The organism is Desulfofustis glycolicus DSM 9705 (assembly GCF_900130015.1).
GTDB lineage: Bacteria > Desulfobacterota > Desulfobulbia > Desulfobulbales > Desulfocapsaceae > Desulfofustis > Desulfofustis glycolicus.
The window spans coordinates 1-189,799 of record NZ_FQXS01000005.1 but is presented as its reverse complement, the minus strand read 5'-3'; the positions used below and the strand labels follow the sequence as shown (position 1 = coordinate 189,799).

The window sequence follows — 189,799 nt, the reverse complement described above, 5'->3', positions numbered from 1 at the left end:
TGACCGATCTTGGCATGCAATGCCTTGATATCAATCGGTTGCTCTTCTTTCTTGCCGGTATCGAAAACATCGGCGGCATGTTCGCTCAACTGCTTTTTCCACTGGGTAATTTGGTTCGGGTGAACCTCGAACTGTTGTGCCAGCTCAGCAAGAGTCTTGTCTCCGGCGAGAGCTGCCAATGCCACTTTTGCCTTGAAGGCCCCGGAATGTTTTCTTCGTCTTTTCTTTGCCATGTTTCTGCTCCATTGTTATAGCCATTTGGCCAGTCAAAATGGTAGCAGATCTTCCACTTAACGGCTTGTCCAAATTTCCGGGGCCACCTCTAATCTATTGCTTTTTTGAATATGTTTGACCTTATCAAAGGCAATAAAAAAAGGCAGAGCCGAAGCCCTGCCTTAAAATTCCAGCTAAATGGAAACTTTTACTTTCTCCATCTACGACCTATAGCTGCTAGACTGGCGATACCAGTTCCGAGAAGAAGCATGGTGGTTGGTTCGGGTACTGGAGCAGCAGGCTCGCTATTGTAGAAACTGACGTGGCTTATCGCTCCCTGCTGAGGCCAAAAATCTTCAAGATAAATAGTTTCCCTTCCATTCCAGCCTCTGGTTCCCAAATCAAACAGATACCATGCTGGAGTCTGGTTGCCATCTTTTACGAGTAAATAACCGCCAGACAGGTTCATTCCACCATCCCAAGCGATGGTCGCTTCTGCAGGGTCAGTTGGTGAATTAAAGAAATCAGTTGTATAATAACTGGCCCAAGGTCCCTCTTCAGCACCACCTACATTCTGCTTATATGCTAAATCAGTTATACCTTCACCAGCTAGGATAACATCGATGGCAGCTTGACCTGCATCATTACCAATCAAATCATCGTAGAGCAAATCGTCCCAGTCATTAGGTGTAAGTAACAGAGCATGTGCACTAACAGCGTAAATCAATATCACAACTAGAGAAAACATTATTTTCTTCACGTAAACACCTCTTTCTTGAGGTTAACCTTCTTCTGGTATTTGCACAAAATAGGCCAGTTTTGGCAAGATATTTTATGATAGTATTACAAAGTGTTGCGGAATGATCGAGTTTTAGAAATTCTATTTTTCTAAAAATCCGGAATTTTTTATCCGTAAAGCCGAAAAGGAGAAGTGGCACGAAAGTGATGGATCTTCTTTAAGGCAGTCTCTACGAACTCCATTTCGCATTCTGAAAAATTCGCCAATATAAGGCTTTGCTAATTCTTCCCAACACACAAAACAACCTGCAAAGCCTCCCCTGCGCATACCTATATATATTCGAGTGAATTATCGAGCCGAAACCGCAGTCCCAGTCATTATCTGATGCCAACTCCGCTGCTCTGAAGTTCTACTCTTCTCTGGTAGCCAATCAATTCACTGCTAAATAATTGAAATTAAGTCAGAAAATTGACAAATCAATATTATGCATGTTTTAATTTTCCTATAATTATCGGGTAATTACACCCATTCAATCCTCAATTATAGGAGAACAGCATGGCTATCAGAACCGAAGACGTGAGCACTCTGGCAAAGGATATAAAACCTGCTGACATCATCCCATGGACCGCTGAGCAGCTATCGAAGTTGCCAAAAGAAGCGAAGTTCCCCGGCTATTCTGGTCGCTGGAGCAAGAACGTGATCGAGAAATGCCTTGAGGAACGGTACGCAAAGACGAACAACCCCGGCCGCGTCAAGATGAGTTGCTGCAACCTGCTTCGGGCAGCAATCAAGCGATGTGAGGTGCAAAATGGCAGTGACGATCAGGCGTAAACGGAAGAACGGGCCGTGGTTCGTATTCGTAACCTTCCAGGGAAAACGGAGGAGCTACTCGGCAGGAAGCAAGGAACCAGCGATCAGGCTGCAGAAGGTCCTCCAGGGAGAATTGGCTCTCGGCAAGGCGGGGTTCATGGATACCAAAGCTATTGCCACCCCGATATTTAGGGACGTCCGGATGAGGTAGGCTGAAAATGATGGACACGAAACCTCTGATCATTCATAAATCAGAGTGGAGGTGTCATCATAGAAAAGATTCCGAACGGTCGGTACACAAAGGAACTCCGGGAAGAAGCCGCCCGGTTTGTATTGGAGGATGGCCTGCCTACCGGACAAGCTGCCCAGCGGCTCTCATTGCCGAAAAGTACTCTTGAATCCTGGGTACGGGCGGCCAAGGCGGGTAAGCTTGGCACCATCGGCAAAGATCGACGCCCACTGACCGAGGTGGAGATTGAACTGGCCAAGATCAAGAAGGAACCGGCGACGGTCCGGATGGAGCGCGATATCTAAAAAAAAGCAGCCGCGCATTTTGCCAATGAGTCGCTGCCCGGTACGCGCTCATAGAAGCTATGCGACCCACCTATCCCGTGCCGGCGTTGACCCAGGCTTTGGCAGTATCCCTGAGTGGTTACTATGCCTGGCGCACCAGGCCACCATCGCGCCGACAGTGGGAGGACGCCAGGTTGACGGTAGAGATCAAGGCTGCCAATCGCCGAACCAGGGAGAGCTACAGCGCGGAGCGTTTGCAAGCGGACTTGGCTGATCATGGGATGAATGTTGGGGTTTGCCGGATCAAGAGATTGCGCCGCGAACTCGGCTTCCGCTGCCGCCAGAAGAGAAAATTTAAAGCGACCACCAATTCCAATCACGGTCTGCCGGTGGTCCAAAACTTGGTTTCCCAGAATTTTGCAGCCGCCGCTCCCAATCAGATGTGGCTGACGTACATAACCTACATTCCCACCAATGAGGAGTGGCTGTATCTGGCCGGCCACAAGGATATCTGTACCGGCGAAATCGTTGGCTACGCCATGAGCAACCGAATGACCAGGAATCTGGTCAGCGAGTCGCTGTTTAAAGCCGTGGCGGTCAAACGACCTGCTGCCGGCCTTATTCATCATTCGGACCGTGGCAGCCAGTACTGCTCAAGGGAATATCGTAAGCTTTTAAAACAATTTGAGATGAAGTCCTCTATGAGCCGCCGTGGCGATTGCTATGACAACGCCCCGATTGAAAGCTTCTGGGGCTCTCTGAAAATTGAGTTGACCTTCCACCGGCATTACCAGACCAGGCAGGAGGCGAAGCGAGATATCCAAGAGTACCTTGAGATCTTTTACAACCGCCAGAGAAAGCAAAAGAAACTCGGTTATCTTTCACCGGCCGCTTACGAGCGCCGGTTTTACCAAATGCAAAAAGCTGCATAGGGTTTTCGTGTCCACTATTGACGACCAACCTCAACAGAGCTGCCTGCGTCTGGTACGGGCGTTAGCCGTTGAGACCCACGAGAACTGGATCGAGGCGCACCGGTACTTGGATATGAATTTGCTCAGAGAGCACAAAAAGCAGCTGTTGATGGAACTTGCAGCGTGAACCGCAGGAGGGCCGGCGATCGCCGACCCTCCTGCATACCACCACATGCTATGAAAGCAAATTGCAGAACTTGACGCACACAACTGAGAAGTGCATACTTAACCAAGTTAGTAGCTGGCTCGACGGTTGCCCTCAAGAAATGCGGATGGTGCGACAAGGCCCTTCTCGCGGGACACCGTTTCGCCCAGGCGAAAAAACAGCGCGATTTTTAACCGGCAGGGCAGGGGCGAATTTGAGTTTTTCTTTTAGAGGAGGTTTACAAATATGAGGAAAATTGAGAAGGTGCTGGTCTGTGTTGATTTCAGTGATTATTCCCAGGAAACCCTTGAGTATGCCATGGCAGTCGCCCCGCCAAAGGCGAAAATCGTCATCATCAACGTGATCCACGCCCGTGACCTGGACGCAATGAAAGTGTTAAGCTCTTATTTTAACGACCCTGCCATAGTGGAGCAGTACCTTGCCAAGAACACGGATGTACGGAAGAAAAAAATCGAGAACCTGGTCGCAAATTCCTTTCCCCATCTCGCCGGGAAATTTGAATTCCTCATCCGGATCGGTATGCCCTTTGATGAAATTCTCAATACCATCGACAAGGAAAATATCGATCTGGTGGTAATGGGGAGCAAGGGGCGCGGCAATCTCAGCCGGACACTTGTCGGTTCCAATGCCGAGAAGACTTTTCGCCATTCCCCGGTTCCCGTCCTGAGTATCAGGCAACGAAAGAGTTCCATACCCCCCGAGATTCAGGGGCAATAGCTGGTTTGTGGCGGTACCTGCCCTTGCGGCGCCAGGCCGCTACTGCCCTTACATCTTCCCTCGCATATCGCCTTTTTCCAAGAAGAGTTGATGCGTGAAAAACCCTTTTCAAGAATATGCGGTTCATGCCCGCGGCGCTTAAATAATGTTCTTACCTTTCAGGTAATTCAAAACCAGGTCGGTACTCTCCTTCACGTTTAGCTTTCCTGTATCAACAATGAGTTCCGGCTTCAGAGGTTCTTCATAGGGTGCCGAAATACCGGTGAATTCCTTGATTTCACCCTTGCGAGCTTTCTCATAAAGCCCCTTGGGATCGCGTTGTTCGGCGATATGCAAGGGGACCTGCATATATATTTCAATAAAACGACCTTCGGAAAGCCGCTCACGGGCTTTATCACGGTCTGCACGATAGGGGGAAATAAACGCTGTCATGGTGATGACCCCGGCATCGGCGAACAATTTCGAAACTTCCCCGATGCGGCGGATATTCTCTTCACGATCCTCGGGTGAAAAACCGAGGTTTTTATTTAAACCGTGACGGATATTGTCACCATCAAGTACGCTGGTCAGGTGACCCATTTCGAACAACCGTTCCTCCACGCTAAGGGCCAGGGTCGATTTACCCGAGGCCGACAAACCCGTAAACCAGAGGACCACACCTTTCTGATTTAATAACCGCTCGCGATCAGCCGGAGTGATATTGCCCTGATGCCAAGTAATGTTGGTAGCTTTTTGTGTAATCATCTCCAATTATCTCCATTCAGTGAATCTTGAAATCGTATACTGAATAAGAGCCCTTACGATAATATACCATAATATCTAAAACCTACTAACGTATTCGCCTTGAGGCGAGGGGTTTTCTCCGGGCACACCAAACAAACTCCTCTCCCATTACCAGCTATCACACCAGTCCTGCATCAAGCAACTCCCCGATCGCACGCCAGGTACATTTGCCATTTGACCACGCTGTAGCATAGATTGACAGTAAGCGCTTGTTCAGACCAACTGGTTGGGTAAAGCCTGAAGGGGGTTTTCCCTGGATATCTGGAGACAAGGCTCAATGAAAGTAAAGCATTAAGACAAGGAAGAGTCATGCGAATAGCCAACAAAGATGATGTGCCGGTAAGAATTAACGTCCCGGGTGCAACGACTCGGCGGCAAAAGATTTCGGCGATGCAACCGGTTATGGAAAAATGGGAGGCGAATATTTTTCACTGGCGACTTGGACTGACATTGCGCCGCTCCTTCAGGGTTTGGAAAACGACTTATGCCAAACGCCGCACTGGGGCTTTATGATTGACAATCGTTGGAAAAATTAACGATATTCCCGGAGACAAAGCTGCTGCCATTCCACCTGAATACCTGTGCACCACCATAAACAAGCAAAAGGCCGCTGCCGGTATATTGGCCGCCAGGATACTGAAAAAACGAACTTCCGGTTTCGAGCACCATGGCACCACTGTTGTTCAGAGTGTCGAAGTTTGTCAAATGATAGTTGTTGTTCAGGATGCCGCTGTTGTCCAGAGTTCCCCTGTTTATTAAAGCACCGCTGTTCTTCAAGGTACCGTTGTTGTACAGAATGCCGTCGTTGTTGCATATGGTTAGCCATCAGCTGTTGTTCAGGATGTTGAGGTTGTTTGGTGTGCCATAGATATCCAGAAAACCTTCATTGTCAAATTCCACTGCATTTTCGTCACTCTCTCCAATCAAGATGGTAATTACACCAATAGAAGGGTTCGGAAATGGTGGGTTGCCTATCTGGGCAACCACAAAGGCGGGAAAGCCAATTAGCACCAGACCGCACAGAAGACTCACTGCAAAGAGAAGCGCACGCGTTCTCCGACCAGGGTGTCCCGCTACGTTGACGCGTAACTGGGGGCATCGTAGGCGAAAGTTGATCGGCAAGATCGTTGACACCTTATTCGATTCGGCACATGTCCCTGACCCACTCGCTGAAAAACCACCGCTATCGCGATTACTGCTCATCCGCCCCTCCTTGCTTCACTTCTCAACTCTGTTGAGCGTACGGATGCACTGATTCACTCCCCGTGCACGGTCCGGGCACGGCTTGAAAGCCTCTGGATCTGTTGATTCTCCTGCGGGGAAAAAATATCGGCCTGCGGTGAAGACAGCAGCATATTGTATCGAGATCCTCTCCAAAACCTCGGGCCGCAAAAAAAACATGCCTTTTCAGTCAATCTGGGAAAAAAGTGTGCTCCCTCTTCTCAGGGAGAAAGGCTATACGCTAAAAATACCACCATGAGCGACCGATATCATGAGAAAAAGTATGTGGTCGGAGAAAAAAAATGGGCAGAAGGTGCACGTCAAGGAGTGCCGGTAACGAAAATCAACCACCGGACATCTTCAGGGACACCGGAACCGTCCCCGGTTCTCAGCCAAACGCCAGCAGTTCCGGTTTGAAGATCATCAGCAGGCCGAAAAAGAGCATGAAGGCGCCGGCGGTCAGCTTCAACAAGCGACCCTGGTTCTCCGTTAACCGCACCGATTTGAAGACATAGACGAAGTTGAGCAGGATGGCCAGCAGCGGCAGGATATAGACCAGGCAGTAGAAGGCGGTCCAGCCGCTATAAGCCGAAAGTCCGTCGTATCGGCTCACCAGGGTGGTCAGGTAGACGGCCGGCAGGATTGCCGTGCAGCCGAGTTCCACCAGGTTGACGAAGATCCCTAGCATGATCGTGCCACCCACCGCCAGACCCAGCCGGGCCCCTGGCCGACCCAGCCCCTTGACGATCCGTGACGCTTTCTTGCTGAAGCGCAGCTGCTGCTCTTCGGACAGGCCAAGGGAGAACCCTTTCTTCAAAAAAAAGAAATCCTTGATATTGAGCAGACCGGCCCCGGTGACCAGGGCGCCGAGCAACAACATGATCACCCGTCCGAAGCGTTCAAGGAAGAACCCGCCGAGCAGCACCAGAGCCATGATGAACAGGAAGTACATAACCGCGGAGGTGGCGATGAAGGTGGTGCCGAGCAGCAGCATGTCCCGTCGATTTTTGGTGTAGGAGAGCAGGCTGAGCAGGATAACCAGCACAGTGAAGGCGCAGGGATTGAACCCATCGGCCAGGGCAATAGTGAAGACGAAGAGCGGATAGGGCAGCCTCTGGGCCCCCGACTGCACTACGGTTTCAGGCAGTACCGCCAGAAGAAGAAAAATTGCGAGGATGGCAGCGCCGATCAAGCCGCCGAGCCAGAGACGCTTGCGCTCGGCACTGGCCAACCGGCGGCGCAACGGCAAATAGCTCAAGGCAAACAGCAACGGCAGCAGCAGCGGCCAGAATTGGTCACCACCCCTCTGTCCATCTGTCTCCGCGGTCTCGCCATAGGAGCCGAGTGAAACCGGGTGACCGAGCGCCTTCTCGACGGCCTTGACGATCTGCACCCTGTTGCCGAGATAACCCTGCAGTTCGCTTGAAAAGGTCAGTGCCACCCCGGACTCGGCATAACCGATGAAGGTGGTTTCACCGACAAAGGTACGTGGGACACCGCCATAGCCGATGGAGTGATCCTCGAGAAATCTTCGCCAAAGGGAGGATGACTTCGAGATCTCGTGGAAATGGACCGTCACCTCCGGGTTGTTGGCGGTGATGGCCTGCATCAGGCCCATCTGGTGGTGACAGTGGGGGCAATTGGCACTGTAGAAGAAATAGACGTCCAGGTCCTGTCGATCTTCTGCTGCCGTGGTACCAACGACGATCAGCGCGAAGACAAGGAAAAAGTGAATGACGGATTTGACCATCGCCAACCAAGACCATGCTCTGAAAAAGCCAACCGCTCGCGGACTGCTTCCAAAGGCACCGAAAAACCACCGGCGCAGCTCCCTGAACACGCCACAACCATGCCCCGAGAAAAGACCGTATCGCCCAACAACAACAAGAAAGGCGTTGTGAAGTATTCAGGGTTGTTGACAGGATGACATATATTTCAGGCAGATACAAGACAGAACGAGGAGCGGGAGGTCGACAATGCGCAAGCCGGTGTTGTGGCTGATCGTGCTGCTGATCGGTACCGACCTGGCCGGCCAGATCCGGCAGCCGACCCGGCCGGAGCCCGGCCCGGTATCGATCAAACCGGTGGTGCGGGGTACCCTGGAGGAAATGGTGCCCAACACACGGGTCGGCTCCGTCGAGGCCTGTCGCCGGGCCAGATTGTCACCGAGTATCGGCGGACGTATGGTTCAACTCCCGCAGATGGCGGGAGTTGAACCGGTTATACAATCTTTGGGACGGAGATCAGGCCCCCTTAACCTCCCGGGCTATACGATCTCCGATTGTCTGATCAATACTGCGCCAGTATTGAAACACTCTTTCCAGCACCGGTTCTGAAACCCCGGAAAGGCTGCCGACGACATTATTTACCAGTCGGTCACGCTGCGCGTCATCCATGACCTCGCGGACAAGAGCGCCGGGTTGACTGAAATCATCATCATCTTTTCGCAGAGTATAGGCTGCCCGGAGAAAGTCGCCGCTCGCACTCCAGACTGCATCTTCAGGATACCGTTTCGGATCCGGCGTTGGTCCCCCTTTGGAGTTAGGCGCGTAAACAGGATCGGAGACCTTATCAAAGCGCATGGTCCCGCCTTTGTTGTAGCTGTTGACAGGGGCAATGGGCCGGTTAACCGGAATCTGTCTGTAATTAACTCCAAGTCTTGCCCTATGTGCATCTGCATAAGAAATCAAGCGGGCCAACAGCATTTTGTCAGGGCTGGCACCAATTCCTGGGACCAGGTTGTTCGGCTCAAAAGCGGCCTGCTCGATTTCGGAGTGGAAATCGGTAGGGTTGCGGTTCAGCGTCAGTTTGCCTACTTCATGCAGCGGATAATCTTTATGCGGCCAGACCTTGGTTAGATCAAAAGGATTGAAGCGATAGCTTTTTGCTTCCTCAAACGGCATGATCTGAACCTTGAGCGTCCAACTCGGAAAATTACCGTCTTTTATGGCATTAAACAGATCACGACGATGATAATCCGCATCGGATCCGGCAATACGGTCCGCTTCTTCCTGGGTCAAATTTTCAATACCCTGATCAGTTTTAAAATGATATTTGACCCAGAATTTTTCCCCTTTGGCATTGACCCACATGTAGGTATGGCTGGTATAGCCGTTCATATTGCGATAACTTTTGGGCACGCCACGATCACTCATCAGGATGGTAACCTGGTGGGCTGACTCAGGGGAAAGTGTCCAGAAATCCCATTGCATGTCAGCATCACGAAGTCCGCTGTCGGCGCGACGTTTCTGGGAATGAATAAAGTGGTGGAATTTCATCGGGTCGCGAAGGAAAAAGACCGGCGTATTGTTGCCCACCATATCGTAATTCCCCTCAGTGGTGTAGAACTTGAGGGCAAAACCGCGCACATCCCGCCAGGTGTCGGGGCTTCCTGCTTCACCGGCAACAGTGGAAAATCTGGCCAGTACGTCCGTTTTCGTTCCAGACTGAAAGAGTGCTGCCTTGGTATAGGCGCTGACATCCTGGGTGGCTTCAAAGTAACCAAAGGCGCCTGACCCTTTGGCGTGCGGCTGGCGATCAGGGATCATCTCACGGTTGAAAGCCGCCATCTGCTCCATGAGATAATGATCATGCAGCAGAATCGGACCGTCAGGTCCAACACTCAAAGAAAACTCATCACTTGATACAGGAATTCCTGCATCGTTGGTCGTTCCTTTATACTCGTTCTTAGCCATAGTGGTTGACCTCCAGTTTTCCTTTTTGGTGGATTGTTACGTCATTTTAACATCATTAAAAACAGCTTTACCGTGAAGCACAAAAGGTAAACTTTTGTTCAAAAAATTGTGGCGCAGAATGCATGCTATTTCGAATAGCGGAAAAGAGGACAACAATCTCATACAGAATCGCATGTATTTGGGACCATGATACGTTGTAGCAACAGCAATAAAATTGGGAAACCTTGAAAAAATGTCATTCCGCCTAATCCCATCGTAACGCAATCAAATTTTACCCTTGGGATATCATGAATATGCCCGCGGAAAAATTATCTTGCGCGCCTCGTTCTTGAACGAAATTCAGAATTTTTTGAAGTTTCCATTGTTTAAAAGATCTTCACGTTTCTCATGCATTTCAAAAATACCTATCATTCATTCTGTATTCTATCTCAGGACAATTGTAACTCAATTAGATTCGTATTGCAAAATTCGAACATCCATGCACAACAAGCTAATCAGCCGAACTGCTAAGGGTTATGTGCGTCAAGCACTGCATTCTTTGCCGAATCTTTACAGAACTCCAACCGAAAATGGTTATTGTCGTAAGTATACGAACCAGCGGCACTGCTGTCTGTCCTGAGGCGAACGAAGTTCGGGAGCGAGAGGAAAAGAGGAGGCTAGAGATAATGGAAAAAACATATAGCTACATCAGTGAATATATTCTCTCTATCGAATCGATTGCAATTATCGCACTTGGCTGTCTTATGGTGATGCTGACTGCCGAGCACGCTTCCGGGGCAACGGAGAATGCAATGAAACGCACATCCGTCTTACCTGTTGATTCGTCGGAGATACCGCCCATCGATCAAAACACACCGCTCCTGCTCCAAACTGCATCTTTCGGGCTGGGCTGATTTTGGGGTGCCGAATCCCAGTTCGGGATAATCGAGGGCGTCATCAGGACGCGCGTTGGATACGCCGGGGGCCAAACGGACGCCCCAAGTTACCGCTCTATTGGAGACCATACCGAGACTGTCCAGATTGACTTTGACCCGAATCGTATCAGTTATGACGAACTGCTTGATATTTTCTGGCAAAGCCATGCCCCGGAGAGTCGGCCATGGTCACGACAATACCTAAATGCTGTCTTTTACCACAATAAGGAACAGCGCCTCCGGGCAGAGGCCTCCAAAACCGCCCTTGAACAAACGACAGGCCGGGCAGTGAAAACCGAAGTGCAGCCACTGAGGTCTTTTACCATGGCCGAGGAATATCATCAGAAGTATCTCTTGAAGGGCCACGGCGTGCTGTTTAAAGAGATGAAACGCATCTATCCCCTCCATCAGGATATGGTAGACTCTACAGCCGCAGCGCGTCTGAATGGCTACGTCGGCGGTCATGGTGACGAGGACCAGCTCTCACGTGAAATCGAAACGCTCGGTTTGAATGATGGTGGGAAGGAAACACTGGTTGAACTCGTTGGAAGATAGCGCTTTTGGCCGGCCGTGCTTTTATGTGGCCTGTTTTTACAAAACGCCGAAAACGATGTCTTGTCACTCATTGCAACAGAGCCATCATCGACCGATTACTTCCAATACTCTCGATTTCCCTCTGGACACGTCAGCCATGCCGTTTGTTTTTACCCTGTCAAGCGATAGGGCCAATCCCGGCAGCGGCTCCGTCGTCATTCCTCCGGTCGCATCACCGAACAGGAGACAACGCTCAAGCAATTGCCCCATCATCGGATTGTACCGATCAATACCCAAAAATACCGTTGTGAAGAAGCACACACTGATGTAAGTATGATATGATTTCAGCAAGATAAGCAGCAGCATCAAAAAAGTGGAGGGTAGCGATGCGCAAGTCGGTGTGGTGGCTGATCGTGCTGTTGATCGGTGCCGGTCTGGCCGGCCTGATCTGGCAGCAGACCCGGCCGAAGCCCGTGCCGGTATCAATCAAGCCGGTGATGCGCGGCGCCGTGGAGAAAACGGTGGCCAACACCCGAGCCGGCACCGTCGAGGCCTGTCGCCGAGCCCGGTTGTCACCGAGTATCGGCGGACAGATCGCGGTACTGCCGATCCGCGAGGGTGATCAAGTCGCCGCCGGTGACCTGTTGCTGGAGATCTGGAACGACGACTTGCAGGCGCAACTTGAGGTGGCGCGGCAGGAGGCGGCGGTCGCCGAAGCCCAGGCCGAGGCACATTGCCGCCGGTCCGAAGAAGCACAGCGCCAGGCCGAGCGGGCCACTACCCTGTACAAACAGAAAATCGGCTCGATCGAGCAGACGGAACTCGCCGTCACCGAAGCCGCGGCCCTGAATGACCAGTGTCGAGCCGGTCGAGCGTCGGCCGAGCGGGCCCGAGCCCAGATCGAGCTGGCCCGGGCAAACCTGACCCGTTCCCGACTGATCGCCCCGTTTGGCGGGGTGATCGCCAAGATCGAAGGGGAACTCAACGAGTTCGTCACCCCGTCCCCGGTCGGGGTCATGACCCCGCCGGTCGTTGACCTGATCGAAAACACCTGTTTCTACGTGACCGCCCCGATCGACGAGGTCGACGGCGCCGCGGTTCGCATCGGCATGGTGGCCAGGATCACCCTCGATGCCTATCGGGATCGGGAGTTTTCCGGCACCGTGCGGCGGATCGCCCCGTACGTGCTCGACCTGGAAAAACAGGCTCGTACTGTGGATGTCGAGGTGGCCTTCGACCATCCGGAAGACTTTGCTGCCCTGCTGGCCGGCTACAGCGCCGACGTGGAAATCATCCTCCAGACCCGCTCCGATACCCTGATGATCCCCAGTGAAGCGGTGCAGGAGGGCAACACCGTGTATCGCTTTGATGAAACCGAGCAGCGCGTCAGCCGAGTCACCTTCACTCCGGGCCTGAGTAATTGGGTGGTCACCGAGGTCGTGTCCGGCCTGGAAGAAGGGGCGCAGGTCGTCATCAACGTCGACCACCCGGACCTCGCCGATGGGGTGCCGGCAACCATCAGCAATCAAAACCAGTGATCGACCTGAAGGACATCCGCCGGGAATTTGTCGTCGGCGACGAGACGGTGATCGCACTGCGTGACGTCGACCTGCAGATCGGGTCCGGAGAGTACCTCTCCATCATGGGACCGTCCGGTTCCGGCAAATCGACCCTGCTCAACGTCATCGGCCTGCTGGACCGACCGGACAGCGGCGAATATCTGCTGGAAGGGGAGTCGGTGACGACGCTCAGCGACAAACGCCAGGCGGCCTTGCGCCGCCACAAGATCGGTTTCGTCTTTCAATTCTTTCACCTGATACCGCGGCTTTCCGCCGCAGAAAATATCGAATTGCCGATGATTCTGGCCGGGATGGACGGTGCTCGACGCAAAACCAGAGTAACCGAGGCGCTGAGTGCCTTCGGCCTGAGCGACCGCGCCCGGCACCGCCCCGACCAGTTGTCGGGCGGACAGCGGCAGCGGGTGGCCATCGCCCGGGCGACAATCATGGAGCCGCATATCCTGCTGGCCGACGAGCCGACCGGGAACCTCGACCGCCATTCCGGCCAGGACGTGGTCGATATCCTTGAGGATCTCAACCATCACGGCATCACGCTGATCGTCGTGACCCACGACCCGGACCTGGGGCTCCGGGCCGGACGACGGATCACCATGGTGGACGGGGCCGTCGCCACCGACACCGGGACGGCGCAGTCGCCGCCCGCCGGGCCATGAAGCTGATCGACATCATCCGCTTTGCCGGCAAAGCCGCAACCGGCTACCCGACCAGGACCGTGCTGATGCTGCTGGCCATGGCCATCGGCGTCGGTTCGGTGGTGGTTCTGTCTGCTCTTGGCGAGGGGGCGCGCCGCTATGTGATCGGCGAATTCTCCGCGCTCGGCACCAACCTGCTCATCGTGCTGCCCGGCCGTTCGGAAACGGTCGGCGGCGCGCCGCCGCTGCTTGGCATCACGCCGCGGGATCTGACCATCGCCGATGCGATGGCCCTGCGCACCTCGTCAGCCATCCGCTACATCGCCCCGATTTCCGTCGGCGCCGCCCCGGTCTCCCGCGCGGGGCGGGAACGGGAGACGACCATTCTCGGCTCCACCGCCGATCTGTATCCGCTGCGCCAACTTGAGATGGCTGCCGGACGGTTTCTACCGCCCGGCGACCCGGAACGGGGGGAAGCGATCTGCGTTCTTGGCCACACCCTCAAGGAGGAACTCTTCGGCTCCGCCCCGGCCCTCGGGGAGACTTTGCGGATCGGGGATTATCGCTATCGCATTATTGGTGTCCTGTCCGAGAAAGGCCAGTCGGTCGGTCTGGACATGAGCGATATCGTCGTCGTTCCTGTTGCCAGCGCCCAAGCCCTGTTCAACAACCCGGCCTTGTTTCGGGTCATGATCGAGGCCAGGGACCGGGACGCCATCGAGCGCGCCAGAAAAGCGGTGGTTCGAATCATCAAGGAGCGCCACGACGGCGAAGACGATATCACGGTGATCACCCAGGATGCAGTGCTGGCCACCTTCGATCGCATCTTTGCCGCGCTGACCCTGACCGTGGCCGGGATCGCCGCCATCAGCCTGGCGGTGGCCGGCATCCTGATCATGAACGTGATGCTCATCGCCGTCTCCCAGCGCACGAGTGAAGTCGGCTTGCTCAAGGCGCTCGGCACGCCGGGACGACGGATCGTCACCTTGTTTCTCGCCGAGTCGGCGATCCTGTCTTTGATCGGTGCCGCCCTCGGCCTGGTGATCGCGGCCTTGGCCATCTGGGTCATGTCGCTGATCTTCCCCCAGTTCCCGATCGCCGCACCGCTCTGGTCGCTGGCCGCAGCGGTTGGTGTGGCGCTGTTTACCGGACTGGTCTTCGGCGTGCTGCCGGCCCGCCGGGCCGCCCGGCTCGATCCGGTCCTCTCGTTGTCCAGACGGTGAGCGATCATGGCCCTGTTCGACATCTTCCGCCTGGCCATCTCCTCGCTGCTCCATCAGCGGTTGCGCAGTCTTCTGACCCTGCTTGGGATCGGCGTCGGTATCACCTCGGTGGTCCTGCTCACCTCCATCGGCGAAGGTGTGCATCGCTTCACGTTGGCCGAGTTCACCCAGTTCGGCAGCAACCTGATCGCTATCAACCCCGGCAAGACGACCACTGCCGGGGTCTCCGGCGCCCTGGTCAACACCATCCGCCCGTTGAGTTTTGCCGACGAACAGGCCCTCAAACGGCTACCGGGCGTCATCGATACGGTGTCGGTGGTGCAGGGCAACGCAGCTGCAACCTACACCAAACGCACCCGCCGCACCACGGTCATCGGCTCCGGCTCCTCGGTTGGCGAAGTCTGGCAGATGGGAGTCACCATCGGCCGTTTCCTGCCCGCTGACGATCCCCGAACGGCCCGAGCGTTTGCGGTCCTCGGCAGCAAAGTCGCCGACGAATTGTTTCGCGATGCCAGCCCGCTCGGCCGGTTCATACGCATCGGCGGTGAGCGGTACCGGGTGATCGGCGTCATGGAGTCGAAAGGCCAGATGCTCGGCTTCGATCTCGACGACGCGGTTTATATCCCGACCAGCCGGGCCATGGCCATGTTCAATCTAGACGGATTGATGGAGATCGATATCCTCTACCAGGAGGGGATCAGCTCGCACCGCCTTGCCGAGCGGGTCAAAAAAGTGCTGATCGAGCGGCACGGCAGTGAGGACTTCACCATCACCACCCAGGACGAAATGATCAAGGTTCTCGGCTCGGTGCTCGATATCCTGACCCTGGCCGTCGGTGGGCTCGGTGCCATCTCGCTGCTGGTCGGTGGGGTCGGAATCATGACCATCATGACCATTGCCGTCCACGAACGGACCCCGGAAATCGGCCTACTCAGGGCCATCGGTGCCGAGCGAGGGCAGATTATGCTGCTCTTTCTCGGCGAGGCGGTGGTGCTGGCCGGCATCGGCGGACTGGCCGGGCTGCTGGCCGGCGCCGTCATCGCCTGGCTGCTCGGCGCCTTTATCCCGGCCTTGCCCACCCACACCCCGTGGCAGTATGCCCTCTATGCCGAATTGCTGGCGGCCGGGATCGGCCTGCTGGCCGGCATCCTGCCGGCCGCTCACGCCGCCCGGCTGCATCCGGTGGAGGCCCTGCGGGCCGAATGAAATCAGTAGCCGACCGCAACCGCCGCACCCCGGCCGCCTCGGCCCGGTATGGCCCGGCTCGGCTCCTCCCTGTTCGTTGGCCGTGCCGGCGCAGTCAGAGAGTGGCAGCACGGCCAGTCTCGCGGCAGCGGCAAAAACAAGGTACGGCGATGGTGAGCAGATTGGCGGGACGGCAGGATTCCCGCCGCCGTCAGGGTGGCGGCAGCAGATTGCCGGCGTCGTCGAACTGCATTGCCTGCAACGGTGAACAGACCTTAAGATCCGGATGCTCGGCAACCTCGGCAAGCAGGGCCTCGGACACCAAGAATCGATCAAGCGCCGCGGTGTTACGGATCCAGCATAGCCGGACATCCTTTTCCGTTACCGGTCCGGCCGAAGCAAACGCGAACTCAACCGCCTGGCGATCGGTCCGGGCGACGATCGGCACCCGGCCCTTTTCCGGGGTCACCGCGGTGATGCAATTGACGTCGGTGGTCGGCCGATCGAGCTTGGCAAACACCCGTTCGGTGATGAAATCGACGAGTCCGATGCCGAGCCCGTTGCCATGGGAGGTGGCGGTCAGGTCGCGCAGGACGATCCGGGTGATGTGCGGGTGGGAGAGCGGCGGTTCGTAGATGTTCATGATCCGGCCGATCACCTTGGTATCCATGCCGGTGCCGCTGATTTCCTTGCCGGCTTCATCGACAATCAGAATATCGAAGCGATCAAACGGCAGGTGCGGACAGCTTTTCCGGGCGCTCTCGAGCAGCCGGGCCTCCTCTTCGATGAATCGCTCCGGCGTCACCGCGGCAATGGTCATGGCCTGCCCGTACCCATTCTCGACGAGACCGATGCCGAGGGTGATCGGCGCCCGATCGATAATCAGTTTGCCGGCGCTGATCAAGGTCTGTTCGTAGCCGTAGCGAACCGCCCAGTTGTGGATGTTGATGGCACCCTGGTGTTTACCGAGACCGATGACCATCATTTTCGTCAAACCACTTTCGATCCGCCCGCTGAACTCGGTGTGCGGCTTAATGCGATTGACGATCAGAATATGATCGCAGGCGAGCGCGTCGCTGCTCAACACCACCGGTATGTTATCGTCGGTCACGCCGATCTCATCAACGTCCATCGACGAGATCACCGGGGCACCGATCCGCGCCTCACTGACACCGAGATCGGCAAGCAGCTCCGCCTGGCCGGCGGCGGTGGCCCCGCCGTGGCTGCCCATGGCCGGCACGATAATCGGCTGCGCACCCAGGTTCCTGATCTCGCCAACGATGGCCCGTACCAGCGCGGTCATGTCGGTGATGCCGCGACTGCCGGCGGTAATGGCCACCCGACTGCCGGGCCGGATCCTATCCGCAAGTCCGGCCCGTTCCAGTTCTTCGGCCACGACCGAGTCGATATCTTCGATTCGAGCGGCCTCGAGCCGCTGGCTGACGGCGGCCATACGCGGATAGTTCATGATCTTCCCTCTCAGATGACCGGCCCGGTCACATAGATGTCCATAGCCCGGGTATAGCCGGTGATTTCCGCCCGGGTGCGTTTCCCTGACGCCACCTCGAGCAGCGCGGCCACGAGCCGTTGCCCGGCGGCCGGCAGGCTCTCGCTGCCGTCGATGATACCGGCAACGGATAAATCCATATGATCGCGCATCTTCTCCCAAGTACGGGCATTACCGGTCAGTTTGACGACCGGCACGAACGGAAAACCTTGAGGCGCCCCTCGACCTGTGGCAAAGGCGATCACGTTGCAGCCGGCGGCGGCCAGACCAGTGAGGATCTCCGGTTCCCGGCCCGGCGAGTCCATCACCACCAGGCCCTTGGTTGTCGGCCGGACCCCGTATTCATAGACAGCGCGGATCGGCGCCGTGCCGGCCTTGGCGATGGCACCGAGCGACTTTTCCTCAATGGTGGTCAACCCACCCTTGATATTGCCGCCGGTCGGCTGACCACCCCGCATATCGCAACCGACCGCTTTGGCGCGATCCTCCATGCGCCTGACCAGGTCAAGGACCTGCTCACCGATCTCCGGAGTGGCGGCATGAGCGGCCATGATATGCTCGGCGCCGATGAATTCGGTAATCTCTCCAATGATGGTCGTCCCACCGGCGGCAACAATCGTGTCCGAGGCGAAACCGACCGCCGGCGTTGCCGACAAGCCCTGGGTGGTGTCGGAACTGCCGCATTTCATGCCGAGCACGATATCGGTAATGCTGCACGGTTCGCGCCGCAGCGCCGACGCCGCAGCCACCAGATCCTGAACGATCAACGTGCCTTCCGCGCGGGTCCGGGCAGCGCCGCCGATCTCCTGGATGCCGATGATCTCCACCTGTTTGCCGGCCTGGCGGATACCCGCGGCCACCTCTTCGACGGCCGTGCTCTCGCAGCCGAGGCTGACAAGGAGGACCGCGGCGAGATTCGGGTTACTGCCGAGCCCGACCAGCGTCTCATTGACCCGGCGAATATCCACCGGTGTCTGGCAACAGCCCTGGTGATGAGTGAAGCTGACTGCGCCGTCCACCTGGCGGGCGATATCTTCGGCCACCTCGTTGGCGCAGACCACGGTGGAGATGACGCCGACGTAATTGCGTGTGCCGACCCGTCCATCAAGACGACGATACCCCTGAAATTCCATGATGTTCCTCCGTTTTTCGGAAGCCGTTCGAGTTACTCGAGATCCCCGCGGCCGCGCAGACTTTCGATGTTCTGGACATGGGCGTGGCCACCGGCGGGAATCGGGAGGGTGGCCCGGCCGATGATTTCACCGTATTTGATGATGGACTGTCCGGCATCGATGGCGGAAATCGCCAATTTATGGCCGAAGGTCACATCGTCGACCATGACCACCGTCACCACCTGTTCGTCAATGCCGACCGTTACCGTCTCTCCGCTGCGCAGGTCGCGCAACGCCGTGGCGACGTTGTCGTCACTCTTGATTGCTAATGCATCACGTTTCATCAGCGCTATTCCTCATAACGATTGCTGTTTCGCACCGCCGGTCAATCTCACCGCTGCTTCGCACCTTAGCCCTTCCCCGGCATCCGGGCAACACCTTTCGGCCGGCCGGCAGCAGCAGTGCACTCGACGGCTTAGATACCGCGAATCCGGGCAACAAGAAAGAGAAACAGCAGCGCTACCGGATACATCAACGCCACATAGGGCCAGTTTCTGAGCGCCCCTCTCAGGCTGGAGATGCCATAGCGTCCCTGCATGACCAGGTGGGTGCCGGACATCGGCCCGGCGCAGGTGCCAAGCCCCCAGCCGAACAACAAGGTCACCGCCAGCAGCTGGGGATCCGGGTCGAGCGGGACCAGCAAGGGGACGACCACCGAGATGGTGATGATCGGATGGGCTCCGAGCATCGACGGGACAATGAGCAGCGCGAGTAGCAGACCGGCGGCGGTTGCATTAAATTCAGTGATCAACGGCAGGCTCAGGTGCATCACCGTGACCAGCGAACGCAGACCGACGGCCAGCACCCCGGCGGCCAGGAAGAGCAGCAGCTCACCGACCATCGCCGGCAGCCCCCGCTGCACGAAGCCGCCGATCCTCCGGCCCGCCTCAACCGCGCCATGCGCGACGACAAGCACGCCGGCGGTCACCACCAGCGCCGCCAGGGCGATAATATCCATGATCGAGGTTCGGGGCAGCGCCAGGTGACCCAGGCCGACGGCAGCGGCAAGCAGGCAGGGCAGCCAGAGGTTGGCCACGGTCAGCGGATAGCCCTCGAACTCCCGGAGCTCCCGACAATAGCGCCAACGCGCCTCAAGAAACACGATCAGCAGGCCGAGCACCGCAAACGGCAGGCCAACCGCCATGACCAGCATCAACCTGGTGTCGGGAACATAGGTCAGCACCACCGCCATGCCGGCAAAAAAGGGCGACCAAGCCGGACATCCGGAAAAGGCCCGGGTGATCGACTGACAGGCGAAGGCGCTGAGCGGGTGTTTGCGGGACAGACGATCGGCAACAAGCAGCATGGCCGAGAGATTGATAAACCCGCCGAAGACCGCAACACTGAGCAGCGTGCGGAAAAAGGCGCCCGGACCGCGCGGGGTGGTCGACTCCGTCCGTTCAGCCTTGATCGGCAGCAATTGCAGAAAACTGATGGCGGCCAGCATCGACAGCAGTCCGGCATTGCTGTCCAGCAGCCTGAGCCAGGGCACGGCGGCGCCGAGCGAAACGGCCGTAGTCAGGGCCAGCAACCCGATCAGCAGCAGAAAGCCGATCTGGACGAACTGGGCCCTGGAGGCTCGGCTGGCGAGCAGGACGGCACTACTCCAGGCAAGCAGCCCGGCCGGCCAGAGCGGCAGCGCCGGCACCAGTCCGTGACCGATGGAGGCGATGGTCATCAGACCGAGCAGCAATCCGGCCAGGCGGCTCATCCGGCAGGCAGCGGGTGGGGGCCCGCCTGGTCATGAAAGCGTTGATGGCTGGCCGCCCGAACAGCACCGGACAAGCTGCAGGCGCTGTTCATTGCAGTGACCGACGGTACAAGAAAAGAGCCGGTTCCCCCGCTTCAGCGTTCATGACTGAGAGGAACCACCGTTTCGCCAGCAGGTGGGATCGGCGGCCAGGTAATCGCCGGTCAGCTGATAGGCGGCCCCGCGGCAGCCGTAACAAATCTCGGCCTTGTCGCAATCGCGGCACTGCCCTTTGATGGTCTGGCGGAAATTCTTCAGGTTGGCGATCACCTCGCTGGTCTGCAGGATGTCGGCCAGCGGCTGCCGGCGGATCGAGCCGAGCCCGATGGTGACACCGACGCAAGGCATGACCTCGCCGGTCGCCGTCACCAGACAGGAGACCTGGTGCCGCATGCACCGGTTGCCGACCAGCGGCGGCTGGGGATCCCAGCTGCGACCGTACTCCTGCCGATCGATATCGGAAAGCTGAAAAAACAGATCCCTGACCTCGGTCCGGTCGGCTTCAAGCCAGGAGTTGACCAACGCGTTAGCCTGCGGAGTGATGATCTCGAAATACGGTTCGATCCCCTGCCCACGGAGCCAGCGCCACAGGGCCGGCAATTCGGCAATATTCTGCCGACAGATGATGGTGCTGACGGCCAGAAAACACTCCTCTGCCGGGTATCCGGCGTTCTTGAGAGCCGCGAGGGCCTTATCGATGATTTTGGCAGCACCGGGCAACCCGGCAAGACGATCCTGGATGCCGGCATCCCGGGAGTTCATTTTCAAAACAACACGAACGCGGTGACGGGCCAGCAGTGCGGCCAACCGGTCATCGACACCGGAGCCGTTGGTGAACATCTCGGTCTCCAACCCCTGACCGCTGAGAAAGCCGATGATGCCCTCAAGTTCCGGGTAAATGCTCGGCTCGCCGCCGAGCAGAATGATCTTCCGGGCACCCAGCGCTTTGGCCTGCAAGATCACGTCCTCGATCTCTTCGCGGCGCAGCTCGTTGCGCAGTTCCGACTCGTGGGGCACGTAACAGTACGAACAGCGAAAGTTGCAGCGACGGCTCAACTCTATTTCCATGGACAGCAGCCGGCCCGCAGCAGCCGCCTGTCTGATCTGCTCTTCGGTAAATTCAAGATTAAAGAACTGCATGATCCTCATACCCTGCCAGATCCTGAAAGGTATTCATCTGTTCCCAACGCCGCACTTCCATCTGGTAGCGTCCCTGCCAGCCGTGCTGCCGCATGATCCGGCGAAAACGCAGCTTGAGAAACGGCTTGAAGATAAAACGCCAGATCGAGGTCCACAGCCGGCCCTGCTTGGTCATCGGCGCACTCGGTGACCACCAGCCGAGCACGACCTGCCGCTGGTACCAGAACTGGTATTGCAACGCTTCACTATCGAGATGACGGGTGCGGACATTGGCCCACATACCGTTGTATTTTTTGTAATCGTTCTTGTTGGTAATCAGATCCTCGCTGAGCAACTGCTCGCGCATTCCGGTTTTCGGGTAGGGCGTCAGGATCTGGCAATAGGCCGCGTCGGCGCCGATACGCTTGAAAAAATCGTAGGTGTCCCTGATCGAGTCGGCATCGTCATCCGGAAACCCGAAGACCAGCCCGCCGATGACCATCATCTCGAATTTGTGACAATTCTCCACGGCTTGCCGTGAGGCATCGACGATATCCCCCTTGCCCGCCACCGCCAGGTTCTTCGCCGAGCCGCTCTCGATACCGAGAAAGACCGAGCGGAAGCCGGCCGCCGCCATCTTCTCGACCATCTTCTCGTTTTTCGCCATGGTGATACAATCGGCCTGGACACAGAAATTCAGGCCCCGATAGTTGCGGGCGATGATTGCGTCACAGATCTCCATGACCCGGTCGGGATAGAGCACGAAGTTGTCGTCGCTGACGAAAACCCAACGAACCTTGCAGCGATAATAGATATCGTCGAGGTCGGCCAGTACCCGCTCCAGGGGGTAAGGCCGAAAAGTCCGGCCGTACATGTGCTTCATGCTGCAAAACGTGCAGGCCCGGGTGCAGCCTCGCGATGTTTCCAGGATCTCGATCTTGGAGTTGATCATATGATAGCCCCAGGTCAGGCGGCGCTTGTCGCGAATCGGCAGCCTGAGCCGGGACAGATCGAGATTCTCCGAGCGTTCGTTATGGACGAACGTGCCGTTCTGTTTGTAGGACAGCGACGGGATCGCCGCAAGTTGATCCCGGCCGGCCAGGGCGTTGACCAGGCGGCGGCAGCTCTCCTCCCCTTCGCCACGAATCATGAAATCGATCCACTTCGATTCCGGGGCAGCGGCAATTTCCTCGTGCATCAGCGTCGCATGGTAGCCGCCGATAACGATCTTGACCTGCGGCTGCAGCTCCTTGAGCAGTTGAGCGATCCTGATGCAGGTATCGTATTGCCAGGCCATCGCCGATAGGCCGATCAGATCGGGCTTGATCCGCTTGACGGTCTTGGTCAGGTATTTCCTGACGCTGCGGCGCTTCCTGATCAGATCGATCAGGTACACCTCATGGTCGTCATCGATATTACCGCCGATACAGGCGATGCCGTGATTGGGCATGTGCACGGCCGCCTCATGAATAACCACCGGCACCACATCCGGCATGGAGATCAGGATAACTTTCATGGCTGCACGCTCAAATGCTGCCGGGCATCCCGGCAGTCTGGTCGATCTGCACCGCACTGCGCCGGCTCCGCCTGCCGGCGCAGTGCAGCGGCGATCCTTCGTTCCAGGTCGGCAACGCCCAGTTCCCGGACCTCGTCCGGTTCAATCCGCTCGACCAGTGACATGCTGATGGTATTGGCACTGCGGGTGGTAAAAAAGAAGCGGCCCGGGCGATAGAGCTTGTCGGTATTGGCCAGGCGCACCACCTGGATCGGCGCCCGACACAACCGGGCGATCTTCAGGGCGCCGCGGTTCAGCGTGCCGAGACTGCCGTCACGGCTGCGGGTCCCCTCCGGAAAGATGAAAAAATTGCCGCCGGCGGCGAGAAAGCCGGCCATTCGCTCTACCTGTTCGATCATGATCCGGCCGTATCTGCCGCTGCTGTCGGCTGGAAAATAGCCGGCATGACGCAGGACCCAGCCAAAGATCGGCACTTTGAAAAAACTCGTCTTGACCACGGTCTTCTGCCGCTCGAAAAGGGAGATGAAGAGCAGCGGATCGAGGTAGGAGACATGGTTGCAGATGATCACCGAGCCCCTGATCGCCGCTGCCTGCGGATCGATATGCCAGCGATGGCGCGGCACCAGCAGTCGCACCAGGGCAAAGAATCCCTGGTAAAATCGGCTGTTGAATCGCTGGAACCGCTCTTCACGGTGCTGCGGGCAAAAGGACGCAACAATATACCGCGGCGAGAACAGGACGACAAAACCAAGGGTGAAGTAGCACCAGACGGCGCCGGTCACCGCTGCGTCGATCAGCCGGTCGCCCCACCGCTGCCCGAAACTATGTTGCATCTTTGTCGGCATGTCTGACGATCAGGCTGGTGTTGACCCCGCCGAAGGCAAAGTTCTGCACGGCACCGATACCGATCGGCTGTTCAATAACGGTAAGCGCATGGCGGATCATGTCGCAGCGTGGATCGATCTGTTCGAGGTTCAGGGTCGGCGCGACAAAGCCCTGCTCCATCATGTAGAGCAGCAGGGTCAGCTCGATCACCCCGCAGGTTCCCATGGTGTGTCCCATGTAGCTCTTCAATCCGGTCACCAGCGGACCGTCCCCATAGACTCCGGCGATGGCCTGGGCCTCGATCACATCGCCCATCTTGGTGGCGGTGGCATGGGCACTGACCACATCGACCTGGTCGGCGCTGATACCGGCGTCTTCCAACGATAGGCGCAGGGTCGCGGTAATCCCGTCCAGGTTGGGCAGGATCAGGTCGCCGCCGTTGTTGTTGCAGGCGAAACCGATGACCTCGGCCAGGATCGGCGCCCCCCGCCGCTTTGCCGACTCGTATTCCTCGAGCAGCACCGCCCCGCCGCCCTCGCCGACCACCAGCCCGTCCCGGGCCGCATCGAACGGGCGCGGGGTACGGTGCGGGGTGTCGTTGTAGGCGACCGAACAGGCGAGCAGGTTGTCGAAGACCGCCACAGTAGTCGTGTCGTACTCGTCGGCACCGCCGCAGATCATCGCATCCTGCATACCGAACTTGATCATCTCGTAACCGAAGCCGATGGCCTGGCTGCTCGTCGTGCAGGCCGTCGAGGAGGCGATCACCCGGCCGGTGATGCCGAACATCCGGGTGATATTGACCGCTGTGGTATGCACCATCGAGCGCAGATAATCAACGGCGCCGATCGAGGAAAATTTATTGTCCAGGTCGCCGAAGAAGGTCTTGTAGATCTCCCGCTGCACGGTCGGACTGCCGTGGGTCGAGCCGAAGGCGACGCCGAGCCGGCCGGAGGTGATGAACTCCTCGGCCAAACCGGACTGTGCCAGCACATCCCCTGCGACCTGGCAGGCGTAATAGGCGACCGGCCCCATGGTCTTGCGGTGAACCCGCTTGAATGCATAGTCGATCGGGTAGTCGACGGTACCGAAGACCCGCGAATGGATATGCCCGGAGAGCAACCCGTCGTCGCGCAGCGGCCGTACTCCCGACCGACCGGCGCGCAGGCTGTCGATAATGTCTTCTCTGCGATAGCCGATCGGGGTAATGGCCGAACAGGCGGTAATAACAACGCGACGGTTCATGGCAATGGCGGATCGGTTCTCTATGACTGACGGGCAGAGCGGATCTGCTCGATATAGTCGAGGATATCGTTGATGGTGCGGATGCTCATCGCCTGCTCCTTTTCCTCCCTGCTCAGCGTAAAGCCGAGCATGGTCTCGATCTTGCCGAGCAGTTCGATGGCGTCGATACTGTCAAAGCCGTGGTCGTCGCGGAGATTGTCAGTCAGACCCGGCGCTTCGAATTCAAAATCATGTTCCAGGATCGACAAGATCCTTTCCTGGAGCTCTTCTCTGGTCATCACGTTTCGTCGTTGCGTTAAAATAGGTTGAGAATCAAAACAGTTAATTCGCGATACTACACCGTTTGCGAGCACATTCCCAAGAAAATCGTGCCGCCCGTCAGTGGACGAAGCGTTCGAAATGATACCACTCCAGGGGATGACGGTGCAGCGCTTCGACCAGTAGATCAGCGTACTGCTGGGCGGCTCGGGTGATGGCCGCTTCCCGGTCGTCGCGACTGACAGCCGGTATGACGATCGGCTCGGACAGCGAAAATTCGTAGCTGTTGCGGCCGGTGCGAAACGAAAAAAAGGCAAAGAGCGGCGCTCCGGCGACCAGCGCAAAGATATAGGGCGCCGCCGGCAGAAACGCCCGGCCGCCGAGAAAATCGACCGCCACCTGCCGCTGCCCGTCATTCCAGAGCAGATCCCCGGTCAGCGACACGATACCGCCGCGGCGCAGACAATTCACCCCTTCGACCACGCTGAAGGGCGACGAGGCGCCCCGATCAACGCCGACAATCGTCACGCCGGCCCGGCGTAATGCCTCTTTCTGGGTCCGTTCGACCCCTTCCTGCTCCTTGACTCCCATATAGAGCAGAACCGGCCGATCACGCTGGCGCTCTTTAAGCAATTGGGCAGCCAGTTCCCAATTGCCGAGATGGGACATCAGCAGGATGCCGCCGCTGCGTCCGAGACCGTCGGTCAGTTGCCCCCATCCCGCCGAGGTGAACGATGGCGACCGCGAGGTACTGCTGAGGAAACGGTCCAAGTGGATAGTGGTGAAATTCTGGTATTGGCGAAACGTGCACCAGCGGTGATACCAGCTGCTTCGCCCGGGGAAAAGCGTCGCATAGAACCGGTTGCTCTCCGCGGTCGCGGTGGAAAAGAGAAAATAACCGGCGGCGATGATGCGGGCGACCAGCGCGAACGACCAGGCCCCGCACACCCTGCCGGAGAAGTGAAGCAGTCGGTACCAGCGTCCCGTCATGGTCGAAAAATCCCCCTGACCAGTCGATCCAGCAACAGACGGGAAAAGGTCTCGGAGTTGCGCAGAAAATCGATGAACGGCCGAAAATGGCTGACCCGCTCACCGACCGCCGGATAGATCACCCGTACCGGCGCCTCATACACGGCGAGCCCGGCCTGGTGGGCGCGAACGAGCACCTCGACCTCGAACTGGTAACGCCGGGCCCGGGTCCTCAGCTGCAGCGTTTCCGGCAGCGGATAGAGACGGAACCCGGACTGCGAATCGCTCACCGCCGGCCCGCCGCAGGCCAGGACCCAGAAGTTGGAAAAGCCGCGACCGAACCGGCTCGTCCATGGCACCGTCGGGCCCCGATCCATGCCGCCGCGACGACCGATGACCAGGCAGCGCACATCGTCCGGGACAGCGGCGAGCAGCTGGTGGGCATCCGCCGGCAGATGCTGACCGTCTGCGTCGAGAGTGATTGCCCAATCGCAGCCGGCACCATGGGCTGCAGCAAAACCGGTGAGCAACGCCGCCCCTTTGCCCCGGTTGACCGGGTGGGTCAGCACCGTGATACCGGTAGAGGAGCGAAGAATCTCGGCCGTTTGATCGGTCGAACCGTCGTCGACCACATAGAGCGGCAGGCCCAGCTCGAGTGCCTGGCTGATGACGCCTGCCAGCATCGAACCATGGTTGTAGACCGGAATAACCAGAGCCGTCTTCATGGTTCCCCGCTCACCGCCTCGTCCCGAGCGGGTCCGCAGGCCACGGACCAGGTCCCCGGTCCCATGTGCACGCCGGAGGTCAGCGATAGCGGGACGACGAGTACTTCCGCCCGGGGCAACAGCCCGGTAATCTCGCCGCCAACCCTTTCGGTGACCCAGTCCTCATTGTCGGTAAACTGCAGCATGATGGTCGGGCGATCCGCCGCGGAATAAAACTCGGATAAGCGGGCCAGGGCAAAGGCACGTTGTCCCTTTCGGTTGCGCACCACCCCCTCCTTGCGGACTCCGGCGCTGGTGGGGCTGATCACCGGTTTCAGGTGGAGCAGATCGCCGAAAAAGCCGCCGGCCCGCGATACCCGGCCGCCGGCCACCAGGTATTGCAACTCGTCGATAAAGACGTATTCCCGGCAATCATTCAGCCGTCGCCGGGCAAACTCGCTCACCTGCTCGACACTTACCGTCGTCCGGGCAAAATGGGCCGTCAGCAGAGTGATCAACCCGAGCCGCCCGGAGGCCGCTCCGGTATCGACCACCTCCAGCAGGTCGCCCGGATCATGCTCTCTCTTCCAGGCCAACGCCGTCTCGACGTTGCCGGTAAAAGCCGACCCGACGCAGAGATAGATGGTCCGGCCCAGCTGCTCGCAGATCCGCCGATAACTCTGGTGCCGCTCAAAGATCGAGGCCTGGGCCGTGGTTACTTTGGTGCCGGCGCGCAGCAAACGATAGATGGCTGCGGGAGAGCACAGGCTCTCCGGCCGGGACTGGCCGTCGGCAACGATATAGCTGTCAAGCAAGCTGATGCCGGCTCGCCCGGCAAGCTCCCGGGTCAATGATCCTGCCGCATCGCTGAGGATATGCACGACCTGCTCGGAGTCGTGCATCGCCGGCCAGTCCGGGCCGTTTGTCTCGATTGCTTCCCCGGACCAGTCTATCACGTCGCCAAAACCGGCCAGCCGCTCCCGCAGTCGGTCCGGCTCAGGTGTATGGACATGGATCTTGACCTGTCCGTTCCCGGGCAGCAGCACGACACTGTCGCCAAGCTCGGAGAGGGCCTGCAGGGTTTCGGCCGACGCATCGGGGGCAGCCAGTACCGCATCGACGCACCACTGATCGTTGGTCGTCGCTCGGAAATCATCACCAATCCGGAGTCTTCCGGCAAACAAGGTGAGCACCGCCACGGAAATCTCCGCGTTGCCGAGCAGCCGCTGGCAAAAGCCATCGAAAAAGATAAACATGGCCAGCGCCCCGGCATCGACGACGCTGGCCTGCCGGACCTCCGGGATGTGCCGGGCACCATCGAGAACGCTCCGGCGCAGCTGCTCCCGAACGTCCGGATAATCGGTATGCCAGCGCTCGTTTGCCAACACTGCTGCCAGCGTGTCGAACACCGACAGCATCGTGCCGCGGCGCGGCGCGGCTACCGCCTGCCAGGCCCGGTCACGGCCGCAGGCGGCCCGATCGACCAGTTGATCCGGTGCGGAGCCGCCAATAAACTCCCGGAAAAAAGCGGCGGCAATATTGCCGGAATTACCGGTCGCGCAACGACTCAGCTGATCGCCACGGCTGTCGTTCGGCCCATCGCCATGGTCGCGCAGGGGGGTCAGACTGATACGCAGGTTGGTGCCGGTATCGCCGTCGGCCACCGGGAAGACGTTGATCCGGTCAAGCAGATCGGACCAGGCAACCAGGCATTCATAGCCGGTGGTCAGGGCGGAAGACACGTCCATCATGACTCGAACAGCGACAGCATCGCGTCGTGGTCATATTTGCCGCGATCGTTCAGTGGCAACCGATCGACGAATCTGATGACACGAGGCAACGCGTAGGGTTCCAGGATTTGCGCCAGGCCGACGCGCAGGCCGTCCGTCGAGCACGATCCCTGAACCAGCGCAACAATCTGCTGCTCACGACCGCCTCCGGTCGGCACCGCCAGGACGACCCCGTCGGTAACGCCCGGCTGACGTTTGATAGCGGCACGGATTTCCTCGAGATCGACCCGGTTGCCGCCGACCTTGGTGATATGATCGCTGCGCCCCAGCAGGCTGAAAGAGCGTTCCGAGGCAAAGGCCACCCGGTCGCCGCTGCAATAGAACCCCTGCTCGTCACGCTGGGCCTCCGGCGAGATATAGGGAGAACGAACCGCCAGCCGCTCGCCGCAGAGCCGTCCCTGAACTGCCGGAAAGAAGGTAAAGCATTCCTCGCCGCGGGACCGGTAACGGCCGGCAACACCGCCGGTCTCGGTGGAACCGTAAATCTCGGCGAGATCCACCCGGTTGTGCCGGTAGAAATCACGATTGCTCTCTTCGCCGAGCATCCCTGCCGAAGAGACGGCCAGGCGCAGGCTGCCGGTCGTGGTCTGCTTGCCCTGCAACGTTTCGTAATGGGCCGGCACGCTGACCAGTATCGTCGCCTCCTCCACCGCGACGCAGCTGATGATCTCCGCCGGAAATGAAGGCGTTGCCGCCGCCACGCCGGCTGACGAGACGAGCGGCAGCAGCACCGAATAGAGCAGTCCGTAGATATGGTACGGGGAGACGGTGGCAACGATTCGATCCCGGTCATCGACAGCAAGCGCATCGGCCAGATAATTCGCTTCCAGCAAGAGATTGGCGGCGCTCTTCGACCAGAACTGCGGTCTGCCGGTGGTCCCGCCGGTAAAAAGCTTGACGATTATCCGCTCGGGCGGCGGCGGTGTCGACCAGAGCGGCTCGACATCCCCTTCCGGCCGCGGACAAATGGTCGTTACGCCGTCGGGCAGACCATACTGCCTCTCGCTAATGACCAGAGAATATCCGGAGACCCGGTGAATATCTGCCAGAATCCGTCCGGCAAAGCCGTATGGCAGCAGCAACGGCGGTCCCCCGGCCAGGGAAGCGAGCAGTGCCGCTGCGATGACACCCCGATCCGTGGCGGCCAGGCAGACGGGGGAGTCATCCTGGTGTCGCCGGTAGGCGCGCAGCAACCAGCCGGCCATCCGGTAGACGTCACCACGCGTGGCGCCCGAACGGACAAAGGCCTGTTCCGGATCGCGCGGCCGGGCCGGAAGAGAGACGAATGGATCGTGCCGCTGAGGAGGGGCCGTATCGTTCATGGGCGAACGGTCCTGCCGAAGGCCTGGCCGGCCAGGGAACGATCCCGGGGAACGTAGGTCTGGTCGGCCATCTCTTTCTTGACCACCCGCTGAAACAGCTTGACCATTTTGATCCGCTGCGACTCCTGCTGGTAAAAGCTGCTCCAGGCATAGTCGAGCAGTTCCTGCAGACGCTGCGCACTCATATTCTTCGGCTGATAGACCACCCGGTCGGCGGTGTAATCATTCCAGTCGTAGGAAAGAATGCGCTGCTGCCGGTGCAGTTCGTCATAGGCCTTGGTATGGGGGAACGGCGTGAGCACGGTGAACTCGGCCAGATCGAGTTCGATCTCCAGCAGAAAATCGATCAGGCGCCGGATCGATTCCTCGGTATGGCTGTCCAGTCCGAGCAGGATGGTCCCCTCGACGCCGATGCCGTGATCATGGTAGCGCTTGATTCGCTCCTTGATATAATCGGAGGTGTCGAATACCGCCTGGTAGACATACCAGGCGCCGGCCTGCGCAGCGAGATCGAGGACTTCGGGCTTGTCCTCGATCGGATGGGAGCACCACTTCTTCTTTAGCGGGATCATCTCCCGGAACAGTTCTTTTTCCCAGGCGGTATCCTGGGCCAGCGAGTTGTCGACGACGAACAGCCGGTTGTTATCGATCCCCGCCATCTCGGCCACCGTCTTCTCGACCGGGCGCGGCCGGAACACGCGGCCGCCGAGATAGGATACGGCACACGGATAGCAATTGAAGCGGCAGCCCCGGGAGGCATGCACCAGGTCGACCATCTGCACGCCCTTGTAGTTGTAGAGTTCCCTCTTCAGGATATCCCGCCGCGCCGGGCCGACCAGGGCAATATCGGGTCGCCGGTCGAGATAATCGTACAGCGTCTGCAGCGAATCGTTGCGAAAATCGGCCAGCACCCCCTCCATCCGACCTTCGGCCTCGCCGAGGAACACGGCATCGGCATGAGCCATGGTCTCCTCGGCGTGCAACATGGTGGCGATGCCGCCGAAGATCACTTTGATACCCCGCCGGTGATAGGCATCGGCAATCTCCCAGCCACGTTTGACCTGGATGGTGAGCATCATCGAAATGCCGACAAAATCGACCGGATCGTCGAAATCGAGCTCCTCGAGATTCTCGTCGACAAAATCGACCTCGACGTAATCGGGAAGCGCGGCGGCGAAGACGACCGGGCCGTGGGGTGGCAGGTGGAATTCGGTCTGCCGGGCCAGCTTGGCCCAGCGGGGGTAGATCAGTTTAAATTTCATGATGAGTGGTCAACGAGGTGTATAAGCCGGCCTGTTCCGCGGGCCGTGACATAGGAAAGACAATTGTATAGACCGGATCGCGAGTCGATTTTCATACGCCTCCATAATGGGAGGTCACAAAAAAAATAAGAATCGTCGTCTCGGTCGGCCGGACTGGCCGGTCCTACCTCCGGCTGCTGCGCTGCGGCCTGATCGGCTGTCCTCCGAGGCCGGCAGACAGGCCATCCATGGCCTGGCCGCCGGCTGCGGACGTCCTGTCCGCAGCCCTTCGGGCCTGATTCTCCGGCCCGCCGGGCCTTCGCGATGCCGCCTCCGGCAGAACCGGCCAGTCCGAGGAACTGTTTTTCATTCACCGGTCTATTGTTACGGTAATTGCAGCGCATCGATCAATTTCATCTTCAGGGTGTACTCGGCCGGCGAGAAGGCGCTCAGTTCCAGATAACGGGCCGGCTCCGGCGGAGAGCGCTGGTGGTCCACATGTCCTTTTATAACCCTTTGCAAGCCATAATCGGCGTCGTACCCCCTGATCTGCCAGCTGTCCTCGACCGGCGGCGCGATATCCGTCACCCGTCCATCCTCGGCCAAATAGCGGCAGACGGGGTGTCCGTCGGGCAGGAGCCCGAAAGTCACCTCCCGACCCGCCGGTGCGACGAACATGGCCCAAACATCGGCCAGTAGTCCGGCGGCAAAACCGGGTCGGTCGAACGGCGGCACGGCCCGCTCGACCGTGACCGCTTCGTCCGATCCGCCAACCGCCTCGAAGAGGGTTACGCCCTCGACGGTCACCAAGGCGCAGCTGAGATCGGGGGGATCAACCACCGTGACGCCGATCACGGTCCCGGCAAAACCGCCGTCCGAGGTAAATTCCAGCGAGTGTACCAGTTGCCACGACCCGGCGGGAAAAACCGCCTCGCAGCGCTGCCGCCGGCCGTCGGCCGGCGCCTCGATCAATTCGGGCAAGCGGCGCCCGGCATGGGGCGCACAGGAGGCCAGCAACAGCAGGGCGGCGGCCAGACCGTGAAGAGATCGTCTCATGGACCGGTAAACAGTGTCGCCGGCAGCTGTTGATTGATGCTGCGGTTGGAAAAGGTCATCCGGGTGTATGAATCCGGTCCTTCTTCGATCAACACGCTGTCGAGCAGGCCGTTTTCACCACCGATCTCGATTTCGATACCGCTGATCAGCGCAGCGATTTGTTGCTCTTTCGGCGTGAACCTGATGGTCCGGTCATCGATAAAGGAAACCGTGAACATCTCGTTATCGGTAAACCGGCCGGCCAACCAGTTGCTGATCTCGGCGAGCACGATCTGCAGGGAACCGACCTGGGCGCCGCGCTCTTCTTCAAGCCTACCGTCCCGCTCGACAAACTTACGGACCGCACCGTTATGCATGATCAATACGGAACGCACCGGCTCGAGATACTCCCAGCGCAGAGACTGCGGCACCTGAAAGGCAAAGGTGCCTGTGGAAACGAGCGGCCGAGCCAGAATTTTCAAGTGCTTGACCTGGACGAAATCGGCCTGCACCGAGCGCAGCTCCAGGGCCGCCTCTTTCCCACCGCCGGCTGCCGCCGCCAAAGCGGACTGGCAGGGGATTGCTGCCACCACCAGGAAAAACAGCCACAGCACCTTCACTAAAACATTCCTCCGTTCACCGAAATAACCTGGCCGGTAATATAGGAGGCATCGTCGCTGCAGAGAAATCTGACCACCCGGGCCACTTCTTCCGGCCTGCCGATCCGGGCCATCGGAATCAGGGATTTGATCTGCTCTTTGGGCGCCGCTGCAATCATGTCGGTTTCGATGAGTCCGGGCGCTACCACGTTGACGCGGATCCCGAGTCGTGCGACTTCCGCGGCGATGGCCCGGCTGGCCGCATTGATGCCGGCCTTGGCCGCCGAATAGTTGGCCTGTCCCCGATTGGCCATCAACGAAGCGGCCGAAGAGATGGAGACAATGGCTCCGGCTCGTTTGGGAATCATCGTTTCCAGAACCGGACGAGTCAGGTTGTAAAAACCGCCGAGGCTGGTATCGATTACCGATTGCCACTTTTCCCGGGACATCATCAAAAACAGGCCGTCGGCGACCACCCCGGCATTGTTGACCAGCACGGCAATGCCGCCGACTCGTGCACCGATGTCCGCTACCGCCTGTTCGGCGGCCGCACCGTCGCGCACGTCGAACCGGCAGATCTCCCCCGCAGCGCCCGCCGCCTCGACTTCGGCCAGGGTCTGCCGGGCGCCGGCCTCGTCGGAGCGGTAATTGATAACCACATCATAGCCGGCAGCGGCGAGTTCCACGCAGATCGCCCGGCCGATGCCGCGGCTGCCCCCGGTCACCAGAGCCGTTTTCCTATTCTTTGCCGCTTCCATGTTCCGTTTCTACCTGAAAAAGTTGCAGGGTAATCTCGGCGATCGAACAATCCTGGCAACGAGCAGTACAATCAACCTCTCTGAGAGAGGCAAAACTATACGTATTCTCGGCGCGAACAATGATATTCTGACCGAGAGCAAGTGCTTTAACGGTGAATCTGGCCCGCTTGATGCCGACCAGATAGCCTGTTTTATCCGAATCCAGTCCCTGGCTTTTGATCCGGTCCCAGCCGTTGCAGACGCCGGCGGTCTGGGCCGCCAATTCGACGAGAATCAGTGAGCCGATGCCGTCATCCCCGGCCATCGGCCAGCTTGGCTTGACGACACAGCGGGTTACCGCGGCGACACGATCGACGGCAAGCACCTCGTCAATCAGCACCATACGGCCGCGATGCGGCAAAAGATCTTCCAGCGATAGCCCAAAGGCTTCGAGTAGATTCAAGATGAGCCCCAAACCTGGTTGATGAGGGAACCTTGAAAAATTATCATTCCGCCCAATCTCATCGTTGCGCAATCAAATTTTATCCTCGGAATATCATGTATATGCCTGCGGTAAAATTTTCTTGCGCGCCTCGACTTTGAACGAAATTCCGAATTTTTCAAGCTCCCCGTAAACTGATAAAAATGAGCAAATGAGATGACAACTCGTTTCAGGCATAATATATAACATTGTCTGAAACGCAGCACAATCTCAGAACTGGACGTGGATCGCACCGCGGCATGTGCCTGCCCCTGCCACACCATCCAGCACGATTGGCCCCGGTAACAGCTCACTCTGGATCGACATCTCTCATGGACGCACTCGTTGCAGAGCTCAAACAAAAGCTCATCGACATTCTCAACCTCACCGATCTGACCCCGGAAGACATTGACGAAAACGCCCAGCTCGTCGGCGGCGAGTTGGGAATCGATTCCATTGACGTCCTGGAAATGGTGGTCATGATCGAGAAGGATTACGGGGTCGTCATCAACAGCCAGGAAATTGGGGAACAGGTCTTTGCCACCCTGAACTCTCTGGCCTTCTATATCGAGGCAAATTCGGCCGCCCCATCGCCTTGACCGCCCTGCCCGTCTATATCGCCGGCATCGGCATCGTCAGCTCGCTCGGTTCGGGACTGGCCGCCACCCGGCAAGCACTGGCCGCCAATCGGTGCGGTATCGGACCGCTCTGCTTGTTCGAGCTGCTGCAGGGGGCACCACTGCCGGTCGGCCAGGCGACTCCAGACACCATCGCCGGTGATCTGCCGCGCACCCACCAGCTGGCCGCTGCCGCCGCACTGCAGGCCATGGCCGGGAGCTCGGAACCGCCGGAGGCGGTCATTGTCGGCACCACCACCGGCGGTATCCTGACAACGGAAGCGCTGCTCCGCAGCAACGACGATGATACCGCTCACTATCGGTATCACGGGCTGACAACGGTGGCCGAAGAGGTCGCCCGGCGCGTCTCCTGCGTTGGTCCGGCGCTGACCGTCTCCACCGCCTGCTCGTCGGGAGCGGCCGCCATCACACTGGCCATGCGGCTCCTGCAACGCGGCACGATGAAGCGGATTCTGGTGGGCGGCGCCGACTGTCTGTGCCGACTTACCTATTTCGGTTTTCATTCCCTGCAGCTCGTTGACCGAACCGGTTGCCGGCCTCTGGACCGGGATCGCCAGGGGATGAGCGTTGCCGAAGGAGCGGCCCTGTTGCTGCTGACCAGCAGCAGACCCGAACATCCACACGGCCTGCTCGCCGGAGCCGGACTTTCCTGCGACGCGTACCATCCGGCTTCCCCCCACCCGGAAGGCGACGGAGCCCTTCGGGCCATGCAGGCGGCACTGGCCGATGCCGGCCTGCAGCCCGGCGATGTGGATTACCTGAACCTGCACGGCACCGGGACGCCGGATAACGATCTGGCCGAAGCCCGGGCCATCCATCGCCTCTTTACCGCGCCGCCACCGCTCTCCTCGATCAAGGGCGCCACCGGCCATTCGCTGGCCGCCTCCGGAGCAATCGAGGCGGTGGTCGCGACGCTCGCCGTCACTGAAGGACTGGTGCCGGCCACTACCGGCTGCCGGCAGCCCGACCCGGTCCTTGACCTGCAGCCGATCCTGGCGCCGCTGCAAAAACCGGTGGCGACGGTGCTGTCCAACTCGTTTGGTTTCGGCGGCAATAACTGCTGCCTGGTGGTGCAGGCCCCGAATCTGGGGCCACGTATCCGGACACCGACGGCCGCACCGCAACCGGAAAAACGATGGCTTGCCCTGCACGGCTGGAGTTGCCTGACCGGCGCCGGCGACCTGGCGGCAACACAGCAGAATCTGCTGGCCGGACACACCGTTGCCGGGCCGGCCGATCTCACCGCGGTTTCGGCCAGCCTGCCGGCACGGCAGATCCGTCGGCTCAAGCGCTTGCCGCGCCTGGCCCTCTCCCTGGCCACTGGCGCCGTGGACCATGCCGCGCAGGCGGAACCGCCGAGCGGTATCTTCCTCGGTACGGGTTGGGGCGCGCTGTCGGAGACCCACGATTTTCTGCAGCGGCTCGCCGAGTCCGCCGAGCAGTTTCCCAGCCCGACCGATTTTGTCGGGTCCGTCCACAATGCCGCGGCCGGACAGGTTGCCCAGCTGCTTCGAGCAACCGGCGCCAACATCACCACCAGCGGCGGCGACTATTCATTTGAACAGGCGCTGCTCGCCGCCGACCTGCTGACCGGCGACATCGGACAATCGGCGCTGGTACTCGGCGTCGACGAAGGACACCCGGTCCTGTCTCCACGTTTCGATCCCTCCATCGGATCAGCTGCCGCACTGGCAGACGGCGGCGGTGCCCTGGTGGTTGGCAGAGATTCGACCAAAGCGGTATGGCGGGTCAGCGTGCCGTTCTATCGCAGCGGCCGAGCGGAAGACGGCACCCCAGCACTGATCGCCTGGTGCGGCGGCAGGCAAGCGCTGGAGTCATGCTGCGGGGTGATTCTTGCCGGCATCCCACTCGGCTCCCAGCGCCTCGGGGAAGAGCAGCTCAACAATTTCCTGGCAGCCTTCAAAAAGCCGCCGCCGGTCATCCGCTATCGCCCCCTGCTCGGCGAATTCGCCTCTGCTTCGGCGGTGGCCGCAGTCCTGGCCGCCAACCTGCTGCAAGACGACGCGCTGCCGGAAAGCCTGACCGGCGGGCCGCCCGTATCGTTAACAGGAAAAACGGTGTTGGTCCTCGGCCTTGGCACCTGCCTGACGGCTATGGAGTTTTCCCGGGCATGAACATCCTGCTGATCTCGCCCAACACGCTGACCACCCCCTATCCCGTTTACCCGATCGGGCTCGACTATGTCGTCGCGGCAATAGCCAAGCACCACCAGGTCCGCATCGCCGATCTCAATCTGATCTCGCGCACCGAACTGGCCCAGCTGCTGGCCGATTTTGCACCGGAGGTGATCGGCCTGTCCTGCCGTAACATCGATAATACCGACGCCGCCGCTCCGCTCGCGTTCATTGATGATTATCGTCAGCTCGTCAGCTGGCTCCGCTGCCATACTCGGGCAACGCTGGTCTGCGGCGGCAGCGGCTTCACCATTATGCCGGCGCTGTTCTTCACCGCCGTCGGCTGCGACTACGGCATTATCGGTGAGGGCGAACGGTTCGGACCCTTTATCGAGGCCCTGGCGGCGGGGCACGATGTCGCCGATATGGACGGCGTCATCTCGGCACGCCGACCGGACTCCCGGCCACCACCCTGGGACGGTACTCCGGCACGGGCCTTTGACGTCTCGTCCGGCCACCATGCCTTTTATCTGGCCAACGGCGGCATGCTCAATGTGCAGACCAAACGCGGCTGCTCATTTCGGTGCATCTACTGCCCCTATCCCCATATCGAAGGCAGACACCATCGACTGCAGCCCCCCGAGCACGTGGCGGCAACGGCACTGGCCCTGCAGAAAGCCGGGGCCCGTTACCTATTCATCACCGATTCCGCATTCAATTCCGACGTTGCCCACAGCCTGGCCGTGGCCCGCGCCTTCAAAAAAGCAGGGCTGTCCATTCCCTGGGGCGGTTTCTTCGCGCCGATCAGAACCGATTCCGATTACTTCCGGACCTTGAAGGAGTCCGGACTCAAGCACGTCGAGTTCGGCACCGAATCGCTCTCCGACACGATGCTGGGGACCTACCGCAAGCCGTTCACCAGTGCAGATGTCTTTGCAAGCCATCGTCTGGCCCGGGAGGCCGGACTGCACGTGGCCCACTATTTTCTGCTCGGCGGACCGGGCGAATCCGAGGAGACGGTGCGCACCTGCCTCGACGGCGCCGAAAGTCTCGACAAAACCGCCCTGTTTTTCTTTGTCGGGATCCGGCTGTATCCGAACACGGCCCTCTATGATATTGCCGTTGCCGAAGGCAAACTGTCACCGCACGTTAACTTGTTGCAACCGGTCTTCTATCAGGCCGACGCGCTTGAACACGGTGCCATCGAGGCCTTGGTCAAAGAGCGGGCCGGCGACCGGATCAATTGGGTAATCGGTTCCGGCGGCGACCAGGTAGCGGCAACGATCAAAAAGCTGCATCAGCGAAACCACTGCGGACCGTTGTGGGAATATATCGCCCGCTGAGACCGCCGCAGCGCGAAACGGGCTATCCTGCCGCCGGCCCGGCAATCACCGGCTAACGATCGGTTGCCAATGATAGGTTTTTATAGTATTAATCACCGCTGCAACGTAGCGTCACTGCGAGCGAACTACCGGCGGCGACAGCGGCACGGACACCGGTCACAGCAGGGGGGCCACTGAGGCGCACCGATTTTTTCCTGCCCGGGAGAAAACCCATTTGACTATGTGGTATTCATTGGTTTCATTACAGCAGACCGGGAAGGATCGCCTCTGCGCGACGGTAACGACTGATGCCGACGCTCCCTGGTATGACGGCCATTTTCCCGGGGAACCGGTGTTACCCGGCGTGGCCCAATTGGAACTCGTCGCCGACCTAACCTCGACGCTCGCCGGCGAGCCGGTCTTCGTCAATAGTCTCAGCAGGGTAAAATTCCGGAAACTGATCGCACCGGGAGAATCCCTGGAGATAACCGTTTCCAGGGACGATAGCAAAGAAGCCTACGTCTTTAAGATCACCAGCGGACAGGAAAACGTCAGTTCGGGTATATTTACCATCAACCATCATCTAGCGACTTCTTTACCATGAGCAATCAACAGACGATAAAGCGCATCACCGAGATCATCATCAACGAACTCAAGCTGGAGGACGTGACGGCGGAGACCTTCAATGTCGATCTCGACCTGGTCGACGAGGTCGGCATCGACAGTATGGACCTGGCGACCATCGCCCTGGTACTCCGCGACGAGTACGGCATCCGCATCGACGAGGATGATTATCCGAAACTGACCACGGTGCGCATTATAGCCGCCTATATCGACGACAAGATCAATCAGGGCGAGTGATCCATCGTGGTGACCGAACAGACGCCCGCTTACAAGTTCTCGGAGATCATCGCCGAGCCGGCCATCAGGGAACGCTGGGAGAAGGTGCGCCGCTGGTTCTTCCTGCGCGAATCGACCTATGACATGACCAACCGGTGTAACATCCGGTGCGAGGGCTGTTATTATTTCACCGGCGAGAAACAATTCGCCGAAGAAAACAGCGACCCGGACGCCTGGGGCCGGCTGATGGCAGCGGAAAAGGAGCGCGGCATCACCTTTGCCGTACTGGCCGGCGCCGAACCGTCGCTCGTTCCCGAGTTATGTGCTATCTGCCACCGGATCATCCCGCTCGGGGCCATTGCCAGCAACGGCCTGAAAGTGCTGCCCCGGTCGATCGATTACCAGATCCATATTTCGGTCTGGGGTAACGACCGGACCAGCCAGGCCATCAGGAAGGCGCCGGACATGCTCCAGCGCCAGATTGCCAATTACCGGGACGATCCCCGGGCTATTTTCGTTTACACCTTCACACCGGACAACATCGACGAGGCGCGGGAAATTACCGAGACAGTTGCCGACCATCGTTGCAAACTCACCTTCAATATGTTCTCGGCCCCCATCGGCTATCAGGGACAACTCCGACATACCTCGCAGTCACTGGCGAGAACGCGGACGATGATGGCCGAGCTGCTGCGCGATTTCCCGGAAACCGTTCTCTTTTCCCCGTACAGCATTGTCGCCCACACCGACTCGCACGGGTTGCACGCCTTGTTCTCCTGTTCGTACCCGCGCCAAAACCCGTCCACCGCTATCGGGCTCGGCAGATCGTTTCGCCAGTATCGGACCAATCTGCAATGGGACCGCAGTGCGGCCTGCTGTGTCCCGGATACCGATTGTGACGACTGCCGTCATTACGCCGCCGGCAGCGCCGTGGTAACGGCCCGAATGTATCGCCACGCCACCGACCCGCAGACGTTTGCCGCCTGGCTGGATTATGTCGACACCTATCTCGCCGTCTGGGTCCGTGGTTACGCCAAGGGAGAGAATCTCTGCTCCTCTCTGGTCAATCCACCTGCAAACCATTAAGTTTCCCCTGCATAGTCATGATAACCGTCAGTTCTCTGCTCGACGATCACTGGTATCAGCGTTACAAAGCCATCTCCCGGCTCAATATCCGCAGTTCGATCTACGATGTGACCGATCGGTGCAATCTGCGCTGCAAGGGCTGCTTTTTCTTCTCATCAGGGGAACACCAGGTCGCCTCCGAAGAGCGGGATCTGGAAAAATGGAAGGTCTTCGTCGACAACGAGATGAAACGGGGCGTCAACCTGGCCATCCTGATCGGCGGAGAACCGACCCTCTGCCTCGACCGGGTCGAGGTGTTTTACCAGCGGCTGCCCAGCTTCTGTGCAACCAACGGCCTGATCAAAGTGCCGCGGGACCGCTTTCCCGACATGATGGTCGGCATCTCCCTGTGGGGCGACGCCGAAGACGAGAAACTGCTCAGGGGGCAGGACACGTTTAAAATCTCCAGTGCCAACTACGCCGGGGATCCGCACGCCTACTACCTTTACACCATCACCCCGAAACAGCTCGGCAAGACCGAGAAGATCGTCAAGAAAATACGGGACGTCGGTCTCAAAGTTCATATGCAGCTGCTGTCCAACGACGAAGGTGTGGACGGGTTTTCCTGGACTCCGGAAGAGTTGGTCGCCGTTCGCGCTGAAATGGACGCGCTGCTCGACGGTTACCCGGAAACGGTGATCTCCTCGAAATACTACCACGAGATCATCACCACCGGCACCATGCTCGGCAGACCGTTCGGCTGGCTGGAATGCCCGTCGGTCACCGAACCGATCGACAAGCGCACCCCGCGCCCGAAACGGCTGACCAATTTTATCCGCTGGGCCTCTGACCTGAAGACCATGCACCGCTGCTGCACTTCCGAGACCCGCGATTGCTCGACCTGCAAGGACGGTGCGGCGCACATGAGCTGGGTGATGGTCAACAAGCGGGCCCATATCAGGACCACCAGGGATCTGCAGAACTGGATCGAAGTGTATGAGATGTTCGCCAAACTCTATCAGTTCATACCCTGGTAAGACGGTGTCCCGCAACTCGCTCTCGCCGTCGGCGGGCCGGGTCACCGACCTGCCGTCCCCCTCCCGGTACGGAGCCACCGCAGCAGGTCCACACCACAATCCTCCGGCACTACGGACGGTCACTTCGGCATAAGGAGCTTCATGGGTTTACGAGACGTGGTGGTGGTCGGCTATGACGCCATCTCTCCATTGGGAGAGCACCTGGACGAGCAGTGGCGAAAAGCCGCGGCCGGCCAAAGCGGCATCGGCAGCTTGACCAGATTCGCGCTACCCGACGGTTTTCCGGTGCGCATCGCCGGTCAGGTTCCGGATATCGGCACAGCCGACTATCCGTTTCTGTCGGCCCGCCACCAGGCCGCCTGGAGTTCGCCGGTCTTCAAATACGCGCTGCTCACGGTAACCAGGGCCCTGGAACGTAGCGGCCTGACGATTACCCCGGAGATCGCGCCGCGGGTGGCGGTGACCTTCGGCTCAGCCGTCGGCGGATTGGATGCGGTCGTTACCGCCGATCGGCGCCTTCAAGCCGAAAACAAATTACCACACCCCTATGCCAACCCTAACTCCTGCATTAATATGGTCGGCGGCAAGGTCGCCATCGAAACCGGCGCTCAGGGTCCGATCACCGCGCCGATCACCGCCTGCGCCACCGGACTTTCCTCAATCCTCATCGCCGCTCTGCTACTGGCCCAGGGAAGGGCCGACGTGGCCATCTGCGGAGCCGTCGACTTCGCACTGGTGGAGCCGATCGTTGCCGGCTTTTATACAATGAACGGCATCTATATCCCGAAACCGGGTCGGGAGGACGAACCGCCGCAGGCGGCCAGTCGCCCGTTTTCTGCCGACCGGCGCGGCTTCGTGCTGTCCGAAGGGGCCGCGGCGATCATTGTTACCACCAGGGAATTCGCCGATGCGCACGGCCTGAAACATGTCACGGAACTGGCCGGTTGGGGAATGACCTCGGATGCCCATCATTTTGTCGCGCCGTACTTTCCTACCGTGCACCAGTGCATGCTCGAGGCGATCGGGGATGCCCGCCTGAGCCCGGCGGCTATCGACGCCGTCAATGCCCACGCTACATCGACCAAGGTCGGCGACCAGGTCGAATATGATGCGCTCAAGGCGGTTTTTCCCGACGGTCTGCCGCCGGTCAGCGCCAACAAGTCCCTGATCGGCCACGCCATGGGCGCCTCCAGCGCTATTGAGACGGTCTTCACCCTGCACGGCATGGAGCAGAGCCTGCTGCTGCCGACGATCAATTACCAGCCGGATCCCACCATCGAGATCGATTGCGTCGCTGAAGGCTGCCGCCGCCTGGAGCAGGAATACGTGCTGAAAAACTCCTTTGGCTTCGGCGGCTGCAACGCCTGCGCGATATTTCGCAGGACCGGATAAGAGAGTCCCCATGAAAGCTCCGAAAAACCGCAAAGTCCTCGTCGTCGGCTACGACGCCGCCACCGCGCTCGGCGCCACCTTTGCCGACAGCTGGGAGTTGGCCAGCGCCGGCAAGGCCGGCCTGCGCCGCATCAGCCGCTGCCACACCACCACTCGCAGCAACGTGGTCGGCGAAATCCCCGATTGGGACCCAGCTGCGCTGCCGTACGTGACCCGTAAAGAAGCCTCGCTCTGGGACGCTTCCTACGTGTTCTTGACCATGGAGATCTGCCGCCGGGCCCTTGACCACGCCGGCCTGGAAATCGATGACCTGACCGGACCCCGCACCGGCTGCCTGATCGGCTCGGCCCTCAACGGCACCGACAGCTACCGGATTGCCATGGACAATTACGTCAACCACGGGCCGACCAAAGTCAGTCCGTACCTGTTGCCCAATGTCTGCGCCAATCTGCCGGCCGGCAAGGCCGGCATGCTGCTCGGCTTCACCGGCCCGATTTTCTCGCCGCAGGGCGCCTGCGCCTCGGGCAACCACGCCATCGCGCTCGGTGCCCGAATGATCCGGGACGGCGACTGCGATTTCGTCCTGGCTGGCGGCGTTGAGACCTGCCTGATCCCGGAAATCATCCAGGGTTTTGCCAATATGCAGGCAACCATCAAAATCAAACCTTCGGACCGGGCAGCCCAGGACCCAAGCCAGGCATCCCGGCCATTCAGCATCGACCGTAAGGGCTTCGTTCTGGCCGAAGGGGCCGCTGTTCTCGTCCTGGCAGCCGAAGAAGCAGCCAAAACCCATGGTCTGACACCACGAGCGGAAATCGGCGGTATCGGCTGGAATTCCGACGCCCATCACTTCACCCGGCCCAACAGCAAAACAGTGACCAGGGCAATGCTGGCGGCTATCGACGATGCGGAACTCTCAGCCGGCGACATCGGTGCCATCAACGCCCACGGCACATCGACCCCGACCGGTGACAGTCTCGAGGTTGCCTGCCTGCGCACCGTCTTCGGCGAGCGGCTGCCGGACCTCCCCATTTCGGCCAACAAATCGCAAATCGGGCACAGCCTTGGAGCCTCCGCCGCCATCGAGGCGTGTCTGGCCATTGAGGCGATGCACCGGGAAATCGTGCTGCCAACCGTCAACCACCTGCCAGACCCGGCCTTCGCCGACCTGGACGTGGTTCCCAACCAGGCGAGAAAACATGCCCACGAATTCGTCCTGTCCAACTCCTTCGGATTTGGCGGCACCAATTGCTGTATCGTTTTTCAGGGAAGATAATGCGACCGAAACCGTTCATTGCCGAATTGCTCGACGACAGCTCCTACGTCAGGGACAAGAACAGCGGTATCATCTGGCATCGCTGCGAACTGCGCACCCTCTATGTGGACACCGATCGTTCCCAGGTCGTCTATCACGCCAATTACCTGCGCTATTTCGAATTCGGCAGGGCCTCGCTGATGCGCGACCTGTCCTATCCCTACAAAGCGATCGAGGAAAGCGGCTACGTCTACCCGATTATCCAGACCGGACTCAATTACTATTCACCGCTGTTCTATGACGATCTGATGTATATCCAGACCCGGCCGACCAACCTGGAACTGGTCAAACTGCAGTTCGATTACCTGATCACTCGCGCCGACAACGGCGAAATCGTCTGCACCGGTTTCACCAAGCATTGCGCAATCAACGGCAAAGGCATCCCGGTCGAGATCGATGCGAAGACGATCAGACTGTGGCAGGAATTCCCACGCTGATGACCGGTCGGCACACCCCCGTCGAGATTCCCGTCGAGATCGCAGTCCAGCCATGGTTCTATGACCATCGCTTCGGCGGCCGGGCCGTCCTGCCGGCAGTGGAAACGCTGCTGCTGATGGCCGAACAGACGGCCCGCCGCCACCCCGACTGTACTGTCAGGATCATGGAGCAGGCCCGTTTTCCCAAATTTCTGCCACTTCCGGCAGGTGCATCGACGATCCACACCACGCTGACCATCGAGACCCGAGCCGACGGCTCGCTGCAAACCGCTTTTGCCAGCAGGGTCCGATTGAAGGCCTGCACCCAGGTGCAGATTCACGGAGAGGTGATCTTTCCGGCCAGTCGGGAACAACAGGCCCCCGCCGAACCGGAACCGGCTCCTCTGACCGGCGCAGCCGGCGAGATAGAGGTAAATCGCATCTATCGGGAATTGGTGCCGTTCGGCCCCGGTTACCGGAGTCTGCAGGGAAATCTGCAGCTCTTTGCCGGGGGAGCGGTCGGCAGGCTTACGGCCCCAGCAAAGACGCCGGTCGAGCGGACGGCCTATACACTGCTCGGCTCACCGTTTCCACTCGACGGCGCCCTGCATGCCGCCTGTGTCTGTGGACAACGAATAGCCGATTTCATCCCGTTTCCGGTCGGTTTCGACCGCCGGGTCGTCAACCGGCCGACGGAATCGGGAGCCGATTACCGGACCCAGGTCGAGCTGATCAGTCAGAGCACGGACGAGTTACGTTTCAATCTGTGGATTTACCAGGACGACGGGGAAATCTGCGAGACGGTAACCGGGCTGCGGATGCGCGATGTCAGCAGGGGAAAACTCAAGCCGCCGGCCTGGATCAGGTCTTGACCTTTGCCCAGACAAGCAGTTTCTCCATTGAAACCCGGGTCAACCAGCGCACCATGACCATCGAGTAGAAGGCCCCGCACAAATACATGCCGAGGATGAAGACGAGATGCGACAGACCGTAGAGCAGAGGACCACCGATCACCGCGAGCAGCGGTTCCTGCAGTTTGATCGCGACAATCCCGAGCAGTGCGATGGCCGGCCAGCCGACGATATAACTCAATCCGATTACGACCAGACCGATTATTGCCGTCGGCGTCGGTTTTTCCCTGAACGCCGACAAATCGACCTGTTCGTCAATGGCCGAACGGACAAAGCCGGTCTCACCAAGTCTGATAATACTTTTTCTGAACACAAACCCTCTGCTGTTGAAAAAACGTCCCGACCTAGTCGCTCGGCAGCGACGGCAGCACCAGTGTACCGACCCCCGCTCTATTCGACAACTGCGAACAGGGAGGTCCGGAATATTTTCCGCTATTGCTCCGTAGGCGCACGTCTCTATTGTTTCAGTTTCGCGGGCGTGCGACCCACAGCCGACGGCCAGGGCCGCGGCCGAACGGGTGACCATACGACGGACAGCGGGCGTCTTTCGATTCTTCGACCGGCATGATGATTATTCGCTACCGTCCCCTGCTGCTTGCCGTTCTCCTCACTGTCGGTCTTGCTGCCGCAGGTATCCTGCGATTGGACATCGAGACCGACATCGTGCGTTCGCTACCGGCCGGCGAAAAGGTCCTCGCCGATGCCGCCCTGATCTTCGAGCATCATCCCATCCACGACCAGGTTGCTATCGACATCGCCCTGGCCGACGACAATCCCGACCTGCTCGTCGACTACGGCGATGCGCTGCAAAGCGAGCTTGCAGCAAGCGGTCTGTTCAACCGGGTCGGTTTTGCCGACGTCGGGCAACAGCTGCAGGAGCTGACACTCCATGTCGTGCGCAACCTGCCGGCTCTGTTCTCGGCCGCCGATCTGGAACAACACGTCGCTCCCCTGCTCACCCCCCCGCGAATCGAGCAGCGATTGAACCGACTGGTCACCGAGCTGAGCACCATGGAAGGGATCGGTCAGCAGCGCTTCATCGAGGCCGACCCGCTCGGTTTCAAGGACCTGATCCTGGCTAAACTGGCCCTGCTGACGCCGTCGAGCAAGATCAGATTTTACCGTGGCCACCTGCTCTCCGCCGATGGCCGCCACCTGCTGCTGACCGCCGATCCGCTTGGTTCCGGAACAGACTCCACGGCAGCGCGGCAGATTGCCGAACAGATCGACAACAGCGTTCGTCTGCTGGCCCACCGCTTCAATCTGCCTGAGAACCAACTCAGCGTTACGCCGGTCGGAGCCTATCGCGCGGCGCTCGACAACGAACGCATCATCCGCCGGGATGTCCAGCTGGCACTCGGGCTGGCCACCCTAGGCATCGCCGCGCTGCTGTTGTTCGCCTTTCCGCGCCCGCTGCTCGGCCTGACGGCACTGCTGCCGGCCTTTGCCGGCTCGGCGGCGGCACTGTTCTGCTACTCCCTACTGCACGACACGATTTCGGTGATGGTGCTCGGTTTCGGCGGGGCGCTCATTTCCATCACCGTCGATCACGGCATCACCTACCTGCTCTTTCTCGATCGGCCCTATCAGACCAGGGGCAGGGAGGCCTCCCACGAGGTCTTCGCGATCGGTATCATGGCCGTCGTCACCTCGGTCGGCGCCTTCCTGATACTCAGCCTCAGTCCGTTTCCGATCTTTACCCAACTCGGCCAGTTCACCGCGCTGGGTATCTGCTTTTCCTTTCTTTTCGTGCACCTGGCCATGCCGCGTCTCTTTCCGACCATGCCGCCGGGTAGCCCACGCCGCCTGCCCCTCCAGTCGCTGGTCGGCAGACTCTCGCATCCGAGCAAAACGCTCGCCGTGGCCGCACTGCTGGTGACCGCCGGTTTGATCTTTTTCGCCAGACCGCACTTCGCGGTACAACTGAGCAGCATGAACACTGTCGGAGAGAAGACCCGCGCTGCCGACGAAGCATTCGCCACGGTCTGGGGAGACGGCGACGACCGGATATTTTTGATGCATTCATCGGCCTCTCCGGCCGACCTACAACGCGAAAACGACCGGCTCCTGGAACAGCTCGAACAAGATATCGAGCAGAACATCCTGGCGTCCGCCTTCGTGCCGTCGCTGCTCTTCCCCGGCTCCCGGCGCCAGACCGACAACCTGGCGGCCTGGCAGGAATTCTGGCACGAGGAGCGGGTGGCGCGGCTCACCGCCACGCTGCAGAACACGGCAGCCACTCGGGGCTTTGCCGAAGATGCCTTCAGCACCTTTCTCGCCACTGTCAATGAACCGTCCGTCCGGGCCGCCGAACCGGTCCCGGCCGACTATTACCAGCTGCTCGGAATCGTCGAAGCCCCGCAGCAGGATGGCCTGATCCAGTTCATCACCGCCATTCCCGGCAACATCTACGCGGCTCCGAGCTTTATCGAAGGATTCACCGAAGCGGTCACCATCTTCGATGGCTCCTATTTCAGCGACCGGCTTGCCGACGTGCTCTTCTCCACGTTTGTCACCATGCTGGCGGTGATCGCGGTCAGCGTCGCGGTGCTGCTCGCTCTCTTTTATCTCGATCTGTCCCTGACCGTACTCACCTTACTGCCGGTCGTTTTTGCCTATGTCTGCACCCTGGCCACCCTTCGTTTCATCGGCCGACCACTCGATATCCCGGCCCTGATGCTCGCGGTCGTCGTCTTCGGCATGGGCATCGACTACTCGATCTTTTTCGTCCGGGCCCACCAGCGCTATCGTCGCACCGACCATCCTTCGTTCGTACTGGCCGGCAGCGGAGTCGTCCTAGCCGCCGCCTCGACCCTGATCGGTTTCGGCGCACTCTGTTTTGCCGATCATTCCCTGCTGCGCAGTATCGGCATCACATCAGCACTCGGACTTGGCTATTCGCTGATCGGCACCTTTCTGCTGCTGCCGCCGCTGCTCACCTCCTACTTCAACGTCCGCGCCGGACAGTCAGCCGCGCCGACGGCCAATCCCGATCAGCGTCTGCTGGCACGCTACCGCACCCTTGAGGCCTATCCGCGCCTGTTCGCCCGGCTCAAACTGCGCTTCGACCCGATGTTTGCCGACCTGCCCGGGATGCTCGCCCACCGGTCGTCAATCAAGACCATTATCGATATCGGCTGCGGTCATGGCGTCCCCGCCTGCTGGTGCCTGGAACACTATCCAGGCTCGTTCGTCCACGGGATCGAGCCGGACCCTGAAAAAGTGCGAATCGCCGCTCTCGCCGGCGGTGAACGTGGCAGGATCAGCCGCGGCTGGGCGCCGGAACTGCCGACCGTCGAGACTCCGGCCGATGTGGCGCTGCTGCTTGATATGCTGCACTACCTCGACGACGAAGCGCTTCACACGTTGTCCGCCGTGATACGGCCGAAGCTTGCCACCGGCGGCATCGTCGTCGCCCGTTTCGTAACCCGGCCGCCGGGCCATCTCTCCTGGGCCTGGCGACTCGAAGATATCAGGGTCCGGCTGGCCGACTGCACCCCGCGCTACCACACCGCCGCCGAAATGGCGGCCGTCTTCACCGCTGCGGGCTATGACCTGGTCTGCTGCGAGCCGACACCAACCAATGAAGAGTTGATTTGGCTCGTCGCCCGAGTGGCTGGCGAGCAGGGTGCACCAGGCGCCCCGCCGGCGCTATCATGAATTGCAATCTCACCGGGAACCGGCTATTTTGCCGGGTGCGCAGCGAGAAATCCGCCCCCCGGCAGCATCACCTCAACACCCGGCACCGTTTCCGAGACGATCCATGAATATCCTGCTCGTCAACCCGCCCAATTGTGGACGCTCCATCCCGGAAGAACGCTACGGCATTACCTCGCTCAAGCAGATCTTCCGCGGCGAACCGCTGGCGCTTGAGGAATTGGCCGGTAACCTGCCCGATCACGACGTCCGGATCCTCGATCTTAAAGTAGAACCGGACGGCCTCGATGTCGAACTCGACGATTTTCGGCCCGAGGTAATCGGTCTGACCGGTGTAACCTGTGAGGCCAATACGATGCTGCGCCTCGCCCGAGAAATCAACAAGCGGTGTCGGGCCACCGTTGTGATCGGCGGCATCCACGCCAGCAACGATCCCCAGTTCTTCAACGATCCCGCCGTCGATTATATCGTCACCGGTCTCGGTAGGAAGCGCTTTGCCGACCTGATTGAGAGCTTGCAGCACGGCCCGTCGACCGACGACTCATTGGTACCGGGGGTCCTCAGAACGACACCCGGTACGCGTCTCATACCTCAATCCCGCCGGGCCACGGCCAAGGATCTGGTGGTCGATCGTCCGCCCGCCTATCATCTGGTGAGCGGCTATCGCAGCAGTTATCGCCTGGAAAAGCTCGGCATCACCATGGGCTTTGTCGCCACCGCCTTCGGCTGCCCGCACCGCTGCTCGTTTTGCTGCATCCAGGGGCAGACCGGCGGCAGCTACCTGACCAAGCCCGTTGACGCCGTACTTCGCGACATCCGGATGCTCGATGCGGTACCGGTGATCAGATTCGTCGACGCCAACACCTTTGGCGATATCGAACGGGCCATGACCCTTGGCCGAGCCTTGCTCGAGTCCGGCATCAAGAAGCAGTATCTCGCCGATATTCGTGCCGATACCGTGGTTCGTTACCCGGAGTTGCTGCGTATCTGGAAAGATGCGGGGCTACGGGCGGTGATCATCGGCTTCGAGGAGGTTGCCGACGCTTCGCTGGCGGCCATGCAGAAATCGTCGCAGGTACAAACCAATACCGAGGCCATCGCGCTGCTCGGCGAACTCGGCATCACCATCGTTGGCGATTTCATCATCTCGCCGGATTATGACGAAGAAGACTTCGAGCGGCTCACCACCTACCTGGCCACCCGGAGCATCGACCTGCCGATGATCACCGTCCTGACGCCGCTACCCGGCACCCCACTCCATCGACAACTGCATTCCCGGATCACCAACCATGACCTCGACTATTACACGCTGACCAACGCGGTCATGCCAACCCGGCTGCCCGAAGAGCGGTTTTATACACGCTACGTCCAGCTGCTCGCGGCCAGCCACCACAATGCCCGACTCTAGCCAATGAACGCCTATATCACTGCAGTTTCCGCCTTCTTGCCGGGTGCCCCGGTAAGTAACGAAGACCTGGACCGCTTTCTCGGATCCGTCGAAAAACTTTCGTCCCGGACCAGACGACTCATCCTGGCCGGCAATGGCATCAAGACCAGGTACTATGCCATCGACCCCGACAGCGGCCGATCGACCCACAGCAACGCCGCTCTGACCGCCGAAGCGGTCCGCCTGTTGCAGTCCACGATAGGCGGCGAGCCGATCGCCTGCCTGTGCTGCGGCACTTCCTCGCCCGACCAGCTGATGCCCGGCCACGCGTCGATGGTCCATGGTGAACTCGGCATCGAGCCGTGCGAGGTGGTCAGTACCGCCGGCGTCTGCCTGACCGGGATCACCGCACTCAAATACGGAGCGATGGCCGTCGCGCTGGGCGCCTCGCCCAATGCGGTGGCCACCGGCTCCGAATCGGCATCTTCATATCTCGGCAACGACTTTTTCATGGCCATGAACGGCGGTGCCAGGGATGAGGTCGGAGAAGGCCATCCGGCTTTTTGCTTCGAGGCCGACTTTCTCCGCTGGATGCTTTCGGACGGCGCCGGCGCAGTCTGGATCGACAACCGGCCGGCCGGCGACGACCGGCTCAGTCTGCGGATCGACTGGATCGAGATCATCTCCCATGCGCAGCGGTTGGAGTCCTGCATGTACGCCGGCGCAATCAAGCACCAGGACGGCAGCCTGACCGGCTGGCGGGAGTTGCTGCGACAGGGCCAACCGGCGGGCCAGGGCATTTTCACCATCAAGCAGGATGCCCGGCTGCTCAACCGGCAGGTGATCGCCACCCTGGTCGGCGACAGCCTGCCGCCGCTCGTTGCCAAATACCGACTGGCCCCGGACGATATCGACTGGTTTCTGCCGCACTACTCCTCCGACTATTTCAGGGTACCACTGGCCCAGCAGCTGCATGATATCGGCTTCGCCATCCCGGAAGATCGCTGGTACACCAATCTCGCCGACAAGGGCAATACCGGTTCCGCCTCTTTCTTTATTATGCTCGAGGAGTTGTTTCGTTCGGGAAAGCTGCGGAAAGGCGACCGGCTCCTGGGCATGATCCCTGAGAGCGGCCGGTTCTCGGTGGGCTATCTGCAGTTGACGGTTCTCTGAGCCAGACCTCGCTGCTCACCCCTGCTGCCGATGATTTCTGATATGGTCGGCAAGGGTGGCCAGGGTCTGCAGGACGACTCTGCTGGTCTGTTCGGAATTGAGGCGAACGCCATACTCCTGCTGCACGGTAACGGCAATTTCCAACGCATCCAAAGAGTCGATCCCCAACGGGGAATCCGGCCCGATCAAGGGATCATTCAGCTTGATTCGGTCCATATCTACATCTTGGAGATTACAGGTTCTGCAGATCAGGACCAGCAGCTCCCGCTCCAGTGAGTCCATAGTATTCATTGTACGTCCGGAAGAGTTACTTGTCGCAGTTGAAACACCGGCTATATAACAGATACCGCCCGGTTACGCAGCCCCTCATTGACAGCTGCGCAATTTCCAGGCGGCCAGGCCAAGGGTAACCAGCGAAAAGAGGGACAGCCGCACCAGATCATCACTCAGCGAGGCCAGCGTCTCGCCTCTGACCAGCAGGTCATGAAAGGCGTTGAGCCCCCAATTCAGCGGGGAAACCACACTGAACCACTGCATGAGCGGCGGCATGGCGTAGACCGGCACCATGATCCCGCCCAGGGCGGCGGCCACGACCACCGAAGTCGCCCCCATCGTCGAGGCCTGTTCATACGAGGTGCACAGGGTCCCAAGAAGGATGCCATAGCCGCAGGCAGCCAGGCTGGACAGGAGCACGACGGTCAACAGCGAGGCCGGTGGAGCGGAAACGGTAAAGGCCGGCAGACCGGCCACCGGAAAAACGACGGTGCCGATCAGCCCGATGAGCAGAAACTGGCAGCAGCAGATCACCAAATAGGCGGCTAGTTTACCGCCGATCAGGGTCAACGGCGAGACGGGCAGTGTCATCAGCCGGGTCCAAATCCCCGAGGTACGCTCCTGCAACAGGCCACCGGCAATCGGAATGGCGGTGAAGAAGACGCCGAACAGGGCCCAGGCCGGTACATTTTGCTGGACCGGATCATAGGGAGAACTTCCCGGCAGTTCCCCCCGGCCGTGCTGCTCATCGGCGACCAGCAGGGGCTGTTTGAGTAGTTCGGAGAGTTCGGCGACAGACCCGGCAGATCCTGCTCGTTGCCCCGGCAGCGCCGCCAGCAGAGGGTCCAGAACACGGTTTAGCTGGGTGAGTTGCTGATCGACCGAGATAGCCGCCAGCGCCATTGCCACCCGGCTGTTCAGACCGGTCCGCAGCGAGGGTAGGATACCCGGATCAAAAAAGACCGGCACCGGCAGCCCACCGGACAGCTCGGGCGCCTCCCCTGCCGTCATTTTGGTCATCAGCCTCGCCGATTCCTGCCGGACCCGCGCCGAGGTACCGGCCGGAACGACGATTCCCATCCGATAGGTGCCGTCTGCAACCGCCGCCTGGATCGCTGCTGTCTCGCGCTGCTCTGCCTCCGGGTCAACGAGTTGCAGGCCGCTTTCGGTCAGCTGCTGTGCCAGCTTTCGGCCGACAACACCACCATCCAGATCGAGATAAAGCACCTGCGTCGGCGCCTGGCCGGTCAGCCGCAGGACGTTATCCTGCACCAGGGTGATGACGATCACCAGGATCGCCGGCATGAAAAAGAGGACCAGCAATCCGGGACGGTCCCGGGCGAGCAGCAGCAATTCCCGGGCGGCAACGGCGAGCAGTTTCAACATGGCACCACTGTCGTATCCTTTGTCGCCGCCGGACAAGCCGCAGGCCACTTCCCGAATCGCGATCGCTCAACCATCGTCGGGACCCGTCCCCGCCAGCCGTAGCAAGAGGCCGTCAAGACTACCACTTTGATTTCTCGCCAGCAATAGTTCCGGAGGGCCTTCGTCGATCAGCCGGCCACCATTGACGATACCGATTCGGCTGCACAGCTCCTGGGCCTCCCTCAGGTAATGAGTCGTATAAAAAATAGTAGTTCCGCATCGATTGAGTTCACGGAGATTGTCGTATATCAACTGGCGGGACTGAATATCGATGCCGACGGTCGGTTCGTCGAGAAACAGGATGCAAGGCTCGGCAAGCAGGCCGGCGCCAAGATTCAGGCGACGTTTCATGCCGCTGGAATAAGTGGCTACCCGCTGCTCGGCATGCCGACTCAGCTGGACGAAGGCCAGGCAGTCTGCCACCCGGTCCCTGAGCTGAGCGCCGCCAAGACCGTACATTTTTCCAAGGAAGAGCAGGTTCTCGCTGGCAGTAAGTCGCTCGTAGAGGGCGATGTGCTGCGGCACCAGGGCGATCAGTTTCTTGACCTGACGAGGATGGTGGCGCGGCTCCAACCCCATGACCAGAACCGTCCCGCTGTCCTGGCTCAGCAGGCCGCAACAAAGGGAAATAAGCGTGGTCTTCCCGGCCCCGTTGGCCCCGATCAGTCCGTAGAACTCCCCGGCATTAACCTCGACACTCATGCCGCTCAGGGCCGGGGTAGCGCTCTTGCGGTAGGTTTTCAGCACTGAACGGGCGACGATAACAGGGCCTGAAGATTTACCGGCCACAGCAGGTTCGGCGATCTGCTGCGGCATCATCCGGCCCACCGGTTCAGTGTGCGAAAAACCGATTCTTCCCGATCGGCGCAGCTGCGCAGCAAACCGGCCAGCTCATCATAGGAATCACCGGGCCGGGTGCGCTCCTTGCAAATGCGGGTGGCCATAGCCGCAAAGTCGCGCCACAGATCACCGGCGGCGACCAACGCGGCAGAACTGTCCTGCAACAGCTGTTCACGCAGCATTTCCGCACTCTCCTGGAGAAAGGCGGCGAACATAAAGCGAAATCCGGCGCCACCGGTGCCGATCTCCTCCTGCATCCTTACGACGTGACCTAGGTGCAGGATCGCCCGCTCCCGACCCAAGCGCGCCGGCCAGCGTTCCAGGCGACCGGCGAGAAAGCGTATGCCCCTGGTGCCGATCAGCGGAAACCGGCTACCAAGCATCGCCCGGCAAACTCCGCGAATCCCGCTGCGCAGATGCGGCCGACAGTCGAAATGCTCCGGGGTCGCGGCGAAGTAATACATTTTGCCCCGAGGCGCCAGCGCTCCGGAAGCAAAGCGCGCCCGGGCCAGATCCGGCGCCGCGCAGCGAACCGGCGCAGGAAATACCGGATCACTGACCAGGTAGTCCTCTCCCTGCTTGCCGTAGACCACCAGGTTATGGGCGTTGAAATGAAAGCGAAGTGCTCTGGGGAAATAGGGCAGCCAGAAAACGCCGGTCTGCAGGCCGACGGGGTGGCCGGCGGCGAGCACGGCATCGAGTTCGCCCATCGCCCGGTCCCGATCGCGAAAAGTCTGCCGCTGCAAGGTAAACCCGGGCAGTCTGCTGAATTGTCTGATGATCTGCCCGGCCACCGAACGATAGGTGACAAGCGGCAGTCCATTGATCCTGATAAAGGGGAAATAACCGAAAAAAAGGCCCCTGCCGATGCCGAACGCCATCGCTTCCGAGATCTCGATACCGCGCTGGCGGATCAGGTTCGCAACGACGCCACTTTCACAATGGGCCGACTGCCGATGCGGAAAGGTTGGTTCGTACTCCATGCTACCCGCGGCAATAGATGGGAGGACGCAGTTCGCCACCGGTCAGATCAGCAATGGATACCTGAAAGAGCTCAGCGTACTTCTGCAGGGTCGCCCGGCCCAGTCTCTTGTAAATAAAGGGAACGAGATGAAGGCGGACCAACCAGGACGACTGGCCGGTATAACGGGCCAGAAGCGCCGGCGTCATCTGGTGGGCGGTCATGTAATAATGCAGGCAACTCACCGACCCGACGGCAACTTTCTTTTTGGATGCACCAATGCTCTTTTCAATTTCCTGCCATGCCTGGCGATTAACGATATTTACCGGCTGCCAGCCATGGTCCTGATGGCGGATGCACCGACCCTCCCGATTCGTCGAATAGCTGACGATACGCAGACCGTCATTGATATCCGGTTCCGCCTCGTCGGTCATGGGGTCTGCGGAAGGAAAGCCGCCGTGCTCTGCCATCAGCCGAACCTCAGAACCTGACACCGACCAGGAATTTACCGGAATTGAGCGGAACGTTGGGGTCTTCGCTGCCGGCGTTGGAGATATGATGGTAGCGCAATTCCACGAGCAACTGACGAGAATCCGGCAGTTGATATTCCAGGCCGACGCCGAACTGGTAGTTGCCGTTGAGATCAGCTCCCATGCCGTCAATATCGGCAAAGCTATACACCGGCCCGCCGCCACCAAAGATATAGGGCCGCCACCGCTCATCGGCGGTGAACGTATAGGCCGCCAGAAAATTTACCCCGACCATGGCCGACTCATCAGGACTGACCACCAGATGAACCGGGAGCTCCACCAGAATGGAATGGAAGCCCTGGTACCAGTCGCTGCCAAGATCGTCGAAAATGTGGTGTTGGTAGCGCAGCCCGAAATCGATCGTTTGCACCCGTTCAGTGGTCCTGCCCCATCCGGGAACACTCTGGCCATAGCCGACCAGTGCCCACCAACTGTCCGAACTAGTATCCAGTGCCGCTACCCGCCCCGAAGATCCGGCCAACAAGAACCCGACAAGCACGACAACAAGAGCGACGGAGCAAACACGGTCAGCCATCGGTGCGATACGAATCATGGGATATCCTGGCTTGGGAGGGGAGGATCGTTTGTACGACGCGCAGACACGCATGTCGGTAAGCGGCACACGTGTCTGTGAAATCGCATTATTCACCATTCATGCCAACATCCTAGCCAATCCCACCCGATCGGGCAACGATTTTCCGCTCGTGCCGGCGTCCCTCTTTTCTTCTCGAATATCCTAATATCTTAGCAAAAAGCCGAAGAGAGCCGGTCAAACAATCTTCGACCATCCGAATCAAATATAGATCGACAACGCGGGCAGATGCTATCTGAACAAGATTGGGCAGGAAATTGGCAACCAAGGAACAACCACGGAGGACTCCCTGCCGGAGGATAGTTGTCCCTTATTCACCGCCCTGCTCTTCCTGCGCCCGGATTGACAGAAGAATATCCTCGATCCGGGAGCCGATGCGTCTCTCCACCTCTTCCTGCAGAGCCAGTGCCTTTTCCAAGCGTGACCGAATGGCTCGGCAGGCCTTTTGATTTGCCCCATAACGAACGAGCTTTTCGGCAAAACGTTCCTGCACGGTAACCGGCTGACTGCCGCGCACCAATTTGTCGGCCAGCCCGACCACTTCCTTCTCACTCAATGATCCCGTACCAGGGGGAGCGATGTCACGATGAGCAGCGACAATGTCGGCCAGCCCGCCGAGACCGACTTTTTTGAGCAATTGCCCGCCTCTGAGTTCGTGGGGGTTTTTGCCTTTGGCGATATCGTGGAGCACTGCGGCATTGAATATGATATCGAGATCGAGATCATGGCCGTGCTGCTGCAAGCGCCGACCGATGGCTACAGCCACCCGGGCAGTCGCCAGACCGTGGGCCAGCCCGCGTGGCGGCATCATCATCGAGGCCAGAGCCAGCGCCTCTTCCGGCTCGCCGATGGCAAGCCGGGATAGTTTTCGCTCCAACACGACAAGATCATCGGTAGTATCGGCATCGAGCAGGATGCCCCGATCCCACACTGGCAACGCTTTTGCCTGCCGGCTCAGCAAACCGTCGAGACCGCCGGTTCCATCATAGCTAAGAATCTCGGGAAACAATCGAGCGGGAATGAGCGGCGGGTGGCCGCGCAGGTCGCGAAAACTGGGGCAGATTACTTTTTTACGCTCGAACGCGGCGCACAGCGTCGCCACGGTTACCGGCCGGACGAGCGGAATATCGACCGGCAGCAGAAAAAACCCGTCCAGTTTAGGAACCTGTTTTACGGCCGCCTGTATCGAGGAAAACATGCCCCGCGCAAAATCGGGATTATGACACCAGGAGACGCCGAGCTGCCGCGCCTCGGCCTGCACCTCATCGCCCCGATGACCGGTCACGACCAGGATGGATTTGATCCCGCAGCGGCGGAACACGCCGATCCCGTGGGCCAGCATCGTCTTGTCACCGAGCTGAACCAGCGGCTTGAGAGCGCCCATGCGGGACGACAGGCCGGCGGCCAGGATAACCGCGCCGATTTTCATGACATGGTGTCGGCCCGCACCTGCACCAGCTCGGCGACGATACTCACGGCGATCTCCTGGGGCGTTTGGGCGCCGATGGTCAGACCGATAGGGCAATGAACACGATCCAGGTCGGCCGGCCGAAAGCCCTCTTCCTGCAATAGAGCATAAATCGCCTGGCGCTTGCGTCGGCTGCCAATCATCCCGATATAACCGGCTTGGGTCCGCAAGGCCTGAGCGAGTACCTCCCGGTCAAAGTGGTGCCCCCGGGTCGCGGCAATCAGGTAATCGGCGGCGCCCATCTGCTCACCGAAGCACTGTTTGTATCCCGGGACGACCCGCACTTCATCGGCCTGCGGGAAACGGTCGGGATCGGCAAACTCCGAACGATCGTCCATGACCTTGACGGCAAACCCGACAAAGGCGGCAAGCTGCGCCGTCGCCAACGCGACGTGGCCGCCGCCGACCAGATGAACCGTCCCCGGATGAACGAGCGGCTCGACAAACACCTCCCCGCCATCATGGGAAACGAGGAAGGGAGTTCGCTTGACGTTCTGCAGAACCTGTTGCCGCAGGGTTGCCGGAATGTTATCGTCAGCATCGTCATCGACCACACCAAAACGCGCCGGATATCCCTCTTGAGGCAGAAAAATCAGCAGCAGCGGATGGGTCTTCCGCCGGTACCCCTGCTGCAGCCGGCGAAAGAAGGGCGTTTGCTCGGGCTCGACTCGTGCTAAGATCACCTCGATATTGCCGCCGCACAACATGCCGGATTCGGCCGGAGACTGGTCGGTCAGTGAAAAACGCAGCATCACGGATGATTCCCGTCCCTGCAAAAGCTGCATCGCCTTTTTCAGACAGGCCCCTTCCACCGCCCCACCGCCGACACTCCCGGCCACAAGACCGACTTGGCCGGCGATCAGCCACGCCCCCGAGGTCCGCGGCGCCGATCCTGAACTACGAACGATGCCGCCAATAACTGCGGTTTCCCCTTGGCCCAATGTCTCAACGAGATGATCAAGAATAATTCGCACGCCGCTCCCTCCTGCTGGTTGTCTGATGTAACCGACCTTTCTTGTAACCAACACAGACGATAATCGTCAAGAAACAACAAAGCGCAGACACCCCGGGGAGCCCGGGAAGACGAGCGTGCTGGCGGTCTTACGACAGGGCAACGACTCGGCGTGTTGACATTTTGCCGCTTAGCCTAAGCGACTGGCCGGAGACTCATCAGCGGCCATCCGGATGTAGAGCTGCCGCATCAGGGCCGCGTATTTGCCCGGCTTGCCGTTGCCAATGGTCTTCCCGTCGATGCTGATAACGGGAAGCACGATGGTCGTCGCGCTGCTCAAAAACGCTTCATCGGCCTGATATGCTTCCTCGACGGTGAACAACCGCTGCTCGATCCGGACGCCTTCCATCTCCGCCAGTTTCAGCAAGGATTTGCGCCGGATACCGGGCAGGATGGCACGGGAGAGGGGGCGGGTAATGATTGTATCGTCTTTGCAAATATATGCGGTAGACGAGGTCCCTTCCGTGATGTAGCCATCTTCCACCATCCACCCTTCGTAGGCACCTGCTTCTACTGACTGCTGTTTTGCCATGCACTGACCGATCAGTGAGATGGACTTGATGTCCCGGCGCTTCCAACGGATGTCGTCAACGGTCACCACGGCTACTCCGGTTTGGGCCAGCGGGTTATCCACAAGTGCTTTCTTGAAAGCAAAGGCCATGCAACACGGTTCAATCCGGGGATAGGCAAATTCCCGCGCCGCCACCCCGCGGGTAACCTGTGTGTAAACACCGCCTTCTTCAACCTCATTGCGATGCATCAATTCTTCCAAGATGTCGAGATAGCGTTCTTCGCTGTATGGCCAGCGGATGCCTACGGCCGCCAGACTGTTTTTCAGACGGATCAGAAAGTTTTCCTGATCGATCAGCTTGCCACCGATGACGGGAAGCACTTCGTACACGCCATCACCGAACAGATAACCGCGATCGAACACTGAAACCTTAGCCTGCGAGGCTTCGACAAACTCTCCATTGAGAAAGACAACTCCATCCATTAGCGCCTCCCGGCTTGTGGTTTTTTGATATTTCCTTGGCCCATTTAACACAATATGTGACGACAATCACGGGAATAGTTATCGCAGCAACAGACCTGAAGCCACTACCGGATGTGGTTGTGGCCGAATCGGCACCGATGTTCCGCTCACCCTGAAGCTCATGCCCAAAAACGGACCTCCCGGCAATGCTGCCCTGAGAATCGAACCCCGCACACCAACACCTTTTGGCGGGATTGCAGGATTTGGCACATTCATGATTCAATTTTCTTGCTCAGGTGGATAACCGCAGCCGCCTTCCTCTTGCGGATCTGCATATTGAGCACTTCCACACCGAGTGAAAAGGCCATCGCAAAATAGATATAGCCTTTCGGCACGTGCACGTCGAATCCTTCGGCGACAAGCGTAAATCCAATCAGTAGAAGAAAGGACAAGGCGAGCATCTTGATCGGCGGGTTGGCATCGACGAATTCGCTGATCGTCTTGGCAGCGAGCAGCATGACACCGACCGCGACGATGATGGCAATCACCATGATCGACAGGTGCTCGACCAAACCAACCGCGGTGATGACCGAATCGAGTGAGAAAACGATATCGAGGGCGGCAATCTGGGCCAGAACCGAGAAAAGCTTGGCTCGGGCCGGCGGCTTGTCCTGGTGCCCGACGATCTCGAGACTGTGGTGGATCTCGTGCGTCGACTTGCCGAGCAGAAACAGACCACCGACGACCAGGATCAGGTCCCGTCCGGAAATCTCCCGGCCCAATACGGTAAACCACGGTTCGACCAGCCCCATCACCCAGACCAGACTGAAAAGCAGTCCCAGTCGGGCCAGCATCGCCAGTCCCAGTCCGAGGTTTCGTGCCATGTTCTGCTGGGCCGCGGGGAGTCGCCCGACGAGAATGGAGATGAAGACGATATTGTCGATCCCGAGAACAATCTCCAGCGCAACCAGCGTACTCAGCGCTATCCATGCTTCCGGTTGGGTCATCCAGGTTAACATCGTCGCCTCCCTGTTGTGCGCGATTTGCTTCTTTCTTTCCGCCTGATTTGCACCGGGGCCGCGCTACGTACAATAGCGCGAGGCAAAGGCCGTGGCCACGTCCCAGAGCTCTGCCGGCAGCAATTGTTCGACACGTGCCCTGATCACCGGCGGCACCCCGCCATAAAAGGCCTCGGCCATGGAGCCGGCGATGCAGGCCAGGGTATCGCTGTCGCCACCGAGGGAAACGGCATTGCGCACCGTATCCTCGTAGGAATCACTATCGAGAAAAGCGATAATCGCCTCCGGAACCGTGCCCTGACAGGATATGTCGAACCCGTATGATGGCCGGATATCGTCGATCCTTCGGTCGAGATCGTAGCCGAAGAGCACCGTGATCCGCTTCCTGATATCTTCCTTTTCCCAGTAACTGCGGGCCAGAAAAACGGTCAGTGCAGCGGCCTCGGCCCCTTTGATTCCCTCCGGATGATTATGCGTTATGGCTGCGGTCATCCGGGCCTGCCGGCGAACTTCGTCTTCAGCGGCAAAGGCGAACCCGACCGGGCTGACCCGCATCGCCGCCCCGTTGCCCCAGCTGCCATAGGGACGCGGATCATCATCATGAAGCCAGCGGAAAAAGGAGCCCCCGTACCCGGCATCGGGATAGCGTCGGCCAAACCAGCGCACGGCATCGACGTACGGCTGGCCGGCAAGGATTGCGGCGGCCACGGCAACGGTCAGCACGGTATCGTCGGTAAATCGCACCCGCGGGCCAAACAACGGAAAATCCTTGGTCTTGATCGGGCGGTGCTCATACACCGACCCGATGATGTCTCCGGCAATGGCACCAATCATATTTCCCTTTCCTCACGTGCTGTTCCCGCTTTTAGTAGGCAGTTCCTCCGGGGCTAACAACCTCTTCATGGCCCGGAATCATTAAAATACCGCCACGGCCATCATCACTCAAAGCCTTTTTCTGCAAGCAGACCCGAATTTTCTCACAACCTGGCCGAACAGAGCCGTGACAGCGGACACCGATAGGTACCGGTAAAGAACAATCGCCGCCGTTTTCTTTCTTCACCCTCGATGATCGGTATAGTACCATGGTGACAGGTCATGACCGATCCCCAACAATCTCATCGCGCTGAAGGCAGACCATGGACAACTCCGTGCAGGACAAGATAGATCGTCACACTCGCTTCTGGAACAGGGAAGATACCGGCCGGCCCCTGGTCTCGGTGACCGTGGCCGGGGATTTCTTCTTCAGCCGCCACTATCAGTCGGCGCGTCACCTCCTGCAACCGGGCACGGTGATCACCCCGGAGATGCTCGACGTCGACGCCTTCATGGCCGACTATGAACGGATGTTTCTGGAGTCCCTGGACGTGGAACAGGACGGCTTCTGGGTCGCCACACCGTTTACCGGCATGCCGTGGATGGAAGCGATGCTCGGCTGCGAGATCGTCGCCATGGAGAACAGTTTCGTTTCCCGGCCGACCGGGGCCACGATCGAGAGCCAGACTGAGGTTCGGCTGCAGCACGACGACCCGTGGTTGGAGAAGTTTCTCGAATTCACCAGGGCCCTGACCGCGCTGTCAGCGGGCCGATTCCCGGTCGGCGAGCCGATCATGCGCGGGCCGTCGGACATGCTTGGCGCCCTTCTCGGACAGGAGGCCATGGTTTATGCGATCCTTCAGCAGCCGGATAAATGCAGGGCACTGCTGCATCAGCTGACCGATGCCTTTTTGGAGGTAATGCGGCGGCACAACGAGCTGATCGAAGATTTCCACGGTGGCCGGTCCATGGGCTTTTATAATGTCTGGACGCCGGGGCGCTGCATCTGGTACCAGGAAGATCTGTCGGCGCTGTTGTCGCCGACCCTGTTCAGACAAATGCTGCGCCCCTGCGGCGAAGTGATCTGTCGGGGGTACGACTATACGGCGATCCACCTGCACCCGTCATCCTTTTTCATCGTCGATGGGTTGCTGCAGATGGATGGATTGCAGGCAATCGAGGTCAACAAGGACGTCGGCGGTCCGTCGGTATCCGAGATGATGGGCGTGCTGCAGAACATTGTCGAACGCAAGAACCTGATTCTCTGGGGTGATTTCGACGAAGAGGACCTGGCGAGCATCCGCGAGCAGCTACCGACCGGCGGCGTCTATCTGCATCTCGTCGCCGACAGCGTCAGCCGGGCCAATCGGCTCATCCGGATTGTATCCGGCCACCATTGAAACCGCAGGGAAGCTTGAAAAATTCGGAATTTCGTTCAAGATCGAGGCGAGCAAGAAAATTTTACCGCAGGCATATACATGATATTCCGAGGATAAAATTTGATTGCGCAACGATGAGATTGGGCGAAACGACAATTTTTCAAGGTTCCCAGCAATCAAGACCGGTGCGGCAGTGCATGTCTCGGCCGGGTTCTCCGGGGACCCGGATCGCGCCGCTGCCGCCAAGCCACACCAACAACGGAGCACACCATGTCGATGACCAGCAGAGAGCGCGTTCTGAAAGCCCTGCACCATGAAGAGTCCGACCGGGTACCGCTTGATCTGGGAGCGACCCGCAACACAGGCATCCTCGCGCCGACCTACCGGGCACTGACCACCTTTCTCGGCATGGAAGACGACGGAAACGAACCGGCCTTGCACGGTCACGCCAAGGTCCTTGGTCTGGCTCCTCCGACCGAAGCGGTGCTGCAACGCCTCGGCATCGACTTTCGCGGCATTACCTTGGGCAAGGCGGATCACTCCAAGGAGGCGCTGCTGCCCGACGGTACACACCGCGACGAGTTGGGGGTGATCAGGCGTCAACCGGCCGGCATGCCCTATTGGGAACTGACCGCCTCACCATTCAGCGGCGAGGTCACGGTTCACGATGCCATCAACTGGGACTGGCCCGACCCGACTGACCCGGGACATATCCGGGGACTCCGGGAGAAAGCGCTGGCAATACGCGAGCAGACCGAGTACGCGCTCGTTCTCCACCTGCAGGATATCATCGTCCACCCGACGCAATTTCTGCTCGGCTTTGAGAAATGGTACCTGAGCTTCTACCTCGAGCCGGCTCTGATCAACACCCTGATGGACATCATGCTGGAGTTGCGGACCGAGGTAACCAGGCGGGCCCTGACGGAAGTCGGGGACCTGATCGATGTGGTCAGCTGCTCGGACGATGTCAGCGATGCCCGCGGCAGCATCCTCTCCCCGGAGATGTACGATGAGTTCATCAAGCCCCGCCACAGTCACTACTTCGAGACCATCCGCTCCCTGACGCCGGCCACCATTCTCTACCACTCCTGCGGAGCGGTGGCCGGCCTGATCCCTTCGTTCATCGATATGGGTATCGATTTCATCAATCCGGTTCAGGTCAGCGCAGCGGGCATGGAACCGCAGCGGTTGAAAGCGGAATTCGGTGATAAAATCGGCTTCTGGGGCGGCATCGACACCACCCGCGTGTTGCCGTTCGGCACCCCCAAAACCGTCGCCGCCGACGTCCGGCAGCGACTGCGAGACCTTGCCGGCGGCGGCGGTTATGTGCTGGCCGCGGTACACAACCTGCAACCGGACGTACCGGCGGAAAATATCGTGGCCATGTATGATACCGGCAGAACCTTCGGCCGCTATCCGATCGTTTGACCACGGTGCCGAATCCCTCTATCTTATTGACCGCAACCGAACCATTTTTCTGCATACGCAACTAACCAGGAGAGACCAGACCATGACCATCCAGGCAATTTACGACGCCGTCGTCGCCCGCGATAAGGCTGCCGTGGAAGCCAACATCCAGACCGCCCTGACCGAAGGTCGTGACGTAACCGAAATCCTCAACGAAGGCCTGATTCGCGCCATGGAAGAGGTTGGCGAACAATTCAGTGCCGGCACCATCTTCGTCCCGGAAATGTTGATGGCAGCCCTGGCCATGAAGGCCGGCATGAAATTGCTCCAGCCCCACCTGGCATCCGATAACAGCCAGAGCAAAGGCACCGTGATTATCGGCACGGTCAAGGGCGATCTCCATGATATCGGCAAGAACCTGGTGGCAATGATGCTCGAAGGAGCGGGTTTCGAGGTCATCGATCTTGGCGTTGATGTGGATAGTGCCGTCTTCATCGAGACTGCCGGGACCAGACAGGCCAACCTGGTCGCGCTGTCGGCGCTGCTGACCACCACGATGCCGGCGATGGAACGAACCATCACGGCCCTTCGCGAGGCAGGCCTGAAGATACCGGTAATCATCGGCGGCGCCCCGGTAACAGAAGCCTATGCGCGGCAGATCGGCGCCGACGGTTACGGCATCGATGCGCCGCGAGCGGTCAAGCTGGCCAAACAGCTGGTCGCAGCAGCATGAGCCTCTGCTCCCGACCGACTCCACCCGGACGAAAGGAGAAAGGATGATTATCATCGGCGAGCTGATCAACGCCAGCAGGCCGACGATCAAGACGGCGATCGAGACCAGGAATACAGCCGCCATCGAACGGATTGCACAGCAGCAAGCCGCCTGTGGGGCCGATTATATCGATGTCAACGCCGGCGTTTTTGTCGACGACGAGCCCGACCACCTGCGTTGGCTTGTCCAAACGGTCCAGGGCGCCACCGATAAACCGTGCGCCCTGGACAGCCCCAATCCCGCTGCCCTGGCAGCGGCTCTGACAGTGCACCACGGTGCACCACTGATCAATTCGATCTCGCTGGAGTCCGAGCGCTACCGGGCGCTGCTGCCCCTTGTCTCCGCCGGCGATTGCCGGGTCATCGCACTATGCATGAGCGACGAAGGCATGCCGGAGACGACTGACGATCGCCTGCGCGTGACCGACCGCCTGATCACCCGCCTGAGTGCCAAAAATCTGCCCCCGGAAGCGATCTTTGTCGATCCGCTGGTGCAGCCGATCAGCATGAACAAGACGTATGGCAACGCCTTTCTCGACGCTATCGAGCAGATCATGAAGCGCTTTCCCGGCGTGCACACGGTCTGCGGACTCTCCAACATCTCCTACGGCCTGCCTCGGCGGGGGCTTCTCAACCGCAGTTTCATGGCCATGGCCATCGCCAAGGGGCTGGACAGTGCCATCGTCAACCCGCTGGACCGCACCATGATGGCTACCATCGTAGCTGCGGAGACCTGCGCCGGCCGTGACGATTTCTGCATGAACTACCTGAAGAGCTATCGAGCCGGGAGCCTGGACGAGCGGTGAAGGTCACCGTCTTTTTAGACCCGGCCGACCTGACCGTCACCGAGGAAGAGGTGGCCCGGCAGGCGGGCGGCTACGGTTACCGGCCCGATGAGGACAACCGCCGGCTCATCGCCGAACTGACGGCTCAGGCCGGCAAACTGATCACTCCGGCAACACGGCAGGGCTCGGCGCTATCATGCTGCTCATGGATGGAGGAGCGACCGAAAAACTCGACCGTTTGCTTGGTGCTACAACGGTTAAAAATCTATCGGACTGGGGCGATTTCCAATCCAGTTTCGTCAACTGGTTGACGTTTCCCTCCCGCTGATACCAACGGATACCACCCTTGGAAAACTGTCCGGTCACCCGAATCACGGGTCATCGGACCCCTCGTGCTGCGGCAAGGAAGATGGATTTTTTTATATGAAAATCGCTCTATCGGACTGGTTGGCTGTCCAGCCGGCCGCAGAGCAGCCGCCGAAGGGAGTGGCAACAAGTCCTTCCGACCATGAAGCCGATTTTCATCGTTCATTGTGACGTCCCGTCATGGAGGTTTATACCGATGCTGCCCGAGCTGTTATTTCCGGCCAGCTCTTCCGGCGAATCAACTCCCGTGGCGCAATCCAGCTGCCGCCGATGGCGAAGACGTTGGCAAGACGCAGGTAATCCGTCATCGTTTCGTGCACAATGCCACCGGTCGGACAAAAGGTCACGTCCGGGACCGGACCGCCGATCGCCTTGAGGTAATCTGCTCCACCGAGAATTTCGGCGGGAAACAATTTCTGTTGACTGAAGCCGGCGTCGCGCAGTTCCAAAACTTCGCTGATCGTGGCGGCTCCCGGCAAAAATGGCCAGGAATCGGCCTGCAAGAACTCCCGCAATTCCCGGGTCGTGCCGGGAGAAACTCCGAACTGTGCACCGGCCCGGCGCGCCTGGTCGGCACCATGCGGGTCGGTGATCGAACCGGCACCGACAATGCACCCGGCAACCTCCTTACCGATAGCTGCTATCGCTTCAAGCGCCGCCGCTGTTCGCAGCGTTACTTCAATAACCGGCAAGCCGCCGTCAAGAAGACTGCGTGCCAGCGGAACCGCATCAGCCACGTCGTCGATCACGACAACGGGTAAGACCCGTACATCACCAAGGATATCTCGAACCATTTTCATTTTCTTACGTTCCCTCACTCAGTTCTGTCGCATCTCGGGGAATCACCCCGCCTTTGTGCATGACGACTCGTTGCGCCAGGCGATGCCCCCGCTCACCAGCCTGTCGCGGTGCCAGCCCCTGCAACCTGCCGCATAGATACGCCGCGCAAAAGGAATCTCCGGCTCCGGTCGTGTCCACCGGCACGCACTTCCGCAACACCGGAACATGCAACACTTCTCCCCGGTATGCGATCAGGCATCCGGCGACCCCATCTTTTACAACCACTTCCTGGCAGCCCCACGACAACCAGCGATCAATCATCCGGCGCCTCTCATCATTGTGCCACAGAGTTGTCTCATCATCGCTGCCGGTCAGCACAATTGTCGCCGTTTTGCCCATGATCTTCGACGCCTGCCGGGCTTCTTCGGCGGACGGCCACAAAACAGACCGGTAATTGGGATCAAAAGCGATGATTCTGCCGTCGGCAAGCCGCTGCAATGCGTCATAGAGGACCTGCCGTTCCGCCGAGTCGAGGATAGCCAGCGTAATACCGCTGAGATAGATGAGGTCGAAAGCGGTCAATTCGTTAACCAACGTTTCGGCTGTCGCCTCGGCAAACATCCGGCGAGCTGCAGAGTCGGAACGATAATAGTAGAATGAGCGTTCACCGTGGACATCGTTCTCAATGAAATAGAGGCCCGCTTGCTTCCCTGCTTTGATTCTGACCCAACGCCGGTCGATCTCCTCCAATCGGAAGTGATCGAGCATTTTGGTGCTCAACGGATCACTGCCCACGGCTGTAAGATAAGCGACCACCGCTCTGTCCCGCAGTATCCGTTTGCAATAGACGGCAGCATTATAGGTGTCGCCGGCAAAACCGAGCGAATAAGTATTCGACAGGGAAGACTCAGCGAGTTCCGCCATGCACTCACCGATACAGACAATTCGCAGCATAAGAAAATTCTCCCGTCAAGAGGTCCGGCAGAGGGGTGCCAGCAGTCCCTGGACACCGAGGCCACCATAGCGCGGCCGCTCAGGACAGTCCCCCGATGACCGGCACGTCAGAAAGAGCGCACCCCTATGTATTTATTCGTTTGACAAGCAAACCAAATATCGTTAAATACACTAACTCCATATATAGATACAAGTTCTATATATGGAGTTAGTGTATCATCAACCCTCATTTACTATACAAGCAAATGAATCCTCTACAGAAAATTTTTATCATCCTGGAAATCGTCGTCTCCAACCAGGCGAAAGGGGCAACGTATTCCGATATTCTCGCCACCTCGAATTTACCCAAATCAACCGTGCATCGGATCATAAAAGATCTGACCGAGATCGGTTACATCACCTTCAATGCCGAGACCAAGCGCTACTATGGCAGCCTGCGCCTTGCCTGGCTGGGTGCCGAGGTCATGGCCAATTTCCAATTGCGAAAACATATCAGGCCGTTTCTGCTCGATCTGCACCGGGATACGGAACATACCTCGAACCTGGGAATTCTCGACGGATTCACCGGCGTCTTTCTCGATAAGATCGAAGCGAAAGACTTTGGTATCAAGCTCTTCTCGGAAATTGGCAAGACCTTCCCTCTCCACTGTACCGGCCTGGGCAAGGTTCTTCTGGCATTCTCTCCGGCGACCGTACTGGAAAAAGTCTTGCAACGCCCCCTTGAGGCAATTACCGAGAAAACCATTACCACCCCGGATCGGCTAAAGAAAGAACTCGCTCTCGTGAAAGAGTGCGGCTATGCCCTTGACAATGAAGAAATCACCAGGGGTATTCAATGCGTTGCCGCGCCGGTATTCGGCTTTGAGGATAAGCTGGAGGCTGCCATCAGCATAGCGTTTCCAGCCTACATCGAAGCGGATCGCGGTATTGATCGTGAAATCAGGTTGATCAAAGAATACTCGGACAAGATATCTGAATCTCTCGGCAACAAGAATCGCCCGGAGAAGAAGACACACCGATAGCGAAATACTCGCTCCGGAAGATTATCCCCCTTCCTGAGGGGCGATCATCGGCACGTGATCACACATGGAACCGATAAGCCTGCCCTCTCATCGGGAAACCGGTGTCTGGCGGCGGGCTGTCGCCAGCACGTCAATTCTCAAATCGGGAGGGAGATGTACCATGCGAAAGATCTTGTCAGCTCTAGTTATTTTGGTTGCCACCTGCGGTTTTACCGCCTCCGCCGCCGAGGCCAAAATGGTGCTCAAGCTCGGCCACTACGCCAATGCCGAGCACGCTGGAAATAAAGCCGCGCAATTGTTTGCCGACGGGGTGGCCTCCCGGACCAATGGTGAAATGACCGTCGAAATCTATCCCAACAATGAGCTGGGGAACCCACCGGAAGTGCTGGAACAGAACGTTCTCGGCGTTATCGACATGAGCCTGCCGACCCAGGGCCAACTCGCCAAGTACTCAAAAAAATTCGGCTGTGTCATGCTTCCTTTTGCCTATACCGGGTATGACCATGCCTACAAAGTGCTTGACGGTCCTTTTATCGAGTGGGCGGGCCAGGACCTTGAGGACGCCGGTGTCGTTTTTCTGGCAAACTGGGAGTGGGGGTTTCGCAATCTGACCAATAGTGTGCGGCCGGTCATCACCCCGGATGACGCCAAGGGGCTGAAAATCAGAACACCGCCGGAGCTGTCCAATCAAGCCGCCATGGAAGCGCTTGGGGCAACGGTCCAGACCATTCAGTTTTCCGAACTTCCGATGGCACTCAAACAGGGCGTGGTAGATGGGCAGGAAAATCCCGTCAGCGTCATCTATGCCTTCAAGATTTACGAGACCCAGAAGTATCTGACTATGACCGGCCACACCTACAATTCCATGGTCCATGTGATGAGCAAAAAGACCTGGGATAAACTGAGCCCGGAACAGCAGGCCATCATCAGGGAGGAAAGCAAGAAAGCGGGTGATTTCATGCGTCAGGCCCTGCGCGATGCCGAGGCGGACCAGATCAAAAAACTCGAAGAACTCGGCATGAAAGTGACCTGGCCGGATGTCGAGTCGTTCAAAGCCAAAATGGGCCCCGCCTACGAACGTATGAAGGCCTCCGTCGGCGCCGACAATGTCACCGAGTTCCTCAAGATGGTTGACGAGGCCAAATAAGAAATCAACTCCGTCTGCACGCACACGGCTGCCTCGAATAATTCGATTCTCCGTGCACGGCCAAGACGAACGTGAACAATGGGCCGGATGACACTGCTTCATATCCCGGGAACACATTGTTCACGTTCAACGCGGAGATCGGGGGAAAACCGGTCTGCAAGGAAGCCGCCTGTTACCTACCTGTATCAAACAAGTGGCCATGAGATGTAACACATGACGACTCTTCTCATTTTCGCGGCACTCGTCGGTCTGATTCTCATTGGCGTCCCGGTGGCCATCAGCATGGGCCTGACCGCTGCGGCAACATTTTTGATCATGGGACAACCCGATATCCTGACCATGGTCCCGCAGCGCATGTACGCCTCGACAACATCTTTTACCCTGCTCGCCATACCATTTTTCATCCTAGCCGGGAACCTGATGAACACCGGAGGAATAACTCAGCGTATTTTCCGTTTTGCCAGGGCATTGGTCGGGCACATCTGGGGCGGACTGGGTCAGGTGAATGTCATAGCCAGCATGATTTTCTCCGGCATGTCGGGAGCCGCGGTGGCAGATGCCGCCGGACTCGGCATGATCGAAATGAAAGCAATGAAGGACAATGGTTACGACTGGCGCTTTTCCGCCGCCGTCACTGCCGCGTCATCTACCATCGGCCCGGTCATCCCCCCGAGCATCCCACTGGTCATCTATGGATTTTTGACCGAAGTATCAGTCAGCAGACTGTTCCTCGCCGGGGTCGTGCCCGGTGTTCTGATGGGCCTGGCACTGATGGTTGCGGTCTATTGCGTATCGAGAAAACGACAGTACCCCCGGGATCAGCGGGCATCCCTTCGGGAAATAATGGCCAGCGGCAAAGCTGCGGCACTGCCGCTGCTGACACCGGTCATTATCGTCGGCGGCATCCTCAGCGGCCAGTTCACCCCGACGGAGGCATCGGTCGTGGCCTGCGTCTGGGCGCTGTTTCTCGGCCTGGTCGTCTATCGTAGTGTCAGGATTGTCGATCTTCCGGAAATTTTCTGGGAAACACTCGCCCACACCGTCCGGATCATGTTTATCATCGCCACCGCCGGATTTTTCGGCTGGCTCCTTATTCTGCACCGAATACCGGTAGAGGTGATAACCGGTCTGACCTCACTGAGCGATAATGGTGCGCTGGTCATGCTGATCATCATCGGTGTCCTGCTGATCTTCGGCTGCTTTCTCGAAGGGATTGCCGTTCTTCTGATCACGATTCCGATCTTTCAAAAAGTCATTGTCCATTTTGCGATCGACCCCGTTCAGTTCGGTATCGTCATGACGCTTGCCTCGATGATCGGTCTGCTGACCCCGCCGGTGGGTATGTGCCTTTACGCCGTGTCAAGCATAACGGGACTGTCCGTCGGAGAATTGACCCGGGAGATATGGCCGTACCTGCTCGGCATTTTCCTGGTCTTGCTCGCCGTCGCCTTTATTCCCCAGATATCCTTGTGGCTACCGAACCTGGTCATGGGCAGCCGATAAAACAAACACGACGACAGCAATGGAAAAACGACGCCTCACCGCTTTCTTCAGCACGGTAGATATCTATCTGTACACATCGTTACGCCTGATCTGTATAGTCTGCTTGGCGCTGTTGCTGGCCCTGCTGATCGGTAACGTCTTCGTGCGCTATGTCCCGTTCACGGCGTTTTACTGGTTCGATGAAGTGGTCGAATGGCTGTTTGCCTGGATGATTTTTTTCGGGGCAGCAGCTCTCTGGAGCCGAAACGATCATTTCAAGCTCGAATGGATCAGTAAAAAATTGTCCGGCACGACAGCGGGACATCTGCTTGCCTGCATCGTCGAACTGCTCTCATTGTTTTTTCTGCTCATCTTCTTTTATCAGGCCCTCCGGCTGACCATGCTCGCCAGGGATTGGACCCCGGTTTTCAATATCCCGCGACGCTGCCTCTACGTGTGCATGCCGCTTTCAGGGGCTATCATGGTCTGCTACTCGATACGAAATGTGATCCGAGAATTAATGCTCTGGAGGAAAGAAGTTGTGCAAACCAAAACTCCTTTACCGACACGGAACACGGACCTGTAAGCACTGTTGTTTTACCTGTTCACCGGAACGCATCGAAAATCGAGGACCGGCAGTTAGATCCAGGCCGTAACCATCCGGCCGACTTCGATCCTTTCGAAACCGCCGCCAGACCCATAGACCGCTGTCCCCCAGGCTCGCCAACGGCATCGCCACAACTCCCTTCGCTCCCTGACAGTCAGGTGTTTCCAGGGCCGACTACTCCCCTGTAGTGACGGCCGAAAGCTACTGGGACCGCGCAATTAAACGTTGCTTCACCTCCGTCGATGGACTAGGATTACGCCGTAACGAAACGGGAGAAATAAGCGATGGATCGGTCGACCGAAGAGGTTTTTTTATTATTGGCAATGCAGATCATCGCTGCCAACCGAGACGGTTACGGACTTCGTTTAACCTCCTGAACTATCCGCACCCACTACACTGAATTCTTACATCATGGACTGGAAAGAACAATTACGAAATTACGTTAATTCTCTGGACCGATTGCGCCTGTATATCGATCCGACGGATGAAGAAGTGACCGCCATCGAAACGATGAAAACCAGATGGGGCACCACGCCTCACTATGCGGCCCTGATGGACAGGAAGGATCCGGCCTGCCCGATCAGACGCCAAGTGGTCCCTTCTATGAAGGAGAAAGAGAATCGGTATGGCATCCCCAATTACTTGATCTGGAAAGAGAATCGCAACGACGAAGAGCACCGTCCCGATTCCATCGCTCGGCAATATCACGACAAGATCGCCTTTACCGTGACCGATGTCTGCGCCAATTATTGCCGGCACTGCTTCCGCAAGGAACTCGTCGTGGACCGGAACCTCGAGTTGCGTTTTGACGTCGACGAAGGGCTGGAGTGGATTCGAAACGCCCCGGAAATTCGAGATGTTCTGATCACCGGCGGCGATCCCTTCCTGTTGCCCAACGACCGGATCGAGTATCTGATCAGAAAAATCCGTGAGATTCCCCATGTGGAGATGATTCGTTTCGGCACCCGCACCGTCATCGCCCTGCCCCAGCGTATGGAAGACGGCCTGCTAAAGGTGCTCGGCGGCATGCACCGGGTACCGATCTGGATCAACACCCAGTGCAATCACCCGAAAGAGTTGACTCAGGAAACCGCCGAGGCGGTCTACAAACTCATGGGCTGCGGCATCAATGTCGGCAATCAGGCCGTCCTGCTCAAAGGGATCAATGACGATGTCGACACCTTCAAACAGCTGCACCTCAAGCTTTTGCAATTTAGGATTCGACCGTATTACGTCTTTTATTGTGAGCCGGCTCCCGGCATCGATCATTTCCGCACCCCAGTGGAAAAAGGTGCCGAATTGATCCGCGACGCCATCCGCGGCCACACCACCGGGCTGGCTCAACCCATGTATGTGGTGGCCACCAATGTCGGTAAAATCCCGCTGATGCCGGACTACTACATCAAGGAGCGTACCGAACAGGAATACACGCTGGTCAACTACAAGGGCCAGATCACCAAACTCCCCAATATTCCGGAGTGATTGTCGGGGACACCCAACCGATCTTCCCGACTCCCGGCATCACCGGCAAACCCGAGAAGATCTGAATAATAACATGAAGATGTAAGGAGGATGTATGAAGAAACTACTGACTATCGTCCTGACCGTATCTCTTGCACTGTCGCTGGCAGCACTGGCCCAGGCAAAAAAACTCGTCGTCGGCCACGACACCAATTTCATGCCATTCGAATTCAAGGACCCTGCAACCGGTGACTATGTCGGCTTCGACATCGACATGTGGAAGTTGATCGCCGATCGGCTCGGCCTTGAATACCAATTGCAACCGATGGACTTCAACGGCCTCATTCCGGCATTGCAGTCCGGCAATATCGATGCCGCCATCGCCGGCATGACCATCAAGAGCGAACGCGAAAAGGTAGTGGACTTCGCTTATCCGTATTACGATGCCGGCCTGATGATCCTGGTTCGCGCCGACGAGGGCGACATCAAGAGTCTGGAAGACCTGGAAGGCAAAGTGGTCGCCACCAAGCTCGGCACCACCAGTGAGGACTTCGTCAAGAAAAATGCAAAAGCCAAAGACATCAGCCTCTTCCCGAATATCGACGGCGCTTATATGGAACTGGCCACCGGCGGCGCCGATGCAGTACTGTTTGACTCCCCGGCCGTCATGTACTACGCCCAGACCGCCGGCAAGGAAAAAGCCAGGGTGGTCGGCCCGCTTTACATGGGACAGAGTTACGGTATCGCCTTTCCCGCCGGCAGCGATCTGCGCGAGCAGGTGACCATCGAGATTCTCAAGCTCATGGAAGACGGTTCATACGCCGAATTGTACAAGAAATGGTTCGGCTCCGACCCGAAATAGCCCCTCATACCTGACAGGCGGGCCGCCGCACCGGCCCGCCTCCCTTCTTGCCTCTCTGGGGAGCACTCATGGCCTTCGACTTTGATGCCAGCGTCATGTGGGACTCGGTTCCCATCCTGATGACCGGTATTCGACTGACCATCATTATCACCATCGTCGGACTCTTTTTCGGCTTTATCTTCGGGGCAACGGCCGGGTTGCTCAAGCTTTCACGCAATGTGTTGCTGAGAAAACTGGCCGGTGCCTATGTCGAATCGATTCGTGGTACGCCGCTGATGGTCCAGGTCATGTTTCTCTACTTCGGACTGCCGATGGCCGTCGGCATGCGCATCCCACCGTTGACCGCCGGTATCGTGACCATTGCCCTAAATTCCGGGGCCTATATCGCGGAGATCGTGCGTGGCGCAGTCCAGTCGATCAACCCCGGCCAAATGGAGGCAGCCCGCTCCATCGGACTCACCCGATTTCAGGCCATGCGTTACGTAGTCTGGCCCCAGGCCTTGAAGCGAATGATCCCGCCGCTCGGCAACCAGTTCATCATCAGCCTCAAGGATACCTCGCTGCTGGTGGTCATCGGTGTGGGCGAGTTGACCAGAACCGGCCAGGAGATCATTTCCGTCAACTTCCGCGCCTTCGAGGTGTGGCTCACCGTCGCCATCATGTATCTGGCTCTGACCATGACCATCTCCAAAATCCTCAGCATCGTGGAAGAAAAGGTCTTTCACGTTAAGCGATAAAAACGCGGGACTGTTGCCATGCCGATGATTGAAATCAAAAATTTGCACAAGTATTTTGGCGACCTGGAAGTACTCAAAGGCATCGACCTGAGTATCGAGCAAGGCGAGGTGGTGGTCATCGTCGGCGCATCGGGGTCGGGCAAGAGCACGCTGCTTCGCTGTATCAACAAGCTGGAGGAATTGACCAGCGGCGAAATCATCGTCGACGGCTACAGCCTGACGGACAAATCGACTGATATCAACATGATTCGTACCGAAGCCGGCATGGTCTTTCAGCAGTTCAATCTGTTCCCGCACATGACCACGCTGCAGAATGTCACCCTTGGACCGCTCAAGGTGCGACGGATGAAGCGCGCCGAAGCGAACAACTTCGGCATGGAATTGTTGAAGAAAGTCGGCCTGGAGGACAAGGCAAAAGTGTATCCGGATCAGCTGTCCGGTGGACAGAAACAACGGGTGGCCATTGCTCGTTCACTGGCCCTGCGCCCCAAAGTCATGCTCTTTGACGAACCGACCAGCGCCCTGGACCCGGAGTTGGTCGGCGAAGTGCTCGAGGTCATGAAAACGCTAGCCCGTGAAGGCATGACGATGGTAGTCGTCACCCACGAAATGGGCTTTGCCAACGAGGTGGCGGACCGGGTGATCTTTGTCGACGACGGGGTTATCCTCGAGCAGGCACCACCGAAAGAATTTTTCAGCAATCCGCAATTCGAGAGAACCCGCACGTTTCTCGGCAAGGTACAGAACCCGAACGCCGGCTGACGCATTCAGTGCCCTTGAGATGCAAGTAGTCACCCCCCACCTGCAGGGCGCCGACCGGCGCCAAGAACCGACCTCAGATTCATTTTTTCCCATTACGTTAGCGGAACAGGAGTGAATACCCCATGATGATGGATGATATTCAAGACCGACTGAGCAGCCTTGATGCAACCAAAATTTTCTTCACCGATCTCAACGGCCGGTTGATGAGCCTGCCAGTGAACCCGGCCCACCTGCCGAATATCCTGCGGGACGGCATCGGTTTCGACGGATCGTCGATCGCCGGCATGGCCCAGGTAGACAACAGCGATCGTCAACTCTTCCCGGATATTGACAGCCTGCGTATTATCAGGTTCAACGACCAGACACTCGGCTGTTTTATCGGACGCATCTTCAACGAACGCGGTCTGCGCTCCCAGGCGGACCCCCGAGCCGTGCTGGAGCGAGTGGTCGAGCACGCAGAAAAAGAATACGGTTATCGATTTCTTCTCGGTCCCGAGCACGAATTTTTCCTGCTCACCGGGGATGAGTTCGGTGAAAAAGGACACTCCGACGACGCCGGCTATTTTGTCGCCACTCCCCATGACAAGGGGGAAAAAGTGAGAAACCGGATCATCAGCATTCTTGCTCAGTGCGGCATCGAATTTGAAAAAGCCCATCATGAAGTAACTCCATCTCAGCACGAGATCAACCTGGTGCCGACCAAACCGCTCGATGCCGCCGACCGGACAATCATCTTCAATCACGTGACCCACCAGGTTGCCCGCGAATTCGGTTACTATGCGACCTTCATGCCGAAACCATTCGACAATCAGAATCGCAGCGCCTTTCATATCCATCTGTCTATGACCGATCGGGAAAGCCGTAACCTGTTTCACGATGCCGATCGTGAATATAACCTGAGCACCCTGGCAAGACAGTTTATCGGCGGGATCGTAAAATATGGCCGGGAAACCTCATTGGTCATGGCATCGACGCTCAATTCCTACAAGGCATACGTCCTTGAACGGGAAGCACCGGTCATTCGCGGCTGGGGGTTGAAGAACCGCAGTTCGATGGTTCGTATCCCCTACACGGTAAGCCCGCAGAATACCCGCATCGAATTGCGCAATCCGGATCCTTCCGGCAACCCCTACCTGCAGATCGCCACGCTGATCGCAATCGGCCTGCGCGGTATCGAAGAAGGGCTCGACTGTGGCAAGCCCGATCACGGCAGCACCTACAGTCATTCGACAAACCGTCGCATCTGGGACCAACGGCTCCTGCCGAAATCGATGTTCGAGGCACTCGTCGAGGCGGAGCGCAGCAAGATCCTGCCGGAAATCCTCGGCAAACGAATCTACGGCAGTTACCTGGCCATCAAAAACGCCGACTGGGAAGAGCACCGCACCCACGTGACGCCACGAGAATTAAACAAATATCTTGGCAACTGAAATGATTCTCGAAAGTCGAAGCACGAAAACTTCAAAGGAAGCTTACAAGCGCACTAGGATAATCAATACTGGCTACTATTTGGCTACCAAAACAAAAAGGGGTTGAGCAGTTGACGCTCAACCCCTTGATATTTCTGGTGCACCAGGAGAGATTCGAACTCCCGACCTACGGATTCGTAGTGTGTGGGTCTATCATTCGACCTACGGATATACATTGATATTTAATAATATTTTCTATTGACTTAAACCATAGAACGGCCTAACATTAAGCAGTATATTTCGACACAAATCGACCTGATTTGATGTCTTCCATAGAACCGGCATAGAACCGATACTAGAGCCAGAGGCTTACAATGTCTAATAAATTCAATTTCACAGACAACAAGATCCGCACTATCCAGCCAATTGCTGATCAAAAGCGTGGTTATCACTACGATACAAAGACCGCAGGACTCAGGTTGCAAGTGACAGCATCTGGGACCAAGTCTTTCCAGTTTCAGGCATGGGATGCCAAGCGCGGCCGCCCAGCCACACGCACTCTTGGCAAATACCCGGCCATCTCTATCAATAAAGCAAGAGAGTTGGCACTGAGGGCAATGACGGCCCTAAGCGACGGTGTTGATATCGAAAACGAGGCTCAACGGCTACGAGACGAAGATACGCTCAATACCGTTTTCGAGCGATGGTTAGATCAATTCGCTATACCTCACAAGAAATCGTGGTCTGAGGATGTCCGCCGTTATGATCTCTACATTAAGAAACCGCTTGGCAACAAACGAGTATCTTGGTTTTCAGCTGCGAAAATCAGAACGTGGCATAACAAGATCACCACCATTCCTAAACAACGCGGGGAAGGAACCATAACGCAGAGCACAGCTAACCGCGCCCTCGCCCTTCTGAGTACCGTATTCAATCAGTCATTGCCGGAGATCCCGAATCCCTGTCGCAGCGTCAAGAAATTTCATGAGGAATCGAGAGATCGATTTCTCCAGCCGGATGAACTGAAGAGGTTTTTCGAGGCGCTCCACCATGACGATACACCGGAAACTCTCCGTGACTACATTCTCATATCTCTTTTCACCGGGGCACGACGGGCAAACAACCTCTCGATGATGTGGAACGAAATATCCTTCGAAAGGGGGGCGTGGATTATCCCTGCCAAAAAGAGCAAAAATGGCAGTACGATGGTAGTCCCGCTCGTTGAGGAGGCTCTTGAAATCCTCCAGAAACGAAAGCAACAAACACGTTCGGTATTCGTTTTTCCCGGTCCAGGAAAAACCGGCCACTATCTGGAGCCTAAAAGGGCTTGGAAAACGCTGATCACAAGAGCAAATCTTCAAGACATCCGTCTTCACGACCTGAGACGGACCATGGGAAGTTGGCAGACGATGACAGGGGCGAGTTCGACCATTGTCGGCAAAACTCTTGGACACAAATCACCGGAAGCTACGGCAGTGTATGCACGGCTCAATCTAGACCCGGTGCGGGCCAGCATGGCCGTCGCCGTCAAAGCAATGTTGGCAAATCAACTTGCCTCAGAGAAGATCGAGCCAATTAGAGAATGTGAACTACAACCGCCTAAAAAACGGTATGACACTGATCTCGCTTGAAAATCACACCCTGCTTTTGGTAGTAGTTTTTTGACAGACCTTGCATCTACCTTTTCCTCCAGGGCCTAAACATTTTGGACAGCCTAACGTTCCACAGTTGTCGCACTTGAGCATTGGCCCAGACCCTTGACCACAATTTTTGCAAGGCTTGCTCTTTGTCCAACTCGCCATAATAGATCTCCTCGATTAATGATTCATTACTACTTTTCTTTAACTAATAAATTAGTTTAACTATCTGTTCTTCAAAAATCGTGCTTAGCATGTTTGCTGTCCTTGTGTGTTAACAGTAATATTGTCTTTTGCATGATACGTGCCCGTTTATGCTTGTGGCGTCGCGCGGCCAACAAGTTAAGATGGCTTAACTAATATTAAAGCAAAAACTAACGTTAACTTCTATGTAAGCAATACAATTACAAAAACGAAATTAAAGTTACGATATAGTTTTTATACCGCTCGCAACAGGCAGGCAAGTTTCCAAAGGAACAAGGTAGCTCTAGCTGAAGAACCATGGAACCCTCAAAGTGGGCCGCAACTCACAGCATCTTTTTACAGGAACGTTATCATTGATTTAACCGTTTGTCTTAATGAAATAAAGTACACTTCATCTTATGCCAAAGTTCCCCAGAACCTTGCCGGTTCCTTGTCCGATGCCCCTACGGGAAACATTGGGGGAAAACCTTTGCTACTAAACCTCTATAGAATATCGCGGCGGTTTTGCTTGCTGCTCTGTTTTATGAAGCCCCCTGATACTTTTCGAGCAGGTAACGGTCTATCCGTTGCTTTCCTTTCTGATCAAGGCCAGCGTACCACTCTTGAAAAGCCCAGCGCTTCAGCTTGATATGCAGCACGTCCAGCGCAGATAATTGTCGTCCTTCTCCCGTGCCGATAAGCAGGTACACGTTGCTGAAATATTCTGCCTCTGCCTGATCCCTGACCCGTTCCTCAAACATAACCCCTCCTGCGTTGCGGGTATTTCTCTCGATTGATTTAACTTAACACAGGAGGAGTATCACAGAGTGATACAACTGAGGAAAATTCATGCAGCAGCCAGAGCTTTTTCAATCCTGGTGATCGTGCGGGGGGCTGACCCTTCAAAGTGATTATTGACGTAGAGGAACGTTTCAACCTGCCGCGAGTGGAGACCGGATAGCATTGACGCTAACCGGGATATGTCTGCCTCCTTGGGGGCAACTACACGGCTCCAATCCTCGCCGGTCTGCTTTTCGATTCCCTGCCGGTCTGGGCCATGCAACCTGATTACCGTCAGCTCAGTGATCTTCTCCCTAAAATGCTCGTATATATCAAAGATAGGCGGCATATAGTAGCCGTGTAAAAAGACATGGTACAGATCGTGCTCACCCAGAAAATCAAAGTATCGAGGCTGGAGATAGTTCTTGTTACGAGTCTCAAGGCAATACGTGAAACCGCCGGGCAAGTGATCAGCAAAAACCCCAAACACGGTTAGAAATTCCGCCAGTCCTGACATCTTCATCTTGTTCAGATATTCAAATTGGAATACGAGCGGGCCAATGTGGTTTCCAAGTGGTTCAATCGTTTTCAAGAACTGCTGCATCAAACTGACGGATAGAAAATTTGGGTTCGACCTGATCGGTCCTTTTCTATCCTTGCTGTAATGGTGGGTCAATGTGATGCTGTTGGGGACCTTGATGCTGAAGATAAAATCTTCGGGGATCGAGGCGGCATAGCCGGCAACCACAGAGGGTTTGGGTAAAACGACCTTGTCACCGGCAAAGAGCGACCAGAACCATTGATCGACCTCGACCGTAGAATAGTGTTTGCTGTACTCGTGCAGATAGTTGACCGGCCCGCTTTCCGGGTAGACGATGCCACGCCAGGAATCATATTTCCAACTACATGTTCCGACATGGAGACTATTTGCTTTATTCATGCAGACAATTATATAACCGTTTAGCTGACAACACAAACTGACCGGCTTGGGCTATACAAGATGACACCGAAATGCCGCTGACACTGAACTGCTTCCTACGAAAAGATAAACAGGAAGTATAATAAATTATATTAGTTCACCTAAGAACTGACAGATATTTACGATATTTTTTGCAAATTTTAGTAACCAATTGAAAGACTATAAGACGGTTTATCACCCCCTTAATAATGAAAATCCTAACTTGGTTAAATCGGGCATTAATTAATCAAACATATTAACATAATTCCAGACTGCTTTTCCAAACGGAGAATCTGTATCAACCATATCTTCTCCTGTAAAAAATTTGTCTGCAAATATTTGATACCGCCTATTCCCATAACGAACTTCTTCTACTACCTGCCCTTTATGATCAACTCCTTGGAAAACTATTGACACAAATATTTCCAAAGAATCTTTTATGTCGTTGAATTGGCGACTTGGAATTACAAAGATTAGATTCTTTCCATTCCAAGTCATTTGAGTTGGAATTATCGATGTAATTGTAGATCCTACCCTATATTTTTTGCTGTTTTTAGTAAGGTTAAATAAAAGGTTAGTCCACCTATCTAGCCAAACTTTATTCATGTATAAAGCCCAACGACCCCCTGGTTGTCCATAATTATTAAGAAGATAATGAGCAAGTTCCATGTCAGTAGCAAAACCCAAATGTCTATATAAACCATACCCCTCTCCTTTTTGTAATGGCACAGGATTCCATATATCTTTTTCCCTTTCATAATATTCAATTAATTTCCGCAAATCGTCTTGAATTTGACTCTTCATGGTTTCATCGTCAGGAACAAATATTTGTTCGCTGTTTGCTCTAAAAGGCGATTGCCTATTAATAAAATATTCCTGTACAGTATCTTTGTTAAAGGCCTGTCTAAAAAACACCCAATAAGGTAACTCCTCTGTATTATTAGTTTTCTTATAAATCAACTCTACAATTAAGGCAAATCTCCCATTTGAGAAACTTGTAGGATCCAAACCATAAAGCCCGACAATTACTTCTTTTGCCTGCTCTTTTTGTTCATCGTTTCCCATCCAAGACCACCAAAGTAACTCCTTTTCAAAAGCACCAGGAACCACGCTTCGGCCGGTCTCTCTCAGACCTTGTTCTAATTGGGCAATTCTTTCATTAGTTTTTTGATCTATAAGCTTTATAGAGCTATCTAATCTATCAAAATCTTTACCAAAACATCCAGCAAGAGGAAGGGCAATCATAATGCAAGAGATAAAATTAAATATTTTCATGGATACACCTTCAGTTTTATTAGCGCTTTGGATCCATTTTTTGTTCCTAACGAGTTACAGGGTCGCTCATAAAGTTTTTCTAACAAGTTAAATCATTATAGTCAAGGTAAACGAAAGGTGTTTATTTACTCGTAATAGTTTATATTTTATCCACCAAGGAGAAAACAAGATATTTTTCCTGTTCAGTTAGGAATCTAGTCAGAAGAGGGGCTATGTTCGCACCTCAAGCTGTTGTTGGAATTGGCACTTTTGATTATTCCCACATGCGCAGACCGTTGAGCCTTCTCTGAGTCTCTTCTTGCTCATCATCCAGCCCAAACTCCCATTCAAGATATTCAAGCCAGCCCTGCGCCGTACCTTCCTCGTACCGTCGCAGATAGCCCTTTATGATGGCATCCTGCAACCATTGAGCGGTATAGTCCCACTGATCGAGGATTTCGTTCTTTCTTTCCGGCGTCATAAGGGGTTTATTTTAACAGTAGCCCAGGCATCTGACAAATATCTGACAACCCTTTGATTGAGAATCTGAAATACCGTTTAGGCTTCTTTTGGTTTTCCTCTTGACCGCCGTTTGGCCGGTAATGTAAACGGGAGTGCCCTAGCTGGTAACGTTCAGTTTAGACGATGAAATACAATAACGGTGATACTTCACAATCTCTTCTTCTTTTTGCGAGGTCGATACTGTCTCTGTCTATCAATCTAGACTGTATTCGTTGCCAGAGATTCTAGACTATTGCGAACCAAAACATGCCACTTTGTGACATTGACATCTGTGTGCCACAAAGTACAATGTTGTAATTGACTGATTGGGCCTTTGGAGAAACGATTATAAGGAGAGGAAAGATGAGATTAAGTGCCCTGGTGCTTTCCTGTGCATTCAGTTTATTGTTCCTAACAGCGCAAGAAATTATCGCTGCGGACCAGTATGAGACTGAGCCAAACGATACAATGGAAACAGCTGATGCGGTGATGGAGACTGGTACTGATAAGCTATATGGGCAGTTAATGACTACTGATGATGAAGATTGGTATTCTTTTAATGTTTTAGAGGCTTCAATTGTTAATATCAAACTGCTTTGTCCATACGCAAGTAATGATTACTATTTTTACTTCCTCAGGCAGCTTTATACAGACAGTGGCCAGATACTTGGTAGTACAGACTCACCTACTCTCTCTGTCTTTGTCGATTCACCCGGAACTTATTATCTCAGAATAGTAAAAGACTTGTCTTGGTATGATAACCAATACCAGATCGAAATCTCTGGTGATGGACTTGAAGATAGATGCACAGGTTGTGGAATCCCAGCAGAAAGAGCAGGCGATATCGATAATGATGGCAAGATTGGACTAACAGAATCTATCTACGCCCTTCAGGTCTCTGCCGGAGCATATCCTGATTTAGATCGCTTTTGTCTGCTTGTTGGTAAGGATGCATGGGTGACTGGATTTAACTATACTGAATGCGATGTCGTAACTTATGATGGCTCCATGTATGCCTGCACTGTGCCACATACATCTGCTACTTGGGAGTCAGACATGTCGAATTGGATTCTACTCTCGACAGAGGGGCCTCAAGGACCAGCGGGAACTATATCTGCGGATGATGTAACCTTAAGGTGGGCCGAATTTCCTCAAAATACAGCATCTTCTATTACTTCTGAGTTTGGAACTGTGGAGTGCAATGTTGGTGAGACATTAATAAGTGCTACATGCAGTGCAGCTGCGCCCAGCTTCGATAATTCCACAACAAACTACGGCGTATTGTGGACTTGTGATATTGCCGGCAATACCGCTTATGGAGCTTCATCGGCAGACGCTCTATTTTTCGACGATACACTCTACGGACCTCCAATTACCATTTACGCTGTTTGTCTAGTGACTGACGACAGCGGCTCCGTGGCAACGATGAGTATTTCTACACCTGTTTCAACTGATATCGAGGCTATGCGTGAGAGTTTTGAGGCTCAGGCGATAAAGAAACAGCAAATTCTTGATAGCCGGAGGTAATACATTCAGATAGCAAAGAACCCGGAAGCCTCTCTTTTAACTCAGCCTATGGGACCCCCTTCAGCGAGATCTGAAATGCTGATGAGACTGCTTCTGGTTTTTTTCGTTATCATAACGCCGGTCGTTGCGACTGCTCTTGAAGGGAAGGTAGTCAGCGTTGCCGACGGAGACACGATCACAGTCCTGTCACAAGGCAATCAGCAAACCAAGATTCGGCTATATGGGATAGACTGCCCCGAAGACGGGCAACCATTCGGGAGGGCAGCAAAGAAGTTTACGGCAAGCCTGGTCGCTGGAAAGCACGTTCAGGTCACACAATACGACACTGATAGGTATGGCCGGATGGTGGGTGTTGTCACCGTCAGCGGCAGGAACATCAATCAGAGCATCATAGCTTCCGGGTATGCGTGGCAATATCGGAAGTACTGCCTTGAATCGTTCTGCTCAGATTGGCTAGGATTGGAGAAGCAGGCGAAATCAGCGGAGCTAGGCTTATGGGGTGAGAACGATCCTGTGCCGCCGTGGCAGTGGCGCACAGGAACTAGGAATAGCAGTTATCAGAAAGCTAGCCAGGGCAATAAATCCAGTGGCAGCAGTTACCACGGGAATGTCAAGAGTCGGGTGTTCCACGGCCCGAATTGCAAGTATTATAACTGCAAGAATTGCGTGATAAAATTTTACTCTATTGATGAGGCAAAAAAGGCTGGATACAGGCTTCATAGGGAGTGTGTTAAGGAGTAAAACATTATGAATATTTTACTAAAATGGGAAAGGTCTCCGGTATTCAGAGGATAAGCTGCATATTATATTGAGGCACACAAAAATGATGTCTGATATCAGGGCCGTAGCAGAGACTCTTGTGTAAGAGTTGGGAATATTTAGCCATGCTCACCGCTAAGCGTCCTTGTTAGTGAGGGCCTTCGACAGCAGAACGTCAATTTTTTTGAGCACCCTGTCCATGGTCAGGGTGTCGATGCCACGCTTCATGTGGTACCTGAACTGCTCCATCAGATTATCATCTTCAAGTTTAACGCCGTCCATCTTGCACCGCTGGATTAGAAGAGCAGTATAGATCTCGTGATGTTTCCCACCGAAGACCTTCCAGGTCATTTCAAGAGAACTATCAGATACGATCTTGCTCTTGCGCGGCTTTTCAGGATTGGCCAGGGAAATGCAAAAAGCCCACCGGCACAGCGTGTTCCAGTTCTTTATGCCTGTTACGCGCTTCAGCCTGATCAGGTTCTCGCGTTCCTTCTGTGAAAGCTTGATGTGTTCTATCGGCATTGTTCCTACCAGAAATAGCCCTTTCGGATTATTGTCGATTGCTTGGATTCATCAAATTCAAGATGGTATTCCTGTGAAACCCATGGCTTGACCATCCTGTAATATTTTTCGTTGATCTCTTCGTCTGTTGAAAGAAGCATCACTTGGTGGCTGGCGAAAGGAAAATACCTTTTTACAAGGTGCGTCCGGTGAGTCGTGTCCAGCCTTCCGAGCGGCGTGTCAATGATTGTAGGCAGCAGGCGACCTGACGCCTGGGCAAGACCCCACAGTAGTGACACTGCCAATAACTGTCTCTCGCCAGCAGACAAACGCTGGGCATCGACGGTTCTCCCGTCAGCGCCCATTATTTCAGGTTCAAAAGTCTTAGGATCGAGCTTCAGGGTCGTGACAAGAGATTCTTTACGTAGAAGCTGCCGGAAAGCTCCAAGCACATAGCGCTCGATCCTTTCAAGATGATGTCTGGTGACCTTTTCCCTGAAAAGACTGAGAGTCTTGCGCGATCTTTTGGAGTGCTGGATTATGCGCGCGGCACTGTCATGCTCGTATTCAGAATTGATCTCTTTTTCAAGCTCCTTTTCAATCTCTCTTTCGGCTGCCGCAATGGATTTATCGATATTTTCAATCTCTTTTAATAGGACACCATGGCTGATGTCAGCCTCCTGCTTCCTAAGCCTGGTCTTTTCTTTTTGTTCGATGACTTGGGCGATCGCTTCCGCATCAGGAACGGTCGCCAATTGACGGTCAAGGTTTTCAATCTGCTCCTCGATATTTCCCTTGCGGGATAACAAGGCCAAGGTCTCAGACGCTATCTTGCAGATTGAACCATTCAAAATATCCTTTATAGATGCTCTAGTGTCCGCGCTGATATGCAGATACCTGTCAACCTCCCGAAAAGAGGCCCTCTCCTTCAGATCATTGCTCAATAGCCTTTCGATCTGCATGTAGGCGCTCTCTGACAAACCTTTTGATTTCAGCTCCTTTTTGATCGCTTTGTCGCGTTCTCGCAGGATGTCGTAAAGTCTTTCGTTATCGCTTGCTCTCTCCTCGATCTCTGATTGTTCAAGAATCTGTCTTAACTGGCCCGAAATAAGAGCAAGCGGCAATTCACTTCCAGATAGCTCAACAAGCTTGTTCTGGATCTCTGATAGTTCTTTCAGCGCCGTCGATTTATTTAATTCTAGCTCTTCGCGCTTTTGGTAGAGCTCACCGCCCTCAATACGGAAAGTTTCATCTATCTCAATAATATGCTTTTCTATCAGGGCAAGTACCTTCTTGGATTCGCTTATCTGCCAGTTAAGCTCTTCTTTTTTCTTGGACAGCTCGCGCAGGTTATCCTCGACAGTTTTGATCCTGGCCCGTTTCCCTTTCTCTGTAAGCTTCAACTTGTTACGCTTCTCCAGCACCACAAGATCCGTCATCAACTGCGTGATAAGATCAAGGCCCAACAACTGATTGATACCTGTCGATATCAATTCGGTTGATTTATTAAATTCGGCAAGATCCTTTATCTTCTCGCCGTCGAAAAAGAACAGGCTTGAAATGCGTTGTGGCAAGAACTGCTCAGCGTGCTCATGCCATGCTTCGGTTATGACGGCATCAAGTCTGTCATCGCAAAGCACCTCTACGGTCTCAGAAATATTCTTCCTGTTGAGCTTCCAAGACCTTCTGACTTCGTAGCTTCGCTCAACGCCGTTCACTGAATGCCGAAATTTAAGATTAACCGCAGCACCATCCTTCGGATCAACCGACTTGTGGATGCTTTTCTGTAGGTACTTATCGTAAGCCAGTGAGCCTCTATTCGAGCAGTTCGAAAATTTCCCGAACAGTGCCAACTGGAAGGCGTCCATGAAGGTAGTCTTGCCGCCCCCATTGAACCCGCCTATCAAAATGATAGGCTTCTGGTCGTTTTGGGGTTTAAGTGAGACTGTATTCCTTCCAAGGTATACGCCGAAATTGTGTATGGTTATTTCATCAAATATCATGTCGAGGTATTACCACTCAGTTGTTCACCCGTTTAATGTAATCCTCAAGCCTGATCTGCTCCGGCCGCTTCTCCATTTCCTTTTTCTTTTCCTGGAAATATTTCTCTCGATCAGTCGCATCCTTTTCATCTTCATAATAATGCTTGGCTATGGTTTGCTCCAAAACATCGAAAAGGCCTGAACGTCTTACCATCAACCTGAATTTCTGTTCCTGGCTGATAAGCCCCCTAACAAGCTGGTAATGAAGAGTGTCACCATCGCAGACCTCCTCCAGGATCTTCAACTCATCGCGCCCGATGATCGCACTTTCATCAAACTGCGGATACGGGAATGGTCTACCAAAGACATTTTCATAGATCTCAGGTACATAATCCTCGATTTCGTCCTTTTCCCGGTTCCATATCCTGCGGATCTCATTCAGTTCATCGATGGTGATTATCTCTAGATCAGGAACACTATCAGGCTTTTTTTCCTGAACTTCCTTTTGGACCTGCAGGAGCCTGCGCAAGAGATCCTTTCGTTCCTCCTGCCAGTACGGACCATGGATCGCCCGATCATTATAGAGCTGCACCCGCCCGTTGATGCGCCTGAAATCCCGACGCTCCCGATCTTCCTTGATATCAAAAGAATCCCTATATTTCAGGAGTGGCAACATCCACTCCTTTTCCTCATCGTTCTGGATCATTGCCTGCATTGACTTGTCCTGGCTTACCATGGTACAGACCCAACACCCGAACCGGCTGTCGCCGCAGCTCGGCGTGTCAGTCGTGATAGCCATCGGACATTCCCTGTCCTTGGTCGCACCTTTATAAAAGTCTAGAAGTTCGTTATTGTCAGAGCCCCATGGCGTTTTGTTGTTTTCAAGCAGATACTGCCAAACGTCATCATTGGTCCAGTTCTCGATCGGCGTGTAGACGTAGCTGTTAGGCGTGCCGGCGTTCGGTGTCAGGTATTCGTTCTCTACGTATTTCTGCGACTTTTCCCGAGCACCTTCATATTTCTCCATGGATCTTGCGCGCATTGAGCTCTCGGCCTTCCTCATACCTAAAGCAAGAATTGCTTCGCCGCTCTTTTCAATGACTTCGCTTATGAATTTATTGGAGGGATTGATCTTCAGCCGGGACGTGCACCACCTGAATTTGGGCCTTGGCGCGGGATAGCCCTTACCGATCAGATTGACCCAGAATGAGTCTTCAACCTCCGGCGTGAGCCTGTGTGGGAAAAATGGCAGACCCGACACCCGAGCCACCTTTTCCATCTTATCCAGGGACTCCATCACCCATAAGGCGACCACTGGATTTTCAACGAGTGTATCGGTGCTGATGATATAGATTGGAACCCTGCGGTCAGCCTCGGGTAGCGTGCTGATTGCTGTCCAGACAAGCTGCAGGACAGCGGACGAGTCTTTGCCACCGCTGTAACCTATGACCCAGGGAGCGTTGAAGGATGTGTAAAGGTCCCTAACGTTTTCATGCAAGGAACAGACAGCCGCCTTGAACCCGAAGTCATCGAAAGCTGATATTCGCTGAGGTGCTTTATCCTTCATAATCGCCCCTGTGGAAAGCATCTTCAACCCTCTGCTCTTCCGGAGTCAACTGAAGACCAATATGCTTCTTTATCGCGTTTGCGGTCAGGGTCACATTATGATGAGCTTTCGACACCTTTCCGCCGATCATTGCCCTCCCTTCCCACTGCTTCGTGTTCGATCGCGCCCAATCAATGGTGGAAATTGTCTTTATCTTAGCTTTCCAGTTTTTCAGACCATTCTTAAGAAGCGTATTCCCAACGTATCCTATTGCCTGTAAAACGACAGCATGCGAATGGATGAAATCCCTGCGGACATCACCCGATGTGATCTTTCTGTTCTTCACAAGCCGCCACTCGCGGATATGCTTTGATGCCTCATCCCAAAACTCTATTGCCATCGTCACCTTGTCATCAAACCCCCCTGACTCGATATTTGAAAGCAAGGCTGAGTTCGCGTTGTAGATCGAACTCAAGGTGAATAGCCTACTCGCTCGCGGAGAAAGCGTGCTTTTTTCCATCTCCACAACACCGTTGAAGGCCTCCGCTTTGAAAGCTACAGTCCTTGCAATCTCAGCCATCTCATCCCTGTGATCGTAAAGCACCCCAAGGGACTTTGATGGCCTGATCGCGTAGCGGTTCAGGTCGGCAAACATCTGCTGGCATCGTTTCAGGCCTTTGTCCATGAAAAAGACAACGGCAATGCTTTCATCGGCGAGCGCTGGCTCTTCTCTGATTGCCATTTCAATTGCCGCTCTGCGGTGCTGGCCATCATTAATGATGAACTGCGCGGACATGGGTATATGCAAGAAACCTATCCGCTTGCCGTTATCGCTTGCCTCGATCGGCTCAAACTTTACTTCTCCATCAATCGAGGCAGTGATAGCCGAAAAGACGTAAGAGTCTTTGTTTTCGAGTAGATACCTGGACATGTCAGGCAGCCGCGCTTTGTTGAGGAACCTTTGCGCCCGAAGCTCAGGCACAAGCTCTTCCTCGTTGAACAGGAAGATCTTCGGTATCAGGCGAAGCGGGCACATCGAGACGAAATACTCGCTCTTTGCCTGCATTCCCCTGATGCACGGAAATACGTATTCGAATGGATCACTCACAATAACACCCTATTCTATTGATTCATTTTACTATCTATCTCGTCAGGAAAAATCTTCTTATTGCCTTCATCCATTCCCACTGATGATCTCCAATAGCCTACTGATTAGGCTTTTTTGGGTTTGTTTGTCAAGTAATAAACAAACAATCATTCTGTTTGTCAAATAATAAACAAACTATTTTACTAAACTTGTGTTCTTTTTTATTGGAATTCTTCTAGTAAAACGAAAATCGTTTGAATAACCTAATACTTGGACATCCAGGTAATATCGAAAATATTTTCTCTACATTATCAGGGGATCAATTCGCAGCTAAACGACAAAAAATCATGACATACTATGTATATTCAATATGTTAAGTAATCATTTTCTGTGGATAGTCTATGCGCAGGCTGAATTTTCCCTGTCTCGATGTTCAATTAAAAGAAAATACCTCAACGATAAACCAGCTCACTTCTTGACTTTAAAGTAAAATTGGGACAAATAAATTGGAGGGTGCTCCGGCATTGGCATCTATGGTATCCGGCCCCAGTGGAAAGATTGCCGAATTTCCAAAAAACCAAAGTCGGAGAACAAATAGTAGCCACCAGGAGCAGGTTTGGCATATGCTGACCCTAGTTGTTTGGTGGGACCAGATTGACAATGAATTAGATATAAAAACCTTCAGTTTTATAATGAGCCTTAGGGATATTTCCTACCAAAAAGATTACCGATCAGGACAAGACAATATCCTTTATGATTTTATCCGACCATCCCTAAGTAATTCAGTAAGATATGACCGAGCAGTAGGATTCTTCAGCAGTTCCGCCCTAGAACTATTTGGATCTCCTTTGGGGCAATTCATCAAACAAGGCGGAACAATCAGGCTTGTCACATCGGTCAAGCTGACAAACCAGGATTATTCCGCAATTAAAAACGGTGCTCCACGCAAGGATATCGCAAAAAACAGGTTAGACAAAATAATCGAAGAAGAATTCGCTGATGGCATGGGGGATGGCGTTAAAAGACTTTGTACGCTCCTCGAATTGGACCGCATCGAAATAAAAATTGCAATTCCCAAAAATTCGCGCGGCATATTTCATGAAAAAGTTGGAATCTTTTATGACAATAAAGATCATGTTGCTTTTTCAGGGTCAGCAAATGAGAGCCTGAACGCATTTGAAGAGCATTACGAATGCGTTGACGTCTTTCCTTCATGGAGCGACCCCGCCAGGGCGAAGAGAAAACTGGATCATTTCAAAAATCTTTGGTCGGATGATGAAAAAGGCGTTTCTGTTTATGATTTTCCGGAGGCCTTAGAAAAGAAACTTATCCGCATAGCCAAAGAACCAGGCCCTGCCAAGCCAAAAACAGAAACGAATAAGTGGCGGCATCAGGATCATGCTGTAGCCCTTTTCCTTGAAAAAGAGCGTGGCATCCTGAACATGGCGACAGGCACCGGCAAGACAAGAACGGCTATCAAGATCATCCTGTCTCTCTTCAATGACGGACTCATTGATACTGCTGTTGTAGCAGCCGACGGAAACGACCTACTGGCACAATGGTATTCTGATGTCCTGCTCCATAGGAAAGATGCAAACAACAAGCTCAGGGTATATAGATCTTTCAAGGATTTCAGGGAAGAGCAAGACTTTTTTCTGAGCAAGAAACGTTCTATCCTGATCACTTCAAGACCTAAACTTCCTTCAGTCCTCTCCGGTCTGACCAAAGAAGAAGCAAAAAGAACATTCCTCATCCATGACGAGGTCCATCGGCTTGGAAGCCCTGGCAATGTTAAAGTCCTGACTGGACTCTCCGACGATATCCGCTACCGCCTTGGTTTAAGCGCAACACCTGAGAGGGAATACGATGCTGAAGGCAACAAATTTATCGTAGACCATATAGGACCTGTCATCTTTAATTTCAACCTCGAAGACGCGATCAAAAGAAACATCCTTTGTCCATTCAATTATTACCCGCTCGATTACCAGATAACCGAAGATGATAAAAGAAGGATCTCTGAGCTTCACGCGATCCGTTCCGCCAGGGCTAAGGAGGGCAATCCGATGAGTGACGAGGAGTTCTGGATTGCTATATCAACCGTTTACAAGAATTCCAGAGCGAAAATTCCCATTTTCAGGGGTTTTATCGATGGAAGGAAAGAACTCCTGAAAAGAAGCATAGTCTTTGTAGAGACACAGGAATACGGATCTGAGGTTCTGGACGTTATCCACAATTACAGGGCAGATTTCCACACGTATTTTTCCGGTGAAGACTCAAAGACGCTATTAAGGTTTGCGCTGAATGAGCTCGAATGCCTTATCACCTGTCACAGGCTTTCTGAAGGGATTGATATAAAATCGCTCGGCAGCGTCATTCTTTTTTCATCTTCCAGGGCAAGACTTGAAACAATTCAAAGGATAGGCAGGTGCCTTCGGTTTGATCCCGAAAACCCAGATAAGATAGCTAATGTTGTCGATTTCATACGAGAAAATAGCGACCCTGATGGATTAAATGCAGACCAGGAAAGATCAATCTGGTTGTCTGACCTTTCAACTATAAGAAAAACGGAGTAACCCGACATGCCCATTGATCCGCAAATCGAAAGTGCAATCAGAACGTCTGTTGAGAGAAGCAAACAGATAGATTCGCTCGCAGATAAGCTTATTGCCTGGATAAAGGCGATAAATTCCGGCAATGAAGATATCAATGATCCCGACGCGGCATCACGGCATCTTGAATTGATCTACGAAGAGACAACCATTGATGATAAGGATGACGAATAATGGCATCAAATTTTAAGATTCTCGGCTGGAAATCTGAAGGCCTTCGCTGTCCTGACCATAATATCTCTTTCACCAGGGGCGACAGCTCTGTCTACGAAATCAGCCTTATACAGATGCCGAACGGAACAGGCAAAACCACAGTCTTGAATCTTCTTCGTGCCGCTCTGTCGGGATCTGCATATAGTGAAACTTGGAATGCAAGTAAGGTAAGGGGACTCAAAAAGCGTAACAGTGATCATAACGTAGGATCGTTTGAGGTGAAGCTGTCGCTGAATGATCGGCCTGTCACAATAATAATGCAGTTCGATTTCGATTCAGGAAAGGTAATTTATAAGACAACGCGTGGAGAAGGACAGAAAACGGGATTCGACCCTCCGTCTGAATTTAAACGATTCCTAAACGAAAATTTTGTTAACTTTTTTGTGTTCGACGGTGAGCTCGCTCAGAACCTGTTGGACAGCAACCATACGAAGGCCGAAAAGATAGTCGATGACCTATTCCAAATAAGTACACTTCTCATACTCAACAATAAAATAGATGAATACTGGCAGAAGGTAACTCAGGATCGAACTGCCAAGGAATGGAAAGGCTTTAAGAGGCGCGCTTCAAAACTAACGAATCTCAAGGCAAGACTGGAAAACCTTGAAAAAGAACAGCGGAACCTAAATCAAAGACTCGAAGAAGAGACCGAAAGGCTCGTCGCAAAAGAAAATATCTATAAGGAAGAGATTAAAAAAGGCAAGAACCTCAACGAAAGGCATATAAAAGCCGAAACAGACGTCAAGGAAAAAGAAGCTGCGCTCACTGACCAATCAAAGATTGTCCTGGATAACATGGCCGATTGCTATTCGCTATCGGACCTGTTTTCGACCGCCCTTTATAATTTCAAAGTAAGCCTTGACCGTGTGAAACTCCCGGAAAGTGCCGCACGTGAATTTTTTGAAGAGCTTGCTGAAGAGGATGTTTGCGTTTGCGACAGACCTATCGATGAAAATATCCGCAAGGTCATCCTTGAAAAATCTATCCAATATTTAGGATCTGATGATGTCTCTTTATTAAACGCAGTAAAAACTGCCATAACTGAAGCTTTAGGGGATTCACGAACAGAACCTGAAAAACAGTTGAAGGCAATGATAGAAAGCCTGAGTGAGGCATCAAACAATCTTCTGGACGCGAAAAATGAGCTCGATGAAATAAAAATTGAAATTGCCAAGGAAAACCCTGACGCAAAGAAGGCACAAGATGAGATTGAAGCAAAAAAAATTACAATTCGGGACTTAGAAACTCAGTTGGAGCGATTCAAGAGCGATGATACATCCCTAAATGACGAAAACACCTACGGGATCGAGGTACTGAGAAAGAGAGTGGAAGAGGCTGAAGAAAAGCTCGCAGAGATTGCCAATACAATGATCCTCAGATACAAACGCGACCGCCTGCAGAAAATCATAACAAATGCGTACCAGATAGCTCATGATAATATCACTAATGAGATCTGCTCAGAGGCAAACGACCATATCAACGATCTCATGCCATATAATGACCTGTCGATAGATCGCATTGACAGTTGCCTCGTCCTTAAAGGGCAAACTGGCGGAAGCACTGGCGAGCAGCTCTCCATCGCTTACGCATTCCTTTCAACGTTGTTCAACCGTAGCGAGCATAAGCTGCCTTTCGTAGTGGATAGCCCTGCCAACCCCATCGACCTGGAAGTGAGACCTAAGATTGGCGCGATAATCCCAAAACTCAGCGAACAATTTATCGCCTTTACCATCTCTTCTGAAAGAAGCGGGTTTGTTGATGCGATTGTGCAGCAATCAAAAATGCCAATCCAATTTCTGACGCTGTTCAGAAAAGGCCGGACTAAGCTTGAGGACAAAATCACAGATACGTCCCTGTTTAATGAGACGGACGACGGATTCTGCATTCTTGGAAAAGATTATTTTGACGATTTTCAATTAGATTACGAGGAATAGAAATATGCCGTTCAGACTCAGTAACGACGGGGAAAAATGGTTCAAGGATATAAGCAAATCCTCTAAAAACGGCTTTCAGACCGACTTTGATGCATACTATTTTTGTTTTATAGCAGGAATCACTTGTGGACAAAAAAAGACGCTTCCGGTCTCAGAGACACGAGAGCTTGTTGAGTATTTTCCTGACCGATTCAGGACGCGCGGCAAACTGATAGTATCACTGTTCCTATGCCGAGAACTGATTGAGTTAGGTGTCCAGTTTAATGAAAAAAAAGCCGTACATTCAGCCATCACGAAACTGATCAAGCCTGAATCGCCAAGCTACCTGAGTGATGAAGGAATGAGGGAGTTCAACAAGTACGCAAACGGAGGTTACGAAGTCCTTACAGAATGGTTCGCTGACCGACCCAGATCCCTCGACACGTTCCTTCGACTTTTCAAGGCAAAGCTTGACCAGGAATTGAACAAGGAAAGTAACTCCTGGGCTCTAGGGATAGCGGTTTGATAGCAGAACCGCGGCATCGCGAGACTATTATTTTGAAATCGCAGATTTTTCCAGCTTATTGAAGGATAATCAATGCAAATAGATCCTGTTTATACAACAGTCGGTAATCTTTTTAGACATGAGCCGAGGTTTTTTATCCCAAAATACCAAAGAGCCTATGCTTGGGAAAGTGAACCTGTAAACGACTTTATAAGAGACATCAAGAATTGCTTTGAAATGAGGAAATCTAATCGCCGGCATACGCATTTCTTTGGCGGAATCTTGAGCGTAGAAAGAAAGTTGGTAGGAACCGTTAGCAGGAACGAGTATGAAATTATCGATGGTCAACAAAGGATCGCGACGTTCACTCTGCTAGTCGCAGCGCTTATCAAAGCATATTCAGACCTGGAGGTTACTGCCAACAATGCCGACGATACTGAGAATGCCATAATAATCAAAGGTCGAAAAACAATTTTATCCAATAGATTTGTTGAATTCGAACAAGAGGTCAATAGGCAAATCACAAACGTTGAAGTCTTAAAACTCTCAAGAGCTGATCAGCCGTATTATACCGAGCTTATCAGGGGAGCGAACCCGACAGATGATAGGGAATCTCACCGCAGAATCAATTCAGCGTATTGTGTCCTGAGCAGTTTCATAAAAGGAATTGTTGACGCGGAAGACCAGTTGACTAGAAAAATGGATAATTTGGAAATATTCCAGATTATTATCGATGATGATTGTTCAATCCTGCATATGGTGACCACAAGCAGAAAGGATGCTTACAGGCTGTTCCAGGTATTGAACGACAGGGGAACAAATCTGACTGATGGCGATCTCTTGAGGGCAAAAACGCTTGAAATTCTTGAGGGACATAATCAGGAACAAGATACTGTCGAGAGATCCTGGGACAGGATTCTAGCTGACCATCCTACTGATACAAATAATTATCTGAATTGGATATATGAATCATATACTGGCAGGAGAGCAACGCAAAACGCTCTTTATGATAAGTTCTGTGATGAGTTTTTTCCGCAGCATCATAGCTCCGAATTGCTTGCAAGCGAGGCAGAAGATGTGCGCGTAGCCGTAAGGCAAATCGAGAGTGACATTCAGGAATGCAGAGATCTGTTACAAGGGGAATGGCCATACAAGAGGCAGCAGCCCATAACAAACTGGGATATTACTCGTCTAAAAACCTTACTGTTTGAACTTGGACATACACTCTCAATTCCCTTGTTGCTCGCAGCATCCAAACTTGACCACCGCAAATTTGCAGAGCTTGTTCAATTAGTTGAAAGAATATTTTTCAGGTATAAATTAATATGCAACAAGCATGTCACCCCATTAAAAAACATTTACTATCAGGAAAGTATCGCAATAAGGAGAGATCCGGCAAATTACAATATTGCAGACCTTAAAACAAAGCTGCAGAATTTGATTGATAGTAACGCGTCAGACCAGATATTCAGAAGCGAGCTCCAAGCGCTCGAATATCATGAAACCGGAGGCAGCAACAAACCTCTGAAATATTTCCTTATGTCAGTAGAATACTATTATCAGTGGTATAATGCAGGCGCAAACGGCTCTCCTCAGTGCATAGACAAGAGCAGGGTATTCGATTTTTCTGGAACGTCAATCGAGCATGTATATCCCCAAAATGCCAATCCTGCTGATATCAATCATACTTTAGAGCCTGTAAAGAACCAGATCGGAAATCTGACGATTATGGATCCCTCACAGAACAATATTGGAGGGAGCCAAAGCTTCCAGTATAAAAAACATATCTATCTCGGCTCTCTAGCTGCCATGACGCAAGATATCGGAAATAAGGCCGATTGGACCATAACTGAGATTGAGGAACGTCGTGACTTTCTGCTAGATGCAGCCGTTGCAATATTCCGCACATGAATATATTCGTGTCCTGAACCAAAGCAGGACCATTGCTGGAGAAGTATGTCGTGCGTTAAATGCCGGCTGCTGGCTCCCCGAAACCCACGGGACAAAATAACCTTGATTCTGATGGCACTGCTATATTCACGCATGGCAAGTTATCTTGTGGGTCTGACTTGACAAAAAACCTGGCCATCAAGCACCATAACCATGGTTGCATATCACCTGCCTCGATTATCACCAACAGAAGTTCTCGAATCAATGCGGATCTGTTTGCTCACGAGACCAACTCCGCTCACTTTGTATTCCAACGCTCGATTCTTCTCTATACCAAATATCTCAATGATGCCTGCCATTCCAGCCATCTCTCTAAAACCGACATTCACGGTGCGAACATCTCTCTGAACCTTATAGACGAATCCCCAATCGCTTACCTTCAATCAAGCAAAAAAGATAATTGGCATGAGATACTTTTTCTTGGCACCTCATAAACGTTATCCAATGCATCCCTTTTGGCTTGAAGAGAATCGGCACCGTCATGTTAATGCTTGCCCCTAATCGCCTGCGGATCTTTCTCGCCTTCCGCAGCATCCGGTCAGCTCGCCCCTCCTGTTGGCTTGCATAGGTCAGATTGTGACAGTGACGACAGAGGAAATATTTCCCTGCACCATAGACCACCGCCACTCGCCGGTAGCACGAAGGACAACTGAACCAGGTTCGCATCCCGCCATAGTGGCACGGCGTATATGCAAATTGAATGGTCTGCTTGATGGGCTCCCATTCGCCACCTCGAAATCTGTGCTTATAATCGAGCACGAGACTGCCATTTGTAATTCTTACGTTAACTGAATTAGTTGTAGAGCCATTGCAGCCCCACGAAATGGAGCCTTGAAATCCTTCCCTCAGGCACCCATCTTTCTTGAGCAGCCGGATATCTAGCCCCGATTGCCGCTCAATTGCCGATTTAGCGTTCCATCTTCGCCCTGACCCGTAGCCGCCCATAGCGTCTCCTCTGATATTTTTCGAAATCAAAAGGCAAGTTTATCCCTTTTTGACCGCTATTGTCGGTAATAATCTGATATCAAAGAACTATCATATCAAGAAATAGGGACATCATCGCTTCGCTTCTTGGGGGTGCGCCATACCTCCTTATCAAGTTTGAGCTTCTGTTCGGTGTCGTCCCCTCTGTTTGTAGCTTTTGAGTTCTTGCCGGTTCGATTTTGGTCTGTGGGCGTGCTGTTTTCATGGTTCTGATCATTCTGTTTTTGACGATTGAAGACAGGCATGGCCGTTTGCCTGCGCTAACCTTGAAACGAAGATTTTTGAGCAGTCTTGAGGCAATTATGTGGTTTTGGTTCCGCATCTCCCTCGCTCCAGGCTCCCTTGTATCTATCTTGCGCCACAAACCTCACCAGAACCTCACCTCAAAAGGCCTTATGTAAACCTTTGTACTCCACCCCCTCTTTTTATAGCGTCTATTAATCAGCCAGTTTCACGCACGAATAGGCTCCCGGTTCATGCACTCTTGTGACCACCCCTCTAGCCTCCAGCCGGATGAAGGCCTTGCATATTGCTGCTCGTGCTGCATGAAGCCGATGCCGTTCATGCGGAGCCACTTTGAACATTTCGCGTCCGTTCCTGCACCGAAGGGGCCGATAGCCATAGTACCGTTGCAAGACGTCTGTATAGCCAACAACCTTTTTCTGCGCGGCAAGATGAAGGATGATTGCCATCAGGTCAGATAAGTAGGCTCCCCGCCAACGATGCCGGTCTCCGTTTTCTGATATCAATGGCTTCCCCGATTAAGTGAATCGCATTTCACGAATATTTGGTGTTTCGGCAATTGCATGTACTCCTCAAGCGGATCTGGCGGGACTTGCTCCAAGGCGTTGCCAAATTTCATGCGTTGACAATAGACTGCATACACGACCCGATAGCCGCACTCCTTTGGAAGTGGATATTCGAGGATGGTTCCCGAAACACTGACTGTTGTTCCCACTGGCACGCGAAATGATCGTTGCGCCTGCCGTCCGTGGGCGACGACGGCAAAAAACTTCTTCTTCGCTAGAACAATCAGGATCTGTTCCACATAGTCTTCGTATGCGTGGTACTTGGCTACGATAACTCCACCGAGCTTGACAGTGCTTTCCTCTTTGATGGGTGGTCTGCTCATAGGCTCCGATATCTCGCTTATTATGGCTATACATGAAGTACACGTAAGCCGTAGGGGGTAAGGACGATTTTATCAATTTGACTGCGAGTAGCCTTCCCCAAAGGGATTGAAGCGTTTTTTAGGTACGCAGGATGACGGGGGTTAAATAGAGAAGTTTTCATTTTTGACACGTAGGACTACGTGTAATTTGACACGTAGAGCGGCACCCCTTATTTTTCGCTGCCTTCGTAAAAAACACACCGGAATTTGGCTGGCAGAATCCTTTCCCTCTCGCCATGCCTTGCTTGGAGAAACAAGCTGGGTCTCCCGCTTTCCAGTGCTTCCATTTGTCCTCGAACTGATATACGCTTTGGTCGCCTGGCCCGTTCCCGCCCAGATGCAAAACACTGAGGAACCCTACCTCCAAAAATTTTTTAAATGCCTTTCGTATAGTGTCGGCATTGTATGAGGGCATCTCCATATTCCGAATTGGACCGTCGAAAAATTCCTGAATAGCAGCGGCAGGGGCTTTGAGATCACTCTTGTTTAACAGCTTTGTGTAATCCCTTTTCCCTTTTGCATCCTTCCCGAAAACCCTGCGAGTCAGAACGAAAAGCCAGATGTCTTTTTGGGAACTGCTTAGCGAGCGGAAAGCATCCGAGTGGATCAATTCCGTCGTTATGTACGTTCCCCGTTCACTTCCTTTGTTTTTTGGACTCTTTGCCATCATCACCCCTCTTGCCGCTGACATGATGGGTGCAGTCTGAGGGGTAAGACCGCATCTTTTCACGAGTTCCCACACTCGCGCCCATCATGCAGCAGACATTCATTTCAAATTAACGGTACGGTCGATGCTGGTACAGCGCACAGGCCGGGCTCGTGCAGCCGCGTATTTCCTCTTTCCATCCAGCGTCTGGCAATTCCTCTTCCGTTCCCCCGAAGCATTGGTAGCACATGGCCGCAATCGCCTTCGCTTTGCTCCCCGGGTTTGCGTTCGCCTTTTTGACAAGGTTGTGCTCTTGCGTGATGGTCTCCCCAGCAGCTTTCATTTGCTCAAGACGTCCACGTGCTTTTTGCATACGCGCTTCTGTCAAATTCATTGTTTCAACCTCATTTTTTAAACGTTCAAGGGGACGTGTGACCATCAACTATCACCGACTACTTCGTCGCTTTTTCATGCCGCCCGTCCTGATTATCTCTCCGCAGCGATGTAACAAGCCGGACAACCAGTATCGCAGGCTCGTCATGCCATTGATGGCCAACATGATTTCCTGAGTCATTCCAGAACCTCTCAATTACGTGGACTAGTCCATCAAATAGCGATACCGACGGATTCGATCGCCCTGATCACTGTTGTCCTGACCTTGGCGAGTTCGTTAATTTCTCGCGCCTGGATCAATCGCTCTTCCATCATGCCTTCAACGTCGAGATGCCGCGCCAGTGCCGCTTTGATTTCCTTCTCAAGTGTTGCAGGGTGCAGCGCATCCAACTCAACCGCTAACCGGCCATACAACTTCACATATTTTGCTGCATTCGGGTCGGTCCACTTGAGAGCGTCAGGATTGTGCGGGAGTCGGTACTGATAGACCTGCTCAGGATTGAGTGCAAACCGGTCAAGCTCTACAGAGACACCATGGTCTCTTGCAAGCCGGTCGCAGATGGAAACCGGGATTTGCCATCCCGACGGATCGAGGTCACCACCGTAGACGATAATGGGCGTTTGCTCTCTCCATAGAGCTGCCTGCGCACGGTCAGCATAATCTTTGATGGTCGTCGCAGACGGATGCCCTTTGCACGGGAAAATCTTGACGCAGTAAGGAAGCCCTACACGCTCAAAGATCCGGGCCAACGCATCCTTCTCACACCAGAGCTCCACATAGTTTTCCTGGTGCTGGACCAGGCAGCGCTGGTAATCCACTAGAAAATTGTCGAGTTCCTCTCTGATGAAATCGCTCATATCTGCCCAGCGATATTTCTCAGTGGTCTTTCGGGACCGATCCTCCATCACCGCCCAGGACATCTCCCCTCTGTTCCGCAGGCGGTCATGATCCTGGACAGACGTTGATACTGCGCCTCGCAGTTTTCGATAATTTCCTTGGCGACTAGCTGGTAATACAGTTGCCGAAGGGTCAGTGGCCAATAATCCCGCAGAGATTCGCTTATCGCTCCAATCTGTTCTTTTATATAAAGCGTCTTCGAGCTTTGTTTTCTTCCTCTGCCCATTCAAGCCCCCTTCTCGTGATGGTTCACTTGACCGTCAGGTGCGGTGAGGTTATCCACCGCATGCTGTTCTACGAAATGGTCAAGCCACTCCTGTTTGAAAAGCACTCGGCTGCCTAGCTTTGAGTATTTCGGCGCCGTTCCTTCCGTGATCCATTTAGACAGCGTGCAGGGTCTGATACCGAGATATGCAGCAGCTTGTTCTTTATCCTTCAACCGGTCTCCGGTATTTGTTGCCAATTCTTCGCGTACCGTGGTGATAAGTTTTTCGTGCAGTACCTCAATCGCCTCGTTGAACAAGCTTTGCAAATGCTCGGGAACAATAGTATTATCCATTGGCATAGATAGACCACTCCTTGCCGGAGTATTCCGGTGTCGGCTTATAGAGAAATCTGGATAAACTCCCGGCGTTACCGATTCAGACGTTGAGTCGGCAAGCCAGCCACTTCTGAACTGATTGACTGCTAGATTGAGTTACGACGGTGATAGGCTGGTCATGATGCTGCCTCCTCCTGGTTCAGGATAGAAGCACCATGGAAGGAACGGCAAAGATTCACTTTAACAATCAATTTAACAAATAGTGAATATGCCTTGACGGATGCGTCCTCGAGAGAGTAAGGTGAACGCATAAAGTCCCTTCCACGGGGCTTGTGACATGAACCCCAGATTCCAATCCGCCGCCGCCAAACGTCGAATGGAAATGGGGTTCTGTTGTTTCTAACTGTTCCACATCCAATTATATACTAGAAAAACGTCTATGATGCATGAGAAAGGATACGAAATAATGACTAACCCACAAAGTTTGTGATCATTTTCTTTATGGGTTCGACATCTTTTCGATTTTCATATCCAAATCAAGACGGCAAATAGAATTATAACACACTTGCCTAACAAATGCAGCATATTTTTCGACGTGATTTTACAAACATCCATTTAATGAGACCGGCTGTAATGGATGTGGAGCGAGGAATACGAGAGGATGTGTCAATTCCGCGATTCATAGAACCGGCATAGAACCAAAGAAAAAGCGGTTGCGGGCATTTGCCCGCAACCGCTTCAACCAACTGGTGCACCAGGAGAGATTCGAACTCCCGACCTACGGATTCGTAGTCCGTTGCTCTATCCAACTGAGCTACTGGTGCGCGAGAGAGGGTGACTATACTTCAGAAAAAGCGGCAACTCAAGCCTGTTTTTTTGCGCCCTCTTCTTTTTCAGCCTTCTCGAAAGCGATTTCGTGCTCGAGCGGTTTCAGTGCCGGATCACCGCTGATAATGACCTTGGTTTCGTACTGCTCTTCCAATTCCATAATTTCCTGGCGCTTGTTGTTGAGCAGGTATTGAGCGATATCCAGAGGAAAACGACAATTGACCCGGACCACCTGCTTGCGGCTGGCCCCGGTGTGGATCCGACGCAAGTAAAACAATGCTTGGATCTCCACCGAGCGAATGGTGCCTCGTCCGCGACAATGCTCGCAGATACGGTAATTGCCCGACTCGATCGGAGAACCGAGTTTCTGTCGGGAAATCTGCAGCAGGCCGAACCGTGAGATCCGGGTGATATCGACCTTGGCCTTGTCACGTTTCATCGAGTTCTTGACCTGCTTCTCCACCTCGCGGATATTCTTGCTGCTGCGCATATCAATAAAGTCGACGACGATCAGGCCGCCGAGATCACGCAGTCGAAGCTGACGGGCAAGTTCGGTGGCCGCCTCCATGTTGGCTTGAAAGATGGTCTCCTCGAAATTCTGCCCTTTACCGGTCGATCCCGAGTTGACGTCGATAGAGACGAGCGCTTCGGTCGGCTCGATAACGATTGAGCCGCCGCCGGGCAGACTGACTCGGGGCTGATAGATCGATTCGATCTGATCCTCGACGCTGTAGTGGTTGAAGACCGGACGTGCGCCCTTGTGCAGTTTGACCTTCACCGTTCGCTGCTTGGCGGGCAACATCTCGACGAATTCGCTGACCTTTTCCAAGGCCGCCTCGTCGTCTACAAGAATCTCCTGGATATCGGGATCGAAGTGTTCGCGCAAAAAACGCATGACACAGTTGTGGTCTTGGTAGAGCAGACCGACTCCGTCCATTTTCTGCCCTTTTTCCTTGATCTCCCGCCACAGCCGCAGCAGATAGCGGACATCACGGGACAGAGCGGTCTTCGTGATGTCGACGCTGGCGGTCCTGACGATCCAGCCGATACCCTCCGGGATCTGCAACGAATTCATGATTTCGCGCAACTCATTGCGCCTCTCTTCCCCGGATATCTTGCGAGACACCCCTTCCGACTCGGAGCCGGGCATCAAGACCACGCAGCGACCGGGCAGCGACAGATAGGTGGTCAGGTTGGCCCCTTTTTTACCCACCTCTTCCTTGACGACCTGGACAAGCATCTCCTGTCCTTTTTCCATTACGTCGGAGATGCTCAGTTTTTTCCATTGCTGCTGATCGACCAACGCCCGCACCTCGGCACTGAGGTTCTGACGATAGTATTCGGGATGAATCTCGCTAAACGTCAAAAACCCGTTCTTTTCAGTGCCGTAATCGACAAACGCTGCCTGTAAATTCGGCTCGATGGCCATCACCCGGGCCTTGTAAATATTGTTGCGAGTCTGGACCCTGCTGACGCTGCTGACATAGAGCGACTCGAGCCGCCCGTCCTCGAGCAGGGCCAGACGGCACTCTTCCGGCTCATCGGCATTGATCAGCAACTTGACCACCGGCTTGTGCTCAGTGCGTCCGCCTTCTTTGCCGGACCTGCCGGACACGGACGGAGCATCATCCTCCTTGCCGCCCGCTTTTTCGCCGGTGCCGGGCTCTGCCTGTTCAGTCTGATCCCGATCTTCCGCGGCACTATCCGTCTGTTCGCCGGTCTCCGCCTCTTTTTTCTGTCGACTCGATTTCCTGCGACCGCCGCGACGTCCCCTGCTCCGTTTGCTGCGGCGCTCTTCTTTCGGCACTTCGCTCGTGTCTTCGTCGCCGGCTGCTGCCGGCTGCTGTAACTCCACCGGTTCTCCAGGCGCAGTACTTTCGGCAGGTACACCCGACACAGCCGGCGGCGTTCCCGGGGCCCGTGAGTCGTTCAACTCCTCGGGAGTCTGCCCCTCTTTTGCCTGATCGGCTGACTGATCAGGCAAAACGGGCCTCTTGCTGCTTTTTCCGGCAGGGCGCCGGCCGCGTGATGTCTTTTTCGGGGGAGCACCAGTTGTTGCCGCGGGTGCCGCTTCACGTTCCTGTTCGGCAGGCGGGCTTGGCTGCTGATCCGGCTCTTTGGTGAGCAAAGCGCTTTTCCACCAGGCTCCGGTTGTTGCCTTAACCGGCGTTTTCGACTTGTTTTTCTTTTCCTTTTCGGACTGGTCCTGCTTTGACTCCGTCATATAAATCCTTTGTACGGCGGCCCCACTGAGCAGTGCAGGGCGCCGACACCTTTCAGATGTCAGGTTGGCAGGTCACGGACTATTGCACCGATCTGCACAACGGACACCAAACGATTCTTCGGCGACCTCCGTTATCGGCCGCCGTTCTTCCGGTACTATTCAATCCGTTTTCAGCCCGGGGCCGGCTCGAATGCAATCATTCAGTCATCGTGCCCAAGCTACCGCGGACGAATAATACCGCTCCATTTCCTGCATGGCCGAACCTGGCCGGCAAACATCTGCTCGCGACGAATGCCGCCGGTCCCCATGCCCCCGTACCGTCCGGGATACAGCTGTTCCGCGAAAAAACGCGCGCTCCGTCTTGAGGACGGCTAAAAGCGCTGCGCCGGAACTTCTATTGCGAATTGCCGGCCGGTTTTGACCGCCTGAGATGGCTCGGACAGGGGGCAGAACGTGCCCTGATCGGAAAAAAAACTGTCTTTGTCAGCCATAAGCGGTGAGTTGCCTGAAAAATAAAACAAATGCACGATATTATCAAGACGAAACTATTACTTTTGGCTTGACACCGGGCGGACCGGCCCGTACATTTCGGAGCTTGAGGGAGGGTTTCCGCCGCCCCCATCGGGCGGAACACCGCGACCACACAACCTCCGTACATGCAGGTCCTGTCTTTGCAAAAGGAGTATACCGTGACAATGCAGCTGCCAGGTATGGCTTTTCTCCGTCCGAGTGTCTTGGCCGTTTTTCTTCTGCTACTCGCCGGTCCAGTCGCGCAACTCCGGGCGGCCGAATCCGTGGCCACCGAAGAATGGGATATAACCGCCGACAAGCTGACCAGGTTTGACCAACCGGCAAGTATCGTCGCCGAGGGCAATATCGTCTTGGTTAAGCGAAAACAACTGCCGCCGAAAAAACAAACAGCCGGTGACGACACGAGCGACTGGTCTGAATTGCTTGAAGAAGAAGCACAGGTGAAAGAAGTCACCCCGGCGGATCTTGAAGAAGAACAGGAGCCGGTTTTTGAAACCGAGATCACCATTACCGCCGACTGGGCCGTCTACGATATCGCCCTCAATATGATCAAGGCGCGGGGCAATGTCTCGGTAATCACGGAAGACGAGCAACTCTACGCCGAGCAGGGCGAGGTCAATCTCGAGCAGGAAACCGGGACGTTCAAGCAGGCAACCATTATCCGCAAACAGCATGATCTGCATCTGGAAGGCGAAGTCATCGAAAAAACCGGTTACAAGACCTATCGTGTGGAAAACGGCTGGGTCATCACCTGTAAAGTCGATCAGGGAAAGACAGCTCCCTGGAGCTTTGCCGCCAGCGATGCGGTTATCGAACAGGACGGCTACGCGGTACTTAGCCATGCCCGCTTCCGCATCAAAGACATTCCGGTCTTCTACACCCCGTGGTTGATGATTCCGGCCAAGAGCAAGCGTGAGACCGGGTTCCTGCTGCCGGAACTGATCTCCAGCGAGAACGGCGGATTCGGCTTCAACCTGCCCTTTTTCTGGAACATCTCCGATTCTACCGATGTGACCGTTTACACCCAGTACATGGCCGATCGGGGATACATGCCCGGTCTGGAGTTCCGTTACGTTAAAAGCGAAACGGAGAAGGGCCTGATCATGGCCACCTATCTCAACGATGATTTGAGCGGCGACACCGACTCTTCCTACTATGTCGACACCGAATTTACTCACGACAACGAGGAGCGCTATTGGGTTCGCGCCAAGGCCGACCATGACTTCAGCGGCGGCTGGACTTCCCGGCTCGATATCGATATCGTCTCCGACCGTGACTACCTGACCGAGTTCAACACCGGCATGACCGGTTTCAGCACCACCAACGAGCGATTCCTGAAAACGTTCGGACGCAGCCTGCAAAACAAGACCGACGATCAGCGCACCAACACCTTCAGCCTATTGAAATCATGGGGAAGCACTTCCCTGACCGGTGAACTGCTTGCCATCAACGATGTCCGTGCCGACAAAAGCGGCAACAGCCCACTGTGGAATCTCCCCTCGGTCGACTACACCGGCACTCTGCCCCTCGAGGGATTCGGCGATTTCACCCTGTCATGGGATTCATCTTATTACAATTTCTGGCGGGAGGAAGGGATCGGCGGTCACCGGGTCGATATCAATCCGCGCTTGAGCGCCCCGTTGCCGATCAGTCAGTATCTCGAATCACGGGCGGAGATCGGTATCCGCGACACCTTCTACTCCGTACAAGAATATGGCGATGCCGAGTGGACGGAAGACACGACGCAAAACCGTTTTCTCTACAACTTCAACGCCGAGATCGGCACCACACTGATGCGCGCATTCGCCCTTGACGGCGATCAGGGCGACAGCATCAACCACCAGATCAGGCCGTATGTCCTCTACAGTTTCACCCCCGATGTCGATCAGGATGAGCTGCCGTGGTACGACGGCGTCGACCGCGTCGGTGAACAAAACCAGATTACCTACGGGGTGGACAACTTCCTCAATCTCTTTCAGGGAGATACCGAGGAGCGGGAATTCGCCCACCTGAAGATCAAGCAGAATTACAGCCTGCTCGATGAAGACTCCGATGAGCCGTTTTCCGCAATCAACTTGCGGTTGCGCCTGCAACCGATCCAGCGCCTTACCTTTGATTATCGCACCGACTTTGATGTCTACGGAGACGGCTTTGTCCGACACTTTGTCGAGGGTGCCTACAGCACTGACCGCGGCGACTATTTCGAACTCGAGTATGTCTTTGACGATAGCGCTAACAGCGAGCAGGTGAACGGTACCATCGCCACCTATCTGCTGGCCAATTGGCGAACCGAGATCAGGTTCGAACACTCGATATCCGAAGGAGAAACCAACGAGGCGGATGCCGCACTGATCTACCAGGCTCCCTGCTGGTCGGTCGAGTTCGCCACCCAGTACACGCCGACCGACACCTCTTTTATGGTGGTATTCAATCTGGCCAATCTCGGCAGCCCGATCGGCTTTTCTTACTAAGCACGTTCACCGGTCCGGTACGCTACGTGACGGACCGGTATTAGCATTATTCATGCCATTTTCCGAGCAACCGCAGTCCGCGCATTTTGATGTTTTCAACGGTGATGCCGACGGTATCTGCGCCTTGCACCAGCTTCGCCTGGCCACACCGATAGACGACACTCGGCTGGTCACCGGGGTCAAGCGAGAGATCGCACTTCTCAATCGTCTTGCCGATGTTCGCAACAGCACGATCACGGTGCTCGACATTTCCCTCGACAGCAACCGACAGGTGCTCCTCCGCCTGCTTGCCGCCGGCAACGAAATAACCTACTTCGACCACCATTACGCCGGTGAAATACCAAGCATTTCAGCGCTGACCACCCATATCGATCCGGCACCGGACTGCTGCACATCGTTGATCGTCGACCGGGTGCTCGGCGGCCGTTTCCGGTTATGGGCACTATGCGGCGCCTTCGGCGACAACCTCCATGCCATCGCCACAGCAATGGGCGCCGACAGCCGGTTATCCAAGCGAGAGATCACCATCCTCAGAGAAATCGGAGAACTCCTCAACTACAACGGCTACGGCAACAACCTGCAGGATCTCTATTTCTCACCGGACAAACTCTACCTTTCGCTCAGTGCCTACAAAGATCCGTTTACCTTTTATGCCCAATCCAAGACACTCCAGACGCTGAAAACCGGCTATGCCAACGATATGTCAATGGCCCTGAGTCAACCGATCTTCTCGGCCAGCGGCGCTAACCGCATTTTCCGCCTACCTTACGGCCCGTGGTCACGGCGTGTCTCTGGCGTCTTTGCCAACCTCAAGGCACGGGAGAATCCAGAAGGAGCTCACGCCCTGATAACCGAGAACGGCGACGGCACCCTGCGTATCAGTGTACGCGCCCCGCTGGCCGATCGGCGCGATGCCGATACCCTGTGCCGCTCATTCCCCGGTGGTGGCGGACGAGCCGCGGCGGCCGGTATCAACTCCCTGCCCGAAGAGCAACTCAATCGCTTTGTGGCAGCTTTCAACCATACCTATCGCTGATATGAATCCGATTATGCCTCTCTCCCGTCTTCTTCGCACCGCTTCTGCCGGGTGTCACCACCTGCATTTGCTCATTGCCGCTCTGGTCCTTCTCGTCGCTACCGGCTTTGCCGGCCCTGTTCAGGCAGCCAAACCGCTGGCTGCCGACCTGGTAACCGACGGCCAGGCCATCGACCTGGAAAGTGACCGATATCGTGAGCTGTTTGCCGAACTACAGCGCGACCATAACTTTACCGAAGACGAACTTACGTCTCTGTTTGCCGGTGTGCGCATCAACAAAAAGGTTCTCGAACTGATGGATCGGCAATGGGAGGCCAAACCGTATCATCAGTACCGACCGCTCTTCGTCACCGCCAAGACCATCGCCACCGGTAAGAAGAAATTGCTCGAACACAGCGAGCTGCTCGACCGGATCGAAAAAGAGTTCGGTGTCGACCGAGAGGTTATTGTAGCTATCTGGGGAATCGAATCACGGTTCGGCACTCACCGGGGCAGCTTTCCGGTTTTCGAAACGCTGAACACCTTGTTCGATGCCTATCCCCGCCGTTCGAGTTTTTTCCGGACCCAGCTTATCCACTTCCTCGAGGTCTGTCGGGAAAACGGCCTCGATCCGCTGCAGGTCAAGGGCTCTTATGCCGGAGCCTTCGGTCAGCCGCAATTTATACCGTCCAGTTTCAACGAATATGCGGTCAGTTTCGACGACGACGAGATCAGGGATGTCTTCACCTCGATCGACGATATCTTCGCATCCATCGCCAACTACCTGCGACGTTTCCACTGGACCCTGGACGCACCGGTCTATGTCGATATCGGCACGGAACTCAACTCCGCAGAGTTGATCGCAGCCCACCGCCAGGGCCGGAAAGGTAAAGTGGAGGTGAACACCGTCAGCGGCGATCAAGGAGTGAATCTGCCGGAATCACCTGAAAACCGCAAAGTGATCATCGTCGGTCTGGAGTTGCCCCGCCATGAAGGGGGAGGTCTTCGCTATATCGCCGGCTATCCCAATTTCCAGGCTATCATCGAGTGGAATCATTCAAGCCGCTATGCGATGGCTGTCGCCGAACTGGCCGAAGCAATCAAAGCGGATTGAGCGGCAGCAGCCGCACCGGCCGGTTTACATGATGATGTCTGCTCGCCGCCGGCAACTGCAATCACCGCTCTGGTATTCTAGCATTGTTTTTATTCTTTTCGTGATCGCCGGCTGTGCGCAACAGTCACCGATCACCGCCGTATCGGTCGGCAGTTACCCGCTGTTTGTAGACGACGCGCCGACAGGTGGCCTGCTCCAGGCCGTGGAACGGCAGATCGACTATCTGGAGCGACTTGATCCGGCCCGGACTACAACCATTGACCGGTACCGGTTTTCTGTCCGCGAACAGATCGATTCACTGCGCGACTTCACGAAAATTATCCTCGACGAATCGGACCCGCTGACGCTGGGCCGATTGATCAGACAGCATTTTCACATTTTCCAGGCCGCCGGCAGAAATGGTCAGGGACGGATGCTGGTAACCGGCTACTTCGAACCAATCTACCAGGCCAGCCTGGCCAAACAGGCCCCCTACCTCTACCCGATTTACCGCAAACCTGACTCACTGGTAACCAGATTCAACAAGCAAGGCGGCAGCCGGGAAAGCGGGCGGATCGGCCCCGACAACACCTTCCTCCCCTACTGGACGAGACGCGAAGTGGAAACCGGCGATCTGCTGCACGGCTATGAACTCGCCTATCTCAAAGATCCGTTGGACGCCTATCTCTTGCAGGTGCAGGGATCGGGCCGTCTCCGCCTGCCGGACGGATCCCTGCGCGCCGTCTCCTTTGCCGCCAGCAACGGGCGAAACTACAATAGCCTTGGCAAACTGTTCGTCGATCGGGGGCTTATGGAACGACAGCAGGTCTCTATCCCGGCAATCAGAACCTATTTTGCAGAGCACCCGGGCGAGATTGCCGACATGCTCCGCCACAATCCTCGCATGGTCTTCTTTGACTGGGGGGATGGCAGTGGTCCCCGTGGCTCACTGGGGATGCCGCTAACTCCGGGACGCTCTGTGGCCATCGACCAGCGGGTACTGCCGGCCGGGGCGATCGGCTATCTGGTCACCATGCGGCCGGTCCTCGATGAACATGGTGCTATCTCGCACTGGCGGCCATTTGGCCGTTTCGTCGTGCCTCAGGACAGCGGCTCGGCAATCACCGGACCGGGTCGTGTCGACCTGTTCTGGGGGGGTAACGACTATGCAGAGATCGCCGCCGGCCACATGAACCACCGGGGCACTTTATTTTTTCTCGTAAAAAAGAGCGCTACGGCTTTTGATTCAACACTGTAAATCGAGTAAGATAGATATTGGTACCGGGCCTGCTCGGTCTCTTTTAACAACCATCACCACTGCGCATGCGACAAAGCGGATTTCCGATAACCCTGACCACCGACTTCGGCCTAGCCGATGAATATGTCGGAGTGATGAAAGGGGTGATTCTGCTGATCAACAAAGGCGTCCCGATCGTCGATCTGACGCACGGCATCCAGCCTCAGGACATTCGTCAGGCCGCGCGAGTCATCAACTCGAACTACAAGTATTTTCCACCCGGAACCGTACATCTCTGTGTCGTCGACCCCGGTGTCGGTACCGCCCGCCGGATCATCGCCCTGCACTGCGACACCCATTTTTTCATTGGCCCGGACAACGGCGTTTTTTCTCCGTTGATCAACGGCCCTGAATCGGTTGACGTCTACCAGGTGGAGAACCGGAAACTCTTTCTCAAAGAGGTATCGCAGACCTTCCAGGGACGGGATATCATGGCCCCGGTCGCTGCCCGTCTCGCCTCCGGCATGTCCATCGTTCATGTCGGCCCGCGTATCACCCGAGACTCCTGTGTCGTTATCAGCCTCCGCGACCCCCTTGTCCGGCGGGACGGCATCGCCGGCGAAGTCGTCAATATCGACAGCTTCGGCAACCTCCGGACCAACATCACCAAGGCCCACCTGAACAGGATCGATCTCGGCGGCCACCCCTGCATTACCCTGCGCTCGTATGCCATCGGCTTTTGTAAAGGGAGTTACGACGATATCGCCGACAATATGCCGGCAGCCATCATCAACAGCAGCGGAGAGTTGGAGGTCTGCGTCAAGAAGGGCAACGCCGCGCGGCTGCTGCGGGTCGGTCGTGGAGAGAGGATTTTCGTACACGGCCATCGCAGCGGGTGCCAGGATGCCGACCTGGCGTCCTGAGAGAATCGTCTATCGAACAACCACGTTCAGGACAACTCGGCAAACCGCTGCCAGAAGTCAGGAAACGATTTGGCCACACACTGCTCGCCGGTGATCCGGATACCCGGCACGCGCAAACCGGCCACCGCCAGGCTCATTGCCATCCGGTGGTCGTTGTAGGTATCGATTGCAGCGCCGTGCAGATCTTTGCCGCCCCGGCCGTGAATGACCATCCGGTCCGGATATTCATCGACGTGCACTCCTATCTTGCCAAGCTCGACACAGACACCATGCAAGCGGTCCGATTCCTTGATCCGCAGATGAGCGATGTTGCTGATTTCAGTCTCTCCTTCGGCAAAAGCGGCAACCACCGCCAAGGTCGGTACGACATCGGGCATGGCGCTCATATCGACGGTAATCCCTTCCAGACGGCCATCGCTCTCCACAGTGATCCCGAAATCAGACTGCTGCACGCTGCAGCCCATCCTGGCCAGCAGCGGCACGAACATCGTGTCACCCTGCAGTGACGGTACCGGCACGTTGGCCACCGTGACCCGGCCGCCGGCAACAGCGGCGGCCGCCCAGAAATAAGAGGCGCCCGAGGCATCGCCTTCGATCCGGTATTCGCGCGCTCGATAACGAGCCGGTTCGACTCGGAATGCGGAAAAATCCGCCGCCACCTCGACGCCAACACCGAATTCGGCCATCACCTCCAGAGTCATGGCCACATAGGGTTTGGACAGGATTTCACCGTGCACTTCCAACTCGGCCGGTTGCCTGGCCAGCGGCGCCACAAGCAGCAACGACGAGAGATACTGGCTGCTCTTGCCTTCGGGCAGGATGGTCTTGCCGCCGCTGAGACCGGCAGCCCGAATCCGCAGCGGGGGACAGCCGGTCCCGCGTATCGACTCGATATCGACGCCCCAGCCCCGCAAGGCCTCGATCAGAGGCGCGATGGGCCGCTGCTGCATGCGCTCGTCGCCATCGATAATAACCTCGCCGACCCCAAGCGCGGCCACCGAGGTGAGAAACCTGGTCGCGGTGCCGTTATTCCCGAGGTAGAGGTGCTCACTTGGAACGCCAATGGTTCCACCGGTCCCATCGACATACCAGGTGTCTTCTCCGGTTTCGAGATGCACGCCCAGCGCTCGCAACGCCCTGCTCGAGTATTCGGTATCCTCGCTGGTCAGCGGCCCCCGCAGAATCGATCGACCATCGGCGAGCGAAGCGGCAATCAAGGCCCGCTGGGTGATGCTTTTCGAGCCGGGCACGGTAATCGTTGCGTCCAGTCCACTGGCCGTCTGTATTTCAATCATCGTTACATTCCGTCTGAATGATTCGGCATCGGCAGCCGGCTCCTTGCCGTGCAGTTCATTGAGCGGCGGCCGATGCGGCGTTTGCCTGCAGCAACGCCGCGCGCATCACTTCCACCGGCGCAGTACGACCGGTCCACAGCTCGCATTGGGCCGCTCCCTGATAGAGGAGCATCTGCAGGCCATCGACGCAGCGACAGCCGACCGCGGCAGCCTCCCGGAGCAATCTCGTCTGCAGAGGGCTATAGACGATATCCATGACCACCGCGAAAGAGCTCAGTACATCGCGGTGGACCGGGCTATCTTCCGCTTTCGACGCCATACCGACCGAGGTGGCGTTGATGAGAATCTCGGCCGGCCGGGATTCGGTGCCTTCAAGCGGCAGCCACGGGCAACCGAGCGTATCGGCCAAAGCCCGCCCCCGCTTCTCGGTCCGACTGTGAATTTCTATCGCCGCACCGGCCTCCATGAGGCCGAAGCCGATCGCCCGGGCAGCGCCACCTGCTCCGAGAATAACTGCCCGGCTGCCGGCCAGCGAAATTTCCTCGGCCAGCGCTCGATTGGCACCCAACCAGTCGGTATTGGTTCCAAAAAGCTCACGCTCGCCGTTCACATCACGCACCTGAATCGTGTTCACTGCGCCGATACGGGCTGCTACCGGGTCGATCTCATCAAGCCAGGCCAGCACCGCTTCCTTGTAGGGGATGGTAACACTGAGCCCGGACAGACCAAGATTGCGCACCGCGGCGAGCACTCCATCGAGCCGGGTCACCTCAAGCGGGACATAGACCCGGTTTTCCCCGAGAGTGGCAAACGCCGCATTGTGCATGGCCGGACTCAGGGAATGTGCCACCGGATTGCCGATAATACCGTAAACTTTTGTTGAGCCGTTAATGTCCATAAACTCTTTCGGTACGGGCGCGGGGAGCAGTTGCAAACTGATCGAGGATGGTCCGCGCCTGTTCAATGTCAAGTTGTCCCGGGGCAGTCGCCTCAGCGCCCGGCACAGCGCAATAAGTCATATAACCTCCGAGTTCCACGGTCGCCAGCCGGCTGATCATTCCCGGTTGCCCCATACAAAAAGCGGCAAGAGGGAAGGATGTGGTGATGGCCTCTGCCAGCAGCCGCAAGATCCGCAGGACATCGAGCTGACTGTGCGCCATGGTGACGATTTTGCCTACATCGCACCCGGCCTGCCGCATCTGCTGCAAGACCGCATGCAGTGCCGGCCATGCCGGGGTATGCAGAAAATCGTGCCAGGAAAAGAGGAGTCTACTCCCCGATACCGCGGTGGCCTCCCGCAGCAGCTGCCGGCTCCGTTCGGGAGCACGCAACTCGCAATCGATATAGGCGGCGCCGGCTGCCGCCGCCTTGAGCAGCGGCTGAATGCGCGCCGCTTCCGGGCCGTGAAAGTGACCGCCTTCCCAGTCGGGCCGGTGAGTAAACAACAGGGGTGTGCGGCTTAGCTGCAGAAACGGCTGCGGATCGGGATCCTCGAAAAAATCGAGACGTATCTCGATGATATCGGCAGCAGAGCCAAACCGATCTATCAGGTCCAGCGCTTCGGTCTGTGTCTTCGCCCCGACGGAAAGGCACAGCAATCCTCGTTGTAGCATCGTTTACTCCGCTCCATTCCGTTTGTCCGACTCCGTCATTCGGCCGGCCAGCAAGCCAAGCAGCGACACGACAGCCAGATCATCAATGATGCCCAGGCCGAGAAACCAGTCGGGCAGCAGGTCGTAGGGAGACAGCAGGTAGAGCACACCGGCGGCCAAAATCATCCTGATCCGCCACGGGGTAGCCGGGTCGAAAAGGACTTTCACATAGCCGACAATCGGTCGAAAAAATCGCTTCAATCGCTGGCCGAAACCCTGCTCCCGCGGTGTTGCCACGCGTCATGCCTCCAAGGCTCCGATCAACTCTCTGATCGACTGCAGGTCATGTTCCCGGACATAGGCGGCAATGCCTTCAACCACCTCTTCACTGACCCGCGGATTGATGAAATTGGCGGTACCGATCTGTACAGCGCTCGCACCGGCCAGGATAAACTCGAGCGCGTCTTCGGCGCTATCGATGCCGCCGATGCCGATCACCGGAATCGAAACTGACCCGGCCACCTGGTAAACCATGCGCAGCGCTACCGGTTTGATCGCCGGACCGGACAAGCCACCGATGACGTTGGCCAGGACCGGTTTTCGGCGACGCAGATCGATGGCCATGCCGATCAGCGTGTTAATCAGCGATACCGAATCGGCCCCGCCGTCTTCTACGGCGCGAGCCAGGATCGTGATATCGCTGACGTTCGGGGAAAGCTTGACCATCACCGGCACGTCGGCAGCCGTCTTGACCGCCTCGGTCACGGCCCGGGCCATCTTCGGGTCCGCCCCGAAGGCGACACCACCCTTTTTTACATTCGGACAGGAGATGTTGACTTCGATAGCGGCAATCCCATCGACACCGACGAGTCGCTCGGTGAGCTGACGATATTCCTCCACGGTATCGCCGAGGATATTGACGATCACCGGGACATCGAGACCGCGCAGATAGGGCATTTTCTCACTGATAAAGCGCTCGACTCCGACATTTTGCAGCCCGATGGCGTTGAGCATGCCGCACGCGGTCTCGACGATACGCTGCGGCGGATTTCCCTGCCGCGGTGCCAGCGATATCCCTTTGACGATAACCGCCCCGAGTCGGTGCAGATTGACCAGCGGTTCGAATTCACGGGCATAGCCAAAAGTTCCCGAAGCGGTCATGACCGGGTTCTGCAGGACCAATGAACCGATATTGACCCGGAGATCGGGGTACGGTCCCCGCTCCTTCAGGAATTCCATACCAGATCCTCCGCATTGAACACCGGTCCGTCGATGCAGACATGCAGATAGCCGCCGCCGGCGGCATCGACATTACACCCGAGGCAGGCCCCCATACCGCAGGCCATTACGCTTTCGATGGAAACCTGGCAGGACAAGCCGCGATCGACGCAGATGCGGTGTACCCGGGCCAACATCGGCTCCGGACCGCAGGCATAGACCACGGTACCCGGCTCGAGCTGCTCGGCCTTGAGCACGTCGGTAACGAGTCCCTGTCGGCCAAACGATCCGTCATCGGTGGCACACTGCAAGGACCGTCCGAACTGCCGGAAATCCTCAACCAACGGCTCGACGTCGCCACTGCTTCTGCCACCGAGGATCACCAGGTCGCGATGATGGTCTCGGCCGGACTGGCAGATTCGTTTTGCCAAAAAGAGCAACGGTGCAATGCCCAACCCACCGCCGACCAGGCAAGCAGGCGCCTGACGATCGATCCGATAACCACGGCCCAAAGGTCCGAAGACATCGAGCAGTTCACCGACCCGGCAATGCGCCAGCATGTCGGTCCCCCGACCGACGATGCGAAAATAAATCTGGATCTGGCCGTTACTGCTGGCCTGGTGCAGTGAAAACGGGCGACGCAGCAGCGGGTCCTGGCCGTTTCCGGCCCTGATCATGACAAAATGACCGGGCGCAGCGGCGGCGGCAATGAGCGGCGCCTCCAAAGTCAATCGGACATTATCCGCAGACAATTGCTCAAAGCGGATAATTCTTGCTTTTTCCTGATGTTGAGACATAATTGTTGGATGGCTGAATACAGCTGTTCGGGATCGCCCCGACAAACTCCTCTGCTTTCAGGACTCAATGGAACCAGATCTTCTCTTGTTTTTCCCGGCCTTTCTCCTTGGCGCCACGATCGGCAGTTTTCTCAACGTCGTCATCCTCAGGCTGCCCGAATCGGGAGCCTCGATCGTCTTCCCCGCCTCCCATTGTCCCCGCTGTCTGACTCCGCTGCGCTGGTTCGAAAATATACCGATCCTCTCATACCTGATCTTACGCGGCAGATGCGCCCACTGCCGGAAGGCCATCTCCCTGCAATACCCGGTCGTCGAGTTGCTGACCGGCCTGCTGGCGGTCGCGGTGCTGGCAGCTTTCGGCCTGAGCGTTACCGCCGTCGGCATGTTTGTGCTCTGTACCGCACTGCTCACTATAATATGGATTGATCTTCATCACCAGATAATACCAGACGTTATCAGCCTTCCCGGTATTCTGGTCGGTTTTCTGTTCTCCTTCGTCTCCACTTTCATCGGGTGGCAGGATTCACTGATCGGGTTGCTGGTCGGCGGAGGCTTCTTCTACCTGGTCTCGCTGAGCTACTACCTGATCCGCAAGCAGGAGGGGCTCGGCGGGGGGGACATCAAACTGCTGGCGCTGCTCGGCGCCTTTCTCGGCTGGCAATCTCTTCTCTTTATCATCTTCACTTCTTCCTTGAGCGGCTCTATCGTCGGTCTGATCGCCATGCGTTCCCAGAAGAAAGGAGGCTCGACCCGCATCCCCTTCGGCCCCTTTCTCGCCCTCAGCGGCATGGCGTATCTCTTTTTCCGGCCACAGATCTACGAACTCTTCCAGCTCTATCTCCACCTGCTCGGCTAATCCGTCAACAGCAACCGATGCGGGATCTGCGGGCACACCGCCATACCAATCTCGCCGACCAGGAAAGCCAAGCCCGCTTAACGGTGGGACAATTCTTGATCAACGGCGCCCGCACACAAAAACCCCCGGCCGGCGGTGCCGATCGGGGGTTTTTGATACTGATGCGTCGATCTGCAGATCAGGCTTCTACTTCGTGTTCAATGCCGACAGCGATCTTGTAGAGCAGGGTCAGCAGGAAGAAACCGGTCGCCCAGATACCCAACGTAATGCCAAGTTCGTTGAGTGTCGGGATATACTCGGTCACCTCTTCCAGCGGATTCGGCACGAATCCGGCAAAGACGAAACCAAGCCCCTTGTCTGCCCAGAGGGCCAGGAAGATCAGCGTTGCCGCGGTACCGACCAGTCGGTAATCGAAGACCTTGGCGATTTTCATATAGGCCAGGATGCCGAGACCGGTAAAGTTGAACAGGGCGGCGGTCCACATAAACGGCACCAGGTTATTGTAAACATGGCCGTCATGCTCAAGGCCGAAGAACAGGTATTCAAGACTGTGGATATGACCGGGAACCTCCGAATAGTAGCCGACGAAGAACTCCAGCAGGAAAAAGAAGGTATTGATAATCACCGCATACATGATGATCGTCGTCATCTTCTGGATGGCTTCTTTACCGGCGTCGAAGTGGGCGTATTTGCGCATGACCAGACAGGCCAGTAGGATCAGCGATGGGCCGGCGGCGAAAGCCGAGGCGAGGAAGCGCGGCGCGATAATGGCCGACAGCCAGAAATGCCGTCCCGGCAGACCGCAGTACAGCATGGCGGTGACGGTATGGATAGAGACGGCAAAGGGGATGGAAATGGCAACGAAGAAATAGATCCACTTCGGCGGCGGCACCTGCTTTCGCTCCGCGGTCAGGATGACCCAGCCGCACAGAACATTGAGCAGCAAATAGCCCCAGAGCACACACATATCCCAGAAGAGCATGGACTGCGGGGTCGGATGGAAAATGACGTTGAGCCCGCGCAACGGCTGACCGAGGTCGGCCATAATGAACATCAGACACATCACCAAGGCCGAGATCGCGAGGAACTCGCCGAGAATGGTGATTCGCCCGAATGCTTTGTAATTATGGATATAGTAGGGCAGCACCAGCATCAACCCTCCTGCGGCAACGCCGACCAGGAAGGTGAACTGGGAAATATAGAGCCCCCACGATACGTCCCGGCTCATGCCGGTGAGCCCGAGACCGAACACGTATTGCCTGAAATAGCAGGCCCAGCCGATGGCAATGAAGGTGCCGAGGATGGCAAGCCAGATCCAGTAGGCCGGTTTTCCTTTTAATGTCTTTTCAATCATGACAACCTCACACGATGTAGAAGACTGACGGCCTGGTGCCGGCAGCTGCATTACGCTGAATGGTAAACTCCTCGCTTAATACCTTCCTGACCTCCGATTGCGGATCATTCAGATCGCCAAAGACCATGGCGCCCGTCCCCTGACAAGCCTCGACACAGGCCGGTTCCAGGCCGAGAGCCAGCCGCTCGGCGCAGAAGTTGCATTTTTCGACGACACCGCGCATGCGGCTCGGGAAATCGGGATTGTAGGTCTTGATAAAGGGTCGGGGGTCCTGCCAGTTGAAACTCCGCGCACCGAAGGGACAGGCGGCCATGCAAAAACGGCAGCCGATGCAGCGGTGATAATCCATCGCCACGATACCGTTTTTTTCGTTGACAAACGTTGCCTTGGTCGGGCACACCTTGACGCAGGACGGGTTGTCGCAATGGTTGCAGAGAACCGGAAACTGGCTGTTTTTTACCGTCTCCGAACGCAGGTTCTGGGACTGAGCGACGAAGGCGTTGGCAAACCCGGTCTTCCAAATCCACTTGATCTCGCTCTTGCGTCCGGGAATCTCCGGCACATTATGTACCGCATGACAGGCGGCGATTGCCTGGTTGAGCAGTTCCTCGTTGCCGTAGAACTTGCGCATGTCGATTACCATACCGAGCCGGATACCGGTGCGCTGCTCTTCACCATGCCCGCTGCCGTGGCCGGCTGCGGCTTGCTCGGAACCGGAGGCCAGCGCCGGCACCGAGGTCAGCTTGACCACCGCGGGGGCGCCAATACCGGCGAGAACCGTAGCGCCGGCCATCTTCAGGAATTTTCTTCTCTTGTTATCCATCAGTGAGCCTCCTTCTTCGATGCCGCTTCCGTCGGGGTCAAATGGCAATCCCAGCACGTCGGCGTGACAGCGGCATAATCATGACAGCTGTCGCAGAATTTTTCTTTGTTCGAATGACACTCCATACAGGCCAACTGCAGTCCTTTACGATACTCCTTGCCGCCGACCGTAACGGTTACCCGATCGGAATTACGCAAGACATCGTCGCGCCACTCGTTGAGCAATTGCATATGCTTGTCCCGCATGAAAGCGGCCGATGCGACACACTCCTTCTCACCGCCGGGCGGCAGTTCCGGTTTCGGCAGCGGGCCGGCGTCCAGGCCGTTGTACCAGACAGGAAACGTCACCATCAGAACGAAGATGACCAGACCCGTTATTATCATCGTTTTGTTATACATTATCGATCACTCCTCTTATCTGGTCAGGTTTAGAGCAAGGTCCGCAACCCTTCATCGAGTTCAGCGCGGTTCTCGCCGTCCAGGACGATCGCATTGCCGACCAGTTCGGAAATTCCGCAGACACCGACGTTGGGGTTCCAGTAGCTCATCAGCGACGTCAGGGTGGCCCGGTCGATGGCACAGACACAGGACAGCATGTTGACTCCGTGTTTTTCTTCCACGTACTTAACGGCGTTTGCCCGCGGCAGTCCGGAGCGCATCCGCAGTTCCATGATTTCGTCGGTATTGAGTCCGGTTCCGGAACCGCAGCAGAAGGTCTGCTCGCGGATGGTGTTCTCGGGCATCTCGTGATAGTTGTTGACGACATGCTTGAGCACGTAGCGCGGCTCTTCGAGCAGTCCCATGGCCCGGGCCGGGTTGCAGGAGTCATGGAAGGTGACGTTGAGATAGTCGTTGCGGCTCTTGTCCACCTTGATCTTGTTATGCTTGAACAGATCGGCGGTGAACTCGCTGATATGCGTCATCTTCGTCGAAGCGGCGTTATGGAAGACGGTGCCGGTGATCGGTGATTTCGGCACTTCGAGAAAATCGGCCGGGCCGTTCATCGTATCCATGTACTGGTGCACCACCCGCCACATATGACCGCACTCGCCGCCGAGAATCCATTTGACCCCGAGGCGCTTGGCCTCGGCGTACATCTTGGCATTGAGCTTTTTCATCGATTCGTTGTTGGTAAACAGACCGAAGTTACCACCCTCAGACGCATACGTTGACCAGGTGTAGTCCAGACCGATGTGCTCGAACAGGATCAGATAGCCCATGGCTGTGTAGAGCCCGGGTTCGGCAAAGACATCGGCAGACGGAGTGATAAACAGGACTTCTGCACCTTTTCGGTTAAAGGTCGGGTTGATCCGAACGCCGGTCAGGTTCTCGATATCGTCGGCGAGAAATTCGACGTTATCTTTGAAGGTGTGGGGCTGCAGTCCCATGTGGTTACCGGTCCGGTTGGAATTGGAAACCGGCTCGAGAATCCAGTTGATACCGATACCGAGCAAATGCAGCAATTCCCGGATAACGATCGTCACCTCCGCGGTATCGATGCCGTACGGGCAGAACGCCGAACAGCGGCGACACTCGGTGCACTGATAGGAGTACATGAACCATTCCTTGATCACCTCCGGCGTCACCTCGCGGGCCCCGGCCAATCGACCGAGGACCTTGCCGGCCAGCGTGAAGTCGTTGCGATAGACCGAACGCAGCAACTCGGCACGCAGTACCGGCATGTTTTTCGGATCACCGGTGCCGAGGAAAAAATGGCACTTGTCGGCGCAAGCGCCGCACCGTACGCAGCAATCCATGAAGATCTTCAGGGACCGGAACTTCTCCAGCCGTTCCCGAAGGCCGTTGATGATAATCTCTTTCCAGTTCTCCGGAAGTTGCCAGTCATCATCTTCCGGCGACCAATCACGGGCATTGGGGAAATGAAGCCCGCTCTGGCTGTTGAGATATTCGACTTTGTCTTTTTTGGCAGGAAAGGCATAATTACCCGGCTTGAACACGACCGGGATATCCATCCAGTCCTTGGTGGGAATTGCTCCGGTGGCCAAGGACGGTCCCTGCACGACGCTTTGAGATAGTTGTTCTAGTTTTGCAACTGCCATCGTTGATGTCCTTTTAAGCTATGTTTGGTCAAAACCGTTATGCTTCGTCCTTTTGCGGAGTGGGTTCTTTCTCCACCGGGATGCCCGCTTCTACCATGTACTCTCGGAACTCATCCTCATACCCGGCATAGGAATGGGGTTTGATATCGGGGTTCCAGGGATTAATGTGACGAACCTCGCGGCTGTTGTTGCGCATGTTTCTGGTCGGGCTGAGAAAGACGCCGGCCAGGTGCATCAGCTTGCTGAACGGAAAATAAATCAGCAGGATGCAAACGAGAAAGAGATGGATGTAGAAAATCGCGCCAATATCGGTGCTGATTACCGGGCTGAATGTGGCCAGTCCCACGGCCAACTGCTTGATGGCGTTGATATCGACCCCGTCGCGCAGGAACATGCGCATCAAGACACCGGTCACCCCGATGGCGAACAGCAGTACCAGTGGGAAATAGTCGTTGAGCAGGGAGAGGAAGCGGACCTGGCGGTTAAACAGTCGCCGGGTGAACAGAAAGAGCAGCCCGATCAGCAGCCCGGCATCGGTCATATACATAGCCGGCGTGCCGATCTCAAACATGGAGTCGGCCCAATCGAGCCAGGCAATCGCTTCCGGAACCGGATTGAGGAAGAGGCGCAGGTGCCGGATGACGATGATCAGAAACGAATAATGAAACATCAGGCCGAACAACCAGAGCCATTTCGACGACTCATAGGTAATCTTCGGGCCGTCATAGATCTCGGATTTGGTGTTTCTGAACAGGGACCGGAAGGTCAGGACCTCCAGGGCCATCCTGGCCACGACCTCGGCGTTGGTGGTCGGGCACTCAAGCCGGTTCGGCTTGATAAAATCAAGAGATTTCGCTTGCCCGCAGGAGGTCTGGATCGAAAAAGGGACGGGTGATTTGGCCCAGTAGACGACCCGGTAAACAAAGCCGCCTAAGAAGACCATGATGGCCAGATAGGGAACCGCAACACCGAAAAAGTATTGCATCCCCGGTATCTGGGAGCCAAGCCAGGCAATCAAGATCAGGGCAATGACCGCCAGGAATGAATAAGCATACTTCATTTCTTAACCTCGCTTCATGGTGAACTGTTTTGGAAGCACGACTCCTCCGGCACCCCGATCGGCGGAGACGACATCCAGTTGTTTTCGCTTTACTCGTTTATTTTCCGTATATTCTTCAACGCCTTAGATGGACAGGCGCTGTCTGTGAGAATAGCGGCTCCGGATTTGATCTCGGCTATCCGGATCCGGTACACCTTTTCCCGGCATTGCATGTACAGGTCAAATGCGGCGAGCACCGCCAGATCAACGGCAAACTCGAAATCGTAGAGGTCCTTGACCAGGTCTTTGGTTTGCTTGTCGGCGGCAAGAATGTCTCTGGCAATATGCTTGACCGCGTTGAGCGGCGCAACGGCCTGCGACGGTGTGAACTCCTGGACCGATCGCAGATGCATAATCTGTGACAGCGGCTCGGCATAACCTGCCCCGTCACCTCCCTTGAGCAGCAGCTGAAAAAGTGTTTTCAGCGAAGTACGGATCGTCGAGCCGATCGGATTGGCGAAACGGTCTTTTTCTTTGTTCAAAAAGTCGGTGGCTTGATAGGTGGCCAAGGTATAGACGACCCACTTGTCAACGATGGTGTACCTGTTGTTGTGCAGCGCTTCCGTGAGTTCCATACCGACGATCTTCTCCGCTCATCCCTGTTATCGAGCAATGTCAAACGGTTCAATGACCTGAATGAACGGCCATTCACAAAGGCAAGTAACTAGCACTTTTATGTCGCTTTTTCAAGACTAATTATAGGATGAACGGCCCGCATCCGCGGCCGTTCCACGTCTTGGCAGAGACTGTTAAGGAGTCAGCAAATCGGTCAGGTCGCGCAGAATCATCTGCGCTTCCGAGATGTAAGGGTCCGTGGAAACCTTTTTGATCCAGTCGGCGCGATCATCATTGTCGCTTGGCGCAGCATCTTCGTCGTCACCATCGTCGCTCATCTGCAGTTCCTGCTCCAGGCGGGGATAATTGGCACCGACCCGTTCCCGGGCCTGCCGTTCTTCTTCGCGCCGGGCGCGCATCGAGTCGATGTCCAGAGTCAACAAGGTCTGTTCGCTGCGTTGTCGGGAGCGAAGGGCCTCCGCTTCGATGAGCTGCAGTTCTTCGGAAGCAACCAAACGCTGCCGACTGCGCTCGATAACCCTTTCCAGATCGACGATCTTGTCACGGTAAGGATGGTAGTCTGCCGGTGATTCCTGATCCCAGGGCAACGAATAATCGAGGTATTGCTCCCCCGATTCCAGATGTTGAAACAGGCTGGGGAGGACAATATCCGGTTCAACACCTCGATACTGGGTGGAGCCGCCGTTGATCCGGTAGAATTTTTGGATGGTCGCCTTCAGTGCCCCGAGGTCGTCGTAGCGCCGCAAATGCAGCAACGGGATATTCTCGTTGAGGTCGATAATGGTCTGCACCGTCCCTTTGCCGTGTGTATGCTGCCCGCCGATAACAACTGCCCGGCGATAGTCTTGCAGTGCCGCGGCGACAATCTCCGATGCGGAAGCGGAGAACTGGTTGACGAGCACTACCAGCGGACCGTCGTAGACGATCGAATCATCTTCGTCTTCCAGGATGCGTTTGAGGCCGTAACTGTTCTTCACCTGCACCACCGGGCCGGCGTCGATAAAGAGGCCGGCGATATCAACCGCATCGACAAGAGAACCGCCGCCGTTATCGCGAAGATCGAGAATAATACCTTCAATCCCCTGCTCCTTCAACGCCAGGATAACATTTCGCGTATCATCCGTTGAATTGCGTCCCTGCTCGCTGCCGCCACTCTTTTCGAAATCGCGGTAAAAGCTGGGGATGCTGATGTAACCGAAACGATGGCCGTCGGCCTCGAGAATCGTCTGCTTGACAAACGTCTCTTCGATCTGCACCACATCCCTGATGATCGGGATGATATCTTTGGTGCCGTCCGGTTTCATGACCGTCAGCCGGACCTCGGTTCCCTTCGGCCCGCGAATCAGACGGACCGCATCCCGCAGGCGCATGTCGGTTATCTCGACGGCCTCCTCGTCACCTTCGGCAACAGCCTGAATGATATCCTCGGCCTGCAATCGTCCCTGGCGGGCCGAGGCACTGCCGGGAATAATCCGAACGACCTTGATATAGCCGTCTTCCTCGCGTAGCAAGGCCCCGATTCCTTCAAGGCTGCCGCGCATGTGGATATCGAAATCCTCCTTGCGGTCCGGCGCCATATAATTGGTGTGCGGATCAAAGGCCCGGGCGACCGCGTTGAAATAGCGGTCGTAGTGATCCTGTCGGGTCTCCTGATGCAATCGATGGAAAAAATCGGTGAACCGTTTGCTCACCCGTTCCCGCGCCTCCGCCCACAACACAGCCCGATCGATCGGCTGACCGTCGGCCTGACGCTGGTCTTCCAGATCCAGGTAGCGATTGATGATCTGCGCTTTGAGCAGCAGCCGCCAGCGCTGCCGCAACCCCTCGAGATCTTCGACGTAATCAAGTTTTTCCGGGTCCGACTCCATGGCCTCCGGCTGATCCGGGTCCATCTTTTCGGCGAGCAGGTCGGCAACGATGGTCTCGACCTGGCGGATTCGCTCTTCCAGTATTGCATAGCCGGTTTCCGGCAGGGTGATGGTGCCGCGTACCAGGTTGTCGTCGATCAGTTCAGCAAACTCCTTGAGCTCTTCTACATCCGACTGCAGCAGGAAGCGCTTCTGAAAATCGAGCTGTTTCAGATAGAGATCAAAAGCGGCGCGCGACAGGGTGTCATTCATCTCCCGATCGCTGAAATGGAGCGTCGGCAACTGCTTGCCTAGGATATAGCCGATCAGCTTGTTGCGTTTCTGATCGACGTCGTCGCTCCCGTCGCTGCTGCCTTCGGCAAGGCACCAGGGAGCGGTGAGGAAAAGAACGATGAGAAAAATTGTTATCCGGAAGAGGTGGCTGCAGGATTTCATGAAAACTCGTTGCGCTCGGGTTGGCCCGGTGCCGGAGATCGACCTCGGGAGAGGGAGAACACGAAGCAGTCTTACCAGAAGCTCCGGACAAATTCCACACAAAGAAAACCGGCACTGATCAGCACCGTTCTGTCGTGTCTCCCTGAACATCGGCGGCCTGGGCCTCCCGGTGGCACAATGGTGCTATTTCCGGCGGCACCGCCGACAGGGGCAGGCCCAGTTGCCGGACAAAGACGCTCAGCTCGGCAAAACTGCAATTGATGTCGAAGCCGTGGCCCTGCTTACCGTCAGCGCTATGAGCCGCCAGTAGGCTGAGCAATTGCGCCGCGACCTGCCCGCGCAGTGCCGGATAATCAACCTGTTGCCGCCGGCAGAACTGCCGGTAGCGGTGCCAGTTGATCATTGCCCGCCGCACGCCGCGATAGCCCGGAGACGAGCGGTTGGCTGGCAGCAAGTCACGCAGGATAATTTCCCGGAAACGCTCCGCGGCGGCCTCGATCAAACGGCGGCACTGCTCGCGGGTCAGGGTCAAGCGCGGCCCACTTTCATCCTCACCGAGATAATAGAAGGCCGAATGCAGCGCCACTTCGGGAAGTTCTCCGGAATACCGGACCGCATACCACTCGTCTTCAAGTGGGTCCGTCATTGCTGTTCCCGGTCCCTTCGTTGTCGTCTTGCAGGCCAAAAACCGTTCTGACCATATCGATTTTGGTATCGTCTCCCGGCCGGCAGGATTCGCTTTTCAGGAAAAGCAGCGGATCGTGAAGCATCTTGGCGCTGATTGCCTGAGCCAGTTTTTCGACCTTTTGCCGGTCGGCCTCGCTCAACTGCAATTTCGGCAACGTCCTGTCCAACTCCCGGCGACAAATGTCGTCGGCTTTCCGGCGGAGCGCGGCGATGGTCGGCGTAACGGCCAAGCCAGCCTGCCAGCGGCAGAATTTCAGGGTTTCTTCATCGATCAGGCGCCGCGCCTTGATGGCTTCCTTTTCCCGTTCGGCGCGGTTTCCTTCGACCACCTGACTGAGATCGTCGATATCGTAGAGAAAGACATTGTCGATGTCGTTCAGGGCCGGGTCGAGATCGCGAGGCACGGCAATATCGATAAAGAACAGCGGCCGGTTACGCCTGCTACGCATCAGCGGTCGGACGTCTTCGCTGCGGATGATCAGATCAGCAGCACCGGTCGAGGAAATGACGATATCGACCTGTTCTATCCGCATCGTCAGCTCTTCGAGAGAGCAGGCTTGGCCACGGAATCGCCGCGCCAACTCAACGGCCCGGGACAATGTCCGGTTGGCTACAACCACTTCACCAATTCCCTGGCCAAGCAAATGCTCCGCCGCCAATTCGGCCATTTCTCCGGCACCGATCAGCAGTACCTTTTTATCGTCGAGCCGGCCGAAGATCTTTCTCGCTAATTCAACGGCGGCGCTGCTGATGGAAACCGCCGACGAGCCGATGCCGGTCTCACTGCGCACCCGCTTGGCAACCGAAAACGCTTTGTGCAGTAACTTGTTGAGCAGCGGTCCGGTGCACCGATGGGCGGCCGCAAAACGATAGGCTTCCTTGATTTGACCGAGGATCTGGGCTTCGCCGACCACCAGCGAATCGAGCGAAGCGGCGACCTGAAAGAGGTGGTTGACCGCTTCTCCATCTCGGTAGCAATAGGAATAGCGCAACCGCTCCGTCTCATTGATGGCGTCGCCGAACAGAAAATGAATCATCTGCCGCTCGATCTCTTCCTCGCCTTGAGAAGCAAAGAGCAACTCGACCCGGTTGCAGGTGGACAGCAGATAAAACTCAAGCCCCCCGGCAATCTGCTTCAGTTGGCACAGGGCTTCTTCGTAACCGGCGGTCAGGGCCATCCGCTCGCGAATCTCCACCGGAGTCGACTTATGGTTGACGCCAAGCAGGGTGAGGGATCTGCCGGCGATCATGCAGGTATTCCGTTGCATCAGGTGGTCACCCGCCACAGTGTCAGAATCACGACGATAAAACCGGCGACCATCATGTACGCCGCCCGGCGACCGCGCCAGCCGACGGTAAAACGCAAGTGAATCTGGGCCAGGAAGACCAACCAGATGACCAGCGAACAGACCTCTTTGGGATTCCAGCGCCAATACGTCCCCCAGGCCTGTTTCGACCAGAAAGAACCGGAGATCATACCGAGGCAGAGGAAGACAAAGCCGATCGTCAGACAATGGGAGTTGAGCTGATCAAGTGCGTCAAGCGACGGCAAACGGTTGAAAAAATAGCCGAGCCGTCTGCTCTTCAACTCACGCTCGAGGAGCAAATACATCAGTCCGCCACAGAAAGCAAGCCCGAGGAAGCCATAGGCGATCAGCGAAAACCCGGCATGGACCGGCAGCCACCAGCTGCGCAGTGGCGGCTCGAGCGGGATGACCTCCCGGGAGGCAAAAGAGGCGGCCACCAGCAGGGCAAAAATGAGCAGGGAGACAAACGTGCCAAAGTTCTTGACGGTATAACGCCAGCGAAAAGACAGGTAGGCAGCGGTCGTCGCCCAAGCGAAAAAAACCACCGTTTCATGGTAGGTGGTTACCGGGGTGTTGCCGATCAGCAGATAGCGCGAAACAATGTACAGGGTTTGCGTGATCCAGGAGGCGAACAGCAACCGCCTCGCCCAATCGCGCGCCCGATTGCGCTGGCCGACAAAGAAAGCAAGGTAACACAGGGATGCCGCCAGTGTTATCGCCAGGACACAGAGAAACAAAAACAAATTGAGCTGATGAAACAGCGGCTGTTGGAACATCGGCCGGTCACCTCCTCTTTACTGCTCGGATCGTTCTCGATCAACGAGTTGTCTGACCAATACATCCCCATCGATCCCGGTGGGCAGAACGGTGTGCAAAAGCATGCGCAGGCCATCCCAATCACGCTCTCGAATTGCTTCGAGAATCGGCAGGGCCAGCAGATCATGAAACAGCATCCGGTTACCCGCCGCGTGATCCCCGCCGAGGTCCACCGTCTTGCGGACAGCTGCCATCAATTGGACGAGCAGCGCGTATTCGGGGCCAAATTGCAGGGCCAGCTTGCGTTTCAACAGCGCCGACAGGGCCGGGCTGGCGCCGCCCGTCGAGACAGCCAGCAACAAATCACCGCGCCGCACACGGGCCGGCACGAGAAAAGACGACAACCCCGGATTTTCGGCACTGTTGAGCAACACGTCACGCTGTCTGGCCTGCTCGGCGATTCTGTGCTGAACAGCCGGTATATCAGTAGCGGCAAAGACGAGAAAGACGCCGGTCAGATCATCATCCCGAAAAGCACGCTCAATCAACTCGACCCTGCCTTCTTCTGCCAGTCTCCGAACCTTGCCGCACGATTCGGGGCTGACTACCCGCACCACCGCTCGACTCAGCAACAGTGCTGAAATTTTTCGAGCGGCCACCCGGCCACCGCCGACCACCAGGCACAACCGCCCGGAGATATCAAGATTGACCGGGTACCAGACACGAGACGTCGTTATTGCCTGATCGCTTCCTCCCATCCGTCCTTCCGCCCCTTACTGGTGATCACGCCGACGCTGTAATCGATTCACCAGGATATCGAATGTTTGCCCGTCTCTGGTGAGAGTCTGTTTGCGGCTACCGATGACAAAACGCTGTTGCGCTGCCCGGAGAAAGACCGGCAAGCATTGGCGTCGCACGTCATGAGCCAGATAAACGATGCCATCGGGTTGCAGATAGTTTTCGCATATCCGGAGCAACGGTTCAACGAATTCCTCGCGGAACAAGATCTCCGCCCCGGCAATCACATTAAAACGCTCCATCTTCGGAGGATCAAGCCAATCCAACAAAACGCAACGCACGTCGGTCAAGCCGTTGGCGGCGGCGCTGACTCGCTGAAAATCGATGATGAACTGTTCATAATCGCTCAGCACCACCTGATAGCCGGCGGCCGCGGCCGCCAGGCCGGGGGCCCCCAGCCCGGCGCCCAGTTCAAGCAGCCTCCCGGCGGGCCGATCGGCGGTTGCAACGAGCACCTCGGCAAGCACTCGGGCCGCTTCCCAGAGCCGTGACCAGAACGGAAAACGGGATACGTCGGCGAATGGGTCTCGGCCTTCGAGCAATTCTTCAAGATCGGAAGGCATCAACAGCCGCAGGGTGTGGCCACCGAACCGCTCCCGGGAAAAATGAAGACGGTGACGCTGTTGCAGCTGGTTGAAGAGCATTCGCTCCGATTCGGGCAGCGTTCTGATATCCATGTCGTTACATTTGCAAAAATAAGGTCGTCAGTCCGATACAGGCAACAGCGAGACAATAATAACCGAACCAGGGAAGGCGGTTTTTCCTGATGATGTCAAGCAGTAAAACAATAGCCCCATAACCGGTACCGGCCGCCATCAGCGTCCCGGCGACCATGTAGCCCAGAGCTTGCGTTGACGGAGGGTGACTGATCACTTCACCCGCATGAAGGACAGCCGCTCCGAGAATAGCCGGCAGGGACATCAAGAAAGAAAACCGGGCCGCCGTTTCCCGGTTAATTCCGAGCAGCATTGCCGTGAAAATAGTGGTCCCGGAACGGGACAAGCCGGGGACAATAGCGCAGGCCTGACCGACACCGATCAGCAACGCCCGCCACCAGGTGATCCTGTTGCCTCGGTCGACAAGCCGGGAAGAAAGGATCATCGTCACCCCGGTCACGATCAACATCAGGTAGACCACCAGGATCGAGGCGAAAAGCGTTTCCACGAGACCCTTCATGGTCAAACCGACGATCACCGCGGGAATGGTTGCCACGATGATGGCCGCATCCCAGCGGAGAAAATGCGCCGTCTCGTCGGAGCGACGACCGGTTATCCAGAGCCAGGGGGCGATGATCATTTGCACGATGTCGCGGCGAAACACGATCAACACCGAGACCAGGGTGCCGAGATGCAACATGACATCAAAGACCACGCTCTGACCGGAGAAACCAAGCAGATGTGAACCAAGGACCAGGTGCCCGGAACTCGATACCGGCAGAAATTCGGTCGCGCCCTGGATGAAACCGAGTAACAGGGCCTTGATCAGTTCCACACAGCCGCTCTTTTCCTATGGGAACCTTGAAAAATTGCCATTTCGCCCATTATCATCGCTGCGCAATAAAATTTTATCCTCTGAATATCGTATAGATGCCTGAGAGTTTTTTCATGCCTCGATCTTGAACGAAACTTCGAGTTTTTCAAGCTCCTCTGATTTATCCATAAAAAAATGCCAGGATACACGTCGTCAATAAAAAAGGCCGGCTGACACTCGTCAGCCGACCCTTCAGAATAACGACAATCAGATTGGCTGTCAATCAGCAACCTTCAATGGCGCCCCCTTTCGGCGGAGATACGCGGGGTTTGTCACCGGGCTTCAACTGATCGGCATTTTCGCAGGTCATGGTGACTTTGTCGCCTTCAACTGAATCGACCGTACACTTCAATCGTGCAGCAAAAACGGTACCGGCGGTTGAAGCGACAAACATCAGGGCAAGTACTGCGGCAATAATTCTCTTTTTCATAATAAATCTCCTCTGTGTGCTAATGAGCAATTGCGCCGACCTCCTTGGGTCCAGCCGGCAAAGTATGCTGATCACTGTATCCTTCAGCGTTGCCCGCCTCTTCGGATACATTTCGTCGTCGTTGCTCTACAGCCATTATTTAAGAGCTACCTAACATACCTGTCTTCCTCGCCTTTGTCAAGAACCCTCAACCAGAACTCTCAATCAATAATCTGTTCAAGATCCCGCACCAATACCGTCTGGGGAACATAGCCGGTATATTTTTTCACCACGGTACCGCTCCGATTGACCAAAAATGAAGTCGGTACGCCGTAGACGCCGCCGAAACTGACCGTCAGTGCATCGGTTGCCATCATCACCGGATAGTTGATGTCGCGCTTGGCAACCAGATCACGGACCACTCGCTTTTCCTTATCCACCGACAGCCCGATAACCGAGAAACCGCTCTGGGAGTATGTTTTCTGTAAATCGATCAGGGTGGCTATCTCCTGGATACAGGGAGGGCACCAACTGGCAAAAAAGGTTATCAGCAAAGACTTGCCGGCAAAAATCCCACTGTCGATCTTTTTGCCGCTGGCTACTTCCTCCAGTTTGAAGGCCGGCATTTTCGTCGCCGCCATGGCCGGAACCACCGCGAAGCAGCCGGCGACCAGGAACCAGAGTGATACGCCAGCTGCATAAAAGATCCGTTTAGACATGGTAAAATCCCCTTATCTTATGTATCATTGCGCCAGTGATGGCTCTTTTTAAGCCGCCTCTTAATTGTAATGCATCGACGACCGACCGTAAATAAGGTTTTGGTAAAATACTTGAACAAGGCACCCGGCTTCTGCTATTATCTCACTTTTTCTCCCCGGGCCTTGGGCTGCGAATTGACCGCCGCTCCACTACAGCACCGATAATTCACGGTCCCTGTTTCATTAACCCATACGACCCATCACGGGATAGAGCATGAGATTGTTTGCCATCATATCACCGTTTTTTGTCATCGCCTGCTGTCTCGTCGTACTCGGCACTACTGCAACCGACTGCGCATCCGAGATAATCGACAAGGTTGTCGCGCAGGTAAACGATGACGTCATCACCCTGTCGGAACTCGAAGAGGAAGGCGGACCGCTTTTTGCCAAAATCAGGCGAGAGGCCCCTGCCGACGAGCGGCAGGAAGCTCTCGAAATGGTCCGAGACCAGGTGCTCAACGCTCTCGTCAACCGCAAACTGATCGCCCAGGAAGCAGCCAAACAGGGCATTTCCGTAAGCGATCAGGAAGTGGATGAAGCGTTCAATCAGGTCCTTGCCGCCAATGGTGCCACTCGCGAGGAGTTTCTCGGAGAGCTCGAACAAAACGGTATCGGCGAACAGACGTATCGCCGGAACCTGAAGAGCCAACTCCTGCAGAACAAACTGCTGATGCTGGCGGTCCGCTCGAAGATTCTTATCACCGACGACATGGTCCTCGATTATTACCATGACGAGTACACGAAAAACGTCGCCGAAGGAAGCTTCTATCTGCTGCAGATCGGGGTCGGTTGGGACGAGCCGGAAACTGCTCAGCAATCGACGGCGGCGTTGTACCAGGCCAAGCTCGATGCCCGAAAACGGGCTGAGCGCATCCATAAACTGGCACTGGCCGGACAGGATTTTCGTGATCTGGCGCGCCGCTTCTCCGATCTGCCTTCAGCCGAGGAAGGCGGCGATATCGGTGTTTTCGCCGAGGATGAGATGGCCGACTACATGAAAACGGCGGTAGCCGATCTCAAGCCCGGGGATATCAGTGATATTGTGGAGACCCCATTCGGCTATCAGTTTTTTCAACTGCTTTCCGGCGGCAGCGGCGGCATTGTCAGTAAAGCTCCCTATGAAACAGTGAAAGAACAGATCAGGGAAGAGCTTTATCGTGAGACGATGCAGGAAGAATATGAAGCCTGGCTGAAACGACTCAGGGAAGCGGCCTATATCAGGAAATAACGGCACCAAAGCGGCGTCACAGCCGCTCGCCGTCACCAACGGAACAGGGACCACGCTATGGAAAACCGCATCGACGACAACGACCGGGAAAGCATCGGGGCACTGTTCAGAAGATTACGCCTGGAGCGGTCTCTGGAGATTGCCGATGTCGCAGCAGAGACCCGGATCACACCGGAAATCATCAGGGCCATGGAAGCCGATGATTTCACAGCACTGCCGCCTCTGGCCTTTGCTCGTGGCTTTTACGGGCTCTACGCGGCAATGCTCGGCCTGGACCAGGAAGAAATCATCCAGCGCTTCAGTGACGAGTACAAACGAACCGATACCGTGACCAAGAGCGGCGGCCTGACCGCACCGAGCTGGCAGGAACGACATGTCGGCAGCATGGCCTCGCCACCCTCCTATTCTTTCGGTACCATTTTCGGTATCGGCTTGCTGATCGTTCTGCTGATCGCCGCCGGTATCAGCTGGTATGCCGGCTATAATCCTGCCAGCCAAGCGAGCAAATGGCTCCGGGGATTTCAGCAGCCGCCGGCCGAACAGAGTGTTACCGCCGACCAGCAAACCCCGCAGCCGCAAGCGTTACCGAACAAACCGGCTCCGGCCGGGGAGGCGGGCGTGGCCCCATCCGAACCACTGGTACCACCGGCGACCACCCCGCTGGCGGAAGGCTACCGCTACCTGCTGGTAGCCGAATTCCAGGAAGACGCAACGATTTCCATCGCCATTGACGACCAGACAAAAGAAACCGTTTCCCTCTCCCGGGGCACCATCAGAACCTGGCAAGCGCGTGAATCAATCGGCCTGGAACTGCCGGCCGAAACCGCTGTGCGACTCTTTCTCAATGGCATCACTCTGCCGCTTCCGCCGGCAACGGATGGGACGATCTCTCTGACCATTCCGGAGTATCTGCTCGACTGACCGATGCCCACGCTGTGCGCCGCTGTTCCAGCAGTTGTACTCGATTGTCTCGATCACGGCGAATCAGATAAAATCGTCACCTTTTTCTGCCGTGATATCGGGAAACTGTCGGCAATCGCCAAAGGGGCTCACCGCAGCAAAAAACGCTTCGTCAACAAGCTCGAACTATTCTCCTTCCTGCAGATCACCTGCAGCCAATCGGCACCCGACAGACTCGCGGTTCTTACCGAGGCCGATCTGATCAACGGCTTTATCGGGCTGCGCCAAGCCTTTACCGCCTACCAGGCGGCCTCGATCGTCAGAGAATTCATCCTGCTGGCCAGCGGCGAAAAACAGCGGGACGACCAATTATTCCAGCTGCTGCTCTGGACGCTGCATGCACTGAACAACAAAGACGGACAGAAAGCGGTCATCGCCTTGTTTCTGATCAAACTGTTTGACTGTATCGGCTATCGTCCCGACGTTTCGCTCTGCCAAAGGTGCGGCACCCCGTGGCCTTCCGGACAGCAGGGACTGTTCAGTCCACTGACCGGCGGCCTGATCTGCCCTGTCTGCCTGGCCGTCGGAGAGACTGGCGGCAGACGATTGTCGGCAGGCACTATTCAGACCATTGCCATGGTCCAACGACAACCGCCGACCCGACTCAACCGCTGCAAAATCGGCAGGGCCGTCCTCACCGAAACCCTCGACTGTATGCACCAGTATGGCAGGCACCTTTTCCAGCGGGAACTCACCTCCTGGAAGTGGCTGCCGCCGGACTGAGAGGCAACAGAGCGTTCACATCAGATAGCGGATCTCACCGCTATGCTCGACAATCCTGCTGCCATCCGTCAACGTGAGACAGAGGCCGCCCTCGTTGTCAATTCCGGTAACCACCGCCCGGTATTGCGGCCGACTGATCACATCGAAGCCGTAGACCACGCTTCGTCCGAGCGAATCGCTCAACTCCCGCCAACGAAGCAGCAACGGGTGAGCGGCGCCAGCATCGATACGCTGGCCCAGCACATGATCTTCGTGATAATAAAGGAGTCCGATATTAAACGTCAAAGCGGCCAGAAATCGGCAACCGAATTCACTGAGATCAACCGCGGTTCCTGCCGCCAGGCTGAGCGAGGTGGCATCATCGCGCAATTCTTCGGGAAAGGATTCGTTATTTACATTGATACCGAAACCGATCAGGCAAAATTCCTCCCCGGACCCCTCACCGATAAAGCTCTCGCAGAGAAACCCGCCGACTTTGCGGCCACCGATCAGTACGTCGTTGATCCAGCGGACGGTCGCGGCCGGACAATAGTCACGCACTGCCTCGCAGCAGGCGATCCCGGCCACCATGGGCAGCAACCGAAACGAAGGGGGCAGAAGGGTGTTGACGACAACCAGCGTACCCCACAGGCCGCCTGGGGGGGCGTGCCAGCTCCGGGCAAAGCGCCCACGGGAACCGGTCAGTGAATCGGCGATAATGGTCGTCCCCGAAACCACAGACTCGCCAGCCCGCTCCCGTACCGCGATCTGCTCGCGAGCCAGAAGCATGGCCCGTTCCAGACGCTTGTGACGCTCAATGACGCTGCCGACAAAAGCGCCATAACGCATAATCTCGTCGGCTGCACGGCCCAGGGGCCCGCTGCGACGCGCCGGCAACTCGACATCTCGACAATAGGAACGAAGACGGGCGGCGGTGAGACCGACTGTTGACGTCATGCCCGATCGACAGGAACAGTACTCGGCCGTATCGATTTCCGCGGCGGCTGGCGACCCTCCCGGGCCATCAGATATTATCCCACTCGGCTTTGACCCGGGTAATCACTTTCTGGATGAGCGGCACTTTGTCGGCACCGCAGACGCCGATCAACGGCTCTCCCTGATCGACCGAGATCCCGGGCTCGAAATAGACCGAATGGATAACGCCCTCCTCGCCGGCGTAATAAACCGGTGTATCCCGTTTCATCAGCGACATAGTCAGAATTTCGTCGCCGGGCTTGATGATGACCGAACGTGCCCCCTTTTTATCGATCCGGGACTGAACATCCAGGGCAAAAAAATATTTGGCTTTCTCCGGCGCCCTGAACAGATAGAGCACTTCTTTCAGAATATTTTCAATGATATCCTTTTTTTTCAGCGGGTAACGAATCGTCATCAACTTTTCCCCGGCCTCGACGAAGCAGCCCTCCAGTTCCGCCTTGAGCTCCGAAACGATACCGGTAATCGGCGAACAGAGCGGCTTACGGTTTTTTTCCCGAGTTATCTCAAAGAGCGTCGTACCCGGGATATGCTGCCACTCGCCACTCGGTGCGTCGACGGCCTGTCCCTTATCAACCCGATAGTTGATCACCCCGGTGTGCGGCGCCCGCACCTGGATATAGTTGTAGGGATCGGAGCGGTACTTGGCGAGTATTTCATCAAAATCAATCTCGTTTGACATAGCTGTCCAGCGTTCTCTGCACGTTCTTCCCAAGCCCCTTGCTTCGCGGAAGAACCTGGTTAATGGTGATGTCGATTTTGCTCATGAACCACGAGCGGTCGGGCCGGGCCATGGATATCGACAATCCGGCAGGTCACGGTCGCAGGGTCCACCAGAGGGGAGACATAGCTTTGTTTTTCCAGCACATAGCTCTCTTCGCTGCGAGCCGGCACCGTGTCGTAGATCACCCAGCGGTCGACGCCTCGCCGCTCGCCGAAGCGATCGAAGAGCTCACAGTCGATAGCCGGATCGCGCAACTGGCGATCGCCGTTATTTGCCACGGTGAAGACGGCTTGCACCCGGTTGCCGATCTGATGCAGATCAAGACGATAATCGACGAGTTCCAACTGATCACCGATCGTCGCGACGCGCGGTCCCGGCACGACGCTCTGCTCGAGCAACCCGACGACATCCGGCGCCTCGGCAACGCGTTTGATCCCGTAACTGACGAGAAACAGGATCACCAGGCAGAGGACGATATTAGCTCCCAGTTTCAAGTGATTATCAGACCGGCGCGAAGAAGTTTCGGGCGATTCCATCATATCCTCCTTGACAGAAGGTTAGGCGATCAGGCAACAACCGGGGCATCTCTCCGAGGCGCAGCCACTGCCATGTGCTCTGACACCGTGGTGTTGCCATCATCCCGTCAGCGTAGCTTTATACTTACATATCTACCCGATGGCAACCCAATTTTCCAGCACTTCCGGGCTGTCGAAACCGCGTCCGAGACGATTGCCGGGATACATTTTATCTAGGCATTTTGGGCCGATTCATATACGCTGAAAGCGGCATCGTCGATGTTGTCGGTCATCTTCGAGCTCTCTATCAACGCATCACTGAAAAGGCCATGTCAAAATTACTCCGCCGACTGGCCGCCGCCCTGGCTCTTGCTGCGGTCGCCGTCGCCCTGCTTTTTCTGCTGCTCCCCTTCGCGCTGAATACCTGGCTGCTGCCCGCGCTGCTCGATGATCTACCGGACAGTGAGCGGATATTGAGCGTCAACCGGCTCACCCCGTTTTCTGCAAGCGGCACCCTGCACCTCGGCGAGCCTGAGAAACCGGGCATTGCCGTTCCCCGTTTGGTTCTGACATTTTCACCGCTGGAATTGCTCAAAAAACGGCTCCGCTCGATGACCATCGATCATGCTGTGCTGCATCTTTATCGTAGTGATGATCGCATCATCATACCGGGGCTCTCTTCGGCAGGCACCGTAAAAGATAGTCGATCTACCGTCGCCCCACTCGCCTTACCCCTTATCGTCGATCATCTGATAATCAAACAATGCAGCCTGGTCCTGCACGAAAATGGGCGAACACCGTTGCGGCTGAGTGTATCGGCAGATTTGACCATTTCCTCGACACGCGACGGTAACGCCACGTACCGACTGGAAACGGCAGCCGGACGGTTTGCCCTTGCCGATCTGATCCTGGCTCGCGGCACGGCGGATCTCAGCGCCGTCGACGACGGATACCTGCTGTCGCTGGACCTGGAGCACGCCGAGGGCGAGGTACCGGCACGCTTTGTTCCGCCGTCGTTGCAGGGATCACGGCTCGGTCCCGTGAACGCCACGCTCTCCCTGGCGCTGGCAGAGGATCTCAGATCATCGACTGCACTCGACCTGCGGGCCTCCTTCACCCAGCCGTCTCTGACGGTCGGTCCGCTGAAGGTGACGGGCGCCGAAGAGAGCGGTACGGTCCGACTGAGCGTGAACGGCACGCCGTCCGCCCTGTACTACGAACTCTCTCCGCTGCTCCTTTCTTCACCGGCTTTGAGACTGGCAGCAACGCCGCGCGGCTCCCTGTCCGTCGGCCAAGACGGCATCACCCTGACCGGCGAGGTCGATATGGTGGCGACACGGGCCGCGGAGCGTCTTGCCTCGACCGTATCCTGGCGCGGCAGCCGGCAATCGGACGGCAGCTGGCAGCTGGCTATCGACGGCCGGGCAGGCGACCAAAAACCGCTGACAATCCCCGGCGTGCCAGCGACCATCACCGTGCCGGCAGCGAATCTGCACGCCGATCTGACGGGGCGCCCCCACCACCTGTCGGCCCGCATCGACCTGGAACTTCCACAAATCGAGCTGATCCACGATGCCATCACGACGAACCTCTCCGGTACCACCGTTCGGCTGCTCGTTGAGCACCGCGACGACGAGACCAGCGGGGACCTGCATGGCGCAGTGAACCGGGTGTTGCTGCCCGGGCAAGCTATGGAACTCGGTGGCCTCGAACTGAAGCTGCCATACATCCTTGCCCCGCCCGATACGACCGGCGACGAGGTTCCCCGTGCCGGCTCGCTTGCCATCGGTTCCATCAGCAGGCAGGATACGTTGCTGGGCGATTTTAGCGCAACGCTCCATCAACGCTCTGCCCGGATCGATCTGGATGGCGCTCTGCAGGCTGCCTTCCCGCCCCGGCCCAGATTGTACCTAACCGGTTCGGTCCGGCCGGCCGCCGGGACGTTCGAACTATCCTGGCAGCTGCCGTCGACTGCCGTCGATGCCGCACTGTTGCCGAACATCGCCGGAATCCCGAAACAACTCGGTTTTACCGGCACCCTGACGGCGGACGGCTCGCTGCAGCGACACGCCGGCCGCCTGGGCGGCTTGCTGACGGCTTCGCTTCGCGACGGAACCTTGACGCAGGACGAGCGCCGTCTCAACATTTCCGACCTCGACTGTTCCTTGACGCTGCCGCACCTGCCGGAGATCCGTTCGGCACCAAGTCAGCGGTGCACCGCCGCCCGGATCGATATCGGGAACTTGCATTTTGGTGCTGCCGATATCAGCTATCGCCTGGAAGACCTGCGCACTCTCTTTATCGAGAAAAGCCGGGTCGACTGGTGCCGGGGAACTCTGGAATCGAGCAGTGTCCGGCTTTCGACGATCAATCCGGAGATCGATACCGTCCTCTACTCGAGCCGCATCAATTTCGCCGAATTGCTCAACCAGTTCGGCTTCGACCAGACCGAGGGCGACGGTGCCCTCAACGGCAAACTGCCGGTCAAATGGTCTGGCGACCAACTCCACATCGATGACGGTTTTCTGTTTTCGACCCCCGGAGCAGGTGGTATAGTACAATTCACCAACACCGACCTGCTTCGTCAGGGAATCGGCACCGTGCAACAGGCCGGCTCCCTCGGCTACTCGCTGAAAGCGCTCGAGGACTTCGCCTACAACTGGTCAAGACTGTCGTTCAACAGTTTCGGGGACGAGTTGCTGCTCACCATGGAACTCGACGGCCGGCCGCGCACGCCGTTGCCCTATGCGTTCAAAAACGGGGCGCTTGTTGAAGCACAACAGGGAAAGCTGGACTACCCGATCAGACTGGATATCAATCTGCGTCTGCCGCTGGCCGAGTTGCTGCGGGTCGGCTACGACGTCAAATCGATCATGGGAAACAAATGATATGAAACGGTGTCATGCCTTCCTGCTGCTGACTGGTGCGGCCTTGTCCGGGTTGCTGCTGTCATGCACCAGACACGAGGTCGAAGTCAAGCCGGTGGAAATCAAACCGATCCACATCACTATCGACGTCAATGTCAAAGTTGACCGGGCCCTCGACGATTTCTTCAGTGATATCGACGAGGCCGCCGAGGACGTCAGCCAATAACCCCATCCGAACCGGAGGTCTTGCATGCGTTGCCGACACTGCACCGCCATCATTTTCACGTTCCTGATGACCCTGCTCTGGTGTGCCGCACCAGCCACGTCCGCCTCGATCAAAGACCGGATGACAGCGCGGATACCAACGATTATCGCCCTGAAAGACCAAGGTGTGATCGGAGAGAACGCCCAGGGATACCTCGAATATCGCACCGGCAACAAGCCTGATCAGCAGGTGGTTGAGGCCGAAAACAAGGATCGCCGGCTCGTCTACGCCCAAATTGCCAAGAACCAGGGGGTCGACATCGCTCTGGTCGGTCAGCGACGAGCCAAACAGATCGCCGAAAAGGGCAGTCGGGGACACTGGTTCCGCGCCGCCGACGGCACATGGTACCAGAAATAATAACCTTGCCATGTCGTCGTTTTCATCCCCACCTGCCGACCGATTGTATCGTACTGACACCGTACCCGAGGATTTTGCCTTCAGCGACCGGGTCGTCGAAGTCTTCGACGATATGCTCGACCGTTCGGTTCCGTTTTACCAGGAGGTGATCAAGGCAACCGCTCACCTGCTTCGTCGCCACTTGCAGCCGGGAGACACCGTCTGCGATCTCGGCTGCTCCACCGGCGCCTCGCTGATACAAATAGCCAGGCTTCTCGAAGGACGGGATCTGCGTCTGGTAGGCATCGACAGTTCACCGGCGATGCTGGAAAAGGCCCGGCTTAAAGCGGAAATGTATGGTCGGCAACACACCATCGACTTTTGCTTGGAAGACATCACCCGGATACAGCGCCCCGGGACCGCGGCCTTTGTCGTCAACTATACGCTGCAATTCATCAGGCCGCTGCTGCGGCCGGCCCTTGCTGAGAGATTGTTTGCCAATCTCCGACCCGGCGGACTGCTGATCGTCAGTGAAAAGACGATCCTGCCGGACGGTCGCCTGAACCGCAGTTTTATCGACATCTATCACGACCTGAAGCGGGAGCGCGGATATTCCGAGCTGGAAATCGCCCGCAAACGAGAAGCCCTGGAAAATATCCTGATCCCGTTTTCCGTCGAAGAAAATATCGCCCTCTTCGCCAACGCCGGGTTCCAACCGGTGACCCCCTTTTTCCAATGGTTTAACTTTTGCTCCCTCGTCGCCTGTAAACCGGCCTGAGCGGATACCGGTATGGATTATCTCGACCGACTACCCGCCACTGTTCGGCGTGCCGACATCGAGGCCGTCCTGCGAGACCGGCACCAATGGGCGGGCCAGCAGAAGAAGGGATTTCTCAGATACCGCCGGCCCGCAGAATTTCTCGCCCGTTTCCGGGCCGAAAACGTTGACTGCAGCGAGGGCGTGGTACACATCGGTCATGCCGACGAGGTGTCACCGCCAATTCGGCAACAGATCAAGGACCAGCTCAAGGCCTTCATGCCCTGGCGGAAAGGGCCGTTTTCCGTCTTCGGCATCGAGATCGACGCCGAATGGCGCAGCGAACGCAAGTGGCGCCGAGTCCTTCCCGCCCTACCCGACCTGTCCGGCGCGGTGGTTGCCGATATCGGGTGCAACAACGGCTATTACCTGTTTCGCCTGAGTTCCCATCAGCCGCTGCTGGCTCTTGGCTTCGAACCATCGGTCCACCATTATTTCTGTTTCCAGGCCCTCAACGCCATGGCCGGTTGTACCAACCTGGCCGCCGACCTGCTCGGCGTCGAACAAATTGGTTTATTTCCGGAAACCTTTGATCTCGTCCTGCTGATGGGGATTATCTATCATCGCTCCTCACCGATCGATGCCCTGCGGGATATCAACGCCGCCCTGAAGCCCGGCGGTCGCTTGATCGTCGAGTCCCAAGCCATCCCCGGCGACGATCCGATAGCCCTGTTCCCGCAAAAAACCTACGCCAAGGTTCCCGGCACCTATTTCGTGCCGACCGGCGCCTGCCTGGTCAATTGGCTGCGTCGTGCCGGTTTTTCGGCAGTGGAGCTGTTTGACGCACACCCGATGAGTTCGGCCGAACAGCGGCGCACCGAGTGGATGGTCTTTGAATCGTTTGAGGACTTCATCGATCAAAGCGATCCGTCCAAGACTGTAGAAGGCTACCCCGCCCCATGGCGGGTCTTTCTCAGCGCGGAAAAATGATAACCGCAAAAAAGAGGGGAAAAAGGTATCCGGTCGCCACCGCACGGTTGCCTTTCTCCACAGCTGTATTATAGAATCGAGACCGATGCATAGCTGATTTTTGTCAAACATCAACGAGGGACATCCCATGAATCCTGAAAACTGCACGCTCTACAGCGGCGGCCTGAAAGGCGCCGAAACCGTCTTCGGTGAAACCGCCGAGAAGTTCAAGGTCAATGAAGTCATCTACACCTTTGAGGGCCACAAACTGTCCCGGGACAAAAACACCCGGATCCTGACCGAGGAAGAACTCGAACGGGGTGACATCAGCATGGAACTTGCATCCCGTATGATGCACCGAACCTACTATGAGACAGAGAAGATCCGTAGGGTCCTGCAGACCATTTTCCACATGGTCAACAGCGGTTATCAGGTATTCGTCATCGGCAGCATCCAGGATGACGGTTCGGTAAAAGGTGGGACCGGCTGGGCCGTACAGCTGGCCAAGATTTTCAATCGCCCCCTGCATGTCTTCGATCAACCGAAAGAAAAGTGGTACACCTGGAAAGACGGCTGGCAGGAAGACCAGCCCCATATCAAATACGATACCTTCGTCGGCTCCGGGACCAGATATCTCAGCGACGCGGGTCGGGCCGCTATTGAAAAGCTGTTTGATGACAGCTTCGCCTAACCGCGCCCTCGTCTCGGCAACAGGCAGCGTCACCGGCCAGAGCCGAGCATTGCCTGTCGACCGTTCGCCGATCGGCGGCAGCAGGCTCAACCCAGTTCGAGATGGTTCCGAAAAAAAGGCCGGAATTCGTCCTGCCGATGGCTGACATAGAGAATCGTGCTGATCTGCCGCGCCGCGATCGTTTCTAGAAAATCAAGCAGCGTGGCGCGGTTGCGATCATCCAGCCCCTGGGTCGGCTCGTCGAGAACCAGTAATTTCGGTAGCTTGATCAAGGCACGGGCAATCAGGATAAGGCGCTGTTCCCCGTAGCCCAGCCGCCGGAACGGTGTTTTTTCCCGATCGCTCAGGCCGATCTCGGCAAGCCATGAACGGGCCTGCCGCCGTTGTTGCGCAGTCGGTTTGTTATAGAGGCCTATTGAATCGAAAAAACCGGAAACAATCACCTGCAGGACATTGCCCGGCAGATAATGCTCGCGGTGCAGCGCCGGGCTGACGATACCCATCTCTTTCTTCAACTGCCAGATCGACTCGCCGCTTCCGCGCCGAATGCCGAACAGGTACAACTCGTTGGTATAGCAATCGGGATGATCGCCGGTAATCAGGGCCAGCAGGGTTGACTTGCCGGCCCCGTTCGGGCCGCTGACTAATGTATGCTGGCCGGTTTGAACGGTCAGATCGAGACCGGAAAAAATGTTTTTTCCACCATAACCGGCATGGCCTCCGACCAGTCTGACCAGCGTTTCCGGCTCTCCGGCCGTATCCTCACCCGCTCCGGCACCAAGCAATTGTACCCAGCTGCCGGCCGCCTCGGCTGCAGCTATGGCCTGTTCAACGTCGCCGCGCTCTCCCTGCAGCACCATGACGCCCCCTTCGATCACCGCCAGGTGGGTACACCAGATCGGTATATCGGCCCGACTGGTGAGTGCGAGCATGATGCCGAACCCCTCCTGGAGCAACTCCGTCATGGTTCGATCGAAGTCCCGGCAGGCTTTCCGGTCCAGGCCGTCGTAAGGATTTTCCACGAGCAGATAGCGGGCGCCACGACTGATTGCCGACAGCAGCAGCAGCTTTCTGCTCTCCCCGGAACTGAGCTGGCGATACCCTCGATCAAGCACATGATCGAGTCGAAAGAGCCGGATCAACTCATCGGTCCGGGCACCGGGCTGGAGAAACGCGCGAGCCGGAGTGCCGGGGTCGATTTTATCGAGAAATTCCGAATCATCCCGCCGCAGCTCTTGTTCAAATAATTCCTGCTGACCACGGAAACTGACGACGGCCAGGTTGTCGGGCAGTTTGAACACTTCCGCCGTGAACGTTTCCTCGCTGCCGGCGAGCAGAGACACAAATCGATCGACACCAGAGCGGGTACCGCCGAGAACGCACCAGGCTTGTCCAGCTGCCGCATCGAAGCGCTCGACGGTCAATTCATCCAGCACGACCCGGCGCAGCTCAACGCCACCGTTTCGGGCGTCTGTCGTTTCTTCTTGGGGGGATAATCGCTTTATCATGGCCAGTTGCTCTACCATAACGGCCGGCCGAAAACAACTCCGGTCGACAACGTGCCGTTCATTTTTGCTTCACCGTTCGTGGCACCGCACGGAGAGAACCACATTCCCGGATCCGCACTGACGACTGACAACGACCAATCGCCATCGCTCAATTCTGCTGATGAAAATCGGTATCCCCGGGCGATCGGCTTGATTCTTCTGTCGGCTTGATTCTTCTTGACGAAAAGCGCTAATCCGAGTTATATGTTGGCGTTTTATCTTGACGAAACAAAGATCGGCTCACCCCTGCTGCCACCGCCAAGAACGATTTCGAGCCATCGGGTCGATCGGACTGGCGGCAGGCATTTCCCCCTCAGCAGCAGCCGCAATACTGATGCGGTCCTCCGACCGCCCGTGCAGAAGGACGTCCTTATGAAAGCAGTGATCGCCCTGGAAGACGGCACCGTCTTTGAGGGACTCTCGTTCACCGGCCATGGCGAAGCGATCGGTGAAATCGTTTTCAATACCTCGATGAGCGGTTACCAGGAAGTATTGACCGACCCATCCTACACGGGTCAGATGGTGGTGATGACCTATCCGCTGATCGGCAACTACGGCGTCAACCCCGATGACATGGAATCGGCTGCGGTTCACCCGAAAGCCTTTCTGGTCAAAGAGTACCACGCAATTCCGTGCAACCACCGGGCCCGCCAGAACCTGGCCGATTTCCTCAAAACCTACGGAGTGCTCGGCGTCGAGGGATTTGATACCCGGGCGCTGGTTCGGCACATCCGCACCGCCGGCGCCATGAAGGCCATCGTCTCCACCGAGGATACCGATCCCGAGTCGCTGGTCGACAAGGCAATAAACTGGCAGGGCCTCATCGGCCGGGACATGGTGGAGCGAGTCAGTTGCCAAAGCCCTTACGGCTGGTCGAACAACATGCCGGTCCCCGGCACATCCTTCGAGACCGCCCCGGGATCGGCGGACGCCCTGAAGGTTGTCGCTTTTGATTTCGGCATCAAATACAACCAGCTGAGAATCCTGACCGACAAAGGTTGCCGCGTTCAGGTCGTGCCGGCAACCACCGATAGTGCGACCGTCCTGGCCATGCAGCCGGATGGGATCTTTTTGTCCAACGGTCCCGGCGATCCGGCCGGCGTCGCCGGCGTGGTCGCCACCATCCGAGAGTTGCTCGGCCGTCTGCCGATCTTCGGCATCTGTCTCGGTCACCAGATGCTCGGGCTGGCCTATGGCGGATCGACGTACAAACTCAAATTCGGTCATCGCGGCGGCAACCAGCCGGTCAAAGACCTGCATACCGGCAAGGTGGAAATCACCTCCCAGAACCATGGATTCTGTGTCGATATCGACACCCTAGATCCGGACCAGGTGGAACTGACCCATATCAATCTCAACGATGGCAGCTGCGAGGGTATGCGCCACAAACGATACCCGGCGTTCTCGGTGCAATACCACCCGGAACACGCACCCGGTCCGCACGATGCGATGTATTTATTCGATCGCTTCATCGAACTGATGCACAAGCAGCGCCGGCCGCGGTGAAAACCAGACCTGAAGAATTTCGACAGACACCACGCACCCTTTTCTGAGCGCAACGGATCTTATGCCCAAACGAGACGACATCAAGAAAATACTGATCATCGGTTCCGGCCCGATCATCATCAGCCAGGCCTGTGAATTCGACTACTCCGGCACCCAGGCGGTCAAGGCCCTGAAGGAAGAGGGCTACCAGGTGGTGCTGATCAACTCAAACCCGGCCACCATCATGACCGATCCCGGACTGGCCGACGCCACCTATATCGAACCGATCACCCCGGAGATGGTCGCCCGGGTCATCGAACTCGAACGTCCCGACGCGCTGCTGCCGACGCTTGGCGGCCAGACGGCGCTGAACACCGCGATTAAGGTCGCCGAGATGGGCATCCTCGAAACGTTTGGTGTGGAAATGCTCGCCGCCGATATCGCGGTCATCAAAAAGGCCGAGGGGCGTGAAGAGTTCCGTGCGGCTATGCGGGCCATCGGACTCAAGGTCCCGGAATCGGCGATCGTTCATACCCTGGAAGAGGCATTGCAGGCCGGCGATGAAATCGGTTTTCCGCTGATCGTCAGACCGAGCTTCACCCTCGGCGGCACCGGCGGCGGCGTCGCCTACAACCGTCAGGAGTTGGAAGCCCTGTGCAAACACGGCCTCGACCTGTCGATGACCAACGAGTTGATGCTCGAACGCAGCCTACTCGGCTGGAAAGAATTCGAACTCGAGGTGATGCGCGACAAAAACGACAACGTCGTCATTATCTGCTCCATCGAAAATATGGACGCGATGGGCGTGCATACCGGCGATTCGATCACCGTCGCCCCGGCCCAGACCCTGAGCGATCGTGAATACCAGGATATGCGCGATGCGGCGATTGCCATCATTCGAGAGATCGGTGTCGAGACCGGCGGATCGAACGTGCAATTCGCCGTCAATCCGCTGGACGGCGAATTGATGGTGATCGAGATGAATCCCCGGGTCTCCCGGAGTTCGGCGCTCGCCTCCAAAGCGACCGGTTTCCCGATTGCCAAGATCGCCGCCAAACTGGCGGTCGGCTATACCCTCGACGAAATTCGCAACGATATCACTCGGGAGACCTACGCCTCCTTCGAACCGACCATCGATTATTGCGTGGTCAAGATCCCCCGCTGGACCTTTGAGAAATTCCCCGATGCCGTCGACTGTTTGACCACGTCGATGAAATCGGTCGGCGAGACGATGGCCATCGGCCGAACCTTCAAGGAGGCCTTCCAGAAAGGTATGCGCTCCCTGGAAACCGGGCGCTTCGGTTTCGGCGGTGACGGCAAGGAGATCATGGGTCATCTCGATGACGAGGATCTTCAGAGCGGCCTGCTGGTGGCCAACTCGAGACGGGTGGCCTTTATCTACGAGGCGCTCAAACGGAAGATGACGGTCAACAAAATCTCCGAGTTGACCGGCATCGATCCCTGGTTCCTGCTCAACCTCAGGCAGATTGTGGCCACCGAGGAAGAGATCAGCGCCCGGGAGTTCCGCGGACTCGACCACGAATTCCTGCGCCGCTGCAAACAGCAGGGTTTTTCCGACCGGCAGCTGGCCTTTCTGACCAAGACCTCGGAAGATGATATCCGCGACCTGCGCCACCGACTCAGCGTCCTGCCGGTCTACAAGCTGGTCGATACCTGCGGAGCGGAGTTCGAGTCATACACCCCGTACTACTATTCCACGTACGAACAGGAAAACGAGGCCCTGCGTACCGATCGCAAAAAAATCATGATCCTGGGCGGCGGGCCGAACCGCATCGGCCAGGGCATCGAGTTCGACTACTGCTGCGTGCACGCTTCGTTTGCGTTAAAAGAGATCGGCGTCGAATCGATTATGGTCAACTCCAACCCGGAAACCGTGTCCACCGATTACGACACCTCGGACAAACTCTATTTTGAACCGCTGACCCGCGAGGATGTCCTGAACATAATCGAGTTGGAACGGCCAGACGGCGTCATTGTGCAATTCGGCGGCCAGACACCGCTTAACCTGGCAGTGCCGCTGGCAGCAGCCGGCGTACCGATCGTAGGAACACCGCCGGACGCCATCGACCGTGCCGAGGATCGTGAGCGCTTCCAGCAGCTGCTCCGCAAACTGGACCTGAAGCAACCGGAAAACGATACGGTCTTGACCGTCGACGAGGCTCTGCGGGCGGCATCTCAGATCGGTTACCCGGTTGTCGTTCGCCCTTCCTACGTGCTCGGCGGCCGGGCCATGCGCATCGTCTACAACGAAGACGGTATCCGTGATTTCATGCAGACCATCGGCGATACCGCCCAGGATCACCCGATCCTGATCGACCAGTTTCTGCAGGACGCCATCGAAGTGGATGTGGATGCGATCAGCGACGGGCAGACGACGATCATCGGCGGCATCATGGAACATATAGAAGAGGCCGGCATCCACTCCGGCGATTCCGCCTGCGTCCTGCCGCCACACACGCTCTCGGCAGCGATCATCGACGAAATCACGGCCGCCAGCAAGGCGATGGCCGCGGAACTCGGCGTTATCGGACTGATGAATGTGCAGTTCGCCGTCAAGGACGACGCCCTCTATGTCCTCGAAGTCAACCCTCGCGCCTCACGGACCATTCCATTCGTCAGCAAGGCTACCGGCGTGCCGCTGGCCAAACTGGCCACCAAGGTTATGCTCGGCATGACGCTCACCGATCTCGGCCTGACCACCGAGGCTCGGATCGGTCACTGGGCCGTCAAGGAGGCTGTCTTCCCCTTCGATCGCTTCGACGGAGTCGATTCGTTGCTCGGCCCGGAGATGAAATCAACCGGTGAAGTCATGGGCATTGACGACGATCTCGGCATGGCGCTCGGCAAGGCCCAACTGGCAGCCGGCTCAAGCTTGCCGACCCAGGGCAATGTCTTTATCTCGGTGCGTGACGGCGATAAGATCTCCATGGTCCCCATTGCCCGGACTCTCGTCGAGCTCGGATTTACCATCTACGCCACGAGCGGCACCGCCCTGTTTCTACAGGAGAGTCGCATCGACTGCCGACAGATCAACAAAATCTCCCAAGGACGCCCCCATATCCTGGACAAGATCCAAGACCATGATATCGCCTGGATCGTCAACACCTCGCTGGGCCGGCGAACCACCGAAGACAGCTACCGGATCAGGCGCGCGGCCATCGATCTGCACATCCCGTACACCACGACGATCAGCGGTGCCGCAGCGTTTATCAGGGCGCTCAAAGACATGAGAAACAAACCGATCGGGGTAAAGGCTGTACAAAAATTTGCCTGATGACTAGAATAGGTAACGGAAGGCACTCGACTTTACCGAAAGATGGTTTAATGTAATGGCGATTGTCACGGCGGCACCGGGGTGCTGCTCCGAATAAAAGAGAACATGAGCGGTACGACGGAGATCGGTTGATCGTACCGGGAGGTATTTTTGAATACGTTCTATAAAAACTTGAGCATGTGGCTGGTGATCGGCCTGACCATGATCCTGCTCTTCAACCTGTTCAACAAACCACAGAGCAACGTTTCCTCGCTTACCTACAGCGAGTTCATGACCAGGATCGAGAACAAATCGATCAACCGAGTCAGGATCGACGGTGATACCCTTTCCGGCACGTTGCAGGACGGCAAACCGTTTCGCACCATCTTCCCGGCCAATGACGACGAACTCATCCCGCTGTTGCGCGATGCCGGCGTCGACATATCAGTGAAGGAATCCCAGAAAGACAATTGGTTCATGACCATCTTCGTTTCCTGGTTCCCGATGCTGCTGTTGATCGGTGTCTGGATCTTCTTCATGCGCCAGATGCAGGGCGGCGGCAAGGGCGGCGCCCTGTCTTTCGGCAAGACCCGGGCCCGATTGATGGAGCAAGGCACCAACAAGGTAACGTTTGCCGACGTCGCCGGTATCGACGAGGCGAAAGAGGAGCTTGAGGAGATCATCGATTTTCTCAAGGACCCGCATAAGTTCACCGCGCTCGGCGGGCGGATCCCAAAAGGCGTGCTGCTGGCCGGCCCTCCGGGCACCGGCAAGACTCTGCTCGCGCGAGCGATCGCCGGCGAGGCCGACGTGCCGTTTTTTTCCATCTCCGGTTCCGATTTTGTCGAGATGTTCGTCGGTGTCGGCGCCTCACGGGTCCGGGACCTGTTTATCCAGGGGAAAAAACATGCCCCCTGTATCATCTTCATCGATGAGATCGATGCCGTCGGCCGTCATCGTGGTGCCGGGCTCGGCGGCGGCCACGATGAGCGGGAACAGACCCTGAACCAACTGCTCGTTGAAATGGACGGTTTCGAGTCGAACGAAGGGGTCATTATCGTGGCCGCAACCAACCGGCCCGACGTTCTTGACCCGGCCCTCCTCCGCCCCGGTCGTTTCGACCGGCAGGTGGTCGTGCCGATCCCAGATGTTGGAGGACGCCAGAAAATACTCGAGATCTATGGTAAAAAAACCAAAATGGCGCCCAATATCGATTACGATATCCTGGCACGGGGCACTCCCGGTTTTTCCGGCGCCGACCTGGAAAACCTGATCAATGAAGCGGCGCTGATGGCCGCCCGTGAAGGTGCCAAGGAGATCACCCTGGCTCTTCTGGAGAAAGCCAAAGACAAGATCATGATGGGCGCCGAACGGCGTTCGATGATCATCACCGAGAAGGAAAAAGAGGTCACCGCTTACCACGAGGCAGGGCACGCCCTCGTCGCCTATTTGCTGCCCAATACCGACCCGATCCACAAGGTGACCATCATCCCCCGCGGCCGCGCGCTCGGGCTGACCATGCAATTACCGATGGTCGAAAAATATACCCACTCAAAGGCGTTTCTGAAAAACTCGATCTGCATCCTGTTTGGCGGTCGTGTCGCGGAAAAACTCGTCTTTGATGAGATCACCACCGGTGCCGGCAACGATCTCGAACGTGCCACTCAACTGGCCCGCAAGATGGTCTGCGAATGGGGCATGAGTGAAGAATTGGGCCCGCTGACCTACGGCAAGAAAGAAGAACAGATCTTTCTCGGCAGGGAGATCGCCCAGCACCGAGATTTCAGCGAAGAAACAGCCCGGCAGATCGATAGCGCCGTAAAAGAGATCATCCTCGAAGCAATCGACAAGGTAAGTTCTCTGCTGGAAAGCCACCGTGATGTTTTGGAGCGAATGGCCAGCGAACTGCTCGAGAAGGAGACCATCGTCCTCGAGGATATCAAGCGAATCCTCGCCGAGTTGCGCCCTGACGTCCACCAGCCGAACGGGGAAGCACAGGGAACCGAGGCGGTGAAGAAATCTGCCGGACCGGCGGCGACGGAACCGCCCATTCCGGAACCGGCGACAGAAGAAGCCGCTGAAACACCAGCGGAAGAAGAGGCGGAAGAAAACCGGGAGCCGGGACTATCGACATGACCGACGGCCCCCGGGTTATGGGGATCGTCAATGTGACCCCCGACTCATTTTCCGACGGCGGCTCTTGTTCAGACCTGCCCGGCGCCGTCGAGCACGCCCGGATGCTGATCGAGTCAGGCGCCGATATTATCGATATCGGCGGCGAATCGACGCGCCCCTTTGCCGATCCGGTCTCTCTCGGTGCGGAACTGGAGCGAACCATCCCGCTGATCAACGCCATCCGCACATTCTCCGACATACCGATATCCATCGATACCCGTAAAGCGGAGGTGGCACGTCAGGCCCTGACCGCCGGCGCGTCGCTGATCAACGATATCAGCGCCGTCCGCGGCGACCCGGATATGCTGGCAGTGATTGCCGACAGCGACGCCGAGGTAATCATCATGCATATGCAGGGAACGCCCGATACCATGCAGGTGGATCCCCGCTACGAGGACGTGGTCGGTGAAATCTACGATTTTCTCGCCGAGCGGTTGGCAACGCTGGCGGCCGCCGGCATCGACCCGGCCAGGATCATTGTCGATCCCGGCATCGGCTTTGGCAAACGGCTGCAGCACAACCTCTCGCTGATCAAGCATATCGACCGGTTTGCCGGACTGGGCAGACCGGTGCTGCTCGGCCATTCACGCAAACGCTTCCTCGGAGATCTCACCGGTTGCCCGGCTCAAGACCGTGATCTGGCAACGGCCGTTGTTTCAGCCTTGTGTCTGGACAAGGTTTCCCTGTTGCGCGTCCACGATGTCGCGGCTACCAGACAGGCCCTGCGGATCGCCCAGGCGATCAGTCAGGCCGACTGACGTATAACGGCCTTCTCTCCCTCGCATTGTGCGCGCCGCCGTGTCGAGCACAGTCTCCGGGACGCGCTGCTTGTGCTATCGACCGCTGTCGTCAGTGGTCGCTCGTCGCGATCATAAACCCACGCAGATCGAGAAAGCGAAAGCGATACGGGCTCTCCATCGTGCCGATAGTGATGATGTCCCCATCCTTCAGGATGCTCCGACCACCCTGGTCCTCCCCGCCGACCGGTTCACCATTGACCTTGGTGCCGCAGGCACTCCCTCGATCGACCAGGTAAAATGATTCGCCGTCGACCTCGATGAGCAGATGCTCTCGGGAAATATTGAGCAAGTGTCCCCGGTCGACCAGGTAAAGATCATTGTTTGGCTCCCGGTCGTCCAGTTTGGGGCGTTCGATCCGTTCGATGCGACCGTTTACCTTCTTGACCCGCGACTCACGGCCAATCCGAAACGGTAGCCGCCTGATACAGACCATGCCGTCAAACAATTGTTGCTGCGGTACCGCTTCTGCGGCATCAGTTGTTTCCGCCTGCAGCACGGCTATCGGAAGAAAGGTTGTAAGTAATTGTTTTTTATCTATCATTTGACCATCATCGCCGGTTCTTGGGGAGCCGATCAAAGGGTACCAGCCCTCTTGTCGGCAGTGGGTCCATGATAGCTGGAACGTTGGCGAAAAATCAAACGATTTTTGCGATGAACAAACCGAGCCAGGCTTGTTGTTCGGCAGTCTCCGGTGGTGCGACGAATAGCTCCACCTCCTGTCCGGTTGGGCCGTTGCCAGGTGCAGAGGAAAAACTACGGTTGCAAGGGATAAAAAAATAGGCGGGGCCTGAGCATGATGCTTGGCGGGACAGGTGGAGAGAGGGAGTGAAAGAAGAGAAGAAATGCCCCGTTGCCACATCATGCAAAGACCCTGCTCTTACCTTAGATGATAATCATTCTTTCGGAGATTGCCGCACCGCCGCCAACGATTATCCGCCCCTTACCCGCTCCCCCGTCACAAGTTCTGAAAAGATGGCAAGAATCGGCTCACCGCTGCGCCAATAGCGCCTTTTTGATCCGCGAGCGCTGGATCATTCCTTCGACGACAAAAACGAACAAACCACTCCAGACCAATAGAAATCCGATCATTCGACTTCCGGGAAACTCTTCCTGATAAACGAAGACGCCAAGGAGCAGATTCAGGGTCGGCGCTGTGTATTGCAGGATGCCGAGCAGCGAAAGCTTGATATTATGCGCGGCATAGGCAAACAGCAGCAACGGAATGGTCGTGATGACGCCGGTCCCGACGAGCAACAGTGAAAGCGGCCAGCCGCCGGTGATAAATGCGCCCCGCCCGTCCGAGCCGGCAAACAGGATCATCGCACTGGCCGGCAGGAAAAACACCAGCGTTTCCAGAAACAACCCCTTCAATGGCGCGATCTGGGTCGTCTTATGGAGCAGGCCGTAAACGGCAAATGTCATCGCCAGCAGCAACGCAATCCAGGGGAACCGCCCATAGACCACAGTCAGATAGACAACCCCGGAAACGGCCAGCAGCAGCGCTGCGGCCTGGCCGAAACGGAGCCGTTCCCCGAGAATGAATACGGCGAAGGTAACGGTCACTAACGGATTGATATAGTAGCCAAGGCTCGTCTCGACGATATAGCCGCTGTTGACCGCCCAGATATAGGTCAACCAGTTGACGCCGAGCAGTAAGCCGCTGCCGGTTGAGACGAGCACCGTCTTTCGATCGGCAAACAACGACCGAAAGCTGTCCTTGCCACCGAAAATAGCGAGCAGGCAGGCCGTCACCACCAGCGACCAGAACATCCGATGGGCAAGGATCTGGTATGGGGCAATTGATTGGAGCGCTTTCCAGTAGATCGGCAGCAACCCCCAAATCAGATAGGCGCCGGTTGCAGCGATCATCCCGCGGGCCTGCTGGAGCTGATCGGTCGCTGTTACGGCGCCGGCCGCCGGCCCGGGCCCCCCTGTGCCATGGCCTCGATCTGCAGCCGTCATGTTCAGGACAGGGCCGACGGGCCGAGCAGCAGACCGCTGCTCAGCCAATACCAGCAGATATAGGCGCCGGCCAGGATCAACAGGATCGACGAGACGACATGCACGTAGGGGACCATCCGTCGCAGATAGCCGACGACGATGCCGCCCTGGACAAAGGCCATGGCCAGCGTCAGCAGCAGGAAGACACTGGCGGTACCGAGGATATACCAGAGAAATTGCACCATCCCGGTGACGAAATCTCCGGAGGTCAAGGCGCTGCCGACGACAACCAGGAAAATCGGAAGAGTGCATCCCAACGATGTGGCGCCGAAAGCCAGGCCAAACAAGAAAAAGCCGCGAATGCTGATGGTTCGCGGATCACCGATACGACTCGACAGGCGGACCATGACATCCAGGGATACATGCTTGCCGAGCAGCATCCAGAAACCGAGGACAAGGAGAGCGGCGCCTATTATCACCGATACCCAGGGCAACACACCGAGCAGCAGAGAACCGCCGGCCGAAACAATGGTGCCGATCACGCCAAAGAGAAGGCCGTAGCCGGCCGAGACGACCAGGGCGACGCCAACGGCACGGCCGAGCCGAACAGGCCAGGAACGCTGCTCAAACTGCTCGTCTCCGGCACCAAGATAAAGAGAAAGATAGACCGGCAGCATCGCAAAACCACAGGGGTTAACCGCCGATACCATGCCTGCACCAAAGGCGTAACCTAGTTGCAGCCAACCGGCCAGTTGCGCCAGTAGACCGCTGGCAAAAACCTGAAGATCCATCGCACCCTCTTCAACAGATATAAATCGGCCGGTCCGCGCTGACAGGGCGCGTCAGGCGCGGACGCCAAAGTGACAAACCCGTTAACCATACGGCAGATGCAAGAGAATAGCAATAATACCCCGGCAGCACATCAATCATGCGATGTGCGTCTCTTCGCGTCCACTCATCGGCATCTTTTTATGTACCCCCCATGACGGAACGTCACAACGAACGATGAAAAACAGCTCCCAATGCTGGTCAATCTTTTTTCGACCGGGGTCGAAAAACAAATTGACCACGGTCGATTTTATGGGTATACGTCATCCGCAACATCCGCGCGGCACGCCGCTTACCCCCCGGAATTCGTTTGATTATCAAATATTGCCCCCCTTTGGTACCCGCTGTCGAGGATATATGCACCCCGTTCGAGAACAAAACAAGATCAACAAACGTAAGGCGATTATCGATGCGGCAATCAAGCTGTTTTCCAGAAACGGCTACGAACAGACCAGCATCGAAGAACTGGCTCGCGAAGCGGGTGTCGGCAAAGGAACCGTTTACAGCTATTTCCAGACGAAAAAGGAGATTGTCCACGCCTTCTGCGAAGCAGAGCTCGATTTTACCCGAAGCGAACTCGCCGCCCACACCAACCCGGAATCATCCCTGCAGGAACAGTTGCTGGTGATATTCATGGCCGAATTCAAACATATTACCGAAAACAGAGATTTCGGCAGGATTTATCTGCAGGAGTCAGTTTTCCCTCGAGAGCATCATGGTGAAGCCGACCTGGAAATGCAGAACCAATATTTTGAGATCCTCTATCCTATCTATCGCGGGGCGCAGCGCCGCGGAGAACTGAGGAGCGATCTGGAACTGCTCCATATCGCCGGTCATTTCTGGGCACTCCACCTGCTCATTCTGTCCTGCTGGTACAACGGCATGATTCCCACGAAGGAAGCGCCGGAAGCCATGAAGACCCTGATCAACCAGGCCGTAGACGGCCTAAAACCACCAACAATATAGGCCAGCGATACATGAATTCTTCCTATCAACAACCGACGCGTCGGCGCGGCCGTATCGTTTTCTTCATCTGGCGGAATCTGCCCCGCCTCATCTTTCTGGCCCTCTGCCTTCTGATCATCATGCTCGCCTTCGCCATTGCCGGCAAGCGATCAGCTATCCAGGCCGAACAGGAGGCGGCCGTCAAGCAGGAGCGACCGCCGGTCAACACCGTGGTCCTGCCGGTCCAGCCGGCGCCCATCAGTAATCGACTCAATCTTCCGGGGGTTGTTGAAGAATGGGTTCGGCTCGACCTGATGGCCGAGGTGTCCGGCACCGTCGAGCAAGTCCTCGTCAAAGAGGGGCAGCCGGTACAGGCCGGCGACCTGCTCCTACAGATCGAAGACGATGACTACCGGATCGCCCGTGACCGTGCGGAAGCAACTTACTCCCTCGCCCGTGCCGATTTTCTCCGTGACCAGAAGGTTCATGCCAAAGGAGTCATTCCAGTCGCCGAACTGGAAGCACAGAAGACCCGCATGCAGACGGCCAAGGCAGACCTCGATAATGCCCGGCTGCTTCTGGAGCGGTGCCGCGTCACCGCTCCGATCGACGGTATCGTCCGCCGCCTGGACGCGAAAGAAGGCATGTTCCTCGGGATCGGCGATCCCATCGGCGTGATCCTGCAAATCGACCGGGTCAAAGCGGTAATCGGTATTCCCGAATCGGATATTACCGCGGTCAGGAAACTTGAACAGATCGACGTGCAAATCAGGGCCCTTGACGATCGAATCGTTGCCGGCAGCCGATCGTTTCTCTCCGCCTCGCCGGATAGCATGGCCAGGCTTTATCGTCTGGAACTGGCTCTTGACAATTCCGGCCACGCCATTTTACCGGGCATGTTCGTTCGCGCCGATATCGTCAAAGACCGCAAACCCGAGGCACTGGCCGTTCCGCTCTACAGCATAATTTCCCGAAACAACGAGCAATACGTCTATATCGAGGAAGACGGGGTGGCAAAGAAACGGCCGGTCACCACCGGCATCGCCGAAAAATGGCTGGTTGAAATCGTCTCCGGCCTGAACGCCGGCGATCGGGTGATCGTCGAGGGGCATCGTGATGTCGAGGATGGGCGCCCCGTTCAGGTCGTCCGAGTCCTCAGCGATGCGGGAGACAACCTGCCATGATCATCTCCGATACCGCCGTCAGGAAAAGCACCACCGTTGCGGTGCTGGCACTGGTCCTGATTATCATCGGGACCTATTGCTACCTGACGCTGCCCCGGGAAAGCTCACCCGATATCACAATCCCCAACGTCTTTATCTCCACCGATTATCGGGGTGTTTCACCGGCCGACATTGAGACCTCGGTGACCATCGAAATCGAGAAAAAGATCAAGGGGCTGGACGGTCTGAAGAAGATCCAGTCGATCAGTTCCGAAGGCCGCTCGATGATCAACGTGGAATTTGTCACCGGCACCGATATCGACCAGGCCCTGCAGGATGTCAAGGACAAGGTCGACGAGGCGCTTGGGGAATTGCCCACCGATCTGGAAGAAGATCCATCAGTCTTCGAGGTAAACTTCTCGCAGCTGCCGATCGTCGTCTACTCCCTGTCGGGGACGTGCGGTCTACCATGCCTGAAAGACATCGCCGACGACCTGAAAGACGATATCGAAGCCATCACCGGTGTCCTCGAAGTGGAGGTAACCGGAGGCCTGGAGAGGGAGATCCGCGTCGAGGTGGATCCGGACAAACTCGGGTACTACGGCCTGACTATTACCGACTTCCAGGCCGCCGTCCGCAGCGAGAACCAAAACACCTCCGGCGGCGCCCTGCACCTCGGCAACGGTCGTTTTCAATTGCGTGTTCCCGGAGAGTTCACCACTCCTGAGGAAATTTATGGTTTGATTCTTGCCACCTACCAAGGGCAACCGGTCTACCTCAAGGATGTTGCCCGGGTAATCGACGGGTTCAAGGAGGAGATGTCCCGCTCCCGTCTCAACGGACGGGACGCCGTGAACCTTTCGGTAAAAAAGCGCTCCGGTGAAAACATCATCGAGATCAGCAACGCTGCCGATCGGATTATCGATCGCTATCGCCCGGGGTGGCCGGACGGTACGGAGATTACCAAGGTGATGGACCAGTCAAAGGATATCCGGTTGATGGTCGCCGACCTGGAGAACAATATCCTCACCGGACTGGTCTTCGTGCTGATCGTTATTTTCCTCTTCATGGGCATCAGAAACGCCCTGCTGGTCAGCCTGGCTATTCCGTTTTCCATGTTGCTCTCCTTTACCGCCCTCTATATCATGGGCATTACGCTGAACATGGTCGTCCTGTTTAGTCTGACGCTGGCCCTGGGCATGCTCGTCGATAATGCGATCGTCATCGTGGAGAACTCCTATCGTTTTCTGGAGCAGGGTGCCACGCGGGTTGAAGCGGCCATGAAAGCCACTTCCGAGGTCGCCTACCCGGTTATCGGCTCCACCATCACGACGCTGGCCGCCTTTGCCCCGATGCTTTTCTGGCCGGGGATCATGGGCGAGTTCATGAGTTTTTTGCCGTTGACCCTGATCGTCACATTATCCTCGAGCCTGTTTGTCGCCCTGGTCATCAATCCGGCCATGGTCTCGCTGTTCATGAAACTGAAACGGAGACCGGGTGGAACGGCAAAGAAGGATCTGGGTGATATCACTGCAGCCGTCGAAAAACCGGTGGTCATCAAAGGCTGGCTGTTGACCGTATATGTGGCCTCGCTGAACCGGGCACTGACAACTCCCTACGCAGTCATTGCCATCTCCTTTTGCGTCCTGGTGCTGATGATCCAGGGCTGGCTGCTGGCCGTCGGCCTGCAGAAACCGATCGAATTCTTTCCCGAAATCGATCCGAAAGGCATCTATGTCAACGTCGACGTTCCGGAAGGAGCTGATCTCGACTACATCGATCAAATCATCCAGCGCATTGAATTTATTCTGGCCGGAGTGGCCACCACGCCGGACGGCAGGCCGCTCGATCCCGACGTCACCCCGCTGACCGCACTGACCCCCCGGGAACATGAACTCGCCGAGGGGAAACGGTTGTCGGGACCGAGCGATATCGCCAATATCGAGTCCATCTACATGAGGGGTACCATTGATTCCGGCGGCAGTTCCGCTTTCAGCGCCAACACACCGAGTCACGTCGGAGTCCGTTTCGTCGAGTTGCATGACCGGGTCCGCTCCTCGCAACTCGATGTCGAAGAAATTCGTCAACGGGTCAAACGTATTCCCGGCGGAAAAATCACCATCGCACAGGAAGAAGAAGGGCCACCGACCGGCGCGCCGATCAATATCGAGATCTCCGGCGACAATTTCGATACGCTCGGTGCACTGGCCAAGCAGATCAAGGATGTCTTGACCTCCATTCCCCACGTGGAAGATGTTCGCGACGACTTTGTCGAGGGAATCCCCTCAGTCGAGGTGTCCGTTGACCGACAGAAGGCGGCGTTGTTCGGACTGACCACCAACGGCATCGGCTTCGCCTTGAAAAGCGCCTATAATGGTCTGGAAGTATCGTCGTTTCGGGAAGGCAACGACGACTACGATATCACCGTCCAACTGGAGGAGAATGATCGCAAGATGATGGACGTTCTCCACCAATTAATGTTGCCGACCCCGAGCGGCGAATTGGTGCCGCTGTCGACGGTTGCCGACATCACCTTCGGCGGAACGATGGGCGACATCAACCGGATCAACAATGAACGGGTCGTCACCGTCAAGGCCAATGTCGACGAAACCAAGGTTCCCGGACCGGTGGTTCGTGCCGAAGCGGAAAAGCTGCTGCAGCAATTCCCCTTACCCCCCGGCTATCAGGTCAAGTTTACCGGTGAGTTCGAGTTTCAGCAGGAATCTGAGGCTTTTTTGAGCAAGGCCTTTTTGGTCGCGTTGCTGATGATTTTCCTGATCCTCGTATCAATGTTCAACTCGGTCAGCCAGCCGTTCATTATCATGACATCGGTTATCCTCTCTCTGGGAGGTGCCTTTCTCGGCCTGATGGTGTTCGCCCAGCCGTTCGGCATCATCATGACCGGTGTCGGCGTCATCTCGCTGGCCGGCGTCGTGGTCAACAACGCCATCGTGTTGATCGATTACACAAACAAGCTGCGGAACCGTGGCTACGCCTTGCGCGATGCAGTCATCTCGGCCGGGGCGACGAGGCTGCGGCCGGTCCTGTTGACCGCGATCACCACCATTCTCGGATTGATCCCGATGGTGACCGGTGTCTCCTTTGACTTTCATTCGTTTTCCATCTCCTGGGTCAGTGAATCGAGTCAGTGGTGGCGTTCCATGGCGGTGGTGGTCATCTTCGGCCTGATGGTTGCCACCTTTTTGACGCTGATGGTCGTCCCGACCCTCTATTACCTGTTCGAACAGAGCGAGAATCGTCTCCAGCAATTCGGCCGGCGACTCAAGGAGCTGTACTGGAAACCGTATCCGTTTTTGGCCGGTGAACCCCTAGTGAAAAAGGATTCATGATGAAAGGATCACACCTCTTCCAAATGGCGGCCATGCAGCTCGCCATGCTGCTGACTATCATGGTGAGCAGTGGTGGTGCCGCAGGTCAGCGCGAGATCAAACTCACCCTGTCCGAGGCGGTTGAGACGGCATTACTCAACAACCTCGGCCTGCACCTGAAGCAGCAGGACGTTCTGGAGGCGGAAGGGACGGTGCAGATTGCAGCGGGGTCGTTCGCCCCGCTGCTCTCTGCAGAAGCCGGTGCCGCCGGTCAGAAAACAACTGCCGTATCACCGACAACCGCCGAAGAAGAGCGGACAACCAACTGGCAGGTTGGCATCCGGAGGCGATTCACACCGGGTACTGAGATCGATCTGTCACTGAGCAACAATACCCTCGATACCGATGCTGACCTGCTGCTCTTCGATCCGGTATACCGCACCGGCATCACCATCGGTATCACCCAGCCGTTGCTCAAAGACCGCGGCAGCGAGGCACAACTGGCCGAGAGCAAGGCAGCCCAGAGCCTGCTCGCCGCCCGGACATTTCTCGTCGACGACGAAGCAGCCGATCTTGCCGCCCGCGTGAAAACCGCCTATTGGGACCTGGTTCTGGCCTATCAGAACCTCGATGTCCTCGCTCTGTCACTGAAGCTGGCGGAAACACTCAGGGACGAAACGGCCTCCCGAATCGAGGCAGGCACGCTGGCGGACATCGACATTTTCCAGCCCGAGTCCGAAGTCGCCGTACGTGAGCAGGAACTGATCTCCGGGCAGCAGGCCATCGGCGGCGCTGAGGATCACCTGAAACTGTTGATCAATAGCAACAACTGGCTGACCCCGTTGCGGCCGATCGATCTTCCCGTCACCAAGCCGATAGCTTATGACCCGGTGCAGATTCTGGAAAAAGCGCTGGCCGATCGGCCGGACCTGAAGGCCGCCGCGCTGCAGGTTCAATCCACCAAGTGGCAGCTGAAAAAAGCCGAGAACGAGCTTCTCCCCGCTCTTGATCTCTTTGGTTCCGCAGGCTTTGGCGGAACCGCCGACAGTTACGGCCGGGCCATCGACAGCTCGCTTGACGCCGACGACCACCAGTGGCAGGTCGGTCTTCGATTCTCTCACCCGCTCGACAATACGTTGGCTGAAGGACGCTATCGCCAGGTCAATGCCCGGCATACAAAAAACCAGAGCACCCTTGAGATGATCAAGCAAGAAGTCAGGCGTCAGGCGCGGGCAACCATTCGTGATCTTGACCTGAGTCTGAAAACCATCGAGGCGGCCAACAAGACCACTCTCGCCCGGCAAAAGAGCCTCGAGGCAGAGCAGGCGAAATTCGATGCCGGTCGGGCCACGACTTTTGATGTCTTGGTCGCCCAGCAGGCGTATTCCCGGGCGCTGTCGGCGGAAAACGAAGCCAAGGTCACCTACGCCCAGGCCGTGGCCGCACTCGACCGGTTGCTCGGTGTCGTCACCGTCGATCGATGATCGAGCGGTGAGCAATATCGCGACCAGCCTGTATTGATGGTGGTTGTCACCTCGCCGACCGGACTTCAGCGCACAGCCTTCCGGTTGCCTCCTTGTCCTTTTATTCCTAATCAGCTACATTTTGGAGTACTATGCCGAGAGCAATTCGCTCCAGCGGCATAAAAAGGATCCAGCCACGATGGTCACCCGAGACGCCTGCAGTCCCAGCCTCGGCAATACAACACTGCCAGAACCGTCGGCAGCGGCGGAGGCGTTCGTCAAACTGACCGGTCAGAAAGGTGTCACACTGAGCGATCTGACAACGATCCTGGCGGATGATCCACCGTTGGCCAACAATTTTCTCAGGTTTGCCGGCGCCATCGTCCCGGCATCAGTCACGCCGATCGGCTCCATTCGCCGTGCCCTGATGACTATTGGTATAAAAGATGCTCTCTCGCTGGTACCGGCACTGTCGATCATGACCCGGCGGGATGATCACGGCCTCCCCCCGGCATTCTGGGATCGTCCGCTGGCTCGGGCCTTTGCAGCCCGTACGCTGGCCCTGTTGCGCACCGATCTTGATCCCGCCGCCTTTTTTGCCTGTGCCCTCCTTTACGGAGGTGACCGGTTTAAAGCCGCCACCCCAACGGACGCCACCGTGACAGAACAACGCGCCGATACCACCACTCCGGCGCTCCACCAGCACACCGACCTGCTGCGTTTCGCCGACACCATTGCCGAATCATTGCAATTGCAACAGTCGGCCCCATCGCTGGCCGATATCGTCATAGCCGGCCGTCAGGTCCGCTTGAATCGACCGGAATGTATCGATCTCTACGATGAAACGCTTCGACAATGGCGGCGGTGGCAACGGGCAGCCCGTCTTCCCGTGCCGGACACCTTGTCAGGCTCGACCGATGCCGTCAACGGTGCAGTACCCCCGACAGACCGACGCACCGAGGCAATTGATACGATCAAGATTCTGATAGCCGACGACGACCCGTTGACATTGTTCATCCTTCGCCGGTTGCTGGAACAATCGGGAAAAACAATCCTGACCGCCGAGCATGGCGAGCAGGCGCTCGCTCTGACGTTGCAGCATCAACCGCAGATGGTGATTACCGATTGGCGGATGCCTGAACTGAGCGGCATCGAGCTCTGTAAAATTCTGCGTGATACCGATAGTACCCGGCATATCTATATCATTATGCTGACCGGTCGTGAATCTGAAGAAGAACTGCTGGAAGCCTTTGCCGCCGGAGCCGACGACTATATCGTCAAGCCTTTCAAACCGAAAGTCCTGCACGCCCGGATTCGCGGCGGTGAACGATTGATCCGATCGCATCAGACCATTATCGCCGACCGGGAAACCATCCGCAGCTATGTCGATCGACTGGCCGCTGCCAACCATACCCTGCAGGATCTCGCCATGACCGATGTGCTTACCGGTCTGCCCAATCGTCGCAGCGCCTTGAGCCGCCTCAAGGAAGTCGTGGCGGAAGCGCGGCGGCACCACAGCCCGCTTAGTTGTATCATGCTCGATATCGACCATTTCAAAAAAATCAACGATCGCTGGGGACACGACATCGGTGACCGGGTTCTCAAGCAGATCGCCGATGTCCTGAGCTCATCCGCACGAGGCTACGACCTGGTGAGTCGAATCGGCGGTGAAGAGTTTCTCGTTATCTGCGCCCACAGCAACCTTGACGAGAGCAGACAACTGGCCGAACGCTTGCGACAGGCTGCGGCCAACACCGTTATTTCTCACAACGAAGAGACGATCGCCATCACCATCAGTTGCGGGGTGGCCACCTGGGATGAGACGATGGTCGACGGCGAAGACATGACGACGGCCGCCGATCAGGCACTTTACCAAGCAAAGCGCCGGGGCAGAAACAGGGTCGCCGTTGCCGACGGTCGGCAGCTCGGGACTTGATCAGGAACGGGCGGAAACGGCTTCCGGCCGGTGGTCGAGATGATTGGCGAGACGCTCCGATTCGGCCGCCAGCTCTTGAAAGATCTCCGCCGCACCGTCAAGATCACCGTTTTTCCCCTTGCTCTCCAGCGCCAACGCCCGACGACGGACCTGCTCAGCACAAAAATGATTGACAGCCCCTTTGAAGGCATGGGCCGCATCATCGAGCAGGGCCGGATCTCCCGCCTCGATCGCCGCACCGATCCGATCCAGCAAAAGCTGACGGCGCTGCAGAAAAAGGGTAATCAGTTCCGCCAACAAGTCCTCGTCGCCGTCTGCCAGCTGTAGCGCCTGCCACCGATCCCAAACCGTATCAACCTGCGATTCCACTGGAGGACGGCCATCACTATCCACACCGACTTCCCCGTCTTTGAAGCCGCCTGGTAACCAGGGCCGGAGTCGCTCCGCCAGCATGTCCGGTTTAATCGGTTTGGAGATAAAATCGTCCATGCCTGATTGGAGACAGCGTATTTTTGTGCTGTTCATAGCATTTGCGGTCATCGCGATAATACGGCTTCGTCGACGCTGGCTCTCCAGCTCTCCAGCCCGGATGAATTCGGTTGCCTCATAACCGCTCATCTCCGGCATCTGGATATCCATCAAAATAACATCAAAGTCGAATTGCCGGGCCAACTCGATCGCCTCTTTACCGTGCGATGCAGTCCGAACCATGAGACCGAAGCGCTCGAGAATAGCCTTGGCCACCTTCTGGTTGATCGGCTCGTCATCAACCAGAAGGACGGAGCCTGCAAGACATGCTCTGACTGCCTGCTCGGTCACTCCCTCCGTGCGTTTGGCCACCCCACATCCGGAAATGGCATCAAGCAGCTGACAGCGCCGAACCGGCTGATGGACGACTGCCTGGAACCCCTCCTGCCGAATTTGTTCACCGTTCACGGCACCGGAAACGATCGCCACCAATCGCGGCATGTTTTTCGGGCAATGGTTTTTGATCATTCTGGCAAGATCGGCGCCATTAATATCGGCCAGCTGGCGATCGATCAACACGGCATCGGGCACGGCGGCACCGACCGAATCCTGAAAGAAGCGGGTCAGCACCTCTTGCCCGCTGGCACAACTGGAGACCTGGGCGCCGGCAGCCTTCAGGTAAGATTCAAAAACCATCCGGCTGCTGGCATTGTCATCGACGATCAGGATCCGGAGCCCGCTCAACTCGGCCTGCATCTTCTGTCGGAACGATTCGCCGCTCGTCTTGAACTGCAAGACAAACCAGAACTTGGCCCCTTCCCCCTCCCGCGAGCTTACCCCAATATCTCCCCCTTGGAGTTCGACTAATTGCTTGCAGACACTCAGGCCAAGCCCGGTACCGCCAAAGTGCCGGGTAATGGAACCGTCCGCCTGAGTGAATTTCTCGAAAAGGCGAGGCATCAGATGGTCAGGAATACCAATCCCCGTATCACTGACCACGAATCGCAGCAATTGTTTCTGATCGACCAGTTCAATGGATTCAACCCGAAGGAAAACCTGGCCCTGCTGGGTAAACTTCACCGCATTGCTGACCAGGTTGGTCAAAACCTGTCGAAGTCGTGTCGGATCCCCTTCGACCGAGCAGACAATCTCGGGCGGAACGTAGCAGATAAGGTCGATAGTGGTGTTGCCGACGGCATCAACATAGAGAGACGCGACCTCTTCGATTAGCTCACAGACATCGAACGAAATCGACTCGAACTCGACCATGCCCGCGTCGATCTTGGAAAAATCAAGAATGTCGTTAATGATATGCATCAGTGCATCGGCGGAACGCTCGGCCGTTTCGAGAAGGCGCCGATACTCACCGGTCAGCGGCGCATCATTGAGCAGTGACAGGACACCGATGACCCCGTTCATCGGTGTCCTGATCTCATGGCTCATATTGGCCAGGAATTCAGTCTTCGCCTGGGAGGCGGCGAGGGCCTCATCCCTTCGCCGACGCAGCTCTTCGGTGCGCTCTTCAACGATCAACTCCAGATTATGGCGATGCTGGTGTAGTTCACTGTCCCTGACCTGGATAGCATCGAGCATGGAATTGAAATGTTCGATCAAGCCGCCGATCTCGTCCCGGCCGGCTCGTTCGACCCGAACCGAATAATCACCGAGTTCAGCGATACGCCTGGCAGTTACAGCCAAACGGGAAACCGGCTCGGTGATTGAATGCTGCAACCGGCGAGCGGCAAAATGGGTGATGACGAGAAAAAGACCGACACCGCCAGCCATCATCAGCGCCGTGAGAATAACCTGCCTCTGAACCCTGCGCATACTGGCTACCAGGACGATACCGGCAACCTGCTCACCATCACGGATAACGGGGTGATAAATGTGCAGTTTGAAAACGCCGTCCGCCCTGGTCAGCCGGGCTCCTTGACCGGCCAGCTCCTCCGTCGGCGGCAGCTCGCCCAGCCGTTGACTATTCCGGCTGAAGGCTGCAGCGACTGCCTGGTCTTGATCGAAGATCGCGGCAACCTCTATATCTTCATCCACCTCCAGAGCCGCGAGCAAGTCTCCCGCGTGATTCCAGGTCTGCAGATCCGGCTGGTCCGGGCCGACACGGCTCACTGCTTCGGCAAGCACTTCGAGATGATCGGCCATAGCCCCTTGCAGAATCCTGATCTGGAAAAAAACGGTCAAGGCCAGAAACAGAATGAGCGCCGTCCCGGTGCTGGCCAAGCTGAGCAGGGTCATTTTGCGCTGAATCGGCACATCATTGAGAAATGTCGACTTCACCAGATCATCCGCGCGAGGAAAGAATTGAGTACCGCAATACCGGCTGTCTGACCGGTATGATAACGCCGGTCCACCGAAAGCATGGTCAGTCTAGCAAATTACCGGAGAAAGAGATACCAGATTTTCCAACTCCGGAAAACCACCTGCAGGCGCCGGGATGGCCGCGCACAGCGAGACCATGGACAGTGTTTCGCCGATGAGTTATCCTGCACTCTGCGGCCAACGACGATCAGCCATCACCCACCCAAGCATGTCGGGAACCGGCAACCAGCGCACCTATGAAACCAGTCAGCCACCATCTTCTCTCTTCCGGCCGTCTCGCCCAGCGAGTTGCCCGTGCCGTCCAGACCCTCGGCCACTGTCAGCTCTGTCCGCGCCGTTGCCGGGTCAACCGGCTGGAGGACGAGCGGGGATTCTGCGCCACCGGCAGGATGGCCCGTGTGTCCAGCTACGGTCCACATCATGGAGAAGAACACCCGCTGTCGGGCAGTAACGGTTCAGGCACTATCTTTTTTGCTTCCTGCAACCTGCGCTGCTGCTTTTGCCAGAATTACGCTATCAGCCATTATCGGGAAACCGCCACAGAAGTAGACAATGCCGATCTGGCGGCAATCATGCTTGAGCTGCAGCACCAAGGCTGTCACAATATCAACGTCGTCACCCCCAGCCATGTTCTGCCGCAGCTGCTCGAAGCACTGCCGATCGCCCTGGAGGCAGGGCTGCGGATACCGCTGGTCTATAATTGCAGCGGCTACGAGTCCCCGCAGTCGTTGGCCCTGCTTACCGGGATTGTCGATATCTACCTGCCCGACTTTAAGTTCTGGGACCGCACCAGGGCTCAGCGCTTCCTGCAGGCACCCGATTATCCGGAAATCACCAGGCAGGCCGTGACCATCATGCATCGACAGGTCGGCGACCTGGTGATCAACGAGCAGGGGCATGCCGTTCGCGGCCTTCTCGTCCGGCACCTGCTGATGCCGGGAGGTCTCGAAGAAACCGACGCAATTCTTGCCTTTATCGCCGCAGAGATAGGAACGGCTACCTATGTCAACATCATGGACCAGTACCGTCCCTGCGGCACGGCCTTCAACGAGCCGGACCTTGCCGGCCCGCTCGCCGCCGATCAGTATGCCCGGGCAATGGCGACGGCGAAACGGGTCGGCCTGCAGCGACTGGACCGACGAGATATCGGCACGTTACTGCAACACCTCGGCATCATCTCTCCCCATGAGGGCGTTGATTAGTTTAGTGCGCGGGAGAGGGTTAAAGCTTGTCCAGTCGTTGGCTGATAGTGGCCCCGTCATTTCTCGGCCAGCCGCCACTGCTTGAGGTGCTGGGCGACAAAAGAGATCACTTCCTGATGTTCTTCGGTACCCTTACCGGCCACGGTCATCGGTTGGCCGAAGGCAAAACGGACCGGGCGCGCCGGCTGAATCCGGCCAAAGTCTTTGAGCCAGCGGCCATTTCCCCAGGCATCGGTTACCAAGGCAATGGGAACAATCGGGACGCCGGCCTTGCGGGCCAGTTTAACACCGATCGAGCTGAACTGCTCGGGCTGGAAAGCAGCTCTCGTCGTCTGGGGGAAAATGATGACCGAGATTCCCTCGTTCAGACGCTTGCCTCCCTCCTCCAGCACAGTTTTCAGATCGTTGCGCGGGTTGGTCCTGGTAACCGCTATAGGACGGCAGGACTTCATGACATGGTTGAATACCGGAACTTCAAGCAGACTCTGCTTGATCACATAGGTGATCGGTCCATAGGGCAGCAGCAGGGACGGCAGAAGGACCGTTTCCATGACGCTCAGGTGATTGCCGATAAAGACCACCGGCCATGGCGCCATCTGAACCTGGTCCAGACCACTTACCTTCACCCTGATGCCAGCCTGTTCAAGCCGACGCAGGACATCGATACTGCTGGCCTGCCAGGCCGTCGTGTCGTAACCGCCTTGTTTCACCAGCCGTGCCGCTCGCCAAACAATGGCAAGGAATCCGGCATAAAACCAGAGAGAAGGAAACAGGCTCGGCACCACCGCGGTTCGTGCCGGTCTGGTAACATAAGTCGTATTGTCGGATGTAATATTTTTCATAAAAAATTACAGGACGTACTTTTATAGCCCGGAAACTGCCGACCATTTTCACCGGGACATGGCATATTCTCCGGGTTATGGCAGCATTCGCGTCTTCTCCACGGCAGCATTGACGGCGATCGGATAGGGATCATGTTTTCGGAGAAATACCGGAAGCGTATTGCGCGCCTGTTGTGCCGCCGCAAAGGTCCGGTATTCTCCAAAATAGAGCATCACGGTCGGCGGATCACCGAGCCGTCTGAGCACGAACAGGTTGTCGGCAACCGATCGGTACTCCTTGTCTTCCAGCATCTGCTGCAGATTTTCTTCGGCCTGTTCGGAGGTCAACACCATCAATTGCACGGTGAATCGCCCGGAACCTCCCCCCACCAGCCAGCGTGCCCCGGCCGCGAGCCGCTCCTTGTACAGGGAATCACGAGTGGGCGTTGCCGGGCCGGGCGAAGCCGTCTCAACTGCCGGTACGGTTTGCGTTTCCGGCGTTAGACGTTCGTTGTCAACCACCGGTACCGTATCGTTTGCCGCCGGCTCAGCTTCCGGTACAAAAACCGGTATGGAACGGCGCTCCGGAGGCAATTCCGTTTTAACTGTCGCGGCAGCTGTTGCCTCCTTTTTAGCCTCGTCGAAAATCGTTACCGGCGGCGGCTGTATCACCGCTTTCTTTTCTGTTGGTGTTCTTCCGGGCACCTGCTCGACAGCCGTGACCGGGTCATCGTCTTTGGCCTCCGCCATCATGTCCCTGGAAGAGTCGGCCGGTGCCGCTACTACCGTCTTCTGCGGCAGCTCTTCGTCGGCACCGGTTTGAACGGGTGCCAGGACCTTCTTGACACTGGTAGCGACAAGGGTTGGCCGCTCCGCCACCGTCTCGGCAACAGGTTCCGGCTCCGGGGATGGTGGTTTCGTTACGGTGGCCACCTGCTCTTCGGTCTTCTGTCCACCGGTGATTGCCGGCCGCTCGGTCGCGTCCGGCTGGTCCTCGGCAGCCACCGGACGACTCACGGCGGTGCGATTGCCACCATCCGGCAAGCGACCCGTCGGTTTCGCGGCCATTGTCGCGTCCTTTTCACCATCATCGACGCCAGCCGGCGGCGCAAGTGCCAACGGGCTGTCGACAGGCGGCTCATCGACCGAAATCGGGGGGATATCCCGTCGCGCCGCTGTCATCTCGTCTTCGCTTTGCGGCGTATCGGCTGCGGGAGAGACGACAACGTCGTCGGCTCCGTAGGGCACCCCTTTTTCCTCGTCCACCGCCGGTTCCACCGGGACCACTGCCGACTCATCGGCCAGCGGTTCAACCGCACGTAACTCGATGATCGGCACATCCGATTGATCGGGTTGCGGTTCAACGTCTTCCGGTGAACGCACCACCAGGAAAAGCACGGCCACCAGCACGGCCGCCAGAGCACCACCGGTCCACAGCCACTTGCCCTCGATTTTCGGCAGGGTGAGAAAGTCGAGATCGACTTTCGGCATGCCGTGAACAGCCCGAGAACGGCGCTCCCTGCCGCCGGCGCGTCGAGCATTGGCAGCATGCATCGTATCCAGCAAAACAAGAAATGGCTCCTGCTGCTGCTCCGACTGCAGATATTCGTTGGCTAATTGGTTGATAATGCGAAAATTGCCGAGAGACGCCGCATGAATCCCCGCCCCAATGTCGGCTGGAATGACACGGCTCTTATCGTCGGTGGCAATGCGCAGGCTCTGATCCAGGTAAGCCTGTGTGGCTTCCCGGTCGAGATCGTCGAGCAGCAGGTTCCGTTCGTCGACTTCCTGAAAAGCGACAATGCCAAGCTGCTCGAGGCTTTCGGAAAGCGCCGGCCGGCCCGATAAAAGAAGATGCAGTAGCAGACCGTCACCATTGACCCGATCAAGCATCCTCCTGATTCTCTCAAGTGTAGCCAGATAAATCTTTTCCGCTTCTTCAAAGACTATCACCAGCCGTTGACCACGTGTACGCAGAGAGTCGCCAATGGCCTGCAACATCTCTCCGGTCGAGCGGTCATCGAGGGGCTCGGTGTCGCCGATCACCTCGCGACCGACAATGTCAACCATGTCGCTGAACGACTCAACTGCCCGCGGCAGAAACACGGATATCAGACCGGCTGGCAACTCTTTTTCCACCATCCGACAGATCATCGTTTTGCCGCTCCCATCCGGCCCAACCAGCGTGATCAGGCTGATGCCGCCCAGCAGGGCGCTTTTGATTTCATCGACAACCTCCCGCCTTCCACCACCGGAGAAAAAAAATGTTGTGTCAACGGTATTTTGAAATGGTTGGCGAGTAAACGGCGCTTGATGATCTGGCATATCTTTAAGGTATCGAAAATTATAAGCGAAGACTGGACAGTGCTACCCGACAGGGTCGTCTGTCGACTCGACAAGCCCCTGTCCACACCGGCAGCCCCGGGCGCCCGTGGCCGTTGGCGCACAATGACGGCCGGCACATCGGCCCCGGCAGGTATTATCTGCTCCAATTATGTAACACAAAGAGTGCGTGAAGCAAGCGATTATCACAGATGTTCAATGGATTATCGCCGTCGGCGGCAGCGGGATCCTCCGCGCTTGGCAGGATACGTCAGGATCGATCCACCGGTCGCTAACCGTTAAGAAGGTGGTGTCGCATTGATGATTGACACCCGCCGGGCGCCTGTTGTACAGTCGCCTATGCCGGTATTCCAGCTGACAGATCGGATCGTCTTCCCGCCCCCGGACCTTGCTGAAAACAATGGCTTATTGGCGATCGGCGGAGATCTGTCACCGTCCAGGTTGATCGCAGCGTACCGCCACGGCATCTTTCCCTGGTTCTCCGAAGGCGATCCGATTCTCTGGTGGTTCACCTCTCCGAGGTTGGTACTTTTCCCTGAATCGCTGCGGGTTTCAAAACGCCTGGAACGCTCGCTGAGAAACTCCGGGACAACCTGTACCATCAATCGGGACTTCGAGCAGGTGATTACCGCTTGCGCCCGGAGACGCACGGAGGAAAATCAGGAAACCTGGATCACGATAGAGATGATCAACGCCTATTGCGAACTCCATGAGCGTTGTTATTGTCACTCGGTGGAATGCTGGCAAAATGGGCGACTGGTCGGCGGCCTCTACGGTGTCGCATTGGGGAAGGTATTTTTTGGTGAATCGATGTTCTCGACTCTATCCAATGCCTCCAAGTTCTGCCTGATCCACCTGGTTTCTTTTCTCAAGGCACACGACTATCGACTGATTGATTGCCAGATGACCACTGCTCACCTGGTCCGACTCGGCGCCTGCGAGATATCCGGAGATTTTTTTCAGGCACTACTCGACCGTTTGATTACAACCTTAACCCCGGATAATAACTGGCCACATGAAAAAGACGACCGATACAGAACTGTGTGATGGCTGTGGAAAAACTGATGTCCTGGTCGAGCGGGACGGCAATGAATTCTGCGCCGACTGCCTGGTCATCGTCGACATCCTCGCCAGCAAGCCGAATCTGCTCAACCATTTATGCACGCTGACCGGCACCGGCGATCCGGCCATCCGTTGCGGCGCAGCTCACGGATCATCCAGGGAACTGCCCGATGTACTTGACGCCGTCAGGTATCGGACCCGCGACCGGGAGCAAAATACCTGGTATGTTTCGATCAGCGAGATGGAAGGCGATCCGGTCGAGATCTTTGCGTCAACGGCCTTCGATCGCGATCAACATCTGCAGTCGAGGATCTCCAATCTGACCACCATTACCAGGCTCATTTCTCTGATCCTGCGGCATATCTTCCTCGGCGAGGTGCTCACCCTGGACAAGACATTGAAACAGTTGCGTCGCAGTTCCCGACAGAAAAACGATCTCCCCGATATGTTGTCCAACGTACTCAGCAATTATCGTAAAGACCAGTCCGGGCAGCGACAGCACCGCGCCGCCTGAGCTGCCGGACAACTGGCCTTTTCCGGCGGCGTTTGCACCGCAAAGATGAAACCGGTGAGCTAGAAGTCCAGGGTAAATTCGTAGGAGATACCGCTGCGATCGAAATGGCGAATGACTTTCTGCAGATCACGCAGTTCGGCAACTTCGAAATGAAGCCGCCAGGACTGCCGGTCGGCAGACTGATCAGAGGCCACAACAATATCGTGCATCTTCATGTGACTCGGTGCCGAGGCGACAATGGCCAGTATTTCTTCCCGTCCCGCTCGGGGAAACAGCACACTCTGCGGCCTGCTAATCGGCGTGGTCCGCTCCCATGAAATATCGATAGCGTCCTCGCGCTGAAACTTGATCTCGTGCAGACGCGGACAATTCTTGTTGTGCACCGACAGCCCCTTGGTGGTCAGCAGGGCACAGTTGGCCTTGTCCACCGGGTTGGGCCGGCAGCATGATGACAGTTTGATAAAAACCGGGTCCAGCATTTTGAGTTTGATCTTGTTGAATTCCCCGGTCGGTTTGGCCAGAAAGCTGGTGCCGGAAAACAACTCCTGCCTGATGCACTCGATCACTTCCGGTAGCCTGATCCGACCGGTACCGATCTGCCGGAAAAGCCGTTCCTTATCCTTGAGCGAAAACGAGGCGACCACCCGCGACATCCCCTCGCTGTCGAGCAAGTCCCGCGGCAACCCATAACGCCTCATTTCCTGGAGCAACGTCGCCTTACCGATCTCCTGGGCCACTCGTTGTCCACGTTGGCGAAAGCTCTTGGCAAGCTCGGCACGGGCCTTCGGGGTCCGGCATAATTGAAGCATTTTCTGTCTGAATGCCACCTTTTCCCGGGACCGGATAATATTCACCATCTGCCCGTCCTGCAGGACATAATCAGGACCCACCCGCTGATTTCTTATCTCTGCTCCGACACAGGTCAGACCGATCTCGGTGTGGACCCGAAACGCAAAATCGAGAACGGTGGACCTGATCGGCAGACAGATCAAATCGCCGCGCGGCGTATAGGTGTAATTCTCCTTCATCCCGCCGGCTGCGATCAATTCACGATACGAGACCGTTTCATCGGAGCCGATGATATCGAGCATCTCCTGCAGTTCCAGGATAAACTTGCCCTGTTTACCCTGCCGCGAGCTCCAGTTCCGAAACACTCCCCGCTGCGCTTTGCGCTCCATCTCGCTGGTTCTGATCTTGAACAGAAAGCGCTGACCGCTGATGATGGCCCGGGCATGCAATCCCTGGTAGCCGGTCGGTTTTGGATTGGCGATAAAATCACGAATAGTTCGGGGAATGGGTCGGAACGTCTGGTTGACGACGCCCAGCGCCCGGTAGCAATCCTCTACCGAATTAACGATAATCAAAATTTCCACCGGCGTTTCGATCTGCTGCAGCAAGATTCGGTTGGCAGTGTCGTAATAGGCCCAGAGATCTTTGATACGCCGAGATATTTCACATTTCAGTCGGGCATCCTTGGCGGCGATACGCAGCTGTTCGAGAATATGCTGGGAAATTTTGGAGTCGGCCAAGTGTTTGATGTGATTGCTCAACTTGGCGCCCTGTTTCGGAAACTTGTAGGATAACGCCAAGTTGTACATTTCCCGCTTCATGTTGAACAACCCGAAGACCGTAGCCAGCGGGGCATAGATATCGAGTGTCTCGTCGGCGATACGCTGCCTTTTGTTTCTTGGCATGGCCCGCAGAGTTCGCAGATTGTGCAGTCGATCGGCCAGCTTGACGAGCATCACCTCGGGGCGCAAAGCGGCTCCGGAGAAAATCTTACGATGGACCAGTTTGCTGTCGACCTGGCGGTTTCCGGATCGATGCGTAACCTTGGTACATCCCTCGACGATGGCCTGGACATACGATCCGAAATGTTCGCCGACCACATCCGAGGAGACCTCGTCCACATCTTCGACGGTGTCGTGGAGCAATGCGGCCGCGAGAATTTCCGGATCGGTGATGTCCATCTCCTCGGCGAGGATCTTGGCGACGGAGCACGGATGCAGGATATAGGCGTCGCCGGAGCGCCGCCACTGGTCATAATGCGCTTTTTCGGCAAAGGCGAGCGCGTCCCAGAAGACCTGCTCGTACGGGCGGTCCACGACGTAATGCCGCATTTTTTCGCGATATAAGCCGAGATCGAAGGGTATTTTTATCATCTGCATGTATCCGTCTGCCGTCTGGCGCCGGGTCGTGACCTGTCGCCAACTGGTAACATTAAGCCGCTCACCGGAAAAGGCAATCCCTTACTGCATATCACAATTCAAGCAAACATGGAAAAATTCCTGCACGATTTGGAACGCCCTGCTATAGTTCTTCCATGCGCTCTCCGGCTCATGGGTCGGCCGGCGAGTCACCATCCATGATTGACGGTGTCGGGCCATCGACGCACCATGCCCCGCCGCTGTTATCATATCTCCCAGCAACACCTTCACTATCGACAAGCATGAGTAGAAATCGCAGTTATCGGAAACATCGACCAAAAGCCAGATCTGTCGGCACCTCGAAATTCCGTCGTCCGACACCGCCGACCGCTGAAACGCGGCTGCGCAACCGTATGCTGGCAGAGCTCTATCGTTCGGAAAAGGCCATTGGCGTCAACGAGATGGTCAAATCGCTCGACCTACCACGTTCCAGCAAACATGAAATCGAGAACGGCCTGATTCTAATGGAACGGGAGGGGCTCGTTCGGCCAAGCGGTAAGAAGCGTTTCAATCTCAGCAACCGACATCCCTTGACCGAAGCGACTATAGTCATGAGTCCATCCGGACATGCCTTCGCCACCGAGCTGTCCCGGCGACCGGAGGTTATGGGCCCGGACTCGGCCAAAGATCCTTACATCGCATCTTCCCGCCTCCATTCCGGCCTGCACGGAGATCGGGTCCTGGTTGCCGTTTCTCCGTCCCGTCGCCCGGGAAAAACCGAGGCCGAGGTAATTTCCGTTCTGAAGCGGGCGAGCCGGCAGTTGGCGGGCATCTTTTCCGCCGAAGGACGCCATGGCATCGTCCAGCCGGACGATCCACGCTTCTCCTTCACCATTCACCTGGACGCACCACCGCCTGCTGCTGTAACCGACGGCGACGCGGTCATCATCGAACTGCACTATACCGACGGCACAACGCCGCGTGGCGAGATTGTCGAAATCCTCGGCAATCCCGACCTGGTTGCCGTTCAGGTTCGGCTGGTGATTGACAAGCACAAACTGCCTTATCGATTCAGCGAAGCGGCCGAACGGCAAGCCAACCTGCTGCCGCCGGACCCGGCGGCAGACAACCGGGAAGACCTGCGAGATATCGAGCATGTGACCATCGACGGAGCAGATGCCAAGGACTTTGATGACGCCGTTGCCGTACGAAGAACCAGGTCCGGATACCGGCTACTGGTATCTATCGCTGATGTCAGTGCCTTCGTCCCAGTCGACAGCGACCTGGATCGCGAGGCCTACGAACGCGGCACTTCGGTATATCTCCCATCAACCGTGGTTCCGATGTTGCCGGAAAACCTCTCCAACAACCTCTGCAGTCTGCTTCCCGACACCGACCGACTGGCAATTACCGTAACCCTCGACTTCGACCGGCAGGGCAGGCTACGCGCCAAATCGTTTACCCGAAGCATCATCCGCAGCCATCAGCGATTCACCTACAACACCGTCGAACAGATAGTGACCGGACGCGATCCTGAACTCAGACACTCTTACCAACAATTCCTAAAACCTCTGGAGCACGCCGCCGAACTTGCCCGGCTGCTGCAACGTGCGCGGCAGGAACGTGGTTCCATTGCCTTTTCCCTGCCCGAGGCCGCAGTCGCCTTCGACGAAAACGGCCGAGTTGAATCGATCCGCCGAACCGAGCGGTATTTTTCCCATCAGATCATCGAAGAGTTCATGCTCGCTGCCAATGAAGCGGTTGCCCAGATCTTTGTCGAACAGGGCCAGCCACTGCTTTTTCGTATTCACGATCTACCGTCGACTGAGAAAATCGAGGACTTCATCGTCTTTTCCCGAACCCTCGGCCTGGAACTGCCCGGCAAACCGGCAACGCCCGAATGGTACAATCAACTGATCGAACAGGTTCGCAACACCCCGCACGAATATATCGTCAACAACCTGCTGCTCAGAACCATGCAACAGGCCCGATACAGTAGTGACAACGTCGGCCATTTCGGTCTGGCATCGCTGCACTACGCACACTTTACCTCGCCGATCAGACGCTACCCGGACCTGATCGTTCATCGCCAGCTCTGCCGGCTGATGGCTGGCAAGCGCAGAAAAACACCGGAATCGCCGACCAAGAACAGCCCGGCCCCGTCGCTGTCGGACGATGCCCTCCATCTCTCTCAACGAGAACGAGTCGCCGTTGCCGCCGAACGCGACCTGATCGATCGACTGAAACGACAATTCATGGCCCGTCACCTCGGTGAAAGCTTTGCTGCCGTTATTTCCGGGGTCGGCGAAACCGCCTGCTATATCGAACTGCTAGACTTCTCGGTAGACGGGATCGTACCTTTGTCCACCCTTACCGACGATTACTATATCCTTGACGAAAAGCGCCATCGGCTGGTTGGGGATACAAGCGGCAGAACGCTGCAAATAGGAGATCTGGTTCGTGTTACCCTGCAGGATGTCGGGGCGCGTCAGCATGGAATCTCTTTCCGGATCGAACATGAAACAGAGCAAAGCACACCTCGGCGCCGACGCTGAAAAAACGCCGGGAACCAGCCGCTGACAGGACCCCGCATCGACGAAACTGCAACCCGTGGCCTTTGTTTTGCCGCTTGACTTACCTCTGTTTTTCGCATATTCAATTGAAAAGAATAACGATTAAAAATCAGATCATGCTACCTGCGAACCCAACGCACCTGGAGGAATATAATGGAAGAAACTAGCTGGTTCATGTCACTGTTGAACAACCCTTTTGCCAAAGGACTCGCTCTCGGGCTCCTCTTATGTATTGTCATCTATATCCGTGGATTTCTGAGACGAATGGAGCTTTCCAAGGAGGTTGATCGACTCAGGGCTCACCTGCACACCAAGCTGGAGATCGATTCAGCGGAAAACGAGCGGCGCAAAGCTGAGCTTGAACGATTGAAACAGGAACGCGACAACCTGCGTATTACCGTACAGTCGCTCAATCAAAAACCGGGCAGGAAAGAGATCCGACAATACTTCATCTACCAGACTGCCCTTGACATCATGTTCGAAAAGGCTCCCGGTTTCGCTCCGGCTTGGCAGATCACCTTGAAAGAAGCTGAAAGCCTGTTCGAAAAATCTGAGAAAGGCGTTGTTCCGCTCCTCAAACGCCTCATGCCGACAACACCGGATAAACAGGCGGAGGAGTATGAAAAAATCAGCCGAATTTCGCTGGAGGATTCAAGCAAGAAAGACTAAGCGTCGGATCGCGACACGACAGTTTCACTCGTAACACCATTCCAGGGGTTGCCGGAGCATTCCGGTAACCCCTTTCTCTTACCGGATCACCTTGCCCATGTATCATTCCCAGACACCGCTCGACCAGATCACCGTAGTCCTGAAGAACCCGAAATTTCCTGAAAATATCGGCGCCACCGCCCGCTCGTGTTTCAATATGGGGATCTCCCGCCTGATCGTCGTCGGCGACGTTGTGCCCCGGTACGAGGATATGGCCAAGATGGCGACGCACAAGGCAGTCCATCTAATCGACACCATGGAGATGCACCCTCGTCTCGAAGACGCACTTGCTCCTTTTCATCTGGTCGTCGGCACCACCGCGCGTCTCGGCCGGAAACGCACGATCGAGCGCTCGCCCCGCGACATTGTCGCGGAAATCCTGCCGTTGTTGTCCGACAACCGCACCGCACTGCTCTTCGGCCCAGAAGACCGGGGCTTGACCAACGACGACCTGAAATACTGTCACTACATCTCCTGCATCCCGACAGCTGATTTCGCCTCGTTGAATTTGGCCCAGGCGGTCGCCATTCACTGCTACGAGATCTACAATACACTCGTTGAGCAAACCAGAGAGCCGGCGGCCTCTCCGGCCACCGCTACGGTCAGACAATTGGAAGGCATGTACCAGCATATAGAAGATGCATTATTAGCTATTGATTTTCTTGATGAAAAAGGCAATATTTACTGGATGCAGTCCATTCGGCGGCTACTGGGCAGAATCAGGTTAACAGCCAAAGAGGCAAATATCATCAGGGGGATTTGCCGAAAGTTTCTTTGGCACCAGGTCAATCGATCTGACAATCTGCAGAAGAAACCCGAGAATCCATGATCACTTCCCCCGACCTTCTCTTCCGATCGATCCCGTCAAATAAATTTTATCCTCCCCGAATCAATCAAGTCCATTCGATTGAGCGACACACGCTCATTACCAGGCACCTTGCCGACGAGCTTCCCTCGCGACTCTTCATCGTTATCGAGGCCCAGGCGGGCCAAGGCAAAACGACGCTCGTCCAACAGTTCCTCGAGCGAAGCCCGTTTCCTTTCACCTGGTACCAGATCGGCCCTGAAGACAATGATCCGCTATTGCTCCTGCTCGCTCTTCGGCACACCCTCTCGCGGACCTTTCCCGGTTTGTCGTCCACCCGGCTCAACACCGTTCTGGAAAACCGGCAGATCAGCACAGATATGCTGCAACAGGGCGTCAACATCCTGCTCAACGACATTGATGCCTTGCTCGAGGAAGACACCTTTATCGTATTCGATGACCTCCACCTACTCGACGAGACACAACAGGGCCGGCAGGTACTGGATTATCTGATCGATACTTCACCGCCGCGGCTCCACTTCGTTCTGACCAGCAGACACCCGCTCCACTTGGGAGCAAGGTCGCTGCGCAACAGTCCCCATCTGATCTATCTGGACAGCGATGATCTGGCGTTGTCGCCGGCTGAAATTGAAGCCCTCTATGATCGACTGCTGGATACGACCATCTCCAGGACCGAGGCTGTCGAGATTTTTTCCATTACCAACGGCTGGATCATGGGAATTATTCTTGCTTCACATCCTTTCGCCCATAAAAACGGAACCGGCCGGCAGAAACATCGTCAACACGACAAGGCACACCTATTCAAAAACGGGACAAACAACGTTCTTCTGGCCTATTTCGAAGAAGAAATCTTTTACCACATTCCCGAACCGGTGCGCGAAACACTGCAGATCCTCTCCTTTCTCGATGGTATTGATACTCATCTCGCCGAGGACCTCACCGCCACCGACAACCTTGCCCATCTCCTTGGCGAACTGGCCGATCGAAACCTTTTCATTTATCGGCTCGACGACGAAAACCGCCTCTTCCGCTTGCATCACCTCTTCCAGGAGTTTCTCCAGATGAGCGGCAAGAAGTCACTGGGAGCGGCCGCCGTCTCGCGCATCTACCAACACGCAGCCGCCGTATACCTGGAACAAGGGCTCTTTGACAAGGCGCTGAAGACCATGTCGATCAGCGGCGACTATACGGCTATGGAACAGCTGGTATATCGTCACGGCCAACACCTGATAGCAACCGGCCGGGCCAGAACCATTTTGTCGATTCTGCATACCACTCCCAGAGAAAAACTTTCCACCCATCCCTGGTTGGGCTTCTATTGCGGATTACTTGCCCTTGACGTTTCCCCATTGCAAACACTTCCGCTTTTCACCTCGTGCCGGGAACGTTTTGCCGAATCTGGCAATGAAGAAGGCGAGTTAATGGCGCTCACGCAGATCATCCAGTATCATTTCGCCATCTCCGGATCGCACCGGGACGGAGCCGCGTTGCTGAGCAGGACCATTGATCTTTTCGCCAGAAACAATGCTCGACTGCCCGGAGAGACCGCTCTGCTCGCGGCTCGCAGCCTGGCCGCCGGCCTGAGCCTGTTTTCCGGCGACATCACGACCGCCCGCCACTACACCCGACACGGCCTTGATCTGGCAACGACACTCGGCAGCCGCACGTTTATCGCCGCATTGCGATTTGTCAGCGGATATATAGAATTGTTATGTGGCGACCGCCGCGCGGCCCACCTGGAAATAGAGAAATCCTTTTCCCTCAGTAGTGACCCAGCTGTCGGCACAAACAATCGTCTTTCCCTGATCTTCCTGCACCTCTTCGAGCTCTCGCAGCACGGTGATCTGTCCGCCTTTCTGCGGACGCGGGACATGGTCGAAACCGACTTCGATCGGGTCATCGTCCACCAGACCGTTATGGCACCGTATCTCACCCTGTGGTCGGCCATCATTATGATCGCCAATGGTCGGATCACGGACGCTCACGAGTTGCTCGATAACGGCCTGCAGGACGGTCAAACAGTCGCCAATTCCCATATGGCCAGCCAATTCCTCCAGTGGCGAGCTTTTATCCAGGCGCTACTTGGCGATGAGACAGCGGCTCTCGATGACCTAAAAGAGGCGCAACAACAGCGGCAGATAGCCGGCGGCGTCTTCCATACCGCCTATCAACTGGCGATCGCTGGAGCAACCCTGGCACTGCTTCAGCGCTACGACGAGGCCACCCAAGCTCTCAGCATGGCCGAACATCTCGGCAACTCCATGCCGGCAGTCGGCGTCACCATCTGCTGCCGTGCCTACCAGGCGCTGATCGCCCTTGCTACCGGCAACCACACGGATTGTGCAACCTATCTCGCTTCCTGGCTGGCCACGATGAATCGTCGCGGGTACAGCTGTTTCTGGGGATGGGAGCCGACAACCATGGCCAGACTGCTTCGTGCTGCACTGCAGATGGGCGTTGAACCGGTGACGGCCAGACGGTTGGCCCGAAGACGACTCACATCGGCCATCGACGACGCCGGCGACCTGATTCCGATCCTCTCTATCCATATACTCGGATCATTTTCTCTTACCTGTAACGGGCGAATACAGGTCGGGCCTCAGGATCTGACCAACCACCAGCGGGAGCTTTTCGGGCTGATCATCGCCAGCCCGGGACAGCGCATCAGCCAGGAACAGATACAACTGACGTTCTGGCCGGATAGCCCTCCGGACAAGGCGCGAAAATCCTTTGATACCCTGATGACCCGTCTGCGCAAGACCTTGTCGCAGAAATTGTCCATTCCGGTAAAAAATTATATCGGCGTCGAAAAAGGCTATGTCCACCTCACCCGGATTGCCATCGACGCGAGCCAATTCCTCCAGCTTGCCAGACGCGGATTGAAGCGAGCTAAACGAGGATATTGGTGGCAGGCCGGCAATCTTTTCACCAAAGCTCTCGCACAGTGGACATCCTTCCGCCCGATCGATTTTTTTGCCAGCGAACAAACGATTATCTTTGGCGACGAGCTGATCTCCACGTTGCGATCGATCTGCCTGAGCTGGAGTCACAATCTAATCACCCACAATCGTGCTGAAGAAGCGATAGATCTACTGGAGATGACCAAAAACCTACTTCCCGTCGATGAAGAACTCATGCTCCTGCGCTATCAATTATTCCTAACAACACGACAGCCGCTCAGGGCCCGGGAAATTACTTCCACCTACTACAACGAACTGCTGCAGCTCGGCTGGAGCCCCGAAGAGGCTGAAGAGCTGGTATTTTCTCTGACCAGCAGAACATGGCCGGTTCAGCGGAAAAGCGGAGAATGACAAACGAAATCGCATGGCCTATTACAATATCGTCATTCAATAACGCCAATAGCTATCGCTGGCTCGTTTCGGGAAACGACCATCGGCTCGTATCCTATTGGATAAACCAGTAATCCCCAGAAACTAGCCGAGAACGGTACACTATTTGCAAAAAAACTTGAGAAGCTGGTACCGTTTTGCCAACGACGTCGCACCGTGCGCATGTCGAAACCCGAATATGCTGGTAACCATGATTCCACCACTGCAATCAGCTCTGTCCGGTCTATACGCCGCCACCACGAAGCTTCGAGCCAACGCCGACAATATTGCCAACCTGAGCAGCGAGGGTTTTCAAAGGACCCGGGTGCTGCAGGCCAGTACGACAGCAGGCGGCGTACGCAGCGTGACGGAGAAGGTAACCACCCCAGGTCACGTTCAGTACGAAGAGACGAACAACGGAAGTGAATTGATCGAGTTATCCAATGTTGAGCTGGCAACAGAGATACCGGACGTGAACCTCAATGCGACCATGTTCAAGGCATCTCTGAAAGCGATTGAGACAACAGACGAAATGCTCGGCAGCCTGCTGCGGATAAAAGCATGAAGCTGCTGCCGAGATACATGCCCTCCCTCTCCTCCTCCTCTCTCTGTACAGGTTGTTGGTGACCATCGGGCTTGACCCACCCCAACAACCTGTCAGACCTCCCACAGCGGACACCGCTCACAAAGCGGTGTTTTTTTCTTGCAATAGTGTTTTCCTGCCATGACCAGCAGGGCGTGGTATTCGTTGAAAAGCGCCGCATCACGGGGCAGGTTGTCCATAAACACCTCTTGCAGGCGCCGATAGTCACACTCTTCATCTATCAACTGATGACGGGAACAAATACGATAGGTATAGGCATCAACGACAAAGACCGGCTGATTGCCGGCATAGAGAAGGATCGAGTCTGCAGTCTCTTCGCCGATGCCGGTTACCGCGAGAAGCCGCGCCCGGGCCGTTTCGATTTCATCCGTCAGCATTCGCTCAGGCTCACCGTCATAAAGCTCGCCAATCATTCGCAACAGGTTGAGCAGGCGACGTGCTTTTACGTTAAAATAGCCCGATGGCCGAATCATTTCAGCAAGTTCCGCCTCGGCAAGTGCGGCCAGCCGCTCAAAGCGCAAAAAGTCTCCTTCTCGTAAGCGATCAATGGCAACCGTGACATTTCGCCAATTGGTATTTTGCGTCAGGACCGCACCGACCATCACCTCGAAGGCAGATTCAGCGGGCCACCAGCGTTGTGGCCCGAAATGCTCAAAAAGACGGTCATAGATATCCTGCAGGCGGCGGCGCGTCGTCATGGTACTTCCCCGATCCGTCAATCGCCGAAGCAAATGCCGATATCACGGGCAGTCAGGATCTTGTCACTGGCCAGATCGACCTTTTTCCGCCCTTTGATGGCATCCGACAGCGGCACCGAGATCATCCGAGACGAGGATAACGCTACCATGTGTCCATAGGTCCCCTCCTCAACCAGACGAACCGCCGCGGTACCGAAACGCAGGGACAGCAGCCGATCGAAGGTGGTCGGAGAACCGCCGCGCTGCAGATGGCCAAGTACCAGGGAACGGGTATCTTTTTCAATACGCTCCCGGATTTCCGTGGCAACCCATTCACCGACACCGCCTAGCACGACCTCCTCCCGTCCCATTTCACCCCTGCCCTTGCTGATCACTTGCCCGCCTTTGGCGGCGGCTCCTTCGGCAACAACAACGATCGCATACTGTTTATCACGTAATTCGTTATCGGCTATTTTCTGACAGACGATATCCAAATCAAATGGAATTTCAGGAATCAGGATCACGTCGGCCCCACCGGAAATTCCGGAATAGAGCGCAATCCACCCCGAGTCCCGACCCATCACTTCGACCACCATGACGCGGTCATGGGATTTAGCGGTGGAATGGAGTTTATCTAGTGCGTTAGTTGCCGTGGAAACTGCCGTATCGAAGCCAAACGTCCTATCGGTGATCATCAGATCGTTGTCGATCGTCTTGGGCACGCCAATCACGTTCATGCCAAGCTGGGAGAATCGATGGGCAATCTCTAAACTGCCGTCACCCCCGATAACAATATGGCAATCAAACCCCAATCGCCGGTAATTACGCATTATTTTTTCCGATATATCGACAACCTGGACCTCTCCGGCCAGATTTTCCACCGGCTTGGCAAACGGGTTTCCTTTGTTGGTCGACCCGAGGATGGTACCGCCGATGGCGTAAATCCCCTCAACATCTCGAAGGGTCAAGCGTACCATCTCGTCGATGTCGAGAAACCCTCCGTAACCGCTCCGACTCCCGTAGACTTCCCAGCCGCGACGATAACAGGCGTGGACGACCGCATAGATAACTGCATTGAGACCGGGCGCGTCACCGCCGCCGGTTGATATGACCACTTTCTTCATGAAGCGCCCTCACCTTGTTCAACGATTTCAACCAATCACCTCTGGTTTGCCGAAGACGGCAAAAAGCATTCCCGGCATGAGAAAGAATGTATACGAAAAACAATAATTTGATTCTAGCATCATGCATTTTTCAGCCGCAACAAAAAAAGACCGGATAGCATAATTTCGTCCATCGCGCCTTCCGTGGAATTGGCCGTCTTCTATCTATTTAATGCTCCATTTAAATTGATCAATTGACATATTTTCTCAGCAGGCTTATGGTGACGGTACCAACAGCGTTGATTCATGCTCACGTGAGCATCAGACATTCAACACAGCCGCAAAGAACCAAAAGAAGGAGGATTACATGTCTCTCACCGTCACGGACCTGGCAGTCTCCAAACTAAAGGAGTACCTGAGCCAGAACAACATCGATTCGGCCCTGCGCGTCGCCCTGATGCAGGGTGGCTGAGCAGGCCCCTCATTGGGCTTGGCTCTGGATGAGCCGAAAGAAAACGATAAAGTCTACAATCAAGACGATTTGACCTTCCTGGTCGAAGACAATCTGCTTGAGACCTGTGGGACCATCAATGTCGAATATGTCGAGGCCGGACCACGATCTGGATTCGGTATTTCCTCTGCCAACCCAATTGGCGGTGGTGGTTGCTCTTCAGGATCCTGCAGTTCCGGCAGCTGCGGCTAGACTACTTAGCAACAAAACAGGCCCGTCCATCAAGATGGACGGGCCTGTTTTGCATCTCCTGAACGCCGCCGGTATCACGCCGCATATCGATAAATAGTTGGCCCTTCCTCAAGACGTCCCTATCAAGAAAAAGACAGCGCCGGCGGCCGTGTCAATTTTTTGACATGTCCGTTTGACACCATCTCCGAACGGTCTTATGTTCTCTCCTGAAATACGCTTTGTTTCGCCGATTCGGCACGAAAATCAGCTCACCCTTACCGAGGAGAACATACGACCATGCAATTCGATAAATTCACCCTTAAATCGCAGGAAGCGATCCAGGCGGCACAACAGCTCGCCTCTGAACGTGGCAATCAAGAGATAACTCCGGCCCACCTGACCAAGGCGATCCTGGAACAACCCGACGGAGTCGTTGTCCCTGCTTTGCAGAAAATGGGGATAGCTCCGGCACAGGTCCTCGCAGAGGTCAATTCTCAGATCGACGCGCTCCCGACGGTGTCCGGTTCAGGTGCCGGACAGATCTATCTGTCCGGCGATGTGCGCAAGGTCCTTGATGGAGCCTTCGCTGTGGCCAACCAGATGCAGGACGAGTATGTCTCCCAGGAGCATATCTTCCTGGCACTAATCAAAGACGGCAAGCAGAACCTGGCCAGAATCCTCAGGGATATGGGCGTGCAAGAAAAGAACTTCCTGCAGGCCCTGACCACCATTCGCGGCAACCAGCGGGTCACCGACCCGTATCCGGAAGAGAAATACCAGGCGCTGGAAAAATATGGCAAAAACCTGACCGACATCGCCAAGCGGGGCAAGCTTGACCCGGTCATCGGCCGGGACGAGGAGATTCGTCGTATTATCCAGGTGCTGTCGCGCCGCACCAAGAACAACCCGGTGCTGATCGGTGAGCCGGGCGTCGGTAAGACCGCCATCGTCGAAGGACTGGCACAGCGCATCGTCAACGGTGACATTCCCGCCACCTTGCAGGGCAAACAGGTTATCGGCCTCGACCTCGGCTCCCTGGTCGCCGGCGCCAAATACCGCGGCGAGTTCGAAGACCGGCTGAAGGCTGTTTTGAAAGAGGTGGAAAAACGCAGCGGTGAAATCATCCTGTTTATCGATGAAATCCATACCCTCGTCGGCGCCGGCGCGGCAGAGGGGTCGATGGATGCCTCGAACATGCTCAAGCCCGCCCTGGCCCGTGGAGAACTCCATTGCGTCGGAGCAACCACCCTTGACGAGTATCGCAAGTATATCGAAAAAGACAGCGCACTGGAACGACGCTTCCAGCCGGTTGTGGTCCAGGAGCCGAGCGAGGAAGACTCGATCGCCATCCTGCGCGGTATCAAGGAAAAATATGAAATACACCACGGTGTCCGGATTCAGGATGCGGCTACCGTCGCGGCCGTGATTCTTTCCAACCGCTATATCACCGATCGGTTTCTGCCCGACAAGGCGATCGATCTGATCGACGAGGCTGCTTCCCGGCTACGCATCGAAATCGATTCGATGCCCACCGAGATAGACGAACTCGATCGCCAGCGAATAAAACTGGAGATCGAACAAGAGGCCCTGAAAAAAGAAAAGGACAAGGCCTCGAAAGATCGCCTCGAAGACCTGCAACGCAAGATCGCCGATCTCAACGATCGACTCAACGGTATGAAGGCACAATGGTCCCTGGAGCGAGAGACCATCGGTCGGATCAGAAAGATCAAGGAGGATATTGAACGGGCCCATCTCGAATCACAACAGGCCGAACGCCAGGGGGATCTCAGCAAAGTCGCCGAGCTCCGTTACGGCACCATTGTCGCGCTGGAACAGCAGATGCAGCGGGAGAATCAGCACCTGCAGGAAATCCAGGCCGGTCATCAGATGCTCAAAGAAGAGGTCAGCGCCGAAGATATCGCCGCCGTGGTCGCCAAATGGACGTCTATTCCGGTGGACAAGCTGCTTGAAGGTGAAAAGGAGAAACTGCTGCAAGCCGAACAAGCATTGCGGCGCCGGGTCATCGGCCAACAAGAGGCTATTGTCGCCGTGGCCAATGCCGTCCGTCGGGCCCGCGCCGGTTTGCAGGATCCGGACCGCCCACTCGGCTCTTTCATTTTCCTCGGGCCGACCGGTGTCGGCAAAACCGAACTGGCTCGCTCTCTGGCCGATTTTCTATTTGACAGCGAGCAGGCGATGATCCGCATCGACATGTCGGAATTTATGGAAAAACACTCGGTCGCCCGACTGATTGGCGCACCTCCCGGTTATGTCGGCTATGACGAAGGCGGCTACCTGACCGAGGCGGTAAGACGGCGCCCTTATTCGGTGATTCTGCTCGACGAGATCGAAAAAGCCCACGCTGATGTCTTCAATGTCCTGCTGCAGGTTCTCGATGACGGCCGGATGACTGACGGCAAGGGGCGCACCGTCGATTTCAAGAACACCATTTTGATCATGACCTCGAACCTGGGCAGCGACCTGATCATGCGCATGACCGAAGAGCATGTCGACGAACAACAGATCAGGAATCAGATTGAGGAAATCTTGCATCATCATTTCAAGCCGGAGTTTCTCAATCGGATCGACGAAACCATCGTCTTCAAGTCGTTGACCAGAGAAGACATGGTCGGCATCGTCGATATCCAGCTGCGACGACTGGCCAAACGACTCACCGATCGCAAGGTGACCATCAGGTTCAGCAAGAACGCCAAGCAGTTTCTCGTGTCCACCGGCTACAATCCGCTCTTCGGCGCCCGCCCGCTGAAACGGGCCATTCAAAAGCAGATCGAAGACCCCCTTGCCATGGAAATCCTTGAGGGGCGTTTCGGCGAAGATGACGTCATCCTAGTGGATGCCGACGACAACGGCATCACTTTTACGAAAACGAAAGAAGAGCCACCGGTAGTCGAGGCCGAGCTGGTCGACTGACGGCTTTATCCTTTACCTTTTTGAGTGAATATGGTTGCATGCTCATGATTTTTTCGAGCAGGCAACCATTTTGCCGACGGTCGACCCCATGAGCAAGACCTATCATTGCCAGGTTGTTATGTCGCACGTGATGTTGCCAACGCACGCCAATCCGGATGGCAACATCCACGGTGGTGACATCATGAAACTGATTGACGATGCCGCCAGCGTCGTTGCCATGAAGCACGCTCGGACAACCGTGGTCACGGCGGCCATAGACCGACTCGATTTCCACCGTCCGGTCTATATCGGCAACCTGTTGACGCTCAAGGCATCAATAAATGGTGTCGGCAGAACGTCGATGGAAATCGGCGTTCGCGTCGAGGCGGAAGATCTGCGGACGGGAATCGTCAGGCATATCGCTTCCGCTTATCTGTCCTTTGTCGCTCTCGACGAGCAGCAACGGCCAACTCCGGTTCCGCCCTATCAACCGGCCGACCCAGACGCCGTCCGCCGGAGCTGCCAAGCCCAGGAACGAAAAGTGTGCTTTTTTAAGAGCACGAACCTCAGCACAACGAGCAAAAATGAGTGAAGACGCAGAAGCGCTAACGGTCCAGTACGAAGAAGACGGGGTCGTCCTAGTCGAGGAAATTGATAAGGAGATCCTTTCGAAAGGCGCCTGGACCACCATCTTGTTTCGTTACCGCAACCGTAACAAGACAACGGGAGATTACGGGAACGACATGTATACCATCAGACGTTACCAAAAACGCCAGGGCAGCTATATTCCCAAATCAAAATTTAATATCTCCAGTCCCGAGCAGGCTAAAAAAATCATCGCAGTACTGACGAGATGGACAGAGGATCTGTAATTTTTCCAATACAATCCTGATCAACAACTCATTTTTAAAGCGGAAACCTATTGACACCCCCGGGTGAATCAAGTAGTGTGCCGCGGTCCTGAAGCACGGGCCGGCCGCCAGGCCGTGCCGGGGGTTTCGGGGCGGTGCCGAAAGCGACGAGCGAGGCTGATTAGGGCTTGACAGAGCGTCGGCGAATTGATAGATTTATGCTCTTCTGCACCACTCATTGGTGCGCGCCGCTTGCGGCGTTTGTAGCGATCCTTGACAACTGAATAACAACATACGTGCAAACGGGCCCGACGCGTCTTTTGACGCAGAGGGATCTGCAGAGCAGTAATGCGATACAGAGCCCTTATTTGAAGTTGT

At 56.2% G+C, this 189,799-nt stretch carries 169 protein-coding genes, 1 tRNA gene and 2 pseudogenes; 83 read left to right on the top strand and 89 right to left on the bottom strand.

Annotation, left to right across the window (positions count from 1 at the left end; all coding sequences use genetic code 11):
- Both BUC26_RS06420 and BUC26_RS06415 read right to left on the bottom strand, forming a co-directional pair.
- A partial coding sequence (locus tag BUC26_RS06420) for an IS3 family transposase (RefSeq protein WP_073374415.1) occupies positions 1-233 on the bottom strand: 233 nt, incomplete at its 3' end.
- 188 nt (positions 234-421) lie between these two features.
- Positions 422-973 carry a PEP-CTERM sorting domain-containing protein gene (locus BUC26_RS06415; RefSeq protein ID WP_073374413.1) on the bottom strand — a complete coding sequence of 184 codons (552 nt, stop codon included), beginning with the start codon at positions 971-973 and terminating at the stop codon, positions 422-424.
- Between the two features lie 534 nt (positions 974-1,507).
- Between BUC26_RS06415 and BUC26_RS06410 the strand changes: the two genes are divergently transcribed.
- The 3 genes and pseudogenes from BUC26_RS06410 to BUC26_RS06390 all read left to right on the top strand — a co-directional run bounded on the left by BUC26_RS06410 (position 1,508) and on the right by BUC26_RS06390 (position 4,129).
- The gene (locus BUC26_RS06410) at positions 1,508-1,783 is read left to right on the top strand and encodes a hypothetical protein (RefSeq protein WP_073374411.1); all 276 of its coding nucleotides are present in this window, start codon (positions 1,508-1,510) and stop codon (positions 1,781-1,783) included.
- 249 nt (positions 1,784-2,032) lie between these two features.
- Positions 2,033-3,207, top strand: a pseudogene (locus BUC26_RS06395) (IS3 family transposase).
- Positions 3,208-3,637: 430 nt separating this feature from the next.
- Positions 3,638-4,129, top strand: a complete 492-nt coding sequence (locus BUC26_RS06390; RefSeq protein ID WP_073374403.1) for a universal stress protein — start codon at positions 3,638-3,640, stop codon at positions 4,127-4,129.
- A 138-nt stretch (positions 4,130-4,267) separates the two neighbouring features.
- On the opposite strand, the gene cysC is transcribed toward BUC26_RS06390, so the two are convergent.
- Positions 4,268-4,873, bottom strand: coding sequence for an adenylyl-sulfate kinase (gene cysC / locus BUC26_RS06385; protein WP_073374401.1), 606 nt, complete (start codon positions 4,871-4,873; stop codon positions 4,268-4,270).
- Positions 4,874-5,221: 348 nt separating this feature from the next.
- Here cysC and BUC26_RS06380 point away from each other — a divergent pair, with 348 nt between their 5' ends.
- Both BUC26_RS06380 and BUC26_RS22915 read left to right on the top strand, forming a co-directional pair.
- Positions 5,222-5,425, top strand: a complete 204-nt coding sequence (locus tag BUC26_RS06380) for a hypothetical protein (protein WP_073374399.1) — start codon at positions 5,222-5,224, stop codon at positions 5,423-5,425.
- Positions 5,426-5,671 (top strand): hypothetical protein, encoded by a 246-nt coding sequence (locus tag BUC26_RS22915; protein WP_143165929.1) that lies wholly within the window; start codon positions 5,426-5,428, stop codon positions 5,669-5,671. It abuts the gene before it with no gap.
- A gap of 66 nt (positions 5,672-5,737) precedes the next feature.
- Here BUC26_RS22915 and BUC26_RS06370 read toward each other — a convergent pair whose 3' ends face one another.
- The 4 genes from BUC26_RS06370 to BUC26_RS06355 all read right to left on the bottom strand — a co-directional run bounded on the left by BUC26_RS06370 (position 5,738) and on the right by BUC26_RS06355 (position 9,828).
- Positions 5,738-6,115, bottom strand: coding sequence for a hypothetical protein (locus tag BUC26_RS06370; RefSeq protein WP_073374395.1), 378 nt, complete (start codon positions 6,113-6,115; stop codon positions 5,738-5,740).
- 406 nt (positions 6,116-6,521) lie between these two features.
- Positions 6,522-7,883 carry a hypothetical protein gene (locus BUC26_RS06365; RefSeq protein ID WP_073374393.1) on the bottom strand — a complete coding sequence of 454 codons (1,362 nt, stop codon included), beginning with the start codon at positions 7,881-7,883 and terminating at the stop codon, positions 6,522-6,524.
- A gap of 156 nt (positions 7,884-8,039) precedes the next feature.
- Entirely contained in the window at positions 8,040-8,255 is a 216-nt protein-coding gene (locus tag BUC26_RS06360; protein ID WP_073374391.1) for a hypothetical protein, read from the bottom strand.
- Between the two features lie 121 nt (positions 8,256-8,376).
- Positions 8,377-9,828: a catalase gene (locus BUC26_RS06355; protein ID WP_073374389.1), complete on the bottom strand. Its 1,452-nt coding sequence runs from the start codon at positions 9,826-9,828 to the stop codon at positions 8,377-8,379.
- Between the two features lie 665 nt (positions 9,829-10,493).
- On the opposite strand from BUC26_RS06355, the gene BUC26_RS22665 reads away from it, so the two are divergent.
- From BUC26_RS22665 to BUC26_RS06330, 6 genes and pseudogenes are all read left to right on the top strand, one after another.
- Entirely contained in the window at positions 10,494-10,721 is a 228-nt protein-coding gene (locus tag BUC26_RS22665) for a hypothetical protein (RefSeq protein WP_084540493.1), read from the top strand.
- A 12-nt stretch (positions 10,722-10,733) separates the two neighbouring features.
- A pseudogene (locus BUC26_RS24390) lies at positions 10,734-11,297 on the top strand (peptide-methionine (S)-S-oxide reductase MsrA); the annotation flags it as partial.
- Between the two features lie 365 nt (positions 11,298-11,662).
- On the top strand, positions 11,663-12,814 hold the full coding sequence (locus BUC26_RS06345; protein WP_073374387.1) for an efflux RND transporter periplasmic adaptor subunit: 1,152 nt from the start codon (positions 11,663-11,665) through the stop codon (positions 12,812-12,814).
- Entirely contained in the window at positions 12,811-13,509 is a 699-nt protein-coding gene (locus BUC26_RS06340) for an ABC transporter ATP-binding protein (RefSeq protein WP_073374385.1), read from the top strand. Before BUC26_RS06345 ends, BUC26_RS06340 begins: the two co-directional genes overlap by 4 nt.
- The gene (locus tag BUC26_RS06335) at positions 13,506-14,711 is read left to right on the top strand and encodes an ABC transporter permease (RefSeq protein ID WP_073374383.1); all 1,206 of its coding nucleotides are present in this window, start codon (positions 13,506-13,508) and stop codon (positions 14,709-14,711) included. The genes BUC26_RS06340 and BUC26_RS06335 overlap by 4 nt, the downstream gene beginning before the upstream one ends.
- 6 nt (positions 14,712-14,717) lie before the next feature.
- Positions 14,718-15,917, top strand: coding sequence for an ABC transporter permease (locus tag BUC26_RS06330; protein ID WP_073374380.1), 1,200 nt, complete (start codon positions 14,718-14,720; stop codon positions 15,915-15,917).
- Between the two features lie 190 nt (positions 15,918-16,107).
- On the opposite strand, the gene BUC26_RS06325 is transcribed toward BUC26_RS06330, so the two are convergent.
- From BUC26_RS06325 to BUC26_RS06235, 18 genes are all read right to left on the bottom strand, one after another.
- The gene (locus BUC26_RS06325) at positions 16,108-17,364 is read right to left on the bottom strand and encodes a nickel pincer cofactor-dependent isomerase, group 22 (protein WP_073374378.1); all 1,257 of its coding nucleotides are present in this window, start codon (positions 17,362-17,364) and stop codon (positions 16,108-16,110) included.
- Between the two features lie 11 nt (positions 17,365-17,375).
- On the bottom strand, positions 17,376-18,536 hold the full coding sequence (locus BUC26_RS06320) for a UxaA family hydrolase (protein ID WP_073374376.1): 1,161 nt from the start codon (positions 18,534-18,536) through the stop codon (positions 17,376-17,378).
- A gap of 32 nt (positions 18,537-18,568) precedes the next feature.
- Entirely contained in the window at positions 18,569-18,859 is a 291-nt protein-coding gene (locus BUC26_RS06315; protein WP_073374374.1) for a UxaA family hydrolase, read from the bottom strand.
- A gap of 131 nt (positions 18,860-18,990) precedes the next feature.
- Positions 18,991-20,286 carry a hypothetical protein gene (locus BUC26_RS06310; protein ID WP_073374372.1) on the bottom strand — a complete coding sequence of 432 codons (1,296 nt, stop codon included), beginning with the start codon at positions 20,284-20,286 and terminating at the stop codon, positions 18,991-18,993.
- Between the two features lie 141 nt (positions 20,287-20,427).
- Entirely contained in the window at positions 20,428-21,465 is a 1,038-nt protein-coding gene (locus tag BUC26_RS06305) for a radical SAM/SPASM domain-containing protein (RefSeq protein WP_073374457.1), read from the bottom strand.
- Entirely contained in the window at positions 21,452-22,960 is a 1,509-nt protein-coding gene (locus BUC26_RS06300) for a B12-binding domain-containing radical SAM protein (protein WP_073374370.1), read from the bottom strand. Before BUC26_RS06300 ends, BUC26_RS06305 begins: the two co-directional genes overlap by 14 nt.
- On the bottom strand, positions 22,957-23,793 hold the full coding sequence (locus BUC26_RS06295; protein WP_161949806.1) for a lysophospholipid acyltransferase family protein: 837 nt from the start codon (positions 23,791-23,793) through the stop codon (positions 22,957-22,959). The genes BUC26_RS06300 and BUC26_RS06295 overlap by 4 nt, the downstream gene beginning before the upstream one ends.
- A complete protein-coding gene (locus BUC26_RS06290; protein ID WP_084540491.1) occupies positions 23,783-25,030 on the bottom strand; it encodes a beta-ketoacyl synthase N-terminal-like domain-containing protein in 1,248 nt (415 codons plus the stop codon). The genes BUC26_RS06295 and BUC26_RS06290 overlap by 11 nt, the downstream gene beginning before the upstream one ends.
- A gap of 20 nt (positions 25,031-25,050) precedes the next feature.
- On the bottom strand, positions 25,051-25,308 hold the full coding sequence (locus BUC26_RS06285; RefSeq protein WP_073374365.1) for an acyl carrier protein: 258 nt from the start codon (positions 25,306-25,308) through the stop codon (positions 25,051-25,053).
- 100 nt (positions 25,309-25,408) lie between these two features.
- Positions 25,409-26,278, bottom strand: coding sequence for a lysophospholipid acyltransferase family protein (locus tag BUC26_RS06280; RefSeq protein WP_073374363.1), 870 nt, complete (start codon positions 26,276-26,278; stop codon positions 25,409-25,411).
- Positions 26,275-26,982: a glycosyltransferase family 2 protein gene (locus BUC26_RS06275; protein WP_073374361.1), complete on the bottom strand. Its 708-nt coding sequence runs from the start codon at positions 26,980-26,982 to the stop codon at positions 26,275-26,277. The genes BUC26_RS06280 and BUC26_RS06275 overlap by 4 nt, the downstream gene beginning before the upstream one ends.
- Positions 26,979-28,712, bottom strand: a complete 1,734-nt coding sequence (locus tag BUC26_RS06270) for a DegV family protein (protein WP_084540490.1) — start codon at positions 28,710-28,712, stop codon at positions 26,979-26,981. The genes BUC26_RS06275 and BUC26_RS06270 overlap by 4 nt, the downstream gene beginning before the upstream one ends.
- A complete protein-coding gene (locus BUC26_RS06265) occupies positions 28,709-30,073 on the bottom strand; it encodes an AMP-binding protein (protein ID WP_073374357.1) in 1,365 nt (454 codons plus the stop codon). The genes BUC26_RS06270 and BUC26_RS06265 overlap by 4 nt, the downstream gene beginning before the upstream one ends.
- The gene (locus BUC26_RS06260) at positions 30,070-31,335 is read right to left on the bottom strand and encodes a B12-binding domain-containing radical SAM protein (RefSeq protein WP_073374356.1); all 1,266 of its coding nucleotides are present in this window, start codon (positions 31,333-31,335) and stop codon (positions 30,070-30,072) included. Before BUC26_RS06260 ends, BUC26_RS06265 begins: the two co-directional genes overlap by 4 nt.
- A gap of 363 nt (positions 31,336-31,698) precedes the next feature.
- Positions 31,699-32,370 carry a hypothetical protein gene (locus tag BUC26_RS06250; protein ID WP_073374352.1) on the bottom strand — a complete coding sequence of 224 codons (672 nt, stop codon included), beginning with the start codon at positions 32,368-32,370 and terminating at the stop codon, positions 31,699-31,701.
- Entirely contained in the window at positions 32,367-32,969 is a 603-nt protein-coding gene (locus BUC26_RS23565; protein WP_073374350.1) for an outer membrane lipoprotein carrier protein LolA, read from the bottom strand. Before BUC26_RS23565 ends, BUC26_RS06250 begins: the two co-directional genes overlap by 4 nt.
- On the bottom strand, positions 32,969-33,706 hold the full coding sequence (gene fabG, locus BUC26_RS06240; RefSeq protein WP_073374348.1) for a 3-oxoacyl-ACP reductase FabG: 738 nt from the start codon (positions 33,704-33,706) through the stop codon (positions 32,969-32,971). Before fabG ends, BUC26_RS23565 begins: the two co-directional genes overlap by 1 nt.
- Entirely contained in the window at positions 33,687-34,148 is a 462-nt protein-coding gene (locus BUC26_RS06235) for a hotdog family protein (protein WP_143165927.1), read from the bottom strand. The genes fabG and BUC26_RS06235 overlap by 20 nt, the downstream gene beginning before the upstream one ends.
- A gap of 350 nt (positions 34,149-34,498) precedes the next feature.
- On the opposite strand from BUC26_RS06235, the gene BUC26_RS06230 reads away from it, so the two are divergent.
- The 11 genes from BUC26_RS06230 to BUC26_RS06180 all read left to right on the top strand — a co-directional run bounded on the left by BUC26_RS06230 (position 34,499) and on the right by BUC26_RS06180 (position 45,198).
- On the top strand, positions 34,499-34,765 hold the full coding sequence (locus tag BUC26_RS06230; RefSeq protein ID WP_073374345.1) for a phosphopantetheine-binding protein: 267 nt from the start codon (positions 34,499-34,501) through the stop codon (positions 34,763-34,765).
- On the top strand, positions 34,762-36,939 hold the full coding sequence (locus BUC26_RS06225) for a beta-ketoacyl-[acyl-carrier-protein] synthase family protein (protein ID WP_084540489.1): 2,178 nt from the start codon (positions 34,762-34,764) through the stop codon (positions 36,937-36,939). The genes BUC26_RS06230 and BUC26_RS06225 overlap by 4 nt, the downstream gene beginning before the upstream one ends.
- The gene (locus BUC26_RS06220; protein WP_073374342.1) at positions 36,936-38,282 is read left to right on the top strand and encodes a lipid biosynthesis B12-binding/radical SAM protein; all 1,347 of its coding nucleotides are present in this window, start codon (positions 36,936-36,938) and stop codon (positions 38,280-38,282) included. The genes BUC26_RS06225 and BUC26_RS06220 overlap by 4 nt, the downstream gene beginning before the upstream one ends.
- A gap of 220 nt (positions 38,283-38,502) precedes the next feature.
- Positions 38,503-38,865, top strand: a complete 363-nt coding sequence (locus tag BUC26_RS06215) for a 3-hydroxyacyl-ACP dehydratase FabZ family protein (RefSeq protein WP_073374340.1) — start codon at positions 38,503-38,505, stop codon at positions 38,863-38,865.
- Positions 38,862-39,122, top strand: coding sequence for an acyl carrier protein (locus tag BUC26_RS06210; protein WP_073374338.1), 261 nt, complete (start codon positions 38,862-38,864; stop codon positions 39,120-39,122). Before BUC26_RS06215 ends, BUC26_RS06210 begins: the two co-directional genes overlap by 4 nt.
- A 6-nt stretch (positions 39,123-39,128) precedes the next feature.
- The gene (locus BUC26_RS06205) at positions 39,129-40,187 is read left to right on the top strand and encodes a radical SAM protein (protein ID WP_244155796.1); all 1,059 of its coding nucleotides are present in this window, start codon (positions 39,129-39,131) and stop codon (positions 40,185-40,187) included.
- Between the two features lie 17 nt (positions 40,188-40,204).
- A complete protein-coding gene (locus tag BUC26_RS06200) occupies positions 40,205-41,203 on the top strand; it encodes a radical SAM protein (RefSeq protein ID WP_073374334.1) in 999 nt (332 codons plus the stop codon).
- A gap of 141 nt (positions 41,204-41,344) precedes the next feature.
- Complete coding sequence (locus tag BUC26_RS06195; RefSeq protein WP_073374332.1) at positions 41,345-42,595, top strand: beta-ketoacyl-[acyl-carrier-protein] synthase family protein; 1,251 nt, start codon at positions 41,345-41,347, stop codon at positions 42,593-42,595.
- 10 nt (positions 42,596-42,605) lie between these two features.
- Positions 42,606-43,871: a beta-ketoacyl-[acyl-carrier-protein] synthase family protein gene (locus BUC26_RS06190; protein WP_073374330.1), complete on the top strand. Its 1,266-nt coding sequence runs from the start codon at positions 42,606-42,608 to the stop codon at positions 43,869-43,871.
- Positions 43,871-44,347 (top strand): acyl-CoA thioesterase, encoded by a 477-nt coding sequence (locus BUC26_RS06185; protein WP_084540488.1) that lies wholly within the window; start codon positions 43,871-43,873, stop codon positions 44,345-44,347. The genes BUC26_RS06190 and BUC26_RS06185 overlap by 1 nt, the downstream gene beginning before the upstream one ends.
- Positions 44,326-45,198, top strand: a complete 873-nt coding sequence (locus BUC26_RS06180) for a polyketide synthase dehydratase domain-containing protein (protein WP_143165926.1) — start codon at positions 44,326-44,328, stop codon at positions 45,196-45,198. Before BUC26_RS06185 ends, BUC26_RS06180 begins: the two co-directional genes overlap by 22 nt.
- Here the strand turns inward: BUC26_RS06180 and BUC26_RS06175 are convergent.
- Positions 45,188-45,550 carry a hypothetical protein gene (locus tag BUC26_RS06175; RefSeq protein ID WP_073374326.1) on the bottom strand — a complete coding sequence of 121 codons (363 nt, stop codon included), beginning with the start codon at positions 45,548-45,550 and terminating at the stop codon, positions 45,188-45,190. The genes BUC26_RS06180 and BUC26_RS06175 overlap by 11 nt on opposite strands.
- A gap of 251 nt (positions 45,551-45,801) precedes the next feature.
- Here BUC26_RS06175 and BUC26_RS06170 point away from each other — a divergent pair, with 251 nt between their 5' ends.
- The 3 genes from BUC26_RS06170 to BUC26_RS06160 all read left to right on the top strand — a co-directional run bounded on the left by BUC26_RS06170 (position 45,802) and on the right by BUC26_RS06160 (position 51,454).
- Entirely contained in the window at positions 45,802-48,897 is a 3,096-nt protein-coding gene (locus BUC26_RS06170) for an MMPL family transporter (protein WP_084540487.1), read from the top strand.
- A 103-nt stretch (positions 48,898-49,000) separates the two neighbouring features.
- Complete coding sequence (locus BUC26_RS06165) at positions 49,001-50,302, top strand: B12-binding domain-containing radical SAM protein (RefSeq protein WP_073374324.1); 1,302 nt, start codon at positions 49,001-49,003, stop codon at positions 50,300-50,302.
- 3 nt (positions 50,303-50,305) lie between these two features.
- Entirely contained in the window at positions 50,306-51,454 is a 1,149-nt protein-coding gene (locus tag BUC26_RS06160) for a beta-ketoacyl-ACP synthase III (protein WP_073374322.1), read from the top strand.
- Positions 51,455-51,469: 15 nt separating this feature from the next.
- Here the strand turns inward: BUC26_RS06160 and BUC26_RS06155 are convergent, their stop codons facing one another.
- The 11 genes from BUC26_RS06155 to BUC26_RS06105 all read right to left on the bottom strand — a co-directional run bounded on the left by BUC26_RS06155 (position 51,470) and on the right by BUC26_RS06105 (position 61,381).
- Positions 51,470-51,745 carry a phosphopantetheine-binding protein gene (locus BUC26_RS06155; protein ID WP_073374310.1) on the bottom strand — a complete coding sequence of 92 codons (276 nt, stop codon included), beginning with the start codon at positions 51,743-51,745 and terminating at the stop codon, positions 51,470-51,472.
- A gap of 75 nt (positions 51,746-51,820) precedes the next feature.
- Positions 51,821-53,113, bottom strand: coding sequence for an ABC transporter permease (locus BUC26_RS06150; protein WP_073374449.1), 1,293 nt, complete (start codon positions 53,111-53,113; stop codon positions 51,821-51,823).
- 66 nt (positions 53,114-53,179) lie between these two features.
- On the bottom strand, positions 53,180-53,971 hold the full coding sequence (locus BUC26_RS06145) for an ABC transporter ATP-binding protein (protein WP_084540485.1): 792 nt from the start codon (positions 53,969-53,971) through the stop codon (positions 53,180-53,182).
- Complete coding sequence (gene darH, locus BUC26_RS06140; protein WP_073374308.1) at positions 53,968-54,975, bottom strand: BtrH-related acyltransferase DarH; 1,008 nt, start codon at positions 54,973-54,975, stop codon at positions 53,968-53,970. The genes BUC26_RS06145 and darH overlap by 4 nt, the downstream gene beginning before the upstream one ends.
- A gap of 1 nt (position 54,976) precedes the next feature.
- A complete protein-coding gene (locus BUC26_RS06135) occupies positions 54,977-55,423 on the bottom strand; it encodes a DarG family dialkylresorcinol biosynthesis protein (RefSeq protein ID WP_084540484.1) in 447 nt (148 codons plus the stop codon).
- Positions 55,424-55,433: 10 nt separating this feature from the next.
- Positions 55,434-56,036 carry an acyloxyacyl hydrolase gene (locus tag BUC26_RS06130; RefSeq protein ID WP_161949804.1) on the bottom strand — a complete coding sequence of 201 codons (603 nt, stop codon included), beginning with the start codon at positions 56,034-56,036 and terminating at the stop codon, positions 55,434-55,436.
- Positions 56,037-56,385: 349 nt separating this feature from the next.
- The gene (locus tag BUC26_RS06125) at positions 56,386-57,504 is read right to left on the bottom strand and encodes a DVU_1551 family NTP transferase (RefSeq protein ID WP_073374306.1); all 1,119 of its coding nucleotides are present in this window, start codon (positions 57,502-57,504) and stop codon (positions 56,386-56,388) included.
- On the bottom strand, positions 57,501-58,517 hold the full coding sequence (locus BUC26_RS06120) for an XdhC family aldehyde oxidoreductase maturation factor (protein ID WP_073374304.1): 1,017 nt from the start codon (positions 58,515-58,517) through the stop codon (positions 57,501-57,503). Before BUC26_RS06120 ends, BUC26_RS06125 begins: the two co-directional genes overlap by 4 nt.
- Positions 58,518-58,685: 168 nt before the next feature.
- On the bottom strand, positions 58,686-59,549 hold the full coding sequence (locus BUC26_RS06115) for a D-amino-acid transaminase (protein WP_073374302.1): 864 nt from the start codon (positions 59,547-59,549) through the stop codon (positions 58,686-58,688).
- A gap of 251 nt (positions 59,550-59,800) precedes the next feature.
- A complete protein-coding gene (locus BUC26_RS06110; protein WP_073374300.1) occupies positions 59,801-60,547 on the bottom strand; it encodes a TerC family protein in 747 nt (248 codons plus the stop codon).
- A gap of 63 nt (positions 60,548-60,610) precedes the next feature.
- A complete protein-coding gene (locus BUC26_RS06105) occupies positions 60,611-61,381 on the bottom strand; it encodes an ADP-ribosylglycohydrolase family protein (protein ID WP_073374298.1) in 771 nt (256 codons plus the stop codon).
- 302 nt (positions 61,382-61,683) lie between these two features.
- Here BUC26_RS06105 and BUC26_RS06100 point away from each other — a divergent pair, with 302 nt between their 5' ends.
- The 5 genes from BUC26_RS06100 (at position 61,684) to BUC26_RS06080 (ending at position 66,013) form a co-directional block, all read left to right on the top strand.
- Positions 61,684-62,760, top strand: a complete 1,077-nt coding sequence (locus BUC26_RS06100; RefSeq protein ID WP_073374296.1) for a hypothetical protein — start codon at positions 61,684-61,686, stop codon at positions 62,758-62,760.
- Between the two features lie 249 nt (positions 62,761-63,009).
- Positions 63,010-64,167, top strand: a complete 1,158-nt coding sequence (locus tag BUC26_RS06095) for a uroporphyrinogen decarboxylase family protein (RefSeq protein WP_084540482.1) — start codon at positions 63,010-63,012, stop codon at positions 64,165-64,167.
- An 82-nt stretch (positions 64,168-64,249) separates the two neighbouring features.
- Positions 64,250-64,879 (top strand): corrinoid protein, encoded by a 630-nt coding sequence (locus BUC26_RS06090; RefSeq protein WP_073374439.1) that lies wholly within the window; start codon positions 64,250-64,252, stop codon positions 64,877-64,879.
- Between the two features lie 43 nt (positions 64,880-64,922).
- Entirely contained in the window at positions 64,923-65,723 is an 801-nt protein-coding gene (locus BUC26_RS06085; RefSeq protein WP_073374293.1) for a methyltetrahydrofolate cobalamin methyltransferase, read from the top strand.
- Positions 65,720-66,013: a hypothetical protein gene (locus BUC26_RS06080; RefSeq protein ID WP_073374291.1), complete on the top strand. Its 294-nt coding sequence runs from the start codon at positions 65,720-65,722 to the stop codon at positions 66,011-66,013. Before BUC26_RS06085 ends, BUC26_RS06080 begins: the two co-directional genes overlap by 4 nt.
- A 243-nt stretch (positions 66,014-66,256) precedes the next feature.
- Here BUC26_RS06080 and eda read toward each other — a convergent pair whose 3' ends face one another.
- Entirely contained in the window at positions 66,257-66,868 is a 612-nt protein-coding gene (gene eda, locus BUC26_RS06075; RefSeq protein ID WP_208609741.1) for a bifunctional 4-hydroxy-2-oxoglutarate aldolase/2-dehydro-3-deoxy-phosphogluconate aldolase, read from the bottom strand.
- 4 nt (positions 66,869-66,872) lie between these two features.
- Positions 66,873-67,802, bottom strand: coding sequence for a sugar kinase (locus tag BUC26_RS06070; RefSeq protein ID WP_073374289.1), 930 nt, complete (start codon positions 67,800-67,802; stop codon positions 66,873-66,875).
- Between the two features lie 245 nt (positions 67,803-68,047).
- Between BUC26_RS06070 and BUC26_RS06065 the strand changes: the two genes are divergently transcribed.
- The 10 genes from BUC26_RS06065 (at position 68,048) to BUC26_RS06020 (ending at position 78,922) form a co-directional block, all read left to right on the top strand.
- Positions 68,048-68,824 (top strand): IclR family transcriptional regulator, encoded by a 777-nt coding sequence (locus BUC26_RS06065; protein ID WP_073374286.1) that lies wholly within the window; start codon positions 68,048-68,050, stop codon positions 68,822-68,824.
- Between the two features lie 160 nt (positions 68,825-68,984).
- Entirely contained in the window at positions 68,985-69,971 is a 987-nt protein-coding gene (locus BUC26_RS06060) for a TRAP transporter substrate-binding protein (RefSeq protein ID WP_073374284.1), read from the top strand.
- 213 nt (positions 69,972-70,184) lie between these two features.
- On the top strand, positions 70,185-71,474 hold the full coding sequence (locus tag BUC26_RS06055) for a TRAP transporter large permease (RefSeq protein ID WP_073374282.1): 1,290 nt from the start codon (positions 70,185-70,187) through the stop codon (positions 71,472-71,474).
- A gap of 19 nt (positions 71,475-71,493) precedes the next feature.
- Positions 71,494-72,039, top strand: coding sequence for a TRAP transporter small permease (locus BUC26_RS06050; protein WP_073374280.1), 546 nt, complete (start codon positions 71,494-71,496; stop codon positions 72,037-72,039).
- Positions 72,040-72,471: 432 nt separating this feature from the next.
- A complete protein-coding gene (locus BUC26_RS06045; RefSeq protein WP_073374278.1) occupies positions 72,472-73,542 on the top strand; it encodes a KamA family radical SAM protein in 1,071 nt (356 codons plus the stop codon).
- 94 nt (positions 73,543-73,636) lie between these two features.
- Entirely contained in the window at positions 73,637-74,383 is a 747-nt protein-coding gene (gene glnH / locus BUC26_RS06040) for a glutamine ABC transporter substrate-binding protein GlnH (RefSeq protein ID WP_073374275.1), read from the top strand.
- Between the two features lie 68 nt (positions 74,384-74,451).
- Positions 74,452-75,120 (top strand): amino acid ABC transporter permease, encoded by a 669-nt coding sequence (locus BUC26_RS06035; protein WP_073374273.1) that lies wholly within the window; start codon positions 74,452-74,454, stop codon positions 75,118-75,120.
- Between the two features lie 24 nt (positions 75,121-75,144).
- Positions 75,145-75,882, top strand: a complete 738-nt coding sequence (locus BUC26_RS06030; protein WP_073374435.1) for an amino acid ABC transporter ATP-binding protein — start codon at positions 75,145-75,147, stop codon at positions 75,880-75,882.
- 122 nt (positions 75,883-76,004) lie between these two features.
- Entirely contained in the window at positions 76,005-77,312 is a 1,308-nt protein-coding gene (locus tag BUC26_RS06025; protein WP_073374271.1) for a glutamine synthetase family protein, read from the top strand.
- 353 nt (positions 77,313-77,665) lie between these two features.
- Positions 77,666-78,922, top strand: a complete 1,257-nt coding sequence (locus BUC26_RS06020) for a tyrosine-type recombinase/integrase (RefSeq protein WP_073374269.1) — start codon at positions 77,666-77,668, stop codon at positions 78,920-78,922.
- Positions 78,923-79,653: 731 nt separating this feature from the next.
- Here the strand turns inward: BUC26_RS06020 and BUC26_RS06015 are convergent.
- From BUC26_RS06015 to BUC26_RS06000, 4 genes are all read right to left on the bottom strand, one after another.
- The gene (locus BUC26_RS06015; RefSeq protein WP_073374267.1) at positions 79,654-79,872 is read right to left on the bottom strand and encodes a hypothetical protein; all 219 of its coding nucleotides are present in this window, start codon (positions 79,870-79,872) and stop codon (positions 79,654-79,656) included.
- An 86-nt stretch (positions 79,873-79,958) separates the two neighbouring features.
- Positions 79,959-80,831 carry a DUF72 domain-containing protein gene (locus BUC26_RS06010; protein WP_073374265.1) on the bottom strand — a complete coding sequence of 291 codons (873 nt, stop codon included), beginning with the start codon at positions 80,829-80,831 and terminating at the stop codon, positions 79,959-79,961.
- Between the two features lie 261 nt (positions 80,832-81,092).
- Positions 81,093-82,124 carry a hypothetical protein gene (locus BUC26_RS06005; RefSeq protein WP_073374263.1) on the bottom strand — a complete coding sequence of 344 codons (1,032 nt, stop codon included), beginning with the start codon at positions 82,122-82,124 and terminating at the stop codon, positions 81,093-81,095.
- Between the two features lie 253 nt (positions 82,125-82,377).
- Positions 82,378-82,584 (bottom strand): hypothetical protein, encoded by a 207-nt coding sequence (locus BUC26_RS06000; protein ID WP_073374260.1) that lies wholly within the window; start codon positions 82,582-82,584, stop codon positions 82,378-82,380.
- 383 nt (positions 82,585-82,967) lie between these two features.
- Here BUC26_RS06000 and BUC26_RS05995 point away from each other — a divergent pair, with 383 nt between their 5' ends.
- Together BUC26_RS05995 and BUC26_RS05990 are read left to right on the top strand one after the other, a co-directional pair.
- A complete protein-coding gene (locus BUC26_RS05995) occupies positions 82,968-84,131 on the top strand; it encodes a carbohydrate-binding protein (protein ID WP_073374258.1) in 1,164 nt (387 codons plus the stop codon).
- Between the two features lie 75 nt (positions 84,132-84,206).
- A complete protein-coding gene (locus tag BUC26_RS05990; RefSeq protein WP_143165924.1) occupies positions 84,207-84,872 on the top strand; it encodes a thermonuclease family protein in 666 nt (221 codons plus the stop codon).
- A 153-nt stretch (positions 84,873-85,025) separates the two neighbouring features.
- Here the strand turns inward: BUC26_RS05990 and dndE are convergent, their stop codons facing one another.
- The 4 genes from dndE to dndB are packed head-to-tail and all read right to left on the bottom strand — an operon-like array spanning position 85,026 to position 90,030.
- Positions 85,026-85,415: a DNA sulfur modification protein DndE gene (dndE, locus tag BUC26_RS05985; RefSeq protein ID WP_073374256.1), complete on the bottom strand. Its 390-nt coding sequence runs from the start codon at positions 85,413-85,415 to the stop codon at positions 85,026-85,028.
- A gap of 5 nt (positions 85,416-85,420) precedes the next feature.
- Positions 85,421-87,397, bottom strand: a complete 1,977-nt coding sequence (dndD, locus tag BUC26_RS05980; RefSeq protein ID WP_073374254.1) for a DNA sulfur modification protein DndD — start codon at positions 87,395-87,397, stop codon at positions 85,421-85,423.
- Between the two features lie 16 nt (positions 87,398-87,413).
- Positions 87,414-88,943 carry a DNA phosphorothioation system sulfurtransferase DndC gene (gene dndC / locus BUC26_RS05975; RefSeq protein WP_073374252.1) on the bottom strand — a complete coding sequence of 510 codons (1,530 nt, stop codon included), beginning with the start codon at positions 88,941-88,943 and terminating at the stop codon, positions 87,414-87,416.
- The gene (gene dndB, locus BUC26_RS05970) at positions 88,933-90,030 is read right to left on the bottom strand and encodes a DNA sulfur modification protein DndB (protein WP_073374250.1); all 1,098 of its coding nucleotides are present in this window, start codon (positions 90,028-90,030) and stop codon (positions 88,933-88,935) included. Before dndB ends, dndC begins: the two co-directional genes overlap by 11 nt.
- Positions 90,031-90,632: 602 nt before the next feature.
- On the opposite strand from dndB, the gene BUC26_RS05965 reads away from it, so the two are divergent.
- The 5 genes from BUC26_RS05965 (at position 90,633) to BUC26_RS05945 (ending at position 97,160) form a co-directional block, all read left to right on the top strand.
- Positions 90,633-92,582 (top strand): DEAD/DEAH box helicase family protein, encoded by a 1,950-nt coding sequence (locus BUC26_RS05965; RefSeq protein WP_208609740.1) that lies wholly within the window; start codon positions 90,633-90,635, stop codon positions 92,580-92,582.
- Positions 92,583-92,588: 6 nt separating this feature from the next.
- Positions 92,589-92,792: a CxC ATPase DNA modification system associated small protein gene (locus tag BUC26_RS05960; protein WP_073374248.1), complete on the top strand. Its 204-nt coding sequence runs from the start codon at positions 92,589-92,591 to the stop codon at positions 92,790-92,792.
- A complete protein-coding gene (locus BUC26_RS05955; protein ID WP_073374246.1) occupies positions 92,792-94,765 on the top strand; it encodes an AAA family ATPase in 1,974 nt (657 codons plus the stop codon). Before BUC26_RS05960 ends, BUC26_RS05955 begins: the two co-directional genes overlap by 1 nt.
- Before the next feature lie 4 nt (positions 94,766-94,769).
- A complete protein-coding gene (locus tag BUC26_RS05950; protein ID WP_073374244.1) occupies positions 94,770-95,270 on the top strand; it encodes a hypothetical protein in 501 nt (166 codons plus the stop codon).
- 72 nt (positions 95,271-95,342) lie between these two features.
- The gene (locus BUC26_RS05945) at positions 95,343-97,160 is read left to right on the top strand and encodes a DUF262 domain-containing protein (protein ID WP_073374242.1); all 1,818 of its coding nucleotides are present in this window, start codon (positions 95,343-95,345) and stop codon (positions 97,158-97,160) included.
- A gap of 390 nt (positions 97,161-97,550) precedes the next feature.
- Here the strand turns inward: BUC26_RS05945 and BUC26_RS05940 are convergent, their stop codons facing one another.
- From BUC26_RS05940 to BUC26_RS05895, 8 genes are all read right to left on the bottom strand, one after another.
- A complete protein-coding gene (locus BUC26_RS05940) occupies positions 97,551-98,144 on the bottom strand; it encodes a hypothetical protein (protein ID WP_073374240.1) in 594 nt (197 codons plus the stop codon).
- 784 nt (positions 98,145-98,928) lie between these two features.
- Positions 98,929-99,315, bottom strand: coding sequence for a hypothetical protein (locus BUC26_RS05930; protein WP_073374236.1), 387 nt, complete (start codon positions 99,313-99,315; stop codon positions 98,929-98,931).
- 157 nt (positions 99,316-99,472) lie between these two features.
- On the bottom strand, positions 99,473-100,024 hold the full coding sequence (locus tag BUC26_RS05925; protein WP_073374234.1) for a hypothetical protein: 552 nt from the start codon (positions 100,022-100,024) through the stop codon (positions 99,473-99,475).
- Between the two features lie 106 nt (positions 100,025-100,130).
- A complete protein-coding gene (locus BUC26_RS05920) occupies positions 100,131-100,439 on the bottom strand; it encodes a hypothetical protein (RefSeq protein WP_143165922.1) in 309 nt (102 codons plus the stop codon).
- Positions 100,440-100,606: 167 nt separating this feature from the next.
- Positions 100,607-101,314: a hypothetical protein gene (locus BUC26_RS05915; protein WP_073374230.1), complete on the bottom strand. Its 708-nt coding sequence runs from the start codon at positions 101,312-101,314 to the stop codon at positions 100,607-100,609.
- Positions 101,315-101,517: 203 nt separating this feature from the next.
- Positions 101,518-101,856: a helix-turn-helix transcriptional regulator gene (locus BUC26_RS05905; protein WP_073374226.1), complete on the bottom strand. Its 339-nt coding sequence runs from the start codon at positions 101,854-101,856 to the stop codon at positions 101,518-101,520.
- A 723-nt stretch (positions 101,857-102,579) separates the two neighbouring features.
- A tRNA-Arg gene (locus BUC26_RS05900) sits at positions 102,580-102,656 on the bottom strand.
- A gap of 38 nt (positions 102,657-102,694) precedes the next feature.
- Positions 102,695-104,884: an Rne/Rng family ribonuclease gene (locus BUC26_RS05895; RefSeq protein WP_073374224.1), complete on the bottom strand. Its 2,190-nt coding sequence runs from the start codon at positions 104,882-104,884 to the stop codon at positions 102,695-102,697.
- 695 nt (positions 104,885-105,579) lie between these two features.
- Between BUC26_RS05895 and BUC26_RS05885 the strand changes: the two genes are divergently transcribed.
- From BUC26_RS05885 to BUC26_RS05865, 5 genes are all read left to right on the top strand, one after another.
- Complete coding sequence (locus BUC26_RS05885) at positions 105,580-107,886, top strand: LPS-assembly protein LptD (RefSeq protein WP_073374220.1); 2,307 nt, start codon at positions 105,580-105,582, stop codon at positions 107,884-107,886.
- Between the two features lie 52 nt (positions 107,887-107,938).
- Positions 107,939-108,922 carry an acetyltransferase gene (locus BUC26_RS05880; protein ID WP_073374218.1) on the top strand — a complete coding sequence of 328 codons (984 nt, stop codon included), beginning with the start codon at positions 107,939-107,941 and terminating at the stop codon, positions 108,920-108,922.
- A 13-nt stretch (positions 108,923-108,935) separates the two neighbouring features.
- Positions 108,936-110,015 carry a lytic murein transglycosylase gene (locus BUC26_RS05875; protein WP_084540497.1) on the top strand — a complete coding sequence of 360 codons (1,080 nt, stop codon included), beginning with the start codon at positions 108,936-108,938 and terminating at the stop codon, positions 110,013-110,015.
- A gap of 28 nt (positions 110,016-110,043) precedes the next feature.
- Positions 110,044-111,252 carry a murein transglycosylase A gene (gene mltA, locus BUC26_RS05870; protein ID WP_161949802.1) on the top strand — a complete coding sequence of 403 codons (1,209 nt, stop codon included), beginning with the start codon at positions 110,044-110,046 and terminating at the stop codon, positions 111,250-111,252.
- Positions 111,253-111,317: 65 nt separating this feature from the next.
- The gene (locus tag BUC26_RS05865) at positions 111,318-112,154 is read left to right on the top strand and encodes an SAM hydrolase/SAM-dependent halogenase family protein (RefSeq protein ID WP_073374214.1); all 837 of its coding nucleotides are present in this window, start codon (positions 111,318-111,320) and stop codon (positions 112,152-112,154) included.
- A gap of 26 nt (positions 112,155-112,180) precedes the next feature.
- Here BUC26_RS05865 and aroA read toward each other — a convergent pair whose 3' ends face one another.
- The 6 genes from aroA to BUC26_RS05835 are packed head-to-tail and all read right to left on the bottom strand — an operon-like array spanning position 112,181 to position 117,056.
- Positions 112,181-113,449, bottom strand: coding sequence for a 3-phosphoshikimate 1-carboxyvinyltransferase (gene aroA, locus BUC26_RS05860; protein WP_073374212.1), 1,269 nt, complete (start codon positions 113,447-113,449; stop codon positions 112,181-112,183).
- Between the two features lie 55 nt (positions 113,450-113,504).
- Positions 113,505-114,347, bottom strand: a complete 843-nt coding sequence (locus BUC26_RS05855; protein ID WP_073374211.1) for a shikimate dehydrogenase — start codon at positions 114,345-114,347, stop codon at positions 113,505-113,507.
- Positions 114,337-115,062: a type I 3-dehydroquinate dehydratase gene (gene aroD, locus BUC26_RS05850; protein ID WP_073374209.1), complete on the bottom strand. Its 726-nt coding sequence runs from the start codon at positions 115,060-115,062 to the stop codon at positions 114,337-114,339. Before aroD ends, BUC26_RS05855 begins: the two co-directional genes overlap by 11 nt.
- A 3-nt stretch (positions 115,063-115,065) precedes the next feature.
- On the bottom strand, positions 115,066-115,338 hold the full coding sequence (locus BUC26_RS05845; protein ID WP_073374207.1) for a YkvA family protein: 273 nt from the start codon (positions 115,336-115,338) through the stop codon (positions 115,066-115,068).
- Between the two features lie 3 nt (positions 115,339-115,341).
- Positions 115,342-116,280, bottom strand: coding sequence for a dihydroorotate dehydrogenase (locus BUC26_RS05840; RefSeq protein ID WP_073374205.1), 939 nt, complete (start codon positions 116,278-116,280; stop codon positions 115,342-115,344).
- Positions 116,268-117,056, bottom strand: coding sequence for a dihydroorotate dehydrogenase electron transfer subunit (locus BUC26_RS05835; RefSeq protein WP_073374203.1), 789 nt, complete (start codon positions 117,054-117,056; stop codon positions 116,268-116,270). Before BUC26_RS05835 ends, BUC26_RS05840 begins: the two co-directional genes overlap by 13 nt.
- A gap of 67 nt (positions 117,057-117,123) precedes the next feature.
- Here BUC26_RS05835 and BUC26_RS05830 point away from each other — a divergent pair, with 67 nt between their 5' ends.
- A complete protein-coding gene (locus tag BUC26_RS05830; RefSeq protein WP_073374201.1) occupies positions 117,124-117,912 on the top strand; it encodes a prepilin peptidase in 789 nt (262 codons plus the stop codon).
- Positions 117,913-118,090: 178 nt separating this feature from the next.
- Here the strand turns inward: BUC26_RS05830 and dsrP are convergent, their stop codons facing one another.
- The 15 genes from dsrP to BUC26_RS05755 all read right to left on the bottom strand — a co-directional run bounded on the left by dsrP (position 118,091) and on the right by BUC26_RS05755 (position 132,332).
- Positions 118,091-119,266 carry a sulfate reduction electron transfer complex DsrMKJOP subunit DsrP gene (gene dsrP, locus BUC26_RS05825; RefSeq protein WP_073374199.1) on the bottom strand — a complete coding sequence of 392 codons (1,176 nt, stop codon included), beginning with the start codon at positions 119,264-119,266 and terminating at the stop codon, positions 118,091-118,093.
- Between the two features lie 7 nt (positions 119,267-119,273).
- Positions 119,274-120,089, bottom strand: a complete 816-nt coding sequence (dsrO, locus tag BUC26_RS05820) for a sulfate reduction electron transfer complex DsrMKJOP subunit DsrO (RefSeq protein ID WP_073374197.1) — start codon at positions 120,087-120,089, stop codon at positions 119,274-119,276.
- Complete coding sequence (gene dsrJ / locus BUC26_RS05815) at positions 120,089-120,487, bottom strand: sulfate reduction electron transfer complex DsrMKJOP subunit DsrJ (protein ID WP_073374195.1); 399 nt, start codon at positions 120,485-120,487, stop codon at positions 120,089-120,091. Before dsrJ ends, dsrO begins: the two co-directional genes overlap by 1 nt.
- Positions 120,488-120,516: 29 nt before the next feature.
- Entirely contained in the window at positions 120,517-122,148 is a 1,632-nt protein-coding gene (gene dsrK, locus BUC26_RS05810) for a sulfate reduction electron transfer complex DsrMKJOP subunit DsrK (RefSeq protein ID WP_073374193.1), read from the bottom strand.
- 37 nt (positions 122,149-122,185) lie between these two features.
- Positions 122,186-123,208 (bottom strand): sulfate reduction electron transfer complex DsrMKJOP subunit DsrM, encoded by a 1,023-nt coding sequence (gene dsrM / locus BUC26_RS05805; protein ID WP_073374191.1) that lies wholly within the window; start codon positions 123,206-123,208, stop codon positions 122,186-122,188.
- Positions 123,209-123,297: 89 nt separating this feature from the next.
- On the bottom strand, positions 123,298-123,822 hold the full coding sequence (locus BUC26_RS05800; protein WP_073374189.1) for an RsbRD N-terminal domain-containing protein: 525 nt from the start codon (positions 123,820-123,822) through the stop codon (positions 123,298-123,300).
- 174 nt (positions 123,823-123,996) lie between these two features.
- On the bottom strand, positions 123,997-126,126 hold the full coding sequence (locus tag BUC26_RS05795; protein ID WP_073374187.1) for a carboxy terminal-processing peptidase: 2,130 nt from the start codon (positions 126,124-126,126) through the stop codon (positions 123,997-123,999).
- A gap of 118 nt (positions 126,127-126,244) precedes the next feature.
- Positions 126,245-126,772 carry a hypothetical protein gene (locus BUC26_RS05790; protein ID WP_073374186.1) on the bottom strand — a complete coding sequence of 176 codons (528 nt, stop codon included), beginning with the start codon at positions 126,770-126,772 and terminating at the stop codon, positions 126,245-126,247.
- Positions 126,756-128,063, bottom strand: coding sequence for a glutamyl-tRNA reductase (gene hemA, locus BUC26_RS05785; protein WP_073374184.1), 1,308 nt, complete (start codon positions 128,061-128,063; stop codon positions 126,756-126,758). Before hemA ends, BUC26_RS05790 begins: the two co-directional genes overlap by 17 nt.
- Positions 128,064-128,080: 17 nt before the next feature.
- A complete protein-coding gene (locus tag BUC26_RS05780; RefSeq protein ID WP_073374182.1) occupies positions 128,081-128,896 on the bottom strand; it encodes a cytochrome C assembly family protein in 816 nt (271 codons plus the stop codon).
- An 18-nt stretch (positions 128,897-128,914) separates the two neighbouring features.
- Positions 128,915-129,634 (bottom strand): precorrin-2 dehydrogenase/sirohydrochlorin ferrochelatase family protein, encoded by a 720-nt coding sequence (locus BUC26_RS05775; protein ID WP_073374180.1) that lies wholly within the window; start codon positions 129,632-129,634, stop codon positions 128,915-128,917.
- A 15-nt stretch (positions 129,635-129,649) separates the two neighbouring features.
- On the bottom strand, positions 129,650-130,351 hold the full coding sequence (locus BUC26_RS05770; protein ID WP_073374178.1) for a class I SAM-dependent methyltransferase: 702 nt from the start codon (positions 130,349-130,351) through the stop codon (positions 129,650-129,652).
- A gap of 4 nt (positions 130,352-130,355) precedes the next feature.
- On the bottom strand, positions 130,356-131,165 hold the full coding sequence (locus BUC26_RS05765; RefSeq protein ID WP_073374176.1) for an undecaprenyl-diphosphate phosphatase: 810 nt from the start codon (positions 131,163-131,165) through the stop codon (positions 130,356-130,358).
- A gap of 262 nt (positions 131,166-131,427) precedes the next feature.
- Positions 131,428-131,634 (bottom strand): selenite/tellurite reduction operon protein ExtJ, encoded by a 207-nt coding sequence (gene extJ / locus BUC26_RS05760; RefSeq protein WP_073374174.1) that lies wholly within the window; start codon positions 131,632-131,634, stop codon positions 131,428-131,430.
- 200 nt (positions 131,635-131,834) lie between these two features.
- On the bottom strand, positions 131,835-132,332 hold the full coding sequence (locus tag BUC26_RS05755; protein ID WP_073374171.1) for a TlpA family protein disulfide reductase: 498 nt from the start codon (positions 132,330-132,332) through the stop codon (positions 131,835-131,837).
- A 253-nt stretch (positions 132,333-132,585) separates the two neighbouring features.
- On the opposite strand from BUC26_RS05755, the gene BUC26_RS05750 reads away from it, so the two are divergent.
- The 3 genes from BUC26_RS05750 to recO are packed head-to-tail and all read left to right on the top strand — an operon-like array spanning position 132,586 to position 135,282.
- Entirely contained in the window at positions 132,586-133,599 is a 1,014-nt protein-coding gene (locus tag BUC26_RS05750) for a SurA N-terminal domain-containing protein (RefSeq protein WP_073374169.1), read from the top strand.
- A 57-nt stretch (positions 133,600-133,656) separates the two neighbouring features.
- Positions 133,657-134,520: a helix-turn-helix domain-containing protein gene (locus tag BUC26_RS05745; RefSeq protein ID WP_073374167.1), complete on the top strand. Its 864-nt coding sequence runs from the start codon at positions 133,657-133,659 to the stop codon at positions 134,518-134,520.
- 3 nt (positions 134,521-134,523) lie between these two features.
- Positions 134,524-135,282, top strand: a complete 759-nt coding sequence (recO, locus tag BUC26_RS05740; protein ID WP_073374165.1) for a DNA repair protein RecO — start codon at positions 134,524-134,526, stop codon at positions 135,280-135,282.
- Positions 135,283-135,297: 15 nt separating this feature from the next.
- Here the strand turns inward: recO and BUC26_RS05735 are convergent, their stop codons facing one another.
- The 3 genes from BUC26_RS05735 to BUC26_RS05725 form a co-directional block, all read right to left on the bottom strand.
- Entirely contained in the window at positions 135,298-136,218 is a 921-nt protein-coding gene (locus BUC26_RS05735) for a biotin--[acetyl-CoA-carboxylase] ligase (protein WP_073374163.1), read from the bottom strand.
- Positions 136,219-136,285: 67 nt separating this feature from the next.
- Positions 136,286-136,939: a hypothetical protein gene (locus BUC26_RS05730; protein WP_073374161.1), complete on the bottom strand. Its 654-nt coding sequence runs from the start codon at positions 136,937-136,939 to the stop codon at positions 136,286-136,288.
- Positions 136,940-136,998: 59 nt separating this feature from the next.
- The gene (locus BUC26_RS05725) at positions 136,999-137,520 is read right to left on the bottom strand and encodes a hypothetical protein (RefSeq protein WP_143165920.1); all 522 of its coding nucleotides are present in this window, start codon (positions 137,518-137,520) and stop codon (positions 136,999-137,001) included.
- Positions 137,521-137,825: 305 nt separating this feature from the next.
- On the opposite strand from BUC26_RS05725, the gene BUC26_RS05720 reads away from it, so the two are divergent.
- The 6 genes from BUC26_RS05720 to BUC26_RS05695 all read left to right on the top strand — a co-directional run bounded on the left by BUC26_RS05720 (position 137,826) and on the right by BUC26_RS05695 (position 143,381).
- Positions 137,826-140,384, top strand: a complete 2,559-nt coding sequence (locus tag BUC26_RS05720; protein WP_143165919.1) for an intermembrane phospholipid transport protein YdbH family protein — start codon at positions 137,826-137,828, stop codon at positions 140,382-140,384.
- 1 nt (position 140,385) lies between these two features.
- Positions 140,386-140,589 (top strand): YnbE family lipoprotein, encoded by a 204-nt coding sequence (locus BUC26_RS05715; RefSeq protein WP_073374155.1) that lies wholly within the window; start codon positions 140,386-140,388, stop codon positions 140,587-140,589.
- A 24-nt stretch (positions 140,590-140,613) separates the two neighbouring features.
- Positions 140,614-140,985: a YdbL family probable chaperone protein gene (locus BUC26_RS05710; RefSeq protein ID WP_073374153.1), complete on the top strand. Its 372-nt coding sequence runs from the start codon at positions 140,614-140,616 to the stop codon at positions 140,983-140,985.
- A 10-nt stretch (positions 140,986-140,995) separates the two neighbouring features.
- Positions 140,996-141,742 carry a carboxy-S-adenosyl-L-methionine synthase CmoA gene (gene cmoA, locus BUC26_RS05705; protein WP_073374151.1) on the top strand — a complete coding sequence of 249 codons (747 nt, stop codon included), beginning with the start codon at positions 140,996-140,998 and terminating at the stop codon, positions 141,740-141,742.
- A gap of 12 nt (positions 141,743-141,754) precedes the next feature.
- Positions 141,755-142,711, top strand: a complete 957-nt coding sequence (gene cmoB, locus BUC26_RS05700; RefSeq protein WP_073374149.1) for a tRNA 5-methoxyuridine(34)/uridine 5-oxyacetic acid(34) synthase CmoB — start codon at positions 141,755-141,757, stop codon at positions 142,709-142,711.
- Between the two features lie 127 nt (positions 142,712-142,838).
- Entirely contained in the window at positions 142,839-143,381 is a 543-nt protein-coding gene (locus BUC26_RS05695; RefSeq protein WP_073374147.1) for a hypothetical protein, read from the top strand.
- An 86-nt stretch (positions 143,382-143,467) separates the two neighbouring features.
- On the opposite strand, the gene BUC26_RS05690 is transcribed toward BUC26_RS05695, so the two are convergent.
- A complete protein-coding gene (locus tag BUC26_RS05690) occupies positions 143,468-144,889 on the bottom strand; it encodes an ATP-binding cassette domain-containing protein (protein WP_084540495.1) in 1,422 nt (473 codons plus the stop codon).
- 411 nt (positions 144,890-145,300) lie between these two features.
- Here BUC26_RS05690 and carA point away from each other — a divergent pair, with 411 nt between their 5' ends.
- The 4 genes from carA (at position 145,301) to folP (ending at position 152,620) form a co-directional block, all read left to right on the top strand.
- Positions 145,301-146,434, top strand: a complete 1,134-nt coding sequence (gene carA, locus BUC26_RS05685) for a glutamine-hydrolyzing carbamoyl-phosphate synthase small subunit (RefSeq protein ID WP_073374425.1) — start codon at positions 145,301-145,303, stop codon at positions 146,432-146,434.
- Positions 146,435-146,495: 61 nt separating this feature from the next.
- The gene (gene carB / locus BUC26_RS05680) at positions 146,496-149,708 is read left to right on the top strand and encodes a carbamoyl-phosphate synthase large subunit (protein ID WP_073374145.1); all 3,213 of its coding nucleotides are present in this window, start codon (positions 146,496-146,498) and stop codon (positions 149,706-149,708) included.
- Positions 149,709-149,858: 150 nt separating this feature from the next.
- Entirely contained in the window at positions 149,859-151,823 is a 1,965-nt protein-coding gene (ftsH, locus tag BUC26_RS05675; protein ID WP_073374143.1) for an ATP-dependent zinc metalloprotease FtsH, read from the top strand.
- Complete coding sequence (folP, locus tag BUC26_RS05670; RefSeq protein WP_073374141.1) at positions 151,820-152,620, top strand: dihydropteroate synthase; 801 nt, start codon at positions 151,820-151,822, stop codon at positions 152,618-152,620. The genes ftsH and folP overlap by 4 nt, the downstream gene beginning before the upstream one ends.
- A 91-nt stretch (positions 152,621-152,711) precedes the next feature.
- Here the strand turns inward: folP and BUC26_RS23560 are convergent, their stop codons facing one another.
- The 3 genes from BUC26_RS23560 to BUC26_RS05655 form a co-directional block, all read right to left on the bottom strand.
- Entirely contained in the window at positions 152,712-153,203 is a 492-nt protein-coding gene (locus tag BUC26_RS23560) for an FHA domain-containing protein (RefSeq protein ID WP_073374138.1), read from the bottom strand.
- Positions 153,204-153,649: 446 nt separating this feature from the next.
- Positions 153,650-154,531 carry an EamA family transporter RarD gene (gene rarD, locus BUC26_RS05660; RefSeq protein WP_073374423.1) on the bottom strand — a complete coding sequence of 294 codons (882 nt, stop codon included), beginning with the start codon at positions 154,529-154,531 and terminating at the stop codon, positions 153,650-153,652.
- 95 nt (positions 154,532-154,626) lie between these two features.
- Positions 154,627-155,394, bottom strand: coding sequence for a cytochrome c biogenesis CcdA family protein (locus BUC26_RS05655; RefSeq protein WP_073374136.1), 768 nt, complete (start codon positions 155,392-155,394; stop codon positions 154,627-154,629).
- 394 nt (positions 155,395-155,788) lie between these two features.
- Here BUC26_RS05655 and BUC26_RS05650 point away from each other — a divergent pair, with 394 nt between their 5' ends.
- From BUC26_RS05650 to BUC26_RS05630, 5 genes are all read left to right on the top strand, one after another.
- The gene (locus BUC26_RS05650; protein WP_161949801.1) at positions 155,789-156,397 is read left to right on the top strand and encodes a TetR/AcrR family transcriptional regulator; all 609 of its coding nucleotides are present in this window, start codon (positions 155,789-155,791) and stop codon (positions 156,395-156,397) included.
- Positions 156,398-156,408: 11 nt separating this feature from the next.
- Positions 156,409-157,560 (top strand): efflux RND transporter periplasmic adaptor subunit, encoded by a 1,152-nt coding sequence (locus BUC26_RS05645; protein WP_073374132.1) that lies wholly within the window; start codon positions 156,409-156,411, stop codon positions 157,558-157,560.
- A complete protein-coding gene (locus BUC26_RS05640) occupies positions 157,557-160,889 on the top strand; it encodes an efflux RND transporter permease subunit (protein ID WP_073374130.1) in 3,333 nt (1,110 codons plus the stop codon). The genes BUC26_RS05645 and BUC26_RS05640 overlap by 4 nt, the downstream gene beginning before the upstream one ends.
- Complete coding sequence (locus tag BUC26_RS05635; RefSeq protein WP_084540476.1) at positions 160,886-162,352, top strand: TolC family protein; 1,467 nt, start codon at positions 160,886-160,888, stop codon at positions 162,350-162,352. Before BUC26_RS05640 ends, BUC26_RS05635 begins: the two co-directional genes overlap by 4 nt.
- A 178-nt stretch (positions 162,353-162,530) precedes the next feature.
- A complete protein-coding gene (locus BUC26_RS05630; RefSeq protein WP_073374126.1) occupies positions 162,531-164,267 on the top strand; it encodes a sensor domain-containing diguanylate cyclase in 1,737 nt (578 codons plus the stop codon).
- Here BUC26_RS05630 and BUC26_RS05625 read toward each other — a convergent pair whose 3' ends face one another.
- Positions 164,268-167,027 (bottom strand): response regulator, encoded by a 2,760-nt coding sequence (locus BUC26_RS05625; protein WP_073374124.1) that lies wholly within the window; start codon positions 167,025-167,027, stop codon positions 164,268-164,270. It abuts the gene before it with no gap.
- A 278-nt stretch (positions 167,028-167,305) separates the two neighbouring features.
- Here BUC26_RS05625 and BUC26_RS05620 point away from each other — a divergent pair, with 278 nt between their 5' ends.
- Positions 167,306-168,271 carry a radical SAM protein gene (locus BUC26_RS05620; RefSeq protein WP_073374122.1) on the top strand — a complete coding sequence of 322 codons (966 nt, stop codon included), beginning with the start codon at positions 167,306-167,308 and terminating at the stop codon, positions 168,269-168,271.
- Positions 168,272-168,327: 56 nt separating this feature from the next.
- On the opposite strand, the gene BUC26_RS05615 is transcribed toward BUC26_RS05620, so the two are convergent.
- On the bottom strand, positions 168,328-169,113 hold the full coding sequence (locus tag BUC26_RS05615) for a lysophospholipid acyltransferase family protein (protein ID WP_073374120.1): 786 nt from the start codon (positions 169,111-169,113) through the stop codon (positions 168,328-168,330).
- A gap of 75 nt (positions 169,114-169,188) precedes the next feature.
- Positions 169,189-171,417: an AAA family ATPase gene (locus BUC26_RS05610; protein ID WP_073374118.1), complete on the bottom strand. Its 2,229-nt coding sequence runs from the start codon at positions 171,415-171,417 to the stop codon at positions 169,189-169,191.
- 318 nt (positions 171,418-171,735) lie between these two features.
- Between BUC26_RS05610 and aat the strand changes: the two genes are divergently transcribed.
- Positions 171,736-172,482 carry a leucyl/phenylalanyl-tRNA--protein transferase gene (aat, locus tag BUC26_RS05605; protein WP_073374116.1) on the top strand — a complete coding sequence of 249 codons (747 nt, stop codon included), beginning with the start codon at positions 171,736-171,738 and terminating at the stop codon, positions 172,480-172,482.
- Entirely contained in the window at positions 172,451-173,011 is a 561-nt protein-coding gene (locus tag BUC26_RS05600; RefSeq protein ID WP_073374114.1) for a TSCPD domain-containing protein, read from the top strand. The genes aat and BUC26_RS05600 overlap by 32 nt, the downstream gene beginning before the upstream one ends.
- A gap of 59 nt (positions 173,012-173,070) precedes the next feature.
- On the opposite strand, the gene BUC26_RS05595 is transcribed toward BUC26_RS05600, so the two are convergent.
- The gene (locus tag BUC26_RS05595; protein ID WP_073374112.1) at positions 173,071-175,173 is read right to left on the bottom strand and encodes a RelA/SpoT family protein; all 2,103 of its coding nucleotides are present in this window, start codon (positions 175,171-175,173) and stop codon (positions 173,071-173,073) included.
- Positions 175,174-175,460: 287 nt separating this feature from the next.
- On the opposite strand from BUC26_RS05595, the gene rnr reads away from it, so the two are divergent.
- The 5 genes from rnr (at position 175,461) to BUC26_RS05570 (ending at position 183,159) form a co-directional block, all read left to right on the top strand.
- On the top strand, positions 175,461-177,713 hold the full coding sequence (rnr, locus tag BUC26_RS05590) for a ribonuclease R (RefSeq protein WP_161949800.1): 2,253 nt from the start codon (positions 175,461-175,463) through the stop codon (positions 177,711-177,713).
- 171 nt (positions 177,714-177,884) lie between these two features.
- Positions 177,885-178,400: a hypothetical protein gene (locus tag BUC26_RS05585; protein WP_073374110.1), complete on the top strand. Its 516-nt coding sequence runs from the start codon at positions 177,885-177,887 to the stop codon at positions 178,398-178,400.
- A 97-nt stretch (positions 178,401-178,497) separates the two neighbouring features.
- A complete protein-coding gene (locus BUC26_RS05580; RefSeq protein WP_073374108.1) occupies positions 178,498-179,268 on the top strand; it encodes an RNA methyltransferase in 771 nt (256 codons plus the stop codon).
- Positions 179,265-182,576 (top strand): ATP-binding protein, encoded by a 3,312-nt coding sequence (locus tag BUC26_RS05575; RefSeq protein WP_073374106.1) that lies wholly within the window; start codon positions 179,265-179,267, stop codon positions 182,574-182,576. The genes BUC26_RS05580 and BUC26_RS05575 overlap by 4 nt, the downstream gene beginning before the upstream one ends.
- Before the next feature lie 217 nt (positions 182,577-182,793).
- Entirely contained in the window at positions 182,794-183,159 is a 366-nt protein-coding gene (locus BUC26_RS05570) for a flagellar basal body rod C-terminal domain-containing protein (protein WP_084540474.1), read from the top strand.
- A 92-nt stretch (positions 183,160-183,251) separates the two neighbouring features.
- Here the strand turns inward: BUC26_RS05570 and BUC26_RS05565 are convergent, their stop codons facing one another.
- Together BUC26_RS05565 and BUC26_RS05560 are read right to left on the bottom strand one after the other, a co-directional pair.
- Complete coding sequence (locus BUC26_RS05565) at positions 183,252-183,896, bottom strand: endonuclease III domain-containing protein (protein WP_073374104.1); 645 nt, start codon at positions 183,894-183,896, stop codon at positions 183,252-183,254.
- 17 nt (positions 183,897-183,913) lie between these two features.
- Positions 183,914-184,999, bottom strand: a complete 1,086-nt coding sequence (locus BUC26_RS05560; protein ID WP_073374102.1) for a 6-phosphofructokinase — start codon at positions 184,997-184,999, stop codon at positions 183,914-183,916.
- Positions 185,000-185,345: 346 nt separating this feature from the next.
- Here BUC26_RS05560 and BUC26_RS24460 point away from each other — a divergent pair, with 346 nt between their 5' ends.
- From BUC26_RS24460 to BUC26_RS05540, 4 genes are all read left to right on the top strand, one after another.
- A complete protein-coding gene (locus tag BUC26_RS24460; RefSeq protein WP_341864991.1) occupies positions 185,346-185,681 on the top strand; it encodes an IscA/HesB family protein in 336 nt (111 codons plus the stop codon).
- A 276-nt stretch (positions 185,682-185,957) separates the two neighbouring features.
- Entirely contained in the window at positions 185,958-188,591 is a 2,634-nt protein-coding gene (gene clpB, locus BUC26_RS05550) for an ATP-dependent chaperone ClpB (RefSeq protein ID WP_073374100.1), read from the top strand.
- An 88-nt stretch (positions 188,592-188,679) separates the two neighbouring features.
- Positions 188,680-189,162 (top strand): acyl-CoA thioesterase, encoded by a 483-nt coding sequence (locus tag BUC26_RS05545; protein ID WP_073374417.1) that lies wholly within the window; start codon positions 188,680-188,682, stop codon positions 189,160-189,162.
- A complete protein-coding gene (locus BUC26_RS05540; protein WP_073374098.1) occupies positions 189,155-189,442 on the top strand; it encodes a hypothetical protein in 288 nt (95 codons plus the stop codon). Before BUC26_RS05545 ends, BUC26_RS05540 begins: the two co-directional genes overlap by 8 nt.
- Positions 189,443-189,799 lie beyond the last annotated feature (357 nt).

What these genes read in the sequence shown, in the direction of transcription:
- BUC26_RS05570 (WP_084540474.1), top strand. Translation starts at nt 182,794, where the DNA reads ATGCTGGTAACCATGATTCCACCACTGCAATCAGCTCTGTCCGGTCTA.
- BUC26_RS06190 (WP_073374330.1), top strand. Translation starts at nt 42,606, where the DNA reads ATGAAAGCTCCGAAAAACCGCAAAGTCCTCGTCGTCGGCTACGACGCC.
- darH (WP_073374308.1), bottom strand. Translation starts at nt 54,975, where the DNA reads ATGGAGTACGAACCAACCTTTCCGCATCGGCAGTCGGCCCATTGTGAA.
- BUC26_RS05655 (WP_073374136.1), bottom strand. Translation starts at nt 155,394, where the DNA reads ATGGATCTTCAGGTTTTTGCCAGCGGTCTACTGGCGCAACTGGCCGGT.
- BUC26_RS05710 (WP_073374153.1), top strand. Translation starts at nt 140,614, where the DNA reads ATGCGTTGCCGACACTGCACCGCCATCATTTTCACGTTCCTGATGACC.
- BUC26_RS06325 (WP_073374378.1), bottom strand. Translation starts at nt 17,364, where the DNA reads ATGAACTATCCGCGTATGGCCGCCGTCAGCCAGCGGCTCGAGGCCGCT.
- BUC26_RS05920 (WP_143165922.1), bottom strand. Translation starts at nt 100,439, where the DNA reads ATGGTCACACGTCCCCTTGAACGTTTAAAAAATGAGGTTGAAACAATG.
- BUC26_RS06115 (WP_073374302.1), bottom strand. Translation starts at nt 59,549, where the DNA reads ATGGATGGAGTTGTCTTTCTCAATGGAGAGTTTGTCGAAGCCTCGCAG.
- aroD (WP_073374209.1), bottom strand. Translation starts at nt 115,062, where the DNA reads ATGCTACAACGAGGATTGCTGTGCCTTTCCGTCGGGGCGAAGACACAG.
- BUC26_RS06260 (WP_073374356.1), bottom strand. Translation starts at nt 31,335, where the DNA reads ATGAAATTTAAACTGATCTACCCCCGCTGGGCCAAGCTGGCCCGGCAG.
- BUC26_RS06050 (WP_073374280.1), top strand. Translation starts at nt 71,494, where the DNA reads ATGGAAAAACGACGCCTCACCGCTTTCTTCAGCACGGTAGATATCTAT.
- carB (WP_073374145.1), top strand. Translation starts at nt 146,496, where the DNA reads ATGCCCAAACGAGACGACATCAAGAAAATACTGATCATCGGTTCCGGC.
- BUC26_RS06320 (WP_073374376.1), bottom strand. Translation starts at nt 18,536, where the DNA reads ATGGAATTTCAGGGGTATCGTCGTCTTGATGGACGGGTCGGCACACGC.
- BUC26_RS06265 (WP_073374357.1), bottom strand. Translation starts at nt 30,073, where the DNA reads ATGAACGATACGGCCCCTCCTCAGCGGCACGATCCATTCGTCTCTCTT.
- BUC26_RS06045 (WP_073374278.1), top strand. Translation starts at nt 72,472, where the DNA reads ATGGACTGGAAAGAACAATTACGAAATTACGTTAATTCTCTGGACCGA.
- fabG (WP_073374348.1), bottom strand. Translation starts at nt 33,706, where the DNA reads ATGGAAGCGGCAAAGAATAGGAAAACGGCTCTGGTGACCGGGGGCAGC.
- BUC26_RS06300 (WP_073374370.1), bottom strand. Translation starts at nt 22,960, where the DNA reads ATGAAAGTTATCCTGATCTCCATGCCGGATGTGGTGCCGGTGGTTATT.
- BUC26_RS06065 (WP_073374286.1), top strand. Translation starts at nt 68,048, where the DNA reads ATGAATCCTCTACAGAAAATTTTTATCATCCTGGAAATCGTCGTCTCC.
- BUC26_RS05875 (WP_084540497.1), top strand. Translation starts at nt 108,936, where the DNA reads ATGCCTCTCTCCCGTCTTCTTCGCACCGCTTCTGCCGGGTGTCACCAC.
- BUC26_RS05595 (WP_073374112.1), bottom strand. Translation starts at nt 175,173, where the DNA reads ATGATAAAAATACCCTTCGATCTCGGCTTATATCGCGAAAAAATGCGG.
- BUC26_RS05730 (WP_073374161.1), bottom strand. Translation starts at nt 136,939, where the DNA reads ATGTCAAACGAGATTGATTTTGATGAAATACTCGCCAAGTACCGCTCC.
- BUC26_RS06015 (WP_073374267.1), bottom strand. Translation starts at nt 79,872, where the DNA reads ATGTTTGAGGAACGGGTCAGGGATCAGGCAGAGGCAGAATATTTCAGC.
- BUC26_RS06215 (WP_073374340.1), top strand. Translation starts at nt 38,503, where the DNA reads ATGTGGTATTCATTGGTTTCATTACAGCAGACCGGGAAGGATCGCCTC.
- BUC26_RS05690 (WP_084540495.1), bottom strand. Translation starts at nt 144,889, where the DNA reads ATGATAAAGCGATTATCCCCCCAAGAAGAAACGACAGACGCCCGAAAC.
- BUC26_RS23560 (WP_073374138.1), bottom strand. Translation starts at nt 153,203, where the DNA reads ATGATAGATAAAAAACAATTACTTACAACCTTTCTTCCGATAGCCGTG.
- cysC (WP_073374401.1), bottom strand. Translation starts at nt 4,873, where the DNA reads ATGATTACACAAAAAGCTACCAACATTACTTGGCATCAGGGCAATATC.
- BUC26_RS05715 (WP_073374155.1), top strand. Translation starts at nt 140,386, where the DNA reads ATGAAACGGTGTCATGCCTTCCTGCTGCTGACTGGTGCGGCCTTGTCC.
- BUC26_RS06165 (WP_073374324.1), top strand. Translation starts at nt 49,001, where the DNA reads ATGAATATCCTGCTCGTCAACCCGCCCAATTGTGGACGCTCCATCCCG.
- BUC26_RS05895 (WP_073374224.1), bottom strand. Translation starts at nt 104,884, where the DNA reads ATGACGGAGTCAAAGCAGGACCAGTCCGAAAAGGAAAAGAAAAACAAG.
- BUC26_RS06035 (WP_073374273.1), top strand. Translation starts at nt 74,452, where the DNA reads ATGGCCTTCGACTTTGATGCCAGCGTCATGTGGGACTCGGTTCCCATC.
- folP (WP_073374141.1), top strand. Translation starts at nt 151,820, where the DNA reads ATGACCGACGGCCCCCGGGTTATGGGGATCGTCAATGTGACCCCCGAC.
- aroA (WP_073374212.1), bottom strand. Translation starts at nt 113,449, where the DNA reads ATGATTGAAATACAGACGGCCAGTGGACTGGACGCAACGATTACCGTG.
- BUC26_RS05735 (WP_073374163.1), bottom strand. Translation starts at nt 136,218, where the DNA reads ATGACGTCAACAGTCGGTCTCACCGCCGCCCGTCTTCGTTCCTATTGT.
- BUC26_RS06000 (WP_073374260.1), bottom strand. Translation starts at nt 82,584, where the DNA reads ATGACGCCGGAAAGAAAGAACGAAATCCTCGATCAGTGGGACTATACC.
- BUC26_RS06220 (WP_073374342.1), top strand. Translation starts at nt 36,936, where the DNA reads ATGAACATCCTGCTGATCTCGCCCAACACGCTGACCACCCCCTATCCC.
- BUC26_RS06030 (WP_073374435.1), top strand. Translation starts at nt 75,145, where the DNA reads ATGATTGAAATCAAAAATTTGCACAAGTATTTTGGCGACCTGGAAGTA.
- dsrM (WP_073374191.1), bottom strand. Translation starts at nt 123,208, where the DNA reads ATGAAGTATGCTTATTCATTCCTGGCGGTCATTGCCCTGATCTTGATT.
- BUC26_RS05580 (WP_073374108.1), top strand. Translation starts at nt 178,498, where the DNA reads ATGTATCATTCCCAGACACCGCTCGACCAGATCACCGTAGTCCTGAAG.
- BUC26_RS06160 (WP_073374322.1), top strand. Translation starts at nt 50,306, where the DNA reads ATGAACGCCTATATCACTGCAGTTTCCGCCTTCTTGCCGGGTGCCCCG.
- BUC26_RS05770 (WP_073374178.1), bottom strand. Translation starts at nt 130,351, where the DNA reads ATGGATATCAGAACGCTGCCCGAATCGGAGCGAATGCTCTTCAACCAG.
- BUC26_RS06355 (WP_073374389.1), bottom strand. Translation starts at nt 9,828, where the DNA reads ATGGCTAAGAACGAGTATAAAGGAACGACCAACGATGCAGGAATTCCT.
- BUC26_RS06285 (WP_073374365.1), bottom strand. Translation starts at nt 25,308, where the DNA reads ATGACCAGAGAAGAGCTCCAGGAAAGGATCTTGTCGATCCTGGAACAT.
- BUC26_RS06390 (WP_073374403.1), top strand. Translation starts at nt 3,638, where the DNA reads ATGAGGAAAATTGAGAAGGTGCTGGTCTGTGTTGATTTCAGTGATTAT.
- BUC26_RS05610 (WP_073374118.1), bottom strand. Translation starts at nt 171,417, where the DNA reads ATGCCAGATCATCAAGCGCCGTTTACTCGCCAACCATTTCAAAATACC.
- BUC26_RS06270 (WP_084540490.1), bottom strand. Translation starts at nt 28,712, where the DNA reads ATGATGGACGTGTCTTCCGCCCTGACCACCGGCTATGAATGCCTGGTT.
- BUC26_RS06100 (WP_073374296.1), top strand. Translation starts at nt 61,684, where the DNA reads ATGGACAACTCCGTGCAGGACAAGATAGATCGTCACACTCGCTTCTGG.
- BUC26_RS05720 (WP_143165919.1), top strand. Translation starts at nt 137,826, where the DNA reads ATGTCAAAATTACTCCGCCGACTGGCCGCCGCCCTGGCTCTTGCTGCG.
- BUC26_RS06125 (WP_073374306.1), bottom strand. Translation starts at nt 57,504, where the DNA reads ATGAAAATCGGCGCGGTTATCCTGGCCGCCGGCCTGTCGTCCCGCATG.
- BUC26_RS06110 (WP_073374300.1), bottom strand. Translation starts at nt 60,547, where the DNA reads ATGTTAACCTGGATGACCCAACCGGAAGCATGGATAGCGCTGAGTACG.
- BUC26_RS06310 (WP_073374372.1), bottom strand. Translation starts at nt 20,286, where the DNA reads ATGAGCCGCCTGGCCGGATTGCTGCTCGGTCTGATGACCATCGCCTCC.
- BUC26_RS06060 (WP_073374284.1), top strand. Translation starts at nt 68,985, where the DNA reads ATGCGAAAGATCTTGTCAGCTCTAGTTATTTTGGTTGCCACCTGCGGT.
- BUC26_RS05950 (WP_073374244.1), top strand. Translation starts at nt 94,770, where the DNA reads ATGCCGTTCAGACTCAGTAACGACGGGGAAAAATGGTTCAAGGATATA.
- BUC26_RS05560 (WP_073374102.1), bottom strand. Translation starts at nt 184,999, where the DNA reads ATGAAGAAAGTGGTCATATCAACCGGCGGCGGTGACGCGCCCGGTCTC.
- BUC26_RS05790 (WP_073374186.1), bottom strand. Translation starts at nt 126,772, where the DNA reads ATGACGGACCCACTTGAAGACGAGTGGTATGCGGTCCGGTATTCCGGA.
- BUC26_RS06345 (WP_073374387.1), top strand. Translation starts at nt 11,663, where the DNA reads ATGCGCAAGTCGGTGTGGTGGCTGATCGTGCTGTTGATCGGTGCCGGT.
- BUC26_RS06135 (WP_084540484.1), bottom strand. Translation starts at nt 55,423, where the DNA reads ATGGCAGAGCACGGCGGCTTTCCTTCCGCAGACCCCATGACCGACGAG.
- BUC26_RS06210 (WP_073374338.1), top strand. Translation starts at nt 38,862, where the DNA reads ATGAGCAATCAACAGACGATAAAGCGCATCACCGAGATCATCATCAAC.
- BUC26_RS06335 (WP_073374383.1), top strand. Translation starts at nt 13,506, where the DNA reads ATGAAGCTGATCGACATCATCCGCTTTGCCGGCAAAGCCGCAACCGGC.
- BUC26_RS06330 (WP_073374380.1), top strand. Translation starts at nt 14,718, where the DNA reads ATGGCCCTGTTCGACATCTTCCGCCTGGCCATCTCCTCGCTGCTCCAT.
- BUC26_RS05575 (WP_073374106.1), top strand. Translation starts at nt 179,265, where the DNA reads ATGATCACTTCCCCCGACCTTCTCTTCCGATCGATCCCGTCAAATAAA.
- BUC26_RS06005 (WP_073374263.1), bottom strand. Translation starts at nt 82,124, where the DNA reads ATGAAAATATTTAATTTTATCTCTTGCATTATGATTGCCCTTCCTCTT.
- BUC26_RS06020 (WP_073374269.1), top strand. Translation starts at nt 77,666, where the DNA reads ATGTCTAATAAATTCAATTTCACAGACAACAAGATCCGCACTATCCAG.
- BUC26_RS05955 (WP_073374246.1), top strand. Translation starts at nt 92,792, where the DNA reads ATGGCATCAAATTTTAAGATTCTCGGCTGGAAATCTGAAGGCCTTCGC.
- BUC26_RS06170 (WP_084540487.1), top strand. Translation starts at nt 45,802, where the DNA reads ATGATGATTATTCGCTACCGTCCCCTGCTGCTTGCCGTTCTCCTCACT.
- BUC26_RS05585 (WP_073374110.1), top strand. Translation starts at nt 177,885, where the DNA reads ATGGAAGAAACTAGCTGGTTCATGTCACTGTTGAACAACCCTTTTGCC.
- BUC26_RS06025 (WP_073374271.1), top strand. Translation starts at nt 76,005, where the DNA reads ATGATGATGGATGATATTCAAGACCGACTGAGCAGCCTTGATGCAACC.
- BUC26_RS05695 (WP_073374147.1), top strand. Translation starts at nt 142,839, where the DNA reads ATGAATCCTGAAAACTGCACGCTCTACAGCGGCGGCCTGAAAGGCGCC.
- BUC26_RS06200 (WP_073374334.1), top strand. Translation starts at nt 40,205, where the DNA reads ATGATAACCGTCAGTTCTCTGCTCGACGATCACTGGTATCAGCGTTAC.
- BUC26_RS05995 (WP_073374258.1), top strand. Translation starts at nt 82,968, where the DNA reads ATGAGATTAAGTGCCCTGGTGCTTTCCTGTGCATTCAGTTTATTGTTC.
- BUC26_RS05750 (WP_073374169.1), top strand. Translation starts at nt 132,586, where the DNA reads ATGAGATTGTTTGCCATCATATCACCGTTTTTTGTCATCGCCTGCTGT.
- BUC26_RS05650 (WP_161949801.1), top strand. Translation starts at nt 155,789, where the DNA reads ATGCACCCCGTTCGAGAACAAAACAAGATCAACAAACGTAAGGCGATT.
- BUC26_RS05905 (WP_073374226.1), bottom strand. Translation starts at nt 101,856, where the DNA reads ATGCCAATGGATAATACTATTGTTCCCGAGCATTTGCAAAGCTTGTTC.
- BUC26_RS06195 (WP_073374332.1), top strand. Translation starts at nt 41,345, where the DNA reads ATGGGTTTACGAGACGTGGTGGTGGTCGGCTATGACGCCATCTCTCCA.
- hemA (WP_073374184.1), bottom strand. Translation starts at nt 128,063, where the DNA reads ATGATCGCCGGCAGATCCCTCACCCTGCTTGGCGTCAACCATAAGTCG.
- BUC26_RS06410 (WP_073374411.1), top strand. Translation starts at nt 1,508, where the DNA reads ATGGCTATCAGAACCGAAGACGTGAGCACTCTGGCAAAGGATATAAAA.
- BUC26_RS06090 (WP_073374439.1), top strand. Translation starts at nt 64,250, where the DNA reads ATGACCATCCAGGCAATTTACGACGCCGTCGTCGCCCGCGATAAGGCT.
- aat (WP_073374116.1), top strand. Translation starts at nt 171,736, where the DNA reads ATGATTGACACCCGCCGGGCGCCTGTTGTACAGTCGCCTATGCCGGTA.
- rnr (WP_161949800.1), top strand. Translation starts at nt 175,461, where the DNA reads ATGAGTAGAAATCGCAGTTATCGGAAACATCGACCAAAAGCCAGATCT.
- dndD (WP_073374254.1), bottom strand. Translation starts at nt 87,397, where the DNA reads ATGATATTTGATGAAATAACCATACACAATTTCGGCGTATACCTTGGA.
- BUC26_RS05780 (WP_073374182.1), bottom strand. Translation starts at nt 128,896, where the DNA reads ATGTTCCAACAGCCGCTGTTTCATCAGCTCAATTTGTTTTTGTTTCTC.
- BUC26_RS06230 (WP_073374345.1), top strand. Translation starts at nt 34,499, where the DNA reads ATGGACGCACTCGTTGCAGAGCTCAAACAAAAGCTCATCGACATTCTC.
- BUC26_RS06380 (WP_073374399.1), top strand. Translation starts at nt 5,222, where the DNA reads ATGCGAATAGCCAACAAAGATGATGTGCCGGTAAGAATTAACGTCCCG.
- BUC26_RS05885 (WP_073374220.1), top strand. Translation starts at nt 105,580, where the DNA reads ATGCAGCTGCCAGGTATGGCTTTTCTCCGTCCGAGTGTCTTGGCCGTT.
- dsrO (WP_073374197.1), bottom strand. Translation starts at nt 120,089, where the DNA reads ATGGATAACAAGAGAAGAAAATTCCTGAAGATGGCCGGCGCTACGGTT.
- BUC26_RS05640 (WP_073374130.1), top strand. Translation starts at nt 157,557, where the DNA reads ATGATCATCTCCGATACCGCCGTCAGGAAAAGCACCACCGTTGCGGTG.
- BUC26_RS06150 (WP_073374449.1), bottom strand. Translation starts at nt 53,113, where the DNA reads ATGTTGAAACTGCTCGCCGTTGCCGCCCGGGAATTGCTGCTGCTCGCC.
- carA (WP_073374425.1), top strand. Translation starts at nt 145,301, where the DNA reads ATGAAAGCAGTGATCGCCCTGGAAGACGGCACCGTCTTTGAGGGACTC.
- dsrK (WP_073374193.1), bottom strand. Translation starts at nt 122,148, where the DNA reads ATGGCAGTTGCAAAACTAGAACAACTATCTCAAAGCGTCGTGCAGGGA.
- BUC26_RS05600 (WP_073374114.1), top strand. Translation starts at nt 172,451, where the DNA reads ATGAAAAAGACGACCGATACAGAACTGTGTGATGGCTGTGGAAAAACT.
- BUC26_RS05965 (WP_208609740.1), top strand. Translation starts at nt 90,633, where the DNA reads ATGCTGACCCTAGTTGTTTGGTGGGACCAGATTGACAATGAATTAGAT.
- BUC26_RS06370 (WP_073374395.1), bottom strand. Translation starts at nt 6,115, where the DNA reads ATGAGCAGTAATCGCGATAGCGGTGGTTTTTCAGCGAGTGGGTCAGGG.
- BUC26_RS22665 (WP_084540493.1), top strand. Translation starts at nt 10,494, where the DNA reads ATGGAAAAAACATATAGCTACATCAGTGAATATATTCTCTCTATCGAA.
- BUC26_RS05645 (WP_073374132.1), top strand. Translation starts at nt 156,409, where the DNA reads ATGAATTCTTCCTATCAACAACCGACGCGTCGGCGCGGCCGTATCGTT.
- BUC26_RS06365 (WP_073374393.1), bottom strand. Translation starts at nt 7,883, where the DNA reads ATGGTCAAATCCGTCATTCACTTTTTCCTTGTCTTCGCGCTGATCGTC.
- BUC26_RS05990 (WP_143165924.1), top strand. Translation starts at nt 84,207, where the DNA reads ATGCTGATGAGACTGCTTCTGGTTTTTTTCGTTATCATAACGCCGGTC.
- eda (WP_208609741.1), bottom strand. Translation starts at nt 66,868, where the DNA reads ATGAAAATGGTTCGAGATATCCTTGGTGATGTACGGGTCTTACCCGTT.
- BUC26_RS05930 (WP_073374236.1), bottom strand. Translation starts at nt 99,315, where the DNA reads ATGAGCAGACCACCCATCAAAGAGGAAAGCACTGTCAAGCTCGGTGGA.
- BUC26_RS05615 (WP_073374120.1), bottom strand. Translation starts at nt 169,113, where the DNA reads ATGAAAAATATTACATCCGACAATACGACTTATGTTACCAGACCGGCA.
- BUC26_RS06250 (WP_073374352.1), bottom strand. Translation starts at nt 32,370, where the DNA reads ATGAGACGATCTCTTCACGGTCTGGCCGCCGCCCTGCTGTTGCTGGCC.
- BUC26_RS05540 (WP_073374098.1), top strand. Translation starts at nt 189,155, where the DNA reads ATGAGTGAAGACGCAGAAGCGCTAACGGTCCAGTACGAAGAAGACGGG.
- BUC26_RS06280 (WP_073374363.1), bottom strand. Translation starts at nt 26,278, where the DNA reads ATGACGGGACGCTGGTACCGACTGCTTCACTTCTCCGGCAGGGTGTGC.
- BUC26_RS05755 (WP_073374171.1), bottom strand. Translation starts at nt 132,332, where the DNA reads ATGTCTAAACGGATCTTTTATGCAGCTGGCGTATCACTCTGGTTCCTG.
- BUC26_RS06145 (WP_084540485.1), bottom strand. Translation starts at nt 53,971, where the DNA reads ATGATGCCGCAGCAGATCGCCGAACCTGCTGTGGCCGGTAAATCTTCA.
- BUC26_RS05855 (WP_073374211.1), bottom strand. Translation starts at nt 114,347, where the DNA reads ATGGACATTAACGGCTCAACAAAAGTTTACGGTATTATCGGCAATCCG.
- BUC26_RS06085 (WP_073374293.1), top strand. Translation starts at nt 64,923, where the DNA reads ATGATTATCATCGGCGAGCTGATCAACGCCAGCAGGCCGACGATCAAG.
- BUC26_RS06070 (WP_073374289.1), bottom strand. Translation starts at nt 67,802, where the DNA reads ATGCTGCGAATTGTCTGTATCGGTGAGTGCATGGCGGAACTCGCTGAG.
- dsrJ (WP_073374195.1), bottom strand. Translation starts at nt 120,487, where the DNA reads ATGTATAACAAAACGATGATAATAACGGGTCTGGTCATCTTCGTTCTG.
- BUC26_RS06155 (WP_073374310.1), bottom strand. Translation starts at nt 51,745, where the DNA reads ATGAATACTATGGACTCACTGGAGCGGGAGCTGCTGGTCCTGATCTGC.
- BUC26_RS05795 (WP_073374187.1), bottom strand. Translation starts at nt 126,126, where the DNA reads ATGAAATCCTGCAGCCACCTCTTCCGGATAACAATTTTTCTCATCGTT.
- BUC26_RS06305 (WP_073374457.1), bottom strand. Translation starts at nt 21,465, where the DNA reads ATGCAGTTCTTTAATCTTGAATTTACCGAAGAGCAGATCAGACAGGCG.
- glnH (WP_073374275.1), top strand. Translation starts at nt 73,637, where the DNA reads ATGAAGAAACTACTGACTATCGTCCTGACCGTATCTCTTGCACTGTCG.
- BUC26_RS05880 (WP_073374218.1), top strand. Translation starts at nt 107,939, where the DNA reads ATGCCATTTTCCGAGCAACCGCAGTCCGCGCATTTTGATGTTTTCAAC.
- mltA (WP_161949802.1), top strand. Translation starts at nt 110,044, where the DNA reads ATGATGATGTCTGCTCGCCGCCGGCAACTGCAATCACCGCTCTGGTAT.
- clpB (WP_073374100.1), top strand. Translation starts at nt 185,958, where the DNA reads ATGCAATTCGATAAATTCACCCTTAAATCGCAGGAAGCGATCCAGGCG.
- BUC26_RS05865 (WP_073374214.1), top strand. Translation starts at nt 111,318, where the DNA reads ATGCGACAAAGCGGATTTCCGATAACCCTGACCACCGACTTCGGCCTA.
- cmoB (WP_073374149.1), top strand. Translation starts at nt 141,755, where the DNA reads ATGGATTATCTCGACCGACTACCCGCCACTGTTCGGCGTGCCGACATC.
- BUC26_RS05925 (WP_073374234.1), bottom strand. Translation starts at nt 100,024, where the DNA reads ATGATGGCAAAGAGTCCAAAAAACAAAGGAAGTGAACGGGGAACGTAC.
- BUC26_RS06315 (WP_073374374.1), bottom strand. Translation starts at nt 18,859, where the DNA reads ATGAAACGTGATGCATTAGCAATCAAGAGTGACGACAACGTCGCCACG.
- dndC (WP_073374252.1), bottom strand. Translation starts at nt 88,943, where the DNA reads ATGAAGGATAAAGCACCTCAGCGAATATCAGCTTTCGATGACTTCGGG.
- BUC26_RS05630 (WP_073374126.1), top strand. Translation starts at nt 162,531, where the DNA reads ATGGTCACCCGAGACGCCTGCAGTCCCAGCCTCGGCAATACAACACTG.
- BUC26_RS06055 (WP_073374282.1), top strand. Translation starts at nt 70,185, where the DNA reads ATGACGACTCTTCTCATTTTCGCGGCACTCGTCGGTCTGATTCTCATT.
- BUC26_RS05960 (WP_073374248.1), top strand. Translation starts at nt 92,589, where the DNA reads ATGCCCATTGATCCGCAAATCGAAAGTGCAATCAGAACGTCTGTTGAG.
- BUC26_RS05745 (WP_073374167.1), top strand. Translation starts at nt 133,657, where the DNA reads ATGGAAAACCGCATCGACGACAACGACCGGGAAAGCATCGGGGCACTG.
- cmoA (WP_073374151.1), top strand. Translation starts at nt 140,996, where the DNA reads ATGTCGTCGTTTTCATCCCCACCTGCCGACCGATTGTATCGTACTGAC.
- BUC26_RS06010 (WP_073374265.1), bottom strand. Translation starts at nt 80,831, where the DNA reads ATGAATAAAGCAAATAGTCTCCATGTCGGAACATGTAGTTGGAAATAT.
- BUC26_RS06185 (WP_084540488.1), top strand. Translation starts at nt 43,871, where the DNA reads ATGCGACCGAAACCGTTCATTGCCGAATTGCTCGACGACAGCTCCTAC.
- dsrP (WP_073374199.1), bottom strand. Translation starts at nt 119,266, where the DNA reads ATGATTGAAAAGACATTAAAAGGAAAACCGGCCTACTGGATCTGGCTT.
- BUC26_RS05565 (WP_073374104.1), bottom strand. Translation starts at nt 183,896, where the DNA reads ATGACGACGCGCCGCCGCCTGCAGGATATCTATGACCGTCTTTTTGAG.
- BUC26_RS05620 (WP_073374122.1), top strand. Translation starts at nt 167,306, where the DNA reads ATGAAACCAGTCAGCCACCATCTTCTCTCTTCCGGCCGTCTCGCCCAG.
- BUC26_RS05635 (WP_084540476.1), top strand. Translation starts at nt 160,886, where the DNA reads ATGATGAAAGGATCACACCTCTTCCAAATGGCGGCCATGCAGCTCGCC.
- extJ (WP_073374174.1), bottom strand. Translation starts at nt 131,634, where the DNA reads ATGAAAAAGAGAATTATTGCCGCAGTACTTGCCCTGATGTTTGTCGCT.
- BUC26_RS05840 (WP_073374205.1), bottom strand. Translation starts at nt 116,280, where the DNA reads ATGGAATTCCTGAAGGAGCGGGGACCGTACCCCGATCTCCGGGTCAAT.
- BUC26_RS06295 (WP_161949806.1), bottom strand. Translation starts at nt 23,793, where the DNA reads ATGCAACATAGTTTCGGGCAGCGGTGGGGCGACCGGCTGATCGACGCA.
- BUC26_RS05725 (WP_143165920.1), bottom strand. Translation starts at nt 137,520, where the DNA reads ATGATGGAATCGCCCGAAACTTCTTCGCGCCGGTCTGATAATCACTTG.
- BUC26_RS06105 (WP_073374298.1), bottom strand. Translation starts at nt 61,381, where the DNA reads ATGATTGGTGCCATTGCCGGAGACATCATCGGGTCGGTGTATGAGCAC.
- BUC26_RS05945 (WP_073374242.1), top strand. Translation starts at nt 95,343, where the DNA reads ATGCAAATAGATCCTGTTTATACAACAGTCGGTAATCTTTTTAGACAT.
- BUC26_RS05915 (WP_073374230.1), bottom strand. Translation starts at nt 101,314, where the DNA reads ATGTCCTGGGCGGTGATGGAGGATCGGTCCCGAAAGACCACTGAGAAA.
- BUC26_RS05835 (WP_073374203.1), bottom strand. Translation starts at nt 117,056, where the DNA reads ATGTCTCAACATCAGGAAAAAGCAAGAATTATCCGCTTTGAGCAATTG.
- BUC26_RS05800 (WP_073374189.1), bottom strand. Translation starts at nt 123,822, where the DNA reads ATGGAACTCACGGAAGCGCTGCACAACAACAGGTACACCATCGTTGAC.
- BUC26_RS06290 (WP_084540491.1), bottom strand. Translation starts at nt 25,030, where the DNA reads ATGAACCGTCGCGTTGTTATTACCGCCTGTTCGGCCATTACCCCGATC.
- BUC26_RS05545 (WP_073374417.1), top strand. Translation starts at nt 188,680, where the DNA reads ATGAGCAAGACCTATCATTGCCAGGTTGTTATGTCGCACGTGATGTTG.
- dndE (WP_073374256.1), bottom strand. Translation starts at nt 85,415, where the DNA reads ATGCCGATAGAACACATCAAGCTTTCACAGAAGGAACGCGAGAACCTG.
- BUC26_RS05830 (WP_073374201.1), top strand. Translation starts at nt 117,124, where the DNA reads ATGGAACCAGATCTTCTCTTGTTTTTCCCGGCCTTTCTCCTTGGCGCC.
- BUC26_RS06095 (WP_084540482.1), top strand. Translation starts at nt 63,010, where the DNA reads ATGTCGATGACCAGCAGAGAGCGCGTTCTGAAAGCCCTGCACCATGAA.
- BUC26_RS06275 (WP_073374361.1), bottom strand. Translation starts at nt 26,982, where the DNA reads ATGAAGACGGCTCTGGTTATTCCGGTCTACAACCATGGTTCGATGCTG.
- BUC26_RS05940 (WP_073374240.1), bottom strand. Translation starts at nt 98,144, where the DNA reads ATGGGCGGCTACGGGTCAGGGCGAAGATGGAACGCTAAATCGGCAATT.
- BUC26_RS05775 (WP_073374180.1), bottom strand. Translation starts at nt 129,634, where the DNA reads ATGGGAGGAAGCGATCAGGCAATAACGACGTCTCGTGTCTGGTACCCG.
- BUC26_RS06130 (WP_161949804.1), bottom strand. Translation starts at nt 56,036, where the DNA reads ATGATTCGTATCGCACCGATGGCTGACCGTGTTTGCTCCGTCGCTCTT.
- recO (WP_073374165.1), top strand. Translation starts at nt 134,524, where the DNA reads ATGCCCACGCTGTGCGCCGCTGTTCCAGCAGTTGTACTCGATTGTCTC.
- rarD (WP_073374423.1), bottom strand. Translation starts at nt 154,531, where the DNA reads ATGATCGCTGCAACCGGCGCCTATCTGATTTGGGGGTTGCTGCCGATC.